Consider the following 169780-nt stretch of genomic DNA (forward strand, 5'->3'; position numbering starts at 1 on the left):
TCTCGATCGTAACACCGCGGTCGCGCGCAGCGCGCGCCATCGCCTGCGTGATCGCACCCATGCCGCCGATGGCGTGGCCCCAGACGCCCTTCTTGCCGTTCACCTCGCCGAAGGCGTGGTGCAGCATCACATAGGCCGAACCGGCCGCGTAGGGGCTGGCATAATTGCCGACGATCGCATCGAAGCCGAACAGCGCCTTGACGAGATCGTTCTCGAACCGGTCGTCCAGCATCTCGCCGGCCGAACGGGTGAAGAGATCGAGCAGGCTGCGGCTTTGCTCCAGCGTCAGCCCGCGCAGGATGTTGGCCGTGGTCAGCGCGTTCACGGCTTCGCGGAGTGCGCCAACGCCAAAACTCCCGAGCAGGTTCGGTGGCGCACGCAGCACGAACTGCCGCAGCACGTCCGCAATGTCTTCGAGCTCGCGCGAAAAGCCGTCGAGTGCGTCTGCGTCATGTGTGCTGAGTCGCGCGACGGAGGCCTTCGTCCGGCCCTCGCCGGTGAGGAGATAGCTGCCGTCGGGTGCGGGTAGAAAATTCTGCGCGCGCCGCTCGACGATTCGCAGGCCCTGTTCGGCGAGCCCGAGGTCGCGGCTCACCTGCGGATTGAGCAGGCTCACGGTGTAGGCCGCGACCGAATTCTTGAAGCCCGGATGAAACTCCTCCGTGACCGCCGCCCCGCCGACTACCTTGCGGCGCTCGACCACATGCACGCGCAAGCCCGCTGCCGCCAGATAGGCCGCGCAGGTGAGGCCGTTATGGCCAGCGCCGATGATGACGACGTCGGTTTCGGTCATGAGGGTTTCTGAATGTTCCATGCTCATTCCGGATGGTCCGAAGGACCCGACCTGGAATGACATTTCTATATCAGGCATTTCGCGCGGCAACATCACGAGACCATTTATTGCCCGTTCAGGCGGCTTGTGCTCCATTGCGCGCGCCCGGCGCCCGCCGGGGATTGTCTGCCGGAGCTCCCATGGATTCGATCGTGCAACCCGCCGCCACGGAGCAGCCGTCCTCGTCACGCAACCGGCTGCTGCTGACGGTCTATACGGCCGCGATCTTCGTCAGTGCGCTGCTGCTGTTCTCGGTGCAGCCGCTGTTCACGAAAATGGTGCTGCCGCGGCTCGGCGGCTCGCCGGCGGTGTGGTCGGTGGCGATGGTGTTCTTCCAGTCGCTGCTGCTGGCCGGTTACGCCTATGCGCATCTGCTGATGCAGATCAAGAGCCGCGTCGTTCCCATCGTGGTCCATCTCGCGTTGCTGATCGTCGCCTTCGTCACGCTGCCGCTCGGCATTGCCACCGCCTATGGCGAGCCACCGGCGTCCGGCTACGCGTTCTGGCTGCTCGGCCTGTTCGTGATGTCGATCGGGCTGCCGTTCTTCGCGCTGGCGGCCAACAATCCGCTGCTGCAAGCCTGGTTCGTCCGCACCGGTCATCCCGATGGGCGCGATCCGTATTTTCTTTATGCCTCGTCGAACATCGGCAGCTTCCTCGCGCTGTTGTCCTATCCGTTCCTGCTGGAGCCGATCTTCACGCTGCACACGCAGAACCGGCTCTGGACCGGGGGCTATGGCCTTTTGATCCTTTTGATCGCGGCCTGCGGCGTGCTGCTGTTGCGTTCGCCGAAGCTGGCGGTGGTTGACGCGCAAACCGAGCAAGCGAATGCGCCGGCGCCGGGTGTGGTGACGCGGCTGCGCTGGATCTTCCTCGCTGCCGTGCCGTCCGGCCTCCTCATCGCCGTGACCGCGCACATCTCGACCGACGTCGCGGCGGCGCCGCTTTTGTGGGTGCTGCCGCTGTCGCTGTATTTGCTCACCTGGGTGGTGGTGTTCCAGTCGCGGCCGCTGTTGCCGCACAAATGGATGCTGATGCTCCAGCCGGTCGCGATCGCGGGCGTCATTTTCCTGCTCGCCTTCGGCGGCGAGCAGAATCTGCTGCTGACGCTCGGCGGGCACCAATTGTGCTTCTTCGTCATCGCCATGGCCTGCCATGGCGAACTCGCGCGGACCCGGCCGCCCTCAAAATATCTCACCGGCTTCTATGTCGCGCTGTCCTTCGGCGGCATGATCGGCGGCCTGTTTGCTGGCCTCGTCGCGCCCTTCACCTTCTCCTGGATCGCCGAATATCCGATCCTGGTCGCGTTGGCCGCGCTGTGCCGGCCCTCAGTGAACGAGCGTTTTGCCGGCATAGTCAAATGGTACTGGTTGGCGCTTGCCGCGCTCGCGGTGGCGCTGGTCGTGCCGTCCTACACGACGGGCGATCTCTCGGCCTGGTTCGAGGATCATCGCGTCTGGGTCGCCGGCGCCGTCGGCGTACTCGCGGCACTTCTTGCGATCGCGGTCAACGCAGGCCGCTGGAAGATCTTTGCCACCGTCGCGCTCGCGCTCGCATTGATCCGGATCTATCCGGCGGACGAGGGCCGCGTCACCACCGTGCGCAGCTTCTTTGGCGTGCACAAGATCGTGGTGACGCCGGGCGGCTATTTCCACGTGCTGATGCACGGCACCACCATTCACGGCGCCGAGCGCTTCCGCAACAATGACGGCACGCCGGTCACCGGCCGGCCCGAGCCGATCACCTACTATCACAAGGATGGCGGCATCGGTCAGGCCATCACCGCGATCCGCGAGCGCAAGGGCGCGCCGCTGAAGGTCGCTGCCATCGGCGTCGGATCGGGCACGCTCGCCTGCGCCGCCGAGCCCGGCGAAGACTGGAAATTCTTCGAGATCGACCAGTCCATGGTCGATGCCGCGCGCGACCCGAAGAATTTCCGTTATATCTCGAGCTGCCTGCCGGATTTGAAGCCGGTGATTGGCGATGCGCGCCTCACCTTCGCCAAGGAGCCCGACGGGGTCTACGACCTCATTATCGTCGACGCCTATTCGTCGGATGCGATTCCGATTCATCTCGCCACCGAAGAGGCGATGAAGATCTACAAGGACAAGCTCGCCCCGCATGGTGCCGTGGTGATGCATGTCTCCAACCGTCATCTCGATCTCGAGCCCGTCGTGGTCGGGATTGCCGATGCTAATGATCTCAAGAGCTGGGTCTATGACGAGGATTCGGGCCGTGACGCCGACTACATCTTCGCCACCGATGTCGTCATCTCCGCGCGTGAGGAGGCCGATGTCGGCAAGCTCGCTTCCTCCAAGCAGTGGGAGGAGACCGACGCGGACGAGAAGGTGCGGGTCTGGACCGACGACTATTCCAACATTCTCGGTGCGCTGTATCGGCGTTTGCGGTACGGGGAGCAGTAACTCTTACGGCTCCACCGGCGTTCCCGCCGGCAGCGCAATCCCCTTCTCACCCGCGACCTGTCGCAACAGGTCCGGGCGGTCCGAGATGATGCCGTCGACGCCGGTCTCGATCATGCGCGCAATGTCTTCGGGCTTGTTGACCGTCCAGACCACGACGCGCAATCCGAGCGCGAGGGCTTCAGTGACGAGCGCCACGGTCACATCGCCGAAATAGGGCGACCAAACCGCGCCTCCTGCGGCCTTGATCGTTCGCGGCAGTGAGCCGCCGTGATCGGCCGGACTGAAACCCGCCGTCCAGTTGGTGGCTTTGTCGAGGACGATGGTCGGTGCCGAGCCGCGCTGGAGCGTCAGATACACGGTCGGAATCTTCGGGGCTTGCTGCTGGACAAGTAGCAGCGTCCGCCAGTCGAAGGACTGGATCATGACGCGGTCGGAGAATTTCTCGACCTCGATCACCCCGAGCAGCTTCGCGACGAAGGCCTCGGGATCAAGAGATTCGTCCGGATGGTCGGGATCGATCTTGGTCTCGATATTGAAACGCACGCTTCTGTTGCCGGACTTGCGCACCAGCGCGAACACCTCGCGCAAGGTGGGAATGTGCGTCCCCGCCACGGCGCGCTGGTCGGGGAATTGTTTTGCATAGGCACTGTCCGGCCGAAGCTGGCCGACGTCGTAGCTCCTGACGTCGGCGAACCGTAGTTTCACGAATGGCGTGCCGGGCGCGGCGACATAAGCGCCGGCCGCATCCCGTGCGAGATCGGGATTGAGCCCGCGCTCATGCGAGACGACCACCTCACCGTCCGCGGTCACGCCGACATCGAGCTCCAGCGTGTCCACGCCCATCGACAGTGCGTTGGCGAAGGCCGGCAGGGTGTTTTCCGGCATCAGCGCCCGCCCGCCGCGATGCGCCTCGAGATCGAATCCCATAGCTCGTCCCGCCATCAGAACTGAGAGCACGGTCAAAATTGTCGCAGCACGTGATGGCATGGCGGCTCGGAGGGCAAGCGAAAAGGGCGGTATTTGAACGCATCTTGGCGTGTCCGACGTATTCTACAGGCTTTTGCGCCTGTTGAAACCTTGGGCGGCGGCTTGGGTTGCGCTCGCCCGGCGGTTATGTACTCATAGCCGCCTTGGAATCTCACCCGTGCACCAGAAACGCGATCACCGCATCATTCGCAGCCGGCATTTTCACAAGATGCAGCGGCGGCATTTTGTCATATTCGACGTGCTGCCCTTCGTCGGCACGCTGGTTGCGCTGGGCCTGTTACTCTGTCACCCGATCGGCGTAACCGAGCTCGGCCTGTTCTTCGGCTTCTGGCTGATCACTGGCCTTGGTTTGACCGTCGGCTATCATCGCCTGTTCACCCATCGCGCTTTTGCCACCTCGTCCGCGATGAGCGCGATCCTGATCATCATGGGATCGATGGCCGGCCGCGGCCCGATGCTGTCCTGGGCGGCAATGCATCGGCGCCACCACGAGCTGTCGGATCACGACGGCGATCTGCATTCGCCGCGTCTGCATGGCGATGGCGCGTTCGGTCGCCTGCGCGGCTTCCTGCATGCGCACCTGACCTGGATGATCGAGCACGATTACCCCAACGTCGCGCATTACGTGCCGGATTTGATGGCGGACCGCAGGCTGGTCGCGGTCAACAGCTACTATTATACTTGGGTCGCGCTCGGCCTGTTGCTGCCGGCCGCGATCGGCGGCCTCGCCACGATGAGCCTGTGGGGTGTGCTGGGGGGCCTGCTCTGGGGCGGCGTGGTCCGCATGTTCGTGGTCGAGCAGACCATGTCCGCCATCAACTCGATCATGCATACGTTTGGCGCGCAACCCTTTGTCACGCGTGATGACAACAGCAGGAATCTCGGCGTGATGGCCTGGCTCGCCTGGGGCGAGGGCTGGCACAACAACCATCACGCCTTCCCGTATTCGGCCGCCTTCGGCCTGCGCTGGTTCGAGTTCGATCCCGGCTTCATCTTCATCCGCGCGCTGGAGGCGCTTGGGCTTGCCTGGGACGTCAAGGTGCCGAGCGAGGAGAAGATCGCGCGGCGCATGTCACCGCAGCCGGGCGACGCCGCGCCCGACCTCGAAACGGGCTGAGCATCATCGACCGGCGCAAGTGCCGGTGATGATGCGGCTTTGAACCGATGCTGTTCAACGACTACCCCTTTCTCCTGGTCTTCCTGCCGGCGGCGCTGCTGATCTACCGCCTGGTCGATCCATATCCACATTTGCGCATTGGCGTGCAGGTCGCGCTGTCGCTCGCCTTCTACGCCTGGGGCAGCCCCTCCTTCATCCTGCTGCTGATCGCGTCGATCGCGGTCAACTGGCTTGCCTCGGTCGCCTATGGCCGGGTGAAGTGGAAGGCGGTGCTGACACTCGTGATCGTGCTCGATATCGGCGTGCTGGCGCTGTTCAAATACGCGAACTTTGTGCTGGCCAACCTCGCCCTCTTGCTCGGCACGACGCTGCCGCCGCTCGACATCGGGCTGCCGCTCGGCATCTCCTTCTTCACCTTTCACCACATCATGTATCTGGTCGACCTGAAGCGCGGCAAGGCGCCGCTCTATGCGCTCGACCGCTACGCGCTCTACATCGCCTTCTTCCCGCAGGCGATCGCCGGCCCTCTGGCGCGCTGGTCGGAGGTGATGCACCAGTTCGGCAGGCAGGTCTACGTGCCGGGCTGGCAGCGCCAGTTCTGCATCGCGACCTGCTTCATCGCGATCGGCCTGTTCGAGAAGGTCGTGATCGCCGACAACATCGCGCATCTGCTCGATCCTATCTACACGCAGGCCGCGAGCGGGCCGCTCGCGAGCGGCGATGCCTGGCTCGCTTTCTGCTTCTCCTTCCAGATCCTGTTCGACTTCTCCGGCTATTCCGACATCGCGATCGGGCTTGGCCTGCTGTTCGGCGTGCAGCTCCCCTACAATTTCAATGCGCCGCTGCGCTCGACCAATATCCAGGATTTCTGGCAGCGCTGGCACATCACGCTGATGCTGTTTTTGCGCGACTATGTGTTCTATCCGCTGGTCAATCTGCGCCTCCTGCCGCGGCGCTGGCTGCCGGTGCAATTCTTTGGCGCAATGCTGATCACCATGGCGCTGTGCGGATTGTGGCATGGCGCGAGCTGGGCCTTCGTGCTGTGGGGCGTGCTGCACGGCCTCGCGCTGGTCGCCTGCGCGTTGTGGCGCCGCTACGGGCCGGATTTTCCATCGTGGCTCGGCTGGGCGCTGACGGTGCTGTTTGTGCTCGCGACCGGCGTGATTTTTCGCGCCGGATCGATTGAAGCCGCCTGGCATGTGTTCGCGGGGCTGCTCCAGCCGCTGCCGCTCGATCGCATCGGCCAGGTGTGGCCGCTGGTGGTGGCTCCGCTGGTCGCATTCCTGTTGCCGGCGAGCCAGGACATCGTGGCGTTTTTCACCCGCAAGCCGAATGCTGTGCTGGCGGGCCTGCTCGGGATCGGCATCCTCGCCTTGCTGATCCAGATCGGGGAAGGGGGGCTCCATGAGTTCGTCTATTTCAAGTTCTGACACGTCAGTCGAATGGGGCCGCTGCCTCGCCGCCTGTTTCGGCGCGCTTGCACTGGGCGCCGCGCTGATCGCCGCCGTCGTGATGTCGGTCGATCCCTACGACAGCGGCCGGTTCGGGTGGTTCGGCATCGCCGGCGTGAATGATCGCAATCCCTGGACCGCCAATGCCAGCCGGGCCCGCGATCCGCAATTCGATTCCGCCATTCTGGGCAATTCCACCGGGCAGTTGCTGCAACCGGCTGAGCTCGACAAGGCGACGGGCAAGCGCTTCGTGCAGCTCGTCGCGCCGGGCGCGGACCCGCGCGGCGACCTCGCAATCCTTGATTTCTTCGCTGGGCAGCACACGACCATCGGCGCCCTCGTCGTCGTGATCGACCAGCCCTGGTGCGCGAACGACTTGCCGCCGTTGCCGCAAGATGCGTTCCCGTACTGGCTCTATGAAGCCGGCGCGCTCCGCTATCTCGGTCATCTCTTCACATGGCCTGCGCTCGATCGCGTCGTCCAGCGCATCGCCATCGGTCGCGGCTCGCGCAAGCCGATCCGCCCTGACGGCTATTGGAGCTATGAGGAGGTGTGGCCACCCGGCGCGAAACATCCGGCCGCCGCGGAGCCCGCCAGGGCGGCGCCGTTCGACGGCAAGATCACTGATACTTTTCCTTATGCAGTCATGCTGGCAAGCGCGATCGCAAGACTTCCCCGCGATGCACCGGTCGTACTGCTGATGCCGCCGACCTTCTACGCCATCGTGCCCCCGTCCCGCAGCCGCGAAGCCGCGCGCCATGAGGCCTGCAAGACGGCGTATCGGTCCATCATCAGCGGCCGACCCAACAGCAATCTGATCGACTATCGCCTCGATAATGCGCTCACGCGCGACCCCGCCAATTTCGTCGATCTCATCCATTACCGGGCGATCATTGCGCGCAAGCTCGAGCAGGGTATCGCGGCCAGCTTGCGCGACGGCGAGGCGGCGCAGATCAACTTCTGACGATCAGCCGATGTCCTCGAAGCCACCGTCGAGCCAGAGCCCGCGCGCCAGCTTGCGCTGGATCTTGCCGCTGGTGGTCTTCGGCAGTGTGCCGGGACGGATCAGCGCGATGTGGCGCGCAGAGAGCTCGTGGCTGTCGGCGATGGCCTCGCGTATTCGGCCCTTGATCTCGGCGGTGTCGATGGTGTGCCGTGCTGTACGTTCGACCTCCTGGACGATGACGAGGGTTTCCTCTCCGGTCTCGTCCGGCACCGAGAACGCCGCGCCGCAGTTTTCGCGCAAGCCTTCGTTGAGCGCCTGCACCGTGCGCTCGATGTCCTGCGGATAATGGTTGATGCCGCGGATGATGATGAGGTCCTTGATCCGCCCGGTGACAAACAATTCGCCGTCGGCATCGAGGAAGCCGAGATCGCCGGTGCGCAGCCACGGGCTGTCTTCGCCGGCAATCGCGGCGTTGAGTCCCTCGCGCGTCGCCGTATCGTTGCGCCAATAGGCGCGCGCGGCATTCGCGCCGGTGACCCAGATCTCGCCGATGCGGTCGATGGCAACCCGTTCGCGGCTGTCCGGCTCGACGATGGCGATCCGCTCGCCAGAGAGTGCGCGGCCGCAGCCGACCAGAACCTGCGCATCGTCCGGATCGGTCGGCGCCTCCGCCACATGCGCCTGAAGCGCCGCGCGGCTGACACTGCGCGTGATGTGACCTCCGCCGCGTTTCCCTCCGGAGATCAGAAGCGTCGCCTCCGCCATGCCATAGGCAGGATACATCGCGCGCGGATCGAATCCATGCGGCGCAAATGTCGCGGCGAACCGTTCGATGGTGTCCGCATGCACCGGCTCGGCGCCATTGAGCGCGATTTTGAGCGAGGACAGGTCGACGCCATCCATCTGATCGGCGCGGTAGCGGCTGACGCAGAGGTCGAAGCCGAAATTCGGGCTGCACGCCACTTCAGCACGATAATGGGAGATCGCGCGCAGCCAGCCGAGCGGACGCTGCATGAACGCGTTCGGCGCCATCAGCACACAGGTCGCACCGACATAGAGCGCTTGCAGCGCGTTCAGGATCAACCCCATGTCGTGATAGAGCGGCACCCAGTTGACATAGGTTGATTGCCTGGTGTTGCCGAGCGCCAGCCGGATCATCTCGAGATTGGCGAGCAGATTGGCATGGCTCACGATTGCGCCCTTCGGATCAGAGGTCGAACCGGAGGTGTATTGCAGGAACGCGATGTCGTCGGACGCAGGCTCTTGCAAGTCGACCGTCGCGCCGGCCGCTGTGGCGAGGTCGACTTCGATCCACCGGATAGTTTCCTGCGCGAAGCGCGCCTGCAGATCACCGCGCATCGCGAATGCGGTGGTCGTCAGCGCGAGCGCCGACGTGCAATTTGCGAGGATTGCGGCGCTGGCGTCACGGGCGCTGTTTCGCCGCGGCATCATCATCGGCACGGCGATAATTCCAGCCATCAGGCAGCCGAAGAACGCCACCATGAATTCGATGCCGGGTGGAAACACCAGGATGGCGCGGTCGCCGGGCTGCGCAGCCGCGGTCAGGTGCGACGCCAGCGCACGTGAGGCGTCGTGCAATTGGCGGAAGGTGAGGGCCGCTTCCTCCGTCCCGCGATCGGAGACGAAGACATAGGCGCGATCGTCGCCCTGGTCCGCCGCACGCCGGGCCAGCAGAGCCACGAGCGAGCGGAAAGTGTCCATTTGGGTTGCGCCGATCTCAGTCGCTCTCAGGCGGCGGAGCGGATGGCGCGCTTGTCGGCGAGAAATCGCGACAGCGCCTCAACGGTAGGGTGATCGTAGAAGTCGTCCGTCGACAGTTCGAGGTCGAGCTTTTCCTCGAGGTCCATCATGAGGTAGACGAGCATCGCCGAATCGAGGCCGAGACGGTTGAATTTTGTGCCGGTGTCGACCCGGTCCGTCGAAATGCGCAGGATATTGGCTAGCGCAGTAACGCAGAAATCCGAAATCTGCTCGCGTGTCATGTTGCTTCCCAGAAACAATTGGAACGACAATACGGGCGACCCCGAGGTTGTCAATTTGGCCGGAACGCCGCAGCGTTGAAGGTTGGGGACTGTTGCTTTCCGGCGTCGCCGGCTACTCAATTCGTGCACAGATGACGCGATTTCCCGTGGTCGACAGGGGCCGCGGCCGCCCGTATCCTCCTAAAATTGCAATTTGACGCGCGTGACGGGATTTTCGCATGAACCGCGCCCGCTTGTTTGCTGCGTTTCTGATTCTGCTCCTGCTGTCCGGAGCGGCCTCCGCCCAGCGCGGCAACGATTTTGATTCGCTGGTTGCACAGGTCAACGCGGCGACTCAAGCCGGACGTTGGGCCGACGGGCTCGCTGCGGCCCAAAAGCTGGAAAACCTGGTGCGCCGCCGGCAGGGCACGGACAACATGAACTATGCCGGGGTGCTGCATAACGAGGGCATGTTCCTCCATAATCTTGGCCGCTTGCCGGAGGCCGTCGACAAGCTCAATGCGGCGCTTGCCATCAAGCTGCGCAACAATGACGTCGCCTCGACCCTGCGCACCTCGAACGTCCTGGCGGCATCGCTCGGCATGCTCGATCACCGGGCGGAGGCGACAGCCGTGGCCGAGCGGGCGCTGGCGCTCGGCACCAGCGCTTTCGGGGCCAACGACGTCCGTCTCTCCGACACGCTGTCGTCGCTTGGCGGGCTCGCGCGCGACAAGGAGAATTTGGGGGAGTCCGTCCGCTATTTCGAGCGGGCGTTGGCCGGCCTGCAGGCCGCCAATTCGTCCCCGATCGATGTCGCATCCGCCATGGACGATCTCGGCGATGTCTACGGACTGCTTGGGCGCTTCGACGACGGCGAGAGTATGTTGAAGCAGGCACTTGATCTGTTCGACCGCAGCTTTGGCAAGAACGCCGAGACTGCGCCGAACTACGACAAGATGCTCAATGATCTCGGCAACCTCTATCTGGATGCCGGGCGATTGCCTGATGCCGAGGCGGCAATGCGCCGTTCGCTCGCGATCACGCGGATGCGGAACGGTGATGCTCATCCGAATGTCGCGGGCACCATGGGCAATCTTGCAACCGTGCTGGAGCACGAGGGACGCTACGCCGAGGCCGAAAAGCTCTACCAGCAGACGCTTCAGGCCTATGAGCGGATCTTCGGCTCCAATCATCCGACCACGGCGATCGGGCTCAACAATCTCGCCAATGTCTACTCAGCTCAGGGCAGGAACGAAGCGGCAGCAGGCCTCCAGGAGCGCGTGCTCGCCATCTACGAGAAGGCGTTTGGTCCCGAGAGCCCCGATGTCGGGCGGGCCCTCAACAATCTTGCGAATAGTTACGCAGATATGGGACGCAACGCACAGGCGCTCGATCTCTACCGGCGGTCGCTGGTCGTGATGGAGCGCAAGTTTGGCGAGGGCAGTGGCCCGACCGCGCTGGCGGCAGGATCGCTCGGACAGGCTCTGAGGGACGCGGGCCAGACGGATGAGGCGCGGCTGTACCTGGTCCGGAGCCTCGAGATTGACGAGCGCGCCCTCGGCGGCAGGCATCCGCAGCTCGTCAAGGACCTGCGCGCGATCGCGCTGCTCGACCTCAAGACCGGCAACATGGCGGATGCGCGCAGCCAGCTCGACCGTGCGCTCGCGATCGCGCGGGACCGGCTCGGGCCGCGCCATCATGACACCATCGCCACGCTGATCAACCTCGCCGATGCCGACCGCCGCGAAGGCAAATGGCTGGACAGCCTGGCACGGTTGCGGCTCGCCGCCACCGCGCTCAACGCGCAGCAGAATGTGCAGTTCATTCGTTTTCCCGAGCTCGATCCCTGGCTGATCGATGCGATCTGGCGCGTCTCCGACGGCAAGCCGGACAATGCGGCAAAGGACGAAGCCTTCGGCGCCGCGCAGCGCGCGCATGAGACAAGTGCGGGCGCGGCTCTGTCCCAGATGGCGGCGCGGTTCGGCGCGGGCAATGATGCGATCGCGGGACTGGTGCGGCGGCAGCAAGATCTGAAGGCGAGCCTCGAGACGCTCGACAAGCGCGTGACCTCGGAGCTCGGGCAGGCGGATGGAAAGCGCAACGACACGCTGATCGCGAGCCTGCGTGTGCAGACGGCGCAAACGCAGAAATCGCTCGACGATGTTTCGGCGCAGCTTGACCGCAGTTTTCCGGCCTATGCCGAATTGTCCAGTCCGCAACCGCTGTCGATTGCGCAAACGCAGGGGCTGCTGAAGTCCGACGAGGCGCTGCTGGCGTTCATCGTGCTGGGCGACAAGACTTATGCGTTCGCGATAACGCGCGAGGCAAGCGCGTTGCGCCAGATCGCGCTCGGCAGCCGCGAGCTCAATGACCGCGTCGCGCATTTGCGGCAAGGGCTCACCGATCCGGAAGCCGCAAAATCGTCGTTCGACCTCGATGCGTCCTTCGAACTCTACACGACGCTGTTCGGTCCGATATTGGGCGACATCGGCGGTAAGCCGAAACTGCTGGTCGTCCCGGCCGGCGCGCTGACCAGCCTGCCGTTTCAGGTGCTGGTGACGAAAAAGTCTGACATGGCGTCCGCCGATCGCTATCGGCAGGCGGCGTGGCTGCTCAATGAGCGCGCCATCACGGTGCTGCCGTCAGTGCCGAGCCTGCGGGCGCTACGCAGTTTTGCCAGGGATTCGCGCGCCCAAAGGCCGTTCATCGGCTTTGGCGATCCGGTGTTGCAGCGGTCGTCCGGCGACAAGCGCCCAGGGCGGAGCGTGCAGCCCTACCAGAACTACTATGACGGCTCCGCCGTCGATCTCGAGCGTCTGCGCACGGGTCTGCCCGCGCTGCCGGAGACCGCAGGCGAGCTCCAGGCCGTGGCGCGTGCGCTCGGCGCTTCGCCACAGGACGACGTCAAGCTCGGTACGGCCGCGACCGTGACAAACGTCAGCCTGCTTCCGCTCGATCAATACCGCGTCGTCGATTTCGCCACCCACGGCCTCGTCGCCGGCGAGGTCAACGGCCTCAGCGAGCCCGCGCTCGTGCTCACGCTGCCGGACCGGCCGACCAGCGATGATGACGGCCTGCTCACCGCAAGCCGTATCGCAAAGCTCAGGCTCGATGCCGACTGGGCGGTCCTCTCTGCGTGCAACACCGCCGCCGGAGACAGGCCGGGTGCGGAAGGCCTGTCCGGCCTTGCGCGCGCCTTCTTCTACGCCGGCGCGCGAGCGCTGCTGGTCTCGCATTGGCCGGTTGATTCCGACGCGGCGGTGCGCCTGACCACGGGCGCCTTCTCCGAGCTCACCGCACATCCCGGCATCGGCCGTGCCGAGGCGCTGAGGCGATCGATGAAGGCTCTGATCGCCGACCGGTCGTCACCGCGCAACGCCGATCCGGCCATCTGGGCGCCGTTCGTGCTGGTCGGCGAGGGCGGTTGACGGCGGCTGCGGAAGGCCGAAACTGTCGCTCAAAGAAGGTCCCGGGAGCGATTCACATCCGGCATATCCTCATCGCGACGGTGGTGGCTTTGATGATCGGACAAGCGGCAGCCAAGGATGTTTTGTCGGGCGCGAGCCTCTATGAAGATGTGGCGCGCTACGCCTCCTTCGGCCTGCACCGCTTCGGCTCGCTGGGTGACCGTGCGACTGCTGACTGGATCGCCGGCGAGCTTTCGGCTGCCGGCTTTGCGATCAAATTCCAGCCCGTCGTGCTCGGCCGGCAATATGTCGTCGAGCGAGCCAGCGCTGAAGCCGTCGGCATCAGCGTCGAGGCGACGCCGTTCTGGTGGCCGCCGGAGGACAAGGCCAGCTTCCATCTCTCCGCCCCGCTGGCGCGCGACGGCGATGTCGCGGGAAAGGTTCTCAGGATCGAGCTGCCGTTTGATCGCGGCGCCTATCTCGGTCCTGCCCATCGCACGGCGATCGCCGAGGCCGCGGCTAGGAAGCCCGCCGCCATCCTGCTGATGATCGGCAATCCCGCCGACGACCGCTTCGCCTACAATGTCACGCAGGAGGACGCGCCCTGGCCGGTGCCGGTGATGGTGGTCGGCGCCAAGGCGCGGGCGACATTCGAGCGTGCGCTGGCGTCAGGTGCGCCGGTGACCTTCGATGTTGCGGGCCATTACGAGCGCAACGTTTCAGGCCGCAACGTCATCGCCGAGACCGGCATCGGCCGCGGGCCGACCATCGTCGTCTCCACACCGATGACCGGCTGGTACACTTGCGTCTGCGAGCGCGGCCCCGGCATCGCCAATTTCCTTGCGCTGGCACGCACGGTCGCCGCGGAAAAATGGCCGGCGCATTTCGTCTTTATCGCCACTGCCGGCCATGAGATCGGCCATGGCGGCATGGAGTTGTTCTTGAAGGATGGCGCGCCCGCGCCAAAGGACACGCTGGCCTGGATCCATTTCGGCTCGTCGAACGCCTGCTACGCGGTTGCGGAGGGGGCCCGCACTGACCGGGCTGAAGAGGAGCGCTATCTCGTGCTGAGCAAGTCGGCGGTCACGTTGACCGACGAGGCCTTCGTCGCCGTCGCGGCAAAACGTCTGGTGACGGAGAAGCAGGCGGTCGGCGAGCTGCGCGACGTGCATGCAGCGGGCTACGCCAATTTCCTCGGCATGGCCGGTCGCCATCATACGTTCCATACGCCGGCAGATGATCTCGGCGCGACCGGGCCCAAGATCCTCGAGCCGGTCGCGCGCGCTTTTGTCGATGCTGCACGAAAAATCGTCGAACGCGGCGACGCCGCGTTCAGATAGAGCATGATTCGGAAAAGTGTGGAGCGGTTTTCCCTCGCGACAAACGCGGAACGCGTTTGCGCGGAGATCATGCTCAAATAATAGCGTCAGTTCTGGTAGTAGCCGCGCGGCTGATAATACTGCCGGGGTTGTTGCTGCTGATAGTAATAGCCCTGCTGACCGTAGCCCTGGTCGTAAGATGGTTGCTGCTGCGGCTGCTGCTGGTAGACCTGCGCACCATAGGCGCGATTGACAGGGCGCGGCGCCGGATAGCGCGCGCCGGTGTCGCTGCCGTCAGCGGGATAGATGTAATTGTCATCCTGCGGCATGTAGCGCCGGGCGGGCTGCGCCGGCGGCGTCAGATTCACGGGATCGCCAGTGGTGGCGTACTGCTGCTGCTCTTCGGCCGGCTGCGGGCCGCGGGCCACCGCGTTGGTGGTGCGGCCGCGCGGATTGCGGGCCAGCGCCACCTGCGCCGAGCCAGTCAGCGTCACCGAGGTGTTGAGCACGCCCTGCTCCTGCACCAGCGCATAAAGCGTGGTGGCGTTCTGGCGCGACAGCCGCACGCAGCCATGCGAGGCGGGCGTACCCAATCGTCCGACCGAGTCGGTGCCGTGGATGGCGTGCCCGACCTTGGTGAAGAAGATCGAGTGCGGCATCGGCGCGTCGTCGAATTCCTTGGAGTAGTGATCCTCTTCCATGCGGAAGGCGCGGAACGCGCCGTTCGGCGTCTCGCGCGACGGGATGCCGGTCGACACCGGCCAGTGGTAGCGCGTGATGCCGTCGACCACGACGGTCATCTGCTGATTGTCCTTGTCGACGGTAATGTCGACCTTGGCCTGCGCGCTGCCCGCGCTCAAAAGCATCAAGGAAGTGAAAGCAATGAAAAAGGAACGCATCTGACGTCTGGCCTCCGGCCTGTTCACGCAAGCGCCGCGGCTCTCCGTCCCCCGGCGCGCACTATGCCTGCAATCCGGCTTTCGTTCCAGCGGTCTGCCCGCCCATCGTTAACGTGATGCCGGGCGTAAGCAAGGCTGCTTTGTGCCGCGCCGCCTGCGGCGGTGCTGACATTTTCGCGAGCAGGGTGCGTTCACAACGCCGACAATTCGTCACAAAGGCGCAACCATTTGGCTGCCCCGGGCGTTGTTCATCACCTACCTCGACAGGCGGCTCCGGCCGTCATTTACCCCTGGGGACCCAAGATGAACAAAGCTCGTATCGCCGCCGCGCAACTGCCGGTGGGCTTCCGGACCCGCCTGCTTTTCGCCGGCGCCGCCGTCCTTCTGGCCCTGGCTAGCTTGCCGCAACCTGGCCACGCCCAGGGCATCGTCCGCGGTGCCCAGGAAGGTACTTATGAAGGCAACCGTATCGCCGGCCCCGTGGGCGGCGCGGTCGGTGGTGTCGTCGGTGCCGGTGTCGGCGGAGCCGTCGGCGCCGTGGATGGCATCTTGGGCATTCCCTATCACGGCCACCGCCGTTGCCGCGGCTACTATGACGGCTACCACCATTTCCGTTGCTATTGACGACCGGTGGTCATTCCGGGGCGCGCCTCTTGGCGCCCCGGAATGACGCTGAAGGTCAGTTCTTCAGCCGATATCCCGTCCGGAAAATCCACCAGATTGCGCCCAGGCAGATCGCCAGGAACGCCACGGTCATGCCGAAGCTGACGAATATGCTGACATCCGCGATCTCGTAAAAGCTCCAGCGGAAGCCGGAGATCAAATAGACGACCGGGTTGAACAGCGTCACGGTGCGCCAGGCCGGCGGGAGCATGTCGACGGAATAGAAGCTGCCGCCGAGGAAGGTCAGCGGCGTCACCACCAGCATCGGGATCATCTGGAGTTTTTCGAACCCGTCGGCCCAGATGCCGATGATGAAGCCGAACAGGCTGAAGGTGACAGCCGTCAGCACCAGGAAGACCAGCATCCAAACCGGATGCTGGATGTGCAGCGGCACGAACATGCCGGCTGTCGCCAGGATGATGAGGCCCAAAATGATCGACTTGGTCGCGGCCGCGCCGACATAGCCGAGCACGATCTCGACATAGGAGATCGGCGCTGACAGGATCTCGTAGATCGTGCCGACGAATTTCGGGAAGTAGATGCCGAACGAGGCATTCGTGATGCTCTGCGTCAGCACCGACAGCATGATCAGGCCCGGCACGATAAAGGTGCCGTAGCTGACGCCCTCGACCTGGCTGATGCGCGAGCCGATCGCGGCGCCAAACACCACGAAATAGAGCGAGGTCGAGACCACCGGCGAGACGATGCTTTGCAGCAACGTGCGCCAGGTGCGCGCCATTTCGAACAGATAGATGGCGCGGACAGCGCGGTAGTTCATGACGTCCTCACGAGATCGACGAAGATGTCCTCGAGCGACGATTGCGTCGTGTCGAGATCGTTGAAGCGGATGCCGGCGTTGCGCAAATCGCTGAGCAGGCTGGTGATGCCGGTGCGTTCGCCCTTGGTGTCGTAGTCGTAGATCAGCGTCGCGCCGCTGTCGCAGAGGTCGAGCTCGTAGTGGGTGAGGCTCTCCGGCAGCGCGCTGAGCTTGCCTTGCAGATGCAACGTCAGCCGTTTCTTGCCGAGCTTCTGCATCAAGGTCGCCTTGTCCTCGACCAGCACGATCTCGCCCTTGTTGATGACGCCGATGCGGTCGGCCATCTCCTCAGCTTCCTCGATGTAGTGCGTGGTGAGGATGATGGTGACACCGGACTGCTGAAGGGTGCGCACGACTTCCCACATGCCCTTGCGCAGCTCGACGTCGACGCCGGCGGTCGGCTCGTCCAGAAACAGGATCTGCGGCTCGTGCGACAGCGCTTTCGCGATCATCACGCGGCGCTTCATGCCGCCGGAGAGCGTGATGATCTTGTTGTCTTTCTTGTCCCAGAGCGAAAGGTCTTTCAGCACCTTCTCGATATGGGCCGGGTTCTTCGGCTTGCCGAACAGGCCGCGGGAGAAGCTCACGGTCGCCCACACGCTCTCGAAGGCGTCGGTGTGCAATTCCTGCGGCACCAGCCCGATCAGCGAGCGCGCCTTGCGGTAGGAGGTCCGGATGTCCTCGCCGCCGACCAGGACCTTGCCCTCGCTCGGATTGGCGATGCCGCAGACGATGGAGATCAGCGTGGTCTTGCCGGCGCCGTTGGGGCCGAGCAGCGCGAAGATCTCGCCGCGCTTGATGTCGAGATTGACGTTTTTGAGCGCCTTGAAGCCGGACCCATAGGTCTTCGACAGATTGGCGACAGAGATGATGGGGGACATGATGGCCGGTAGGGGGTGGGGAGGGAGGCGCTGGAACCCGCACCCTGTCGGGCGGAGACCAGCGGAGCCCTGAAATAGGAATGCCCTTGCCCGGTCGCAATTGCCGAGAGAAAAATGGTCTCAAAACAGGCCCTTAGGTGGCAGGTTTCGGGCAAGTGTTGCGCGATGGTCACGGGCTGCGGCTAAGATTGTCGCTCACGCGGCTCTTTGTTGCGTCTGCGAGCAGGCCATGGCTACGATTCCGACCAATTGCTAAGTGTCCCCAGGGAAAAGATCGATGAGACCGAACGGCCGTTACGCAGCCGGCGCCAGCCAGTTGTCCACCCTCCGCGCGTGGGCGATCTGCCTGCTCCTGCTGTCAACTGTTGCCATGAGCCCGACCACCGCCAAGGCGGCGCCGAGCCAGGCCGCCGCGACGACCCATGTCTATCTGCTCCGCGGCGTGCTCAACATCTTCTCGCTCGGGCTCGACACCATCGGTGCAAGGCTCGAGGCGCAGGGCATCCCGGTGACGGTCGCAAACTTCGTCTCCTGGTCCTCGCTCGCCAATGAGGCGGCGGCGAACTACAAGGCCGGCCGGCTCAAGACCATCGTGCTGGTCGGGCACTCATCGGGCGCGACCGCGCTGCCCGACATGATCGCCAAGCTCAACCAGCTCGGCGTTCCCGTGAAGCTCGCGATCGGGCTCGACTCCGTGTTCAAGACCAGGCTGTCGACCGGCGCCGAACGCTACATCAACATCTATATCGGCGACGGTCCGGGTGAGCCGGTACGGGCCGCGACCGGTCTTCGTGGCAAGCTCGACAACGTCGACGTGCGCGGCAGCGGCGTCGGCCACATCACCATCGACAAGAACGAAGCGATCCAGCGCCGCGTGATCGCCGAGATCGATGCCGCGATCGCGCGTTCGCGCGGGCCTGCGCCGGTGGCCGAGCCTGGCGCGCCACGGGCTGCGCGTTCAGCAGCGGCAACGGCTCCGGGCCGCAACTGAAGCTTCCGCCGGAAACGGCTGAACCGATGATGCCGCCGTCCTGCCGACGGCGGCATTGTCGTATCTGCAAGTCGAGCCAGTTCTCCTCGCGGCTCGTCGTCGTGCGTCAAACATGAAAAGGGGCACGCCGCGTGAGCGGCATGCCCTCCAAGACATCATCGGGAACGACGATTTATTTCTTCTCGGGCACCCAGGTCGTGCTCGCCTTGTCATATTTGAAGCCCGGTGCGTCCTTGAGCGTGTCTTTGGTCTCCTCGACCGTCAGCCACCATTTGTCGTTCTTCTTGGCGGTCTTGACTGCGCTGAAGGGAATGATGACGTCCTTTTCGCCGACGCCCAGGAAGCCTCCGACGCCGAGAACGAGGCCGGTGATTTTGCCGGACTTGTCGACCAGCACGTCATCGATATCGCCGATCTTGCTTTCCTTGGGATCGTAGACGGCCTGTTTGTAGTAGTTGGTCACCGTCCAGCTTTCCGTCGGCCCCGATTTCATGGTGGTCGTTGCTGCATGAGCAGCGGTGGCGGCGGCAACCGCGAGGGCACATGCCAAAACCAGCTTTTTCATCTTGATCTCCTCAGCTTATCAATCGCGGTGCCAACGGGAAAATTAGGCAAAGGTTCCTCGCGCCCGTTCCGGTGTGCGATCGAGCACCCGCGGAGCACCGCTAGCAAAATGCCGGGTGAGACGAAGAGGAACCCGCGTCTCGATCGGGTGTTGTTACTCCATGACGGAGAGACCAAACGCCGGCCCAATGGCAGTTCAGCCTGAGCGCGCTTGGGCAGGTCAGCCGGTTGCCGAAACTGCGCCTGCGAAGAAGCCGTGGTCGCGGTTGAAGCGATTGAACGCAACGTGGGCCAGTCGGCTGAGGGAGCGCGCGCTCCGGACACAGCGTGCTTTACTGGCCGGCAAGAAGATCAATCGCGACGTTTCCAAAACCTAGCTGCCGACAAGACCTGGCTGACAATCGGCTATCGCGATTTCTGTTTGGGGCTGACGCATGAGAGAATTCCAGTGCCCGTCGTGCCGGCAACCTGTCTCGTTCGAGCAGATCGAATGTGCGAACTGCGGCAGCCAGTTGGCGTTCGATTCCTCGTGCATTGGCATGACATCGCTCGACTTCAAACGCCCCTGCAGCAACCGCGACATCATCGGCTGTAACTGGTCCGTCGACGGATCGGAGTGGTACTGCGACGCCTGCCGTCTGACGCGAACGATCCCGAACCTCGGCAGCTCCAGAAACGTCCTGCTTTGGCGACGCGTGGAGGGAGCCAAGCGCCGTCTTCTCTATGACCTCAGCCGTCTGCGGCTGCCGCTCGTGTCGCGCAGCGGCGCGCGCGTGGCCTTCGACATTCTCTCGGACGAGACGAATTCGATCCTGACCGGGCACCTGTCAGGCCTCATCACGCTCAACCTCGCAGAAGCCGACGACGTCGAGCGTGAGGCGCGCAGGGTGTCGTTTCGGGAGCCGTATCGCACGTTGCTCGGGCACTTCCGCCATGAGATCGGTCACTTCTACTGGGACGTTCTCGTCGACAGCACGAATTTCCGGGCGCCGTTCCGGCTGATCTTTGGTGACGAGACGCAGGACTATCAAGCTGCGATACGCGGCTACTACAGCCGCACCGATCGTTCGTACGATCGGATGGGCTTCATCAGCGAGTACGCCACGTCCCATCCCTGGGAGGATTGGGCCGAAACCTTCGCGCATTTTCTCCACATCGTGTCGACGCTCGACTCGCTGGCAGGCTTGCCGCTGTCGCTGGACGAGCGCGCCCGGCAGACCCTGACGGATCCCTATTTCGAGAGCGACTTCGAAGCGCTGCTGGCATTGTGGACGCCGCTCTCCCGCGGCATCAACGAGCTCAACCGGTCGCTCGGGATGAACGACGCCTATCCGTTCGACATATCGCCGGCGGTGAAAGGCAAGCTGCATCTCGTCCACATGGCGATCAGCGCGTTTCGCGATCAGCAAGGGGCGCTGGAGGACGCGGCGAGGATTTACGCTCCGGCGGAGTAGGGCGGCCGTCCTCGGCCCCGATGCAGCGCCAGTTTCATCTCCTCACACCGATTTCACCTCGCCGCCGTCCATGCGCAGCACCGTGCCGGTCATCCAGCGCGCGGCGGGCGAGACGGCGAATGCGGTAAGGTCGGCGATCTCTTGGGGCTCGCCGAAGCGGCCGATGCCGGCCTGGCTGAGAACATGTCGTTTGGCGTCGTCGAGCGTGACGTTTCGAGACGCGGCGATCCGCTCCAGCATCGACAACCGGCGGCCGGTCATGATCGCGCCGGGCGAGATGCTGTTGACCTGGACGCCGTCCGCGATGCCGCGCTCCGCGAACGCCTTGGCCAGCGCTTCGATCGCCGCGTTGATCGCTCCGACGGCCGCAGCCGCCGGCTTCGGAATCACCGCGGCATTGCCGGACATGAAGACAACGCTTCCCTCGGCCTGCTTCAGGGCCTCCCAGGCGCGGATGGTCAGCCGGCGCGCGCCGTGAAACTTCAGCGCCATGCCCGCATCCCACTGCGCGTCCGTCATTTCGAACAAGTCGAGCCCGGGGACTGCGCCGGCGACATTAACCAGCGCATCGATGCGGCCAAAGCGGTCCAGCGTCCGGGTCACAACGGCTTCCGCCGAGGCGGAGTCCATCAGGTCGACGTCGAGCGCCAGCGGCTCGGCGCCGGCCGCCGCGATCTCGCGGCCGGCCTCTTGTAGCTTCTCGCCGCTGCGCGCCGTGATGACGACTACGCCGAAGTCCCGCGCGAGCCGAACCGCGGTGGCCCTGCCGATCCCCGAGCTAGCGCCGGTGACGATGGCGACGGGTCTCGTCATGGTGATCTCCTCGCCCTACCGGAGCTGGCCCAGGACATCGCGAATGCTCGCCGCGATCTCCGTTGCATGCGTTTCCAGGGCGAAATGACCGGTGTCGAAGAACTGCACCACCGCGTTGGGATTGTCGCGCTTGAAGGCTTCGGCGCCGGGCGGAATGAAGAAGGGATCGTTCTTGCCCCAGACCGCGAGGAACGGCGGCTTGTGTGTGCGGAAGTAGTTTTGGAATGACGGATAGAGCGCGACGTTGCTCTTGTAGTCGCCCATTAAGTCGAGCTGCACGTCATCCGAGCCCGGGCGCGCCAGATAGAAATTGTCGAGATTCTGGCCGTCCGGCGACACCAGGCTCGGATCGGGTACGCCATGCGTGTATTGCCAGCGCGTCGTCTCCGGCGTGAGGAAGGCGCGCAACGCATCGCGGTTGGCCGGCGACGGGTCCTGCCAATAGGCTTTGATCGGAGTCCAGCCGTCGCTCAGCCCGTCCTCATAGGCGTTGCCGTTCTGCGAGATGATGGCCGTGATCCGCTCGGGATGGCTGAGCGCAAGCCGGAAGCCGGTCGGCGCGCCATAGTCGAAGACGTAGACCGCAAAACGATCGAATCCGATCACTTCGGTGAAGCGCTCGATCACGCGCGCGATGTTGTCGAAGGTGTAGTTGAAGGTGTCGCGTGAGGGCATGTCGGACTGGCCGAAGCCGGGAAGATCGGGCGCAACGATGTGGAATTTGTCGGCGAGCAGCGGGATGAGGTCGCGGAACATGTGGCCTGCGCTCGGGAAGCCGTGCAGCAGCAGGAGCTTCGGCGCGCCGACAGGTCCGGCCTCGCGATAGAACACATTGAAGCCATCGATGTCGGCCGTGCGATATCTGGTGGAGGTCATGACAGTCTCCGTGATTGGTAGCTGATGTGGTTGCCTTGAGAAGATTGGATTCGGTGCTGACGCAACGCCGGTGCCGCAGGCGGCTTTAATTACCGCTTACGGCGCGGACCGCGTCGCGAATGATGTCGGTGACGGCCGTGGGCGCGGTGACGCTGGGCGTGTGATCAACAGGCAGGGCGCGGATGTTTGCCTTCATGCGCTCCGCCATATAGCGCTGCGTGTCCGGCACGATCATGCGGTCCTGCTCGGCGATCAGGAACCAGCTCGGGACGTCCTTCCAAAGCGGGCGGCCGACTTGCACCGTGATGCAGTTCAGCGAGATCGGCCGCTGCACGGCTGCGAGCACGGCGCGATCCTCCACCGAAGCGTTCTGCGCAAAGGCCGTCGCGAAGGCATCCTCAGGCAGCCAGATCAGTCCATTGTCGTCGGGTGCGAGTTTCGGCGCCTGCTGATGCGGCGGAAGGCGATAAAACACGTCCGCAACCTTCTCGCCCTCGTCGGGGGCAAGGGCCGCGACGTAGACCAGTGCTTTCACGCGCGCAGGCCGTGCGAGCGCAATCACCGCACCGGCATAGGCGTGTCCGGCAAGCACGATCTGGCCTTCTGTGCGATCCAGGCTGCGGTTGAGGGCCGCGACATCGTCGGCGAGAGAGGTCAGCGGCAATGGCGCCGCCTGCGCCTTGATCCCCTCGGCCTCGAGCGCGGTGATGACATGCGCCCAGCTCGATCCATCCGCCCACGCGCCGTGGGCCAGGACCACCGTCACATCGCTTTTGGCCATTTCTATCTCCATACATAACCTGTCTAATTACTATAATCAGGTTATTTCGGTCGTAGTAACTTGTCAATAGTCAGTTTACAGGTTATGTGAAGCCCATTCCGTCTGGCTGGGGAGCCGCGCGTGCCAAACAGACCGCCTGCCATGTTCATTGCCGACTCACTCGGTCTCGATTTCCTCAATTCGATCGCGACGCCGGTCGATACGCCCGTCGACTGGATCGACGACGGCGAGGGCCTGATCGACTGGCTGGCCCAGGCGAGGCTCGTTCCTTCTGACGAGCTCGACGCGATGAAAGGGCGCGCCTTGCCGGGCGAGCTCGATGAGGTCGCGGATCAGGCGCGCGCCTTACGCGAGTGGTTCAGAGGTTTTGTTCGCAAGCATGCCGGCCGGCCGCTCACGGCGAAGGCGCTGCAAGAACTCGGTCCGCTGAACAGCCTGCTGGAACGCGACGAGATGTTCCGGCAGATCACGCCACGTCATGGCGAGGGTGGTGATGGTCTTGCGCTGCAAAGGATGCGGCGCTGGCGATCGCCCGAATCCCTGCTGCTGCCGGTCGGCGAAGCGATGGCAAAATTTGTCTGCGACGAGGACTTTTCGGACGTGAAGGCGTGCGAGGGCCACAGCTGCACGATGCTGTTCGCCGACCACACCCGCAGGCGCGCGCGACGGTGGTGCATCATGGCGGTCTGCGGCAACCGCGCCAAGCAGGCCGCGCATCGGAGCAGGCTCAAGAGCAGGCAGTGACAGGGCCGGGGGCGACAGCGGACCTGACAACAAGGACTCCAACACCATGGCTGATCTTCCCCTGATCGTTTTCGACGTCAACGAGACGCTGCTCGACCTCGAGACGATGGAGCCGACCTTCGCGCGCATCTTCGGCGACAAGGACGCGATGCGCCTGTGGTTCGCCAATTTCATCCTCTATTCCTCGGCCCTCACGGTCGCCGGCTGTTATGTCCCGTTCACCGACATCGGCGCTGCCGTGATGAAGATGCTGGCGGATACAAAAGGCATCCGGATCGATGAGCGCGACAAAAAGGAGCTGACCGAGCGGTTTTCGACGATGCCGCCGCATCCCGAGGTTCCTGCGGCGTTGCGCAAGCTGCGCGACGCCGGCTTCCGCCTGTTCACGCTGACCGACAATCTGCTCGAGGTGCAAACGCGGCAGCTCACGCATGGCGGCATTGTCGATCTGTTCGAGCGGCGTTTCAGCGCCGACGGCGTCAAGCATCACAAGCCGTCGCGTGAGGCCTATGGCTATGTCGAGCGCGAGCTCGGCGCAAAACCCTCGCAGTTCTGTCTCATCGCCTGCCACACCTGGGACACGCTCGGTGCGGTGGCAGCGGGCTGGGAGGCGGCGCTGATCAGGCGCGTCGGCAACGACGTCCTCGGTGTTGGTCCGCAGCCGCAGATCGTTGGTGATGACCTCAACGACGTCGCCGATCAGTTGATCGCGCGCCACGGTCGATCCGCGGACCGACCTACCGCTTCTTGACCAGCTTGAGGGGACGACTGGCCTTCTGATTGGGATGCTTGATCGCGACGCTCTGTGTGTCGGGCGGGCTCAGGAAGCGGACGAGCATCGTTCTGAGATGCGCGGCGCTCTGCTTGATATCCAGCTTGGGATTGCGAATCGGCATGGCGCGGGATCCGTCGATGATGGCGATCAGGACGTTCGCCGTCGTATCCGGGTCCAGCCCTAAATCGACCCGCCCCTGGTCTTGCGCCCGGCGCAGGAAGTCAGCCCACAGGTGGCGGAACGCATTGGTGTGCCGTTGGATGATCTTGGCGAATTCCGGATTGCGGGCGGCCTCCGCGAGGCCATCCATGTTGAGGACCTGGGTCGGGCGGAGCCGCAGGCAGGTTTCCTCGATGTCGGTAAGCAGCGCCTCGATCACGTCGGGGGCAGCCAGAATCCTTTCTAGCCGTTCGGCCGCGTACGCAAGACCCAGGTCGATCATCGCCTCGATGATCGCCTGCTTGCTCGCGAAGTAGTGATAGAGGTGGCCGGGGCTGATCCCGGCTTCGGCGCAGATGTCCGTCGTGCTGGCCCCGCGAAAGCCGTCCCTGGCGAAGCAGCGGATCGCCGCGTGGAGAATCTCCTCGCGCTTCTGCTCATGCTTGACGGGGTCGACTTTCCTCAAAGCGCGCGTCTCCCTTCCCTGATCGCCCCATTTAGCACGACGGTCCGCCACGAGAAAATCAAAATTAGAGAGTTCCATCTATTTATGTTGACGGGTAGCAAGGGGCGTGAGAATGATTGTTAGAGAAACCTCTCTAATAAATTATCCAGGCGTGAGTGGGACCATGCGCTTTCAACGGGCGGCCCTGATGTCTGTCACGCTTGCGCTCGGTGGGTGCGCGGCCGCGCCGCTCGAACGGGCCGGCTCCCTCAGGAGCTACGACCGGATGACGGACGCCAACGGGCTGGTGACGCGATCGCAGATCCGCGTGAACAAGAAGGACGTGCTGGCGGCCAAGACGGTCCGGATCGCCTCGACCGTCTTTCCCGCGCGCACCGACGTTGCGCTGAACGAAAAGGAGCGGCGCCTGGTCGCGAATGCCATCAGCCGCGAGCTGTGTCTCCGCCTGAGCGAGCGCTTCCGCATCGTGGCCGCCGATGACGACGCCGACCTCACGGTGCAGGCGACGGTGACGCATGCCACAGCGACCAGCCCGACCGCCTCCGGCGCATCGCAAGCCCTGTCGATTGCGAAGACCGTTGCGCTTCCCGGCGTGCCTGTGCCGGTGCCAAGGCTTCCGGTCGGGCTTGGCAGCCTGTCGGTCGAGGCGGAAGCGCGCGATTTCGCCGGATTTCAGAAGGCGGCCATGGTCTGGGCGCGCAGCGCCAATTCCATCACGAACTCTGCGCGGGTCGCCAACGAGGGCGATGCCTACGATCTCGCCGCCGATTTCGGCGCCGACTTCGCCAAGCTGGTGACGACTGGAGACTCTCCGTTTGGTGGCATCCCTGCGCTGCCCCCGATCGAAAGCATTTCCGTGCGGTTCGGCGGCGCGCCCAAATATGTCGCGTGCGAGGCGTTCGGACGGTTTCCAGGCGTGACGGGCTTTGCGGGGGAGAAGCTCGGCCTGCCGCCAGGCTGGACGGATTCAGGTGCCAAGGAAAGTTCGACCAACACTCCGGCCGCGCCACCGGCGCCCGAAGTGCCTTCAGGCCAAACGCTCACACAGTGACGTGGCCGCCGTCACGTCCAAGCTCAACATATTCGTAGCCGTTTAGAGTAGATGACATGCTGACATCCGGAACAACTCGCCCTTTCCAACGTGCTCTGCGCCAAAGCGCAGCGCGTGCCGATATTCGTGCGAGCGCGGAGGCCATTCCCCTATTCACGGCCGATGAGGCATGGAGCCGGACGAATGCGGATCGGCGCGTAGCCGGCGAGAAGGATGGCCAGGAGTCGCTCCTCGAGCCCGGCTTCTGGATGACGGCCCTGGTCGCGTTTCTGCCGACCGCCGCGGGCTGTCTCTATCTCTTGCTGACCCAGGGGTGAGGCGCGCTTCGAACGCGACGCCGAGGGGAAGCAATGCAATCACGATATGGGTTGACGCGGCGTGGTCGCCGGGCACTTGCCTTCGGCCGCCGCAAATCACCGCGAGCTTTGGCAGTTGTCTTGACGCTGCTATTGGCGGGATGCGCGTCGAGCGCGAATCTCCCTCCTGCCTATCATCCCCCGCGCCCGCCGAGTGCCAAAGCGGTGCAGGAGGGTGTCAAGAAGGCCACCGCCGAAGCCAAGCTGACCGGAAGCCTCGCGGCATCCGCCGTCCGCCACACCGATCACGGGCCGGGATCGTATTTCGTCTGCCTGAGGCAGACAGGTCCCTCGGCGGGCGGACGGCCCGCCTATTCGGTCTTTTTCGACAATGACGACTACAAGGGAATCCAGAGCTCGGTGATTTCTGACGCCTGCGAAGCCAAATCATTGGTTCCGTTCAAGTGAGGCCACGATGCCGGGAGGGTCGGAAAGAGCGTCCCCGCTGACGGGCGTCATCGGGCCCGGTTCCGTGCCCCAAAATACGCCAAATCGGTGGTCACTAAGCCCCGCGGGGGAGGCCTGTGCCTCCTGTGGTGGGACTGCGGGACTTGATGATTGATCCAAGGCGACTTGTGGTGCTGGCAGCGGTTGCGCTGCTCGCCTTGAACCCCGACATGGCCGCAGGCTCGCCCGCCAAGTCGAAGCCGGCTGCGATCCCGACCGTCGCGCCGCCGCCCCCTCCGGCCGAGCCGCTGCCGCCGCCGAAAATCTACCTGTTCCGTGGCGCGATGGGGCCGATCTTCTCGACCGGCATGGACCGGCTCAGCGAGAAGCTGACACAGGCCGGCTTCTCCGCCGACGTCAACGAATTCACCATCTGCCGATGGATCGGCAGCCGCGCCATCGCGAGCTACAAGGAAACGCCGGCGCCGATCGTGTTGATCGGCCATTCCATGGGCGGGCTATGCTCGGTGATCATCTCCGAGATGGCGGCCAAGGAAAACATTCCGATCAGCCTCGTCATCACCATCGATCCCGCGCACGCGACCGATGACGTGCCGCTCAATGTCGAGCGCTTCATCAACATCTACCTCTCCGACAGCGTGCTCGGCGGCGGCAACGTGGTGGCGGTGCCGGGCTTCCGCGGCCACTACGCTAGCTACGACCTGAAAGAGAACCCGCGCGTCAGTCACATCAACATCGAAAAGTCGGACGACATCCATCGCCAGATCATCGAGATGGTGACGCAGCTGCCGCGCATCCAGGCGCAGACCCAGGCTGATGCCGTGCCGCTGCGCTATCTCGTGCCCGGGGATACGCTGGTCGAATTGTGGGATAGCGGCGTGCGGCTGCCGGTACGCCGGGGCGACACCATGGAGAGCATCGCGGCCGCCAATCGCGTGCCGCTGTGGTCGCTCGCGCAGAGCAACTCGCTGCCGGAGAACGCGCCGCTTACCCCCGGCCAGACCATCATCGTTCCGCGGCATTTGACGCCACCCGAGCCGGCTGCCGCGATGGCGACGCCGCCGGCCCGGAGGTAATTTTTCTCAGACGTTCGACCCATTGATCGCGTCGATCACGGCGTCCGTCACTTCCTTCGTCGTAGCACTTCCGCCGACATCGGGCGTCAGTACGCCGGCCGCGCAGACGCGCTCGACGGCCGCCATCAGCCGCACCGCGGCGTCCTTCTCGCCGAGATGCTCGAGCATCTGCGCGCCGGTCCAGAATGTTGCGACCGGATTGGCGATGCCCTTGCCGGTGATGCCAAAGGCCGAGCCGTGGATCGGCTCGAACATCGAGGGGAAGCGGCGCTCTGGATCGATGTTGCCGGTCGGCGCGACGCCGAGGCTTCCCGCGAGCGCGCCGGCGAGATCGGAAAGGATGTCAGCGTGCAGATTGGTCGCAACGATGGTGTCGAGGCTCTTCGGATGCAGCGTCATGCGCACCGTCATGGCGTCGACCAGCATCTTGTCCCAGGTGACATCGGGGAATTCAGCCGCGACCTCGGCTGCGATCTCGTCCCACATCACCATGCCGTGGCGCTGTGCGTTCGACTTGGTCACCACGGTCAGGAATTTGCGCGGCCGCGACTGCGCCAGCTTGAATGCATAGCGCATGATGCGGGTGACGCCGACGCGGGTGAACACCGCGACTTCGGTGCCGACCTCTTCCGGCAGGCCGCGATGCGCGCGGCCGCCCATGCCGGCATATTCGCCTTCGGAATTCTCGCGCACGATCACCCAGTCGAGATCGCCGACGCCGACATTGCGCAGCGGCGAGACGACGCCTGGCAAAATCTTGGTCGGCCGCACATTGGCGTATTGATCAAAGCCCTGGCAGATCGGTAGCCGCAGGCCCCACAGCGTGATGTGATCGGGCACGTCGGGCGCGCCGACCGCGCCGAAATAGATCGCGTCGAACTTCTTCAGTTCGGTGAGGCCATCCGCCGGCATCATCACGCCGTGCTTCTTGTAATAGTCCGAGCCCCAGTCGAAGGTCTTGATGTTGAAAGCGATGTCGCCGCTGCGCTTTGCGAGCGCCTCCAGCACACGGATACCGGCTGAGATGACCTCGGGGCCGATACCGTCGGCTGGAATTGCTGCGATCGAATGCGTGCGCATGAGAGTGCTCCGTTTCAGATATCAATGAGTTTGCGTGACGGGTTCGACGCGCGCGGTCTGCGCGCGCGACAATAGCAGGGTGAGGACCGCGGAGAGAACGAGCAGGCCAGCGACGAAGTAAAGCCCGCCGACAAAGCTGCCGGTCTGGTCCTTGATCCAGCCGATCATGGCCGGCCCGACAAAGCCGCCGAGATTGCCGATCGAGTTGATGGTGGCGATGCCGGCCGCGGCCGCAGGGCCGGACAGGAACAGGGTTGGCATGCTCCAGAGCGGCGGTTTGGCAGAGGAGATGCCGATGTTGACGAGCGTGAGCGCGATCAGCACCGTGACCACGCCGGTCGCAAGGCCGGCATAGGCGAGCCCGGCCGCAGCGATCAGGCAGGCCCACACCACATGCCATGTGCGCTCGCCGGTGCGGTCCGAATGCCGCGCCCACAGCACCATGGCGACGACCGCTGCGGTTGCCGGCAGCGCATTGAGGAAGCCGACCTGGAGCGTGGACAGGCCAAACTGCTTGATGATCTGCGGCGCCCAGACACCGAGCGTGTAGAGGCCGGCCGAGGTGCCGAAATAGATCAGCGACAGCGCCAGCACGCGCGGATCGGCGAGGCCGCGCCAGATGCCATGGCTCGCGGTCGCGGCCTTGCTGGTGGTCTCTGCATTCATCTCCTCGACCAACCATCGGCGCTCGTCGTCCGCGAGCCATCTCGCCTTCTCGGGCCGGTCGGTCAGGAATGCCAGCACGACGAAGCCGAGCAGCACGGCCGGCACTGCTTCCAGCACGAACAACCATTGCCAGCCCTTGAAGCCGAACAGGCCGTCCATCTCCAGCAGCGCACCGGAGACCGGCGAGCCCAGCACGGTCGAGAGCGGTGCTGCGGCCATGAACAGCGCCGTCACCGCGGCGCGCTGGCGCGCCGGGAACCAGTAGGAGAGATAGAGGATGATGCCGGGAAAGAAGCCGGCCTCCGCGACGCCGAGCAGGAAGCGCAGCACGTAAAAGCTGGTCGGGCCCTGCACGAAGACCATCGCGGCCGAGACGATCCCCCAGGTGATCATCACCCGCGCGATCCAGATCCGCGCACCGACCTTGTGCAGGATGATGTTGGAGGGCACCTCGAACAGGAAATAGCCCCAGAAGAAAATGCCGGCGCCAAATCCGTAGACCGTGGGCGACAGGCCGATGTCCTTGTTCATCGTCAGCGAGGCGAAGCCGATATTGACGCGGTCGATGAAGGCCACGAAGTAGAGCAGCATGATGAAAGGAACGATGCGCCAGGTGATCTTGCGCAGCACGCGTGTCTGAATCTCGCTCGCCACCTTGGCCTCCCCAGAGTCCCGATTTTTCGTTGTGTGGCACTAAGCCTAGGCGGAGGCGGCAGGCGGACTCAATTGGCGCTGGTTTATACAAAAAAATGATATAATCATCGCAAAGCGAGACGAGGGGACCGAATGGAATTGCATCAGCTCCGATGCTTCGTGGCGGCGGCCGAGCAGCTGCATTTCGGCCGGGCGGCGCAGCATCTCCAGATGCTGCCTTCCGCGCTCGGCCGCCAGATCAGGCTCCTCGAGGAAGATCTTGGAACGCGGCTGTTCGCGCGGACGACGCGCGCGGTGTCGCTCACCGAGGACGGTGCCACGCTCTTGCGCGACGCCCGCGCCATCCTCTCCCGTGTCGAGGCGGTCGAGAGCAATTTACGCAACCGCTCGCGCGCAGGCGCCGCACGCCGGCTGCGTGTCGGCGCGATCGACAGTGCGGCGGCTGGCCTGTTGCCGCCGCTCCTGCGCGACTTCCGCGCCAAGCATCCGGAGGTCGCGGTGCAGCTTCTGGAGGACAAGACCATCCGGCTGCTGCCGAAGATCCTGACCGGCGCGCTCGATCTCGCCTTCGTCCGACCGCCGGACCGCCCCGACAAGCGGCTCGAATTCCGCCATCTGCTTCAGGAGACTGCGATCGTGGCGTTCCCGCAGCGCCACGCGCTCGCCGCGCGCACGTCCATCACGCTGGCCGAGATCGCCGACGAGCCGATGCTGGTGCCGGACCGCCGCTCGCGGCCGCACAGCCACGACCTCACGATCAAACTGTTCGAGCAGGCTGGCCTGACGCCGCGCATCGTGCAGGTCGCCGACGAAAAGCAGACCATCATCCATCTGGTGGCTACGAAGCTCGGCGCTGCGATCGTGCCGCGCTGGACTACGCGGATGGCGGTCTCCGGCGTGCGCTTCGTGCCGCTCCGGCCGAAGCAGAGCGGCCCCGTCGGCCGGCTGCCTCTCGCTGCGGCATGGCTGCGCGGCTCGCGTGACCCGGCCCGCGATGCGATGCTGTTGGTGCTCGAGGCGCGCCTCCGCAGCTATGCGCGGGAGGCGTGAGGCGCTATGACATGGGCTTGGCAAGAAAGCGGGATGCGATGACTGGACATAAGGCTTCAAACGAATTGCGGGTGGCCATCGCGGGCCTGGGCTCGATCGGCGGCAAGATCGCGACCGCGCTCGATCAGGGCATCGAAGGCTTGACGCTGTCGGCGGTGGCCGTGCGCGATCCCGCCAAGCATCAGACTTTCCTCAGCAGCCTGCGCCGCTCGCCGCAAATCGTGCCGATCGACCAGCTCGGCGATGCTGCCGACATCGTGGTCGAATGCGCGCCGAGCAGCCAGCTGCGTGCGATCGTCGAGCCCGCGGTGAAGCGCGGCAAGGCCGCGGTCGTCGTTAGCGTCGGCGGGCTGCTCGACAATTTTGATCTCGTCGATCTGGCCCGCGCCAATGGCGGCCGCATCATCGTGCCGACGGGGGCGCTGATCGGGCTCGATGCCGTCAACGCTGCTGCCATCGGCACCATCCATTCGGTGAAGATGGTGACGCGCAAACCGATCGATGGGCTGAAGGGCGCGCCCTTCATCGTCCAGAACAACATCGACATCGACAATCTGCGCGAGCCGCTCAAGCTGTTCGAGGGCACCGCGCGCGAGGCCGCGAAGGGCTTTCCGGCCAATCTCAACGTCGCGGTGGCGCTGTCGCTCGCGGGCGTCGGGCCGGATCGCACGTCCGTCCAGATCTGGGCCGACCCGACCGTGACGCGCAACGTTCACCGCATCGAGGTCGAGGCGGATTCGGCGCGCTTCTCGATGTCGATTGAGAACATCCCGTCCGAAAATCCCAAGACGGGGCTGATCACGGCGCTGTCCGTGATCGCGCTGCTGCGCAAGCAGCGCGCCACGTTGTGTGTGGGAACGTAATTCTTACGCGCCGGTGACACGCCAGATCACGTTGCCGACGTCGTCGGCCATCAGCAGCGACTTCTTGTCGGGGCCGATCACGACGCCAACCGGGCGGCCGTAGGATTCCTTCTCGTCCGGGGACAGGAAGCCCGACAGGATGTCGCGACCGGGGCCCGAGGGCTTGCCGTTCTCGAACGGAATGAACACCAGCTTGTAGCCGGACAGTGTGCTGCGATTCCACGAGCCGTGCTGGCCGATCACCATGCCGTCGGGGAAACCAGGCAGCGTCCCCGCGGGCATCCAGCACAGGCCGAGCGAAGCGGTGTGGCCGCCGAGCGCATAGTCAGGCGTCAGCGCCTTGGCGACCAGTGTCGGATCCTGCGGCACGCGATCGTCCACCGTCTTGCCCCAATAGCAATAGGGCCAGCCGTAGAAGCCGCCGTCGCGCACTGAGGTGAGATAGTCCGGCGGCGTCTCGTCGCCGAGACCATCGCGCTCGTTGACGACGGTCCAGAGCACACCCGTAGTTGGCTCCCAGGCAAGACCAACGGGATTGCGCAGGCCAGCGCCGAAGATGCGATGCGTGCCGGCGACGAGGTCGAGCTCATAGACCGCGGCGCGGCCTTCCTCGACCTCCATCCCCATCTCGGCGATATTGCTGAGCGAGCCGACGCCGGCATAGAGCTTCTTGCCGTCGGGGCTCGCGAGCAGACTGCGTGTCCAGTGGCCGCTCGGTTTGAATGTGGTGAGCCTTTTGCCAGCCGCGGTGATGCGGTCGGCATTGGCGACATAGGGAAAGGCCATCACGCCGTCGGTGTTGCCGACATAGAAGGTATCGCCGATCAGCGCCATGCCGAACGGCTGGCTGAGGTTTTCCATGAAGGCGCCGCGCACTTCGGCGACGCCGTCACCGTCCTTGTCGCGGAGCAGCGTGATGCGGTTGGCGCTGACGCCGAGGGCTGCGGCGCGCCGCATCGTCGCCTGCATCGCATAGTGAAACACCGATCTCGGGGCACCTGCGATCTGGGTTGCTTCCGCGATCAGCACGTCGCCGTTGGGCAGCACCTCGATCCAGCGCGGATGGTCGAGGCCGGCCGCGAACGCATTGACCTTGAGTCCGGGCGCGACCGTCGGCTTCTGCCCTTCGCTCCAGCCTCGCGCGGTCGGCATCTTCAACGTCGGCAGCGCGCCTTGCGGCTTCGCTTCGGGAATCGACGGCGCCTGGCCCCAGGCGGGCGCGGGCGCGGTGCCCGACAGCTTTCGCCATTGCAGCGCGATGCCGCCGACGAACGCGACGAACTGCGCAAAGATGCTGGAAAAGGTCATGAAAATCCCCTGTCGAACCTGCGGCACTGTGCAACGACGAATCGTCCAAAGCCCCGCGCGGGCTCAGACCGGATCGTCGACCTCTCCAGATCGAGGATGGAATGTCGTCGTGCCGTTTTGCGCGCGCATCCAACTTGGTAGCGGTAAAAAGGTCAACCTGCGCGGCTCGGATCGGGCCGTTTAGCGTGTGCGCAGATGGCAGCCCGCCGAATTTGCATGGCAAGGATGCGAGTCCATCACCGTCATCCTGAGGTGCCGAGCCATGGGGCGCAGCGCGCCACATGGGGAGCCTCGAAGGATGGACGGCCCGGCTGCATCTCGGCCGTGCATCCTTCGAGGCTCGGCTCACGATGCATTCGCATCGCAAACCTCGCACCTCAGGATGACGGGATCAGCAGCGGTGTTGTTGCAGGAAGTACCCCGCCCGTCAGCGCGGCGACAAAAACGGAATGATCATCGGGACGCGGCGGCAATAGTCGCCGTAGGCGTCTTCGCCGAGCTCCTTGGACAGGAACACCTCTTCCATCCGGCCCTTCTGCCACATGCCGAGCGAGATCAGGATGGCGCCGAGGATCGTCGTGACGGCGCCAATCGCGATGCCGGTGACGAGCATGCCGAAGATCAGTCCGGTGTAGATCGGGTGACGCACGATGCCGTAGGGGCCGGTGTCGATGACGCGGTGGTCTTCCTTGTGGGTGATGGTGTTGGACCAGAATTTTCCGAGGTGCAGCCGGCCCCACCAGGCGAAGGCGATGCCGGCGATCGAGAGAACCGCGGCGATGGTGATGCCGGTGTTGCCGAGCACCCAGAGCGGCTTCCAGCCCAGGATCTCCGCAATCCACGGCGTGTACAGGATGCCGCCGACCAGGATCGGCAGGCGATAGCGCTGCGACTCGAGCGTCATGACCTGCTTCTTGGTCCGCCCCTGCCAGAACGAGGCGCCCACCCAGCTGGCGAGAAAGGCTAGCCAGATCAGGGCCAGGAGTTCGGTCGGCCAGGTCGTGGTCCAACCACCCCAGGCGACAGAGAGAAGCTTGCTGAAATCAAAGGACATGCGGAAAGGTTCTTTGGGTTGGGCGGCGGCTCAGCTCGCGCGCGAAGAGAGCGCGTGATGCTCGATGGCGCCGGAGGCTGGCTCGCCGCCGCAGGCGAGCAGATGGGTGATGGTTTCGCGCAGCACGGGTTCGATCGGGCGCGGCGCATAGCCGAGCTCGGTGCGCGCCTTGCCGATCGAGAGATCGCTTGCGGCAAGCGCAATGCGCACGCCCTCGGCGGTGCCGTTGGGCGGCCGGCGCGTAATGCGATCGGAGATCGATTCGAGCATGATGGCGGAGAGTTCGGCGATCTTGCCGGGAACGACGACGGGATACTGCCGCCGTCCGCTCATCGCGGACATCATCCGCAAGATCTGGCCAAGCCTGACGCAATCGCCGCCGAGGATGTAGCGCTGGCCGATGCGGCCGCGCTCCATCGTCAGCACCAGGCCCATGGCGACGTCGCGGACGTCGACGAGGTTGACCAGGAAGTCGAGATGCGGCTGCACCTTCTTCTGGAGGAAGTACCACAGCATCGCCGTCGGCGGCGTCAGATTGTGGTCGGCAGGTCCGATCGGCATGGTCGGCGTGCCGATGACGAGCGGGAAGCCCGCAGCCGCAGCCTTCGCGGCGTGGTGCTCGGCGAGCGACTTCGACCGCGTATAGGCGCCGGGCATCGCGTCGGCCGGCTGGAGCGCCTCCTCGGCGGCAACACCGTTGAGGTTCGAATAGGGGAACAGGATCGATTCCGTCGAGCAGTGCAGGAAGCGCGAGACGCTGCGCTTCATCGCGGCTGCCAGCACGACCTCGGTGCCGCGGTAATTGACATCGTGAAAGGCCTGCTTGTCGGCGACCCACATGCCGGGCAGGCCGGCGAGATGATAGACCTGATCGACGCCGGCAAGCGCGGCATCGACCGCGGCGCCATCCAGCACCGAGCCGTGCACATATTCAACGTCCCCGTTGGCCGCGGCCGGCGGCCGGACATCGAGAACACGTACCCGCTGCCCACGGGCGCGGAGCGCTTCGACGAGATGCTGTCCGATGAAACCACTGCCACCGGTAACCAGTACGAGATTCATGAAGAAGGTTTTGCTGTTCCGCTTCTAGCAAGCTATCGGGTTGAAAGGGAGTTGGTCGGAAGAGGCGCGAGAATCGCGGCAAGGTCGCGACGAAAACCCAGTGCAATGAATAATTTCGCCATGACGAACATCGGTCCCAGCAGGAAATGAGTGGGGTGGTCGACCATTGACGGCTGCCGCTCCTCAAACACCCTGTGGCCGACGATCTGCGATGCGACGCCAAACCCGATCAGCACCGCAAAAATCGACCACATCATGGCAATCGAGACCTGATTGCCGATCGCGGTTGCGACCGAAAGAAGCACAATCATCGCCGCGAGGATGCCGAGGCCAATCCCGGCGTCCAGCATCAGCCAGTATACCAGCACTGGCAGGGCCAAAATCGCCGCCAGGCTCACCTCGACCCCGAACACCGGGAAATGGACCAGCGTCAGCGGCAGCGTTGCGCCGGTGAAGAGCAGGAGAATACCGACCACATGCATCGCGCAGTTCCAGGGATCGCGGTGGTATTCGACATAATCGGCCAGTTGGCGTTGAAAATAGCCAGCCATCTTGGTCTCATGCAGCACGGGGTCGGGGAAGGACGAACAGAGGCTATAGCACCGGAGCGGGCACTGCACAAACCTGCGCTCTTGTCGCACAAAACCGCGCTGTCGCGCTGTGAGACGGGTCACAAAACAGTCAGGACTTCAACAGGTTCCGTCGGGTGGCGAAGCGCGTGCGCTCAGTGCTTCTTGGCGGGCTTTTTCGTCGCAGGCGCGGGCGCCGCAGCCGGGTGCGCAGGCTGTTCTTCGGGCACCTTGGCAAAGGTCAGGATTTGCAACTGGCCGTTGACCGCCGAGGTCGGCTTGGCGCGGTCGAGGAACTGTTCCTCGCCGAGGCCGATCGGCTGGAGCCGCTTGGTCGAGATCTTGAAGGTGTTCACCAGCACGTCGCGGATCGCGTCCGCCCGGCGCTGGCTCAGGATCGCATTGGCCTCTCGTGTCTTCGCATTGGATTCAACATGGCCGACGATCAGGAATGTGTAGGGCAGCAGCGAGGCGTGAACCAGCGCGTCCGCGAGCCGGCCGACGGTCTGGTAGGAGTCCGGCTGGATGATCGGCGTGTCGGCGTCGAACTGGATCTGCGCGTTGAAGGCGGGCAGCTTGGCGAGGTCGGGCGCGATCGGTGGCCGGTTCACCGGACCCGGATCGTTCTTGATCCTGGCCTTGGCCCGCTCCATCACCTGCTGCTTCAGCGCAGGGATGTCGACCTCGGCGGCCTCCTCGAAATGATTGAGCTTGCCGACGATGTCGTCACGGGTCGGCGCCGTCTGCGCGCCCGCGGTGCCCGCGAGCAGACCTAGGCCCAGCGCGATGCCAATTCCGGCGGTGGTGAGCCCGGTTGCGCGCATCATCGGTATCCCGCGTCGTCGACGGCCTTCAGGCAGTTGTTGCTGATGCCCTTCGGTGTCGAGACCAGGCAGGGGATCGACTTGCTGGTCTCCTTGGTCGAGCCGCCGCAGACCTTGACGATCTCGCGCTGGCAGACGTTCGCGACCGTGACGCGGGCGGCCACCCGCTTCAGGATGGCGTCGAAGGCCGTGAGGTAGTCGGTCTGGCATTGCGGCGACAGCACATCCCGGTTGCGGGACAGGCATTCCTTCAGCCGGGTCGAGTCCGGATTGACGCCGCGGCAATTGGCGACGATTTCCGCGCCGCAACTCTTGGCCAGCAGCCCGAGCGAATCGCCAAAGCTCATGGTCTCCGCCGTCGCAAGCGACGGCATCCCCAATGCAAGCACGATCAATGTGATGGAGCCCCGGACCATGGCTGCATCTGATACGGGGAAGTTCGCGATGGTCAAGGGGCGTTCGGGCCAGAACTGTCGAGAGTCCGACGAGTGCGGCGAACAGTCCTCACTCCGTGGCGTGCGCGCGGGCCTACCGGCTGATTCCCAACCGCATCACCGCAGGCTGGCGTGGAGTTCCGGCGGCCCGCCCAACCTGTATCGCAGCGAGAGCGGAGTGCTGCCGTCGATGTCGGTGATGCCGAACTGCGCGCCCAGTTCGGCACCGATCAAGGCCCTGCCCGAATAGTGCATGAGATCGCCGGACGCGTAGAGGGCTGCTATGACCCGGCCCGTGAACTGCGGCGATTCCCGCTTGGCCGTCGGTCTCGCTTCGGGCGGCAAGCTGGCGATGTACGCACGGGCGCGTTCAGTATCGAGGCCACCCATCCAGATCGAGACGGCGGCGACGTTGTGGGGACGCAACTCCTTCGCCATGTCCGCCGCCATCTTGTCGGCGCCCGCCTTCTGCGCACCATAGACGGGGCTGTGATAATAAGCGACTGCCCCATAATGCCCCGTATTGACGATCAGCCCACGGCCGTTCGCAATCAACAAGGGTGCTGCATAGAAGCTGGCCACGAAATGCGATCGCAGCCCGATCATTATCAGATCGGCCGCCTCCAACGGCTTCTCCCAGAACCCTCCGGGCAGTGTCAGCCCGACCGCCTTCACCGCGTTGTTGACGAGCAAGTCGAGACGGCCATGATCGCGTCCGACCCGAGCGAACAACTCTGCTACGGCCTCGTCATTGGAATGATCGATGCACATCGGGATGCCCTTGCCGCCGGCTTCGCTGACAAGCGTCGCCGTCTCCGCCACTGTGCCGCCATAGGGCGAGTCATCCGGCGTCTGGCTGCGTCCTGTCACATATACGGTTGCGCCGGACCGTCCAAGTGCGATGGCGATACCCTTGCCCGCTCCCCGGCTGCCTCCCGTAACTACGGCCACCACATTCATGATCTATCCCTCGCGATGCTTCGGGCGCGAGCCTGACGGCCGGCACCAGTTCTCGTGTCCAAATGCCCGCCATAAGGGCCGAACTGCTTCCGCGGAGAATAGGGAGCGTGGTATTCAAAGCGCAAGAACGCACCACAAAGTGCAATACACACCCTTAGGTAACTATGGCCAAAATTTCCCAAAGCTCTTCGCAGATATGTTCCACAGCCGAGATCGAGGACGCCTTGAAGGTGCTTGAAGGCCGATGGAAAGCACTCATCCTATTCCATCTTTTTCGCGCGCCGGTGCTCCGGTTTTCGGAACTGCGTCGCGCAATTCCTGGCGTCTCTCAAAAGATGTTGATCCAGCAACTCCGTGATCTGGAAGGGGACGGCGTCGTTGTCCGCAAGGTTTACTCTGAAGTGCCTCCCAAGGTGGAGTATGCTCTGACAGAGGAAGGATTGGCTCTGCGTCCGGCGCTGGTTGCACTTAAGTTATGGGCAGCGTCACGGAAGGGAAATCTCTTGAATCCGCCAACGAACATCTCCGCGGCCAATTCTAATGAGTCCTGAGCCTGGATTGTAGCAAGCGGAGTTAAGTGAGCGGGGCGCGATGCGCTCACGCCCGCTGAACAAAGCTGTCGACCACCTTCTTCTCGCCGGCTTTGTCGAAGGCGATGGTGAGCTTGTTGCCGTCGATCTTGGTGACGCGGCCGTAGCCGAATTTCTGGTGGAAGACGCGGTCGGCGAGCGAGAATTCCGAGGTCGTGCCGGTAGATTTGGCGACCAGCTCGCCCTCGATCGTCATCGGCCCGCGGCGGCGCGACGAGAAGCTGCCGAAATCGGGCGAGGACGACGCTGACGAAAACGACGAGGCCTCTTCCTCGAAGCCACTACGACCGCCGCCGCCATTGCGGCCTTGTCCATTCGCTTGGCCCCGGTTGCGGTTGGCCTGGGCACGCTGCCAGCCCGGGGTCGAATAGGTCGACCCGAACGCCTCCATGTCGTCGAAGCGCGAGGCGCCGTAGCCGCCGGTGCCGCCCCAGGCCGAGCCGCCTTTGGATTCCGTGATCTCGACATTGGCCGCCGGCAATTCGTCGAGGAAGCGCGACGGGATCGTGGTTGTCCAGGTGCCGTGGATGCGCCGGTTGGTCGCAAAATAGATTTTGGCGCGGCGCCTCGCGCGGGTCAGGCCGACATGACCAAGCCGGCGCTCTTCCTCGAGGCCCGCGCGGCCCTGTTCGTCCAGCGTGCGCTGGCTCGGGAACAGGCCTTCTTCCCAGCCGGGCAGGAACACGTTGTCGAATTCGAGCCCCTTGGCCGAATGCAGTGTCATCAGCGACACCGCGTCCTCGTTGGCCCCGCTGTCGCGGTCCATCACCAGCGAGATGTGCTCGAGGAATCCTTGCAGGTTCTCGAACTCCTCCATCGAGCGCACGAGCTCTTTCAAATTCTCCAGCCGGCCCGCCGCATCGGCCGAGCGGTCCTTCTGCCACATCTCGGTATAGCCGCTCTCGTCGAGCACGATCTGGGCCAGATCAGTGTGCGCGGTGACCTCGCGCTGGGCGCGCCAGCGGTCGAACTGGGCGACCAGGTCGCGCAAGGACCCCCGCGCCTTCGGCTTCAATTCGTCGGTGTCGACCACGGCGCGTGCCGCCTCGAACAAGGGAATGCGGCGCTTGCGGGCGTGATCATGCAGCATCTGCACGGTGGCATCGCCCAAGCCCCTCTTGGGCGTGTTGACGATGCGCTCGAAGGCGAGATCGTCGGCGGGCGAATTGATGACGCGCAGATAAGCCAGCGCGTCACGGACTTCGGCGCGCTCATAGAAGCGCGGGCCGCCGATCACGCGATAGGGCAGGCCGAGGGTGACGAAGCGGTCTTCGAACTCACGCATCTGGTAGGAGGCCCGCACGAGGATCGCGATCTCGTTGAGCTTGTCGCCCTGACGCTGGATCTGCTCGATCTCCTCGCCGATGCCACGGGCTTCCTCTTCCGAATCCCAGGAGCCGGTGACCGTGACCTTCTCGCCGTCCTGGTCCTCGGTGCGCAGCGTCTTGCCGAGCCGGCCTTCATTGTGCGCGATCAGATGCGAGGCGGTGGCCAGGATGTGGCCGGTCGAGCGGTAGTTGCGCTCGAGGCGGATGACCTTGGCGCCGGGAAAATCGTGGTCGAAGCGCAGGATGTTGTCGACCTCCGCGCCGCGCCAGCCATAGATCGACTGATCGTCGTCGCCGACGCAGCAGATATTTTTGACGTGTGGTGTCTGCTCCCTCGCCCCGCTTGCGGGGAGAGGGGGAGTCTCCACGAGCGCGGTGCTGGGAGAGTCCCCCTCACCCGCCGCACTTCGTGCGTCGGCCTCTCCCCGCAAGCGGGGAGAAGCGAAGGAAGAAGCCGACGGCGCCTGCGACAACAGCCGCAGCCACAGATATTGCGCGACGTTGGTGTCCTGATATTCGTCGACCAGGATGTATTTGAAGCGCTGCTGGTACTGCCGGAGGACATCCGGGTGCTCGCGGAAAATGCGGATGTCTTCGAGCAGCAGATCGCCGAAATCGGCCGCGTTGAGGATCTTCAGCCGCTCCTGGTAGCTCGCATAGAGCTTGCCGCCCTTGCCGTTGGCGAAGACGGCGGCTTCGCCGGCCGGCACCTGCGACGGCGTCAGGCCGCGGTTCTTCCAGCCGTCGATCAGCCCGGCCAGCATGCGCGCCGGCCAGCGCTTGTCGTCGATGTTGTCGGCTTGCAGGAGCTGCTTCAGCAGCCGCACCTGGTCGTCGACGTCGAGCACGGTGAAATTCGATTTGAGCTGCGCCAGCTCTGCATGCGTGCGCAGGATGCGGCCGCCGATCGAGTGGAAGGTGCCGAGCCACGGCATGCCCTCGACGGCCTGGCCGAGCATCTGGCCGAGCCGGTGCTTCATCTCGCGCGCGGCCTTGTTGGTGAAGGTCACCGACAGGATCTCGGCGGGGCGGGCACGGCCCTGGCTCAGGATATGGGCGATACGCGTGGTCAGCACGCGGGTCTTGCCGGTGCCGGCGCCGGCCAGCACCAGAACCGGGCCATCCAGTGTCTCCACGGCGTCGCGCTGCTCGAGATTGAGCCCGGCGAGATATTTCGGTCCCACCGAGGCGCGCGCACGCGCGGCAATGCCGCCGGCTGCCGGCTGGTGGTCGGAGACGTTCTGGGGCGTGATCTTGCTCGGCTCGGTCATGCGAATCATTGGCCCCACGATGGCACCGCGGGGTGGTGGAAGGGAGCCTTCATAACAGGGATTGTTGCCTATATGGGGGCGCGGCGAGGGGTTTTCCACGTACGCGGAAGACCGATTTGTTCCTGCTGGACGTGCGAATTTCCGGCTTCAGCGGGCAGGAACCATTGTTCCGCGTTGGAGATTGTTTGGGCAAGTGAGGCGCGCCAGCCGCGCCGATCGCAGACAGTCATTCAAACAGAGGTTCGGACCATGCTTAGCTGGGTTGTGACGTTTCTGGTTATCGCCCTGATCGCCGGCATTTTGGGCTTTGGCGGCCTCGCCGGCGCGTCGATCGAAATCGCCAAGATCATCTTCTTCGTCGCTGTGGTGCTGTTCCTGGTCTCGGCCGTGGTCGGCCTCGCCCGCGGCCGCAGGATCTAGCGCGGTCTGATTGGTGCATGATCTTACCGGAAAACCGCTTCACACTTTTCCGGATCATGCACTACCGCTTCGAGGGCATCGCCACGTTGCGGCCGATGCCCTCGGGCCGGGCCAAGGTGCTGTGGATCTTGGCGATCCCTGCGATGCGCTGCTGGATATCAGGCGGAAACGCCGCAACGCGCCGCGCCTTCATGTCCATGTGCAGCGACATGTTCTCGGAAGTGGCCGAGAGCCAGCCTTCCGTCCCGTGCCTCATTTCCTCGAACGTATGCAGCCGCTTGTCGTCGGCCTCCAGCAGCCACACCAAAATCTGCACGGGATCGCCGAGGTGGATTTCGCGCAAATAGCGGACATGGCATTCGGCGGTGAAGGTCGAGCCGTGGCGCTCCTTCTTGTAAGTGGGACCGATTCCGAGTTCGAGCCAGAACTCGTCGATGGCCCGGTCGAACATCACGTTGTAATAGGCCATGTTGAGATGGCCGTTATAATCGATCCATTGCGGTTCGATCTGCATGATCGAGCCGCGGAACGGCTCGGCTTTGGGCGCAGCGACGGTCTCCGACATGTCTCATTCCCTACCTATGCGTCCGGTCGCTTGACTTGACCGGTGAGATGTCCTTTGCCACGGTTTCTTCTCGTCGGGAGGAATGTCCGTGGGTACGACCATCACCAATAATCCGCCGAAGCCGGCGCCGAAAGCCCTCGCAAGCGCGCTGGAGCAGCTTGCCGCACGCTTCGGCAACCGCCTCATCACCTCGCAGGCCGTGCGCGAACAGCACGGCCACACCACGACATGGCTCGTCAACCAGCCGCCGGACGGCGTGGTGATGGCGCAGGACACCGCCGACATCCAGGATGTGGTGCGGATCTGCGCCAAGAATGGCGTGCCCGTCATCGCCTTCGGCACCGGCACCTCGCTTGAAGGCCAGGTCAACGCGCCCGCGGGCGGCATCTGCATCGACCTGCGCGACATGAACAAGGTGCTCGCCGTGCATGCCGAGGACCTCGACTGCGTGATCCAGCCCGGCGTGACCCGCAAGGCGCTGAACGAGCATCTGCGCGACCAGGGCCTGTTCTTCCCAATCGATCCCGGCGCGGACGCTTCGCTCGGCGGCATGGCCTCGACCCGCGCCTCCGGCACCAATGCGGTGCGCTACGGCACCATGCGCGACAGCGTGATCGCCCTGAAGGTCGTGCGCGGCGACGGCGAGATCATCACCACCGGCACGCGCGCCAAGAAATCATCCGCCGGCTACGACCTGACACATCTCTTCGTCGGTGCCGAAGGCACGCTCGGCATCATCTCGGAATTGACTATCCGCTTGCGTGGCATCCCCGAGACCATTGCGGCCGGCGCGGTGTCGTTCGAGACCGTGCACGGGGCGTGTCAGGCCGTGATCCTGGCGATCCAGACCGGCATTCCCGTCGCGCGCATCGAGCTGCTCAATGCCGCGCAGGTGAGAGCCTGCAACGCCTATTCGAAGCTGACGCTGCCGGAGACGCCGCTGCTGCTGATGGAATTCCACGGCAGCGAGATCGAGGTCGCCGAGCAGTCCAAGGCGTTCGGCGAAATCGCGAAGGAATACGGCGGCGGCGATTTCTCCTGGACCACCAAGCCAGAGGATCGCACAAAACTGTGGCAGGCGCGCCACGATGCATACTGGTCGGTGAAGGCGCTGCGGCCCGGCGACAGCATCGGCGTGGTCGCAACCGACGTCTGCGTGCCGATCTCGCGCCTGGCCGAATGCGTCGGCGAGACCGAGGAAGACCTCAAGCGGCTCAACCTGTTGTCGCCCATTGTCGGCCATGTCGGCGATGGCAATTTCCACTGTTCGCTGGTCTGTGACACCAATGATGCCGACGAGATGGCGCGCGGCGAGGAGTTCATGCATCGCCTGGTCGAACGCGCGCAGGCGATGGACGGCACCTGCACCGGCGAACACGGCGTCGGCCAGGGCAAGCAGAAATATCTCAAGGCCGAGCTCGGGCCCGAGGCGCTCGACGCGATGCGTGCGCTGAAAAAGGCACTCGATCCGCAAAACATCTTCAACCCCGGCAAGATCGTGCCGGAGGCGTAGCGCACAGCGCCGCTGCCGTTTATGCTCGTTCCGTCACCACGGAGCGGGCAATGCGGTGGTTCGCGCGCAAGACGCGACAGGACATCTGGGACGAAACGATAGAATGGCCGCTCGGCGACATCGAGGCGGCTGAGCGCATTCGCGCGATCTGTGACGCCGCGGCCGCGAGTGCGACAGGTTTTTCGCGCAACGACAAGGGCGACAGCGAGCGCTATGAACGCGCGGCGAAGGTCGCGATGGAAATCGCGATGAAGATCTCCGACGGATTGATGCGCGACGACGCGGTGCATCGCATCGTCGATCTCTGCATGAAAGCGAACGACCTCAAGACCGCGCAGATCCTGTGTCGTGCGATCCATGCCAGCTGGATCCGCGAAACGATACAGCGCGATTATCCCGCGCTGGCGTAGAGCATGATCCGGAAAAGTGTGGAGCGGTTTTTCGAAAAGATCATGCTCAAAACAACAACCTGACGCCGTTATTTCGCCAGCTTGCGCACGGCCTCGTCCACGCTGTGGAAGACGTGGTCCTTCGGCAGCACATCGAACAGCTTGAATCGCTCGAATGCGTCCTGCGCCCGCACCGATTCCAGCCGCGCCAGCGCGACGGTGACGCCCTGCTCGTTGCACGCCTTGAAGACGTCGAGCAAAATCTGCGCGGCGGTGAAGTCGATTTCGACCATGCCGCTCGCCTCCAGCACCAGCAGTTGCGGCGTGGATGTCGTGAGAACCTTGGTCACGTCGCTGCGGAAGCCGGGCGCATTGAGGAACGACAGCGGCGCCTGGAGCCCGATCACGGCGATGCCGGCGATGCGCTCGCCGGTGATGTGCGGATGGGCCGGCCACCAGATCGTGGTGCCCGGCACGCGCTCGAACTCGACGATTCTGGCGCGCGTCGTGCTCCAGATGCCGTGCAGCAGCGACAGCACGATGCCGAGGAACGCGCCTTGCTGGATCGGCAGGACGATGATCAGTGCGGCGGTCGCGATGATCAGCAGGAACTCGCTCGGGGATTGCCGATAGATCGTGACGATCTGCTTCATGCGGATGATGCGCAGCGCGACGAACAGCAAGATGCCGCCAAGTGCGGCATCCGGCACGTGCCGCAACAGTCCCGTGCCGAACGCGAGCAGTGCCAGCACAATGAGTGCCGCCGCGAGGCCTGCGAGCTGCGATTGGCCGCCGGTCTCGGCGACGATGCCCGTTCGCGGCGGGCTCGCATTGACCGGAAAAGCGCCGAACAGGCCGGCCAGCACGCTGCCGGCGCCCGCGCCGAGGAAATCACGATCGACATCGGCGGGCTTGTCGGGATCTGACGGAAACGACCGCGTGGTCGCGGCGGTCTGTACCATCACGACGATGGTGACCACGAAGGCGAGCGGCACCAGGCGCACCCATTGCTCCGGCGCGAGATCGGGCAAGGTCGGTCGCGGCAGCGTGCCCGGCACCACGCCGACGACGTTGACGCCCTTGCTCTCGAGGCCAAGCCAGATCACGGCCAGCGTTGCGGCGACAAGCCCGATCAGCGCGCCGGGAATTTTTGCGCTGATCTTCTCGGAGATGAAGACCACGGCGAGTACGCCGAAGCCGATGCAGAACGTCAGCGGATTGGTCCGGCCAAGCTCGGTTGCGAGCACCCCGATGCGATCGAGTGTCGGCCCGCTTGGCGACTCCAGTCCCAGCACGCCCGGCAATTGCGATACGATGATGTGGACGGAGATGCCGGCGAGAAAGCCGACCATGATCGGCACCGACAGGAGATTGGCGATGCCGCCGAGTCGGAAGGCGCCGCCGGCGAGCATCATCGCGCCGACCATCAGCGCCAGCGCGATCGCAAATCCCTGGTACTCGGGCGAGCCGGCGGCAGCCAGCGCTGCAAGCCCGCCGGCGAAGATCGGCGTGATCGTGGAGTCCGCGCCGCAGGACAGAAAACGGTTGCCGCCGAGCAGCGCAAAGCCGAGCGAGCCCGCCATGAACGCGAAGAAGCCGATCTGTGGCGCGAAGCCGCCGAGCCGTGCGGTCGCCATCTGCTCGGGGATGGCGATCGCCGCCAGCGTCAGTCCCGCCATCAGGTCGCCGGGCAGGGAATAGGACGCGAGCGACCGGAAGACGGGCCATGATCCTTTGGCGTGTGCGTTTTGCGGCATTGACGTGATGTCCCCGGAAGCGTGCGTCGGCCGACCAGACTACAGCATTTCCGGCCTAGAAGGTGGGAGACCGCGCAGGCGTGGCGCCATCAACAGAAATGTCCGCAAGCAAGGCTTGCGGACATCAGTGCCTATCGTGGTGCGGCAGTGTCAGTATCTGCTGCGGCCGTAGTCGCCGTGTCCCATCTCTCCGCCACCGCCGCGGCCGCCACCACCGCCCATGCCCATGCCGAGGCCAATACCGATGCCGATGCCTTGCATCACGGCGGCTGGCGGCGGGCCGCGGTCCTGCGGCGGCGCGCGCTCGACGACCGTTTCGTCAGGCGGCGGCCGGCGCTTGGGCGGCGTATCAACCACCTTGCGCTTCGGCGGCGTGTCGTCGACGCGCTTCTTGATGATCGGCGCAACCGTCGGATTGATCGGCGAGGCCGGGGTCGTGGGCGTCGAGCACGGGCAGGTCGGCGCCAGCGCGACGGCGATCGGAGCAGGGACCGCAGCAGCCGCGACCGGCAAGACATAGTTGCGGTTCTGCACGCGGAGCAGCAATTTGCGCGCGGTCGCCGCGAGGTCGCTGTTGTCCCAGTTGGCGAGATAGGCCTCGAAGGAGGCGCGGGTATTGATCGCGACCGCGCGATCCCACGCGAGCATCTGGCGCCGGCGCTCCAGGATCGAGCGTAGGCGCGGCGTGTAGGTGGCCTGCGCGTACAACTCGACATAAGCTTGATATGCAGGAACGGTGTCATCGGCGATGACGAGGTCGTAGGCAACCTTCGCGTCCTTGCCCTGCAAATCCTTGCGCCAGTCCTCGACGCTGCGGGTGGCGCTGGCGAGCGCCATCGAGCCTGCGCCCGGAGCAGGCGGCTGCTGGCCGCTGCTGTCGCCGAAGAATTTGAAGTCGGTCGTCAGCGACGAGCTCTCCCAGGGGATCTGCCGTCCGTCGGTCGATTGCGCCACCGCAATGCGGATTCGCTTGAACACTTCCTCGATCGGGACGTTCGGTTGCTTCGCAACCGTCAGCGCTGCGGTGGTGTAGGGGCTATCGACGCCGGAGCCGTCCTCGGCTTCCGCGCCGGGCGAGGTCGAATAGGAGATGAAGGTACCCTGTGCGCCGGCCTTGGTGTCGACGATCGCAAGTCCGTGGCCGGCGCCGCTCAGCGCCGGGAACGGATTGTTGCGGCAGGCATCGAGCATGAAGATGCGCGCGCGTGTCGGCAGCGCGCCGAGCGTATTGAGGAGATCGTTGAGCCGCACGCCCTGGAGTGGAATGTCGGCCTCGCGCTTGGGGTCGAGGTCGACCGGCACGAGATAGTTCTCGCCGTCGATCTGGAGGCCGTGGCCGGCATAAAACACCAGCGCGATGGTGTCGGCGCCGCTGGCGCTGACTTTGCCGGCAAAGTCAGAGATCGCCTGACGCATCTCGCTCTGCGCCAAATCGGGCGCTGCGGTGACGGTGAAGCCGGCATTGCCGAGCAGCTCCGCCATGCCCTTGGCATCGTTGGCGGCGTTGGGCAGTTCCGGCACCGTGCGATAGGCCGATTGGCCGATCACCAGCGCCAGCCGCGCTTCGGCCGCAGCGTCTGTCGGCGTCATCAATTGCGTGAGCGCTAGAAGGCTGGAGGCAAGGAATAAATTACGAAGGATTGGACGGCGCATAATGTCACCTCCATCGGCAATGCGCGAGGATGTCACCTTTTCTAGTCGTCCGCCATGACTCTGTCTGTGCGCTATCTCACGCTACGACGTGCGGCAAAATGGGGCAGGAGGTCTGCCGGAGCTGATGCGTCACGCTGTGGCGTCAGAACAGTCCGCGATCCCAGGGCGGATCCGGCGCAAAGCGCGCGGCGAGAAAATCGATGAAGGCGCGCACCTTGGCCGGCGGCCGGCGGTCGGGCAGGTAGACCGCATGCACCGCGGAGGACTGGATCTCCGGCTGGTCGAGCGGAAGCGCGACCAGCGTGCCGGCGCGCAAATCATCGGCGATGATGAAGGTCGGCTGTCGTGAAATACCAAGGCCGGCCAGCGTCGCCGCGCGCAGCGCATCGCCATTGTTGGCGCGCAAGGTACCGCTGATCTGGATGCGGATCTCGCCGTCGACGCCGAACGGCCATTCCGCAGCGCTGCCTTGCTGCGTGAGCGTGTAGCCGAGACAATTATGCGCAGCGAGGTCGGCCACGCTGCGCGGTGTGCCGTGCTTCGCTAGATATGAAGGCGCGGCGCAGACCAGCAGGCGGTTCCGCGCGAGCCGCCGCGCCACCATGCTGGAATCGCGCAACTTGCCGATGCGGATCGCAAGGTCCCAGCCCTCCTCGGCGAGGTCGACCAGGCGATCATTGAGCCCGAGCTCGATCGTGACCTCGGGATGGCGTTCCGAGAACTCTGCAATCAGTGGCGCGATCTGCCGTGTGCCGAACACCACGGGCACGTTGACCCGCAACAGCCCGCGCGGCTCGACGCGCTCGCGCGCGACCGCAGCGTCGGCGGTCTCCATGTCGGCGAGGATCCGCTCGGAGGATTCCAGATAAAGGCGACCGGCCTCGGTGATCGACAGCCGCCGTGTGGTGCGATGGAACAGTTTGATGCCGAGCCGCGCCTCCAGCGACGCCACATGCTTGGTGACCATGGTCTGCGACAGGCCCAGGGCGCGGGCCGCGCCGGAGAGGCTGCCGTTCGCCGCCACCTTGGCGAAGACTTCCAGGCTGGTCAGCCGGTCGAGCATCTATCTCACTCTAAGAGTGTGAAGTATATTTCCAGAATAGCAGATTATCATTCGAACGAGAATAGATCATGTTGCGGTGCAAAGGAGACCATCATGATCGATTCCCGTACTGCTCCCTACGCCGCGCTGGTGCTGCGCGTGACCTTGGGCGCGCTGTTTCTCGCCCATGCCAGCCTGAAACTGTTCGTCTTCACCCCGGCTGGAACTGCAAAGTTCTTCGGCAGCCTCGGCTTCCCGCCCGAACTCGCTTATCTCATCATGACGGTTGAAGTGCTGAGCGGCATCGCCCTGATCCTCGGCGTCTGGACCCGCTATGCCGCGCTCGCCGGCATTCCGATCCTGCTCGGAGCCATCTTCACGGTGCACGGCGCCGCCGGCTTCTTCTTCACCAACCCGAAGGGCGGCTGGGAATACCCCGCCTTCTGGGCAATCGCGCTGGTCGCGCAGGCGCTGCTCGGCGATGGCGCCTTCGCGCTGCTGCCCTCACGCGATGTCGAGGCGGCGAATGGACAGTTGAGCGTCGCGCATTCGCGCTGACGTCATCGTAGCATCGTTGAAACGCAAGAGCTGCGGGATATTCATCCCGCAGCTCTTGTTTTAGCTTCGTACCAAACCCATCAATCTGCGTTCAGCATTGATCCATACCTGAATTGGATCGATCTGCGTCAATCTTGCCCAGCGGACCTCTTCCCCGCGATGCGGCGTCATCGAAAACATCGGCAAACATAGACCTTCCGCCGCAGTTTCTGCCGAAGCGTCTGCCTCTCCAGCTGTCGCAGCGCCCCGGGCCGCAACCCTTGCCTGCTCTGTCGCTTTGGCCATACAGTCCGTGCAACAGGCTGTGGCAACGACCGCGGCCGAAACAAAAATGCATTGGGGAGAGACAGCACCATGACCATCGTGCCCGTCAGCCGTCGCACGTTCATCAAGTCGTCGACGGCGGTGACCGCCGGCCTCGTGCTCTCTCCCGCGATCATCGGCCGCGCCGAAGCCGCGACGCTGAAGCTGAAATGCTCCTCCTCGCTGCCGAACGATCCCAAATATGCCAACGGCCGCGTCTACTACGACAATCTGGTCAAGAACCTGAAGGCGAACGGGCTCGGCGAGCAGGTTGAGGTCGCCTTCTTCCCCGACAACCAGTTGGGCCAGGAAATCGACGTCATCAATTCGGTGAAGCTCGGCGTCATCGACCTCATGGTGTCGGGCTCGTCGATCTCGGCCAATCTGGTGCCGCTCGTCGGCACCTTCGACCTCGGCTATCTCTTCGCCAGCTTCGAGCAGCAGACCAAGGCGTTCGACGCCGGCGCCGCCAAGCCGATCGAGGATGCGCTGCTCAAGGGCGGCAACATCCGCGTCATCGCCTGGGCCTATAATTTCGGCGCGCGCAGCGTGCTGGCCAAGAAGCCGGTGAAGACGCCGGAGGATCTTACCGGCCTCAAGATCAGAACGTTGCCCAATCCCGTCATCACGGAATGCCTGCGCCTGATGGGCGCGGCCGCAACGCCGCTCGCCTTCGGCGAGATCTATACCGCGCTCCAGGCCGGCGTCCTCGACGGGCTCGAGCACGATGCGCCGACCATCCTCGCCAGCAAGTTCTTCGAGACCTCGAAGCACTATGCGATGACGCAGCACATCTTCTCGCCGCTCGCGATCTATTTCAGCGACATGACCTTCAACCGCATGGATCCGAAGCTGCGCGAAGGTTTTCTCGACGCCGCCAAGAAGGCGGCGGCCGACACCCGCGTCCACGGGCGGGCGGTCGAGAAGGAGGCGCTGGGCGCGCTTGCCGATAAGGGTGTGACAGTGATCGAATGCGATCGCGAGGCCTTCCGCAAGCGCGTCGCGCCGCAGACCGAAAACTTCATGAAGGCGCGGCCGGAATCCAAGCCCGTCATCGACATCATCCGCGCGACCCAAGCCTGAGATGGCCAGGACTGAGATAATCGAATCTGAGACGGCAAGGCCAGAGATGGCGATGACGGCCGCCGTGCCGCTCTCGGGCGGCCGCTATGGGGGCATCACCCTTCTGCTTCGCCTGAGCGACGCCATCGCGGCCATCCTGTTGGCCGCCGACCTCGTCGTGGTCTGTGCCTCCGTGCTGCTGCGCTTCCTCTTCAATGCACCGGTCGAATGGTCGGACGACGTCGCGCGCGGATTGATGGTCGGATCGGCCTTCTTCGGCGCGGCCAGTGCGCTCGCGCGCGGCGAGAATGTCGGCGTGTCCTTCTTCCGCGATCTCTTGCCGCTGCGGCTGCGCGCGCTGGTCGATGCCGCGAGCGCGCTGCTGGTGGTGCTGATCTCCGGCTACGTCGCCTATAACGCGATCAAGCTGGGCTCGCTGACGGCGGGCCAGACCACGGGCTCAGGTCTGCCGCTGGAGCTGACCTTCTACCCGATGGGCGTCGGCGCGCTGTTCATGACGGTGTTCGCGATCGATCATCTCTGCGCGCGGCCGCTTCCTGATATCGTCAGGGGCTTCATTGCGATCGCCATCGTCGCCGGCCTCTATCTCGCCTGGGATTATTTGTCGCCGTCGACGGTGCCGTCGGCGGGCACGCTGATGCTGATCGGCTTCTTCGCGACGCTGTTCGGCGGATTGCCGATCGGCTTTGCGCTGGCGCTCGCCGCGCTGGTCTTCATCTGGGTCGAGGGCGCGCTGCCCGGCGTGATCTTCGCCCAGCAGATGGCTCGCGGCATCGATAATTTCGTGCTGCTGGCGATCCCGTTCTTCATCCTTGTCGGCTACCTCATGGAAGCCAACGGCATGTCGGTGCGCCTGATCGAGCTGTTGCAACGCGGGGTCGGCCGCATGCGCGGTGGGCTCAACGTCGTGATGGTGGCCTCGATGGTGCTGTTCTCGGGCATCTCGGGCTCGAAGATGGCCGATGTCGCCGCCGTCGGCTCCGTGCTGATCCCGGCAGCGCGCCGCTCGAAGCAGAATCCGGGCAGCGCGGTGGCGTTGCTCGCGGCATCCGCGGTGATGGCGGAGACAATCCCGCCCTGCATCAACCTGATCATTCTCGGCTTCGTGGCGAATTTGTCGATCGGCGGCCTGTTCATCGCAGGGCTTCTGCCGGCGGCGCTGATGGCACTGGTCCTGATCGCGGTCTCCATCATCTTCGGCAAACGCCCGGCCACGGTCGAGGAGGTCGCGCCGGAGGTGCCGGTGTCGGGCTTGTGGAGCGGCGCGATCGCCTCGTTCGGCCTGATCTTCATGATCTTCTTCGGCTTCAAGAGCGGCTTTGCCACGGCCACCGAAATCTCCGCCTTCGCAGTGGCCTATGCGCTCGTCGTCGGAAGCCTGGTGTTCCGCGAGCTCACTTTCAAATCGGCCGCGCACAGTTTCGTCCAGGCGGCGACGCGCGCGGGTCTCGTACTGTTCATCGTCGCCGCTGCGCAATCGCTCGCCTTCACGCTGACCTTGCAGCAGGTGCCGCATGCGGTCGGCGAGATCATGCTGGGACTGTCGAAGACCAGCGGGGTCTGGATGTTCATCCTGCTCGCAATCGCCGTGCTGATCGTGATGGGGTCGGTGCTGGAAGGTGCCGCCGCGCTCATCATCTTCGGGCCGCTGCTGTTGCCGGTGGCGGTGCAACTCGGCATCGATCCCCTGCATTTCGGCGTCGTGCTTGTTATCGCGATGGGCATTGGCCTGTTCGCGCCGCCGCTCGGCCTCGGGCTCTACGGCGCCTGCCTGATCGGCAATGTGCCGATCGAGCAGACCGTGAAGCCGATCATGGGCTATCTCGGCCTGCTGCTGCTCTGTCTGCTGGTGATCGCGTTCGTGCCGTCGCTCTCGACCGCTCTGCCGCGCGCGTTCGGCTACTGAAGGAGTTTTCCGTGAAGGTCCTGCTCGCCCACACGCCGGAGATGCGGCGGAATTACTACGGCGATCGCAGCCTGAACGGATTGCGGGCGATTGCCGAGGTGAACCTGCATGAGGGCGATCAGCCGCTCGATGCCGCTGGCCTCGTCAACGCGGCGAAGGATGCCGATATCATCGTGGCCGATCGCATGACCGAAGGCCGCGGCGAGATCTTTTCGCAACTGCCGCACCTGCGCGCCTTCGTCCGCTGCGCCGTCGACATCCGCAACATCGACGTCGAAGCCGCCTCGCAAGTCGGTGTGCTCGTGACCCGCGCGGGACCCGGCTTCGTGCAGGCCGTCACCGAGCTCGCGGTCGGCTTCATGGTCGATCTGTCGCGCGGTGTGTCGCGGGCGACAGTCGACTACCACGCCGGCCGCAAGCCGGAGGCGCGGATGGGCCGCCAGCTCGGTGGCAGCAAAATCGGCATCATCGGCTATGGCAGCATCGGGCGTTATCTCGCCGAGGTCGCAAAGGTGCTGCGCATGGAAGTGCTGGTGTCCGATCCCTTCGCGACCGTCAGCGACGGCGCCATCAGGCAGGTTGAGCTCGACGAGCTTCTGTCAGCGTCGGACTATGTCGTTTGTCTTGCGGTTGCCAATGAGCAAACCGAGAAGCTGATCGGGGAGGCGGCGTTGGCGCGTATGCAGAAGCATGCCGTCTTCATCAATCTCTCGCGCGGCAATCTCGTCGACGAGGCCGCACTTGCCAGGGCGCTGCTGGAGAATCGCATCGCGGGTGCCGCAATGGATGTCGGCCGCGCACCCGATCAGATGCCGACGCCGGAGCTCGCAAAATTTTCGAACGTCATCGCCACGCCGCATGTTGGCGGCCTGACGCCGCAGGCGATCGAATACCAGTCGCTGGAAACCGTGCGGCAGGTCGACGCGATCATCAAGGGCGAGGCGCCGCTAGGCGCCGTCAACGCGGAGCGCTGGACGCGGCGGCCATGAAGGGCGCTGTGGTCAACCCTAGATGATGCCTTGTTCGCGATAAGGCGCGCCGTCCAATACCCTTTGCCATCCGAAGCGGCTGAGGTCGATGGTTTGGTAACTGCCGTCCAAGATCAATTCGGCCATGGCGCGACCGCAGCCGGGTGCGTGCATGAGGCCGTGGCCGGAGAATCCGGCGACCATGTAGAAGTTCGGCATGCCGTCGCTCCATGGCCCGATGATCACATTGCCATCGAGCTCGTTCTGATCGTAGAGCCCCGGCATCACGTTCTTTTCCTTTGTTCGTTCAAAGGCTGGAAAGCGATGCGCAAGCGCCGGCCAAACGATCCGTTCGAAATAGTCGTGCTCGATCTCGAAGTTGAATCCGCGCGGCTCCCGGATGTCCGGGACACCGCCGGAATATCCCTTGCCCTCTGGACGGAACGCCAATCGCTGCGTGTCCTTCAGATAGGGCAGTGGCTCTATCGGTTGTTCGCATTCAAAATAGTGCTCGTAGCGTCGCATTGGCTCGATCGGCACCCGCATGCCGACCATCGCACTGATCTCCTTTGCCCAGGCGCCGGCCGCATTCACCACGTGATCGGTCGAGATGGTCGCGCCCGACCGTAACGTCACGTTTCGCACGCGTCCATGCTGCGCCTCGAGTCCGACGACCTCGTCGTCCAGGAAGGTTGCTCCGACGGCGATCGCCTTTCGGCGCAGTCCCCGTAGCACGCTCCAGGGATCCAGCCAGCCGTCGTCGGGCGAATAGGCTGCGGCGGCAAGATCGCTCACATTCATGGACGGAAACTTCGCCTTCAGGTCCTTCCGGTCGAGCCAGACGACGTTCACGCCGTGCTCCTGCTGCACGCGAAAGTTCCCTTCCAGCGCGGCCCGCTCGGACTCCGACACGATGAAGAGATAGCCGTTCTTCTTGAAGTCGATGCGGGCGGCCTCGCCATCCACGGCCATCTCGGTCTCGAACCGCTCGAAGAAAGGAATGCTGAAATTGGAGAGCGCGATGTTTTCGGGCAGCGCGAAGAGCCGGCGAACGCCACCGGACGCGCGCGGCGTCGAGGCCTGCTGATAGCTCTTGTCCCTCTCGATGACGGCCACCGAGCAGGCCTTCCTATGGGTCCTCAGAAAATAGGCAACGCTCGCTCCGACTGCCCCTCCGCCGACCACAACGACATCGTAATGCACGTGATTTTCTCCTGTTGCGGCACGGGATTCTGGGTGCGGGAAGTCGATTACCTTGGATCCATTGCTCGCTAGATTGTATAAAATAATTTGACTTGGTATGCAATATGTGACGATCGTATGCATCTAAATCGTGACGACGGGGAGCTTTGCATGTGGAATCGCGCAGCCAAAATTCTGATTTTATTGATTTTTTCGCTCTGTGTTCCGCCTACGCTGGCGCACGCGCAAGTCAAGTCTGACACGCTGGATCGGATCGCAAGCTCCGGTGTTCTCACCATCGGGCATCGCGATACTTCGATCCCGTTCTCCTATCTGGACGACGCCCAACACATCGTCGGATTCACGATCGACCTTTGCTCTCGCGTCGTCGAGCAAATCAAGATTGCAGCCAAGCGCCCCGATCTCCAGGTCAAGTTCTTGCCGGTGACGTCGGCCACCCGGATTCCGTTGCTCGCCAACGGGACCATCGACATCGAGTGCGGATCCACGACCAACACCAAGGAACGGCAGACGCAGGTCGCATTTTCATCGACCACCTACCTGACCACCAGCAACTTCGTGTCGAAAAAATCGGCTGGTCTCCACGGCTTCGACGACTTCAAGGGCCGGACAGTCGTCTCGACCGCCGGCACCACCAGCCTGCGCCTGCTCAATGAGCTCAACAGCCGCAAGAATCTCGGCATGTCGATCATCTCGGCAAAGGACCATGCAGAGGCGTTCCTGATGGTTGCGACCGATCGGGCCGCTGCATTCGTCATGGACGACGTGTTGCTTGCCGGACTGGTGGCGAACTCGCAGGATCCATCCATGTATGAGATATCCAAGGAGTTTCTGTCCATCGAGCCTTACGCAATCATGGTTCGGCGCGAGGATGCGGGCTTCAAGCAAGTTGTGGACGCCGCGCTCGGCGCGGCCTTCAGCTCCGGGGATTTCGAGCGGACCTATCGGAAGTGGTTCGAAACGCCGATCCCGCCACGGAATATCAATCTCAGTCTCCCGATGAGCGCAGCCCTCAAGAACGCAGTTCAGCATCCGACCGATTCGGCGGATCCCGCCACGTACCAATAGGGAATTGGAGCAGGACTGCTTCGTTCGTGCGAACGCTCCATTGCACGGCTCGCGGGGCAGCCCTATACGGGTTAGATCGCTATCGCACGACCGGCGTTCCCAATGATGAAGACTGCGCTATCGACAAAGAAGCCACAGGCACGGGGTGCCCGGTCTGCAAAGCGGGCCGCGCCTGGCGGCATGGTCAATCCTGCGAGCGTCGCAAAGCCATCTGCTCCGGACCTGGTGAGGGATGGATTGCGGAAAGCAATCCTGAGTGGAGATCTCGTCGCGGGCACACAGCTCCGCCAGGACGAACTCGCCAATCGTTTCGGGACAAGCCGCATTCCGGTACGTGAAGCGCTGAGACAATTGGAGAGCGAAGGTCTCGTCGAGCTGCATCCAAATAGAGGGGCATCGGTATCGTCCATCTCGCTGGAGGACGTGCTGGAACTGCTGGAAATCCGGATTGGCCTGGAATGTCGCGCGCTCAAGCTCGCCATCCCCAACATGGTCAGCGCGGATTTCGATCTCGCAGCGGAGATACTGCAAGGCTATGACGATGAGCCGGAACCGCAAAAGTGGGGTGAGATGAATTGGCGCTTCCACGAAACGCTGTACGTTCCCTGCGGCCGGCCGAAACTTCTTGCGATGATCGAATCGAACTACGGGCATGTTGGACGCTTCGTCCGACTGCAAGTCTCACTGGCATCTGGCAAGCAGCAACCGAACCGGGAGCATTGGGCCATCCTCGACGCCTGTCGCTCCGCAGACCTCAACCAAGCGGTCAAATTGCTTGAGGATCATATCCTCCACACTCAGAAGTCGCTTTTGGCAGCGATGCGCAGAACGTCTGGTCGCGGCCTTTCGATCGCAGGACAGGCGCGTGTTTGAGATCGCTACGCCCTAAAGCCGGTCAACCGCCTTGAACGTCCCGTCCTTCTGGATCACCGTCAAGAACACCTTTGGTGGCGTCTCGACTGCGCGGATGCCGACCGTGATGACGCTGCCGCTGATGTCGAAGCGGCCGACGTCGTTGATGACCCGCATCAGGTCGGCCCGCGTCGGGTTCGGTCCGAGATTTTCCAGCGCGGCGGCGACAAGGCGGCCGGAGAGATAGCCTTCGAGCGAGACGAAGTCCGGCGTCAGCGTCGGGTCGAATGCCTTCTGCGCCGCCTGATAGTCGGCGACGAGCTTGAGCGAGCGATCCCAGGGAAACGGCACGACTTGCGAGACGATGACGCCTTCGCCCTCCGGGCCGAGTTCTCTGGCGAGTGCATTGGCGCCGACGAAGGAGATGTTGACAAAAGTCGGTGAGAGGCCGCTGCGGCGTACGAGCTTGATGAATTCGGCGCAGGGACCGTAGGTCCCGACCATGACGATCGCCTCGGGCTCGGCCCGCTTGATCATCCGCCATGCCGAGCCGACCGCGCGCGTGTTGCGCTCGAAGGTGCCTTCGGCGGCGAGCTCGAGGCCGCGTTTGGCAAGCGCATTCTTCACGCCGGCAAGGCCGTCACGGCCGAAGGAATCGTCCTGATAGAAGATGCCGATGCGGGTGAAGTGGCGATCTTCCGTGAGGTGCTTGATCCAGGCCTCGGCCTCCGCGCCATAGCTCGCGCGAATGTTGACGACGTTCGGAATCTCGAGGTCGCGCAAGAATTCGGCGCCGCTGAGCGGTCCGATGAAGGGCACGTTCCGGGCGCTGGTGATCGAAATGGTCGCCATCGCAGTCGGCGTGCCCACCGCGCCGATCAGCGCGAACACCTTGTCGTCCTCAATCAGTCGCAGCGTCTGCGCCACCGAATGGTCGGGATCGTAGCCGTCGTCGCGGCTGATCAGTTGCAGCTTGCGGCCATGGACGCCGCCCTTCGCGTTGATCTCGGTGAAGGCCGCGACGATGCCCTGCCGCATGCGCTGCCCGAGCGCGGAGGAGGGGCCCTCGAGCACGGCAGCCTGGCCGAACAGGATCGCATCCGCGCTGACGCCGACCTCCTCGCCGCTCGCCGCGAGCGTGGTCACGGCCAGCAGCGCGAAGCTCATGACGATGCGTGTCGCTGATCGAAACGGTTTCATCAGGAAGTCTTGCCGGATGCAGGAGAAATCCCGGCGAGCATAGCCGTGCGGCCTGAATAGCTCGCTAACCGGTGGCGTACCGGCGCCTCCGTAATACTCCGGGTAAATCCGGCAACTTGCCTGGATAAAGCTCGGTCATGCCTGCAGTTCGTTAACTAAGCCGTGCATTGCGGGAAAGCCGGGTTCCGAAATTGTGCAGTTCTTAACCGCGGTCCTTGTCCGATAGTGGTTCCGGCGGCTCAACCACAGGTTCGGTCCGTCGCACAGATGGGGACGGCGGATTCAGGGATGGGCGATCGCGATCAGAATGATCAGGATCGGAAACGGATGACCGGATGGTGGCGCGTCGCGCCGCTGCTCGGGCTCTATCGTCCTGCGCTCGTCGCAGCCGGTGTCGGTCTCCTGTTCTCGCTGGCGGGTGCAGCCGCAGTGGCGCGCTGGGAAGACCGCGTCAACAGGATCGAATTCGAGAGCGCGGCCGAAACCGAATCCATCGTCATGCAGAACGGCATGAACGAATATATCAGCCGGCTCGTCGCGCTGCGGACCCTGTTCGAATCGATCAACGAGGAAATCACCCGCAGCGAGTTCGAGACTTTCAGCTCCCGGCTGTTCGAGCGTCATCCGGGCATGCTGCGCATCGCCTGGCTGCCGCGCGTCAACCGCAAGGAGCGCGCCGAATACGAGGCCGCCGCGATCGCAGACGGCCTGTCCAGCTATCACATCAAGTCGCTCCAGGGCGACGGATTTGCGGCGGCGCCGCAAAGCGACGAATATTTTCCGGTGTTCTATTCGACCCAGCCGAAGACCTCGTCCGTCTACGGCATGGACTACGCCACCGTTCCGGAACGCCGCGTGGCGCTCGAACGCGCGCGCGACAACGACCGGATCGCCGGCATTCGCGCGCGCCTCTATGAGCCGCGCGAGGGCGGCCGGTTACCCGATGTCTTCGTCGCCGTTCCCGTCTACGCCAAGGGCACCTCGCGCGTGACGGTCGCGGACCGGCGTCGCAATCTCGCCGGCTACGTCGTCGGCGTGTTCGACCTGCCGCTGCTGATGCAGGCCATTCGTGTCACCACGGGAGCCAACCCGGCAATCAGCGTGAATGTCTATCCGCCGTTCACGGCGCGGATCGTCAGCCTCGAGGAGTCGCTGCCGGATTATTCGTCCGCGTCATCATCGCCGCAGTCGATGCGCGACGTCGCGCGGGGCCTGCACTGGTCGGGCCATCTCAAGATCGGGGATACCGATTGGCAGGTGCGGGCGATGCCGACGGCTGGGGGCTCGCTGGAAATGACCTACGACCGTGCGGCCACGGTCCTCATCGTCGGCATGCTGCTGACGCTGTCGCTTGCGACCTATCTGATGCTGGCGAGCCGCAACTCGCGGCGGCTGTCGCTGGCGAACCGGCGCGTGCTGGAGCTCGCCCAGACCGACACCCTGACCGGACTGCCGAACCGCGCCTTCTTTCTCGCCCGGCTTGATGAGCTCAATGGTCAGTTGAAGGACCGCGGCCCGACCTTCTCGATCCTGATGCTCGATCTCGACCGCTTCAAGAACGTCAACGACTCGCTCGGTCACGGCGCCGGCGATGTGCTGCTGCGCCAGGTGGCGTTGCGGCTGAAATCCGCGGTGCGGGCGAGCGACGTGCTGGCGCGGCTCGGCGGCGACGAATTCGCCATCATCCAGGAAGGTTGCGAGGATCAGCGGGTCTGCTCGACCGAACTGGCAGCGCGGATCGCCAAGCTCGTGACTGAGCCGTTCCTTTTGCCCGGGCATCGCGTCGAGATCGGCACCAGCATCGGCATTGCGATCGCGCCGGATCACGGCAGCGACCAGGAGCAGTTGCTCAAGAAAGCCGACTTGGCGCTCTATCGTTCGAAATCGGCGGGCCGTAACTGCTTCACCATCTACGACGAGGCGATGTCGGCCGAGCTCGAGGCGCGCAACACGCTGGAAGGCGATCTGCGCGACGCCATCGCACGGTGCCAGCTGGAGGTGCACTACCAGCCGTTCATGGATGCCATCAGCGGCGCGCGGCGCGGTTTTGAGGCTCTGGTGCGCTGGCGGCATCCGACCCGCGGCCTGATCGCGCCAGACCAGTTCATACCGCTCGCGGAGGAGACCGGGCTGATCGTGCCACTCGGCGAGTTCGTGCTGCGGCAGGCCTGCGCGGACGCCGCCGCGTGGCCCTCGAATTTGATGGTCGCCGTGAACCTGTCGCCGATCCAGTTCAAGGAAGCCGATCTGTTTGATATGATCTGCGCGGCGCTGCGCGATTCCGGGCTGTCGCCGCAACGGCTCGAGATCGAGATCACCGAATCGGTCCTGCTGGAGCGCGGCGCCGAGAACCACGCCTTCATGGAGCGGCTGAAGCACATCGGCATCGAGCTGGCGCTCGACGATTTCGGCACCGGCTATTCGTCGCTCAGCTATCTCACCGCGTTTCCGTTCGACAAGATCAAGATCGACAAATCGTTCATCCGCAACCTCACGCACCAGCCGCGCAGCTCCGCCATCATCTCCTCGATCGTGACGCTGGCACGCGGCCTGGATATGTCGGTCACCGCCGAGGGCGTCGAGACAGCTGAGGAGTTTGAGCGGCTGCAGGCGCTCGGCGTCAATTTCGCGCAAGGTTATCTGTTCGGCCGCCCGCTGCCGGTCGACCAGATCACGTTCGATACGTCCGCTCAGCCTTCGCAACGCGACGCAGCCTGAGCCGACCGCCCAAGAGGCTGTCAAAGCGGCATCCGTGAAAATCGCTTGACCCAGGTCCCCCCAGATGGTCGGAAGAGCCGTCTAGGGATGACATAAAAAATGCGGCTTCCGTTCTTCTACGGCTGGGTCGTGGTCGCGGTGACCTTCGTCACCATGGCCATCGGCGTCAACGCGCGCACCGCGTTCTCACTGTTCTTTCCGCCGATCATCTCCGAATTCGGCTGGGAGCGCGGCGTCACCGCCGGCGCTTTCTCCTTCGGCTTCGTTGTGTCAGGCATCGTCAGCCCGCTGATCGGCCGGCTGATGGATCGCGCCGGTCCGCGCGCGGTGATGGAGCTCGGCGTCCTGCTGATGGGCGGCGGGCTGCTGCTGGCCCCCCTGACCAGCGAACCCTGGCATCTCTATGTCACCATTGGCGTCATGGTCGGCGCCGGCAGTGTCTGTCTCGGCTATTCCGGCCAATCGCAGTTCCTGCCGAACTGGTTCATCCGCAAGCGCGGCTTTGCCATCGGCATTGCCTTTGCCGGCGTCGGCATCGGCTCGGTGACGCTGCTGCCATGGGTGCAGCACATGATCGAGCAGACCGGCTGGCGCACCGCCTGCACCGCGATGGGCCTGATGATCCTGATCGTGCTCGCGCCGATCAATTTGTTCCTGCACAAGCGGCCGGAGGATATCGGCCTTCAGCCGGACGGCGATGCCGCACCTAGCGCAGGCACCGCAAAGCCGGTCTCCAACATCGTCGATCACGCCTGGGTCAACACCGAATGGACGCTCGCCCGTGCGGTTGCGACCGCGCGGTTCTGGTGGATCGCTCTCGGCTATTTCTGCGGCCTGTACATCTGGTACGCGGTGCAGGTGCACCAGACCAAATTCCTGCTCGACATCGGCTTCAGCCCGAGCGTCGCGGTGTGGGCGCTCGGCATCGTCAGCCTGCTCGGCATTCCCGGCCAGATCCTGCTCGGCCATGTCTCCGACCGGATCGGGCGGGAATGGGTCTGGGCCATCAGCTGCGCCGGTTTTGCGATCTGCTTCGCGGCGCTGATCGCGCTGAAGTACCAGCCCTCGTTCTGGCCGGTCTATCTCATGGTGTTCACGCAGGGCGCGCTCGGCTATGGCCTCACCTCGATCATGGGCGCGGTGGTGTTCGAGATTTTTCAGGGCAGGCACCAGGGCAGCATCTTCGGCATGATCATGCTCGCGGCGCTGGCGGGCGGCGCGGCCGGTCCGTGGGTCACCGGCTTCCTCTACGATCGCGCCGGCGACTACACGCTGGCCTTTGTCATCGCCATGGTCATGAGCGGCTTGTCGGCTTTGTCGGTCTGGCGGGCCTCGCCGGGCAAGGTGCGGGCCGTGGCCGGTCGGCTGCATAAGCTCAAACCTGGAACGGCCGCAGAGTAGGTTCCGCGAGCCCCAAAATACCTTCGTCTTTTTCGCCGAATGTTAAGCATGTCGCGTCTTGGCGGGACGCGGCGTGGTGGCAACAACGTCTTGGACACCATCGGAGCCTTAGCTTTGGGCCGAATGCCGCATCTTCCCGATGCATCCGGGTCAAACGATGTCCGCCTCCGATTGCCTTGTGCCAGGAATTCCGGACGTGCTGCGTGCGGCGCTTGAATGCGCCGACGACGGCATTGTCATCGTCGATGGTGCGCACCGCATCACGCATTTCAACGCCGGTGCGGAGCGGATATGGCAGCTCGCGCGCACTGAGGTGCTTGGTCGCGATGCGGAAGTTCTCACGCTCAAATGCCTTCAGGCCGATCCGGTCACGGATTTCCGCGACGAGATCAGCCTCGTGCGTCGTGACGGCAGCCGCATCAGGGCGACAGTCGCGTTGTCTTCCGCGACCATCGATGGCGCGACCCATCACATCGTGTTCGCCCGCGACGTCACCGCCGAGGCCGAGCGGCGCGTCAGGATCGGGTTGCTCAACGCCGTCTCCGACCAGACCAACCGCGTGGTGATCGTCACCGACGTCGAGCAGAACATCCGTTACGTCAATGCCGCCTTCACGGCGCTGTTCGGCTACACCAACGACCAAGCCGAGGGGCGCCGTGCGACGGAGCTCCTTGCCGGTTGCCATACCAACCGCACGGCCATCGCAAAGCTCGTCAAGCGCCTGATGCATGGCGGCCGGCGCGGCGAGGTCGAGGTGCTTGCTTACGACAAGAACGGCGAAGAGATCTGGGTCGCCGCCCGGATCGACGCGTTCCGCGACAAGAAGGGCCGCGTCAAGCACATCTTCGCGCTGCTCGAAGACATCACCGAAACCAGGCAGTTGCGCTCGCTCCAGCAGCTCATCATGGGCGCGCTGGCCGACGAGGTGCCGATCACCGAGATCGCCGATCGGCTGTGCCGCCGCGTCGAGGAGATCGCGCCCGACGTCGTCTGCTCGCTGCTTCACGTCGATTCCGCGGGCCTGGTCCATCCGCTCGGCGGTCCGAGCCTGCCCGAGGATTATTCCCGCGCGCTGGACGGCATCGCGATCGGCCCTGATGTCGGCTCCTGCGGAACCGCAGCCTACTACGGCGAGCCGGTTCTGGCCGAAGATATCGATACCGATCCGCGCTGGCAGCCCTACAAGGCGATGCCGCTCGCAGTCGGCTTGCGCGCCTGCTGGTCGACCCCGATCAAGGCCAAGGACGGCCGCGTCATCGCCACCTTCGCCTTCTATTTCCGCGAGCCGCGCGCGCCGAGCAACTGGCACCGGCGCATCGTCGAGGCCTGCGTCAACCTCGGTGCCTTCGCGATCGAGCGCAAGGAGGCGCGTGCCGAGATCGCGCGGCTTGCCTATCACGACATCCTCACCGGCCTGCCGAACCGCGCGCAATTGCGGCATCTGATCACCACCGCAATCGACGCCTGTCCGACCGGCAGCCATGTCGCGCTCGCTTTCCTCGACGTCGACCATTTCAAGGACGTCAACGACACGCTCGGCCACGCTGCCGGCGACGAGCTGCTGATCCAGCTCGCGCAGCGCTTGCGCGAGCATATCGGGCCTGAGGACATGCTGGGCCGGCTGGGCGGCGACGAATTCGTCGTGCTGCTGCCGTATCGCAACGCCGAGAGTGCCGAGCGCGTTGCTGCCGAGATCACGGAGGCGCTGGCCGCGCCGCTGCGGCTTGGGTCCAGGCAGTTGCAGATGTCGGCGAGCATCGGCATCAGCCTCTATCCCGATCACGCCACCGACATCGACACGCTGATGCAGCAGGCCGATGCCGCCATGTACATGGCCAAGCAGGCCGGCCGCTCCACCCATCGCCTCTTCAGCGCCGAGATGAACGGCCTCACCGAGCAGCGGCTGGCTCTGATCGTCGCCTTGCGACGCGCCATCGCGGAAGGCGCGCTCACGCTCAGCTACCAGCCGCAGATCCGCAGCTGCGACGGTGCCATCCACGGCGTCGAGGCGCTGGCGCGCTGGCACGATGCCGTGCTCGGCGACGTCTCGCCGGCAAAATTCATCCCGCTTGCGGAAGAATGCGGCCTGATCGAGCAGATCGGCCTGTGGTCGGTGCGCGAGGCCTGCCGCCAGATGGCGAGCTGGCGCCGCGCCGGGCTCAACATACCTACCGTCTCGGTGAACTTATCGCCGCTCAATTTCCGCAATGTCACCCTTGCCGTGCGGCTCGCTGACATTCTCGCCGAATACAAGCTGCCGCCGGACGCGCTGATGCTCGAGATCACCGAGGGCACGTTCATGCAGGACGGTGCGACGGCGTTGGAGACCATGCATGCGATCCGCGCGCTCGGCGTCGGGCTTTCAGTCGACGATTTCGGCACCGGCTATTCCAGCCTCAGCCGGCTCGCGCATCTGCCGATCCGCGAGTTGAAGATCGACCGCAGTTTTATGCGCGACATCGACAAGGATACCGGCGCGCTCGCGATCGCCACCGCCGTGGTGCGCGTCGGGCAGGGCTTGGGTATGACCGTCGTCGCCGAAGGCGTCGAGACCGAAGGCCAGCGCAAGATGCTCGCCGAACTCGGCTGCGACGTCGTGCAAGGTTTTCTTTACGCGCCCGCGCTCCCGCCGGTCGCGTTTGAACGCTGGCTGATCGAGCACTGCGCCGAGCAGGCGAGGGCGATGCTGGGGAGGCTCGATCTCAAGCCGGTCGATGCGGTTGCGGTGAAGCGCTCGGCGTAGCTGCCTCACAAGAATGTTCGCCGCCCGAAATAGTCTGAGAGCCCACATGATGAACCCCATGCCGCACGCGCCGAAGCAGCTCGACAGGGTCACACTTTCCGAACTGCTCGGCGCGCTTAGCCACGCGCTCGATCTCTCTGAGGGACAGCCCGCCGGACATTGTGTTCGGTGCAGCCGTATCGGCGTTACGATCGCCAGGGAAATCGGCCTCAGCGAGGACGAAATAGTCGAGCTCTATTACGCGTTGCTGCTGAAAGATCTCGGCTGCAGCAGCAATGCCGCGCGCATCTGCGAGCTGTATCTCACCGACGATCTCTCCTTCAAACAGGACTTCAAGCTTATCGACGGCAGCCTGCCGCAGGCGCTACGCTTTGTGTTGGGCCATACCGGCCTGAAGGCCGGTCTTGCTGAACGGTTTCGCGCAATCGTCAACATCTTCCAGAACGGCGGCCAGATCGCCCGCGAGCTGATCGAGACGCGTTGCCATCGCGGCGCCGACATCGCCCGCAAGATGCGCTTCTCCGAGCCGGTCGCGGAAGGCATCAAAAATCTCGATGAGCATTGGGATGGTGGCGGCAAGCCTCTGGGCCTTCGCGGAACAGACATCCCGATTTATTCCCGCCTGGCGTTGTTGGTCCAGGTGGTCGATGTGTTCTACATCGCGAACGGTCCCGAGGCCGCGCTTCGTGAGATCCGGAATCGATCGGGCACCTGGTTCGATCCGCAGCTGGTGGCTGCCTGCGAGCGCATGGCGGCACAGCCTGCATTCTGGGACGTCATCGGGACTGGGGATGGGCTCGAGGCTCTTCCGCAATTGCCAGCGCAGGCAAGCGTGCCTGTCGATGAGGACTATCTGGATGACATCGCGGCTGCCTTCGCCCAGGTGGTCGATTCCAAGAGCCCCTACACCAGCGGCCACAGCGAGCGCGTCACGCTGTTTACCGACATGATCGCCGAGCAGCTGGAGTTCAGTGCCGAGCAGCGGCGCTGGCTCAAGCGTGCCGCGCTGCTGCATGACATCGGAAAGCTCGGGGTCAGCAACGCAATCCTCGACAAGCCGGACAAGCTTGACGAATCCGAATGGGAGGTCATGCGCATGCACTCCGCGCATTCGGAAGCCATCCTGTCGCGCATCAGCGCATTCAGCGAGCTCGCCCCGATCGCCGGCGCGCATCATGAGCGGCTGGACGGCAAGGGCTATCCCCGCGGCCTCTCGGGAAGCCAGATTTGCCTGGAAACCAGAATCATCACCACCGCAGACATTTTCGATGCGCTGACCGCAGACCGGCCGTATCGCGCCGCGATGCCGATCACGAAAGCGCTCGCGATCATGTCCGGGATGATCGGGAACCAAATCGATCCGGACTGCTTTGCTGCGCTTCGTCGCGCCCTCGGACGCGTCGACGGAGTACTGGCGGCTTAGCGAGCGCGCGAGAGGTCGCGTCGCCGGGCGACACTTCTACTCCGACGCCAACCCCGTCCTCCGCCTCAAATCCGTGATCGCACGCAAAAAACTATCCGCCGGCGTCGTCTCCGGATCGATCAGCCGGTGCAGGCGAAAGCCGTCTTCCAGCGCCAGCACGACGGAAGCCATCCATGGCGGGTTCAGCGTGTCACCCTTGTCATTGCCCTTCAGCGTCGCCTCGATGATGTCGGCGATCAGCTTGCGCCGCGCGCGCAGGCGTTTGGCGAGCTCGGGGCGGCGCTTCTCGGCGCGTGCGACGAAGAGGATCATCTCGATATGCAGCAGCGGCGAGCGGGAGAGCGGGTCCTGCCGCCCGCGATCCATCGATTTCAAGGCGGCGATGAAATCGTCGAGATTTTTGTGCTGCGCGAGGATGTCCATGTTGCGCCGGATCGACTGCTCGACATGGTCCTCGAGCATGGCGATGATCAACTCGTCCTTGCTCTTGAAGTTGGAATAGAACGCGCCGCGGGTGAAGCCGGCCGCCGCCGCGATCGCCTCGATGCTGGCGCCGCCGATGCCGTCCGCCTCGAACACGCGCGCGGCCGCCTCGAACAGCTTGTCACGCGTATCGTCCCTGGTCGGCCTGGTTCTCACCCTTGACATCGCCGCAGGTTAGGGCAGAATGCAACTCGATACAACAATGTATCGAGTTGATAATTACTAAGTTTAAGTCTTGGGGATGGTTACGCCGGGCATCAGGGCTGCCTCGCGTATTCGTGTCATGCGGCAACCGATGTGAGGTCACCATGAACGAGCAAGCGCAACCCGCAGGCGGACCGCTGTTCAATCCGCTGTCGCCGGACTTCATCCGCGATCCCTATCCGCATTATGACCGGCTGCGGACGATCGATCCGATCCATGTGACGCCGTTTGGCCACTTCCTCGCCAGCCGCCATGCCGAGGTCAGCCTCGTGATGCGCGACAAGCGCTTCGGCAAGGACTACGTCGAGCGCTCCAAGCGCCGTTACGGCGAGAAGATCATGGACGAGCCGGTGTTCCGCAGCATGAGCCATTGGATGCTGCAATCCGACCCGCCCGATCATACCCGCCTGCGCGGCCTGGTGGTGAAGGCCTTCACCGCGCGCCGGGTCGAAGACATGCGGCCGCGGATCCAGGAGATCGTCGACCAGGCCATCGATGCCGTGATCGATCGCGGCCACATGGACCTGATCGAGGATTTCGCCTTCCGTCTGCCGGTCACCATCATCTGCGACATGCTCGGCATCCCCGAGGATCATCGCGAGACCTTCTACAACAGCTCGCGCGACGGTGGCCGCCTGCTCGACCCCGTGCCGCTCACGCCGGAGGAGATCGCGAAGGCCAACGCCGGCAACATGATGGCGCAGATGTATTTCCAGCAGCTGTTCGAACTGCGCCGTCGCAGTCCCGGGGATGATCTCATAACCCAGCTGGTGCAGGCCGAGGAAGACGGCAACAAGCTCACCAACGAGGAATTGACCGCCAACATCATCCTGCTGTTCGGCGCCGGCCACGAGACCACCGTCAATCTGATCGGCAACGGTCTCCTTGCACTTCATCGTAACCCAGACCAGCTCGCGCTCTTGAAGGCGCGGCCGGAGCTGATGGTCAACGCGATCGAGGAATTTTTGCGCTACGATTCCTCGGTGCAGATGACCGGCCGCGTCACGCTGGAGGACATCGAGGATCTCGGCGGCAAGAGGATTCCCAAGGGCGAGACCGTGCTGTGCCTGCTCGGCTCGGCCAACCGCGACCCGGCGGTCTATCCTGATCGCCCTGACCGGCTCGACATCACCCGTCCCAACGTCAGGCCGCTGTCGTTCGGCGGCGGCATCCATTTCTGCCTGGGGGCCCAATTGGCGCGCATCGAGGCCGAGATCGCCATCGCGACGCTCTTGCGGCGGCTGCCCGATTTGCGCATCGACGACGTCGAGAACCCGGAATGGCGGTCGACTTTCGTGCTGCGCGGCCTCAAGCACCTGCCGGCGAGCTGGTGATAGCCGTCGGCATTAACCTCCGCGCGCAACAGTCGCTGTGACTTCGCCACACTTCCCCCTATATAAGGGGCTGTTCCGGCGCGCCTGAAGCATTTGCGGTCAGGGTTTGGCCCGGTTGCCGGTTTGGCCGAGGGGAGACCCGTGCAGACGACGCTGCTCGGATTGGCGATTGCCTTCATCTTAGCGCTGCTGGCCGCGCTGATCGGGCCTTACTTCGTCGACTGGAACCAGTTCCGGCCCCAGTTCGAAGCGGAGGCGACCCGGATCATCGGCGTGCCGGTGCGGGTGGCGGGCGAGCTCGATGCGCGGCTGCTGCCGGCGCCGACGTTGCGGCTGCGCTCGGTCACCTTCGGCGGCAACAACGATCTCGGCCGCCTGCGCGCCGACAAGCTCGACGTCGAATTCAGCCTGAGCTCGCTGATGCGCGGCGAATGGCGCGCCACCGAGCTTTCGGTCAACGGCATGGCGGTGGATCTCGGCCTCGACGCCAAGGGGCGGGTCGACCTGCCATCCACCGCGAGCGGCACCTTCAATCTGGCCTCGCTTGCCATTGAGCGGCTGAACCTCACCGGCCGCATCGCCCTGCATGATGCCGCCAGCCGCGCGACGCTGGAGCTCAACGACATCGCCTTCTCCGGCGACGTGCGCTCGCTCGCTGGTTCGGTGCGGGGCGACGGCAATTTCACCGCGGCCGGCACACGCTATCCGTTCCGCATCTCCTCCGGCCCGAGCGCCGACGGCAGCGCCACGCGCCTGCACCTCAATATCGATCCCGGCGAGCGCGCCATTTTGGCCGATCTCGAGGGCGTGCTGGCCTTCGACAACCGCCTGCCGAAATTCGACGGCGCGCTGACGCTGGCGGTGCCGGCGACGAAGAAGCCGGGCGAGGCCGGGCCGACGCCCTGGAAGCTCACCGCAAAGCTCAAGGCCGATCCGGCCGGCGCCAAGTTCGACCAGATCGACGCGAGCTTCGGCACGGATGACGCCGCGCTGAAGGCCGGCGGCGTCGGCGATCTCAGGTTTGGCGCCTCGCCGCTGTTGCGCGCGGTGCTGTCGGCACGCCAAGTCGATGCCGACAAGCTTACGGCTAAGGACAATGCCGAGCCGCTGCGCATCCTGCCGGCGTTGCGCGCGGGCCTCGCCGCGATCCCGCAGGCGCCGATCCCGGCGCAGATCGAGTTCAACTCCGACCAGATCATGCTGGGCGGCCGTCCACTCCAGAACATCACGGCGGAACTGACGACCGACGGCAGGTCCTGGACCTTCCAGCGGCTCGACCTGCGCGCGCCGGGCATGACGCAGCTTGCGCTGAACGGCGCAACTCCGGGCTCCGACAGCTTCAGCGGCCGCCTCAGCATCGAATCTTCCGATCCCGATACGCTGGTGGCCTGGCTCCAGGGTCGCAGCGAGGTCAACCGCCGCAGCACAAGGCCGTTGCGCCTGGCAGGCGACGTGACGATCGCCGCAAACCATTTCGCGATCGAGAAGCTGAAAGCCGACATCGAAGGCGGCGCCGTCGAGGGACGGGTCGCCTTCGTGCAGACCGGCGCCAACAAAGGCTCGCGGATCGACGCGGAGCTGAAGGCCGACCGGCTCGATCTCGATGCCGCCGCGAGTTTTGTCCGCGCGCTCGCCGGACCGCAGGGCGAATGGCCGGAGGAAGCGAAATTGTCGCTCGATGTCGGCCGCGCGATCTCGGCCGGCCAGGAGTTGCGGCCGTTCGCAGCAAAGCTCGGCTATGGTCCGACGGCGCTATCGCTGGAGCAGTTGCGGTTCGGCCAGGCCAGCGGTGTGACCACCGAGGCGAGCGGCAGCTTTGATCGCGCGCAGGCGACCGGCCGGCTCGCGCTGAAATCCTCCGCCAACTCGCTGCGCGAGCTCACCGCGCTGCTCGAGCCATTTGCGCCTGCGGTGCGCGCACGCTTCGATGCGCTCCCATCGTTGCCCGGTGCGACGCGCCTGAAACTCGACCTCAGCCTCGACAAGAACGCAGAACATGCCGATCGCAGCGACGCGCGCGCAATGTTCGACCTCGATGCCCCGCAGCTCAAGGCCACCGCGACGCTTGTCGCGCAGACGCCGGTGGCGGCGCTCAACGGCATCGACATCGAGCGCCTGCGCAACAACGACTTCACGCTGGAGTCGAAACTGTCGACGCCGCAGGCCGGCGCGCTGACGGCGCTGCTCGGCCTCGATCGCATGGTTGCCGCAGGTGAGGGCGCCTCGCAGCTCGAGGGCAAGTTGAGCGGCGCGTGGCGTCGGCCGCTGCAATTGAACGCAAAGCTCAGCGGCGGTGGGCTGGACGCTGATGCACAAGGCAGCGTCGAACTGTCGACGCCGGAGCCGAAGGCGAGCGTGAACCTGCGCGTGCGCAACGCCAATCTGGCGCCGCTGTTCGGGACCAGTTCGGCCCAGAATGTCAGCCTGTCCTCCCGCCTCACGCTGTCCGGCAACAAGCTCACCTTCGACGATCTCGATAGCACCGCGGTCGGCTCGCATTTGCGTGGTCATCTGGCGATGACGCTGGACCAGGAGAAGAGCGTTGACGGCGAAGTGGGGCTGGACTCGCTCGATCTCGCGCCCGCGCTGGCGGTGGCCTTGGGCGCGGCAGGACACAACGCGGACGAGCCGCTGAGTGCCGGGCTCATCATCGGCTGGCGCGGCCGGGTCGCGTTCCAGGCGTTGCGCGGGACCTTGCCGGGTGGAATCGAGCTGCGTCCCTTCAGTGGCACGATCAGGAGCGACGGCCAGTCGCTCGCGCTCGATGCGCTCAAGGGCGGCGTCGGCGGTGGAGAGATCACCGCTAGCCTCGATGCGCGCAATGGCGCCAATGGGCTCGCGCTGAACGTGCGCCTCGATCTCACCAATGTCGATGCGGCGACGCTGCGCTACCGCGATCTCGCTTTGCCGAAGGGGCGCGCGTCCATGCAGATGGCGCTGACGAGCCAGGGCCGCAGCATCGCCGCCCTGACCGGTGCGCTCGCCGGCAATGGCACGGTGACGCTCGACTCGGCTGAAATCTCAGGCCTCAATCCGCGCGCTTTCGAGATCGCCATCCGCGCCAGCGACGGTGGCCAGGTCGCCGATGACAACCGGCTTCGGCAGCTCGTCGAGCCCGCACTGTCGGCAGGTCCCATTGCGGTTGCTTCCGCACAGATCCCGTTCACGATCCGCGACGGACGGCTGCGCGTCGGTGCGACGCCGCTGGAAGCGAAGAACGCCCGCGCCATCGTCTCCGGCGGCTACGACATTCCTGCCGACCAGGCCGACATCCGCGCCAGCCTGACGCCGATCATGACCGGCCTCTCCGGCGCGCCGCCGGAGATCCAGCTGTTTGCGGCAGGTCGCCCCGACAGGCTCCACCGCACCGTCGATCTCGCGCCGCTGTCGTCATGGCTTGCAGTGCGCACGATCGATCGCGAGACGCGCCGGCTGGACGCCATCGAGCGCGGCGAGCCGCCACCGGCGACCGCCGCGCTGCCGACGCTCGTCTCTCCCGATCCGGTGCCCGAGCCGTCTTTGACCGACGTGCCGATGCCGGGCCGCGATCCGCGCCGTGCGCCGCCGAGGCCGAAGGTCGCGCCGACGCCGAAGGCCCCGCAGGCCGCCCCCGCCGCGCCGAGCCCGCCGCTTGCCAGCCAGCAGATCGCGCCGCTGCCGCCGCCGATCGAGGTGAGGCCGGCCCCGGGCCCGCCGCCGCCAAGACCCAAGCCGAAGCCGCCGCTGGTTTTGACCCCGTCGAATCCGTAAGTGCAGATTTGGTTTGCACGGAACGGGCCGCGGGCTCGCCTAACCTCTCCCGCAAGCGGGAGAGGGGGCGCACCCTCCATGTTGCGCAGTGGTTAACGCATTCCCTCGCATTTGAATGAGTTTTGCTCGACAAAACTGCTCTACCGATTTTACCGGATTCTCGCGTTTGTTCCCTAGTGTCGGTTCCTGAGGAATTCGGCGTCCTGCCGACAGAGGCAGGACGACTCGCCAAGAACTGGGGTGATCGAGATGAACGGGGCGAAATCGCTTCTACAGGATCTGGACGATGCGATCGCACGCGGCACCGACGAAAGCCGGACGCGGGCATTGTGGCATGCGACCGACCTTTTGATCACCGGTCGCTATGTCGACGATGAGATCAGCATGTTCGGCGAGGTCATCGGCCGGCTTTCGGAGGAGATCGAGGTCGTGGCGCGCGTGCAGCTTTCGGAGCTCATGGCAGCCTGCGATCACGCCCCGCTCAATGTCGTCGCGCAACTTGCCCTCGACGACGAGATTGCGGTCGCCGGCCCGGTGCTGCGCGACTCCGAGCGTCTCGACGAGAAGATGCTTGTCGAAAGCGCCATGACCAAGGGCCAGTCGCATCTGCTCGCGATTGCCCAACGCAAAATCATCGGCGAGGCCGTGACCGACGTGCTGGTCAAGCGCGGCGACCAGGAGGTCGTGACCTCTGTCGCCAAGAACGAAGGCGCGCGTTTCTCCGGTTCGGGCCTGCTGCACATGGTTCGGCGCGCCGAGGGTGACTCGATCCTCGCCGAGCAGCTCGGCCTGCGCAAGGATGTGCCGCGGCACATCTTCCAGCAGCTCATCTCGAAAGCGTCGGAGGACGTTCGCCGTCGGCTCGAGAGCGAGCGCCCGGAGATGATGGCGCAGATCCAGAGCTCGGTCAGCGATGTTACCGGCGATCTCCAGTCCAAGTTCGGACCGTCCTCGCGCAGCTATTTCGTCGCTAAGCGCGTGGTGACGACGCAGTACCGGCAGGGCAACCTCAACCAGGATTCGATCTCGAACTATGCACGCCAGCATCGTCTCGACGAGGTCCAGATCGGCCTGTCGCTGCTGTCGGCGCTGCCGGTCGACGTGATCGAGCGCGCGATGATGGACCGCAACCGCGAGATCCTTCTGGTGCTGTGCAAAGCGCTCGATTTCTCCTGGGACACGACCATGTCGCTGTTGTTCCTCGGCGCCAAGGACCATCTGATCACGGCGCGCGAGCTCCACGACAACGAGCGCGCTTTCGGCCGGCTCAAGATCGAGACCTCGCGCAGCGTCTTGAAGTTCTACCAGTCGCGCAAGAACAGCGCCGGCGCCGATCCCGCCCAGGGTCGTCAGCCCGAGCTTCAGGTGCACTGAGCCTCATTCGGGAATTGGCAGGGGAGTATTTGCAATGTTGCCTCAATTCGGCACCGCAGTTCGCAAGACCAAGAGCCTCAACGCCGAGCCGGGCGGATCGGCTCCGGACAAGGCGTCCGTCGACGCCGCATGGCTGGTGCTGGAAGCCGCCAACGATCTCGGCGACCACGCCGCGATCGAAGCCTGCCGCCGCGTCATCGATGCCGAGCTGAACGGCACCGTCGCCGGTGGTGCGGATCTCGATCTCGTGCTGGGGTATTTCAGGTAGACGTTCGCAACGTCCTCGGAAAAAAGGGCCGACCGCGGACCCATCTCTATCTTTGCGCTCATGTGTGACATGATGTAGCCTCTACTTGCAGGCGTCGAAGGCGCCGGCATGTAATGGGGTCTGGAGCGGTCGCTATGGAGCGGCGTGTCTTCCTTGCTGATGGTTTCGCGCGAGCGAACAGGGGCGCGCCGCTTTTCGCGCGCGCCCAAATGCTGACCGCCATTGTCATTGATACAAAAATAACTGGAATGCCTCCGGTGCTGCGCGCAGCTCCATCGGTGGCGCACGATCGCTGATTGCCAGGCAGCGAAGGCTTTGACGCAATTGTTTGCTGATGCCGGACCCAACCCGCTTTGATTGATTGATCGCGGTGCATTGGACCGGTTGGACGTCATTCTTGAGAGCTTCACTGTATTTGGAGCCGAACATGAAATTTGATGTGCGCGTACCATTGATTGCCATCGCCGCCCTTCTCGCTGTTTTCCTTTTCGCGGCGGCCGAAGACAAGACTACGCCGGACAATCCCGTGCATCTGCAACAGGGCTGGAGTGCCGACACCGCCGATCGCTTTCACTTCATCTCGCAGGGGACGGCGATCTTCCCCTATGAATGGTTTTTGGCGCTCGAACAGCCGGGCCAGCCGTCAGGGCAAACCGCACTGATCAGCGCGCCCGAGAATTTGCAGCGGCTCGGCTTCCTCGCCGAGCCTGCGCGCGCGACTGATAACCCGGACGGCCTTCCCGCCGGGCTTTACAAAACGCCGGTCGACTTTCCTGACGGCAAGCACAAATGCTGGAAGGGCAACTGGCTCGGCCTGGGCTGCGCCGGCTGTCACACCGGCCAGGTGAGCTATCGCGGCCAGCAGATCCGCATCGAGGGCGGACCGTCCCATATCGACATCGGCGGCCTGACCACTCAACTCTTCGGTGCTCTCAAAGCGCTCTCGGACCAGCAAGTCCTCGGGCGCTTCATGGCACGCGTGAAGCTTCCGCCCCCCGTGGTGGGGGCGGGGTTGGGATGCTTTGCTGCACTCCCATCGTTTCCGCCGGATCCGCAGAACCCCGAGACGCCTGCGGGGGCCGGCAGATTGGACGCGCACGGGGAAGGGCTGAACCAGCTGCTTGCCTATCCGATCAACGAGGCCAGGAATTATGCGCCGCGGACCGCGCCGGTGAGATATCCGCCGCTGTGGGATACGCCGCGGTTCAGCTGGGTGCTGTACAACGGCTCGATCCGGCAGCCGTTCACGCGCAATCTGATCGAAGCGCTTGGCGTCCAGGCGCCGATGAAGCATGACGCCACGATGATCACGGCCGACGTGACGCATGCAGTCCAGATGGAGAATGTGGTCTGGGGACAGCGGGCGCTGATGGATCTGCGCTCGCCGCGCTGGCCGGACAAGATCTTCGGGGCGCCTGACCTGAAACTAGCCGCGCTCGGGCAGGGGGTGTACGCGAAGGCGTGCGCGAACTGCCACGATCCGGCTCCCGCCGTAGCCGCTCCCGGGGCGTGCGACGAGATCCAGGTCCGGATGTCCGATCTCAAGGATATCGGGACCGATCCCGCGCAAGCGACAACATTCGCGAACCGCAGGATCACACTGTCGCAGATCGGCGGCCCGGACGATATCGCCAACTACGAGGCCGCCAAGATCGTCACGGGCAATGTCGCCGACCAATGGATCGCCAAATCCAAGGACAACGCAGCCGCTGCCGCCGCGATCAATTGCGGACGTCCAAATGAATACCGCGGTCTACTTCAATATCGCGCAAGGCCGCTCAACGGCATCTGGGCGACGGCGCCCTATCTGCACAACGGCTCCGTTCCATCGCTTCATGATCTCCTGCTTCCGCCGGAGCAGCGGCCCAAGACGTTTTTTGTCGGCAATTGGGAATTCGACCCGGTGAACGTCGGCTACGCGATGGCAAGCGAGACCCCTGGCGCGTTCAAATTCGACACCACTGTGCGCGGCAACTCGAATGCCGGCCACATCTACGGAACGGACCTGACCGAGGACGATCGGAAGGCGTTGATCGAGTATCTCAAGACGCTATGAGATAGTCGCTCAGTCCTTGCGGCAGGTGAAGCAATAATAGGGGCATTCGCCGTTCGCGAAGGACGCATGGAGCTGCGTGCCTGGAATGCCCGCGAACTCGTGCGACAGCCCGAGCAGCGGCCGCGGCACGATCTCGACTGCGAGCGCGGTCCGCCGCGCGCCGTCGAGCTCCAGCGCGCGCGCCACATTGGCCGTGATGTCGTCCTCCTTGACGAGACGCAAGCGCGACCGGGCCAGGCACTCGCGCGGAAACACGTCCTTTGACGGGTCCTCGAAGCACGCCATCAGGAAGTCGCCACCGGGCCGGAGCACGCGGTGGACCTCGTCGAGGAATCGCCCCATGTCGCCATAGTGCTGCGCACTCTCGACATTGATCACGACATCGAAGCTGTCGTTCGCGAATGGGAGGCTGAGCGCATCCCCGACGCGAAATGCGAGATTGTCCTGGTCGGCATAGCGGGCCTTGCTGAACCGGATCGCCGGTTTACAGATGTCGAGCCCGGTATAGCTGCGCGGGTGGAGATATCGCGCGACATAGGACGCGCCGCCGCCGCGGCCGCTGCCGACTTCCAGCACGTCCTTCCCTGCGATCGCGGTGCCCGACACCACGTGATGGTAGAGCTGGATCGCATAGCGATCAGGCTCGTCCACGGCTTGCAGCGCAACCTGCTCGCCGTCCGGCGAGGCGTAGCCGTAGTTGAGGAATCTGATGGCGGCGCCCCTGTCGAGGTTGCTCAGCAGGGAGTACCAGGCGTTGGTGAAGAGGTGGCGGGCGGCGCGCGAATAGAACAGTTTCACGACGGCCGAGTGAACGGGGTTTGTCCCTGCTGGATACATATCCTGCTTCACGAGCGAATACTCTCACGCGAAAATGGGGAACGCTTCCACCGCAAAGGATGGGCTACGGGTCAGGTTGCGTCAACAATGGCGACGCTTACCTGCCACATTTGACTTCATTCCGAGGGAAGATATACTTTAGGTTTAGTACAGATAATGCTGGACCGCGTAATGACTGGGCAGGTTGCTGCCTGGTTGGAGAAGGTCGGCCTCCCTCAATACCTGAAGTCCTTTTCCGACCACGGCATTGATTTCGACATTCTTTCGGAGATTACGGATCGCGATCTCGCGAGCATGGGTGTCGTGCTCGGGCATCGGCGCAAGCTGCTGCGTTCGATCGCCGAACTGGATGTTCCGAAGCCGCGTCTTGCCGCACCGAAGGTCGACACCGGCGCCGAGCGCCGTCAGCTCACGATCATGTTCTGCGATCTGGTCGGCTCGACCGCGTTGTCACATCGCTTCGATCCCGAGGAGATGCGCGAGATACTGCAAGCCTATCGCGAGGCCGCGACCGCGGTCATCGTGCACTATGACGGCATCGTCTCGCGATTGGTCGGCGACGGAATCCTGTCGTATTTCGGCTATCCCTCTGCGCATGAGGACGATGCCGAGCGCGCGGTCCACGCCGGGCTCGAAACGATCGCCGCCGTCCAGGCCGTCAAGATGCAGCCGGGCGAGCGGCTGGAGGTTCGCATCGGGATTGCGACCGGGCTTGTCGTCGTCGGCGATCTCATCGCAAAGGGCGCTTCGAGCCGGCTCGAGGTGATCGGCGAGACGCCCAACCTCGCGGCGCGCATGCAGGCCTTCGCCGATCCCGGCACTGTCATCATCGCGTCCTCGACGCGTCGGCTGCTCGGAAACCTGTTCCAGCTGCGCGAGCTCGGAACGCGCGCGATTAAGGGTTTCAGCGAGCCCGTCGAAGTCTGGGCCGTGGACAGTCCGTCGCCGCACGCGAGCCGCTTCGAGGCCCACCGTTCCGGGGGTCTCGTCGGGTTCGTCGGCCGCGAACACGAGCTCGACCGGCTGGCCGAGTGCAAGCAGCGGGCCTGGCGCGGCCAGGGCCAGGTCGTCCTGATTTCCGGCGAACCCGGGATCGGCAAGTCGCGGCTTGCGGCGCATTTCTTCAATGAGCGCGTCGTCGCCGAGCCGCACATTCGATTGCGCTATCAATGCTCGCCGCATCATCGCGCCAGCGCGCTTTATCCTGTCATCACGCAGTTGCAGAGGGCTGCGAAGCTCGGCGCCGGCGATACCAATGAGCATCGGCTGCGCAAACTCGAAGCGCTGCTGGGTCGCACCGATCCGAGGACGCCAACGCTGGTGCCGTTGTTCGCAGATCTGCTGTCGATTCCCACCGACGGACGCTATCCGCCGCTCGCATGGACGCCGCAACAGCTGCGACGCAACACGCTGGCGGCGCTGATCCAGCGTTTGCAGCGTCTGAGCACCGAGGCCCCGGTGTTCTGCATCGTCGAGGATCTGCATTGGGCGGATGCCACCTCGCTCGAGCTGCTCGAGCTCGCGGTCAAGCTTGCCGACCAGCTTCGCGTCCTGCTCGTCCTGACGTTTCGCGACGAATTCACCCTGCGATGGATGGGGCCGGCGAATTTGACGACGCTGGAGCTCGGACGGCTCAAGGAGACCGACGTCGAACGCATGATCGCTGAGGTGATCGGAAGCCGCGCGGTCCCGTCCGAGCTTGTGACGCAGATCGCGGCGCGGACCGATGGCATCCCGCTGTTCGTCGAGGAGCTGACGCGGACCGTGCTCGAGATGGGAATCCTCGAAAAGGAGGCGGGCGGCCGCTACAGGATCGGCGCCAGCCTGCCGCGCGTCTCGATCCCCTCGACACTCCAGGATTCGCTGATGGCGCGGCTCGATCGGCTCGGGCCGGCAAAGGAAGTCGCGCAGATCAGCGCCGTCATCGGCCGCGAATTCTCCGATGAGCTGCTGCGCGCCATCGCGGACAAGGATGATTCCGAGCTCGATGCCCTGCTCGCCCAGCTCGAACGCGCCGAATTGATATTCCGCAGCAAGTCCGCGCCCGAGGGTGTCTATTCTTTCAAGCACGCTCTGGTGCAGGACACCGCCTACGAGAGCCTGCTCAAGAGCAGCCGGCGCAGGTTGCATGAGCGGATCGCCGCAGCGCTTCAGGAGAAATTTCCGGAAGCGGCCGCTGCTGCGCCCGAAATCGCCGCACATCACTTCACGCAAGCGGGCCTCGTCGAGGACGCCGTGGAATGGTGGGGCAAGGCGGGCGACCGCGCGCTGCGCAGCTCGGCCTATCACGAGGCGATCGCGCATCTGACCAAGGCCATCGGTCTCGCGGAGGGGCTGAGCGAGGGCCCTGCCGGGCAGGGCCGCCGGCTGCAATTGCAGATCGCCTATGGCAACGCGCTGATCGCGACCCGCGGCTATGGCGCGCCGGAAACGTCAGTTGCTTTCGCACGGGCGCGCGAGCTTGCATCCCGGCTCAAGGGTGCGCCCGAACGGTTCGCCGCCACTTACGGCCTGTGGGTCGGGAGCCTGGTTCGCAGCGAGCTCGGCGCCATGCAGGAGCTGGCACAAGCCTTCCTGCATGATACCGCCGACCGGCCCGACTCGCCGGAGGCGGGGATCGCCCATCGCGTCTGCGGCATGACCCGCTGGTTCGAGGGCAATCTCGTCGATGCCAAGCAGCATCTCGAGCAAGCGCTCACCATCTATCGCTACGAGCACGATCGCAATCTGGCATTCCTGTACGGCCACGATTACGGGATCGCGGCGGCGATCTACCTCGCGCTGGTGCTGTGGCCACTCGGCGAAGTGGATCGCGCCGAGCAGCTGGCGCAGGAGGCGATCCGCCGCGCCGCCGACAGCGGCCATGTCGCGACGATGGTCTACGCGCATTTCCACAAGATCGTGCTCGAGGCGGTGCGCGGCAATCCCGAGCGCGCCAGGCCGCATGTCGATGCCGTCATCGAGCTTAGTCGCGAGCACGGGCTCTTGCTCTACACCCGGGCGAGCAAGTTCTGGAACGGCTGGATCCATTGTCATTCCGGCGAGCGGGAGTCGGGGCTCCAGGAAATGCAGGACTCGATCGCGCTGCCGCTGGTCGGGAAGATGGCGACCGGGCTCTACGTGCCCTTGACCTGGACGCTGCTTGCGGAAGCAAAGGCCGGCCAGGGACAGTTCGACGAGGCGCTCGCGATTCTCGACGAACAGCTCGTCGAGGTCGAGCGGACCGGACAAGAGTGGTTCACCACGGAAATCCACCGGCGGCGTGGCGAGCTGCTGCTGCGCAAGGACCCGAGCGATATTGTCGCGGCCGAGACCGCCTTCACGCAGGCCCTTGAGACCGCGCGACGGCAGCAGGCCGCGACGTTCGAGCTGCGCGCCGCGCTCTCGCTGGCCAGACTGTATCTCGCGAGCGGAACGGGCGAGCAGGCGTGGACGGTGCTCAGTCCCGTGGTCGGAAAGTTCGCCAACGCACAGGATTTGCCGGAGATTTTCGAAGCAAGGGCGGCCATGGATCGTTTGAGCAAGACAAGCCCATGCGCAAACCCATGCGAGTGAAAAAGTTTTTGTACTTTGCCGATTTTGCGTTCTATCCCCTGGCAAGCGTTGCACTGGTGGCAGCCGCAATGTTGCTGAAAGAGCCCCTCGGCTGGGACGGGGCGGCCATCGGTTTCGCTTGCGGGCTGGCGCTCTGGACCCTGGCTGAGTACCTCATTCACAGGTTCGCACTGCATGGTCCCGCCTATCTTGCAGCCTTGCACGACATGCACCATTCCGATCCGCGTGCGCTGGTCGGTTCGCCGCTTTGGCTGAGCCTGGGGTCGATCTTGTGCGGGTCGCTGCTGCCGGTCTGGCTCTTGACCGGTCTTGCGACCGCCTGCGCGGTTACGGCGGGGTTGATGCTGGGCTACATCTATTTCAGCTTGCTTCACCACATCGTTCATCACCATCCGACGAAGCGGGGCGGCTATCTCTGGCGATTGAAGCGCCGTCATGCGCGCCATCATTATGGCAAGACGCCGTGCAATTTCGGAGTGGTCACCAGCATGTGGGATCGCGTGTTCGGAACGTTTTGTTCCGAATGACGGCGCGGCCCTGAGGGTGATGGTTTCCGATTGAAGCGCGACCGACGCGACGGCTCAGCCGCAATTCCAGACCGCGCCGATCGGCGTCCGCGTCCAGCACGGCCCGAAGCTGCCGCCATTGTAACGTGGGCCGGCAAAGCCGGGCCGGCCGAAATAGTGCCAGTCGCCGTTATAGCGGTAATAGTAGGGGACCGGGTCGATATACCATTGGCGCTGGTTTTCGCGCGCGTAGCGCCGCAGCCCGTTTTTCTGCGCGTAGAGCGGCTGGCTGTTGCTCAGCGGCTGACGATAGCCCGGCAGAAAGCCGTAGCCGTGCCAGCTTGGCTTGGGCTTTTTTGAGACCGGCGCAGCAGGCGCGACGACCGGCAGCAGCGACAGAATGACAGCAACAAACAGACATACGAGGCGCGACATGGGCCAACCATAGACAGCCAATTACGGGAAAGCCATTCAAATTCGAGTGCGAATTTTTGCAGATTCGCGCGAATTTTTCGCCGCTCGAATCGGAAATTACCTGCCCAGCATCGACAGAACCGTGCGCGCGAGATCAGCGGTGCGTTCCACCAGATGATCCGCGCCGGCCGTTTCAAGTTCGTCCCGGCTGCCATATCCCCAGAGCACGCCAAGCCCGCGCATCCTGACCGCGTGAGCGCCGACGATGTCATGCCGGCGGTCGCCGACCATGAGGGCTTCGGACGCAATCAGGTTCCGTTCGGACAGGACGTGCGCGAGCAGTTCAGGCTTGTGATTCAGCGCGCCGCCGGGCACCGAGCCGTAGATGCCGTCGAAATATCCTGCCAGGTTCAAATGCTCGGCGATCCGCCGGGCAAAGACTTCTCGCTTCGATGTGGCCATGTAGATACGCAAGCCTGCCTGCCGCATGTCTTCGAGCGCCTCGCCAATTCCGGGATAAAGTTCACTTCCGAGGTAACCGCTGTCGCCGTAGTGCTGACGATACGCCGACACGGCCTCGTCGAGGCGGTCGTCGTCATATGTCCGGAGCAAGACGCGCAACACGTCCTCGAGCGGCGGCCCGATGAAGGGGGTTATGTCGAACGCCTCGTCAGGGCTGTGTCCCAGCGCGCGCAGAGCCGCGAGGGTGCTTGCGGCAATGCCGGGCCGGGAATCGATCAGCGTTCCGTCGAGATCAAGCAGTACGGAGCGGCTTCCAGGCATGTCCGAAGCATAGCATCGTCATGGCCGTCAGCCCAGATCAGATGGTTTGGGCGGGATATGACAGTTGCCGTCGCAGAGAACCGGCCGGGCCGAACCACGACCCGGCCGTTACTCCTTTGACGCCTACGCGTTCGCGCCGCCGTCGACGGTTAATGCCGAGCCGGTGATGTACTTGGCTTTCGCGCTCGCCAGGAACGCCACGGCGTTGGCGATGTCCTCAGCCGCACCATACCGGCCGAGTGCCATGAACTGCTTCAGTGTATCCGCGGTCGGGCCGTGGGCCGGGTTCATGTCGGTATCGATCGAGCCCGGCTGTACGAGGTTGACCGTGATGTCCTTGGGGCCGAGCTCCCGGGCCAAGGCCTTGTTGAAAGCGATCAGCGCCGACTTCGACGCCGCGTACACGCCGAGCACCGGCGCAGGCACACGATCGGCAAAATAGCTGCCGATGGTGATGATGCGACCGCCCTTGCCAAGGTGGGGCAGCGCGGCCTTGCTCGCGATGATCGGGGAGCGGACGTTGACGTTCAGGAGCGCGTCGATATCGGCGAGCGAGATGTCGCTGAGGCCGCCAAGGCGAAGAATTCCGGCGTTGTTGACCAGGATATCAAGCCCGCCCAATGCGGCGACGGTCTTGTCGATCGAGGCCTGAACGGCGGCGACGTCCGCGCTGTCGGCCTGGATCGCCACGGCCTTCCGCCCCGTCGCCTTGATCGCATCGACGACCTTGGCGGCGCTGTCTGCGGACTTTTCATAAGTGATTGCAACATCGGCGCCTTCCGCGGCGAGGGCCTTTGCGATGGCCGCACCGATACCTCTGCTTGCGCCCGTCACAAGGGCCCGTTTTCCTGCCAGTGTCATCATACTCTCCTATTCTGTAATGATCGGCACAGAATATCTGGGATCTTGATCGCCCGCGTCAAGTGAATTATGTGTTGATCGCTACAGAAAGAGGCGTCATGGCGGGAAGGCCACGGGAATTTGATCGTGAGGCGGCGCTGGAGGCCGCGATGCTGCTGTTCTGGCGCAAGGGCTTTGCGGCCGCCTCGATGAACGATCTGTGCGACGCCATGGGCGTCCGCTCGCCGAGCCTCTATGCCGCCTTCGAGAGCAAGGAGGCGCTCTACCTTGCGGCGATCAAGCATTACGTCCTGATTCATGGACAGCCGGTCTGGGACAGGCTCGCGGACGGCGCAACCGCGCGCGAGGGTATTGAGAACCTGCTCGCCGCAGCGGTCGAGACCTTGCCAAAATCCCGGATGACACCGGCCGGCTGTATGGCCGTGCTGGCAGCCGTCAGCGACGAATGGCCGGCCCCAATCGCCCGCGAGATCAGGAAGGTCCGGCTCGACATGCTCGGCAGTTTGCGCACGCGGCTGGAGGCTGCGGTCGCCAATGGTGAATTGGCCGCCACGACGGACATCGAAGCTCTGAGCCGGTTCTATCTCAGCGTCTTCCAGGGCATGGCCATCCAGTCCAAGGATGGCGCCACGCCGGCGGAACTGAAAGGTGCGGCCGAAGCGGCGATGGCAGCGTGGCCGAACGACGACTAGCGTTGGCTATCCGAAATGCATGCGTCTCGACCGTTGCGCGCATTGCACGCAGCTGTGATCAGTGGAACCCCGGATGCGGGTAACGATCGAAGCCCCCCTTCGTACAGCCTTCAGCGAACGCATTTTCCGCAAGCTGATGGATGTGCAGTCCCGGGAGAGTCACATGGAAGGGTTCAACGTTGCTGAGAATGGAGACGGCTCCTATCGTCCGCTCGCCATTCTCCGCTGGGTCATGGTGATCATATTCGTATCGTTTGGAATGCAGAAATTCACACTACAGTCGGCACAGGGCATCGCCCAGTTCATCAGCAACAGTCCGATCATCTCCTGGCTGTCGGTGTTCGGCCTGAGGGGAGAGGCGTATTTTCTCGGCGTTTCTGAATTCGCGATTGCGGCGTTGCTCGCGGCTGGCGCGTTAAACCCCGTCTTGTCCGCCCTCGGTTCATTCATGGGCATGGTGACCTTCGCGATCACGTGGTCGTTCTTCTTCACGACGCCCGGGGTCGTCAAATGGAGCCTTTCGCCCGATCCAATGGCGTGGAATTTGACCGGCGAGTTTCTGTTCAAGGATCTCGTCTTGCTGTGCGTTTGCGCCGTGTTGTTTCTCGCTTCGTTGCCACGATCGGTTGTCCAGCTGCGCACCGGCTGAGCCTTGGGCCGCCTCTCATTCCCGGACAGCGCAGCGGGCCATCGCCCGTTCGATTTGCGCCAATGCCGACATCTGGGTCGAGGGGCGTTGGGCCGAGGGATTGATCTATCTCAAGCCTATATCCGAAATGCGGGCCCAGCTTACATACGGAAGGCAGCGATACGTTCAGACAAGCGGGAGGTGAAGCATGTACCGGCATATTCTCATTCCGACAGATGGGTCGGAGCTAGCGGAGCATGGAGTGGCGCATGGGTTGGCGCTGGCGAAATCCCTTGGAGCCAAGGTCTCCGTAATCTTCGTTGTGGAGCCGTTTTCAGAAATAACAGGGCGGTTCCGTGAAGCAGTCGCAACATATGCTGAGCTGCGCAAGGAACAGGCCACGACCGCGTTGGATCGCGCGGCAAAAGCGGCCAAGGAGGCTGGCGTTTCGTGCGAACCGATCCAAGCGGAGAACGGGCAACCCCATCAAGCCATCATCGCAGCAGCCGAGAATAAAGGTTGCGATCTCATCGTTATGTCATCCCATGGGCGCAGCGGACTCTCCATGTTTCTCATCGGTAGCGTGACAAATAAGGTGCTGACGCAGGCGAAAACCCCCGTACTGATTTGTCAGTGAATGTGCGGGCCTGGTGACAGAGTTCTCGCGTGGCCGCGAGGATTGGAAAACTCATCAGCCACGTAAAGCGCCTTGTCTGCTTTGCGTCATTCGCAGACCTTACGTGCCGGTTAGGCTTGGTCGGCCCGGCACCTGAAGTGGACGATCCGGACTATACTCACCGCCGGATGCGGTAAATCACGGCGTCTTCGCCGTGATGCGTCGTGCTTTTCTCGAGCACATAGTTCGATTTCTCCAGCACGCGGCGGGATGCGCCATTCTCAGCAAACACCAGGCCGATGAGGGACGGCAGTGCGAGTTGCGATAACCCGATGTCAGTTATTGCGAAGGCGATCTCGCTCGCAAGCCCCTGGCCCCAGAGACTGCGCTTGAACGTGTAGGCAATCTCGGTCTCGTCGATGCCATCCACGAGGATGTGCCGGATTCCCGCGCGGCCTGCGAACGCCCCGTCGCGCGTTCTCAGCGCCCAGAGCCCGAAGCCATGCTGGTCCCAATGGGCCATGTTGACGGCGAGATAGGTCTTCGTGACTTCGGCCGAACGCACGCCGCCGAGATAGCGAGAGACCTCGGGATCGAGATGGAGCGCGACCAGGTCTGCCAGGTGACCTTCGCGCAGTCTCTCGGCGGTCAAGCTCTCGGTGCTGAAGTGATCCATGGAGCCAGATAACCGCTTCCGGCGTGTCAAATTTTCGCGCGGCTCCGCCATCTCGTCCTCTTATCAGTCTTCGGTACTGAATATCTCGAACGCAGTACGTCCGGGGCGGGAAGAGACCGACATCGTCGCGTTCAGACGCCGCACGAACGCCTTCACGACCTGCATTCCAAAGCCCTTGCTCTGATCGACGTCAAAGCCCGGCGGAAGCCCACGCCCCTGGTCGGACACTTCCAGCGTCCATCCGTTTGCGGTTGTCTTGAAGCTCACGTCGACAGGGCCATGTTCACCAGGCGAATAGGCGTACTTGAAACTGTTCGTTGCCAGCTCGGCCACCAGGAGACCCAATCCGCTGGCTACGTCCGACCGGAGCTTGGAATTCTCAGCGCTGACATTGATCGCCGTAATTTGTGCGGGTGCGGTGTGCTTGAGGTTGTCACAGAGCCTGCGCAGGAAAGTATCGATCTCGATTTTTTCCAGACTGCCGGTCAGGTGCAGCTGTTTGTGGACGGTCGCAATCGCGAGCACGCGATTGCTGGCCATGTCCAGCTGCGCTTTCGTTTCGTCGCTCGATGCGCCGCGGCTTTGAAGCGCCAGGATCGATTGAACAAGTTGCAATGAATTCATGAGCCGATGATCGCCTTCGCGCATCAACGTCTCTTTTTCCGCGACCATCTCCTCGGCTCGGACTCTGGCGACGTGTTCTGCGGCGTTGATCCGGCGCAGTTCGAGTTGCTTCATCACCTGATTGGCCATCAGCCGCAAGAAGGCCTTTTGGGTGTCGTCAAGCTCACGCGGTTTGTAATCGAGCACGCAGACGGTGCCGAGCGGAAAGCCCTCGGGCGTTTCCAGGAGCGCACCCGCATAAAACCGCAGATGCGGGTCGCCCGTGACCAGGGGATTATCGGCGAAGCGGCGGTCCAGTGTGGTGTCGGGCACGACAAACAGGCCGGGCTGCAAAATCGCGTGCGCGCAGATCGAACTGTCCAGCGGCGTTTCGCGGACACCGAGCCCGACCTCCGCCTTGAACCATTGGCGGCCCTGGTCGATCAGATTGATCACGGAAATCGGCGTATTGCAGACCGCAGACGCAACATTCACAACCTCGTCGAAATCGGCCTCTCGCGGGGTGTCGAGGATGCCATAACGCAGGAGGGCACCAAGACGGAACTCCTCGGCCCTGTGCAAGTCCGCTCTCAACGACACCTCCAATTTGGCGACTGTGTCGAGTACCGTGCACGTGACGGCCGCGGATGTCCATCTGTCCTGGATGCAGAGAGCGGTCGACACGCGAGGAACCATCCTCGACAGGGATACTTAGCCTGTCAGGAGGCATTTATGCAGTGAATTCAGTTACTGGACTGCCAGTTGTTCTCATTGTCGAGGACGAGTTCCTGATCCGCATGGACGCGGTCGATATGATCAGGTCCGCCGGGTTTGAAGCGATTGAAGCAAATAACGCGGATGAAGCCATCGCCATTCTCGAGCACCGCTCCGATATCACTGTTGTATTTACAGACGTGCAGATGCCGGGATCCATGGATGGCCTCAAGCTCGCTGCCGCCGTTCGGGGCCGTTGGCCGCCAGTCAAGATCATCGCGACGTCGGGAATGGCCAGGGTCGACCAGGTCAATCTGCCGTCGGGCGGCCGGTTCATCCCGAAGCCCTATAGCGCGCGAGAAGTCTTAGGGGCTGTTCGAGAGTTGAGCGGTCTCTGTTGAGCTCCGACGATCACCGACATCTAATGCGCCATTGCGACGTCACCGGACAATTGCTCGCGCCTCGCATCGATCCGCAGGATCACGACAACGATTGCGCCGACCAGCGCGCAACCCGCCAGCAGGAGAAGACCCGCGGTAAAATTGCCGGTCAGATCCTTCAGATAGCCCATCGCGTAAGGACCGGCGAAACCGGAAAGATTTCCGAGCGAGTTGATCGCGGCGATGCCGGCGGCGGCCGATGCTCCCGTTAGAAAGCTCGCCGGCAGCGGCCAGAACATCGGCGGTACCGCGGAGATGCCGATCTGTGCGAAGCAAAGCAAGGCCATGACGAGCACGGAGTTCGAAACGAGACCTGCCAATCCGACCCCGACCGCTGCCATCAACAGCGCCGCGGCGACGTGACCCTTTCGCTCCATGGTCCGATCGGAATGACGACCAAGAACCACCATGCCCACGGCCCCGAAAACAAAGGGTAGCGCCGCGAGCAAGCCGGTCTGGGTGTCACTGACGCCGAAGCCCTTGATGATGGTCGGCAGGAAGAACGCCACGCCGTAGCTTGCAGCGTTCAGGCAGAAGTACACCAGAGCGCACGCCAAAATGCGGGGATCGGTGAGCGCCTGTCCCAGGGACAAATGTTCCACGCGCTCCTTGTTGCGCTTCTCGGTGGCCTGCACGTTCTCCAGCCAGGCAATCTCGTCTTGTTGCAGCCAGCGGGCCTGGCGCGGGAAGTCGGTCAGATAGAACAGGACGCCAATGCCCACCAAGACTGATGGCAACGCTTCGAGAATGAACAGCCACTGCCAGCCTTCCAACCCCCAACCTGTCACGCCGAGCAGCATCCCGGAGATCGGTGAGCCGATGATCGACGAAATCGGGATCGCCAGCATGAACAGGCTGATGACCCGGGCGCGGTAAACCGCGGGGAACCAGAGCGTCAGATAGAAGATGATGCCGGGAAAGAAGCCCGCTTCGCAGGCACCGAGCAGCAAACGAAGCGAGTAGAAAACGCCCGTCGTCGGAATTCCCGTTGCTGCCGATATCGACGGGATAAATGCGAAAGCCGCCGAGACGATCCCCCACGTGATCATGATGCGGGCGATCCAGACGCGCGCGCCGACTTTTTCCAGAAAGATATTTGAGGGCACTTCAAACAGGAAATATCCGACGAAGAACAAGCCGGCGCCCAGCCCGAACGCTGCTTCACTCAAACCAAGCGCCTGGTTCATGTGCAACTTGGCAAAGCCGACATTGACGCGGTCGAGATAGGCCACGAAGTAGCACACGATCAGGAACGGAATCAGCCGCCACATCACCTTGCCAATGACCCGAGTCTCGACGTCCTGCATGACGCAGTCTCCCGCTTGGTTTTTTTGAAGCCGGTTCAAACATCCGGACAGCGTTGGTGAAACTATGACGCTCGGACACCACGAGTGCAAACGGCATTTGCTTTTGACGTTCAGGTCAAAGCGACAGTTGCGCTGTCATGATTTGAAGCTGGAACAGGCACTGCGGGCTTGATGATAGCATCGTACAGGTGTTTTGCCCGACGGGACAACACTCGCAGCGCCGTAGCCCGGATGGAGCGCAGCGCAATCCGGGAAAGTCTTTCCGCGATGTGAGAACCCGGATTTCGCTACGCTCCATCCGGGCTACGGATGTTCTGCTTGACGGGGCAATGGCTTCGCAGAAGCCACCGGCCATCATGCCGGCAGCGCGTTTCTACTGTGCATGGGGTTGTTTTCGACTTTTTAGTTTCGAGAGGGGACGCTACCCCGCCCCCAGCGCCACCGCGACGTTGTACGTCACAAGGCTCGCCGCATAAGCCAGCACCAGCATGTAGCCGAAGGTCGTCGCCATCCAGACCCAGCTGCCGGTCTCGCGCCGGATCACGGCGAGCGTGGAGGCGCATTGCGGGGCGAAGATGTACCAGGCGAGCATCGACAGCGCGGTTGCGAGCGACCATTTCGTCGCCAGCACCTGGCCGATCTGCTCGGCCGCTTCCTTGCCGCCCTCGATCGCATAGACGGTGCCGAGTGCGGCGACCGCGACCTCGCGCGCCGCCATGCCCGGGATCAACGCCACCGCGATCTGCCAGTTGAAGCCCACGGGCGCGAGCAGCGGTTCGATCGCCTTGCCGATGATCGCAGCTAAGCTGAAGTCGATGGCGGGCTCGGTCGCGCCCGCGGGCGGCTGCGGGAACGAGGCCAGAAACCAGATCAGCACCATCATCGAGAAGATCGTGGTGCCAGCGCGGTGCAGAAACATTTTTGCCCGCGTGGTGACGCCGATCGCGATCGATTTCAGGCGTGGCATCTTGTAGTCCGGCAACTCCAGCATGAACGGCGCCGGCGCATAGTCGCGCAGCATGAAGAACTTGATCAGGAACGAGACGGCAAGCGCGCTGACGATGCCGGTGGCGTAGAGGCCGAACATCACCAGGCCCTGGAGGTTGATGAAGCCCCAGACGTCCTTGGCCGGAATGAAGGCGGAGATGATCAGCGTGTAGACCGGGATGCGCGCCGAGCAGGTCATCAGCGGCGCAATCAGGATCGTGGTCAGCCGGTCGCGTTTGTTGTCGATCACGCGCGTCGCCATGATGCCGGGAATGGCGCAGGCAAAGCTCGACAGCAGCGGAATGAAGGCGCGGCCGTGGAGGCCTGCGCCGCCCATGATGCGGTCCATCAGGAACGCGGCGCGCGCCATGTAGCCGAAATCTTCCAAGAGCAGGATGAACAGGAAGATGATGATGATCTGCGGCAGGAACACGATGACGCTGCCGACGCCGGAGATCACGCCGTTCTGAAGGAAGCTCTGCAACAGGCCGGCGGGGAGCGTCGCGTGCACGAACTCGCCCAGCGCATCGAAACCGGAGTTGAGCAGCTCCATCAGCGGCTGCGCCCAGGCGAACACCGCCTGGAACATCACGAACAGGATAGCCGCGAGTACCACGAGCCCGCCGACGGGGTGCAGCACCACGGCGTCGATCCGCGCGGTCCAGGTGTCGGGTCGGCTCGGCAGGCTGACGCAGTCGGTGATGATCCGGTCGGCCTCGCGCTGGGTGGCGCGCAGCTCGGCGACGCTGAGTGCGCGCCAGGTGTTTTCCTGCGGCTCGGCTGCAAGCTTCGCCGAGATCTCGTCGGTCAGGTTCAAGAGGTCGGCCGTGCCGCCCTTGCGCACCGCGATCGAAGTGACCACGGGCACGCCGAGCTCCTTGGCGAGCCGCTCGACGTCGACGCTGATGCCGCGGCGGCTCGCGATGTCGAACATGTTGAGCACGAGGATCATCGGCCGGCCGGTGCGCTTGAGCTCGAGCAGCAGGCGGATGGTCAGGCGCAGATTGGTCGAATCCGCCACGCACAGCACGAGGTCGGGCGTGGCCTCGCCGGAGGCCTTGCCGAGCACGAAGTCGCGGGTGATCTCCTCGTCCGGACTGCGGCCGCGCAGCGAATAGGTGCCGGGCAGGTCGACCACCGAGACCTGGCGTCCCAGGGGCGTGACGAAGAAGCCTTCCTTGCGCTCGACGGTGACGCCCGGATAGTTCGCGACCTTCTGCCGGCTGCCGGTCAGCGCATTGAACAGCGAGGTCTTGCCGCTGTTGGGCGTGCCCACCAGGGCGAGATGCAGCAGGGGTGCTTCCATGTGTTTAAAGGCCTTGGATCAAATATCCGGTCGCCTTAGGCGACGATGATGGCCATGGCTTCGCGACGGCGGACCGCGATGGTGATGTTGTCGACACGGACGGCGATCGGGTCGCGCCCGACCAGCCCCTCGTGCAGGACCTCGACCCGGGCCCCCTCGACGAAGCCGAGCTCGATCAGCCGGCTCTCGAGCTCGATGTCCGAGAGCGCCGAGCCTGTGTCCTTGGCGGACAGGTGCTGAATGACGCCGGTGTAGCCGCGCTGGGCCAGACCCAGCGGCAAATGCGGGCGCGTATCATGGGTGTCGGTCATGCCCTGTATTTTCAACGCAGGGCATTGAGGTCAAGCGCGCTCGCTCGCGGAAGCCCGCACCTTAGAGCGATTTTAAAGTGCAGATCACGAAAGCGTGGGGAAGACGCCTCGGGGTTACTGGGCCGGGACCTTTTCCGGCTGGACGGCCATGGCGCGGCTCTTGAAGTAATCGAGCACGAACAGGCGGATCGCCGAGGACAAATTGCCCTGCTGGCGGCCGCCGTCGATTTCGCCGACGAGTTCGGACAGCGTCATGTTGCGCAGGCCCGAGATCTCCTTCATCCCGTTCCAGAACGCCTCTTCCAGGCTGACGCTGGTCTTGTGGCCGGCGACCACGATCGATCGCTTCACGACGGGCGACTTCATGGCTGATCCTCGCGATCGATCCGGTGCTGGTCCAGATGCTCCTTCGCCAGGTCCGCGCGCGTCTCCTCCGCCGACCGCTCCGCCTTCGTGCGGCCGAACTTCGCCCGGTTGGCGTCCGCCTGCTTCGCCGAGGTTTCCCGCTCGGCGCGCTTCCGGAAACGATTCAGGTTGATGACGTTCCCCATGCCGCGTCTCCATCACCCGATCCTCCTCAGATTGGATGAAATATCCAGAAACCAGGCGCACTGCGCCCCATGAGACTTGATCGCCATTCGCTTGTCCTCGTCAATCGGCCTATCGGCCATCAAACGATGAATTTCGCCCCGCTAAAGGGGGAGACGAATGCGTAGCACGCATCCTTGCCGCGACATTGACGGTAGTCAAATCCTGTCGGTTTAGCCTTATATTTATGAGCTTTAAGGCTCCGTATCATTACGGATGACTATCGGAATTCGGAATTCATCCGGGCCGCGTCATCTTCTCCGGCTGCACCAAACGGTCGAACTCGTCGGCAGAGACGAAGCCGAGCCGCAGCGCCTCTTCCTTCAGCGTGGTGCCGTTGGCATGCGCAGTCTTCGCCACCTTGGCTGCGTTGTCATAGCCGATTTTTGGTGCGAGCGCGGTCACCAGCATCAGCGAGCGCTCCATCAGCTCCTTGATGTGCTTTTCGTCGGCGCGGATGCCGCTGACGCAATGCTCGGTGAAGGAGCGCGCGGCGTCGGCCATCAGGCGGATCGAGTGCAGCATGTTGTAGGCCAGCACGGGCTTGTAGACGTTGAGTTCGAAATGACCCTGGCTGCCGGCGACCGTGATCGCGGTGTGATTGCCGAACACCTGGCAGCACACCATTGTCATCGCCTCGCACTGCGTCGGATTGACCTTGCCCGGCATGATCGATGAGCCCGGCTCGTTCTCAGGAAGGATCAGTTCGCCGAGACCCGAGCGCGGGCCTGAACCTAGCAGGCGGATGTCGTTGGCGATCTTGAACAGCCCCGTCGCGACCGAATTGATGGCGCCGTGTACCAGCACGTAGGCGTCGTTGGAGGCCAGTGCCTCGAATTTGTTGGCGGCGCTGGTGAAGGGCAGCTTCGTGATCCCGACCACCTGCTTGGCGAAAAGTTTTGCGAAGCGAGGGCTCGAGTTGAGGCCGGTGCCGACGGCGGTGCCGCCCTGTGCCAGCGGATAGAGGTCCTTCACCGCGACCTTCAGCCGCGCGATCCCGCTTTCGACCTGCGCGGCGTAGCCGGAGAATTCCTGGCCGAGCGTCAGCGGCGTCGCATCCTGGGTGTGAGTGCGGCCGATCTTGACGATCTTGGCGAACTCCTTCTCCTTCGTGCGCAGCGCGCGGTGCAGCTCGCCGAGCGCGGGAACGAGATCGGCCGTGATGCGGCCGGCGGCGGCGATATGCATCGCGGTGGGAAAAGAGTCGTTCGATGACTGGCTCATGTTGACGTGATCGTTCGGATGCACCGGCTTCTTGGTGCCGAGCTCGCCGCCGAGCAGCTCATTGGCGCGGTTGGCGATCACCTCGTTGAGGTTCATGTTGCTCTGGGTGCCCGAGCCGGTCTGCCATACGACAAGCGGAAAATGGTCGTCCAGCTTGCCCTCGATCACCTCGCGCGCGGCGCGGATGATCGCATTGGCGCGGCGCTGGTCGAGCAGTCCGAGCTCGCGGTTGGACTGCGCCGCGGCGAGCTTGACGATGCCGAGCGCATGCACGAGCGAGATCGGCATGCGGTCGATGCCGATGCGAAAATTCTGGCGCGAGCGCTCGGTCTGCGCCCCCCAATAGCGATCGGAGGGGACCTCGATCGGACCAAAACTGTCGGTCTCGATGCGGGTCGCGGAGCGAGAGGGGCGGGCAGTCTTTGAGCGGGCAGTCTTTGAGCGGGCAGTCTTGGCCATGAGCACATCCGTTCTGCCGTACGAAACGCCGCGCGGCTTCTTCACATGCTCTTCTATATAGGCAGTTTGGCCGGGCGCGACGGTCTCGCGCCCAACCTAGATCATTTCTTGCGGAAACGATCGAGCCGCACGACTTCGGCGCCGCCCTGGTTCGGTGGGGTCGGCTCTTCCGCGGTCTCCGCCGGTTCGGGCACAGCTATGGCCGTCGGGGCAGGGGCGGCCGGCAATGTCTCGATCGCCACCTCGGCGACGTCGGAGGTGTCGAACTGGAGGCCGAACTTCACCGACGGATCGAGGAAGCTCTTGATGGCGCTGAACGGCACGATCAGCCGCTCCGGAATGCCGCCGAAGGACAGGCCGACCTCGAAACGGTCCTCGAGCACGGTCAGATCCCAGAACTGGTGCTGGAGGATGACCGTCATCTCTTCCGGATACTGCGCCAGCAGCCGCGGCGAGATCTTCACGCCCTCGGCCTTCGAGACGAAGGTGATGAAGAAATGATGCTCGCCCGGCAGTCCATGGGACGCGGCATCGGTCAGCACCTTGCGCAGCACGCCACGCAGCGCGTCGCGGGCCAGCACATCGTATCGAATATGATCGGTCGCCATGGTGGTCCTGTTGCATTCCAGGAGCTGGGCCCTGCCGGCCCGACTCGCCAAGCCGCAATAGTACCGCGCCTGACGGGTCAGCAGGAGTCCCCGCCGGGAAGGAAATAAGAGGTAAGTGGAGGCTTCTGTTGCCAGGTGCCTCCGAACCCCGCCTAACGGAGCTTAACCCGTTAGGACTTCAGAATGGTCTTTCAAACTGCGTTACGCAGCCTGAGCAACCGGAGCAAAGTTGTCGTTGGCAACTATTGCATAGCCCGATAACGGCGGAACAATACCGAGAAAAAGAACGCCCTTTACGCCCTCGTCGATCCTATTTCGCCCCCGCCGAAGCTCACTTGTCAGTGGGCCAAGCCCTCCGAACGATGAGCTTTGGTGGAGGCGCCGGGTACCGCCCCCGGGTCCGAATGGTTTATTACGACGACCGTTTATTTCCATAGCCGGCGAACCGGCACCCCCAATATAGGGGGCAAAGGTTTAGAAAGACAGGGGTTTGGCGCGGTTCCCTTTGGATAGGTTCCGGACGGTCTTGGCCGCGCCGCGACCCTCGTTCTAAGCTCCTGACATGTCCCTGGATTCAGCACCGGCCGCCCAAGAGCCGGATCTCACCCCCGCACACAGCCCTCCGCCCAGCCTGCTAGCGCTGTTCATGGCCTTTGCCAGGATGTCGCTGGCCGGTTTCGGCGGGGTCCTGGTGTTTGCCCGGCGGGCCATCGTCGAGCAGCACCGCTGGATGACGGCGGACGAGTTCAATGAGACGTTTGCGCTCTGCCATTTCCTGCCCGGGCCCAACATTGTCAATTTGTCGATGGTGTTCGGCTCGCGGCTGCGGGGGATCGCCGGCGGCATCGCGGCCTTTGCCGGATTGTTGCTGCCGCCGACGCTGATCATGACCGTGCTTGCGATCATCTACGCCCATTTCGGTGATGTGGACGTGCTGCGTCGCAGCCTCGCCGGCATCTCCTGCGCCGCGGTCGGCCTCTTGATCGCGGTGGTCTTCCGGATGATGACGCCGCTGTTGAAGCGGATGGACGCCGTTGGGCTGATCCTGATGCTCGCGGTGTTCACCGCCATCGGCGTGATCCGCCTGCCGCTCCAGGTGGTGTTGCTGGTCGCGATTCCCCTCAGTGTCGGCGTCACCTTCATCCTGCGACGGAAAGTAGCAGCATGAGCAGCGAGAACCCGATCTGGGCGCTGATCGCCACCTTTGGTCTGATGTCGCTGTTCGCGGTCGGCGGCGCCTCGGCGGCGGTGCCCGAGATGCACCGCATCGCGGTCGACGTGCATCACTGGATGACCGACAAGCAGTTCGCCGATGCCTATGCGATCGCGCAGCTCTCGCCAGGTCCCAATGTCCTTATCGTCACGCTAATCGGCTATGCCGTCGCCGGCATCCCCGGCGCGCTGGCCGCAACGCTGGCGATGTGCCTGCCGACGGCGCTGCTTGCCTATTATGTCAGCCGGCTCCTGAACCGGCCGAGCCAATCGCGCTGGCCCGGCCTGATTCAGGCTGCACTGGTTCCGCTGTCGATCGGATTGATGGCGGCGAGTGCCCTGATCCTGGCCCAGTCGACCGATCGCACCATTGCTGCACTGCTTCTGACCACGACAGTTGCAGTGATCGCCTCTGTCTCGCGCATCAATCCGCTGTGGCTTCTGCTCGCAGGGGGCTTGTTGGGTTTTGCTGGCATTGTGTAATGAAAATCGCTAGGCAATGATCCGGGCGGGGGATCCTTTTCCAGCCGATTAGAACAACAGTGCTCGTGACTTACGGGTCGCGGAGGAGACATGCATGGCCGATACAATGGGCCACTCGGCGGCGGCGACGACCCGAAATACGTCGGTGGTGATCGCCTTCTGTCTGCTGGCCGTTGCGCCGCAGATTTTCGAATTCATCTGGTCGATCGGGACGATCTTCGGCTGGGGCGTCGGCCGCGGCCCGGCGACCGTCGTGATCGGCCATGCCACCGCGCTGGTCGCGGGAGCGCCCGGTGCATTGCTCGGAGCGCTCAGTGGTGACACCAAGAAGACGTCATCCGATGTACTGCTGGCGCTGATCTATTCCTATCCGCTGTTTGCGGTGGCGATCCTCACGATCTTCATGACGATCAGGTCGGCACAGGACTATGTTGGCGGCATCGTTCTGATGGCACTCGCCTTGTTCGCGCTGTGGGCCTCGAGCGATTTGCAGGGGATGCGCGGCTTCTCCTTTGGCGCAGGCACGGCGCCGCGGATGTTTGGCGGGCTCCTCGTCGCGCTTGGCGCCGGCATCGCATTGACGGGACTTTTGACCGATGGACCGGCGATGGCGCACTATGCCTGGCGCGGACCGCTCTTCGTGATGATCTCGATCGTCTTCTTCGCGCTGGCGATTCGTCCGCTTGGGGTCGTGGTTACGGCCTTCGCGAGCTTCCTGATCTCGGCGATGGGCACGCATGAGACGCGCTGGGTCGAAGCGATCATTGTCGGCGCCTGCCTGACGCTCGGCTGCGCGCTGCTCTTCCCCTACGTGCTCGGGCTGCCGATGCCGATGTTCCCGCGCTTCCTGGTTCAGTGAGGGTGTGATGTTCGATCTCTTCCACAATCTGGGCCTCGGTTTCGGCGTCGTATTTCAGATCTCCTGGTGGTCACCCTGGTGGCTCTACGGCCTGTCGCTCCCGATTTCGATCAATATTCTCATGTGCCTGATTGGCGCACTGGTCGGCACGCTTGTCGGCGTGCTGCCGGGCATCGGCACCGTCGCAACCGTGGCGATGCTCCTGCCGATCACGTTCGGATTGCCGCCGGTCGGCGCGCTGATCATGCTCGCCGGCATCTACTACGGCGCCCAGTACGGCGGCTCGACCACATCGATCCTGGTCAATATTCCCGGTGAGGCGACATCGGTCGTCACCGCCATCGACGGCCATGCGATGGCGAAGCAGGGCCGCGCCGGCCCGGCGCTGGCGATCGCGGCGATCGGCTCGTTCTTCGCCGGCTGCGTCGCGACCGTGCTCATCGCAGTGCTCGGTGCGCCGCTGACCAAGCTGGCGCTGGCGTTCGGTCCGGCTGAGTACTTCTCGCTGATGGTGCTCGGCCTGATCTTCGCCGTGGTGCTGGCGAAAGGCTCGGTGCTGAAGGCGATCGCGATGATCGTGTTCGGTCTATTGCTGTCGATGGTCGGCTCGGACATCGAGACCGGCGCCTCGCGCATGGCCTTCAACATTCCGGAACTCGCCGACGGTCTCGGCTTTGCGACGGTGGCCATGGGCGTGTTTGGCTTCGCCGAGATCATTCGCAATCTCGATGCCGGCGCCGAGATGAACCGCGATCTCGTGCAGCAGAAGATCACCGGCCTGATGCCGACCAGGAAAGACCTGATCGACTCCGCGCCTGCGATCCTGCGCGGCACTGTGCTCGGCTCGATCCTCGGCATCCTGCCGGGTGGCGGCGCTGTCATTGCGTCCTTTGCGTCCTATACGCTCGAGAAGAAGATCGCCAAGGACCCGTCGCGGTTCGGCCGCGGCGCGATCGAGGGCGTGGCGGCACCGGAAAGCGCCAACAACGCCGCGGCGCAAACGTCCTTCATCCCGTTGCTGACGCTCGGCATCCCGCCGAACGCCGTGATGGCGTTGATGGTTGGCGCGATGACCATTCATGGCATCGTGCCGGGTCCGCAGGTGATGCAAAAGCAGCCGGAGCTCGTCTGGGGCATGATCGCCTCGATGTGGATCGGCAATCTGATGCTGATCATCATCAATCTGCCGCTGGTCGGAATCTGGGTGCGGCTGTTGCGCGTGCCCTACCGGCTGATGTTCCCCTCGATCGTGATCTTCTGCGCGATCGGCATCTACTCGGTGAACAACGCACCGGTCGACGTCGTCCTTGCGGGCGTGTTCGGCCTGGTCGGTTACTGGCTGATCAAGCACGATTTCGAACCGGCACCGTTGCTGCTCGGCATGGTGCTCGGACCGTTGATGGAAGAGAACCTGCGCCGCGCACTTCTGATATCGCGCGGCGACTGGACCGTATTCCTGACGCGTCCGCTGTCGGCCGTGCTGCTGGCGATCGCGGCCTTCCTGCTGGTGCTCACGGTGTTGCCTTTCTTGCGGACCAAGCGCGACGAGGTGTTCACCGAATCCGAGAGCTGATCGCGCCGCGCCCTGCGTCGTCGCCGCGCGCCTGCGTCGGCGCGCCGCATTCGGAAGTCCAATCGACTTAAGCGACAGCTTCGTGAAATGAGAATGCCGGCCGTGAGGCCGGCATTTTTGTTTGTGTCGCAAGGGACCGACAAGGAGATCGAGATGACTTCTATTCGCGCGCTTGCCGCGGGCGCATGCGCTGCAGTGCTCGCATCCATGTGCGGCTTTGTCGCACCGGCTCAAGCGCAGACCTATCCGACGCGCAGCATCACCATGATCGTGCCGTTCGCGGCCGGCGGTCCGACCGACGTGATCTCGCGCATCGTCACGTCGCACATGGCGCAGACGTTCGGGCAAAGCATCATCATCGAGAACGTCGTCGGCGCCGGTGGGACCACCGCGACCACGCGCGCCGCGCGCGCGGCCAATGACGGCTATACGCTGATCACCGGGCATATGGGCACGCATGCCGCCTCCGTGCCGCTCTATCCGAAGCTCGCCTATCATCCCGAAAAGGACTTTGAGCCGGTCGCGCTGCTCGCAGGCACGCCGATCCTGATCCTGGCGCGCAAGGACTTTCCGCCAAAGGACCTCAAGGAGTTCGTCACTTACGTGAAGGCCAATTCCGAGAAGGTGAACGCGGCGCATGCCGGCATCGGCTCGGTTTCGCACGTGTCCTGCGAACTGCTGCACTCCATCCTCGACATCAAGCCGGTCGGCGTGCCCTTCAACGGCACCGGACCCGCGATGAACGCGCTGGTGGGGGGGCAGGTCGATTATATGTGCGACCAGATCGTCAACGCGGTGCCGCAGATCAATGCGGGCACCATCAAGGCCTATGCGATCGCAACGGCGGAGCGCAATCCGTCGCTGCCGAACGTGCCGACGACGGCGGAAGCGGGCCTGCCCGCATTCCAGGCCCAAGCCTGGAATGCGATGTTCGCGCCCAAGGGAACCTCGCCGGCGATCGTGGCGAGCCTGAACGCCGCCGCCACCAAGGCACTCGACGACGCAACCGTACGCAAGCGCCTGCTCGAACTCGGCAGCGTCATCCCCACCCCTGCGGAACGGACGCCGGAAGCACTCGCAGCCCTCGTGAAGAGCGAAATCGCGAAGTGGACCCCGGTGCTCAAGCCGGCAAGTTAATCAGTACAATCAAGCTGATAGGCAAGGGGCGGGACGCGACTTCCGCCCCTTGTCGTTTGCGCCGGGAATGACCAGTTTTCGGGGTATAATCTGTGCGAACCGGCGAATCGCCGCTGTCGCAGCGCGGGGCCGGCCGTTAAGTTCGCCGTCCTCCCAAAGGCCCATAGCCCCATGCACCAATACCAGGACCTGCTCGAGCGGATTCTTTCAGACGGCGCCGAGAAGACCGATCGGACCGGGACCGGCACGCTGTCGGTGTTCGGCCATCAGATGCGCTTCAATCTGTCCGCCGGTTTCCCGATGCTGACCACCAAGCGGCTGCCGCTGAAGGCGATCGTGCATGAGCTTTTGTGGTTCCTGAAGGGCGACACCAACATCAAATATCTGCGCGACAACGGCGTCACCATCTGGGACGAGTGGGCGGACGCCAATGGCGATCTCGGCCCGGTCTATGGCCATCAATGGCGCTCCTGGCCCGCGCCGGACGGCCGCAGCATCGACCAGATCGCGAACGTGATCGACATGATCAAGCGCAATCCGGACTCGCGCCGCCTGATCGTCTCGGCCTGGAATCCGGCCGAGGTCGACAAGATGGCGCTGCCGCCGTGCCATTGCCTGTTCCAGTTCTATGTCGCGAACGGCAAGCTGTCGTGCCAGCTTTATCAGCGCTCGGCCGACGTGTTCCTCGGTGTGCCCTTCAACATCGCCTCCTACGCGCTGCTCGCCCTGATGGTGGCGCAGGTCACGGGTCTGAAGCCCGGCGACTTCGTGCATTCGTTCGGCGACACCCATCTCTATTCCAATCATCTGGAGCAGGCGCGGCTTCAACTGACGCGCGCACCGCGTGCGCTGCCGGTGATGCGGATCAATCCCGACGTGAAGGATATCTTCTCCTTCCGCTACGAGGATTTCGAACTCGTCGGCTACGACCCGCATCCGCACATCAAGGCGGCGGTCGCGGTCTAGCGCCGATGTCGCTCAACATCCGCCGCGCGCGCCCTGGCGAGGCCGGGCTTGTTCTTTCGTTCATCCGGGAGCTCGCCGAGTACGAAAAGCTCTCGCACGAGGTCGAGGCGACCGAGGCGATGATCGGTGACGCGCTGTTTGGCCCCGATCCGCGGCTTTATTGCGCACTCGTTGAGTGGAGCGGTGAGCCGGTCGGCTTTGCGGTCTGGTTTGCGAATTTCTCCACATTCAGCGGCCGCCACGGGATCTATCTCGAGGATCTGTATGTGCGGCCGTCGCATCGGAGCAAAGGCCTCGGCAAGGCGCTGCTGGTCTATCTCGCCAGGGAATGTGTCGAGAACGGCTGGTCGCGCCTGCAATGGTCGGTGCTCGACTGGAATGCGCCGTCGATCGCCTTCTACAAATCGCTCGGCGCGGTCATGATGGATGACTGGACACTGTGCCGTGTCACAGGGCCAGCGCTGACGCGTCTTGCGGGGAATGACATCTGATGGAGATCGTCTTCGTTGTCGCAGTTGCGGAGAACGGTGTCATCGGCGCGGGCGGCGCAATCCCATGGCGGTTGAAGTCCGACATGCAGCGCTTCAAGGCGCTCACCATCGGCAAGCCCGTGATCATGGGTCGCAAGACCTTTGAATCGCTGCGCCGGCCGCTGTCCAACCGCACCAACATCGTCATCACACGCGATGCAGATTATCGCGCCCATGGCGCCATCGTCACGACATCGGCAGCGGACGCAGGCGCGGTTGCGCGCGGCGACGCCCTGCGGCGTTCGGCCGCCGAGATCGCGGTCATCGGTGGCGCCGAAATTTATCGGCAGTGGCTCGATCGTGCCGATCGCCTCGAAATCACGGAAGTGCATGCGCGGCCCGACGGCGACACACATTTCGACATCGATAAGGCGCAGTGGGACGAAACGAGCCGCGTCCGCCACCCGGCCGGCCCCGACGACAGCGCCGACTACTCCTATGTGACATATCGTCGGCGGCCGTCCCATTAACTCCATTCGCCAATGTTTACATTGACTTTTCCGCGCCCGAGCATAGCTCGTGGGTCGGTCATGGCCGCGTTGTAAGGGACCTGCCGGTCCCCTATAAAGCCGGACCGGACAATGCGGGCCGGGTAAGTTTTAGTCCCGGTCTGCCGAGGAGAGTGTCGAATGCCGTGGAAGAATCAGGGCGGTGGCCCATGGGGCTCGGGTCCGAAAGGACCGTGGGGCTCAGGCCCGCAACCGGTCGGGCCGAGGCCGCCGGATCTGGAGGACCTTCTGCGGCGTGGCCAGGACCGGCTTCAGCAGATCATGCCGGGCGGCTATTTCTCCGGCATCGGCATCACGCTGATCCTGCTCATCATCATCGCGCTTTGGCTGTTGTCGGGCTTCTTCAGGGTGCAGTCCGAAGAACAGGGCGTCGTGTTGCGCTTCGGCAAGCACGTCCGCACCGTGGATCCGGGCCTGAACTATCATCTGCCCTATCCAATCGAGACGGTGCTGCTGCCGAAGGCGCTGCGCGTCTCCACCATTTCCATCGGCATGACGCTGATCGACGATCCGGCCCGGCGCGGCCGCTCGATCCGTGACGTGCCGGAAGAGAGCCTGATGCTGACCGGCGACGAGAACATCGTCGATGTCGACTTCACTGTGCTGTGGCGCATCAAGCCCAACGGTGTTGGCAACTTCCTGTTCAACATCCAGAACCCCGAGGGCACCGTGAAGGCGGTCGCGGAAAGCGCCATGCGCGAGGTGATCGGCCGCTCCAACATCCAGCCGATCCTGACCGGCGCGCGGACGCAGACTGAGGCCACCGTGCAGGATTTGATGCAGAAGACGCTGGACAGCTACGGCGCCGGCATCCAGATCGCCCAGGTGCAGATGCAGAAGGTCGATCCGCCTGCACAGGTGATCGATGCGTTCCGCGACGTGCAGGCGGCGCGCGCCAATCTTGAGCAGCTGCAAAACGAAGCGCAGACCTACGCCAACAAGATCGTGCCGGACGCGCGCGGTCGCGCTGCGCAGATCATTCAGGCCGCCGAAGGCTACAAGGAGCAGGCGGTCGCCGAGGCCAAGGGCCAGAGCTCGCGCTTCCTGAAGGTGTACGAGGAATACAAGAAGGCGCCCGACGTGACGCGTGAACGAATTTATCTGGAGACCATGGAGCGCGTGCTCGGTGGCTCCGAGAAGCTCATCTATGACGGAGGCTCCTCGGGCCAGGGCGTCGTGCCCTATCTCCCGCTCAATGAATTGACGCCCAAGAAGGCGCCGACCACCACCGGCCAGCAGTCGACTGGAGGCACCCGATGAGGTCTCCGGTTACAGGTATCGTCGCGCTGCTTGCGCTGCTGCTGGTGATGATCGTCGCCTACATGTCGTTGTTCACGGTGCAGCAGACCGAGCAGACTATCGTGCTGCAATTCGGTAAGCCGGTGGACGTCGTCACCGACCCGGGGCTGCACTTCAAGGCGCCGTGGAACTCCGTGATCAACGTCGACAAGCGGATCCTCGATCTCGAAAACCCGTCGCAGGAGGTCATTGCCTCCGACCAGAAGCGGCTCGTGGTCGATGCCTTTGCGCGCTATCGCATCAAGGACGCGCTGCGCTTCTATCAGAGCGTCGGCTCGATCCAGGCTGCGAACCTCCAGCTCACCTCGCTGCTGAACGCGGCGCTGCGCCGGGTGCTCGGCGAGGTCAACTTCATCACTGTGGTGCGTGATGAGCGCGAGAAGCTGATGGGGCGCATCCGCGAGCAGCTCGATCACGAGGCCGATGGTTACGGCATCGAGGTCGTCGACGTCCGGATCCGCCGCGCTGATCTGCCTGAGCAGAACAGCCAGGCGGTCTACCAGCGCATGCAGACCGAACGTCAGCGCGAAGCGGCCGAGTTCCGCGCGCAGGGCGGTCAGAAGGCGCAGGAGATCCGCTCCAAGGCCGATCGCGAGGCGACCGTGATCATTGCCGAAGCGAACTCCACCGCCGAGCAGACGCGCGGTGTGGGTGACGCCGAACGCAACCGGCTGTTCGCCGAAGCCTACGGCAAGGATGCTGACTTCTTTGCCTTCTACCGGTCGATGACGGCCTATGAGAACGGGCTGAAGTCGGGCGATACCCGCTTCCTGTTGCGGCCGGATTCGGATTTCTTCCGGTATTTCAGTAACCCGAGCGGCAAGACGGCGACCGAGACACCGGCGAAGCCGTAAGCTAGACGAAGGGCGGCGCTTCTGCCGCCCTATCGTCCAGACAGAACAGCATAACGGGAGGTTCCAATCCGATGAGGTCCATTGCGTTCGCCGACTTCCTCATCGGCTTAGGCATCCTGTTCGTGCTCGAAGGCTTGATGTTCGCGGCGAGTCCCGCCTGGATGCGCAAGGCCATGAAGAGCGCAATCGCCACGCCGGACAACGTCCTGCGCGCGGTTGGGATCGGTTCGGCCGTCGCCGGATTGATCCTGATCTGGGTGATGCGGCGGCCCATTTAGAGGGACGCGCCAACGCCAAAGTGAAGGCGCAGGGCAGGTTTTCGCCGTATTATCTGGCTCTTGAGGCCCGTTAAGCTCCGTGCTTGCGCCGTCCCCCGGTTCGAGCGCAGTCTTGGAGCCGAATCCTTTTCTCTGGAGACCACAATGATCGCTGCCACAATTGCCCCGACCCGCTTGCGCCCAATCCGCTTGCGATTTGGGCTGGCCGCGCTCGCCGTCGGCGCTTTCAGCGCGTTCGGCTCGCCGGCTCAAGCGCGCGGACCGGAAGGCATCGCCGACGTCGCCGAGAAGGTGATCGACGCGGTCGTCAACATCTCGACGTCGCAGACCGTCGAAGCCAAGGGCGGCGGCGGCAGCAACACCATGCCGCAACTGCCGCCCGGCTCGCCTTTCGAGGAGTTCTTCGACGACTTCTTCAAGAACCGAAGGGGTCCCGGCGGCGGCAGCAAGGGCGGCGATAACGGCAGCGGCCCGCCGCGCAAGGCCAACTCGCTCGGAAGCGGCTTCATCATCGACACCTCCGGTGTCGTCGTGACCAACAACCATGTCATCGCGGATGCCGACGAGATCAACGTCATTCTCAATGACGGCAGCAAGATCAAGGCCGAGCTGGTCGGCGTCGACAAGAAGACCGACCTTGCCGTGCTGAAGTTCAAGCCGCCGAAGCCGCTGGTCTCGGTGAAGTTCGGCGACTCCGACAAGCTGCGCCTCGGCGACTGGGTTGTTGCGATCGGCAATCCCTTCAGCCTCGGTGGCACGGTGACGGCCGGCATCGTCTCGGCCAAGAACCGCGACATCTCCTCAGGTCCCTATGACAGCTACATCCAGACCGACGCCGCGATCAATCGCGGCAATTCCGGTGGCCCGCTGTTCAACCTCGATGGCGACGTCGTCGGCGTCAACACGTTGATCATCTCGCCCTCCGGCGGCTCGATCGGCATCGGCTTCGCCGTGCCGTCGAAGACCGTCGCGGGCGTGGTCGACCAGCTCCGCCAGTTCGGCGAATTGCGCCGCGGCTGGCTCGGCGTACGCATCCAGAGCGTCACCGACGAGATCGCCGAGAGCCTCAACATCAAGCCGCCGCGCGGCGCGCTGGTCGCGGGCGTCGACGACAAGGGCCCGGCCAAGCCCGCCGGCATCGAGCCCGGCGACGTCGTCGTCAAGTTCGACGGCAAGGACGTCAAGGACCCGAAGGATCTCTCCCGCGTCGTCGCCGACACGGCGGTCGGCAAGGAGGTCGACGTCATCGTCATCCGCAAGGGCCAGGAAGAGACCAAGAAGGTCACGCTCGGCCGCCTCCAGGATGCCGACAAGGTGCAGGCCGCGGTGAAGACCGACGAGCCCGCGCCCGAGAAGCCGGTGACGCAGAAGGCACTCGGCCTCGATCTCGCAACGATCAGCAAGGATTTGCGCACGCGTTACAAGATCAAGGACACCGTCAAGGGCGTGGTCGTCACCAATGTCGAGGCCAATTCGGACGCCGCCGAGAAGCGGCTCTCCGCGGGCGACGTCATCGTCGAGGTGGCGCAGGAAGCCGTCTCCAGCGGTGCCGACATCCAGAAGCGGGTCGACCAGCTCAAGAAGGACGGCAAGAAGTCGGTGCTGCTGCTGGTCTCGAATGGTGACGGCGAGCTGCGGTTCGTGGCGCTGAGCGTGCAGTAGGCGCGCGCACAATCCAGTAGGGTGGGCAAAGCGAAGCGTGCCCACCATGTTTTTCCATCGTCGCAGCAAGAGCGGTGGGCACGGCGCAAAGTGCGCCTTTGCCCACCCTACGGCGGCCGAGCGTGCGGCAAGAGCTGGTGCAGTCGCTCTGAGTCTGGTTCTTTGGACCAGACTACGCCTCCACAAACTCCTCGCGTCGATACCCCTGCGCATACAGCAGCGCGGTGAGATCGCCGTGGTCGATCTTTGCGGCCGCCGCTGCGGCCACTGCCGGCTTCGCGTGATACGCCACACCGAACCCCGCCGCCTGGATCATCGCCAGATCATTGGCACCGTCGCCGACCACGACCGAGTCGATATCGTCGAGATCGAACGACTCCATCAAATCCACCAGCGTCGCGAGCTTGGCCGCGCGGCCCAAAATCGGCTCCTTCACCTCGCCGGTGAACTTGCCGTCGCGTACGACGAGCTCGTTGGCGCGGTTTTCCTGGAAGCCGATCTTTGCGGCGACCGCGCTCGTGAACAGCGTGAAGCCGCCGGAGACGAGGCAGGTATAGGCGCCGTGGGCGCGCATGGTCGCGACCAGCTCACGACCGCCCGGCGTCAGCGTGATGCGTTCGGCCAGCACCTTGTCGACCACGCCGACGGGGAGGTCCTTCAGGAGCGCGACGCGCTCGCGCAGCGCCGGCTCGAACTCGATCTCGCCGCGCATCGCGCGTTCGGTGATGCCGGCGACATGCGCCTTCAGTCCGGCAAAATCGGCCAGTTCATCGATGCATTCCTGGCCGATCATGGTGGAATCCATGTCGGCAAGAAAAAGCTTCTTGCGCCGGAAGCCGACAGGCTGCACGACGATGTCGATGGGCAGATCGCCGCGAAGCTCGCGCAACCGCTGTTCGATGGCGTGACGGTCGCCTTCGAGGTTACTGTCGGCGCCGAACGGAATGTCGACCGCAACCCCGTCGAACAGCCAGTGCGCAGGTAGCGCCTGGGGCAGCACGGCGCGGGCGCCGTCGACGATGGTGCTATCGAGCGCGGGATTATTGGGGTTGCAGATCAGCGTGGCAACGAGGGACATTTGAGGTTTTCGTGAGCGAGGGGCAAGTCGGCAGAAGGCATGTTGGCAAGGCCGTGCTTATCGCAGGCCCGACCGCCAGCGGCAAGTCGGCGCTGGCGCTCGAGCTTGCGCTCGCCACCGGCGGCGTCGTCATCAATGCGGATTCCATGCAAGTTTATCGGGATCTCCGCATCATCACGGCGCGCCCCACAGGGGCTGAGGAGGCGCGGGTGCCGCACCGCCTTTATGGCCATGTCGATGCAGCCGTGAATTTTTCGGCCGGGGCCTGGGTGAGCGACGCGGCGAAGGCGCTGGAAGAGGCGCAGACCGAAGGCCGCCTGCCGATTTTCATCGGCGGCACCGGGCTCTATTTCAAGGCTTTGACGGCTGGTCTCTCGGTGGTACCGCCGATCCCTGCCGAGCTGCGCGAGGACGTGCGCGCGCGGCTGGAGCGGAACGGCGTCGAGGCGCTGCACGCGGAACTCGCGGCTCGCGATCCGCGCGCCGCGGAACGATTGAACGTGCGTGATCGCACCCGCATCGCGCGCGCGCTCGAAGTGATTGAGGCGACCGGGCGCTCCCTTCTCGACTGGCACCACGAGGGTCAGCCCCCGCTGCTACCGAAGGACAGTTTTCGCGCAGTGTTTCTGGCACCCGAGCGCGAGGAGCTCTATGCCCGCATCGAAGTTCGTTTCGACGCCATGCTGGGCGCCGGCGCGTTGAACGAAGTCGAGCGGCTCGGCGCCCGCAGCCTCGATCCGCTGCTGCCGGCGATGAAAGCTCATGGCGTCCCGGCGTTGATCCGCCACCTGCGTGGCGAGATCAGTCTCGATGAGGCCGCCACGATCGGCCGGGCCGATACCCGCCACTATGCCAAGCGCCAGTTCACCTGGTTTCGGCACCAGCTGCCCGAATTCGAATGGGTGAAGCCAGAGGAGGTGAGGGGTTGGCTCGCGGCGGCCGCGAACGCAGCGAGGGACGCCAGTTGACGCGCCTTTGTGCCTCAGTTCCCAATTTTACCTCTCGCCGAACCTCGGGAACACCGCTACACTGCCAAAATCGCGCGGGAACGGCCGCACAGCCTTGACATCCGGGCTTTGGTCGTTATGTTTCGCGCAACCTTTGGGAAGCCGAGCCACCGCAATGCGTAATATTATTACCAAACTCCTTATCGCCGTCGTACCCAGGCACACCGCCGGGGGTGGCTAACTGCCATCCACATGACAGGCGGTGTGCATGGGCCCTCTTCGGGGCCTTTTTTATTTCCCGAACCAGACACGAACGAAGCCGCTGACAACAGCGCATCCGGAGCAAGCCAATGAGCGACAAGAGCCACGATCCGAACCAGATGACCGGCGCCGCGATGATCGTCCGCGCGCTCATCGATCACGGCGTGACCGACATTTTCGGCTATCCCGGCGGCGCGGTGCTTCCGATCTATGACGAGATCTTCCAGCAGAGCGAGGTCCAGCACATCCTGGTCCGCCACGAGCAGGGCGCGGGCCACGCCGCCGAGGGCTATGCGCGCTCGACCGGCAAGCCGGGCGTCGCGCTGGTGACCTCCGGCCCCGGCGCCACCAACATGGTGACGCCGCTGACCGACGCGCTGATGGATTCGATCCCGCTGGTCTGCATCTCCGGCCAGGTGCCGACGCATCTGATCGGCAATGACGCGTTCCAGGAATGCGACACCGTCGGCATCACGCGTCCCTGCACGAAGCACAATTGGCTGGTGCGCGACGTCAACGATCTCGCAAAAGTGCTGCACGAGGCCTTCTACGTTGCGACCACGGGCCGGCCCGGCCCGGTGCTGGTCGACGTGCCGAAGGACGTGCAGTTTGCGACCGGCACCTATCATCCGCCGCGCAAGTCCGACGTGCACCGCTCCTATGCGCCGCGCGTGAAGGGTGATGCGACGCAGATCCGCAAGGCGGTGGCGCTGCTCGCAGGCGCCAAGCGTCCCGTGATCTACAGTGGCGGCGGTGTGATCAATTCCGGTCCCGAGGCGACCAAGCTGCTGCGCGAGCTGGTCGAGGTCACCGGCTTTCCGATCACCTCGACGCTGATGGGCCTGGGTGCCTATCCGGCGTCGGGCAAGAGCTGGCTCGGCATGCTCGGCATGCACGGCACCTATGAGGCCAACATGACCATGCATGATTGCGACGTCATGCTGTGCGTCGGCGCGCGCTTCGACGACCGCATCACCGGCCGTGTCGATGCGTTCTCGCCGGGCTCCAAGAAGATCCACATCGACATCGATCCGTCCTCGATCAACAAGAACATCCGCGTCGACGTGCCGATCATCGGCGATTGCGCCAACATCCTCGGCGACATCCTCCAGGTGTTCAAGGCGGAGGCGAAGAAGCCCGACGTCAAGGCGTGGTGGCAGCAGATCACGCAGTGGCGCGCCCGCAACTCGCTCTATTACAGGAAAAGCAACGACGTCATCCTGCCGCAGCACGCGATCCAGAGCCTGTTCGAGGCGACGCGCGGCAAGGATACCTACATCACGACCGAGGTCGGCCAGCACCAGATGTGGGCCGCGCAGTTCTTCGGCTTCGAGGAGCCGCATCGCTGGATGACGTCGGGTGGTCTCGGCACCATGGGCTACGGCCTGCCGGCCGCAGTCGGCGTGCAGGTGGCCCATCCCGACAGCCTCGTCATCGACATCGCGGGCGATGCCTCGGTGCAGATGACGATGCAGGAGATGTCGACGGCGGTTCAGTACGAGCTGCCGATCAAGATCTTCATCCTGAACAACCAGTACATGGGAATGGTGCGGCAGTGGCAGCAGCTGCTCCACGGCAACCGGCTGTCGCATTCCTACTCGGAGGCGCTGCCGGATTTCGTCAAGCTTGCGGAAGCCTATGGCGGCGTCGGCCTCCAGGTGCACAAGCCTTCAGATCTCGACGGCGCCATCCAGGAGATGATCTCGGTCAAGCGTCCGGTGCTGTTCGACTGTCGCGTCGCCGCGCTGGAAAACTGCTTCCCGATGATCCCCTCCGGCAAGGCGCATAACGAGATGCTGTTGCCGGAGCAGGCGAACGACGAGGCGACAGCCAAGGCGTTCGCGGGCGGCAAGGCGCTGGTGTGAGGCCATGTTCGACCTGACGGAGCTCGAGCGCGCGCATGCGATCGTGGGGCAGGCGGTGCCGGTGACGCCGGCGCACGCCTGGCCTTTGCTCGCCCAGCGCCTCGGCACGCAGGTCGTGGTCAAGCACGAGAACCACACGCCGATTGGCGCCTTCAAGGTGCGCGGAGGGCTCGTCTATCTCGATCGGCTGAAGCGCGAGCGGCCGAACATTCCGGGCATTATCTCGGCGACGCGCGGCAATCACGGCCAGAGCCTTGCCTTTGCGGCGAGCCGCCACGGCGTGCCCGCGGTGATTTACGTGCCGCGCGGCAACTCGGTCGAGAAGAACCGGGCGATGAAGACCTTTGGCGCCGAACTCGTCGAGCATGGTGAGGACTTTCAGGCCGCGCGCGAGGAAGCCGGGCGCCGCGCGCAGTTCGCCGGGCTCCATATGGTGCCGTCGTTCCATCCGGACCTGGTGCTGGGCGTGGCGACCTACGCGCTCGAGCTGTTCAGGGCCGCGCCCGATCTCGATATTCTCTATGTGCCGATCGGGCAGGGCTCCGGCATCTGCGGCTGCATCATGGCGCGCGACCTGCTCGGCCTGAAGACCGAGATCGTCGGCGTACAGTCGACCGAGGCGCCGTCCTACGCGCTCTCGTTCGCGGCCGGGAAGGTCGTGACCACCGAGACCAGCAACACGCTCGCTGACGGCATGGCGACGCGGATTCCCGATGAGGAGGCGTTCGCGCTGATCCGCAAGGGCGCCTCGCGCATCGTGCAAGTGAGCGACGCTGAGGTCGCTGCCGCGATCCGCGCCTACTGGACCGATACGCACAATCTCGCCGAAGGCGCCGGTGCAGCCGCACTCGCCGCGGCGATTCAGGAAAAGGCAAAACTGTCGGGCAAGCGCGTCGGTCTCGTGCTGTCCGGCGGCAATATCGATTTCGATCTGTTCAAGCAATGGGTGATCGCATGATCGCGCCGGCGCTTACCAATAACTCCGCCGTCATCGTCCGGCTTGACCGGACGATCCAGTACGCCGCGGCCGTCGTGGGAATCTCGGCGCTGGTGATTACTGGATGCCCCGCCTTCGCGGGGCATGACAAGAAAGAATAGAGGGGACGACAATGAACCAGCCCGCATCCGCCTATTTCATCGAGGAGCGTCACGATCCCAACGAGACGCACACGCTTTCGGTGCTCGTGCAGAACGAGCCCGGCGTGCTCGCACGCGTCATCGGCCTGTTCTCGGGCCGCGGCTACAACATCGAGAGTCTCACCGTCTCCGAGACCGAGAGCCAGAAACATCTCTCGCGCATCACCATCGTCACCACGGGCACGCCGATGGTGATCGAGCAGATCAAGCATCAGCTTGACCGCATGATCCCGGTCTATCGCGTCGTCGACATGACGCTGACCAAGCGCTCGATCGAGCGCGAGCTGGCGATGGTGAAGGTGCGCGGAGAGGGCGACCACCGCGTCGAAGCGCTGCGGCTTGCTGATGCCTTCCGCGCCCGTGTGATCGACGCGACCACCGAGAGCTTCGTGTTCGAGATCACAGGCAATACGGACAAGATCAACCAATTTATCGACCTGATGCGTCCGCTTGGCCTTGTCGAGGTGTCGCGCACGGGCGTTGCAGCGATCGGCCGCGGGCCTGAGGGGATGTGAACCATGCTGGCGCGCGACTGGTATTATAACGAGCGGAATCGGATGGGCATCGGGCCCACGGTGGCGTCGATCTACGACTCCCACGACGATGCCGATTTGCGTGCGCGCGCCGCGCTGAAAATGTTGGGCGTACAGCGGGGTTGGCGGATTGCCGACATTGGCTGTGGCAACGGTGTGCTGGCGACCGAAGCGTCGCTGATGGGCGCCGAGGTCGACGCCATCGACATCTCGCCGGCGATGCTGGCGCTGGCCGAGATCTATGCCCGCGACCGTAAGGCGCCCGTGCGCACGCAGTCCGCCGGCCTGCTCAGCTTCTCCTACCAGCCGGAATCCTATGACCTGATCGTCAGCGAGTTCACGCTGCACCATCTGCCGGATTTCTGGAAGGTCGTGGCGATGTCGCGGATCTATCGCGCGCTGAAGCCGGGCGCGACCTTCTATTTGCGCGACATCGTCTACGCCTCGATGCCCGACGCGGTCGAGCGCGACGTCGAGCAATGGGCCGACTACCACATCAAGAACCACGATTTCTCGCACGAGAGCGTGGTGACGCATATGCGTGACGAATATTCCACCTTCGGCTGGGTGATGGAGCGGATGCTGACCGACGTCGGCTTCACGCTGGTTTCGGTCGACTATCACGCGCCGATGCACGGCACTTATCTGCTGCGGAAATCCAAAGCCGGCGAACAAGGCTAGACAACAACAGAGCTGCACCACAAAGCAGAACCGGAAACAACAATGAAGCCGGCCGATATCCTCATCGCCATCCTGGTGGCGATCATCTGGGGGCTTGCCTTCGTGGCGAGCCGGATCGCGCTCGACGAGTTTTCGCCGGAGCTGATGACGGCGATGCGTTTCACCATTGCCGCGGTGCCGTGCCTGTTCGTTCGCAAGCCGAAGATCGCTTGGTCGCTGCTGATCGCGATCAGCTTCACGCTGTTCCTCGGCCAGTTCCTGAGCCAGGCCTATGGCATCGCCCATGGCGTGCCGGTGGGATTGACCTCCGTCGTCGTGCAGAGCCAGGCGCTGTTCACGATTGGATTTGCCGCGCTCGCTTTCGGCGAGCGTCCGACGCCTGCGCAGACGCTGGGCGTCGTCATCGCGGCAGTCGGCCTGCTGATGATCTGCGGCACCGTCGGCCACGATTTCAGCGTCGGGGCCTTTGCGGTGCTGATGATCGCGCCGCTTAGTTTTGCGATAGGCAACATCCTGCTGCGTGGTGCCCGCGGCGTACCGATGTTCGATCTGTTCGCCTGGCTCTGCCTCGTCACCGCATTGCCGCTGTTCGTGTTGACGTTGCTTGTGAACGGACCGACGCCGACTGTGCAGTCGCTGATTCATATGTCGCTCACTGGCCTCGTCTGCCTGCTGGTGATCGGCGCCATCTCCACCAGCATCGCCTATTGGCTGTGGGGTCGGCTGCTGCGGGATTATCCCGCAGCCCAGGTGGTGCCGTTCGCACTGCTGGTGCCGTTCGTGGGTTCTGCCGCCTCCAGCATCGTGTTCGGCGAGCGGTTCGGCCCGCTGCGTCTCGCCGGCATGCTGACCGTGATCGGCGGCATTGCGGTGATGGTGCTGGTCAAGCGGCCGCATGCGCTGCCGAAGACTGCGTGAGGTGGATATGGCCTACTCGCTCTTCTATGCCTTCCTCGCCTTTATGGCGGTGATGTACTTCACCCCCGGGCCGAACAACATCATGCTGCTGGCCTCGGGTCTGACCTACGGCTTCCGCCGCACCGTCCCGCACATCGCCGGCATCGTCATCGGCTTCGCCTTCATGGTCGGCGCCGTCAGCCTCGGGCTCGGAACGGTGTTCCTGGCCTATCCGATCCTCCAGAGCATTTTGAAATATGCCGGCGCCGCCTACCTGATTTACCTCGCCGCTGTGATCGCTTTCTCTGGCCCAACCAAGCCGGGCGCGGGGGATGGCCGCGGACCGATGACCTTCTGGGGCGCGGCCATGTTCCAATGGATCAACGCCAAGGGCTGGGTGATCGTGATCGGCACCATCACCGCTTATGCGGCGATTGCCCAGTTCCCCATCAACATCGCGATCCAGACCGTGATCAGCCTGCTCGTGGGCACGGTCTCGACCGTGCTCTGGGCCTTTTTCGGCACCGCACTGCGGCCGGTCCTGACCTCCGAGCGGCTGGTCCGCGCCTTCAATATCCTGATGGCGATCCTGCTGCTGGCCTCGCTTTATCCTGTCTTCATGGATGCATGATGCCGCAGATTTCCATGCAGAAACGGGTTTCCCAGGGGGCTGAAAATGCTCTAGACAGCCCCCGAAATCCGCAAATCTCACCGTCCGAGACCTGACCCACGGCCGATTCTGGCCCAGACCCGAGGAAACGACTATGCGTGTTTATTACGATCGCGACGCCGACCTGAACCTGATCAAGGGCAAGAAGGTCGTCATCGTCGGCTACGGCAGCCAGGGCCACGCCCACGCGCTGAACCTGAAGGATTCCGGCGTCAAGGAAGTCGCGATCGCGCTCCGCAAGGGCTCGGCCTCGGCCAAGAAGGCGGAAGCCGCTGGCTTCAAGGTGATGGAAGTTGCCGAAGCCGCCAAATGGGCCGACCTCGTCATGATGCTGACCCCGGACGAGCTCCAGGGCGACATCTATCGCGAGCACCTGCACGACAACATGAAGAAGGGCGCAGCGCTCGTCTTCGCGCACGGCCTCAACGTCCATTTCAACCTGCTCGATCCCCGCGCCGACCTCGACGTGCTGATGATCGCGCCGAAGGGCCCCGGCCACACCGTGCGCTCTGAGTATCAGCGCGGCGGCGGCGTGCCCTGCCTGATCGCGATCTCCAAGGACGTCTCGGGCAACGCCCATGATCTCGGCCTGTCCTACGCCTCGGCTGTCGGCGGCGGCCGCGCCGGCATCATCGAGACCACCTTCAAGGAAGAGTGCGAGACCGACCTGTTCGGCGAGCAGGTTGTGCTCTGCGGCGGCCTGGTCGAGCTGATCAAGGGCGGCTACGAGACCCTGGTCGAAGCCGGCTACGCGCCGGAGATGGCCTATTTCGAGTGCCTGCACGAAGTGAAGCTGATCGTCGACCTGATCTATGAAGGCGGCATCGCCAACATGAACTACTCGATCTCCAACACCGCAGAGTATGGCGAATACGTCACCGGTCCGCGCATCGTCACCTCGGAAACCAAGGCCGAGATGAAGCGCGTTCTGAACGACATCCAGTCCGGCAAGTTCGCCCGCGACTGGATGCTCGAGAACAAGGTCAACCAGACCTCGTTCAAGGCGACCCGCGCCAAGCTCGCTGCACATCCGATCGAGGAAGTCGGCGCGAAGCTCCGCGACATGATGCCCTGGATCAAGAAGGGCGCGTTGGTCGACAAGTCGAAGAACTAAGTTTTGCGAGAGCGAAAAAGCAACGCTTCGCTCGCCAAACCAAATCTTAAATCTTCGCGATTATATCTGAGCGAGATCGCAAACGGCGGTCTCGCTCTTTCCTTCTCGCGCGAAGCATTGCTGCTTCATTCAAATTCTTCGCGAGTTGATGTGCTCTCTGAGCAGCAAGAACTGACGCTTAAACCACATTCTTGGTCTTGCGTCGTTTTTCAGAACTTTTCCAGAATCTGCGATCGCCAAAAGCGCTGCGTCGTCAGAGTCTAGGATTCGGCTCTTCATCTGCGCTCTCATCGCGCAATCAATCGCATTTCTCGACGTTCGCGCACTGCTTCATCTTAAGAACCGACACCTGCTGCGCTTTCTTTTAACGCGCCAAAGCCTCGAAAAAGGGCTGTCGGTGCGCGGCTTGAGAACCGGGCGGCATTGCACTGGCGCGGCCTCGCCTACATGATCGCGGGGCTCTCAAGGGGGAAATGACCATGCGATCCGTCGTCGTCACCGGCGCGTCCACCGGCATCGGCTGGGCCATTGCGAAATTTTTGATTGGGCGCGGCTATCGCGTCTTCGGCAGCGTGCGCAAGCAGGCCGACGCCGATCGGCTCACCGGCGAGTTCGGTACAAATTTCACGCCGTTGCTGTTCGACGTCACCGACGAGGCCGCCGTGCTGGCTGCCGCGCGAACAGTGCGCGAGGCGCTGGGCGGCGAGACATTGGCGGGCCTCGTCAACAATGCCGGCGTCGCGGTCGCCGGTCCCGTGCTCGAACTGTCGGCCGACGATTTCCGCCGGCAGATGGACATCAACGTCATCGGCCCGGTCATCGCGACGCAGGCATTCGGGCCGCTGCTTGGTGCCGATCCGTCGCTGAAGGGGCCAAAGGGCCGGATCGTGATGATCAGCTCGGTCGCGGGGAAGAACGGCAACCCGCTGTCGGCGCCTTACTGTGCTTCCAAACACGCCGTCGAGGGATTGTCGGAAAGCCTGCGCCGCGAGCTGATGTTGTTCGGCATTGACGTCATCATCGTCGCCCCCGGCGCGGTGAAGACGCCGATCTGGAGCAAGGCGGAGCAGTTTGATCTCTCGGTCTACCAGAACTCGCCCTATCTGCCCGCGCTCAACAAGGTCATGGCCTTCATGATGAAGCTCGGCGAGACCGGCCTGCCGGCCGAGCGGATCGCCGAGGTCGTCTTCGAAGGACTTACTGCTGCAAGACCCAGGGTTCGCTACCAGATCTCGCCGGACCCGATGCGGCATCTGATGACGGCCACGCTGCCCAAGCGCGTGGTCGATCGCATCATCGCCAAGCGTCTCGGGCTACTCCCGCAGGGCTGAGCCGGGCGCTCAGCCTGCCACGGCCGTCCGTCCGCGCGGATCGGCAGCCATCGCGATCATCCGCAGCGCCATCACCGCAAGCAGCGGAACGAGGAACACGGCATAGAGCGGCATCGCCGGCACGCGTTTGCCGAACGACACCATGAATTGGAACCAGAGATAATAGCCGCCCAAAAGGTGCAGCGCGCGCCACGCGCGTGGTCCGAGCAGTGCGGCCGCGCGATCGAACGAGGTCGCGCTCATGGCGATGATGACGGCATAGCCGATGCCGCCGAAGATGTAGGACGCGGCCGAGGTCGCCTCCGCGAAGCCTGCCGAATCCATTTTGGCGAATGCGACGATCGCAACCGCGTGGATGGCGTGGGAGGTCGCAAAGCTGAGGCCGAGATAACGGCGGTTGCGGCGCTGCCAGCGGGTCCAGGCATTGGGCCACAGCCGCGCCAGCGCAGCGGCGCTGAAGGCGAGACAGAACAGGAGCAGCGAGCTTCGTGCGGTGAAGCGGATCACCATGCGGACCCCCTCGACCTCGAACTGTCGCATCGAGGCGATCCACAGGCTGAGAGCGATCAGGCTCAGGGTGAGGGCGGCAAGCAGCCGCCAGCCTTCGAACCAGCCTTGACGTTGCGACATGGCGCTTTCCTCCGCTATGTAATCGTCGATTACATTTCGTGGCGACTTGGCCGTCAACGGTGTAATCGCTGCTTACATTCACGTTCGGGTGATGCTAGGCTCGGCTGTTGCCGCGAATTCGCTGCAACCTCTCCCGCTTGCGGGGAGGTCGGCGCGAAGCGCCGGGTGGGGGCTTTCTCCACTTGGGGAATCTCGCTCGCGGCACGACCCGACCCCAACCCTCCCCCGCAAGCGGGAGAGGGAGCGCACCTCCTTTGTGGCTCTCAGAATGCCTAAGCTTGTCCGCCAAACTCCGAAGCCTCGCGCCCGTCGCCAAGCATCCGAAGCCCGGCCCTATCACCACGGCGACCTCCGCCGCGTGTTGATCGATGCCGCGCTGCAACTGGCGGCCGAGGGCGCCGAGGTCTCGGTGCGCGAGGCCGCGCGCCGGGCCGCGGTGTCGCCGGGGGCACCGTTCCGGCACTTTCCCAACCGCGACGCGCTGATGGCGGCGGTGGCCGAGGAGGCGCAGCGGCGCTTTCGCGTCGAGATCGAGGCCGCGCTGGCGGAAACGCCGTCGGCCGACCCGCTGGCTCGCTTCTGTGCCTTCGGCCTGGCTTATCTGCGCTGGGCCATGCGCAACCCCGCGCATTTCGAGATCATCTCCAGCGGGCGCTATTTCACCCATGGCAGCTCGGCCGAGCTGACACGCGACAATGCCGAGCTGGTCGCGCTGACCGAGCGGATGCTGGCTGAGGCGGCGGAGCAGGGCCTGCTGTGGTCGGGCGATCTCAAGCGCATCCAGATCGCCGGCCGCGCCCTCGTCTACGGCTTTGCCCGGATGAATCTCGACGGCCATTTCCCGCGCTGGGGGGTGGAGGAGGGTGAGATCGAACGGATGGCGGAGGGGGTGATCGACCTGTTCATCGCGGGGATCGCCAAGCGCTAGCGTGCGTGGCATGCGGCCGTTCGCCGCCTGCTAACATTAAGCGAAGGTCGGACCACCACACGCGTTGCTTGTCCATGACCGTTCAATTACAGTTTTATGACACGGTGCAGGCTTTCCGGCTGCGCCGAAAGCTACAGGCCGGTTCACGGCTTGGCATCACCGCGCCGGACCAGAAGTTGCGTGTCGTCGATGGCGTCCGCGCCCAATCCAGGTCCTTCTGCCGCCACTGCCGTGTTGGCGAGCGTCGTCGCGCTCGGCATCTGGCGGCTGCTTGCGGTTGCCGCGCCGCATCTCGCAGCGCTTGCGCTGATGTACGAGACCGAGACCGATTTTGGCTCGCGGCTCTCTTTCGTGCTGGCCTGGGGCATTCTCAATTTCTTCTGGATCACGCTGCTGCGGCGGCCCGCGCTGTCGGGCGCGCTGTCGCTGACCATGGTCGTCGTGCTGATACTGCTGTCGCGGCTCAAGCACGACGTCGTGCAGATGACCGTGAACTTCATCGACCTGATGATGATCGATCGCGACACCGTCGCGTTCCTGTTCACGATCTTCCCGAACCTGCGCTGGTCGGTGATCGGGGCCGGCCTCGTCACGCTGCCGCTGATGTATGCGCTGTGGTGGCTCGATCCGTTCCGCATCCGCCGCCTGCCGGCGCTTGCCTCACTGCTCGCGTGTCTCGCCGCACTTGTGGGCTATTCGCTCTATCATCCGGACGAAGCCTGGCGCGGCTATTACGATGACGGCTATCTCTCAAAGTTCTTCCGCTCCGGCGTCAGCGCGGTCTCCGATTTCGCGCAATACGGCTTCATGGAGTCGGCCGCCTCGACCAACGAACGGCTCAACATGCCGCTGGTCGATGCCTGTCATCCCGCCGGCCGCCGGCCGAACATCATCATGGTCCATGATGAATCCAGCTTCGACATCCGCGCCGCTGCTGGCATCAAGGTGCCGCCGGGCTATGGCAGCCACTTCAAATCCTTTGACGGCAAGGAGCGCACGTTCCTGGCCGAGAGCAATGGCGGCCCTAGCTGGTTCACCGAATACAACGTGCTTGCAGGCCTCTCCTCGCGTTCGTTCGGACGCTTCGCCTATTTCGTGACGCGCATCGCATCGGGCCGCGTCGAGCGCGGCCTGCCACTGGCGCTGCGCCGCTGCGGCTATGACACCATGTCGCTCTATCCTGCTTATGGCGGCTTCATGGGCGCACGCAGTTTCCAGATGACGACCGGCGTCGAGCGTTTCTTCGACTCGAAGGATCTCGGCGCGAAGGACGTCGAGCCGGACAGCTTCTTCTACGACAAGGCGCTCCGGCTGATGGGCGAGCGCACGCCGAACAAGCCGCTGTTCACCTTCATCTATCTCGGCGCCAATCATTTCCCCTGGGAGACGCGCTTTCGCCCCGACCTGGTGCCGAATTGGAAGGCGCCGGGCAACGCGCCGTCCATCGACGAATATCTCCGCCGGCAAGCGATGAGCGCCGAGCAATTTAAGACCTTCATCGCCGGGCTGAAGAAGACGTTTCCCGGCGAGCCGTTCCTGATCGTACGCTATGGCGACCATCAGCCGGAATTCGCGCCGCAGATTCTCGAGCCCGGGCTCGACGAAGGCGCCATCGGCAAGAAGCTCGACGACTACGATCCGCGCCTCTACGCGACCTATTACGCGATCGACGCCGTCAATTTCGAGCCGGTGAAGAGCGATGCCGTGATGGACACGATCGACGGTCCTTATCTGCCGCTGGTGATCCAGGAAGCCGCCGGCATTCCGCTCGACCCGTCCTTCGCCGAGCAGAAGGAGATCATGCTCCGCTGCAAGGGCATGTTCTACGCCTGCAAGGACGGCGCCGAGGCGCGGCGCCTGAATCGGCTGCTGATCAATGCGGGGATGATCCACGGGCTTTAGTCTTCAACGCCGTCATCCTGAGGTGCCGGAGCGTAGCGGAGGCCTCGAAGGATGCACGGCCCGGCTGTATCGCGGCCGTTCATCCTTCGAGGCTCCTCGCGCACTGCTTCGCAGCGCACGCCTCGCACCTCAGGATGACGGGACGTACGGCAGACCTACTGTTGCACCTTCTCCCACAGCCACTTCGCGACCAGATCCGGCGATGAGTTCGCGTCATTGCCGGCCGCGCGCAAATTCGCCTCGCGCATCGTGGCGATGTCGATCTTGCCGAGCAACGGCTTCAACGCCACCTGCAATCGTTCGTCGCCAGCGCGCTTCGGCGCGAGTAGCAGGATCGCGTCGTAAGGCGGGATCGCATGCCGGGGATCGTCGAGCACCACCAGATCATACTTCGCGATCAACCCGTCGCTGGTGTAGCCGGCGATGACGTCGACTTCGCCGCTGGCGACCGCGGCGTACATGAAGTCCGGCTGCATCTGGCGTTGCGCGCGGAACTGAAGCCCATAAGCCTTTTGCAGGGTCGCCCATTCGGGCCGCGAGAAGAACTCGTAGTCGCCGGCGATCGACAGGGCCGGCGCATGTGCGGCGAGATCGGCGATGGTGCGGATACCAAGCGCCTCGGCGCGCTGCTTCGGCATCACCAGCGCGTAGGCGTTCTCGAAGCCGAGCTCGCCGAGCAGGGTGATGTTGTCTTTCGCGAGCGCAGTCTTGAGCCCTGTCAGCAGTTCCGCGCGTGGCTTGATGTCGGTGCGGTGCAATTGGTTGGCCCAGAGCGTGCCGGAATAATCGACATAGAGATCGATATCGCCCGCCTTCAGCGCCTCGAAGATCACGCTTGAGCCGAGACCGGAGCGCGCGCTTGCGGACAGACCGGCCGACTGGAGACGATCCCTGAGCAGGGCCGACAGCACATATTGCTCGGCAAAGGTCTTGGCGCCGACCACGTAGCCCGACGACGAACGCCCCATGGTCGGCACCAGCGTCGCTGCGACCAACGCTGCGATTCCGACTACGCCGAACCCCGCGCGCAGGCGGCTACGATGACGCAGCCCACTCTCGATCAGGCCGAGCAGCTGATCGACGGCGAGTGCGAGCAGCGCAGATGCAAAGCACCCGAACAGCACGAACACCCAGTTCTGGGTTTGAAGCCCGGCAAAGATGTAGTTGCCGAGGCTGGTCTGCCCGATCGGCGTCGAGAGCGTCGCGGTGCCGATCACCCAGACTGCGGCGGTTCGGATGCCGGCCATCATCACCGGCAGTGCCAGTGGCAGTTCGACCATCACGAGCGACTGCCGCGGCGTCATGCCGACTCCCTCAGCGGCTTCGATCAGTGCGGGGTCGACGCCGTTAAGCCCGGTGATGCCGTTGCGCAGCACCGGCAACATCGAATAGAGCGCCAGCGCCAGCATCGCCGGCAGGAAGCCGAAGGCCGAGAAGGAGACGCCGAACCATTTCAGCGTCACGGATGCTGCCGCCAGCAGCAGCGGATAGAACAGCGCGAGCAGCGCCAGTCCCGGCACGGTCTGCACGATGCTGGCGAGCGCGAGCAGGACACTCCGCGGCGCCGGACGGTTGCGGGTGAGAATTGCCAGCGGCAGGCTGATGATCAGGCCGAGCGCAAGTGCTGCGAGACTCACCCGCACATGGTTGCTGAGATAGTCGGGCAGATGCGACAGCGCCTCGCCCCAGCGCGGATCGGAGAAAAGGCTCATGCCGCACCGCTTTGTGGCAGCAGCGCATTCAACCGCTCGACCTGCCGCCGCGGCGTCCGCAACAGCTCCAGCACATAGGCGTCGCTGCTCTTCGAGAGCTCCGCCGGCGTGCCCTGCGCGAGCAGCTTTCCGCTGCGCATCACCGCGATGCGGTCGGCCAGCAAAATCGCCTCCGTCATATCGTGCGTGATCATCACGGTGGTCAGGCCGAGCTTGCGGTGCAGCTCGCGAAAATCATCGCCGAGCGCATCGCGGGTGAGGGGATCGAGCGCGCCGAACGGCTCGTCCATCAGCACGATGCGGGGTTTTGCGGCAAGCGCCCGCGCCACGCCGACGCGCTGGCGCTGGCCGCCGGAAAGCGCCTCGGGCAGCCGATCGCGATGCGAGGCACGATCGAGCTGCACGAGATCCAGCAGTTCGTCGACGCGGATTGCGATGTCCGCCGCAGGCTGGCCCAGCAGTTTTGGCGTGATCCCGATATTGTCAGCGACGCTCAGATGCGGAAACAGTCCGCCGCTCTGGAAGACGTAGCCGATCCGGCGCCGCAGCGCGACCGGATCGATTTTTTGCACGTCCTCGCCTTCAACCGTGATGGTGCCGCCGTCGGCCTCGATCAGCCGGTTGGCGAGCCGCAGCAGCGTGGTCTTGCCCGAGCCGGAGCCGCCGACGATGGCCAAAAACTCGCCCTCGGCGATGTCGAGTGATACGTCGTCCACGGCCTTGAGGAGGCCGAAGCTCTTGGTGACGTGCGCATAGCCAATCATCGGCCGGGAAGGCATCGGGCGGGGGCTCACTTCGCTGACCCGCCCATGGCGGCGGGGATGACGAGACCCATGCCTAGCACGCTTGTCCGGTTGATTGAACTTGGCCGCGCGAGAGGCTAAGGCATCGTCCGGGGTTTGGAGGAAACACATGACAACGCCCACGGCAGTGGCGCTGGAAGATGCCAAGGTTGCGTTCCGGCTGGGGGACGGGCGGGTCTATACAGCGGTGGAGCAGGCGCATCTTTCGGTCGGTCAGGGCGAGTTCGTCGCCATTGTCGGCCCGACCGGCTGCGGGAAATCGACGCTGCTCAACGTCGCCGCCGGCCTGCTGAAGCCGGCCGCAGGTAGCGTCAAGATCTTCGACAGGCCGCTCGCGGGGCTGAACCGGGACGCCGGCTACCTGTTCCAGGCCGATGCGCTGTTCCCCTGGAAGACGGCGCTCGACAATGTCGCGATCGGGCTCGAGATCAGGGGCACGCCGCGCGCCGAGGCGCTGCCGCGGGCACAGAAATGGCTGACTTCCGTCGGCCTCGGCGCCTTTGCCAACCGCTATCCGCACATGCTCTCGGGCGGCCAGCGCAAGCGCGTGGCGCTGGCGCAGGTGTTGATCCGCGATCCAAAGATCCTCCTGATGGACGAGCCGTTCGGGCCGCTCGATGCGCAAACCCGCCAGGTGATGGGCAATCTGCTGCTCGATCTCTGGAATGCCGACCGCAAGGCCGTGCTGTTCGTGACCCATGATCTCGAAGAGGCGATCGCGCTCGCGGACCGCGTCGTGATCATGTCGGCCGGGCCGTCCTCGCGCATCATCGGCGACTGGCGTGTGCAGCTCGCCCGTCCGCGCGACATCTTCGAGGTGCGGCTGGACAAGGAGTTCCACGCGCTCCATCGCGAGATCTGGGGCGTGCTCAAGGACGAGGTGATGAAGGGCTACGCGCAATCCACCCAGGCGGCGGAGGCGGTCTGATGTCGCGGGTCACGCTGCTTGCGCTGCAAATCCTGGTCGCCATCGTCTGCATCGTGCTGTGGCAGTTGCTGTCGACCGTTCCCATCTTCGGCAAGATACTGCTGCCGCCGTTCTTCTTCTCCAACCCGGTCGACGTGTTCGAGCAGATCGTCAAATGGTTCTGGAGCGGCGTGATCTGGAAGCATCTCTGGATTACGCTGGTGGAGTCGATCCTCGCTTTCGTGATCGGATCGCTCGGTGGCGTGCTGGTCGGCTTCTGGTTCGCCCGCCAGCCGCTGGTCGCCGCGGTGTTCGACCCCTACGTGAAGATGGTCAATGCACTGCCGCGCGTGGTGCTCGCGCCGATCTTCGCGCTGTGGCTGGGGCTCGGCATCTGGTCCAAGGTCGCGCTCGGCGTGACGCTGGTGTTCTTCATCGTGTTCTTCAACGTCTATCAGGGCGTCAAGGAAGTCAGCCGCACGGTGCTCGACAATGGCCGCATGCTGGGCATGAGTGAGGGACAGTTGATGCGCCACGTCTATTGGCCGTCGGCGCTGTCGTGGATGTTCTCATCACTGCACACCTCGGTCGGCTTCGCGGTGGTTGGCGCCGTCGTCGGCGAATATCTGGGATCGGCCGCAGGGCTCGGCTATCTGATCCAGCAGGCCGAAGGCGTGTTCGACGTCGCCGGCGTGTTCGCCGGCATGTTCGTGCTGTCGGCCTTCGTGATCCTGATCGACTTCGGGGTTACACTCGTCGAGCGGAGACTATTGGTGTGGCGGCCCACCGTGGACGGGCGCGGCTGAGTCGCTTCGTCGGCCTGCTGACGTTTATGTGATGGGTCGGCTGGAATAGAATGCGCGCCCATGCGTCATACCCCCATGCAATCACCCGCATGGGAGTTCAGGATGCACCCGTCAAAGTTTCGCCGCGCCGTCGCGGCGCTCGCAAGCGGGTGCCGATGGCCCAGGCCCGGCCTCGGCACGGCGCTCATTGGCGTGCGCATTCTCGTTGCGTTCGCTGTGCCTCCGCTTGTATTCGCGCATGAAGCCCATCCGGCCCATCCGCCGGCAGCGCTCAGTGTCGAGGAGAGTGCGTTCCTGCAAGAGAACGAGGCCGCCATGACCAAGATGATGAACGACATGGCGACCAAACCGACCGGCGACGTCGATCGCGACTTCGTCGCGATGATGAATCCGCATCATCAGGGTGCAATCGACATGGCGATGATCGAATTACGGTACGGCAAGAACGAGCAGCTACGGCGCATCGCCCAGGAAATCATCGTCGACCAGATGCAGGAGATCGCGGCCATGAGGCTCGCGATCGGCGAACCGGCGACCGACACCACGCCAGCGCCAACCCAGCCGCAATCCGTTCCAGCCGCCAACGTCCATCATCATCCGGGCATGCAGATGGATATGTCTGCCGGAATGAAGAAGTAGGAGCCACGCATGAAGAGAAACACAATCGGGAAGAGCTTTCTTCTGGCAGCCACAATGCTTGCGACGGGTTCGGTCGCATGGGCAGGGCAGGCGCCGGGCGCGCTGTCCGCCGTCGATATTCCGATCAGCCATCACGACCGCGTCTACGCCGCCGAGCAATTCTCGAATACGGTCTCGGTCACCGATCCCGTCGACAACAAGCTGCTTGGCGTGATCCGGCTCGGCGACCCGCAGCCCGGCAATTTCAGCCCGCTCTACAAAGGCCAGGTGCTCGTGCATGGCATGGGTTTCGCGCCCGACCACAAGACGCTTGCCGTGGTGTCGATCGGCTCGAATTCGGTGAGCTTCATCGACACAGCGACCAATGCGGTCAAGCACGTGACCTATGTCGGGCGGTCGCCGCACGAGGCATTCTTCACACCCGATGGCAAGGAGGTCTGGGTCACCGTCCGCGGCGAAAACTACATCTCCGTGATCGATGCGAAGAGTTTTGAGGAGAAGACCCGCATCACGACCCCGAACGGGCCGGGCATGCAGATTTTCTCACCCGACGGCAAGTACGGCTACATCTGCTCGTCTTTCAATCCCGAGACGGACGTCGTCGCGGTGGCCGAGCACAAGATCATTGCCACGGTCAAGCAGGAGAGCCCGTTCTGCCCGAACATCGCGGCGACGCCGGACGGAAACCAGGTCTGGTTCACGCTGAAGGATGTCGGCCGGACCCAGGTGTTCAACGCCAGGCCGCCGTTCAACGCGATCAAGACGATCGACACCGGTCCGATCACGAATCACGTCAACTTCGCGCACACGGCCAAGGGGACCTTTGCTTATGTGACGATCGGCGGACTGAACGAAGTGAAGGTATTCCGCACCGACGATTTCTCGCAAGTCGCGACGATCCCGGTTGGTGATCTACCCCACGGCGTCTGGCCGTCCGGCGACGGCACGCGCATTTATGTCGGGCTGGAGAACGCTGACGCACTTGCGGCGATCGACACGGCGACCAATAAAGTGGTTGGGAACGTTCCGATCGGCCAGGCGCCGCAGGCGATCGTCTATGTGCCTGGTGCAGCGTCCAATTCGGATGACCGCCAGAACTTGCAGGCACTCGGCGTTGCCGGTCAGGTCGCTCATCTGGCGCTTGCGTCGAAAGACAGTCCGAAGGACCGCAACGCGCCGACCAGCGTGTCGCTGTTCGATCAGGGTCTGATTCAGGTCTTGCAGGCTTCGGTAACAGGGCTTCAGCCCAAGCAGAAATATGTGTTGGCGCTGGCGGAGCATAGCGATGGAAGTGGTACGTTGCAGCCCTTGGCAGCGTTCATGACCAATCCGGCCGGATCTGCAATTGTCAATGCGGTCGGGCCGATCCGGCAGATCGTCGACCAGTCTGCGGCGGCTGCAAAGCGGTATCTTGTGATTGCGTCCGGCGACGCGGCCATGCCCGGTGAGGCGGTCCAGATCGAGGCGCAATGACGTCCGTTAGGGCGACAACGGAGAGCATGCGGAGCGCCTCATGAAGGATATGCTGGTTCAGGTCGAACCGCTGATCCCCGCGCTCCGCCGCTATGCGCGCGCACTCATGCGCGATCGCGCGGCGGCCGACGATCTGGTCCAGGATTGCCTGGAGCGCGCCGTCAGCCGCTGGCATCAGCGGCGCGACGGCAGTGTGCGCGCCTGGCTGTTCACCATCCTTCACAATCTGGCGGTCACGCAATTCCGCCAGGCCACAGCCCGGGGCAGACATATGCCAATCGAGGATGCAGGCGAGCAGGAGCTCGTCAGTGCGGCTGCACAGGAGCACAGGCTGATCTACCAGGATGTCCTGGGCAAGCTTGCGAAGCTCCCGGAAGAGCAGCGGGCTGTTTTGTTGCTCGTAGCAGTCGAGGATCTTTCCTACGCGGATGCCGCAGCGGTCCTCAACGTTCCGGTTGGGACCGTGATGTCGCGCCTGTCGCGTGCGCGGGAAAGGTTACAGCAGGAGATGGACGGCGTTGCACCAGGGAACGTCGTGGCATTGCGGAGCGTGAAATGAGCCAGCGGCCGATCACCGAGGACGATCTTCATGCCTATGTGGATCAGGCGCTCGAGCCTGAGCGTCGCGCGGGGGTCGCACGTTATCTGGACGATCATCCGGATGTTGCCAGACGCGTCGCGGCCTTCGCCACCCAGCGCGAGCAGCTGCGTGGCGCGCTTGCGTCAATCGCCGACGAGCCCTTGCCGGCCGAACTGAATCTGTCGCGCATCATCGAGAACCCGAGGCGACGTCCTCTGCGGGCGTGGGGCGTGGTCGCGGCGCTGTTGCTTCTCGGCATCGGCGGTCTTGGTGGTTGGACCATGCATAGCCTGCTGCAAGAGGGGTCGAATGGACTGTCTGCGCTTGCACAGGAGGCCGCCTACTCCTATGGCGTCTATGCGCCCGACCGCGTACGGCCGGTCGAGATACGAGCGTCCGACAGTGTCGAGCTCACGCAATGGGTCTCCAACCGGCTTAAGCAGCCGGTCAGGGTGCCGGACCTTTCCGTCTCAGGCTATCGGTTGATGGGCGGACGCCTGGTTGCGACGTCGCACGGTCCGGCCGCGATGTTCATGTACGATGACGATCACGGCGATCGCCTGGTCGTGCTGACGCGTCCGATGAACCGCGGGGAGCAGAACACGCCGATGGTGCCGCAATCGACCGGTGATGTCGCGGGCTTCGCCTGGGCGGATGGTGGCATGGGCTATACGCTTGTCGGCCAGCTTTCGGGGGACACCCTCAAGCCGATAGCGAACGAGATTCGGAAGCAGGCACGCGCGATCTAGCGCTTGAGTTCGCGAAACGGGCCCGCGCATCGGCGCGAGCCCGAGCATTCAACCGCGGTTCGCTTGCGAAGGACTTAGTCCAGCAGCTTGGTATCGTCCGGAGCCTGCGGCGGCGTCTTGATCGCGATGGCCTTGACCTGACCGCTGATCGGCTTGGTGCCGCCATGTGGCGTCCCCTTGGGGATGATGACGAGGTCGCCGGGCTTGACCGTGACTTCTTTGTCGCCGAGCCAGATCGTCCCGGTCCCGTCCAGGATGTACTGGATTTCGTTGGTGTTGGGGTGCATGTGCTTGGGCACATTGCCGAGCTGGATCGAGATGGTGGCGCCGTCGGCGGTCATGAACGTTTTGGAGCGGAAGCCGACCTTGTTGGCGTCCCCCAGTGCGTCGCCTTCCATCTCGCCGGTGTGGATGATCTGCGGGGTGATGCTCTCGGCGGCGAGCGCCGGCCGGAGCAGGTGGGTCACGCCGCATCCGGCGGCAAAAGCGGTGGCGATCGACAGCCCGATTGCAAGGCGATTCATGGAATATCCTCCCCATCAAGAATTGTTCTTGTTTGGGCATGCTATTGCGCCGAAAGGCTGATGGCCAGTGCACTTAGGCAGTGCTTCTCAAGCCATTCCCGCTGCTTTATGGTGCCGCCAGCCGAACGGAGGAAACCAATGAAGAACACGATTGCCAGGCTCGCCGGCGCGCTGCTCGCGCTGACGCTCACCACCGGTTTTGCCGCGGCGCAAAGCAAGGTGACCATCGCGATCGGCGGCGGCGCCTGCCTGTGCTATTTGCCGACGGTGCTGGCAAAACAGCTCGGCGAATACGACAAGGCCGGCCTCAATGTCGAGCTGGTTGATCTCAAGGGCGGCTCGGATGCGCTCAAGGCCGTGCTCGGCGGCAGTGCCGACGTGGTCTCCGGCTATTTCGACCATTGCGTCAATCTGGCAGCGAAGAAGCAGGAGCTTCAAGCCTTCGTGGTCTATGACCGCTATCCCGGCCTTGTGCTGGTGGTCTCGCCCTCGCACACGAACGAAATCAAGTCGATCAAGGATCTCGCTGGCAAGAAGGTCGGCGTCAGCGCGCCCGGCTCTTCCACCGACTTCTTCCTCAAATACATGCTCAAGAAGAACGGGCTCGATCCTGCCGGCACCGCCGTGATCGGCGTCGGCCTTGGCGCGACCGCTGTCGCCGCGATGGAGCAGGGGCAGATCGACGCGGCCGTGATGCTCGATCCTTCCGTCACCGTGCTCCAGGGCAGCCATGCGGATCTGCGCATCCTCAGTGACACCCGCACCCAAAAGGACACGCTCGAGACGTTCGGCGGCGAATATCCGGGCGGCGCGCTGTACTCGACCGTGGCCTGGATCAATGGGCACGAGAAGGAAACTCAGGCACTGACCAACGCAATGCTCGCCACCATCGCCTGGATCCATTCGCATTCGCCTGAAGAGATTATGGCGAAAATGCCCGACGAGATGGTCGGCAAGAACAAGGATCTCTATCTCGCTGCGCTGAAGAACACGATCCCGATGTTCTCGGAGACCGGCAAGATGGACCCGAAAGGTGCGGACGCCGTGCTCGCGGTATTTAGCGTCGGCTCGCCGGAGGTCGCCAACGCCAAGATCGACGTCAGCAAGACCTTTACCAACAAGTATGTCGAACAGGCGAAGAAGACCACGGGGATGAACGTCAAATAGCTGACGCGATTCCGCGGTAATCAGGCGTCATGACCTCACCGATCATTCATCGCGTCACGACGCTTGATCTTGCTGTTCGCCCGGTTGTCTGGCCGTTCGCGGAGCAACGGCGCGCCGAAATCGCAGCGCATTTCGCCGAGAGGCAGCGCGAGCGGCCAAAAATCTGGAATGGCCAAATCCTGCTCGGGTGTGATCCCATGTTCTCGGACGGCCATCTCGCCGCGACTTATTTCGAGACTGATTTCGCGAGCTTCCTCGCCTGGCGTGATTGGGGCTTTCCCGATTCTGCCGTGTTCAACGGTTTCGGCATGGGCGCGCTACGTACATCCGACGGCGCCTTCGTGATGGGCGAGATGGCGCAGCACACATCCACTGCGGGACGCATCTATTTCCCGTCCGGCACGCCCGACCTGGACGACGTCAGGGATGGGATGCTCGACATTCCCGGCAGCGTCGTCCGCGAGATCGAGGAGGAGACCGGCCTGATCCCCGGCGATTACACGGCGGAGGCGGACTGGCACTGCGTCGTCACCGGCCAGGCGATTGCGATGATGCAGATTCTCAACCTGGACATGCCGGGTGAAGCGGCTCGCGCCCGGATCGAAGCCAATCTGGCTGATCAGGACGAACCTGAGCTTTCGGCCATCCATCTCGTGCGCGGAATGGATGATCTCACCCCAACCATGCCGCGATTTGTCACGGCCTTCATCGCGCAGCAGTTCGCCGCGCGCTGACGCGCGAGGCTTGACATCGCATCGCTCTGCCCATGTGATGGCTGGAAAAGCAAAAGCAACAAAATTGCAATGCACAATCGTCCAGGGAGGTTTAGATGCGCCTGCGCATGGCTGCCCGCTTGGTACGTGGGCTGTTGATCGCGATTGCAGCGACGGGCTTGGGCGTGTCAGCCAAAGCTCAAGACAAGAAAATCAAGATCGGTGTGATTTTCGACCTGACCGGTCCGCTTGCGGGCGGCGGCTCCGAGCTCGAATATCTCGGCACCAAGATCATCCTTGATCATTTCAGCAAGACCGGCGTCGAGGGCTACAAGGTCGAGGCGGTCTACGCCGATGCGCAGAGCAAGCCCGACATCGCGATCAACGAATCCGTCCGCCTGCTCGAGCAGGAGAAGGTCGACATGGTGCTCGGCTTCTTCTCCTCGGCGCAGTGCGTGCCGGTCGCAGCCCGCGTCGAGCAGCTCAAGAAGTTCATGTGGATGACGACCTGCATCTCGTCGTCCGTATTCGCGGATAAGAACTACAAATACGTGTTTCGCCCGCAGGCGAGCGGCGACCAGTTCGGCATGATGACCATGGATTTCATCGCTCAGAACGCCAAGGAGAAGTTCGGCAAGGAGCCGGCTGACCTGCGCGTCGCCATCGTTCACGAGGACGGCGCTTATGGCGTCGACGTCTCCAAGGGTAACGAGGCCGGCGCCAGGAAGGCGGGCTTCAACGTCGTGCTGAAGGAAGGCTATTCGGCGACCGCGCCGGATCTATCCGCGCTGGTGACCAAGCTGAAGCGCGCCAAGCCAGACGTGATCTTCCACACCGGCTACAATCCAGACATCACGCTTCTATTGCGCCAGGCTCGCGAGCAAGGGCTGAAGTTCGGCGCGCTGATGGGGCATGGCGCGGGCTACGGCGTCTATGAGAAGCTGAAGGAGGGCATGGGTGCGGACGCCACCTACCTCTTCAATACGGACCCGATCTCGATCTGGCTCGCCAACCAGAAGACCATGGACCCGAAACTTTCACCGGTCATCAAGATGGTCGGCGAGGAGTTCGACAAGATCAGGCCGGGCGTTGCCATCCGCTCGGCCCATGTCGGCATCGGCGCGTCCAACACCTACGTCTTCATGGCTGATGTGCTGCCGCGTGCAATCAAAAAGTATGGCGGCGTCGATCCCGACGCGCTGCGCAAGGCGGCGCTTGAGACTGACATCCCCGAAGGCGGCACCATGCTCGGCTTCGGCGTGAAGTTCTACGGCGAGGGCACACCGATGGCCGGCCAGAACGAACGCTCGTTCCCGGTCGTGATCCAGTATATCGACGACAAATCCTCGGTGGTATGGCCCAAGAGCCAGGCGCAGCGCGAGGCCGTGCTGCCGCTGCCGAAGGGCACCACCTACAGCAACCAGTAGCGCAACACTCGGGAAACGGAGAGCGGCGGTGCTGGAGGTCAGTGGGCTGATGAAGCGGTTTGGCGGCTTCACCGCCGTCAACAGCGTGTCATTCAAGGTCGAGCAAGGCGAGATTCTCGGCCTGATCGGCCCCAACGGTTCAGGCAAGAGCACGATCTTCAACATGCTTTCCGGCACACTGGCGCCGACCTCCGGATCGATCCTGTTCGCGGGGGCCGAGATCGCGGGCCTCGCGCCGCACCGGATCATCAACCGCGGTATCGGCCGTACCTTCCAGATCCCGCGGCCGTTCCGCCGCCTGACGCTGTTCGAGAACGTTGCGCTCGCAGGCTTCTACGGCCAGGGCCGCCACAGCCGGGTCAAAGCCGAGGAGGCGGCGGAGCGATCGCTCGCGATGGTCGGCTTGCCGACCGATCGCCATGCCAGCGTTGACGGCCTCGGCGCGGCCGGCCTGAAAAAGCTCGAACTTGCGAAAGCGCTCGCCACCGCGCCAAAACTGCTGCTCGCCGACGAGAGCCTGGGCGGCCTCGACGAGACCGAGATGGGGCAGGCGGCCGACATGTTGCGCAACATCCGCGACGAGCTCGGCATCACCATCATCTGGGTCGAGCACATCATGGGTGTCTTGATGCGCGTGGTCGACCGCGTCATGGTGCTCGATCACGGCGAGAAGATCTCGGAGGGGCTGCCGAGCGCGGTCGCGGGTGATCCACGCGTCATCGAGGTCTATCTCGGCACTGATGCCGAGACCACGCAGACCGCGGCCGCCGCCGCGCGCCGCCGCGCGGGAGGCTAGACGATGCTGGAGCTGCGATCCGTCAACGCCGGCTACGGCACCTTTCAGGCGCTGTTCGACGTCAATCTCGACGTCAGAGCGGGCGAAGCCGTCGGCGTCATCGGCCCGAATGGTGCCGGCAAGACGACGCTGATGCGCGTCATCTCCGGCCTGATCCGTCCCTCGCGCGGCTCGATCAAAATGGAAGCCGCCGACGTCGTCGCGACACCGCCGCACAAGATCGTCAGCCTCGGCATCGCCCATGTGCCGGAGAACCGTCGGCTGTTTCCGCAGCTCTCGGTCGACGACAATTTGAAGATGGGTGCCTTCATGAAGGAGGCACGCGGCCATTATGCCGAGCGGCTGGATGTCGTGTTCGACCTGTTTCCGCGGCTGAAGGAGCGTCGCCATCAGATGGCCGGCACCATGTCCGGCGGCGAGCAGCAGATGTGCGCGATCGGCCGCGCGCTGATGTCCAACCCAAAGCTGCTGCTGCTCGATGAACCGTCCGCAGGGCTTGCGCCAGTCGTGGTGCAGCAGGTGTTCGAGCTGGTGAAACGCATCCGCGCGCGCGGACTGACCGTGCTGATCGTCGAGCAGAATGTGCAGCAGGTGCTGCGCGTGGTCGACCGTGCCTATCTGATCGAGGCGGGAACGATCCGGGCATCAGGCACTTCGGCCGAGATGCTGGCAAGCGATACGGTCAAGGAAGCTTATCTCGGGGTGTGAGGGAACGGACAAGCGGCATGCAGGGGTTCCTGGATATTTTCGACATCTATCTGCTGGAGGCCGTGATCAACGGCATCCTGCTCGGCGGCGTGCTGGCGCTGCTTGCGCTCGGGCTCAATTTGATCTTCGGCGTCATCGACGTGACCTGGATCTGCTATGCCGAGCTCGTGATGATCGGCATGTACGCGATGTATTTCCTGGTCCAGTACTACGGCATCAGCTATTTCGCCGCCGCGCCGCTGACGATCCTGCTCGTCGCGATTCTCGGCGCCTTGCTGCATTATCTTGTGATCGCGCCGCTGCTGACCGCGCCGCCGATCAACCAGCTGCTTGCGACCGGTGGCGTGCTGTTCGTGCTCCAGAGCTTTGCCACCGTCGCCTTCGGTATCGACTTCCGCAATCTCGGCATTCGCCTGCCGGTGCTGGCGTTCGGCGAGATGAATTTCAGCTACGCGCGGCTGCTCTCGTTCGCGGCCGCGCTGATTGGCATGGTCGCGGTTTATCTGTTCATGACGCGCACCTTCACTGGCACAGCGATCCGCGCGATCTCGCAGGACCGGCAGATCATGGCGCTGATGGGCGTTGATACGAAGAGAATCTATCTCATTACGTCCGCGATCGGCGGCGGGCTGGCCGGGCTCGCCGCGTGCCTCTTGGTGCTGCAATATGACGTGCATCCCTTCGTCGGCCTCTCGTTCGGGCCGATCACCTTCCTGATCTGCGTGCTCGGTGGCCTCGGCAATTTCATCGGCGGCTTCATTGCCGCCTTCGTGTTCGCCGAGATCATCTCACTCGGCGGCCTGTTCTCCGATCTCGAATGGGGCTACGTGCTCGCCTTCGCCTTCTTCATCGTCATGATGTTCATCCGGCCCGCGGGCCTGCTTGAGAGGCGCCGATGATGGGGCGGGGCCGGCTTGTGGCGTGGGTCGTAGGGCTGGCGGCGCTGATCGCGCTGCCGTTCGTCTACCGCGATCCCTATCATTTGCATATCCTGGTGCTGATCCTGATCTGGTCGTTCGCCTACACGTCCTGGTCGATGATGGGACGGTTCGGCCTGGTCTCGCTCGGACATGGCGGCTTCATGGGGATCGGTGCCTATGTCACCGCGCTCTTGTGGAATCACCTCGGCCTGTCGCCCTGGATCGGCATTCCCATCGGCATGGTCGCGGCCGGTGTGCTGGCGCTGATCGTCGGCTATCCCTGCTTCCGCTTTCGCATCACCGGACACTATTTCGTGCTGGTGACGCTCGCGCTCTCCGGCATCGTGCTTCAGGTCATCACGGCCACGCGCGACTATACCGGCGGCTCGCTCGGCTATACGCCGAACCGCGCCTCGGGCAGCAAGCTGCTCGCGCTGCAATTCGACGACAAGACGACCTGGTATCTGATCGCACTCGGGGTCTGGCTCGCGGGCATCATTGTCTGGCACCTGGTCGACCGCAGCATGAGCCGCTATGCGTTGGAGGCGATCTCGGAGGACGAGGACGCCGCTGCTGCCGCCGGCGTCGACGTCACCGCGGAAAAATTGAAGATCACGCTGATCAGCGCGCTGATGACAGCCTTGGCGGGCGCGATCTACTGCCAGTACCAGATGTTCATCACGCCCGACACCGTCAGCGGTATCGCGGTGTCGCTCCAGATGGTGTTCGCAGCGATCGTCGGCGGCCTCTTCGTCTCGCTCGGCCCGACCGTCGGCGCGGTCATCACCATCATGCTGGCGGAAACCCTGCGCATCGGCTTCGGCACCAGGGCAGTCGGTTGGGACAACCTCGTCTATGGCGTGCTGCTGGTGCTTTTCATCATATTCCTTCCGAAGGGCATCCTTGGTAGCGTGCTCGACCGATTGAAGCCGCAACGCAAGGTATCCCGCGCTCATGAGCAAGAAGCCGTCCAAATCGCTCGCCCAGGAACTTGACCGCTACATCACGCCGTTCCGCTACGATGGCGCCGGTAAGTTTCACCTCAACAAGCACAAGACCAGCGAGAAGGGCGACCTCGACAAGGAGAAGGCGCAGGACATACTCGACGCCAACAAGAAGCGCCTCGTCGAGTTCCAGGAAAAGCTCTATGCCCAGGACCGTTGGTCGGTGCTGATCGTATTCCAGGCCATGGACGCCGGCGGCAAGGATTCTGCGATCAAGGCGATCTTCGAGGGCATCAACCCGCAGGGCTGTGAGGTCCATTCCTTCAAGGCGCCCAGCACCAAGGAGCTCGATCACGACTTCCTGTGGCGCCATGTGATCGCCCTGCCGGAGCGCGGCCATATCGGCATCTTCAATCGCTCGCATTACGAGGAATGCCTGGTGACCCGCGTGCATCCGGAGATCCTCGCCAAGGAGAAGCTGCCGCCAAAGCTCGTGACCAAGAACATCTGGAAGGAGCGGTTCGAGGACATCTCCGCTTTCGAGCGCTATCTCTGCCGCAACGGCACCGTGGTGCTGAAATTCTTCCTCAATCTGTCCAAGGAGGAGCAGCGCGCGCGCTTCCTTGACCGGCTGGAGGATCCGTCCAAGCAATGGAAATTCTCCATGGACGACATCAAGGAGCGCGCGCTGTGGCCGCGCTATCAGGCGGTCTACCAGGACATCGTCCGCCACACGGCGACGCCGCATGCGCCCTGGTATGTCGTGCCGGCCGATCACAAATGGTTCGCGCGCGTCGTGATCGGTTCGGCGATCGTCGCGGCGCTCGAAAAGCTCGACCTGCGCTTCCCCCGCGCCGACAAGGCCTCTGTGGCGGAGTTCGATAACGTGCGCAAGGCGCTGGAGCGGGAAGGGAAGGGGAAGCGGTGACGCCGGCCGAGTGCTCAAGCGGCGCCGGGCTTTGCCGGCTTTCGCAGTTGTCCTACGGTCGAGCTGCTGAAGCAGGTCCCTGATTCGAGGTCGATGTGGCCAAGACTATTCCCAAGACTATTCTCGCTGTGTGCGCGCTTGCGTTGGTCCTGACGATCGTGCCCGCGCGGGCGCAGACCTATGATCCGCGCTCCCCGGTCTGCCTGCATGTGTTCGGCGAGCTCGAGGGCGAGCGAATGGATTGCATCTTTCCCAATTTTGCCCAGTGCCAGGTCGCAGCGTCCGGACGTCCCGCGACCTGCCTGATGAATCCTTATTTTTCACGGGCATCCGCGGTGCGGTCGCCGAGAACGAGACGGCACTCGCGCTAGAGATTGCCCACCCACCGATTTCTCGAAAACAACCCCATGCACAGTAGCCGACGACAACGGAATCAAGGGCTTGACGGCTGGCGTGGTGCCATTCGGATTTAGAGAATCCGTTTGCTCCGTCGGGCAAAACAGGAGCATGATGTCACCATCGCCCCTGTGCCCCTCAATAAAAGCGTAACACCGGTCGCAGCTAGGTCTCAGATCCCGTAGGGTGGGCAAAGGCGCGCTTGCGCCGTGCCCACCACCTCTCCCGGGATGAAGATTGGTGGGCACGCTTTCGCTTTGCCCACCCTACGATTTCAGCGCAAGCCCGGTCTCAATACCCGCGGCCCCACCAGTAGCAGAAGCGCTCGACGTTGGCGGGAAGGCCGCTCTCGTAGTTCGCCCATTTCTCGTATTTCGGCAGTTTCACTTCCTTCATCGCGGTGTCGAAGCATTTGCCGGCGTCGGCGGCCTTCTTCACCTCGGCGGAGAGGTCTTCCATGTAGGCGATGTCGTCCTCGACGTCCTTCTTGGTGCCAAGCCGGCCGCCGGCATAGGGATGTCCGGGGATCATGCGCTCCCAATCGAGGGACGCCAGCTTCTTCAGCGAGGCGATATATTCCAGCGGCGAGGCGTTGTCGGGGATGTTGCGGAACTGGACCGATTCGATCGGCGCGAAGTCGACCACGAAGACCAGCTTCTCCTTCGGCAGCCGCATCACCAGCGAATTGTCGGAATGGTTGCGGCCGACATAGTCGAGCTCCAGCGTAGTGCCGCCGAGCGTGATGGTCTTCTTCTCGTCGACCACCTGGTCCGGCATCACGATGTCGGCCAGGAGCGCATTCTGCTTCTTCAGCTCAAGCAGCCGCTCCTTGGTGCGGCGGTGCGCAATGAAGGTGGCGCCGAGATCCTTGAACGGCTGGCCGCCGGCAATGTGATCATAATGGTGATGGCTGTAGATGACGTATTTGATCGGCTTGTCGGTGACCGCCTTGATCGCGTCGATATAAGGCTTAGCGGGACGCAAGTAGGAGATCGGATCAGTCGCGATCACGCCCTGCGGTGTCACCACGAACATCGACTGATGGCCGCCATAGCGGAAGATGTAGACGTTCTCGGTGCCGTCGACCTTTTTGGTCGAGGTCTGCGGCGGGGATTGCGCCGAGGCTGATCCGGTCACGAGGGCCGCGAGAACGGCGATGCAGAACAATGATTTCATCTCTGGCTTTCTGGAAAAGAATGAGGGCGGGAAAAGCGGGTATCCTCTTCGACACAAACGCTGCGGAGAGGGATTTATTCCGTTGCCTCATGCGGCCAATACGTCGCGGGAACAGGACGGAACGCGTCTGCAAATGTGATTCCGGAGCCCGCGATCCTGCTTGACAGTTTTATGTCACGGGAGGACCATCAGTGCGGTCGCAAACAAGCGACGCGTAACGTCCACATCAAGAGCAAGGGGAGGTCTATGACACCACCTCCGCAGATCCAGCCGCGTTAAGTGCGATGGAGCTCGTTCGGACTATCGCATAGCGGCAGAAACCGCGAACGGCACGCCGGGCCAAGGTTTAGAGGGCTGCATCAGTGTGGCATAGCCCCTACCTGCCCGGCGCTGTGCGCTTTGGGGTGACCGCTACGCTTTCTTCTGCACGCCGAAGAGATCGCCGAGCCACTGATAATAGACCGGCTGCTTGTCGTGCAGCGTGGCGCGGTCGTTGGGCGGACGGTCGACATTGCCCCAGAGGTAGAGGCTCCCCGTCACCGCGAAGAACTCCTGCACGTTCTTCAGCACATAGGAATCCGGCGGATAGAGCTCGTTCTGTCTGGCGATGTCGTAGAAGCGCACGAGGTCCGGATTCTGCAACGCGGCCGGCAAGACGCGAAAATGATAGGCGTGGAGCAGCTCGTGCAGCAGCACGGGCTTCTCGGGCGCGAAGACCGTCGCATCTACTGTGACGCCTTCGACCTTGGAGGAGAAATGGCCGCCGCCATCGCCTTGCCCGGGCTTGACCGAGACCGGCTGGCTTTTGAAGAAAGCCATGATCTCGGGCTTGGCGCCGCACTCGACCACGATGTCGATCTGGTGCTTCAACGACGCCACGATCTCCTTGAGGTTCGATAAGACCTGCGCGGCGCCGGTGTCGACGGTGATGCCGCGATAAATGAAGGTCGGTCCGCTCTGCGCAATCGCGGATCGCGTGCCGAGCAGGGCCGCGGCTCCCGCGAGCACAAGCCTGCGCCGGTCGAACTGCGTCATGTGAGGGCCCCCGAAATCCCGCGATTTTCTCGCATGCTTTTTCGCCATTGGCTATGGCGCGGTTCCATCATGGCTGCGTTGCGGGAAATGCCGAAGGAAATGCCAAGAGAAATGCCAAGAGATGGTCGCCTCATCGGCAAACTTCCGACACAGGATCGGGGCGAATAACGCTGATCCGGCATGACGCAGTGCTTCGCGCGGTCACGATTCCGCCGGTGCATTTCATTTTTCCAGGGAATCCCCGTGTCGCATAAGCTTGTTCAGGCATTTCTCGCAGCCCTCTTCCTCGCAATCTCTTCTCTCTCTGCCGCCCGCGCCGAGCTGGCTGCGCCGGCCTCCAACAATGCCGCTGCGCTGTCGCCTGATGAAGCCAGGCGTGCACTGGAGACGCTCCAGGATGACCAGAAGCGTGCGCAGATGATCGATACGTTGCGCGCGATTGCGAACGCGTCGGGTCCGCAACAGTCCGCGCCGCCGGCGCCCGAGCCAAAATCGCCGATCCCGCTCTCGGCCGACGGCCTCGGCGCGCAACTCTTGCTCACCGTGTCGGAGCAGATCGGCGAGATTTCGAGCGAAGTCGCCGATATGGCCCGCACGCTCACGCATTTCCCGGCATTCTATTACTGGATCGTGCGAACCGCGAATGATCCCGACGCCTATAATCTCCTGATCGAGATCGCCTGGAAGCTCGCGTTGGTGTTCGGCTGCGCCCTCTCGGCGGAGTGGGTGATCTTTCGCCTGATCCGGCGTCCCGTGGTATTCCTCGAAGGACGCGTGCCGCAAACCGCGCGCCTGCCGGCGCAGGTGCTGCCCATTGCCGATCCGCCATCATCGGTGGCCGATGTCACCCCTTCGCCGGAATTGCACAAGCATCGCCATAGCCTCGCCCGTGTCTGGCAATTGTTGCTGCGGCTGCCCTTCGTGCTCGGACGGCTCGTGCTTGAGCTGCTCCCGGTGTTCGCTTTTGTCGGTCTGGCGAGCGCGCTGCTCGGAACGGAGATCGGCAATCCCGCGACAGTCCGACTCGTGATCCTCGCCGTCGTCAACGCCTATGTGTTCTCGCGCGGACTCATTTGCGTCGTTCGCGCGCTGGCCGGGCCGTTCGGCCTGTTTCCCGTCCGCGCCGAAACGGCAGCCTATATCGAGATCTGGGCGCGCCGTATCGTCGGCGTCGGCGTGTCGGGCATCGCCTTTGCCAATGTGGCGCTGTTGCTCGGCCTGCATCGCGCCGGTTACGCGGCGCTCTTGCGCATGGTGATGCTGGTCGTGCATCTCTTCGTCGTCGTCATCATCCTGCAATGCCGCCGCCAGGTCGCGGACGCCATCCGCGCGCCGGCCGAGCGGCAGGGGATCGCGGCACGTCTTCGCAACCGCATCGCCGGCGGTTGGCATTATCTTGCGATCGCGCTCGATCTGGCACTGTGGGCGGTGTGGGCGCTCAACATCCGCAACGGCTATTCACTGCTGCTGCAATATTTCGTTGGCACCATCGCGGTGGTGCTGGTCACGCGCGTCGCCATCATGGTGACGCTGAGCCTGATCGACCGCGGTTTTCGGATCAATCCGGAGATCCTCCAGCGCTTTCCGGGGCTGGAAATCCGCGCCAACCGCTATTTGCCGCTGCTGCGAAAAATCGTCTCGGGCGTCATTGCCTTCATCGGCTTTGTGGCCGTGCTCGAAGTCTGGGGCGTCGACGCCATCGTCTGGTTCTATGGCGGCCAGATCGGCAGCCGGCTGATCTCGGCGGTTGTCACGATCGGCCTCGCCGTGTTCATTGCCGCGGCCATCTGGGAAGCCAGCAACGCTCTGCTGGATCGCCAGATCAATACGCTGTCGCGCGACGGACACTATGCCCGCGCCGCGCGGCTGCGCACCTTCCAACCAATGCTGCGGACCGCGCTGCTGTGCGTGATCGCCACCGTCGTCGGCCTCACGGCGCTGAGCGAGATCGGCGTCAATGTCGCGCCGCTGCTCGCGGGTGCCGGCATCGTCGGCATCGCCATCGGCTTCGGCTCGCAGAAGCTCGTGCAAGACCTCATTACCGGCCTGTTTTTGTTGCTGGAGAATACGGTCCAGGTCGGCGACAACGTCAGCGTCTCGGGCCTCTCCGGCGTCGTTGAGAACGTCTCGATCCGCACCATTCGCCTCCGCGCCGGCGACGGCGCCGTGCACATCGTGCCGTTCAGCGCGGTGACGACCATCACCAATGCCAGCCGCGGCGCCGGCAACGCCTCCGTCAGCGTCAACGTCGCCTACAAGGAAGACACTGACCGCGCTGGCCAGATCCTCAAGGATATTGTCGATGACATGCGCCGCGAGCCGGAATTCCGCGGTGTCATCCGCGGCGATCTCGATCTTTGGGGCATCGACAAGGTCGATGGCGCGATGGTGTCGATCGTCGGCCAGATCCGCTGCACGGAGGCGGGCCGCTGGCCGGTCCAGCGCGAGTTCAACCGCCGCATGAAGCAGCGTTTCCAGCAGAACGGCATCGAGGTCGCATCCGCCACCCAGACGATTCTGATGCAGATCGCGCCACAGGCTGATAGCGCGGCCAATTTGACGCCAAGACGGGCGGCCGGATAGCCGCTCGATAAATTTTCCGGCTTGCCTCCGCTCATCCGGCAGCGTTCACTCCGGCTCCAGCCCGCAGATGACATGCGGGCGACAAAAAGGGTGGAAGAGAATGATGCGGGGCTGTGGGCCGGATTGCGCCGTCATGTGATCGTCATTTGTGCGTTGATCGGATCTGCGCTGTGGACCGCGCCTTGCGGCGCCCAGTCGTTTCCGTCACGCCCCATCACCCTCGTGGTGCCGTTCGCGGCGGGCGGGCCGACTGACACGCTGGCGCGGATCCTGTCGGAACGGATCGCGGCCGAGCTGCATGCGACGATCGTGGTCGAGAACGTGGCCGGTGCCTCCGGCAGCATTGCGGGGGCTCGCGTCGCGCGCGCGGCCGCGGATGGCACGACCATCACGATCGGCCATTGGGGCACGCATGTGCTCAACGGCGGGATCTTCAAACTGCCTTATGACGTGGTCGCCGATTTCGAGCCGGTTGCGCTGGTCGCGATGGGGACGCAGCTCATCGTCGGCCGGAAGTCACTCAAGGCCGACAATCTCAAGGAGCTGATCGCCTGGCTGAAGGAGAACCCCGGCAAGGCCAGCGCCGGGACAGCCGGTGCCGGCACGGGCGCGCATGTCGCCGGCGTCTTCTTCAAGGAAAAGACCGGCACCGACTTCCAGTTCGTGCCCTATCGCGGCGCGGGGCCTGCGATGATCGATCTCGTCGCGGGGCAGATCGACATCATGTTCGACCAGGCGTCGAACTCGCTGCCGCACTACAAGAACGGTTCGATCAAGGCGTTCGCGGTGACCGCGCCGACGCGGCTCGCATCCGCGCCTGATATCCCGACCGTCGACGAGGCGGGCCTGCCCGGCCTCTATATCTCCTATTGGCACGGCATCTGGGCACCGAAGAACACGCCGAAGGAGATTGTCACCAAGCTCAACACGGCCATCGTTGCCGCGCTTGCCGATCCGTCCGTGAAGCAGCGCTTTGCCGAACTAGGGCAGGAGATTCCACCATCGGACCAGCAATCGCCCGCAGCACTCGGTACCTTTCAGAAGGCCGAGACCGAGAAATGGTGGCCGGTCGTCAAGGCCGCCGACATCAAGCCGGAATAGCCTTGCGACGTTAACCTTTGCGTCGCGCGCAGCCTGCGAGCTGCACGAAAATCTCGCTGCGGTGCGAGATCACAATCGCTGCCTGAGGGGCAACGTCCTTGATCTCGATGGTGCGGTGGCCGACAATGCCGATCGTTCAATAAGAAACTCCTTGGGGGAATTCGTGAATAGACCTGCCCGGGTCGTGGCCCAACCGACATCGTCCGATCCCGCTCACGGCATGGCGCTGCTGCGCGATCCCTTGCTCAACAAGGGCACCGCCTTCACGGAAGCGGAGCGCGATATGCTCGGCTTGCGCGGCCTGCTGCCGCCGTGTGTGCTGACGATGGAGACACAGGTCGCGCGCGTGCTCACGAATCTGCGCACGCTGCCGACCGACCTCGAAAAATTCGTCGCGCTGAACGCACTGCATGACCGCAACGAAGCGCTGTTCTTCCGCGTCGTCGTCGACAATATCGACGAGATCCAGCCGATCATCTACACGCCGACGGTTGGGCTTGCCTGCCAGAAATACGGCCTGATCTACCAGCGGCCGCGCGGCATGTTCATCTCCTCGCGCGATCGCGGCCAGATCGCGGACATCCTGAAGAACTGGCCCAATCCCGCAAAACTCATCGTCGTGACCGACGGTGAGCGCATCCTTGGGCTGGGCGATCTCGGTGCCAATGGCATGGGCATTCCCGTTGGAAAGCTCTCGCTCTATTCGGCCTGCGCCGGCGTGCATCCCGAGCATTGTCTCCCGATCGTACTCGACGTCGGCACCAACAACGAAGAGCTGTTGAACGATCCCTATTATCTCGGCCTGCGCGAGCGGCGGCTCACGGGTGAGGCCTATGACAGCTTCGTCGACGAATTCATGGTCGCGGCGCGAAAGACGTTCCCGGGCGTGCTGATCCAGTTCGAGGATTTCGCCAATCACTCGGCGTTCAAGCTGCTGCACAAATATCGCGACGAGGCCTGCGTCTTCAACGACGATATCCAGGGCACCGCGGCGGTGGCACTCGCCGGCTTGTTTTCAGCGCTGCGCATCTCTGGCGGCAAGCTCAGGGACCAGCGCATCCTGTTCCTCGGTGCGGGCGAGGCGGCCACAGGCATCGCCGATCTCGTCGTCTCCGCCATGATGGCGGAGGGCGCTTCCGAGGCCGAGTCGCTTCGGCGCAACTGGCTGGTGGATTCCCGCGGCCTTGTCGTCAGCGGTCGGGCGGGCCTGTCGGGCCACAAGCTCCGCTATGCGCATACAGACCAGGCGCCAATCGCCGACTTCCTCACCGCGATCAACACGCTGAAGCCAACGGCGATCATCGGCGTCGCCGCGGTCGGCGGCGCGTTCACGCCCGAGGTGCTGAAGGCGATGGCCGAGCTCAACGAGCATCCGATCGTGTTCGCGCTGTCCAACCCGACCTCGAAGGCCGAATGTTCGGCGGAGGATGCCTATCGCTACACCGAAGGCCGTGCGCTGTTCGCCTGCGGCAGCCCCTACGACCCGGTGACGCTCAACGGCCGCACCTTCGTGCCGCGGCAGGGCAACAACTCCTACATCTTCCCGGGCGTCGGCCTCGGCGTCATCGCTAGCGGATCGCGGCTGGTCACGGACGAGATGTTCATGGCCGCCGCTCACTCGCTCGCCAATTGCGTCGGCAAGGACGACCTCGCACAGGGCAGCCTCTATCCGGCATTGCCGCGAATCCGCGAGGTCTCCGTTGGGATTGCCGCTGCGGTCGCAGACGTCGCCTACCAGCGCGGGCTGGCCGACGGACCCGCGCCCAATGACGTGACGGGCCTGGTGCGATCCCAGATGTACGAGCCGCGGTACTGACGCCTGATGACTTCTGATTGACTCGATCTGGCGGCTGGCTCGGTCACCTCTCCCGCAAGCAAGCGGGAGAGGGAGCGCACCGCCCTCGCGGGTCGCAACGCGCTCATTAGGTCAGCACGGCGATACCATTTCAGGTGGAATCGCCGTTGCGCGGCGCGGTCGTATATGCGACGATCTGTAGCGTTACAAGAGAACTCAAGCCGTTAGGTAGGCCACCATGGACGATCGTTTGCCCGACCTGGGCGACCTCGAGCACGAGGTCATGCAACTGGTTTGGGCCCATGGTCCTGTCACGGCCGAGGTCGTGCGCGAAAGGCTGTCGCGTCGGCTGAAGGAATCGACGGTCCGCACGGTGCTGCGCCGGCTCGAAGAAAAGGGCTATGCTAACCACACCGTGGACGGCCGTACCTATGTCTACCACGCTGCCGAACCACGTGCGCAGGTTGCGGCCAAGGCGGTGCAGCGCATCGTCGACTGGTTCTGCAACGGCTCGATGGAGGAGGTCCTCGTTGGCATGGTGGACAATGCGATGCTCGACCAGCAGCAATTGCGCACGCTGGCCGACCAGGTGGCCAAGGCGAAGAAGGCGAGGGGAGTGAAGAAAGAATGATCGCAACTCTGGCTGAGGCGGCGCTACGCTCCTTCGTGCTGGGAGGCGTCGTCTGGTTCGGTCTCAATCTGTTTCGCGTGCGCAATCCGCACGTCCAGATGACGGCGTGGGTCGTCGTGCTGTTGGCGTCGCTGGCGATGCCCTTCGTGATGCATTGGCCGACGCTCACCATCGACCGGCTGCCCTTGTCGGCGCCGGTGCCGGACGAATTGTGGCCGGCCGATATCTCGATGTCCGAGACGCCGCAGCCGGCGCTGCCGATCTCGCCCGGCACGAACATGGCCCCGCCGGCCAGGAGTATCGCGTCGATCAACTGGTGGCTTGTGGCCACCATAGCCTATGCCGTCGTCGCCGGCCTGTTGCTGCTGCGGCTGGCCATCGGCCTCGGCCTGACCTGGCGGATGGCGCGGGCGGCAAAACCGATGAAGGGCGGGCAGCTGATCGATGCCGACGTGCGCGTCAGCCGCGACGTCGGCGGTCCCGTCACTTTCGGCTCGACCATTCTGGTGCCGCCGCAATTTGCCGGCTGGGACGCCAAGAAGCGCCTCGCGGTGCTCGCGCATGAGGGCGCGCATGTCGCCAATCGCGACTTCTACGTCCTGCTGCTCGCCTCCCTCAATCGTGCGGTGTTCTGGTTCAGCCCGTTCTCGTGGTGGCAGCTCGCGCGGCTCGCCGAGCTTGCCGAGATCATCAGCGATGCCGAGGCGATCGAGGTGATCGACGACCGGTGGTCCTATGCGGAGATCCTGCTGGACGTCGCAACCGGCGTGAAGCCACGGCCCATGGAGCTCGCGATGGCGCGGGCCTCGACCGTGCGCGCCCGCGTCGAGCGCATCATCGCGGCCGCCGCCATGCCCGTGGCGGTCGGCTGGCGCAAGCGGTTGTGGATCGCGGCGGCGATCGTGCCGGTCACGATCATCTCCGCCGGCATGATCGCCTGTCGCACACCGGATCCCGCGCCCGTCGCGGAAAATCTCGGCGAGGTGCCGGCTGAGCATTATCGCCCGTTCGTCAATTTCTACGCGATGGGCCCGGCCTCGGTGTTCGCGATCTTCCGCGAGGGTGACGATCTCTATGGACAGCTCACCGGGCAGCGCAAGCTGCGCCTCACGGTCGGCAATGACGGCACGGCGTCCTACGCGTCGTCGTTCGGCGAGATCAGGTTCCCGCTCAATGCGGAGCGCCGGTCTTCCGAACTGATGCTGCACATGAATGGCCGCGACGTGCGGGCGGTTCGCGTCGCTGAAACGCCGACGCCGGCCGCCGATCCGGCGTCGCTCGACCAATATGTCGGCTGGTACAGGGTCGCGCCGAACCGCGTGCTCACCGTGCGGCGCGAGGGCGATCGCCTCCAGGTACAGGAAACCGTGCAGGGCGGTGCCACGCTGCTGGCCGAAGGTGCCGATGTCTTCTCGATTCAAGGCCGCAATCTCCTGATCTTCCTGCGCGACGGGCAGGCCAAGGTCTCGCGCGTGCTGGTCCAGAATGCGGTCTTCGGCGCCCGACTTGCGCCGCGGATCGACGCAGGCGTGGCGCAGGCGATCGAGGCCGACTTCGCACGCCGTATCGCGCAGGTTCCGGATCGCTTCCGGGAGCAGGTCCCTGCCGACGGCGGCAAGGAGATGATCCTGCGCGGGATCGAGGATCTGCGCCACGGCACGCCGAACTACGACCGCATGAGCGCGCCGCTCGCCGCCAAGGTGCACCTGCAGCTCGGCGAATTGACTGCGACGGTCGCAGCGCTCGGCGCGGTGGAATCGATCTTCTTTCGTGGTGTCGGCCCCGGCGGCTACGACATCTATGGCGCGAAGTTCGAGAACGGCACGGCGGAATTCCGCCTGCTGATCGATCCCGATGGCAAGGCCGGCGACGTGCTGCTCCGTCCCGATGGCAATAGCGAGATCGGAGGCATGGTCTCCTGTGCCGAGGAGCCGGACGTTCGCGGGCGCGCCGGCACCTCGCCGATCAGGGTCATGATCTACAACGACATGGGCGAGGACATCCAGGTCTTCAATCTCGACGCCGCAGGCAATCGCAAGACGCAGGGCGTGGTCAGGCCCGCCACCTCCTGGGCTTTCACGACCACTGTGAACAATCCGTGGATGATTGCCGACAAGTCCGGGCGGTGCCTCGAGGTCTTGATGCCGGGCCGGCAGACGCGCTTCCACAATGTCGAGGCGTCAAACCTCGCCGCGCGGCAGGGGCGTGCGGCACGCCGCGACGTTCCGATCGCCAATGGCGAGGATATGCTGCGCCGCTATATCGACGGCGTCGGCAAGGGGCAGCCGGACTATGATCTCATGACGACCGAGGTTGCCGATCTCACGCGTCAGCAGCTTCCGTTCGATCAGGCGATCCTGACCCGGCTCGGCACGCTGCGCGCAATCTCGTTCCGCGGCGTCACCGCGCTCGACAGCGACATCTACATCGCCCAGTTCGCCAACGGCTCGGCGGAATGGCGCATCGGCGTCAGGAACGGCACGATCACCAAGATCGCGCTCGGGCCGAGTTTCTAGACCTCTCACGCGCATCCGCCGGATTGCGGATGCGCGTTGGCTCGGTCGGGACAGCACGGTTGGGCTTTCAATCTCGGCTTGCGCCGATCCAGCTCTAGTGTTACACTTCGTAGCATTACGGATCGTAGCTTGATGGTGGCGACTTCGCTTCCGTCGGGCAGCTTGGAGAATTGGGCGTTCGCCATGAGCAATTCTGCAAAGGCCGAAGCAGTGCTGGCGCTTCATCGTTTCGGGATGGGGCCGCGACCGGGATCAATCGCCGCTGTCGGGACCGACCCGCGCGGCGCGCTGATCGCCGAACTCGACCGGCCGCTGGTGTTGAGCGCCGCCGCCAGCCTTCCCTCCAGTGCGAAAGCCTTTCGCACCGTGGCCGACGCCAATGCGCGGCGGGCGGCGCGCGCCAAGCAGGCGCAGCAGCAGGCGAAGAAGCAGCAGGTGGCTGCGGCGCCGGTCATGTCGGAAGATCAAACGCAAGGGCAGGTGCAGAGTTCAGGCACCGAGAAAGACGCGGCCGAAATGGCGGCCAAGCAGGCCGCCGAGGCTGTCCCCGATCCCGGACGTCCGATCTATTTGCAGGAAGCCAAGCTGCGCACGGAAGCCGCGCTCGGCGCCGACATCGGCTTCGCCGAGCGGCTGGTGTGGTTCTGGTCCAACCATTTCTGCATCTCGGCCTACAAGATCCAGAGCATGTCGGGTGCTTATGAGCGCGAGGCCGTTCGCGCCAATGCGCTCGGCCATTTCGTCGATCTGCTTCTGGCCGTCGAGGGCCATCCGGCGATGCTGTTCTATCTCGACAATCTCGGCTCGATGGGCGCGAACTCGATCGCCGGCATCAACCGCAGCCGCGGCCTCAACGAAAACATCGCGCGCGAGATCATGGAATTGCACACGCTGGGTGTTCGCACCGGCTATACCCAGGACGACGTGATCAGCTTCGCCAATGTGTTGACGGGATGGACGCTGGTTCCGCCCGGAGATAATCCCGAGCACGGCGGCGAATTCACCTTCAACCCGCGGCTCCACGAGCCCGGCGGGCAGACTGTGCTCGGCAAACGCTACGAGCAGGAGGACGCCGAGCAGGGCCGCGCCGTGCTGCGCGATCTCGCCGCACATCCGGCGACCGCGACCCATGTCGCGACCAAGCTCGCACGGCATTTCGTGGCCGACGAGCCGCCGCCGGCACTGGTCGAGCAGATGGCAAAGACCTTCCGCGACACCGAGGGCGATCTCAAGCAGGTCGCGATCACGATGGTCTCGTCGGACGAGGCCTGGCGCGGGCCGCCGTCAAAGCTCAAGCGTCCGGGCGAATGGGTCGTCGGCATGGTGCGCGCGACCGGCATCAAGGACGTCGATCCCACACGCTTCACCGCAGGCCAGGATCTTCTCGGCGAGGGGCTGTGGCGCCCGTCGGCGCCCAAGGGCTATCCAGATGACGAGGCAAGCTGGATCGACGGCGTGGGCCGGCGGCTCGACCTCGCCAATAATTTTTCCGAGCGTGTGGCGGCCACAGCCGATCCGCAAGCGATCATCGAGGACGTCTTCGCATCCGAGATCGCGCCCGAGGTGAAGCAAGCCGTCGGCCGCGCCGAGAGCCGGCAGCAGGCGCTGGCGTTGTTGTTCATGTCGGCAGATTTTCAGAGGAGGTGAGCATGGGCTTCGTCAATCATCTGCCCACGCGGCGCGAGCTTCTGGTTGGTTCCGGTGCGCTGTTCGCATGGAGCCAGATGCCGCGGCTTGCGCGGGCCGAAGGGCGCGATCCGCGTCTGCTCGTCGTCGTCCTGCGCGGCGCGCTCGACGGTCTTGGTGCGGTCGCACCCGTCGGCGATCCCGACTGGATTTCGCTGCGCGGCGATCGCGCGCTGGCGCTGGACGGCAAGCCGCCCGCGCTGCCGCTCGATGCGTTCTTTGCGCTCAATCCGGCGATGCCGAACCTGCACCGGCTCTACAAGAGCGGCAAGGCCTCGATCGTCCACGCCACCGCGACGCCCTATCGCGAGCGCTCGCATTTCGACGGCCAGGACGTTCTGGAGAGCGGGTTCACCAGGCCCGGCGCCACCAGTTCGGGATGGCTCAACCGTGCGCTGCTCGCGCTGGAATCGGGCGGCCGCGTCGACCCGCGCGGCAGCCGCGCGCTCGGCATCGGCTCGGTGACGCCGCTGGTGGTGCGCGGCTCGGCACCGGTGATGACATGGGTGCCGCAGAAATTGCTGCCGGCGAGCGAGGACACGCAGAACCGCCTGCTCGATCTCTACCAGCACACCGATCCGAAGCTCGCGACCGTGCTCCAGGCGCGGATGAAGCTCGCTTCGCTCGGCGGCGCGCCCGGCACCGGCGATCCGATGTCGGACGATCCGACATTGATGCCGCCCGGCATCGAGCGTGTGCGTGCCTACTTCGCCGAAGCCGCCGGCACCGCGGCGCGCTATCTTGCCAAGCCTGACGGCCCGCGTGTCGGCGCCATGGGTTTTGTCGGCTGGGACACGCACATCGCCGAAGGTGCTGCCTCGGGCCAGCTCTACAATCTGCTCGGTGCGCTCGACGGCGCCTTTGCCGCGATCGAACGCAACATGGGTGAGGTGTGGGGCGAGACGGTCGTCGCCGTCGTCACCGAGTTCGGCCGCACCGCGCGCATCAACGGCACGCAAGGCACCGACCACGGCACCGGCACAGTCGCCTTCCTCATCGGCGGCGCGCTCGCGGGCGGTCGTGTGATCGCGGACTGGCCGGGACTGAAGTCGGCGCAGCTGTTCGAGGACCGCGATCTCAAGCCGACCACCGATTTGCGCGCCGTGCTGAAGGGCCTGCTGAGGGATCATCTGCGCGTCGAGGAAAAGATTCTTGCTGAGACGGTCTTCCCCGGCAGCGCGGACGTCAAAGCGATGGGGGGCCTCGTCGGTTGACGACGCGGCCCTCGCAACCGGATCGGGTCCATGATGTGCGCACTGACACAACGGGAGCTCGACTTTCTCGCCAGCCTGAAAACCGGCTGGCGGTTGCTCTACCGGCGTGAGCTGGTGCGGCTTCTGAGGGGCGACGCCGAGACCGGCGAGGCCCGGCCGGAGACGCGCCCGATCCTCTGGCGCATCGTATCGAGCTGATTTTTCGCGAATCTGTCCCGATTCAGAACATCAACTGTGGTGGAATCGCCACAGCCGGCGCGAAACGATGGTGGCCGCAAGGCCGCTTTCCTTCAGCCAAGGTTCTGCCCCGATTGCCCACCGAAACTCAGGGTTGTTCGGAGGGCGCATCATGTCTCGCTTTGCAAATGCCGAAACTGCCCGGATTTCGCTGACATCCTCGTGTCGGTTGCTGCTCGTCGCCGTTGGTGCTGCATCGCTTGCGGCGTGCGCGCAATCGCCGGCCGGCCGCCAGAAAGCCGATCTTGCTCCGACCACGAGGCAAACCGCGATCGAGCGTCCGCACAGGGTGGCGGCGCTGCATCCGCGTCCGATCCACAGGCCGCGTCCGTCTGACGATGCAGCGAGTGCCAGGCAGACAGCGTCGCAGGGCGTTGCCAGCTTCTATTCGGATACGGAGACCGCGAGCGGCGAGAAGTTCGACAAGAACGAATTGACCGCGGCCCATCCCACGCTGCCGTTCGGCACAAAGCTGCGCGTCACCGATGTCTCCTCCGGCCGCTTCGTGACCGTCAGGGTCAACGATCGCGGGCCCTATGTTCGTGGGCGCGTGGTCGACATCTCTCCTTCCGCGGCCGAGGCGCTCGGCATGGTCGACAGGGGCGTCGCCAATGTCAGGCTCGACGTCGTGCGATAAGGCGCGATCGATCGACGTCGAAGCGTCGCGCTTAACCGGCTGTTAGCCGCTTCTCGCGCACCATGGCTGTCCAAACAAATCGCGGCTCCAAATTCGGAGCTTTTGGGGAGGCGGCGCTTGAACACGATCCAGTATCTCGAAGATCAGGCCGCACGCGCCGAGCGGCTCGCCAAACGGATCACGGATACGCGGACGATCGAACAGCTCCTGACCTTCGCGGGCGAACGCCGCCGCGAGATCGAGGTCATCGCCGGCAGGCGGCGCGCGTAACGCCTGCGATCGATCCATGCTCTGAACGCATTCGCCCTCGCCTCAAAGCGCGGAACTTCTTCTCTTCTCCTGCGTCATGAATAGGATTGAAGAGGAGGACGTCATGGGTTTTGGACGAGGTGCTTTGCTTTGGTTGCCTGGCGTGCCGCTGCCGATCGTTCTGCTGCTGGCATTGTTCTGGCATCACTAGATGCATGATCCGGAAGAGTGCGGAGCGGTTTTCCGGTAAGATCATGCTCAAACAAATATTGTTGCCACACGAAAAGCGCCGCGGAAGCGGCGCTTTTTTGTTGCCTGCGTTATTGAAGCGTATCGGTGAAGACGATGCGCGATCAGGTGTGGCTCTCGACGAAGTCGCTGAGGTAGTCCGGAAGCCGGATGCCATCGATATCGCAACGCGCGCGAATTTCGCCGGCGATCTCGGTCGAGATATCCTTCATCCAGTGTTCGAGCGTGTTGAAGGAGATCACCTTGATGGGGTCGTTGAAGCAACCGGCGACGAGCTCGCCGATCGTGGCCTCGAGGTCGCTGCGCTCGACGCGGATTTCAGTTCCCTTGTCGCGGCGATCGATCACCACGAACAGGGTCTGATCTGCGCCATAGGGCACGGTCGGACGAGACACACTGGCTTCAAGCATCTCAGGCACTCACGCCTTCTTTGGATTCTTGGCTTCCGATCCCCGATAACGGGAACAACTGGAAGAAGGTTCCTGGCAAGTCATAAGAAGCAAGTGAGAAGCTTGTCGCGCGGACGCCTTCAGAGGAATTCCCGCAGCCGTGACAGCTCGGTGACGTGCTCGGCCGACAAGATGTCCGTGACCAGCGGCGGCTGCGGCGCCGTGTGGATCTCATAGAGATGCCGGGTTGCCGCCGGCTTCTCCATGAAAGCCGAGATGCACTGGTCGAGCGTGCCTTGGCTCACCTGGTAGGATTCCCGCTCCGGCCTTCGCTGGTTTGCTAGCGATGGCCATTTATGCAGCACGGCGAGCACGCTGAAATCGACCTTTGAATCAACCGATACGCCACCCATCGTCCCCGCCTCACGCAAAAAGAACCCCAGCACGCAAGGCTTGCGTGCCGGGGCCCACACCAATCGCTGCATCTCAATGCCACGCAGCGACAACGCATCGGCCGGGAAATAGTTCCCCGGCGATGTGTGCGCCTCAGCTTGCGGCTGCCGCGATCCTGTGCCCCGGGCTGGCATGCCCATGGCTGTTCTCGTCGCCATGCCGGACCCCCGGCGGAAGCCCGGCAAAGCGGCGCAGGGCTTCGGCCATCTGGGTCCGGCCCTGGACGCCGGTGATCACCACGTCGACCATGGCAAAGGACGAGTGGAAATGCCCGCGCGCCTTGAGCTGCTCGACCGGGACGCCCGCGGCTGCCATCGCCTCGGCATAGGCGATGCCCTCGTCGCGCAAGGGATCGAACTCGCAGGTCACCACGAAGGCGGGCGGCAGGCCCGCCACCTTGCCGCGCAGCGGCGAGACGCGCGGATCGGTGCGGTCGGCCGGTGAGCAGTAGAGGTCCCAGAACCAGTACATCAGCGAACGCGTCAGGAAATAGCCGGTCGCATTGTCGTTGTAGGAGGGACGATCGAAGCTGCAGTCGGTCACCGGGCAGAGCAGGAGCTGGCCGGCGATCTCCGGGCCGCCGCGGTCGCGCGCGAGCTGGCAGGTGACGGCGGCGATATTGCCGCCTGCACTCCAGCCCGCCACCAGCACCGGGCCCGGCTGGCCGCCGAGCTCGGCTGCGTGCTCGGCGATCCAGCGCGTTGCCGCATAGCCGTCCTCGGCCGCCGTCGGGAAGCGATGCTCCGGCGCATGGCGATAGCCGATGCTGACGAAGATCATGCCGGTCCGCCGTACCATGTCGCGGCAGAACGGCTCGTCGGACTGTTCGTCGCCGAGCACCCAGCCGCCGCCGTGGAAATAGACCACGACCGGATGCGGCCCCGGTGCTGCGGGCTTGTAGACACGATAGGGAAGCGGTCCGTCGGTGCCCGGCAGCGTGCCGTCGACGATGTCGCCGATCGGCCGTCCCGCAGGGCGGCCCTTGTTGAACTCGTTGACGAAGGCGCACGCGCCTTGCGCGCCCATCGACTCGATCGGCGGCAGGTTCAGCGACGCGAGCAGGTTCAGCACCAGCCGCACATCGGGTTGCAGCTGCACTACCTCGCCGTCATTGCACTGCGCAGCGCCGTCGGGGCCGGTGAGCCTGAAGCCGAGCATGCCACGGCTCGTGACCTCGTCGCAGATGCTGCGATAGGGGCCGACGCCGCCGGTGTAGGGCATCAGGCCTTGCACCTTGCCGGGCACGTTGGCGCCCGTGTACCAGGTGTTGGCGAGCCGATGCAGCGTCACCATCGAGCAGTCGGTCATGTGCCGGCCCCAGCCGGCCTGCGCCGTCTCGGTCGGCTCGATCGTGGTGAAGCCGGCATCACGCAATGCTTTGAGGCGATCCACGACCCAGTCGACATGCTGCTCGATCGACACCGCCATGTTCGACAGCACCGACGGGCTGCCGGGCCCGGTGATCATGAAGAAGTTCGGGAAGCCTTCGACCGTCAGCCCGAGATAGCTCTGCGGCCCCTGCGCCCATACGTCGGTCAGCGACTTGCCGCCACGTCCGGTGATCGGATGCACGGCGCGGATCGCGCCGGTCATGGCGTCGAAGCCGGTCGCGAACACGATCACGTCGACATCGACGCTGCGCTTGCCGGTGGTGATGCTACCTGCGGTGATCGTCTTGATCGGCTCCTGCCGCAGATTGACCAGCGTGACGTTCGGCCGATTATAGGTCGCGTAGTAGTTGGTATCGAGGCAGGGACGCTTTGCGCCGAACGGATGATCATGCGGCATCAGTGCTGCCGCCGTCTCCGGATCCTTCACGGCAGCGCTAATCTTCTCGCGGATCAGCTCGCCGATCAGTGCATTGCCGTCGAAATCGACGCCCTGGTCGGCCCAGAGCTGGGTCAGGATGTGGACGAGGTCGCCGGCGGCCCAGGCGCGTTCGAAGCGCTCGCGGCGTTCGGCATCGCTCAATTGCCAGCTTACCACCGTCTGCTGCGGATATGGCACGCCGGTCATCGATTGGCGTGCCTGTTCGCGATAGGCCGCGCGGTCGCTCTGGAATAGATCCATGCGATCGGACGGAGAGGGGCCGTTGTGCGCGGGCAACGCGAAATTCGGCGTGCGCTGGAACACGGTCAGATGCGCGGCCTGTGCTGCGATCAACGGGATCGACTGAATGGCCGACGAGCCGGTGCCGATCACGGCGACGCGTTTTCCCGCGAGATTGACGCCGCCATGCGGCCAGCGTCCGGTGAAATACACCTCGCCCTTGAAATCCTTGACGCCGTCGATCTCCGGCGGCTTCGGTGCGGAGAGGCAGCCGGTGGCCATGATGTAGTGGCGGCAGGAGACCGGTGCACCGTTGTCGGTAGTCAGCTGCCAGCGCTCGGCCTTCTCGTCCCATTTGGCTTCGGTGACCTTGGTCTTGAAGCGGATGTCGCGGCGCAGATCATAGCGATCCGCGACAAAGCCGAGATAGCGCAGGATCTCGGGCTGGGCCGCGTATTTCTCCGACCAGGTCCAGGTTGTGTCGAGTTCCGGATCGAACGTATAGCTGTAGTCGATGGTCTGGATATCGCAACGCGCGCCCGGGTAGCGGTTCCAGTACCAGGTGCCGCCGACATCGCCAGCTTCGTCGAGACCGACGGCCGAGAGGCCGGCCTTGCGCAGGCGATGGAGAAGATAGAGGCCGGCAAATCCGGCGCCGACCACGGCAACATCGACTTGTTGAGCTGTTCCACTCGCCGCTTTGGACTCACGTGCGGCGACCATTGCGTCAGGCATGGTATTCCTCCCGTGTATTTTATTTTGCCGGCAGGCTAGCGCTGCAGGCTCGGCTTGTCATCAGAACAAGTGCAATCCTCGGTAGCCGTTTGCGGCGTCATCGTGGCCGCGCGAAGGTTGCTTCAATGCACGCATCGCGATGCACAATGGCCGTGATTGCCCGGGCTAATCATGTACGATCCGTCTGTGTATGCTTGCGGTTACTAGCCACGCGTACCGACCGGGCGTCATGACAGAGTTGAGTGAGCGGACCAAAGCCAACATGGACGTCGTCCTGGAGGAGACGTGCCGGCAATTGCCGCATGGCGGCGATCACGACAGCCGCCGGTTCATCGCCGAGCGCCTGATCGAGGCGGCGCGATCCGGCCATTCCACGCTCGGAGAACTCGGCATCATCGCGCGGCACGCGCTGGCGGAGATTATTGCCAAGGGCGGCTAGGTCCGCAATCGGGAAGCTTGCTTCGCCGCTGGCCGCAGACGTAACCTCCCGGGGAACCTTTCCGCGCATCGAGATCCCCGAAGATGCGATCCCTGCTTGCGCTTATTGCGGTTTCCGTCGTCCTTTGCTGCGCCGATGTGGCCGTGGCCCAACCGGTCGGCCAGTTCCCGTTCGCCTTGACGCGCGAGGGCCAGATGCTCGGCGCCGTCGAAGGCGAGGTGGCCTCCTTCAAAGGGCTTGCCTATGCGGCGCCGCCGGTCGGCGCACTCCGCTGGCGTCCGCCGCAGGCGATGCCCGAGAGTTCGGAGATGCGCACCGTCTACGACTACGGTGCGCCGTGCCTCCAGCCATCGCTGCGGGGCGCGAGCGAGGACTGCCTGACGCTCAACGTGTTTCGTCCGTTCGGCGTCGACGGCCCGTTGCCGGTGATGGTGTTCATCCACGGCGGCGATTTCGTCACGGGCACTGCGAACGATCCGCTGTTCGACGGTGCAAAGCTCGCGCAGGCCGGCCTCATCGTTGTGACGATGAATTATCGCCTGGGCGCGTTCGGCTGGCTCACGCATCCCGCACTGTCGGAAGGCGGCTCCGGCAATTACGGCCTGATGGACCAGATCGCGGCCCTGCATTGGGTGCACGACAACATCGCGGCCTTCGGCGGCGACCCCAACAACGTCACCCTGTTCGGCAATGGCGCTGGCGCGACTTCGATCGCGCTGTTGATGCTGTGCGCGCAATCGCGCGATCTGTTTCAGAAGGCCATTCTGCAATCGGTGCCTGGTCGGGCGCGCCTGCCTCCGTCACAAGAGGCAGACGCCGCGGGTCGGCAGTTCGTCGCAGCGTTCGGTCAGGGGGCAGATTTGCGCGCAGCCGAACCGGCGCGGCTGCTTGCCGCTGAACAACGTCTACTGGAAAAAGGGCCGCGCAGTTTTGCGCCGGCGGTAGATGGAAGCCTGGTGACGGAAGACATCGCTGCGGGATTTGCCGCAGGACACGAGAGCCGCATTCCCATGATCATCGGCTCGAATGACGATGAGACACGCTTTGACGGCGAGTTGGAGATCAAGAACGAGCTGTCGTCCTCAGGCGAGAGCATCGACGAGCTGCGCAGGCTCTATCCCGACGCCGCAAGGCTGTCAGACCTCGCGGCCAGTTTCTACACGGACAAGGTCTTCTCCGAGCCGGCGCGATTGCTGGCCCGGCTTCATGCCGCAACCGGCGCGCCGACCTTCCGCTATCGCTTTGCCTATGTGCCGGAAGCCCGGCGCGGCAATCCCGACGGGGGGGACGGGCGGGAGTTGCAATTCATCTTCGGTGTGGAAGGCGTGCCCGGTGCGGGCATCTTCTCGCGGCGGGATCGCGAGGTCGCAAACCGCTTGCGTGCCTATTGGATCAACTTTGCCAGGAGCGGCGATCCCAACGGCGCCGAGTTGCCGCATTGGGACGCGGCCGCAGACCGCGACCGCCTGTTGCTGATCGCGAATGATCACATCACGAGTGGCGACGACCCTTGGGTAGAGCGTCTGGACCGGCTCGCGCGTGAGAGCAAAAAATGAGTTGGATTTAAGCCGCGAGTTCGACGCGGGGCGCCGGGCTCAGCCGGTCTTCCTCCAGATAGTCCATCGCGCCGTCCTTCTCGACGGCATAGAACTGCAGGCCTTCTTTCGACCTGTAGGCGGCACGAACGACGCCGCGGCGGCCCTTGTCACTGTTGACGACGTCCCCCAGCGCAAACTTCTTCATCTCAACGACTCGCTTGTCTTCTGGCCGATTCCTTCGGCCACGCTTGATTGTGGGAGGCAAATCGTTAACGACTTGCTAACCATACGGGTTTGCCTATGCTCGCCACCGATTGCGCGACTGTTACACGCGCATGTTGCGAAACCGGCGAGCCGACATCCATGACGCGATTACCGACCTTCTTCCTGTCCCACGGCGGTGGCGCCTGGCCGTTCATGGAGGACAGGCGGGTGCAATATGCCAAGACCGCCGCGGAGTTCGGCCGGCTGCCGCAGCTTCTCACCGAGAAGCCGAAGGCGGTGCTCGTCATCACCGGCCACTGGGAGGCCGAGGCATTCACCGTGTCGACCTCGGCGCATCCGCCGATGGTGTACGACTATTACGGTTTCCCCGAGCACACCTATCACCTCAAATATCCGGCGCCGGGAAAGCCCGAGCTCGCCGCCGAGGTGAAGGCGTTGCTCACGCGCGCAGGCTTCGATTGTCGGGAAGATCCCAACCAGGGCTTTGATCACGGCACCTTCGTGCCGCTCGGCCTGATGTATCCGAATGCCGACATGCCGATCGTGCTGTTGTCGCTGAAGTCGACTTATGATGCGGCCGAGCACATTCGGGTCGGGCAGGCGGTCGCCTCGCTGCGCGATGAAGGCATTTTGATCGTCGGCAGCGGGCTCACCTATCACAATATGCGCGGTTTCGGGCGCGCCGAGTCCAAGCCGGTCTCGTATGATTTCGAGGCCTATCTGAACGATGCCATCGGTGCGCCGGATGCGGCGCGCCGCAACGCGATGCTTGTCGATTGGCAGAACGCGCCGAGCGCGCGTCTCGCCCATCCGCGCGAGGACCATCTGCTGCCGCTGATGGTGGCGGCCGGTGCTGCCGGCAGCGATGTCGGCACACGCGTTTTCGTCGATGAGGTCGCAAGCGTCGCGATGGCGTCGTACGTGTTTGGGTGAAGAGTCTCAGCCGTATCGCAGCTTCATCACCAGAATGCCGCCGGCGAGCAGCATGGTGACGGCGTTGGCGGCGACGAGAGGCGCATCACCTGAAAGCAGGCCGTAGATGAGCCAGAGCGCCAGGCCCAGCACCATGATCAGGAACATGCCGAGCGAAATGTCGCGCGCCGAGCGGGTCTTCCAGACTTTGATGACTTGCGGCGCATAAGCGACGGTGGTGCAGGTGGCGGCTGCAAAGCCGATCAGCTTGATCGCGAAGGGTTCCATGCGGGCTCAATAGCATGGATTCTATGGTGGTCACGCCGTGCGGCGGGATGCCACGAGGTCGCGATAGAGCGTGGCGTACTCGCCCGCCCGGTTGCGCCAGGAGACGTCGGTCGCGAGGCCAGCCAGCTGCAATTGTCGCCATGCCGGCTTGTCATGGAAGGCCAAGCTCGCGCGTGCCAGCGCCGCCGAGAGATTTTCGGATGTGACCGGTCCGAACGTGAAGCCCGTCGCGGCGTCGGTAACGGTATCCGCGAGACCCCCGACGCGCGACACGATCGGCACAGCGCCATAGCGCAGCGCGCAGAGCTGGGTCAGGCCGCACGGCTCGAACCGCGACGGCACCAGAAGCGCATCGGAGCCGGCCTGAATCAGATGCGCGAGCGCCTCGTCATAGCCGATCACGGCCGCGATCCGGCCCGGATGCCCGCGTGCGGTCCCCTGGTAGCGATCCTGTAACTCAGCATCGCCACTGCCGAGCAGGGCCAGTTGCATTCCATCGCCGAGGATGGTGGGCATCGCCTTGAGCAGGAGATCGAGCCCCTTCTGCCACGACAGACGGCTGATGACGCCGAGCAGGAGCGCATCCGGTCGCGGATCGAGGCCGAGCCGTTGTTGCAGCGCTGCCTTGTTGGCCGAACGGAATGGCAGCTCCTCGGCGCTGAAGCGATAGGCGATGTGCGGATCGGTGTGCGGATTCCAGACCGAGATGTCGATGCCGTTGAGGATGCCGCTCAGCACGCTTGCGCGCTCGCGCAGGAGGCCACCGAACCCCATGCCACCCTCGTCGCTCTGGATCTCCCGCGCATAGGTCGGTGATACCGTGGTGATGCGATCGGCGAGTTGCAGCCCGGCTTTCAGGAAGCTGATGCCGCCGAAATATTCGACGCCATCGACGTTGAAGGAGTCCCAGGGCAGGCCGATCGAACCGACCAGCTCGCGCGAAAACTTGCCCTGATAGGCCATGTTGTGAATGGTCATCACGGTGCCGGGTCGCGGGCGGTTGTCATAGTGCAGATAGGCCGGCGCGAGCCCCGCCTGCCAATCATGAGCGTGCACGACATCGGGCACGAAGGCGGGGACAAGGCCGTGGCCGATATCGGCGGCGATGCGCGACAGCGCTGCGAAGCGCACGCCATTGTCGGGCCAGTCGACGCCATCAGCGGTGACGTAGGGGTTGCCGGGTCGCTCGTAGAGATGCGGCACGTCCAGGACGAACAGATCGAGCCCGTCGCGCGCGCCCGCGAGCAGGCGGCCCGGGCCACCGAAATAATCCGGCCAGCGCCGGATCTCCTCCGCGCCTGAGAGCAGCCGCATCACGTCGGGATAGCCCGGCATCAGCGTGCGCATCTCGACCCCATGCGCCTTCAGCGCAATCGGCAGCGCGCCGGCGACATCCGCAAGGCCGCCGGTCTTGATAATGGGATAGACTTCGGAAGCGACCGCGAGGACGCGAACAGGCGTCATGTATTCAGCCTGTCGATCATCGGCTGGGTGATGAGCGAGATTCCCTGCTCGGTGGTGCGGAAGCGTTTGGCGTCGAGCTCGGGATCCTCACCAACGACAAGCCCCTCGGGGATTTCGATGCCGCGGTCGATTACGACATTCTTCAGCCGGGCGCCGCGCCCGACGTTCACGTAGGGCATGATCACGGCGTTCTCGACACTGGCGTAGGAGTTGATGCGCACGCCGGTGAACAGCAGCGAACGGCGCAGCGAGGCACCCGAGATGATGCAGCCGCCCGAGACCAGCGAGCTCACGGCGTAACCGCGCCGGCTCTCCTCGTCATGGACGAATTTCGCGGGCGGCGTGATCTCGGAATAAGACCAGATCGGCCAGGCGCGGTCGAACAAATCGAGCTCCGGCACCACGTCGGTGAGGTCGATGTTGGCGGCCCAATACGCATCGACCGTTCCGACATCGCGCCAGTAGGAGCGCGGTTCGGTACCGGTCCGCACGCAGGAGGTCGAGAACTGATGCGCGATGGCGCGGCCGTTCTTGACGATGTAGGGAATGATGTCCTTACCAAAATCGTGATTGGAGTGCGGGTCCTCGGCGTCGCGCTTGAGCTGGTCGAACAGGAATTTCGTGTCGAACACGTAGATACCCATGCTGGCGAGCGAGACGTCCGGCTTGCCCGGCATCGGCGGCGGATCGGCCGGCTTTTCCAGGAACTCCTGGATCCAGCCGTTCTCGTCGATATGCATGATGCCGAAGCCGGACGATTCCGCGCGCGGCATTTCCAGGCAGCCGACCGTGACGTCGGCGCCGCTGTCGACATGCTGCCGCAGCATCACCTCGTAATCCATCTTGTAGATGTGGTCGCCGGCGAGCACCACGATGAAGCGGGCGTTGTGCGACTCGATGATGTCGATGTTCTGGTAGATCGCATCCGCCGTGCCGACATACCACATGCTCTCCGACACGCGCTGGCTCGCGGGCAGGATGTCAAAACTCTCGTTGCGCTCGGGGCGGAAGAAGTTCCAACCCATCTGAAGATGCCGGATCAGGCTGTGCGCCTTGTACTGGGTCGCGACCGCGATGCGTCGGATGCCGGAGTTCACCGCGTTCGACAGTGCGAAATCGATGATGCGGGATTTGCCGCCGAAATAGACCGCTGGCTTGGCGCGCCGGTCGGTCAGCTCCAGCAGCCGGCTGCCGCGTCCGCCGGCGAGGACGAACGCCAGCGCCTGGCGGGCAAGCGGCTCATTTCCGGCGGCACTCATGTCATCCTCCCACACTTTGGCACATGCCAAGACTTTCGCGAAAAGCGGCTTTCGCGAAAAGCCTTTCGGCCGCGCATCATTGGAACCGATAGTAACGGTACCAATGGTAAATCGGGAAGATGCTTGTTGGTTGCGAACGCGCAGGAAGCTTAACGCTTTGCCGCCGCGCTCAGCCCTCTGGCGCCGTCGTACCGGTGTCACATCGGCGTAGTGGAGGCATCGCCGGCTGATCACAATTAAGGCAGATCCGGGCGTCTTGTGCGCTGCACGCAAATTCGAGACTTTCGGGCTTGCCGGCTGTCCGGCAAGCCCGCTGGTTCGTCACCGACAGACATAGGCTCCGTTGACGTAGACGCGAGCGCATGTGCCCACAGCCGCCGCACCGACGGCCGCGCCACCGACAACGGCGCGCCGCGTGGTGCGCCGCGCAACGCCGGCCACGCTGACGGGTGTCAAGGGCCGTCCGACCCTGGCTTCTGCGCTGCTGATCGACAGCGAGAGGCCGTCGGTGGATGAGCGTTCAAATGAGCCTGATAGCCCAAGAGCGGCAACCAACGCGGCCAGTATCAGCATTCCGGGCCTGCAATGTTTCATTTTAACCTCCCGTCTTCAGAGTGAGAGGTCATCGGCTCACGCTTCCCATGGCAGACCATTGATCAGGATCAATGGATTGCGAAGGGGTGTGAGTGTGGACGAGCACACGGATACCGGTTTCGATGCCTGAGATCGGCGGCAACCGACTAGAGAGATAGCCAGACGATCAGGCTCATGCAGGCGAAATGCGCGAGCACGATCGCAGCGAGATGCAGCGGGCCGGCCTTGAGACGGAGCCCGCTCATCTCGCCGCCTCCGTTTAGTTCGATCCGGCCGCCGCGGCGGTGAAACTGCGGTCCACGGCCTGGCTGACGTCGAGCTTCTTCGTCAGGATGCCGTAGCGCGTCGAGCGGTCCGAGGCCTCCTGGACTTCCTTCACCACGTTCTCATCGATCACGATCGGGCTGGTGCGCTGTGCCGTGTAGGCCGACAGCAACACGTCCTCGGGCAGCTTGGTCAGCTCGGCCGTGCTCTTGGCGTATTCGCCGAGATGATCCAGCGACCAGAGCCGCGCCTTGTTCAGCCGCTGCAACAGGTCCTGCACCGCCGCGCGCTTGGTGGCGATGGCATTGTCGGAGGCGACGATGAAGGTGATGGTCGGCGTCAGGCCCTCGCCATCGGCGATGACCCGCGCCTTGTCTTTCAAAGTCGCGAACGAGACGTAGGGCTCCCACACCGCCCACGCGTCGATCGAGCCGGCGACCAGCGCGATCTTGGCGTCGACCGGACCCAGCGGCGCAAAGGTCGCATCCTCCAGCTTGATCTGCGCTTTCTCAAGCGTCGCATCGATCAGGAACTGACCCCAGCCGCCGCGGGTGCCGGCGAGACGTTTTCCCTTGAGGTCGGCGGCAGATTTGATCGGCGAATCCTGGCGCACCAGGATCGCCTGCGTCTTCGCATCCGACTTGGTGCCGCCGATCGCCTTGATCGGCGCACCGGCCGCGTAGACCGACAGGAAGGAGAGATCGCCGGTATAGCCGACGTCGAGCGCACCGGCGTTGAGCGCTTCCAGGATGGGCGCTGCGGCGGGGAATTCCGACCATTCGATCTTGTAGGGCAGGTCCTTCGCATAACCTGAGATATCGAGCAGCGAGCGGTTGCCACCCTTCTGGTCGCCGACGCGCAGCACGACCGTGTCGGCCGCGAACGATGCGGCCGCTGTCGACAAGGTCACGGCCGCGGCGAAGAGCGAGACCGCAAGCCTGCGTGTGATGGGATAGTCGTGGGAGTTGATGCTCATATGATCCGTCATGTTGCGTTGCTCACGGTGCGTGAGCGAACGATGCAGCTGGATGATCAAGTCTATGAGTGCGCGATGCGCAGTCAATGAAATGGCCATCCGTATTGCGCGCACGACGAGCAAGGACGTTTCAACGAATGGCCACTTTCGAGAACGTGCCGTGCACGCGCGCGAAATTGCGCGAAAATAGTGCAGGTGACGGAGTCGTGGCTGGGAGAACCAGCCAAAGCGGCGGCGAAAATCGTTTCATCGTTCCCGAGCGTACCGGTGGAGAGAATGACTTCGCCGCGCATCACATTCGAAATTCCATTTCATTGACGATGCGGCCAGCGCGCCGCATGATTTGCGCATCGCATCAAGCGGCGCGTGATCGCCGACAGCAAGATTTTTCTCTCACCGCAGCTCCGCACGGAACATGCGCAACGCGGGGCGTTGCGCAGACAGCGAAGCTGTGCCAGCGCAGGAGCAGGGACCGATGAGCAACGACAACAAGCACGGCGGATCCCGCCTCGACCGGCGCCATCTGCTCCAGGCCGGGCTTGCGGCGGCCTTCGCCGCGCCGCTCGGCGCATTGGGCGCGCAGGCTTTTGCGCCTCGCGCGGTCGCGCCCGGCATCGATCTCTCGGAATTCCCGCTGTGCCAGACGGCCTCCGATGCCCCCGCGCTTACCGGTGCGCCGCGCAAGCTGAAATTGTCGTGGAACGCTGGCGCGGTCTGCCTCGCGCCGCTGCCGGTCGCCATCGAGCACAGCTTCTTCCAGAAGCAGAATCTCGACGTCGAGCTCGTCAACTACTCCGGCTCGACCGACCAGTTGCTCGAGGCGATCGCGACGGGAAAAAGCGACGCCGGGCTCGGCATGGCGCTGCGCTGGTTGAAGCCGCTGGAGCAGGGCTTTGACGTCAAGATCGCTGCCGGCACCCATGGCGGCTGCATGCGCGTGCTGTCGCGCGCTGATTCCGGCGTGAGCAAGCTTGCCGATCTCAAGGGCAAGATCGTCGCGGTCGGCGACCTCGCCGGTCCCGACAAGAACTTCTTCTCGATCCAATTGGCGAAACTCGGCATCGATCCGAACAAGGATGTCGACTGGCGCGCCTATCCCGGCAATTTGCTCGATGTCGCGGTCCAGAAGGGCGAGGTGCAGGCCTTCCTGTCGTCCGATCCACTGGCCTATCTCTGGCTGAAGGATGCCCAGTACAAGGAGGTCGCCTCCAACCTCGACGGAGACTACCGCGACAAGAGCTGCTGCATCGTGGGTCTCCGTGGCAGCCTGGTGCGCGAGGAGCCGCAGGTCGCGCGCGCTCTCACGCAGGCGCTGCTCGACGCTGCGATGTTCACCTCGCAGAACCCGGCGGTGGCGGCAAAATCGTTCCAGCCCTACGCGCCGAAAGCGGCATCGCTTGCCGATATCGAAGGCATGGTGCGCTATCACACGCACCACCATCATCCCACGGGCGAGGTGCTGAAGCGCGAGCTCAAGGCCTATGCCGATGATCTGAAGAGCGTTCAGGTTTTCAAGCAGAGCACCGATACCGCCAAATTCGCGGAGCGCATCTATGTCGACGTATTCGCTGTCTGACGGCCTCGCGTCGGGCGCGCCGCGGGTCTCGCGCGCGCCCTTGCTTGCGTGGGTGCGAGAGTCCGGCGCGGGCGTTGCCGCGAGCATCGCCTGGATCGCCTTCGGCCTGTCGTGTCTGCTGTGGGAGGATGTCGGCGACTGGTCGCGCACGCATTCGCTCGGTATTGCCGCCTTCATCGTTGCTGCGGTCGCCCTGTTCGGAACCGTCGGCGCCGATTATCTGGGATCGGCAGGCCGTGCCTTGCGCCAGCGCGCAGCCTGGCTCGTCGCGCTCGGCGCCTTCCTGACGCTGTGGGAGCTCGCGACCGCAAAGTTCGCCTGGCTGCCGCTGCCATTCTTTCCGCCGCCACAGTCGATCATCGAGGTCTATACCGACGATCTGCCAAAGCTGCTCGACAGCGTCTTTGCCTCGGTCAAGCTTCAGCTCGGCGGTTATCTCATCGGCGCTGCGGTCGGCTTTTTGACCGGCGTCTCGATCGGCTGGTCGCGCGCGGTCGGCTATTGGGTGCATCCAGTGCTGCGCTTCATCGGCCCGCTGCCGGCGACCGCCTGGCTGCCGATCGCTTTCTTCACGTTTCCGTCGAGCTGGAGCGCCTCGACCTTCCTGATCGCACTCGCGACCGGTTTTCCTGTCACGGTGCTGACCTGGTCGGGCGTAGCGAGCGTCAGCAGCGCCTATTACGACGTCGCGCGCACCCTGGGTGCAAAGCCCTCCTTCCTGGTGCTGAAGGTCGCGATCCCCGCCGCACTGCCGCATGTCTTCGTCGGCCTGTTCATGGGCCTCGGCTCGTCCTTCGCTGTGCTCGTCGTTGCCGAAATGATCGGCGTCAAGGCTGGGCTCGGCTGGTACCTGCAATGGGCGCAGGGCTGGGCCGCCTACGCCAACATGTATGCGGCGCTGATCGTGATGTCGCTGCTCTGCTCCGGCGCGATCACGCTGCTGTTCGCGATCCGCGACCGCCTGCTGGTCTGGCAGAAGGGGACCGTGAAATGGTAGAAGCAGCTCTCGCCGAAGCCGTCACGCATTCGGCCGCCGGCGCCGCGCTCGACATCGAGCAGGTGAGCCACGCCTTCGACATCGACGGCGCCGAGCTGCCGGTGCTCAGCGACGTCAGCATCTCGGTCGAGCCCGGCGAATTCGTCGCGCTGCTCGGCCCTTCCGGCTGCGGCAAGTCGACGTTGCTGCGGCTCGTCGCAGGTCTCGACAAACCCAGGGCGGGAGCACTGCGCGAGGACGAGGTCCGCATCAAAAGTCCGCATCCTTCGCGCGTCGTCGTGTTCCAGGATCCGACGCTGTTTCCCTGGCGCTCGGTCTGGGACAACGTCGCGCTGGGGCTGGAAGCTCAGGGCATTTTGAAGAGCCAGCGTCACCGCGTCGATGCCGCGCTGGACCTCGTCGGGCTGGCGGATTTCCGCAATGCCTATCCGCACCAGCTTTCCGGCGGCATGGCGCAGCGCGTCGCGCTGGCCCGCGCGCTGGTCAATGATCCCAAAATCCTGATCCTTGACGAGCCGCTCGGCAAGCTCGACTCGCTCACCCGCATCACCATGCAGGCCGAGCTCGTCTCGCTGTGGCAGCGCAAGGGCTTTACCACGTTGCTGGTGACGCATGATGCCGAGGAGGCGCTCGTGCTCGCCAACCGCGTCATTGTCTTCAGCGACCGCCCGGCACGGGTCAAGGCCGACATCCGTGTCGATCGGCCCTATCCGCGCCATCGCGGCGATCCATATCTTGCGGATCTGCGCCGCCAGATCCTCGGCCTTCTGGGATTAGATGTCACATGGTAACGTCCATAGCCAAAGGGCGCACAGCCCATAGCGAACCCGACTACATCGCGCGCGCCGAGGCGCTGGCGGAAACCTTCGCTGCGCGCGCAGCGGAACACGACCGCTCCGGCAGCTTCCCCTTCGAGAATTTTCGGGAGCTCTCGGAAGCAAGCCTGCTGTCGCTGACGGTGCCGGCGGCCCATGGGGGAGCAGGCGCCGACGCAAGATATACCGCGCGCGTCCTCGGCATCATTGGTAAGGCTGATCCGTCGACCGCGCTGGTGCTGTCGATGCACTACATCAACCATCTGGTGATGGGGCGGAGCCCGACCTGGCCGCTACGTCTGTCACGCAAGCTTGCGCGCGAGACGGTCGAGGGCCTTGCCCTCGTCAACGCGCTGCGCGTCGAGCCTGAGCTCGGCTCGCCCGCGCGCGGCGGCCTGCCGGCGACGATCGCGCGGCGCACCGAGACCGGCTGGCGCCTGACCGGCCACAAGATCTATTCGACGGGCTCGCCGATCCTGAAATGGTATCTGGTCTGGGCGCGGACCGACGAGGCTGAGCCGCGGGTCGGCCAGTTCCTGGTGCCGGCGGTCCTGCCGGGCACGCGCATCGTCGAGACCTGGGACCATCACGGCCTGCGCGCCAGCGGCAGTCATGACGTCATCTTCGACGACGTCGTCATCCCGCTCGACGCCGAGGTGGATGTTCGCAAGCCCGCGGATTGGAGTGCACGCGACGTTACACAGGCGACCGTCCACACGGTTTTCGTTGCGGCGATCTATGACGGTGTCGCGCGAGCTGCGCGCGACTGGCTGGTCACCTTCCTGAAGCAGCGCGTTCCCGCCAGCCTCGGCGCGCCGCTCGCGACCTTGCCGCGCGCGCAGGAGATTCTTGGCGCCATCGAGGCCCGTCTCGCAGTCAGTGCGCGGTTGCTTGATTCCTTCGCTGGCGATTTCGACGATGGTGTCGAACTGTCCACGGGCGAATCCAATGCCGTCAAGCTGACCGTGACCAACAATGCCGTTGCCGTGGTCGAGGACGCACTGTCGCTCACCGGCAATCACGGCCTCAGCCGCACCAATCCGCTGGAGCGGCACTATCGCGACGTTCTGTGCGGCCGCGTGCACACGCCGCAGGACGATTCCACCCGTATCGGCCTCGGCCGTGCCGCATTGGGCCTTTAGGTTTTCGCCAAACAATCAGGGAGACGATCATGTCGGTCGAGTTCATCGGCTTTATCGCGAACAGCAACGCTTCAGAGACTATCGTGCGCCAGGGTCCGGTGCTCGATCCGGCCTATATCGAGACGGTCGCGAAGGCGCACGAGCTTGCCGGTTTCGACCGTGCGCTGCTGGCGTTCCATTCGACCACGCCGGATGCGCTCCAGGTCGCCCAGCATGTGCTGACCATCACCAAGAAGCTCAAGGTGATGATCGCGCAGCGCCCGGGCTTTACCGCGCCGACGCTGCTGGCACGTCAGCTTGCCACGCTTGACCAATTCTATGGCGGCCGCGTCTCGCTGCACGTCATCACCGGTGGCAATGCGATCGAGCTGCGCCAGGATGGCAACACGCTCGACGACAAGGACGAGCGTTACGCCCGAACCAGCGAATTCCTCGATGTGGTGCGGCTGGAATGGACCAGCGAGAAGCCGTTCAACTACAGCGGCAAGTACTACAACGTCGAGAACGGCTTCTCGCAGGTGAAGCCGCTCCAGAAGGGGGGCATCTACACCTTCGTCGGCGGCGGCTCCGATGCCGCAATCGAGGTCTCGGGCAAGCATGCCGACACGTTTGCGCTGTGGGGCGAATCCTACGCCCAGGTGCGCGACGTCACCGCGCGCGTGCGTGCGGCGGCCGCGAAGCACGGGCGGCCAAGCCCGCGCTTCAGCCTGTCGGTGCGGCCGATCCTTGCCGACACCGAGGAGAAGGCCTGGCAGAAGGCCGAGACGATTCTGGAGCAGGCCACCGCGCTCCAGGACCAGACCGGCTATCGCCGGCCCAATCACGCGACCGACGGCGCCAAGCGGTTGCTGGCGCTGGCCGACCAGGGCACGCGCATCGACAAGCGGCTGTGGACCGAGATCGCAAAGCTCACCGGCGCCAACAGCAACACCACCGCGCTGGTCGGAACGCCCGAGCAGGTCGCCGAGGTCTTCGCCGACTATTACGATCTCGGCGTCAGCCACTTCCTGATCCGCGGCTTCGATCCGCTTCCCGACGCCATCGAATATGGCCGTGAGCTGATCCCGCTGACGCGCAAGCTCATTGCCGAGCGCCAGGTCGCACGCGGCGAGGCGGCGGAATGATCCGCCTCATGCTGGCCGGTGCGCTGCTGTTCGGCTCGTTCGAGCTGGCGGCGGCGCAAACCACCCTCCGGGTCGGCGACCAGAAGGGCAATTCGCAGGCCGTGATGGAAGCGGCGGGCGTATTGAAGGACGTCCCCTACAAGATCGAGTGGAAGGAGTTTCCCGCCGCCGCGCCGCTGCTGGAGGCGCTGAGCGCCGGCGCCATCGAGACCGGGCTCGTTGGCGATGCGCCCTTCACCTTCGCTGCCGCCTCCGGAGCGCCTGTGAAGGCGATTGCCGCGATCCGGCAGACGGGCGAGGGGCTTGCCATTCTCGTGCCGGAGAATTCGCCGATCAAAAGCTTCGCCGATCTGCGCGGCAAGAAGATCGCGACCGGCCGCGGTTCAATCGGCCATCAGTTGATCCTCGCAGCGCTGGAGAAGAATGGCTGGAGTGCGAACGACGTGCAGCTCGCATTCCTGGCGCCGTCGGATGCCAAGATCGCCTACACGCAAGGCTCGGTCGATGCCTGGTCGACCTGGGAGCCCTATGTGAGCCAGGAGGAGGTGCTGTTCAAATCACGCCGCATCATCACCTCGGAGGGCCTGACACCGGGCTTGAGTTTTCAGGTGGCGCGGCCGGATGCGATCCGCGACAAGCGCGCGGAGCTGACGGACTTCATCCGCCGCCTCACGGTGGCACGCGCATGGTCGCTGACGAACGTGAATGGCTATGCCGAGACCTGGGGCAAGCTGATGAACATCCCGACAGCCGTCCCGCAGAACTGGCTGTCGCGCGCAAAGATCCGGATCGCTCCGATCGACGACGGCGTGGTCGCGGACGAGCAGAGCACGATCGATCTCTATTTCCGCTGGGGCTTGATCAAGCAGAAGCTCGATGCGACGGAGGTGGTCGACCGCTCGTTTGCGGATGCGATCGCGAAGGCGGGGTTGTAGCCAACTCTCGTGTCCCGGACGCGGTTCTTACCCTCTCCCCTTGTGAGGGCTTTGCACAATCGGCTGCACGTGATTCTTTGAATCATGGCTGATTCTAGCGAGGGGAGCCATGGTTGAGCGCAATGTCGGTCAGATGAGCTTGGCGGATGGCCTGGTTCGGGCACCGCGAAGCAGCATCCTGGATGAGGTGGAGGCTGTTGTGGATTGGGCGCCGCTGCGCTCGCTGCTTGGCAAGCGGGGCGGCGATGGTGCCGGCAACAGCAGCTATCCGGCGGAAGTCTTGCTTCGCTGCTTGCTCGCCGGGATCTGGCACAATCTGTCTGATCCCGCGCTGGAAGCGGCCATTGCAGACCGGTTGTCGTTCCGCCGCTTTGTTGGTCTGAGCCTGCACGATCAGACCCCGGATCACACGACATTGTGGCGGTTTCGGCAGGAACTCGCCAAGGACGGTCTGATCGAGAAGATCTTCACTGAGATCAATCGGCAGTTGGAGGCCAAGAAGCTGATCCTCAAGCAGGGAACGCTGGTCGACGCCTCGTTAATCGCGGCACGAGCCACTCCGCCCCGCAAGGCACGCAAGGATGGCGAGGATACGCCACCCAAACCATCTGCGGATCGCGATGCTCGCTGGGGCCGGAAAGGCAAAAAGAGCGTGTTCGGCTATAAAAT

At 64.0% G+C, this 169780-nt stretch carries 159 protein-coding genes and 1 other RNA gene (1 of these 160 cut by a window edge); 101 read left to right on the forward strand and 59 right to left on the reverse strand.

The genetic code is table 11. From position 1 onward, the window contains the following. A protein-coding gene (locus UB31_RS20280) for a phytoene desaturase family protein (RefSeq protein ID WP_045012177.1) crosses the window boundary here: on the reverse strand, positions 1–793 show its 5' portion. Its footprint begins 818 nt before the window's first position; only the first 793 of its 1611 coding nucleotides appear in the window; it begins with the start codon at positions 791–793; its stop codon lies off the left edge, out of view. 179 nt (positions 794–972) lie between these two features. Between UB31_RS20280 and UB31_RS20285 the strand changes: the two genes are divergently transcribed. Next, positions 973–3255 (forward strand): fused MFS/spermidine synthase, encoded by a 2283-nt coding sequence (locus tag UB31_RS20285; protein WP_045012178.1) that lies wholly within the window; start codon positions 973–975, stop codon positions 3253–3255. 3 nt (positions 3256–3258) lie between these two features. Here UB31_RS20285 and UB31_RS20290 read toward each other — a convergent pair whose 3' ends face one another. Next, positions 3259–4242: a glycerophosphodiester phosphodiesterase gene (locus tag UB31_RS20290; protein ID WP_045012179.1), complete on the reverse strand. Its 984-nt coding sequence runs from the start codon at positions 4240–4242 to the stop codon at positions 3259–3261. Positions 4243–4399: 157 nt separating this feature from the next. Between UB31_RS20290 and UB31_RS20295 the strand changes: the two genes are divergently transcribed. The 3 genes from UB31_RS20295 to UB31_RS20305 are packed head-to-tail and all read left to right on the forward strand — an operon-like array spanning position 4400 to position 7774. Then, positions 4400–5359 carry an acyl-CoA desaturase gene (locus UB31_RS20295; RefSeq protein ID WP_245306027.1) on the forward strand — a complete coding sequence of 320 codons (960 nt, stop codon included), beginning with the start codon at positions 4400–4402 and terminating at the stop codon, positions 5357–5359. A 47-nt stretch (positions 5360–5406) separates the two neighbouring features. Next, a complete protein-coding gene (locus tag UB31_RS20300; protein ID WP_045012180.1) occupies positions 5407–6789 on the forward strand; it encodes an MBOAT family O-acyltransferase in 1383 nt (460 codons plus the stop codon). Further along, positions 6764–7774 (forward strand): hypothetical protein, encoded by a 1011-nt coding sequence (locus UB31_RS20305; RefSeq protein ID WP_045012181.1) that lies wholly within the window; start codon positions 6764–6766, stop codon positions 7772–7774. The genes UB31_RS20300 and UB31_RS20305 overlap by 26 nt, the downstream gene beginning before the upstream one ends. A 3-nt stretch (positions 7775–7777) precedes the next feature. On the opposite strand, the gene UB31_RS20310 is transcribed toward UB31_RS20305, so the two are convergent. Both UB31_RS20310 and UB31_RS20315 read right to left on the reverse strand, forming a co-directional pair. Beyond that, on the reverse strand, positions 7778–9478 hold the full coding sequence (locus UB31_RS20310) for a fatty acyl-AMP ligase (protein ID WP_045012182.1): 1701 nt from the start codon (positions 9476–9478) through the stop codon (positions 7778–7780). Between the two features lie 26 nt (positions 9479–9504). Beyond that, positions 9505–9759 carry an acyl carrier protein gene (locus UB31_RS20315; protein ID WP_045006277.1) on the reverse strand — a complete coding sequence of 85 codons (255 nt, stop codon included), beginning with the start codon at positions 9757–9759 and terminating at the stop codon, positions 9505–9507. 218 nt (positions 9760–9977) lie between these two features. On the opposite strand from UB31_RS20315, the gene UB31_RS20320 reads away from it, so the two are divergent. Then, a complete protein-coding gene (locus UB31_RS20320) occupies positions 9978–13166 on the forward strand; it encodes a CHAT domain-containing tetratricopeptide repeat protein (protein WP_050044805.1) in 3189 nt (1062 codons plus the stop codon). Between the two features lie 92 nt (positions 13167–13258). Beyond that, positions 13259–14485 (forward strand): hypothetical protein, encoded by a 1227-nt coding sequence (locus UB31_RS20325; RefSeq protein ID WP_245306028.1) that lies wholly within the window; start codon positions 13259–13261, stop codon positions 14483–14485. Positions 14486–14571: 86 nt separating this feature from the next. Here UB31_RS20325 and UB31_RS20330 read toward each other — a convergent pair whose 3' ends face one another. Further along, positions 14572–15363: a L,D-transpeptidase gene (locus UB31_RS20330; RefSeq protein ID WP_045012183.1), complete on the reverse strand. Its 792-nt coding sequence runs from the start codon at positions 15361–15363 to the stop codon at positions 14572–14574. A 303-nt stretch (positions 15364–15666) separates the two neighbouring features. Here UB31_RS20330 and UB31_RS40525 point away from each other — a divergent pair, with 303 nt between their 5' ends. After that, positions 15667–15987 (forward strand): hypothetical protein, encoded by a 321-nt coding sequence (locus UB31_RS40525; protein WP_082078567.1) that lies wholly within the window; start codon positions 15667–15669, stop codon positions 15985–15987. A 55-nt stretch (positions 15988–16042) separates the two neighbouring features. On the opposite strand, the gene UB31_RS20335 is transcribed toward UB31_RS40525, so the two are convergent. Together UB31_RS20335 and UB31_RS20340 are read right to left on the reverse strand one after the other, a co-directional pair. Beyond that, on the reverse strand, positions 16043–16804 hold the full coding sequence (locus UB31_RS20335) for an ABC transporter permease (protein ID WP_045012184.1): 762 nt from the start codon (positions 16802–16804) through the stop codon (positions 16043–16045). Then, positions 16801–17724, reverse strand: a complete 924-nt coding sequence (locus tag UB31_RS20340) for an ABC transporter ATP-binding protein (RefSeq protein ID WP_045006151.1) — start codon at positions 17722–17724, stop codon at positions 16801–16803. Before UB31_RS20340 ends, UB31_RS20335 begins: the two co-directional genes overlap by 4 nt. Positions 17725–18001: 277 nt before the next feature. Here UB31_RS20340 and UB31_RS20345 point away from each other — a divergent pair, with 277 nt between their 5' ends. Beyond that, positions 18002–18715, forward strand: a complete 714-nt coding sequence (locus UB31_RS20345) for a hypothetical protein (RefSeq protein ID WP_045012185.1) — start codon at positions 18002–18004, stop codon at positions 18713–18715. A 172-nt stretch (positions 18716–18887) separates the two neighbouring features. Here UB31_RS20345 and UB31_RS20350 read toward each other — a convergent pair whose 3' ends face one another. Continuing rightward, on the reverse strand, positions 18888–19280 hold the full coding sequence (locus UB31_RS20350; RefSeq protein WP_045006153.1) for a PRC-barrel domain-containing protein: 393 nt from the start codon (positions 19278–19280) through the stop codon (positions 18888–18890). Between the two features lie 433 nt (positions 19281–19713). On the opposite strand from UB31_RS20350, the gene UB31_RS20355 reads away from it, so the two are divergent. After that, entirely contained in the window at positions 19714–20733 is a 1020-nt protein-coding gene (locus UB31_RS20355) for a zinc-binding metallopeptidase family protein (protein ID WP_045012186.1), read from the forward strand. Positions 20734–20775: 42 nt separating this feature from the next. Here the strand turns inward: UB31_RS20355 and UB31_RS20360 are convergent, their stop codons facing one another. From UB31_RS20360 to UB31_RS20370, 3 genes are all read right to left on the reverse strand, one after another. Continuing rightward, a complete protein-coding gene (locus UB31_RS20360; protein ID WP_045012187.1) occupies positions 20776–21546 on the reverse strand; it encodes an SDR family oxidoreductase in 771 nt (256 codons plus the stop codon). A 15-nt stretch (positions 21547–21561) separates the two neighbouring features. Continuing rightward, positions 21562–22422 carry an alpha/beta fold hydrolase gene (locus UB31_RS20365; RefSeq protein ID WP_045012188.1) on the reverse strand — a complete coding sequence of 287 codons (861 nt, stop codon included), beginning with the start codon at positions 22420–22422 and terminating at the stop codon, positions 21562–21564. An 85-nt stretch (positions 22423–22507) separates the two neighbouring features. Next, positions 22508–23203: an alpha/beta fold hydrolase gene (locus UB31_RS20370; protein ID WP_045012189.1), complete on the reverse strand. Its 696-nt coding sequence runs from the start codon at positions 23201–23203 to the stop codon at positions 22508–22510. A gap of 141 nt (positions 23204–23344) precedes the next feature. On the opposite strand from UB31_RS20370, the gene UB31_RS20375 reads away from it, so the two are divergent. Then, complete coding sequence (locus UB31_RS20375) at positions 23345–23947, forward strand: CGNR zinc finger domain-containing protein (protein ID WP_045006157.1); 603 nt, start codon at positions 23345–23347, stop codon at positions 23945–23947. A 46-nt stretch (positions 23948–23993) separates the two neighbouring features. After that, a complete protein-coding gene (locus UB31_RS20380; protein WP_045012190.1) occupies positions 23994–24698 on the forward strand; it encodes a haloacid dehalogenase type II in 705 nt (234 codons plus the stop codon). Here the strand turns inward: UB31_RS20380 and UB31_RS20385 are convergent. Then, positions 24685–25347 carry a TetR/AcrR family transcriptional regulator gene (locus UB31_RS20385; RefSeq protein WP_045012191.1) on the reverse strand — a complete coding sequence of 221 codons (663 nt, stop codon included), beginning with the start codon at positions 25345–25347 and terminating at the stop codon, positions 24685–24687. The genes UB31_RS20380 and UB31_RS20385 overlap by 14 nt on opposite strands. A gap of 187 nt (positions 25348–25534) precedes the next feature. Here UB31_RS20385 and UB31_RS20390 point away from each other — a divergent pair, with 187 nt between their 5' ends. The 4 genes from UB31_RS20390 to UB31_RS20405 all read left to right on the forward strand — a co-directional run bounded on the left by UB31_RS20390 (position 25535) and on the right by UB31_RS20405 (position 28238). Next, entirely contained in the window at positions 25535–26398 is an 864-nt protein-coding gene (locus UB31_RS20390; RefSeq protein ID WP_045006279.1) for a DUF3313 domain-containing protein, read from the forward strand. A 56-nt stretch (positions 26399–26454) separates the two neighbouring features. Then, positions 26455–26715 carry a hypothetical protein gene (locus UB31_RS20395; RefSeq protein WP_045006160.1) on the forward strand — a complete coding sequence of 87 codons (261 nt, stop codon included), beginning with the start codon at positions 26455–26457 and terminating at the stop codon, positions 26713–26715. Between the two features lie 204 nt (positions 26716–26919). After that, positions 26920–27162 (forward strand): hypothetical protein, encoded by a 243-nt coding sequence (locus UB31_RS20400; protein ID WP_245306029.1) that lies wholly within the window; start codon positions 26920–26922, stop codon positions 27160–27162. A gap of 146 nt (positions 27163–27308) precedes the next feature. Next, the gene (locus UB31_RS20405; RefSeq protein WP_045012192.1) at positions 27309–28238 is read left to right on the forward strand and encodes a LysM peptidoglycan-binding domain-containing protein; all 930 of its coding nucleotides are present in this window, start codon (positions 27309–27311) and stop codon (positions 28236–28238) included. Positions 28239–28244: 6 nt separating this feature from the next. Here UB31_RS20405 and UB31_RS20410 read toward each other — a convergent pair whose 3' ends face one another. Together UB31_RS20410 and UB31_RS20415 are read right to left on the reverse strand one after the other, a co-directional pair. After that, positions 28245–29318: a tartrate dehydrogenase gene (locus UB31_RS20410; RefSeq protein WP_045012193.1), complete on the reverse strand. Its 1074-nt coding sequence runs from the start codon at positions 29316–29318 to the stop codon at positions 28245–28247. A gap of 21 nt (positions 29319–29339) precedes the next feature. After that, positions 29340–30638 (reverse strand): MFS transporter, encoded by a 1299-nt coding sequence (locus UB31_RS20415; protein ID WP_045012194.1) that lies wholly within the window; start codon positions 30636–30638, stop codon positions 29340–29342. A gap of 132 nt (positions 30639–30770) precedes the next feature. On the opposite strand from UB31_RS20415, the gene UB31_RS20420 reads away from it, so the two are divergent. Beyond that, positions 30771–31688: a LysR family transcriptional regulator gene (locus UB31_RS20420; RefSeq protein WP_045012195.1), complete on the forward strand. Its 918-nt coding sequence runs from the start codon at positions 30771–30773 to the stop codon at positions 31686–31688. Positions 31689–31726: 38 nt separating this feature from the next. Then, entirely contained in the window at positions 31727–32551 is an 825-nt protein-coding gene (locus UB31_RS20425) for an aspartate dehydrogenase (protein WP_045012196.1), read from the forward strand. 3 nt (positions 32552–32554) lie between these two features. On the opposite strand, the gene UB31_RS20430 is transcribed toward UB31_RS20425, so the two are convergent. The 7 genes from UB31_RS20430 to UB31_RS20460 all read right to left on the reverse strand — a co-directional run bounded on the left by UB31_RS20430 (position 32555) and on the right by UB31_RS20460 (position 38762). After that, a complete protein-coding gene (locus UB31_RS20430; protein WP_045012197.1) occupies positions 32555–33859 on the reverse strand; it encodes a PQQ-dependent sugar dehydrogenase in 1305 nt (434 codons plus the stop codon). A 427-nt stretch (positions 33860–34286) separates the two neighbouring features. Then, the gene (locus UB31_RS20435; protein WP_045012198.1) at positions 34287–34913 is read right to left on the reverse strand and encodes a methyltransferase family protein; all 627 of its coding nucleotides are present in this window, start codon (positions 34911–34913) and stop codon (positions 34287–34289) included. 30 nt (positions 34914–34943) lie between these two features. Beyond that, entirely contained in the window at positions 34944–35975 is a 1032-nt protein-coding gene (locus tag UB31_RS20440; protein WP_045012199.1) for an NAD-dependent epimerase/dehydratase family protein, read from the reverse strand. A gap of 32 nt (positions 35976–36007) precedes the next feature. After that, a complete protein-coding gene (locus UB31_RS20445) occupies positions 36008–36526 on the reverse strand; it encodes an Mpo1 family 2-hydroxy fatty acid dioxygenase (protein WP_045006280.1) in 519 nt (172 codons plus the stop codon). A gap of 173 nt (positions 36527–36699) precedes the next feature. After that, the gene (locus tag UB31_RS42220; RefSeq protein WP_045012254.1) at positions 36700–37368 is read right to left on the reverse strand and encodes an OmpA family protein; all 669 of its coding nucleotides are present in this window, start codon (positions 37366–37368) and stop codon (positions 36700–36702) included. Continuing rightward, entirely contained in the window at positions 37368–37784 is a 417-nt protein-coding gene (locus UB31_RS42225; RefSeq protein WP_045006169.1) for a hypothetical protein, read from the reverse strand. The genes UB31_RS42220 and UB31_RS42225 overlap by 1 nt, the downstream gene beginning before the upstream one ends. A gap of 135 nt (positions 37785–37919) precedes the next feature. Further along, a complete protein-coding gene (locus UB31_RS20460) occupies positions 37920–38762 on the reverse strand; it encodes an SDR family NAD(P)-dependent oxidoreductase (protein WP_045006170.1) in 843 nt (280 codons plus the stop codon). Positions 38763–38926: 164 nt separating this feature from the next. On the opposite strand from UB31_RS20460, the gene UB31_RS20465 reads away from it, so the two are divergent. Further along, on the forward strand, positions 38927–39313 hold the full coding sequence (locus UB31_RS20465) for a winged helix-turn-helix transcriptional regulator (protein WP_045006171.1): 387 nt from the start codon (positions 38927–38929) through the stop codon (positions 39311–39313). A 46-nt stretch (positions 39314–39359) separates the two neighbouring features. On the opposite strand, the gene UB31_RS20470 is transcribed toward UB31_RS20465, so the two are convergent. Continuing rightward, positions 39360–41960 carry an ATP-dependent helicase gene (locus UB31_RS20470; RefSeq protein WP_045012200.1) on the reverse strand — a complete coding sequence of 867 codons (2601 nt, stop codon included), beginning with the start codon at positions 41958–41960 and terminating at the stop codon, positions 39360–39362. A 240-nt stretch (positions 41961–42200) separates the two neighbouring features. On the opposite strand from UB31_RS20470, the gene UB31_RS40530 reads away from it, so the two are divergent. After that, positions 42201–42371, forward strand: coding sequence for a DUF1328 domain-containing protein (locus UB31_RS40530; protein ID WP_045006173.1), 171 nt, complete (start codon positions 42201–42203; stop codon positions 42369–42371). 61 nt (positions 42372–42432) lie between these two features. Here the strand turns inward: UB31_RS40530 and UB31_RS20480 are convergent, their stop codons facing one another. Next, a complete protein-coding gene (locus tag UB31_RS20480) occupies positions 42433–42936 on the reverse strand; it encodes a thioesterase family protein (RefSeq protein ID WP_045006174.1) in 504 nt (167 codons plus the stop codon). An 88-nt stretch (positions 42937–43024) separates the two neighbouring features. Between UB31_RS20480 and UB31_RS20485 the strand changes: the two genes are divergently transcribed. Beyond that, a complete protein-coding gene (locus UB31_RS20485) occupies positions 43025–44449 on the forward strand; it encodes an FAD-binding oxidoreductase (protein WP_045006283.1) in 1425 nt (474 codons plus the stop codon). 50 nt (positions 44450–44499) lie between these two features. After that, positions 44500–44859: a hypothetical protein gene (locus UB31_RS20490; RefSeq protein WP_045006175.1), complete on the forward strand. Its 360-nt coding sequence runs from the start codon at positions 44500–44502 to the stop codon at positions 44857–44859. 68 nt (positions 44860–44927) lie between these two features. Here UB31_RS20490 and UB31_RS20495 read toward each other — a convergent pair whose 3' ends face one another. From UB31_RS20495 to UB31_RS20505, 3 genes are all read right to left on the reverse strand, one after another. Beyond that, positions 44928–46595 carry a SulP family inorganic anion transporter gene (locus UB31_RS20495; protein ID WP_045012201.1) on the reverse strand — a complete coding sequence of 556 codons (1668 nt, stop codon included), beginning with the start codon at positions 46593–46595 and terminating at the stop codon, positions 44928–44930. A 150-nt stretch (positions 46596–46745) separates the two neighbouring features. After that, complete coding sequence (locus tag UB31_RS20500; RefSeq protein ID WP_045006177.1) at positions 46746–48248, reverse strand: caspase family protein; 1503 nt, start codon at positions 48246–48248, stop codon at positions 46746–46748. 142 nt (positions 48249–48390) lie between these two features. Next, on the reverse strand, positions 48391–49311 hold the full coding sequence (locus UB31_RS20505) for a LysR family transcriptional regulator (RefSeq protein ID WP_045006178.1): 921 nt from the start codon (positions 49309–49311) through the stop codon (positions 48391–48393). A 93-nt stretch (positions 49312–49404) separates the two neighbouring features. On the opposite strand from UB31_RS20505, the gene UB31_RS20510 reads away from it, so the two are divergent. The 4 genes from UB31_RS20510 to UB31_RS20525 all read left to right on the forward strand — a co-directional run bounded on the left by UB31_RS20510 (position 49405) and on the right by UB31_RS20525 (position 54129). Further along, positions 49405–49848: a DoxX family protein gene (locus tag UB31_RS20510; protein ID WP_045006179.1), complete on the forward strand. Its 444-nt coding sequence runs from the start codon at positions 49405–49407 to the stop codon at positions 49846–49848. A 354-nt stretch (positions 49849–50202) separates the two neighbouring features. Further along, a complete protein-coding gene (locus UB31_RS20515; protein ID WP_045006180.1) occupies positions 50203–51234 on the forward strand; it encodes a TRAP transporter substrate-binding protein in 1032 nt (343 codons plus the stop codon). Between the two features lie 52 nt (positions 51235–51286). Continuing rightward, positions 51287–53140 (forward strand): TRAP transporter large permease, encoded by a 1854-nt coding sequence (locus UB31_RS20520; protein ID WP_045006284.1) that lies wholly within the window; start codon positions 51287–51289, stop codon positions 53138–53140. 11 nt (positions 53141–53151) lie between these two features. Further along, complete coding sequence (locus tag UB31_RS20525) at positions 53152–54129, forward strand: NAD(P)-dependent oxidoreductase (RefSeq protein ID WP_045006181.1); 978 nt, start codon at positions 53152–53154, stop codon at positions 54127–54129. Positions 54130–54147: 18 nt separating this feature from the next. Here UB31_RS20525 and UB31_RS20530 read toward each other — a convergent pair whose 3' ends face one another. Beyond that, positions 54148–55434 carry an NAD(P)/FAD-dependent oxidoreductase gene (locus UB31_RS20530; protein WP_082078569.1) on the reverse strand — a complete coding sequence of 429 codons (1287 nt, stop codon included), beginning with the start codon at positions 55432–55434 and terminating at the stop codon, positions 54148–54150. A 27-nt stretch (positions 55435–55461) separates the two neighbouring features. Between UB31_RS20530 and UB31_RS20535 the strand changes: the two genes are divergently transcribed. Further along, the gene (locus tag UB31_RS20535) at positions 55462–56379 is read left to right on the forward strand and encodes a transporter substrate-binding domain-containing protein (protein ID WP_082078570.1); all 918 of its coding nucleotides are present in this window, start codon (positions 55462–55464) and stop codon (positions 56377–56379) included. A gap of 102 nt (positions 56380–56481) precedes the next feature. After that, positions 56482–57252, forward strand: coding sequence for a GntR family transcriptional regulator (locus UB31_RS20540; RefSeq protein ID WP_245305529.1), 771 nt, complete (start codon positions 56482–56484; stop codon positions 57250–57252). A gap of 12 nt (positions 57253–57264) precedes the next feature. On the opposite strand, the gene UB31_RS20545 is transcribed toward UB31_RS20540, so the two are convergent. Beyond that, entirely contained in the window at positions 57265–58431 is a 1167-nt protein-coding gene (locus tag UB31_RS20545) for an ABC transporter substrate-binding protein (RefSeq protein ID WP_045006183.1), read from the reverse strand. 327 nt (positions 58432–58758) lie between these two features. On the opposite strand from UB31_RS20545, the gene UB31_RS20550 reads away from it, so the two are divergent. The 4 genes from UB31_RS20550 (at position 58759) to UB31_RS20565 (ending at position 66716) form a co-directional block, all read left to right on the forward strand. Beyond that, positions 58759–61149, forward strand: coding sequence for a bifunctional diguanylate cyclase/phosphodiesterase (locus UB31_RS20550; protein WP_045006287.1), 2391 nt, complete (start codon positions 58759–58761; stop codon positions 61147–61149). Between the two features lie 99 nt (positions 61150–61248). Next, a complete protein-coding gene (locus UB31_RS20555) occupies positions 61249–62550 on the forward strand; it encodes an MFS transporter (RefSeq protein WP_045012202.1) in 1302 nt (433 codons plus the stop codon). A 157-nt stretch (positions 62551–62707) separates the two neighbouring features. Continuing rightward, a complete protein-coding gene (locus tag UB31_RS20560; RefSeq protein WP_045012255.1) occupies positions 62708–65293 on the forward strand; it encodes an EAL domain-containing protein in 2586 nt (861 codons plus the stop codon). A 49-nt stretch (positions 65294–65342) separates the two neighbouring features. Next, on the forward strand, positions 65343–66716 hold the full coding sequence (locus tag UB31_RS20565) for an HD-GYP domain-containing protein (RefSeq protein ID WP_082078577.1): 1374 nt from the start codon (positions 65343–65345) through the stop codon (positions 66714–66716). Between the two features lie 36 nt (positions 66717–66752). Here UB31_RS20565 and UB31_RS20570 read toward each other — a convergent pair whose 3' ends face one another. Continuing rightward, entirely contained in the window at positions 66753–67364 is a 612-nt protein-coding gene (locus UB31_RS20570; protein ID WP_045012203.1) for a TetR/AcrR family transcriptional regulator, read from the reverse strand. Positions 67365–67507: 143 nt separating this feature from the next. On the opposite strand from UB31_RS20570, the gene UB31_RS20575 reads away from it, so the two are divergent. From UB31_RS20575 to UB31_RS20600, 5 genes are all read left to right on the forward strand, one after another. Continuing rightward, positions 67508–68737, forward strand: a complete 1230-nt coding sequence (locus UB31_RS20575) for a cytochrome P450 (RefSeq protein WP_045012204.1) — start codon at positions 67508–67510, stop codon at positions 68735–68737. Positions 68738–68878: 141 nt separating this feature from the next. Beyond that, complete coding sequence (locus UB31_RS20580) at positions 68879–72487, forward strand: AsmA family protein (protein WP_045012257.1); 3609 nt, start codon at positions 68879–68881, stop codon at positions 72485–72487. Between the two features lie 249 nt (positions 72488–72736). Further along, the gene (locus tag UB31_RS20585) at positions 72737–73861 is read left to right on the forward strand and encodes a DUF2336 domain-containing protein (protein ID WP_045012258.1); all 1125 of its coding nucleotides are present in this window, start codon (positions 72737–72739) and stop codon (positions 73859–73861) included. Positions 73862–73895: 34 nt separating this feature from the next. Beyond that, positions 73896–74129: a hypothetical protein gene (locus UB31_RS20590; protein WP_045006188.1), complete on the forward strand. Its 234-nt coding sequence runs from the start codon at positions 73896–73898 to the stop codon at positions 74127–74129. A gap of 427 nt (positions 74130–74556) precedes the next feature. Then, positions 74557–76185: a di-heme-cytochrome C peroxidase gene (locus UB31_RS20600; RefSeq protein ID WP_045012206.1), complete on the forward strand. Its 1629-nt coding sequence runs from the start codon at positions 74557–74559 to the stop codon at positions 76183–76185. Positions 76186–76194: 9 nt separating this feature from the next. Here UB31_RS20600 and UB31_RS20605 read toward each other — a convergent pair whose 3' ends face one another. Continuing rightward, the gene (locus UB31_RS20605) at positions 76195–77034 is read right to left on the reverse strand and encodes a class I SAM-dependent methyltransferase (RefSeq protein ID WP_156175470.1); all 840 of its coding nucleotides are present in this window, start codon (positions 77032–77034) and stop codon (positions 76195–76197) included. 159 nt (positions 77035–77193) lie between these two features. On the opposite strand from UB31_RS20605, the gene UB31_RS20610 reads away from it, so the two are divergent. After that, entirely contained in the window at positions 77194–80577 is a 3384-nt protein-coding gene (locus UB31_RS20610) for an AAA family ATPase (protein ID WP_045012259.1), read from the forward strand. Then, positions 80556–81104 carry a sterol desaturase family protein gene (locus UB31_RS20615; RefSeq protein ID WP_245306031.1) on the forward strand — a complete coding sequence of 183 codons (549 nt, stop codon included), beginning with the start codon at positions 80556–80558 and terminating at the stop codon, positions 81102–81104. Before UB31_RS20610 ends, UB31_RS20615 begins: the two co-directional genes overlap by 22 nt. Positions 81105–81158: 54 nt before the next feature. Here the strand turns inward: UB31_RS20615 and UB31_RS20620 are convergent, their stop codons facing one another. The 3 genes from UB31_RS20620 to UB31_RS20630 all read right to left on the reverse strand — a co-directional run bounded on the left by UB31_RS20620 (position 81159) and on the right by UB31_RS20630 (position 83144). Beyond that, positions 81159–81518 carry a hypothetical protein gene (locus tag UB31_RS20620; RefSeq protein ID WP_045006193.1) on the reverse strand — a complete coding sequence of 120 codons (360 nt, stop codon included), beginning with the start codon at positions 81516–81518 and terminating at the stop codon, positions 81159–81161. 96 nt (positions 81519–81614) lie between these two features. Then, the gene (locus UB31_RS20625) at positions 81615–82280 is read right to left on the reverse strand and encodes an HAD hydrolase-like protein (protein ID WP_045012209.1); all 666 of its coding nucleotides are present in this window, start codon (positions 82278–82280) and stop codon (positions 81615–81617) included. A 123-nt stretch (positions 82281–82403) separates the two neighbouring features. Then, the gene (locus UB31_RS20630; RefSeq protein ID WP_045006195.1) at positions 82404–83144 is read right to left on the reverse strand and encodes a 3-oxoacyl-ACP reductase family protein; all 741 of its coding nucleotides are present in this window, start codon (positions 83142–83144) and stop codon (positions 82404–82406) included. A 95-nt stretch (positions 83145–83239) separates the two neighbouring features. Between UB31_RS20630 and UB31_RS20635 the strand changes: the two genes are divergently transcribed. From UB31_RS20635 to UB31_RS20645, 3 genes are all read left to right on the forward strand, one after another. Further along, positions 83240–83833, forward strand: coding sequence for a TetR/AcrR family transcriptional regulator (locus tag UB31_RS20635; RefSeq protein WP_045012210.1), 594 nt, complete (start codon positions 83240–83242; stop codon positions 83831–83833). Between the two features lie 163 nt (positions 83834–83996). After that, complete coding sequence (locus UB31_RS20640; RefSeq protein ID WP_045012260.1) at positions 83997–84482, forward strand: DUF417 family protein; 486 nt, start codon at positions 83997–83999, stop codon at positions 84480–84482. 187 nt (positions 84483–84669) lie between these two features. Continuing rightward, positions 84670–85098 carry a universal stress protein gene (locus tag UB31_RS20645; RefSeq protein ID WP_045012211.1) on the forward strand — a complete coding sequence of 143 codons (429 nt, stop codon included), beginning with the start codon at positions 84670–84672 and terminating at the stop codon, positions 85096–85098. A gap of 157 nt (positions 85099–85255) precedes the next feature. Here the strand turns inward: UB31_RS20645 and UB31_RS20650 are convergent, their stop codons facing one another. Further along, positions 85256–85753 (reverse strand): GNAT family N-acetyltransferase, encoded by a 498-nt coding sequence (locus UB31_RS20650; RefSeq protein WP_045012212.1) that lies wholly within the window; start codon positions 85751–85753, stop codon positions 85256–85258. A gap of 63 nt (positions 85754–85816) precedes the next feature. Further along, positions 85817–86938: a sensor histidine kinase gene (locus tag UB31_RS20655; protein WP_245306032.1), complete on the reverse strand. Its 1122-nt coding sequence runs from the start codon at positions 86936–86938 to the stop codon at positions 85817–85819. A gap of 155 nt (positions 86939–87093) precedes the next feature. On the opposite strand from UB31_RS20655, the gene UB31_RS20660 reads away from it, so the two are divergent. After that, a complete protein-coding gene (locus UB31_RS20660; RefSeq protein WP_283806092.1) occupies positions 87094–87471 on the forward strand; it encodes a response regulator in 378 nt (125 codons plus the stop codon). Positions 87472–87491: 20 nt separating this feature from the next. Here UB31_RS20660 and UB31_RS20665 read toward each other — a convergent pair whose 3' ends face one another. The 8 genes from UB31_RS20665 to ssrA all read right to left on the reverse strand — a co-directional run bounded on the left by UB31_RS20665 (position 87492) and on the right by ssrA (position 94789). Further along, the gene (locus UB31_RS20665; protein WP_045012213.1) at positions 87492–88817 is read right to left on the reverse strand and encodes an MFS transporter; all 1326 of its coding nucleotides are present in this window, start codon (positions 88815–88817) and stop codon (positions 87492–87494) included. Positions 88818–89238: 421 nt separating this feature from the next. After that, a complete protein-coding gene (gene feoB, locus UB31_RS20670; protein WP_045012214.1) occupies positions 89239–91110 on the reverse strand; it encodes a ferrous iron transporter B in 1872 nt (623 codons plus the stop codon). 35 nt (positions 91111–91145) lie between these two features. Continuing rightward, on the reverse strand, positions 91146–91421 hold the full coding sequence (locus UB31_RS20675; RefSeq protein WP_045012215.1) for a FeoA family protein: 276 nt from the start codon (positions 91419–91421) through the stop codon (positions 91146–91148). A gap of 114 nt (positions 91422–91535) precedes the next feature. Beyond that, positions 91536–91787, reverse strand: a complete 252-nt coding sequence (locus UB31_RS20680; RefSeq protein WP_045006202.1) for a ribbon-helix-helix domain-containing protein — start codon at positions 91785–91787, stop codon at positions 91536–91538. Next, positions 91784–91972: a DUF4169 family protein gene (locus tag UB31_RS20685; RefSeq protein WP_045012216.1), complete on the reverse strand. Its 189-nt coding sequence runs from the start codon at positions 91970–91972 to the stop codon at positions 91784–91786. The genes UB31_RS20680 and UB31_RS20685 overlap by 4 nt, the downstream gene beginning before the upstream one ends. Positions 91973–92246: 274 nt before the next feature. Then, positions 92247–93692, reverse strand: a complete 1446-nt coding sequence (fumC, locus tag UB31_RS20690) for a class II fumarate hydratase (protein WP_045012263.1) — start codon at positions 93690–93692, stop codon at positions 92247–92249. A gap of 101 nt (positions 93693–93793) precedes the next feature. Next, entirely contained in the window at positions 93794–94300 is a 507-nt protein-coding gene (locus UB31_RS20695) for an SspB family protein (protein WP_045012217.1), read from the reverse strand. A 114-nt stretch (positions 94301–94414) separates the two neighbouring features. Then, positions 94415–94789, reverse strand: a transfer-messenger RNA (tmRNA) gene (ssrA, locus tag UB31_RS40075). A gap of 73 nt (positions 94790–94862) precedes the next feature. Here ssrA and UB31_RS20700 point away from each other — a divergent pair. The 12 genes from UB31_RS20700 (at position 94863) to UB31_RS20755 (ending at position 105662) form a co-directional block, all read left to right on the forward strand. Continuing rightward, the gene (locus UB31_RS20700; protein ID WP_045012218.1) at positions 94863–95468 is read left to right on the forward strand and encodes a chromate transporter; all 606 of its coding nucleotides are present in this window, start codon (positions 94863–94865) and stop codon (positions 95466–95468) included. Then, positions 95465–95995: a chromate transporter gene (locus tag UB31_RS20705; RefSeq protein ID WP_045006207.1), complete on the forward strand. Its 531-nt coding sequence runs from the start codon at positions 95465–95467 to the stop codon at positions 95993–95995. The genes UB31_RS20700 and UB31_RS20705 overlap by 4 nt, the downstream gene beginning before the upstream one ends. A gap of 94 nt (positions 95996–96089) precedes the next feature. After that, positions 96090–96854 (forward strand): tripartite tricarboxylate transporter TctB family protein, encoded by a 765-nt coding sequence (locus UB31_RS20710; RefSeq protein ID WP_045006208.1) that lies wholly within the window; start codon positions 96090–96092, stop codon positions 96852–96854. A 7-nt stretch (positions 96855–96861) separates the two neighbouring features. Next, positions 96862–98427: a tripartite tricarboxylate transporter permease gene (locus UB31_RS20715; protein ID WP_045006209.1), complete on the forward strand. Its 1566-nt coding sequence runs from the start codon at positions 96862–96864 to the stop codon at positions 98425–98427. 153 nt (positions 98428–98580) lie between these two features. Next, the gene (locus tag UB31_RS20720; protein WP_045006294.1) at positions 98581–99564 is read left to right on the forward strand and encodes a tripartite tricarboxylate transporter substrate binding protein BugD; all 984 of its coding nucleotides are present in this window, start codon (positions 98581–98583) and stop codon (positions 99562–99564) included. A 171-nt stretch (positions 99565–99735) separates the two neighbouring features. Continuing rightward, a complete protein-coding gene (locus tag UB31_RS20725; protein ID WP_045012219.1) occupies positions 99736–100530 on the forward strand; it encodes a thymidylate synthase in 795 nt (264 codons plus the stop codon). A gap of 5 nt (positions 100531–100535) precedes the next feature. Next, positions 100536–101021, forward strand: coding sequence for a GNAT family N-acetyltransferase (locus tag UB31_RS20730; protein ID WP_045012220.1), 486 nt, complete (start codon positions 100536–100538; stop codon positions 101019–101021). Continuing rightward, on the forward strand, positions 101021–101530 hold the full coding sequence (locus UB31_RS20735; RefSeq protein ID WP_045006212.1) for a dihydrofolate reductase: 510 nt from the start codon (positions 101021–101023) through the stop codon (positions 101528–101530). Before UB31_RS20730 ends, UB31_RS20735 begins: the two co-directional genes overlap by 1 nt. 159 nt (positions 101531–101689) lie before the next feature. Then, positions 101690–102829 (forward strand): FtsH protease activity modulator HflK, encoded by a 1140-nt coding sequence (hflK, locus tag UB31_RS20740; RefSeq protein ID WP_045006213.1) that lies wholly within the window; start codon positions 101690–101692, stop codon positions 102827–102829. After that, the gene (hflC, locus tag UB31_RS20745) at positions 102826–103722 is read left to right on the forward strand and encodes a protease modulator HflC (RefSeq protein WP_045012221.1); all 897 of its coding nucleotides are present in this window, start codon (positions 102826–102828) and stop codon (positions 103720–103722) included. The genes hflK and hflC overlap by 4 nt, the downstream gene beginning before the upstream one ends. A gap of 71 nt (positions 103723–103793) precedes the next feature. Continuing rightward, positions 103794–104000, forward strand: coding sequence for a DUF2065 domain-containing protein (locus UB31_RS20750; protein WP_045006215.1), 207 nt, complete (start codon positions 103794–103796; stop codon positions 103998–104000). Positions 104001–104144: 144 nt separating this feature from the next. After that, positions 104145–105662 (forward strand): Do family serine endopeptidase, encoded by a 1518-nt coding sequence (locus UB31_RS20755; protein ID WP_045012222.1) that lies wholly within the window; start codon positions 104145–104147, stop codon positions 105660–105662. A gap of 172 nt (positions 105663–105834) precedes the next feature. On the opposite strand, the gene serB is transcribed toward UB31_RS20755, so the two are convergent. Further along, the gene (serB, locus tag UB31_RS20760) at positions 105835–106740 is read right to left on the reverse strand and encodes a phosphoserine phosphatase SerB (RefSeq protein WP_045012223.1); all 906 of its coding nucleotides are present in this window, start codon (positions 106738–106740) and stop codon (positions 105835–105837) included. A gap of 11 nt (positions 106741–106751) precedes the next feature. On the opposite strand from serB, the gene miaA reads away from it, so the two are divergent. The 10 genes from miaA to UB31_RS20805 all read left to right on the forward strand — a co-directional run bounded on the left by miaA (position 106752) and on the right by UB31_RS20805 (position 116176). Continuing rightward, entirely contained in the window at positions 106752–107708 is a 957-nt protein-coding gene (miaA, locus tag UB31_RS20765) for a tRNA (adenosine(37)-N6)-dimethylallyltransferase MiaA (protein ID WP_045012224.1), read from the forward strand. 329 nt (positions 107709–108037) lie between these two features. After that, on the forward strand, positions 108038–109813 hold the full coding sequence (locus UB31_RS20770; protein WP_045012225.1) for an acetolactate synthase 3 large subunit: 1776 nt from the start codon (positions 108038–108040) through the stop codon (positions 109811–109813). Positions 109814–109817: 4 nt separating this feature from the next. After that, positions 109818–110771 (forward strand): threonine dehydratase, encoded by a 954-nt coding sequence (locus UB31_RS20775; protein WP_045012226.1) that lies wholly within the window; start codon positions 109818–109820, stop codon positions 110769–110771. After that, positions 110768–110911, forward strand: a complete 144-nt coding sequence (locus UB31_RS41540) for a hypothetical protein (protein WP_156163193.1) — start codon at positions 110768–110770, stop codon at positions 110909–110911. Before UB31_RS20775 ends, UB31_RS41540 begins: the two co-directional genes overlap by 4 nt. Before the next feature lie 11 nt (positions 110912–110922). Then, positions 110923–111465, forward strand: coding sequence for an acetolactate synthase small subunit (ilvN, locus tag UB31_RS20780; protein WP_045006221.1), 543 nt, complete (start codon positions 110923–110925; stop codon positions 111463–111465). 3 nt (positions 111466–111468) lie between these two features. Next, positions 111469–112164: a class I SAM-dependent methyltransferase gene (locus tag UB31_RS20785; protein ID WP_045012227.1), complete on the forward strand. Its 696-nt coding sequence runs from the start codon at positions 111469–111471 to the stop codon at positions 112162–112164. 42 nt (positions 112165–112206) lie between these two features. Beyond that, positions 112207–113082 (forward strand): EamA family transporter, encoded by an 876-nt coding sequence (locus UB31_RS20790; RefSeq protein WP_045012228.1) that lies wholly within the window; start codon positions 112207–112209, stop codon positions 113080–113082. Between the two features lie 7 nt (positions 113083–113089). Next, a complete protein-coding gene (locus tag UB31_RS20795) occupies positions 113090–113692 on the forward strand; it encodes a LysE family translocator (RefSeq protein WP_045012229.1) in 603 nt (200 codons plus the stop codon). 133 nt (positions 113693–113825) lie between these two features. Further along, positions 113826–114845: a ketol-acid reductoisomerase gene (gene ilvC / locus UB31_RS20800; RefSeq protein ID WP_045006225.1), complete on the forward strand. Its 1020-nt coding sequence runs from the start codon at positions 113826–113828 to the stop codon at positions 114843–114845. Positions 114846–115324: 479 nt separating this feature from the next. Next, positions 115325–116176, forward strand: coding sequence for an SDR family oxidoreductase (locus UB31_RS20805; protein WP_045012264.1), 852 nt, complete (start codon positions 115325–115327; stop codon positions 116174–116176). 9 nt (positions 116177–116185) lie between these two features. On the opposite strand, the gene UB31_RS20810 is transcribed toward UB31_RS20805, so the two are convergent. After that, on the reverse strand, positions 116186–116806 hold the full coding sequence (locus UB31_RS20810) for a hypothetical protein (protein WP_045012230.1): 621 nt from the start codon (positions 116804–116806) through the stop codon (positions 116186–116188). 358 nt (positions 116807–117164) lie between these two features. Between UB31_RS20810 and UB31_RS20815 the strand changes: the two genes are divergently transcribed. Together UB31_RS20815 and UB31_RS20820 are read left to right on the forward strand one after the other, a co-directional pair. Beyond that, on the forward strand, positions 117165–117734 hold the full coding sequence (locus UB31_RS20815; RefSeq protein ID WP_245306033.1) for a TetR/AcrR family transcriptional regulator: 570 nt from the start codon (positions 117165–117167) through the stop codon (positions 117732–117734). Positions 117735–117923: 189 nt separating this feature from the next. Next, positions 117924–119636 (forward strand): LTA synthase family protein, encoded by a 1713-nt coding sequence (locus UB31_RS20820; RefSeq protein WP_045012232.1) that lies wholly within the window; start codon positions 117924–117926, stop codon positions 119634–119636. A gap of 155 nt (positions 119637–119791) precedes the next feature. On the opposite strand, the gene UB31_RS20825 is transcribed toward UB31_RS20820, so the two are convergent. Beyond that, positions 119792–121348: a glycine betaine ABC transporter substrate-binding protein gene (locus UB31_RS20825; protein ID WP_045012233.1), complete on the reverse strand. Its 1557-nt coding sequence runs from the start codon at positions 121346–121348 to the stop codon at positions 119792–119794. After that, positions 121345–122127, reverse strand: a complete 783-nt coding sequence (locus UB31_RS20830; RefSeq protein ID WP_045012234.1) for an ATP-binding cassette domain-containing protein — start codon at positions 122125–122127, stop codon at positions 121345–121347. The genes UB31_RS20825 and UB31_RS20830 overlap by 4 nt, the downstream gene beginning before the upstream one ends. Positions 122128–122260: 133 nt before the next feature. Here UB31_RS20830 and UB31_RS20835 point away from each other — a divergent pair, with 133 nt between their 5' ends. The 6 genes from UB31_RS20835 (at position 122261) to UB31_RS20860 (ending at position 127305) form a co-directional block, all read left to right on the forward strand. Further along, positions 122261–123079, forward strand: a complete 819-nt coding sequence (locus UB31_RS20835) for an ABC transporter ATP-binding protein (RefSeq protein ID WP_045012235.1) — start codon at positions 122261–122263, stop codon at positions 123077–123079. Next, positions 123079–123864, forward strand: coding sequence for an ABC transporter permease (locus UB31_RS20840; protein ID WP_045006232.1), 786 nt, complete (start codon positions 123079–123081; stop codon positions 123862–123864). The genes UB31_RS20835 and UB31_RS20840 overlap by 1 nt, the downstream gene beginning before the upstream one ends. A 102-nt stretch (positions 123865–123966) precedes the next feature. Then, positions 123967–124503 carry a DUF305 domain-containing protein gene (locus UB31_RS20845; protein WP_045012236.1) on the forward strand — a complete coding sequence of 179 codons (537 nt, stop codon included), beginning with the start codon at positions 123967–123969 and terminating at the stop codon, positions 124501–124503. Positions 124504–124512: 9 nt separating this feature from the next. Further along, on the forward strand, positions 124513–125976 hold the full coding sequence (locus UB31_RS20850; RefSeq protein WP_045012237.1) for a YncE family protein: 1464 nt from the start codon (positions 124513–124515) through the stop codon (positions 125974–125976). Positions 125977–126016: 40 nt separating this feature from the next. After that, positions 126017–126535 carry a sigma-70 family RNA polymerase sigma factor gene (locus UB31_RS20855; RefSeq protein WP_156163198.1) on the forward strand — a complete coding sequence of 173 codons (519 nt, stop codon included), beginning with the start codon at positions 126017–126019 and terminating at the stop codon, positions 126533–126535. After that, positions 126532–127305: an anti-sigma factor family protein gene (locus tag UB31_RS20860; RefSeq protein WP_045006235.1), complete on the forward strand. Its 774-nt coding sequence runs from the start codon at positions 126532–126534 to the stop codon at positions 127303–127305. The genes UB31_RS20855 and UB31_RS20860 overlap by 4 nt, the downstream gene beginning before the upstream one ends. A gap of 74 nt (positions 127306–127379) precedes the next feature. Here the strand turns inward: UB31_RS20860 and UB31_RS20865 are convergent, their stop codons facing one another. Further along, the gene (locus UB31_RS20865; protein ID WP_045012238.1) at positions 127380–127829 is read right to left on the reverse strand and encodes a cupin domain-containing protein; all 450 of its coding nucleotides are present in this window, start codon (positions 127827–127829) and stop codon (positions 127380–127382) included. A gap of 138 nt (positions 127830–127967) precedes the next feature. Between UB31_RS20865 and UB31_RS20870 the strand changes: the two genes are divergently transcribed. From UB31_RS20870 to UB31_RS20910, 9 genes are all read left to right on the forward strand, one after another. Further along, a complete protein-coding gene (locus tag UB31_RS20870; protein WP_045006237.1) occupies positions 127968–128996 on the forward strand; it encodes an ABC transporter substrate-binding protein in 1029 nt (342 codons plus the stop codon). A 29-nt stretch (positions 128997–129025) separates the two neighbouring features. Further along, a complete protein-coding gene (locus tag UB31_RS20875; protein ID WP_045006238.1) occupies positions 129026–129730 on the forward strand; it encodes a hypothetical protein in 705 nt (234 codons plus the stop codon). Positions 129731–129825: 95 nt separating this feature from the next. Then, entirely contained in the window at positions 129826–131136 is a 1311-nt protein-coding gene (locus UB31_RS20880) for an ABC transporter substrate-binding protein (protein WP_045006239.1), read from the forward strand. Between the two features lie 28 nt (positions 131137–131164). Continuing rightward, entirely contained in the window at positions 131165–131932 is a 768-nt protein-coding gene (locus tag UB31_RS20885; protein ID WP_045006240.1) for an ABC transporter ATP-binding protein, read from the forward strand. 3 nt (positions 131933–131935) lie between these two features. Beyond that, complete coding sequence (locus tag UB31_RS20890; RefSeq protein ID WP_045006241.1) at positions 131936–132640, forward strand: ABC transporter ATP-binding protein; 705 nt, start codon at positions 131936–131938, stop codon at positions 132638–132640. A 17-nt stretch (positions 132641–132657) separates the two neighbouring features. Next, on the forward strand, positions 132658–133539 hold the full coding sequence (locus UB31_RS20895) for a branched-chain amino acid ABC transporter permease (protein ID WP_045006242.1): 882 nt from the start codon (positions 132658–132660) through the stop codon (positions 133537–133539). Continuing rightward, positions 133536–134555, forward strand: a complete 1020-nt coding sequence (locus tag UB31_RS20900) for a branched-chain amino acid ABC transporter permease (protein ID WP_045006243.1) — start codon at positions 133536–133538, stop codon at positions 134553–134555. The genes UB31_RS20895 and UB31_RS20900 overlap by 4 nt, the downstream gene beginning before the upstream one ends. Further along, a complete protein-coding gene (locus UB31_RS20905; protein WP_045006244.1) occupies positions 134515–135432 on the forward strand; it encodes a polyphosphate kinase 2 family protein in 918 nt (305 codons plus the stop codon). Before UB31_RS20900 ends, UB31_RS20905 begins: the two co-directional genes overlap by 41 nt. A gap of 128 nt (positions 135433–135560) precedes the next feature. Further along, complete coding sequence (locus UB31_RS20910; RefSeq protein ID WP_050032009.1) at positions 135561–135803, forward strand: DUF3551 domain-containing protein; 243 nt, start codon at positions 135561–135563, stop codon at positions 135801–135803. A gap of 316 nt (positions 135804–136119) precedes the next feature. On the opposite strand, the gene UB31_RS20915 is transcribed toward UB31_RS20910, so the two are convergent. Further along, positions 136120–137004, reverse strand: coding sequence for an MBL fold metallo-hydrolase (locus UB31_RS20915; protein WP_045006245.1), 885 nt, complete (start codon positions 137002–137004; stop codon positions 136120–136122). Positions 137005–137415: 411 nt separating this feature from the next. Beyond that, positions 137416–138039 (reverse strand): hypothetical protein, encoded by a 624-nt coding sequence (locus tag UB31_RS20920; RefSeq protein WP_045012239.1) that lies wholly within the window; start codon positions 138037–138039, stop codon positions 137416–137418. Positions 138040–138282: 243 nt separating this feature from the next. Between UB31_RS20920 and UB31_RS20925 the strand changes: the two genes are divergently transcribed. The 10 genes from UB31_RS20925 (at position 138283) to UB31_RS42235 (ending at position 150709) form a co-directional block, all read left to right on the forward strand. Next, the gene (locus tag UB31_RS20925) at positions 138283–140622 is read left to right on the forward strand and encodes a mechanosensitive ion channel domain-containing protein (RefSeq protein ID WP_045006247.1); all 2340 of its coding nucleotides are present in this window, start codon (positions 138283–138285) and stop codon (positions 140620–140622) included. Positions 140623–140694: 72 nt separating this feature from the next. Then, a complete protein-coding gene (locus UB31_RS20930; RefSeq protein WP_045012240.1) occupies positions 140695–141723 on the forward strand; it encodes a tripartite tricarboxylate transporter substrate-binding protein in 1029 nt (342 codons plus the stop codon). Between the two features lie 184 nt (positions 141724–141907). Continuing rightward, the gene (locus tag UB31_RS20935; protein WP_082078574.1) at positions 141908–143539 is read left to right on the forward strand and encodes an NAD-dependent malic enzyme; all 1632 of its coding nucleotides are present in this window, start codon (positions 141908–141910) and stop codon (positions 143537–143539) included. A 217-nt stretch (positions 143540–143756) separates the two neighbouring features. Next, complete coding sequence (locus UB31_RS20940; RefSeq protein WP_045006249.1) at positions 143757–144149, forward strand: BlaI/MecI/CopY family transcriptional regulator; 393 nt, start codon at positions 143757–143759, stop codon at positions 144147–144149. Next, complete coding sequence (locus UB31_RS20945; protein WP_045012241.1) at positions 144146–146665, forward strand: M56 family metallopeptidase; 2520 nt, start codon at positions 144146–144148, stop codon at positions 146663–146665. Before UB31_RS20940 ends, UB31_RS20945 begins: the two co-directional genes overlap by 4 nt. A gap of 183 nt (positions 146666–146848) precedes the next feature. Next, positions 146849–148312 carry a DUF1800 domain-containing protein gene (locus tag UB31_RS20950; RefSeq protein ID WP_045006298.1) on the forward strand — a complete coding sequence of 488 codons (1464 nt, stop codon included), beginning with the start codon at positions 146849–146851 and terminating at the stop codon, positions 148310–148312. 2 nt (positions 148313–148314) lie between these two features. Continuing rightward, complete coding sequence (locus UB31_RS20955; RefSeq protein ID WP_045006251.1) at positions 148315–149565, forward strand: DUF1501 domain-containing protein; 1251 nt, start codon at positions 148315–148317, stop codon at positions 149563–149565. Positions 149566–149595: 30 nt separating this feature from the next. Beyond that, the gene (locus UB31_RS42230; protein ID WP_197090837.1) at positions 149596–149763 is read left to right on the forward strand and encodes a hypothetical protein; all 168 of its coding nucleotides are present in this window, start codon (positions 149596–149598) and stop codon (positions 149761–149763) included. 151 nt (positions 149764–149914) lie between these two features. Further along, positions 149915–150439, forward strand: a complete 525-nt coding sequence (locus UB31_RS20960; RefSeq protein ID WP_045006299.1) for a septal ring lytic transglycosylase RlpA family protein — start codon at positions 149915–149917, stop codon at positions 150437–150439. A 117-nt stretch (positions 150440–150556) separates the two neighbouring features. After that, positions 150557–150709, forward strand: a complete 153-nt coding sequence (locus UB31_RS42235; RefSeq protein WP_197087372.1) for a hypothetical protein — start codon at positions 150557–150559, stop codon at positions 150707–150709. Positions 150710–151041: 332 nt separating this feature from the next. Here the strand turns inward: UB31_RS42235 and UB31_RS20965 are convergent, their stop codons facing one another. From UB31_RS20965 to UB31_RS20975, 3 genes are all read right to left on the reverse strand, one after another. Next, positions 151042–151347 (reverse strand): hypothetical protein, encoded by a 306-nt coding sequence (locus tag UB31_RS20965; protein ID WP_045006253.1) that lies wholly within the window; start codon positions 151345–151347, stop codon positions 151042–151044. Positions 151348–151466: 119 nt separating this feature from the next. Next, complete coding sequence (locus UB31_RS20970) at positions 151467–151739, reverse strand: hypothetical protein (protein ID WP_045006254.1); 273 nt, start codon at positions 151737–151739, stop codon at positions 151467–151469. A gap of 133 nt (positions 151740–151872) precedes the next feature. After that, positions 151873–154563 (reverse strand): flavin-containing monooxygenase, encoded by a 2691-nt coding sequence (locus UB31_RS20975; RefSeq protein ID WP_045006255.1) that lies wholly within the window; start codon positions 154561–154563, stop codon positions 151873–151875. Between the two features lie 190 nt (positions 154564–154753). Between UB31_RS20975 and UB31_RS20980 the strand changes: the two genes are divergently transcribed. Continuing rightward, positions 154754–155002, forward strand: coding sequence for a hypothetical protein (locus UB31_RS20980; RefSeq protein ID WP_045006256.1), 249 nt, complete (start codon positions 154754–154756; stop codon positions 155000–155002). A gap of 83 nt (positions 155003–155085) precedes the next feature. Further along, a complete protein-coding gene (locus tag UB31_RS20985) occupies positions 155086–156558 on the forward strand; it encodes a carboxylesterase/lipase family protein (RefSeq protein WP_045006257.1) in 1473 nt (490 codons plus the stop codon). Between the two features lie 7 nt (positions 156559–156565). Here the strand turns inward: UB31_RS20985 and UB31_RS20990 are convergent, their stop codons facing one another. Next, a complete protein-coding gene (locus UB31_RS20990) occupies positions 156566–156745 on the reverse strand; it encodes a hypothetical protein (protein ID WP_045006258.1) in 180 nt (59 codons plus the stop codon). A gap of 158 nt (positions 156746–156903) precedes the next feature. On the opposite strand from UB31_RS20990, the gene UB31_RS20995 reads away from it, so the two are divergent. After that, a complete protein-coding gene (locus UB31_RS20995; protein ID WP_045012242.1) occupies positions 156904–157698 on the forward strand; it encodes a DODA-type extradiol aromatic ring-opening family dioxygenase in 795 nt (264 codons plus the stop codon). Between the two features lie 6 nt (positions 157699–157704). Here the strand turns inward: UB31_RS20995 and UB31_RS21000 are convergent, their stop codons facing one another. The 5 genes from UB31_RS21000 to UB31_RS21015 form a co-directional block, all read right to left on the reverse strand. Next, positions 157705–157965, reverse strand: a complete 261-nt coding sequence (locus UB31_RS21000; RefSeq protein ID WP_045006260.1) for a SemiSWEET transporter — start codon at positions 157963–157965, stop codon at positions 157705–157707. 30 nt (positions 157966–157995) lie between these two features. After that, entirely contained in the window at positions 157996–159429 is a 1434-nt protein-coding gene (gene glgA / locus UB31_RS21005) for a glycogen synthase GlgA (protein WP_045006261.1), read from the reverse strand. Further along, the gene (gene glgC / locus UB31_RS21010) at positions 159426–160688 is read right to left on the reverse strand and encodes a glucose-1-phosphate adenylyltransferase (protein WP_045006262.1); all 1263 of its coding nucleotides are present in this window, start codon (positions 160686–160688) and stop codon (positions 159426–159428) included. The genes glgA and glgC overlap by 4 nt, the downstream gene beginning before the upstream one ends. 321 nt (positions 160689–161009) lie before the next feature. Continuing rightward, positions 161010–161282, reverse strand: a complete 273-nt coding sequence (locus UB31_RS42605) for a hypothetical protein (protein WP_082078575.1) — start codon at positions 161280–161282, stop codon at positions 161010–161012. 259 nt (positions 161283–161541) lie between these two features. After that, entirely contained in the window at positions 161542–162522 is a 981-nt protein-coding gene (locus UB31_RS21015; protein ID WP_045006300.1) for an ABC transporter substrate-binding protein, read from the reverse strand. 475 nt (positions 162523–162997) lie between these two features. On the opposite strand from UB31_RS21015, the gene UB31_RS21020 reads away from it, so the two are divergent. The 7 genes from UB31_RS21020 to UB31_RS21050 all read left to right on the forward strand — a co-directional run. Next, complete coding sequence (locus UB31_RS21020; protein WP_045012243.1) at positions 162998–164098, forward strand: ABC transporter substrate-binding protein; 1101 nt, start codon at positions 162998–163000, stop codon at positions 164096–164098. Then, positions 164076–165095, forward strand: coding sequence for an ABC transporter permease (locus tag UB31_RS21025; RefSeq protein WP_045006263.1), 1020 nt, complete (start codon positions 164076–164078; stop codon positions 165093–165095). Before UB31_RS21020 ends, UB31_RS21025 begins: the two co-directional genes overlap by 23 nt. Next, positions 165089–165886, forward strand: coding sequence for an ABC transporter ATP-binding protein (locus UB31_RS21030; protein ID WP_045006264.1), 798 nt, complete (start codon positions 165089–165091; stop codon positions 165884–165886). Before UB31_RS21025 ends, UB31_RS21030 begins: the two co-directional genes overlap by 7 nt. Next, positions 165880–167052, forward strand: a complete 1173-nt coding sequence (locus UB31_RS21035; protein ID WP_045006265.1) for an acyl-CoA dehydrogenase family protein — start codon at positions 165880–165882, stop codon at positions 167050–167052. The genes UB31_RS21030 and UB31_RS21035 overlap by 7 nt, the downstream gene beginning before the upstream one ends. A gap of 29 nt (positions 167053–167081) precedes the next feature. After that, positions 167082–168176, forward strand: a complete 1095-nt coding sequence (locus tag UB31_RS21040) for an LLM class flavin-dependent oxidoreductase (RefSeq protein WP_045006266.1) — start codon at positions 167082–167084, stop codon at positions 168174–168176. Further along, the gene (locus UB31_RS21045) at positions 168173–169111 is read left to right on the forward strand and encodes an ABC transporter substrate-binding protein (RefSeq protein ID WP_045006267.1); all 939 of its coding nucleotides are present in this window, start codon (positions 168173–168175) and stop codon (positions 169109–169111) included. Before UB31_RS21040 ends, UB31_RS21045 begins: the two co-directional genes overlap by 4 nt. Positions 169112–169220: 109 nt before the next feature. Further along, on the forward strand, positions 169221–169780 hold a 560-nt coding region (locus UB31_RS21050), incomplete at its 3' end, for an IS5/IS1182 family transposase (RefSeq protein WP_045009489.1).

Origin of the sequence: Bradyrhizobium sp. LTSP849 (genome assembly GCF_000938255.1) — a bacterium.
Taxonomy (GTDB): Bacteria; Pseudomonadota; Alphaproteobacteria; order Rhizobiales; family Xanthobacteraceae; genus Bradyrhizobium.

Coding starts and splice junctions, on each gene's coding strand:
- UB31_RS20285 (WP_045012178.1), top strand. CDS start 973: ATGGATTCGATCGTGCAACCCGCCGCCACGGAGCAGCCGTCCTCGTCA.
- UB31_RS20290 (WP_045012179.1), bottom strand. CDS start 4,242: ATGCCATCACGTGCTGCGACAATTTTGACCGTGCTCTCAGTTCTGATG.
- UB31_RS20300 (WP_045012180.1), top strand. CDS start 5,407: ATGCTGTTCAACGACTACCCCTTTCTCCTGGTCTTCCTGCCGGCGGCG.
- UB31_RS20305 (WP_045012181.1), top strand. CDS start 6,764: ATGAGTTCGTCTATTTCAAGTTCTGACACGTCAGTCGAATGGGGCCGC.
- UB31_RS20310 (WP_045012182.1), bottom strand. CDS start 9,478: ATGGACACTTTCCGCTCGCTCGTGGCTCTGCTGGCCCGGCGTGCGGCG.
- UB31_RS20315 (WP_045006277.1), bottom strand. CDS start 9,759: ATGACACGCGAGCAGATTTCGGATTTCTGCGTTACTGCGCTAGCCAAT.
- UB31_RS20320 (WP_050044805.1), top strand. CDS start 9,978: ATGAACCGCGCCCGCTTGTTTGCTGCGTTTCTGATTCTGCTCCTGCTG.
- UB31_RS20325 (WP_245306028.1), top strand. CDS start 13,259: ATGATCGGACAAGCGGCAGCCAAGGATGTTTTGTCGGGCGCGAGCCTC.
- UB31_RS20330 (WP_045012183.1), bottom strand. CDS start 15,363: ATGCGTTCCTTTTTCATTGCTTTCACTTCCTTGATGCTTTTGAGCGCG.
- UB31_RS40525 (WP_082078567.1), top strand. CDS start 15,667: ATGAACAAAGCTCGTATCGCCGCCGCGCAACTGCCGGTGGGCTTCCGG.
- UB31_RS20335 (WP_045012184.1), bottom strand. CDS start 16,804: ATGAACTACCGCGCTGTCCGCGCCATCTATCTGTTCGAAATGGCGCGC.
- UB31_RS20340 (WP_045006151.1), bottom strand. CDS start 17,724: ATGTCCCCCATCATCTCTGTCGCCAATCTGTCGAAGACCTATGGGTCC.
- UB31_RS20345 (WP_045012185.1), top strand. CDS start 18,002: ATGAGACCGAACGGCCGTTACGCAGCCGGCGCCAGCCAGTTGTCCACC.
- UB31_RS20350 (WP_045006153.1), bottom strand. CDS start 19,280: ATGAAAAAGCTGGTTTTGGCATGTGCCCTCGCGGTTGCCGCCGCCACC.
- UB31_RS20355 (WP_045012186.1), top strand. CDS start 19,714: ATGAGAGAATTCCAGTGCCCGTCGTGCCGGCAACCTGTCTCGTTCGAG.
- UB31_RS20360 (WP_045012187.1), bottom strand. CDS start 21,546: ATGACGAGACCCGTCGCCATCGTCACCGGCGCTAGCTCGGGGATCGGC.
- UB31_RS20365 (WP_045012188.1), bottom strand. CDS start 22,422: ATGACCTCCACCAGATATCGCACGGCCGACATCGATGGCTTCAATGTG.
- UB31_RS20370 (WP_045012189.1), bottom strand. CDS start 23,203: ATGGCCAAAAGCGATGTGACGGTGGTCCTGGCCCACGGCGCGTGGGCG.
- UB31_RS20375 (WP_045006157.1), top strand. CDS start 23,345: ATGTTCATTGCCGACTCACTCGGTCTCGATTTCCTCAATTCGATCGCG.
- UB31_RS20380 (WP_045012190.1), top strand. CDS start 23,994: ATGGCTGATCTTCCCCTGATCGTTTTCGACGTCAACGAGACGCTGCTC.
- UB31_RS20390 (WP_045006279.1), top strand. CDS start 25,535: ATGTCTGTCACGCTTGCGCTCGGTGGGTGCGCGGCCGCGCCGCTCGAA.
- UB31_RS20395 (WP_045006160.1), top strand. CDS start 26,455: ATGCTGACATCCGGAACAACTCGCCCTTTCCAACGTGCTCTGCGCCAA.
- UB31_RS20405 (WP_045012192.1), top strand. CDS start 27,309: ATGATTGATCCAAGGCGACTTGTGGTGCTGGCAGCGGTTGCGCTGCTC.
- UB31_RS20410 (WP_045012193.1), bottom strand. CDS start 29,318: ATGCGCACGCATTCGATCGCAGCAATTCCAGCCGACGGTATCGGCCCC.
- UB31_RS20420 (WP_045012195.1), top strand. CDS start 30,771: ATGGAATTGCATCAGCTCCGATGCTTCGTGGCGGCGGCCGAGCAGCTG.
- UB31_RS20425 (WP_045012196.1), top strand. CDS start 31,727: ATGACTGGACATAAGGCTTCAAACGAATTGCGGGTGGCCATCGCGGGC.
- UB31_RS20430 (WP_045012197.1), bottom strand. CDS start 33,859: ATGACCTTTTCCAGCATCTTTGCGCAGTTCGTCGCGTTCGTCGGCGGC.
- UB31_RS20435 (WP_045012198.1), bottom strand. CDS start 34,913: ATGTCCTTTGATTTCAGCAAGCTTCTCTCTGTCGCCTGGGGTGGTTGG.
- UB31_RS20440 (WP_045012199.1), bottom strand. CDS start 35,975: ATGAATCTCGTACTGGTTACCGGTGGCAGTGGTTTCATCGGACAGCAT.
- UB31_RS20445 (WP_045006280.1), bottom strand. CDS start 36,526: ATGGCTGGCTATTTTCAACGCCAACTGGCCGATTATGTCGAATACCAC.
- UB31_RS42220 (WP_045012254.1), bottom strand. CDS start 37,368: ATGCGCGCAACCGGGCTCACCACCGCCGGAATTGGCATCGCGCTGGGC.
- UB31_RS42225 (WP_045006169.1), bottom strand. CDS start 37,784: ATGGTCCGGGGCTCCATCACATTGATCGTGCTTGCATTGGGGATGCCG.
- UB31_RS20460 (WP_045006170.1), bottom strand. CDS start 38,762: ATGAATGTGGTGGCCGTAGTTACGGGAGGCAGCCGGGGAGCGGGCAAG.
- UB31_RS20465 (WP_045006171.1), top strand. CDS start 38,927: ATGGCCAAAATTTCCCAAAGCTCTTCGCAGATATGTTCCACAGCCGAG.
- UB31_RS20470 (WP_045012200.1), bottom strand. CDS start 41,960: ATGATTCGCATGACCGAGCCGAGCAAGATCACGCCCCAGAACGTCTCC.
- UB31_RS40530 (WP_045006173.1), top strand. CDS start 42,201: ATGCTTAGCTGGGTTGTGACGTTTCTGGTTATCGCCCTGATCGCCGGC.
- UB31_RS20480 (WP_045006174.1), bottom strand. CDS start 42,936: ATGTCGGAGACCGTCGCTGCGCCCAAAGCCGAGCCGTTCCGCGGCTCG.
- UB31_RS20490 (WP_045006175.1), top strand. CDS start 44,500: ATGCGGTGGTTCGCGCGCAAGACGCGACAGGACATCTGGGACGAAACG.
- UB31_RS20495 (WP_045012201.1), bottom strand. CDS start 46,595: ATGCCGCAAAACGCACACGCCAAAGGATCATGGCCCGTCTTCCGGTCG.
- UB31_RS20500 (WP_045006177.1), bottom strand. CDS start 48,248: ATGCGCCGTCCAATCCTTCGTAATTTATTCCTTGCCTCCAGCCTTCTA.
- UB31_RS20505 (WP_045006178.1), bottom strand. CDS start 49,311: ATGCTCGACCGGCTGACCAGCCTGGAAGTCTTCGCCAAGGTGGCGGCG.
- UB31_RS20510 (WP_045006179.1), top strand. CDS start 49,405: ATGATCGATTCCCGTACTGCTCCCTACGCCGCGCTGGTGCTGCGCGTG.
- UB31_RS20515 (WP_045006180.1), top strand. CDS start 50,203: ATGACCATCGTGCCCGTCAGCCGTCGCACGTTCATCAAGTCGTCGACG.
- UB31_RS20520 (WP_045006284.1), top strand. CDS start 51,287: ATGACGGCCGCCGTGCCGCTCTCGGGCGGCCGCTATGGGGGCATCACC.
- UB31_RS20530 (WP_082078569.1), bottom strand. CDS start 55,434: ATGCATACGATCGTCACATATTGCATACCAAGTCAAATTATTTTATAC.
- UB31_RS20535 (WP_082078570.1), top strand. CDS start 55,462: ATGTGGAATCGCGCAGCCAAAATTCTGATTTTATTGATTTTTTCGCTC.
- UB31_RS20540 (WP_245305529.1), top strand. CDS start 56,482: ATGATGAAGACTGCGCTATCGACAAAGAAGCCACAGGCACGGGGTGCC.
- UB31_RS20545 (WP_045006183.1), bottom strand. CDS start 58,431: ATGAAACCGTTTCGATCAGCGACACGCATCGTCATGAGCTTCGCGCTG.
- UB31_RS20550 (WP_045006287.1), top strand. CDS start 58,759: ATGACCGGATGGTGGCGCGTCGCGCCGCTGCTCGGGCTCTATCGTCCT.
- UB31_RS20555 (WP_045012202.1), top strand. CDS start 61,249: ATGCGGCTTCCGTTCTTCTACGGCTGGGTCGTGGTCGCGGTGACCTTC.
- UB31_RS20560 (WP_045012255.1), top strand. CDS start 62,708: ATGTCCGCCTCCGATTGCCTTGTGCCAGGAATTCCGGACGTGCTGCGT.
- UB31_RS20565 (WP_082078577.1), top strand. CDS start 65,343: ATGAACCCCATGCCGCACGCGCCGAAGCAGCTCGACAGGGTCACACTT.
- UB31_RS20570 (WP_045012203.1), bottom strand. CDS start 67,364: ATGTCAAGGGTGAGAACCAGGCCGACCAGGGACGATACGCGTGACAAG.
- UB31_RS20575 (WP_045012204.1), top strand. CDS start 67,508: ATGAACGAGCAAGCGCAACCCGCAGGCGGACCGCTGTTCAATCCGCTG.
- UB31_RS20585 (WP_045012258.1), top strand. CDS start 72,737: ATGAACGGGGCGAAATCGCTTCTACAGGATCTGGACGATGCGATCGCA.
- UB31_RS20590 (WP_045006188.1), top strand. CDS start 73,896: ATGTTGCCTCAATTCGGCACCGCAGTTCGCAAGACCAAGAGCCTCAAC.
- UB31_RS20600 (WP_045012206.1), top strand. CDS start 74,557: ATGAAATTTGATGTGCGCGTACCATTGATTGCCATCGCCGCCCTTCTC.
- UB31_RS20610 (WP_045012259.1), top strand. CDS start 77,194: ATGACTGGGCAGGTTGCTGCCTGGTTGGAGAAGGTCGGCCTCCCTCAA.
- UB31_RS20615 (WP_245306031.1), top strand. CDS start 80,556: ATGCGCAAACCCATGCGAGTGAAAAAGTTTTTGTACTTTGCCGATTTT.
- UB31_RS20620 (WP_045006193.1), bottom strand. CDS start 81,518: ATGTCGCGCCTCGTATGTCTGTTTGTTGCTGTCATTCTGTCGCTGCTG.
- UB31_RS20625 (WP_045012209.1), bottom strand. CDS start 82,280: ATGCCTGGAAGCCGCTCCGTACTGCTTGATCTCGACGGAACGCTGATC.
- UB31_RS20630 (WP_045006195.1), bottom strand. CDS start 83,144: ATGATGACACTGGCAGGAAAACGGGCCCTTGTGACGGGCGCAAGCAGA.
- UB31_RS20635 (WP_045012210.1), top strand. CDS start 83,240: ATGGCGGGAAGGCCACGGGAATTTGATCGTGAGGCGGCGCTGGAGGCC.
- UB31_RS20640 (WP_045012260.1), top strand. CDS start 83,997: ATGGAAGGGTTCAACGTTGCTGAGAATGGAGACGGCTCCTATCGTCCG.
- UB31_RS20645 (WP_045012211.1), top strand. CDS start 84,670: ATGTACCGGCATATTCTCATTCCGACAGATGGGTCGGAGCTAGCGGAG.
- UB31_RS20650 (WP_045012212.1), bottom strand. CDS start 85,753: ATGGATCACTTCAGCACCGAGAGCTTGACCGCCGAGAGACTGCGCGAA.
- UB31_RS20665 (WP_045012213.1), bottom strand. CDS start 88,817: ATGCAGGACGTCGAGACTCGGGTCATTGGCAAGGTGATGTGGCGGCTG.
- feoB (WP_045012214.1), bottom strand. CDS start 91,110: ATGGAAGCACCCCTGCTGCATCTCGCCCTGGTGGGCACGCCCAACAGC.
- UB31_RS20675 (WP_045012215.1), bottom strand. CDS start 91,421: ATGACCGACACCCATGATACGCGCCCGCATTTGCCGCTGGGTCTGGCC.
- UB31_RS20680 (WP_045006202.1), bottom strand. CDS start 91,787: ATGAAGTCGCCCGTCGTGAAGCGATCGATCGTGGTCGCCGGCCACAAG.
- UB31_RS20685 (WP_045012216.1), bottom strand. CDS start 91,972: ATGGGGAACGTCATCAACCTGAATCGTTTCCGGAAGCGCGCCGAGCGG.
- fumC (WP_045012263.1), bottom strand. CDS start 93,692: ATGGCCAAGACTGCCCGCTCAAAGACTGCCCGCTCAAAGACTGCCCGC.
- UB31_RS20695 (WP_045012217.1), bottom strand. CDS start 94,300: ATGGCGACCGATCATATTCGATACGATGTGCTGGCCCGCGACGCGCTG.
- UB31_RS20700 (WP_045012218.1), top strand. CDS start 94,863: ATGTCCCTGGATTCAGCACCGGCCGCCCAAGAGCCGGATCTCACCCCC.
- UB31_RS20705 (WP_045006207.1), top strand. CDS start 95,465: ATGAGCAGCGAGAACCCGATCTGGGCGCTGATCGCCACCTTTGGTCTG.
- UB31_RS20710 (WP_045006208.1), top strand. CDS start 96,090: ATGGCCGATACAATGGGCCACTCGGCGGCGGCGACGACCCGAAATACG.
- UB31_RS20715 (WP_045006209.1), top strand. CDS start 96,862: ATGTTCGATCTCTTCCACAATCTGGGCCTCGGTTTCGGCGTCGTATTT.
- UB31_RS20720 (WP_045006294.1), top strand. CDS start 98,581: ATGACTTCTATTCGCGCGCTTGCCGCGGGCGCATGCGCTGCAGTGCTC.
- UB31_RS20725 (WP_045012219.1), top strand. CDS start 99,736: ATGCACCAATACCAGGACCTGCTCGAGCGGATTCTTTCAGACGGCGCC.
- UB31_RS20730 (WP_045012220.1), top strand. CDS start 100,536: ATGTCGCTCAACATCCGCCGCGCGCGCCCTGGCGAGGCCGGGCTTGTT.
- UB31_RS20735 (WP_045006212.1), top strand. CDS start 101,021: ATGGAGATCGTCTTCGTTGTCGCAGTTGCGGAGAACGGTGTCATCGGC.
- hflK (WP_045006213.1), top strand. CDS start 101,690: ATGCCGTGGAAGAATCAGGGCGGTGGCCCATGGGGCTCGGGTCCGAAA.
- hflC (WP_045012221.1), top strand. CDS start 102,826: ATGAGGTCTCCGGTTACAGGTATCGTCGCGCTGCTTGCGCTGCTGCTG.
- UB31_RS20750 (WP_045006215.1), top strand. CDS start 103,794: ATGAGGTCCATTGCGTTCGCCGACTTCCTCATCGGCTTAGGCATCCTG.
- UB31_RS20755 (WP_045012222.1), top strand. CDS start 104,145: ATGATCGCTGCCACAATTGCCCCGACCCGCTTGCGCCCAATCCGCTTG.
- serB (WP_045012223.1), bottom strand. CDS start 106,740: ATGTCCCTCGTTGCCACGCTGATCTGCAACCCCAATAATCCCGCGCTC.
- UB31_RS20770 (WP_045012225.1), top strand. CDS start 108,038: ATGAGCGACAAGAGCCACGATCCGAACCAGATGACCGGCGCCGCGATG.
- UB31_RS20775 (WP_045012226.1), top strand. CDS start 109,818: ATGTTCGACCTGACGGAGCTCGAGCGCGCGCATGCGATCGTGGGGCAG.
- UB31_RS41540 (WP_156163193.1), top strand. CDS start 110,768: ATGATCGCGCCGGCGCTTACCAATAACTCCGCCGTCATCGTCCGGCTT.
- ilvN (WP_045006221.1), top strand. CDS start 110,923: ATGAACCAGCCCGCATCCGCCTATTTCATCGAGGAGCGTCACGATCCC.
- UB31_RS20785 (WP_045012227.1), top strand. CDS start 111,469: ATGCTGGCGCGCGACTGGTATTATAACGAGCGGAATCGGATGGGCATC.
- UB31_RS20790 (WP_045012228.1), top strand. CDS start 112,207: ATGAAGCCGGCCGATATCCTCATCGCCATCCTGGTGGCGATCATCTGG.
- UB31_RS20795 (WP_045012229.1), top strand. CDS start 113,090: ATGGCCTACTCGCTCTTCTATGCCTTCCTCGCCTTTATGGCGGTGATG.
- ilvC (WP_045006225.1), top strand. CDS start 113,826: ATGCGTGTTTATTACGATCGCGACGCCGACCTGAACCTGATCAAGGGC.
- UB31_RS20805 (WP_045012264.1), top strand. CDS start 115,325: ATGCGATCCGTCGTCGTCACCGGCGCGTCCACCGGCATCGGCTGGGCC.
- UB31_RS20810 (WP_045012230.1), bottom strand. CDS start 116,806: ATGTCGCAACGTCAAGGCTGGTTCGAAGGCTGGCGGCTGCTTGCCGCC.
- UB31_RS20820 (WP_045012232.1), top strand. CDS start 117,924: ATGGCGTCCGCGCCCAATCCAGGTCCTTCTGCCGCCACTGCCGTGTTG.
- UB31_RS20825 (WP_045012233.1), bottom strand. CDS start 121,348: ATGAGCCTTTTCTCCGATCCGCGCTGGGGCGAGGCGCTGTCGCATCTG.
- UB31_RS20830 (WP_045012234.1), bottom strand. CDS start 122,127: ATGCCTTCCCGGCCGATGATTGGCTATGCGCACGTCACCAAGAGCTTC.
- UB31_RS20835 (WP_045012235.1), top strand. CDS start 122,261: ATGACAACGCCCACGGCAGTGGCGCTGGAAGATGCCAAGGTTGCGTTC.
- UB31_RS20840 (WP_045006232.1), top strand. CDS start 123,079: ATGTCGCGGGTCACGCTGCTTGCGCTGCAAATCCTGGTCGCCATCGTC.
- UB31_RS20845 (WP_045012236.1), top strand. CDS start 123,967: ATGCACCCGTCAAAGTTTCGCCGCGCCGTCGCGGCGCTCGCAAGCGGG.
- UB31_RS20850 (WP_045012237.1), top strand. CDS start 124,513: ATGAAGAGAAACACAATCGGGAAGAGCTTTCTTCTGGCAGCCACAATG.
- UB31_RS20855 (WP_156163198.1), top strand. CDS start 126,017: ATGAAGGATATGCTGGTTCAGGTCGAACCGCTGATCCCCGCGCTCCGC.
- UB31_RS20860 (WP_045006235.1), top strand. CDS start 126,532: ATGAGCCAGCGGCCGATCACCGAGGACGATCTTCATGCCTATGTGGAT.
- UB31_RS20865 (WP_045012238.1), bottom strand. CDS start 127,829: ATGAATCGCCTTGCAATCGGGCTGTCGATCGCCACCGCTTTTGCCGCC.
- UB31_RS20870 (WP_045006237.1), top strand. CDS start 127,968: ATGAAGAACACGATTGCCAGGCTCGCCGGCGCGCTGCTCGCGCTGACG.
- UB31_RS20875 (WP_045006238.1), top strand. CDS start 129,026: ATGACCTCACCGATCATTCATCGCGTCACGACGCTTGATCTTGCTGTT.
- UB31_RS20880 (WP_045006239.1), top strand. CDS start 129,826: ATGCGCCTGCGCATGGCTGCCCGCTTGGTACGTGGGCTGTTGATCGCG.
- UB31_RS20890 (WP_045006241.1), top strand. CDS start 131,936: ATGCTGGAGCTGCGATCCGTCAACGCCGGCTACGGCACCTTTCAGGCG.
- UB31_RS20895 (WP_045006242.1), top strand. CDS start 132,658: ATGCAGGGGTTCCTGGATATTTTCGACATCTATCTGCTGGAGGCCGTG.
- UB31_RS20900 (WP_045006243.1), top strand. CDS start 133,536: ATGATGGGGCGGGGCCGGCTTGTGGCGTGGGTCGTAGGGCTGGCGGCG.
- UB31_RS20905 (WP_045006244.1), top strand. CDS start 134,515: ATGAGCAAGAAGCCGTCCAAATCGCTCGCCCAGGAACTTGACCGCTAC.
- UB31_RS20915 (WP_045006245.1), bottom strand. CDS start 137,004: ATGAAATCATTGTTCTGCATCGCCGTTCTCGCGGCCCTCGTGACCGGA.
- UB31_RS20920 (WP_045012239.1), bottom strand. CDS start 138,039: ATGACGCAGTTCGACCGGCGCAGGCTTGTGCTCGCGGGAGCCGCGGCC.
- UB31_RS20930 (WP_045012240.1), top strand. CDS start 140,695: ATGCGGGCGACAAAAAGGGTGGAAGAGAATGATGCGGGGCTGTGGGCC.
- UB31_RS20940 (WP_045006249.1), top strand. CDS start 143,757: ATGGACGATCGTTTGCCCGACCTGGGCGACCTCGAGCACGAGGTCATG.
- UB31_RS20945 (WP_045012241.1), top strand. CDS start 144,146: ATGATCGCAACTCTGGCTGAGGCGGCGCTACGCTCCTTCGTGCTGGGA.
- UB31_RS20950 (WP_045006298.1), top strand. CDS start 146,849: ATGAGCAATTCTGCAAAGGCCGAAGCAGTGCTGGCGCTTCATCGTTTC.
- UB31_RS20955 (WP_045006251.1), top strand. CDS start 148,315: ATGGGCTTCGTCAATCATCTGCCCACGCGGCGCGAGCTTCTGGTTGGT.
- UB31_RS42230 (WP_197090837.1), top strand. CDS start 149,596: ATGATGTGCGCACTGACACAACGGGAGCTCGACTTTCTCGCCAGCCTG.
- UB31_RS20960 (WP_045006299.1), top strand. CDS start 149,915: ATGTCTCGCTTTGCAAATGCCGAAACTGCCCGGATTTCGCTGACATCC.
- UB31_RS20965 (WP_045006253.1), bottom strand. CDS start 151,347: ATGCTTGAAGCCAGTGTGTCTCGTCCGACCGTGCCCTATGGCGCAGAT.
- UB31_RS20970 (WP_045006254.1), bottom strand. CDS start 151,739: ATGGGTGGCGTATCGGTTGATTCAAAGGTCGATTTCAGCGTGCTCGCC.
- UB31_RS20975 (WP_045006255.1), bottom strand. CDS start 154,563: ATGCCTGACGCAATGGTCGCCGCACGTGAGTCCAAAGCGGCGAGTGGA.
- UB31_RS20980 (WP_045006256.1), top strand. CDS start 154,754: ATGCTTGCGGTTACTAGCCACGCGTACCGACCGGGCGTCATGACAGAG.
- UB31_RS20985 (WP_045006257.1), top strand. CDS start 155,086: ATGCGATCCCTGCTTGCGCTTATTGCGGTTTCCGTCGTCCTTTGCTGC.
- UB31_RS20990 (WP_045006258.1), bottom strand. CDS start 156,745: ATGAAGAAGTTTGCGCTGGGGGACGTCGTCAACAGTGACAAGGGCCGC.
- UB31_RS20995 (WP_045012242.1), top strand. CDS start 156,904: ATGACGCGATTACCGACCTTCTTCCTGTCCCACGGCGGTGGCGCCTGG.
- UB31_RS21000 (WP_045006260.1), bottom strand. CDS start 157,965: ATGGAACCCTTCGCGATCAAGCTGATCGGCTTTGCAGCCGCCACCTGC.
- glgA (WP_045006261.1), bottom strand. CDS start 159,429: ATGACGCCTGTTCGCGTCCTCGCGGTCGCTTCCGAAGTCTATCCCATT.
- glgC (WP_045006262.1), bottom strand. CDS start 160,688: ATGAGTGCCGCCGGAAATGAGCCGCTTGCCCGCCAGGCGCTGGCGTTC.
- UB31_RS42605 (WP_082078575.1), bottom strand. CDS start 161,282: ATGAAACATTGCAGGCCCGGAATGCTGATACTGGCCGCGTTGGTTGCC.
- UB31_RS21015 (WP_045006300.1), bottom strand. CDS start 162,522: ATGAGCATCAACTCCCACGACTATCCCATCACACGCAGGCTTGCGGTC.
- UB31_RS21020 (WP_045012243.1), top strand. CDS start 162,998: ATGAGCAACGACAACAAGCACGGCGGATCCCGCCTCGACCGGCGCCAT.
- UB31_RS21025 (WP_045006263.1), top strand. CDS start 164,076: ATGTCGACGTATTCGCTGTCTGACGGCCTCGCGTCGGGCGCGCCGCGG.
- UB31_RS21030 (WP_045006264.1), top strand. CDS start 165,089: ATGGTAGAAGCAGCTCTCGCCGAAGCCGTCACGCATTCGGCCGCCGGC.
- UB31_RS21035 (WP_045006265.1), top strand. CDS start 165,880: ATGGTAACGTCCATAGCCAAAGGGCGCACAGCCCATAGCGAACCCGAC.
- UB31_RS21040 (WP_045006266.1), top strand. CDS start 167,082: ATGTCGGTCGAGTTCATCGGCTTTATCGCGAACAGCAACGCTTCAGAG.
- UB31_RS21045 (WP_045006267.1), top strand. CDS start 168,173: ATGATCCGCCTCATGCTGGCCGGTGCGCTGCTGTTCGGCTCGTTCGAG.